This is a genomic window from Mesorhizobium sp. M0938 (genome assembly GCF_040319125.1).
In the GTDB taxonomy this organism is placed as follows: Bacteria; Pseudomonadota; Alphaproteobacteria; order Rhizobiales; family Rhizobiaceae; genus Mesorhizobium; species Mesorhizobium robiniae.
In genome coordinates this window covers 1-188,642 of sequence record NZ_JAMYNS010000013.1, presented here as the reverse complement: position 1 = coordinate 188,642, position 188,642 = coordinate 1, and the positions used below count along the sequence as shown (strand labels likewise).

The 188,642-nt window shown below is 61.3% G+C and carries 152 protein-coding genes and 2 pseudogenes; 64 read left to right on the top strand and 90 right to left on the bottom strand.

All coding sequences use genetic code 11. The annotated features are described in order from the left end of the window. Positions 1–160: 160 nt before the first annotated feature. The 8 genes from NKH73_RS22700 to NKH73_RS22665 form a co-directional block, all read right to left on the bottom strand. Positions 161–1,174 (bottom strand): sugar ABC transporter substrate-binding protein, encoded by a 1,014-nt coding sequence (locus NKH73_RS22700; protein WP_352936434.1) that lies wholly within the window; start codon positions 1,172–1,174, stop codon positions 161–163. Positions 1,175–1,315: 141 nt separating this feature from the next. Continuing rightward, the gene (locus tag NKH73_RS22695) at positions 1,316–1,975 is read right to left on the bottom strand and encodes an L-fuculose-phosphate aldolase (RefSeq protein WP_352936432.1); all 660 of its coding nucleotides are present in this window, start codon (positions 1,973–1,975) and stop codon (positions 1,316–1,318) included. Between the two features lie 23 nt (positions 1,976–1,998). Then, positions 1,999–2,775: an SDR family NAD(P)-dependent oxidoreductase gene (locus tag NKH73_RS22690; protein WP_352936430.1), complete on the bottom strand. Its 777-nt coding sequence runs from the start codon at positions 2,773–2,775 to the stop codon at positions 1,999–2,001. A 316-nt stretch (positions 2,776–3,091) separates the two neighbouring features. Further along, positions 3,092–3,922 (bottom strand): GntR family transcriptional regulator, encoded by an 831-nt coding sequence (locus tag NKH73_RS22685; RefSeq protein ID WP_352936428.1) that lies wholly within the window; start codon positions 3,920–3,922, stop codon positions 3,092–3,094. 125 nt (positions 3,923–4,047) lie between these two features. Then, on the bottom strand, positions 4,048–5,304 hold the full coding sequence (locus tag NKH73_RS22680) for an MFS transporter (RefSeq protein ID WP_352936426.1): 1,257 nt from the start codon (positions 5,302–5,304) through the stop codon (positions 4,048–4,050). Positions 5,305–5,312: 8 nt separating this feature from the next. Next, on the bottom strand, positions 5,313–6,215 hold the full coding sequence (locus NKH73_RS22675; protein WP_352936424.1) for an OB-fold domain-containing protein: 903 nt from the start codon (positions 6,213–6,215) through the stop codon (positions 5,313–5,315). Continuing rightward, on the bottom strand, positions 6,212–7,372 hold the full coding sequence (locus tag NKH73_RS22670; protein WP_352936422.1) for a thiolase family protein: 1,161 nt from the start codon (positions 7,370–7,372) through the stop codon (positions 6,212–6,214). Before NKH73_RS22670 ends, NKH73_RS22675 begins: the two co-directional genes overlap by 4 nt. Continuing rightward, the gene (locus tag NKH73_RS22665) at positions 7,369–9,321 is read right to left on the bottom strand and encodes an acetoacetate--CoA ligase (protein ID WP_352936420.1); all 1,953 of its coding nucleotides are present in this window, start codon (positions 9,319–9,321) and stop codon (positions 7,369–7,371) included. The genes NKH73_RS22670 and NKH73_RS22665 overlap by 4 nt, the downstream gene beginning before the upstream one ends. Positions 9,322–9,454: 133 nt before the next feature. Between NKH73_RS22665 and NKH73_RS22660 the strand changes: the two genes are divergently transcribed. From NKH73_RS22660 to NKH73_RS22615, 10 genes are all read left to right on the top strand, one after another. Further along, positions 9,455–10,636 (top strand): acetyl-CoA C-acetyltransferase, encoded by a 1,182-nt coding sequence (locus NKH73_RS22660; protein WP_352936418.1) that lies wholly within the window; start codon positions 9,455–9,457, stop codon positions 10,634–10,636. 193 nt (positions 10,637–10,829) lie between these two features. Then, positions 10,830–11,915: a LacI family DNA-binding transcriptional regulator gene (locus tag NKH73_RS22655; protein WP_352936416.1), complete on the top strand. Its 1,086-nt coding sequence runs from the start codon at positions 10,830–10,832 to the stop codon at positions 11,913–11,915. Positions 11,916–12,070: 155 nt separating this feature from the next. Next, the gene (locus NKH73_RS22650; RefSeq protein ID WP_352936414.1) at positions 12,071–13,417 is read left to right on the top strand and encodes an extracellular solute-binding protein; all 1,347 of its coding nucleotides are present in this window, start codon (positions 12,071–12,073) and stop codon (positions 13,415–13,417) included. 98 nt (positions 13,418–13,515) lie between these two features. Next, entirely contained in the window at positions 13,516–14,448 is a 933-nt protein-coding gene (locus NKH73_RS22645) for a carbohydrate ABC transporter permease (RefSeq protein ID WP_352936412.1), read from the top strand. Next, the gene (locus NKH73_RS22640) at positions 14,441–15,265 is read left to right on the top strand and encodes a carbohydrate ABC transporter permease (protein WP_352936410.1); all 825 of its coding nucleotides are present in this window, start codon (positions 14,441–14,443) and stop codon (positions 15,263–15,265) included. The genes NKH73_RS22645 and NKH73_RS22640 overlap by 8 nt, the downstream gene beginning before the upstream one ends. Before the next feature lie 36 nt (positions 15,266–15,301). Next, positions 15,302–16,066 carry an SDR family NAD(P)-dependent oxidoreductase gene (locus tag NKH73_RS22635; RefSeq protein ID WP_352936408.1) on the top strand — a complete coding sequence of 255 codons (765 nt, stop codon included), beginning with the start codon at positions 15,302–15,304 and terminating at the stop codon, positions 16,064–16,066. 45 nt (positions 16,067–16,111) lie between these two features. Further along, the gene (locus NKH73_RS22630) at positions 16,112–17,185 is read left to right on the top strand and encodes an ABC transporter ATP-binding protein (protein WP_352936406.1); all 1,074 of its coding nucleotides are present in this window, start codon (positions 16,112–16,114) and stop codon (positions 17,183–17,185) included. A gap of 45 nt (positions 17,186–17,230) precedes the next feature. After that, complete coding sequence (locus tag NKH73_RS22625; protein WP_352936404.1) at positions 17,231–18,001, top strand: SDR family NAD(P)-dependent oxidoreductase; 771 nt, start codon at positions 17,231–17,233, stop codon at positions 17,999–18,001. A gap of 57 nt (positions 18,002–18,058) precedes the next feature. Continuing rightward, on the top strand, positions 18,059–18,952 hold the full coding sequence (locus tag NKH73_RS22620) for a sugar phosphate isomerase/epimerase family protein (RefSeq protein WP_352936402.1): 894 nt from the start codon (positions 18,059–18,061) through the stop codon (positions 18,950–18,952). Beyond that, the gene (locus NKH73_RS22615; protein WP_352936400.1) at positions 18,949–19,602 is read left to right on the top strand and encodes a nucleoside/nucleotide kinase family protein; all 654 of its coding nucleotides are present in this window, start codon (positions 18,949–18,951) and stop codon (positions 19,600–19,602) included. The genes NKH73_RS22620 and NKH73_RS22615 overlap by 4 nt, the downstream gene beginning before the upstream one ends. A gap of 45 nt (positions 19,603–19,647) precedes the next feature. Here the strand turns inward: NKH73_RS22615 and NKH73_RS22610 are convergent, their stop codons facing one another. Genes NKH73_RS22610 through NKH73_RS22580 form a run of 7 tightly spaced genes read right to left on the bottom strand, consistent with a single transcriptional unit; the run spans position 19,648 to position 28,635 of the window. Further along, positions 19,648–20,526 (bottom strand): hydroxymethylglutaryl-CoA lyase, encoded by an 879-nt coding sequence (locus NKH73_RS22610; RefSeq protein ID WP_352936399.1) that lies wholly within the window; start codon positions 20,524–20,526, stop codon positions 19,648–19,650. Further along, positions 20,510–22,024, bottom strand: a complete 1,515-nt coding sequence (locus NKH73_RS22605; protein ID WP_352936397.1) for a sugar ABC transporter ATP-binding protein — start codon at positions 22,022–22,024, stop codon at positions 20,510–20,512. Before NKH73_RS22605 ends, NKH73_RS22610 begins: the two co-directional genes overlap by 17 nt. Continuing rightward, complete coding sequence (locus NKH73_RS22600) at positions 22,017–23,123, bottom strand: hypothetical protein (RefSeq protein WP_352936395.1); 1,107 nt, start codon at positions 23,121–23,123, stop codon at positions 22,017–22,019. Before NKH73_RS22600 ends, NKH73_RS22605 begins: the two co-directional genes overlap by 8 nt. Next, on the bottom strand, positions 23,123–25,237 hold the full coding sequence (locus NKH73_RS22595; protein ID WP_352936393.1) for an ABC transporter permease: 2,115 nt from the start codon (positions 25,235–25,237) through the stop codon (positions 23,123–23,125). The genes NKH73_RS22600 and NKH73_RS22595 overlap by 1 nt, the downstream gene beginning before the upstream one ends. Positions 25,238–25,251: 14 nt before the next feature. Beyond that, entirely contained in the window at positions 25,252–26,268 is a 1,017-nt protein-coding gene (locus NKH73_RS22590; protein ID WP_352936391.1) for a sugar ABC transporter substrate-binding protein, read from the bottom strand. A gap of 37 nt (positions 26,269–26,305) precedes the next feature. Further along, positions 26,306–27,313 carry an ABC transporter permease gene (locus NKH73_RS22585; protein WP_352936389.1) on the bottom strand — a complete coding sequence of 336 codons (1,008 nt, stop codon included), beginning with the start codon at positions 27,311–27,313 and terminating at the stop codon, positions 26,306–26,308. Continuing rightward, positions 27,310–28,635: a hydroxymethylglutaryl-CoA reductase, degradative gene (locus tag NKH73_RS22580; protein WP_352936457.1), complete on the bottom strand. Its 1,326-nt coding sequence runs from the start codon at positions 28,633–28,635 to the stop codon at positions 27,310–27,312. Before NKH73_RS22580 ends, NKH73_RS22585 begins: the two co-directional genes overlap by 4 nt. Positions 28,636–28,778: 143 nt before the next feature. On the opposite strand from NKH73_RS22580, the gene NKH73_RS22575 reads away from it, so the two are divergent. Next, the gene (locus tag NKH73_RS22575; protein WP_352936387.1) at positions 28,779–30,161 is read left to right on the top strand and encodes an aminotransferase-like domain-containing protein; all 1,383 of its coding nucleotides are present in this window, start codon (positions 28,779–28,781) and stop codon (positions 30,159–30,161) included. Positions 30,162–30,322: 161 nt separating this feature from the next. Here the strand turns inward: NKH73_RS22575 and NKH73_RS22570 are convergent, their stop codons facing one another. From NKH73_RS22570 to NKH73_RS22530, 9 genes are all read right to left on the bottom strand, one after another. Continuing rightward, positions 30,323–30,727 (bottom strand): VOC family protein, encoded by a 405-nt coding sequence (locus tag NKH73_RS22570; protein WP_352936385.1) that lies wholly within the window; start codon positions 30,725–30,727, stop codon positions 30,323–30,325. 75 nt (positions 30,728–30,802) lie between these two features. Next, positions 30,803–31,810 carry a glycoside hydrolase family 3 N-terminal domain-containing protein gene (locus NKH73_RS22565; RefSeq protein ID WP_352936384.1) on the bottom strand — a complete coding sequence of 336 codons (1,008 nt, stop codon included), beginning with the start codon at positions 31,808–31,810 and terminating at the stop codon, positions 30,803–30,805. A 490-nt stretch (positions 31,811–32,300) separates the two neighbouring features. Then, positions 32,301–33,008, bottom strand: coding sequence for a hypothetical protein (locus tag NKH73_RS22560; protein WP_352936383.1), 708 nt, complete (start codon positions 33,006–33,008; stop codon positions 32,301–32,303). Between the two features lie 102 nt (positions 33,009–33,110). Beyond that, on the bottom strand, positions 33,111–34,292 hold the full coding sequence (locus NKH73_RS22555) for an MFS transporter (RefSeq protein WP_352936381.1): 1,182 nt from the start codon (positions 34,290–34,292) through the stop codon (positions 33,111–33,113). A 123-nt stretch (positions 34,293–34,415) separates the two neighbouring features. Beyond that, complete coding sequence (locus tag NKH73_RS22550; RefSeq protein WP_352936379.1) at positions 34,416–35,468, bottom strand: Gfo/Idh/MocA family protein; 1,053 nt, start codon at positions 35,466–35,468, stop codon at positions 34,416–34,418. A gap of 46 nt (positions 35,469–35,514) precedes the next feature. Beyond that, entirely contained in the window at positions 35,515–36,681 is a 1,167-nt protein-coding gene (locus NKH73_RS22545) for a Gfo/Idh/MocA family protein (protein WP_352936377.1), read from the bottom strand. A 21-nt stretch (positions 36,682–36,702) separates the two neighbouring features. Continuing rightward, a complete protein-coding gene (locus tag NKH73_RS22540; RefSeq protein WP_352936375.1) occupies positions 36,703–38,226 on the bottom strand; it encodes a GMC oxidoreductase in 1,524 nt (507 codons plus the stop codon). Further along, on the bottom strand, positions 38,223–39,533 hold the full coding sequence (gene hisD / locus NKH73_RS22535) for a histidinol dehydrogenase (RefSeq protein WP_352936373.1): 1,311 nt from the start codon (positions 39,531–39,533) through the stop codon (positions 38,223–38,225). Before hisD ends, NKH73_RS22540 begins: the two co-directional genes overlap by 4 nt. A 91-nt stretch (positions 39,534–39,624) precedes the next feature. Further along, positions 39,625–41,427, bottom strand: a complete 1,803-nt coding sequence (locus NKH73_RS22530) for a thiamine pyrophosphate-binding protein (protein ID WP_352936371.1) — start codon at positions 41,425–41,427, stop codon at positions 39,625–39,627. A gap of 172 nt (positions 41,428–41,599) precedes the next feature. On the opposite strand from NKH73_RS22530, the gene NKH73_RS22525 reads away from it, so the two are divergent. The 9 genes and pseudogenes from NKH73_RS22525 to NKH73_RS22485 all read left to right on the top strand — a co-directional run bounded on the left by NKH73_RS22525 (position 41,600) and on the right by NKH73_RS22485 (position 51,459). Then, on the top strand, positions 41,600–42,424 hold the full coding sequence (locus NKH73_RS22525; RefSeq protein WP_352936369.1) for a helix-turn-helix domain-containing protein: 825 nt from the start codon (positions 41,600–41,602) through the stop codon (positions 42,422–42,424). 133 nt (positions 42,425–42,557) lie between these two features. Continuing rightward, the gene (locus tag NKH73_RS22520; RefSeq protein ID WP_352936367.1) at positions 42,558–43,421 is read left to right on the top strand and encodes a sugar phosphate isomerase/epimerase family protein; all 864 of its coding nucleotides are present in this window, start codon (positions 42,558–42,560) and stop codon (positions 43,419–43,421) included. 269 nt (positions 43,422–43,690) lie between these two features. Further along, positions 43,691–44,569: an ABC transporter permease gene (locus NKH73_RS22515; RefSeq protein WP_352936365.1), complete on the top strand. Its 879-nt coding sequence runs from the start codon at positions 43,691–43,693 to the stop codon at positions 44,567–44,569. 2 nt (positions 44,570–44,571) lie between these two features. Further along, positions 44,572–45,375 carry an ABC transporter permease gene (locus NKH73_RS22510; protein WP_352936363.1) on the top strand — a complete coding sequence of 268 codons (804 nt, stop codon included), beginning with the start codon at positions 44,572–44,574 and terminating at the stop codon, positions 45,373–45,375. Then, positions 45,372–46,454, top strand: a complete 1,083-nt coding sequence (locus tag NKH73_RS22505; RefSeq protein ID WP_352936361.1) for an ABC transporter ATP-binding protein — start codon at positions 45,372–45,374, stop codon at positions 46,452–46,454. Before NKH73_RS22510 ends, NKH73_RS22505 begins: the two co-directional genes overlap by 4 nt. A gap of 160 nt (positions 46,455–46,614) precedes the next feature. Next, positions 46,615–47,754: an ABC transporter substrate-binding protein gene (locus NKH73_RS22500; protein WP_352936359.1), complete on the top strand. Its 1,140-nt coding sequence runs from the start codon at positions 46,615–46,617 to the stop codon at positions 47,752–47,754. A gap of 322 nt (positions 47,755–48,076) precedes the next feature. Next, the gene (locus tag NKH73_RS22495; protein ID WP_352936357.1) at positions 48,077–49,672 is read left to right on the top strand and encodes a GMC family oxidoreductase; all 1,596 of its coding nucleotides are present in this window, start codon (positions 48,077–48,079) and stop codon (positions 49,670–49,672) included. Between the two features lie 31 nt (positions 49,673–49,703). Continuing rightward, positions 49,704–50,237: a VOC family protein gene (locus NKH73_RS22490; RefSeq protein WP_352936355.1), complete on the top strand. Its 534-nt coding sequence runs from the start codon at positions 49,704–49,706 to the stop codon at positions 50,235–50,237. Positions 50,238–50,443: 206 nt separating this feature from the next. Continuing rightward, positions 50,444–51,459, top strand: a pseudogene (locus NKH73_RS22485) (LLM class flavin-dependent oxidoreductase). 35 nt (positions 51,460–51,494) lie between these two features. Here NKH73_RS22485 and NKH73_RS22480 read toward each other — a convergent pair. From NKH73_RS22480 to NKH73_RS22405, 16 genes are all read right to left on the bottom strand, one after another. Beyond that, a complete protein-coding gene (locus NKH73_RS22480) occupies positions 51,495–52,013 on the bottom strand; it encodes an RES family NAD+ phosphorylase (protein WP_352936353.1) in 519 nt (172 codons plus the stop codon). Next, positions 52,010–52,399 carry an antitoxin Xre/MbcA/ParS toxin-binding domain-containing protein gene (locus NKH73_RS22475; RefSeq protein WP_352936351.1) on the bottom strand — a complete coding sequence of 130 codons (390 nt, stop codon included), beginning with the start codon at positions 52,397–52,399 and terminating at the stop codon, positions 52,010–52,012. Before NKH73_RS22475 ends, NKH73_RS22480 begins: the two co-directional genes overlap by 4 nt. Positions 52,400–52,629: 230 nt before the next feature. Next, positions 52,630–54,252: a GMC family oxidoreductase gene (locus NKH73_RS22470; protein WP_352936349.1), complete on the bottom strand. Its 1,623-nt coding sequence runs from the start codon at positions 54,250–54,252 to the stop codon at positions 52,630–52,632. After that, entirely contained in the window at positions 54,249–55,763 is a 1,515-nt protein-coding gene (locus NKH73_RS22465) for an FGGY-family carbohydrate kinase (protein ID WP_352936347.1), read from the bottom strand. The genes NKH73_RS22470 and NKH73_RS22465 overlap by 4 nt, the downstream gene beginning before the upstream one ends. A 26-nt stretch (positions 55,764–55,789) precedes the next feature. Next, positions 55,790–56,632 (bottom strand): class I fructose-bisphosphate aldolase, encoded by an 843-nt coding sequence (locus NKH73_RS22460; protein ID WP_352936345.1) that lies wholly within the window; start codon positions 56,630–56,632, stop codon positions 55,790–55,792. Further along, positions 56,605–58,341: a glycerol-3-phosphate dehydrogenase/oxidase gene (locus tag NKH73_RS22455; RefSeq protein WP_352936343.1), complete on the bottom strand. Its 1,737-nt coding sequence runs from the start codon at positions 58,339–58,341 to the stop codon at positions 56,605–56,607. Before NKH73_RS22455 ends, NKH73_RS22460 begins: the two co-directional genes overlap by 28 nt. 18 nt (positions 58,342–58,359) lie before the next feature. After that, complete coding sequence (locus NKH73_RS22450) at positions 58,360–59,355, bottom strand: aldo/keto reductase (RefSeq protein ID WP_292217678.1); 996 nt, start codon at positions 59,353–59,355, stop codon at positions 58,360–58,362. Next, positions 59,352–60,332 carry a sugar-binding transcriptional regulator gene (locus NKH73_RS22445; protein ID WP_352936340.1) on the bottom strand — a complete coding sequence of 327 codons (981 nt, stop codon included), beginning with the start codon at positions 60,330–60,332 and terminating at the stop codon, positions 59,352–59,354. Before NKH73_RS22445 ends, NKH73_RS22450 begins: the two co-directional genes overlap by 4 nt. A gap of 28 nt (positions 60,333–60,360) precedes the next feature. Further along, positions 60,361–61,350 carry an ABC transporter permease gene (locus NKH73_RS22440; RefSeq protein WP_352936338.1) on the bottom strand — a complete coding sequence of 330 codons (990 nt, stop codon included), beginning with the start codon at positions 61,348–61,350 and terminating at the stop codon, positions 60,361–60,363. 19 nt (positions 61,351–61,369) lie between these two features. After that, positions 61,370–62,911 carry a sugar ABC transporter ATP-binding protein gene (locus NKH73_RS22435; RefSeq protein ID WP_352936336.1) on the bottom strand — a complete coding sequence of 514 codons (1,542 nt, stop codon included), beginning with the start codon at positions 62,909–62,911 and terminating at the stop codon, positions 61,370–61,372. A gap of 92 nt (positions 62,912–63,003) precedes the next feature. Then, the gene (locus NKH73_RS22430) at positions 63,004–64,035 is read right to left on the bottom strand and encodes a substrate-binding domain-containing protein (RefSeq protein ID WP_352936334.1); all 1,032 of its coding nucleotides are present in this window, start codon (positions 64,033–64,035) and stop codon (positions 63,004–63,006) included. A gap of 223 nt (positions 64,036–64,258) precedes the next feature. Continuing rightward, positions 64,259–65,530, bottom strand: coding sequence for a glycosyltransferase (locus tag NKH73_RS22425; protein ID WP_352936332.1), 1,272 nt, complete (start codon positions 65,528–65,530; stop codon positions 64,259–64,261). A gap of 379 nt (positions 65,531–65,909) precedes the next feature. Continuing rightward, entirely contained in the window at positions 65,910–67,529 is a 1,620-nt protein-coding gene (locus NKH73_RS22420) for an ABC transporter ATP-binding protein (RefSeq protein ID WP_352936330.1), read from the bottom strand. 1 nt (position 67,530) lies between these two features. Continuing rightward, positions 67,531–68,652 (bottom strand): ABC transporter permease, encoded by a 1,122-nt coding sequence (locus NKH73_RS22415; RefSeq protein ID WP_352936328.1) that lies wholly within the window; start codon positions 68,650–68,652, stop codon positions 67,531–67,533. Continuing rightward, positions 68,645–69,568, bottom strand: coding sequence for an ABC transporter permease subunit (locus NKH73_RS22410; RefSeq protein ID WP_352936326.1), 924 nt, complete (start codon positions 69,566–69,568; stop codon positions 68,645–68,647). Before NKH73_RS22410 ends, NKH73_RS22415 begins: the two co-directional genes overlap by 8 nt. 166 nt (positions 69,569–69,734) lie before the next feature. Further along, a complete protein-coding gene (locus tag NKH73_RS22405; protein ID WP_352936324.1) occupies positions 69,735–71,327 on the bottom strand; it encodes a peptide ABC transporter substrate-binding protein in 1,593 nt (530 codons plus the stop codon). Positions 71,328–71,703: 376 nt separating this feature from the next. On the opposite strand from NKH73_RS22405, the gene NKH73_RS22400 reads away from it, so the two are divergent. Further along, on the top strand, positions 71,704–72,183 hold the full coding sequence (locus NKH73_RS22400; RefSeq protein ID WP_352936322.1) for a TadE/TadG family type IV pilus assembly protein: 480 nt from the start codon (positions 71,704–71,706) through the stop codon (positions 72,181–72,183). A 45-nt stretch (positions 72,184–72,228) separates the two neighbouring features. Beyond that, entirely contained in the window at positions 72,229–73,968 is a 1,740-nt protein-coding gene (locus tag NKH73_RS22395) for a pilus assembly protein TadG-related protein (protein ID WP_352936455.1), read from the top strand. Between the two features lie 16 nt (positions 73,969–73,984). On the opposite strand, the gene bglA is transcribed toward NKH73_RS22395, so the two are convergent. The 10 genes from bglA to NKH73_RS22345 all read right to left on the bottom strand — a co-directional run bounded on the left by bglA (position 73,985) and on the right by NKH73_RS22345 (position 90,154). Continuing rightward, positions 73,985–75,613, bottom strand: coding sequence for a beta-galactosidase BglA (gene bglA / locus NKH73_RS22390; protein ID WP_352936321.1), 1,629 nt, complete (start codon positions 75,611–75,613; stop codon positions 73,985–73,987). Beyond that, a complete protein-coding gene (glgX, locus tag NKH73_RS22385) occupies positions 75,606–77,615 on the bottom strand; it encodes a glycogen debranching protein GlgX (protein ID WP_352936319.1) in 2,010 nt (669 codons plus the stop codon). The genes bglA and glgX overlap by 8 nt, the downstream gene beginning before the upstream one ends. A 226-nt stretch (positions 77,616–77,841) precedes the next feature. After that, a complete protein-coding gene (locus NKH73_RS22380; RefSeq protein WP_352936317.1) occupies positions 77,842–79,470 on the bottom strand; it encodes an alpha-D-glucose phosphate-specific phosphoglucomutase in 1,629 nt (542 codons plus the stop codon). Between the two features lie 3 nt (positions 79,471–79,473). Further along, a complete protein-coding gene (gene glgA, locus NKH73_RS22375) occupies positions 79,474–80,919 on the bottom strand; it encodes a glycogen synthase GlgA (RefSeq protein ID WP_352936315.1) in 1,446 nt (481 codons plus the stop codon). A gap of 3 nt (positions 80,920–80,922) precedes the next feature. Then, positions 80,923–82,188, bottom strand: a complete 1,266-nt coding sequence (gene glgC / locus NKH73_RS22370) for a glucose-1-phosphate adenylyltransferase (protein ID WP_352936313.1) — start codon at positions 82,186–82,188, stop codon at positions 80,923–80,925. A 35-nt stretch (positions 82,189–82,223) separates the two neighbouring features. Continuing rightward, positions 82,224–84,437 carry a 1,4-alpha-glucan branching protein GlgB gene (gene glgB / locus NKH73_RS22365; RefSeq protein ID WP_352936311.1) on the bottom strand — a complete coding sequence of 738 codons (2,214 nt, stop codon included), beginning with the start codon at positions 84,435–84,437 and terminating at the stop codon, positions 82,224–82,226. 53 nt (positions 84,438–84,490) lie between these two features. Beyond that, complete coding sequence (locus NKH73_RS22360) at positions 84,491–86,953, bottom strand: glycogen/starch/alpha-glucan phosphorylase (protein WP_352936309.1); 2,463 nt, start codon at positions 86,951–86,953, stop codon at positions 84,491–84,493. 218 nt (positions 86,954–87,171) lie between these two features. Continuing rightward, positions 87,172–87,954, bottom strand: coding sequence for an ATP-binding cassette domain-containing protein (locus NKH73_RS22355; protein WP_352936307.1), 783 nt, complete (start codon positions 87,952–87,954; stop codon positions 87,172–87,174). A gap of 2 nt (positions 87,955–87,956) precedes the next feature. After that, positions 87,957–89,021 carry an ABC transporter permease gene (locus NKH73_RS22350; RefSeq protein WP_352936305.1) on the bottom strand — a complete coding sequence of 355 codons (1,065 nt, stop codon included), beginning with the start codon at positions 89,019–89,021 and terminating at the stop codon, positions 87,957–87,959. A 155-nt stretch (positions 89,022–89,176) separates the two neighbouring features. Continuing rightward, complete coding sequence (locus NKH73_RS22345; RefSeq protein WP_473634369.1) at positions 89,177–90,154, bottom strand: sugar ABC transporter substrate-binding protein; 978 nt, start codon at positions 90,152–90,154, stop codon at positions 89,177–89,179. A 272-nt stretch (positions 90,155–90,426) separates the two neighbouring features. Here NKH73_RS22345 and NKH73_RS22340 point away from each other — a divergent pair, with 272 nt between their 5' ends. The 4 genes from NKH73_RS22340 to NKH73_RS22325 all read left to right on the top strand — a co-directional run bounded on the left by NKH73_RS22340 (position 90,427) and on the right by NKH73_RS22325 (position 94,259). Continuing rightward, positions 90,427–91,653: an ROK family transcriptional regulator gene (locus NKH73_RS22340; RefSeq protein WP_352936303.1), complete on the top strand. Its 1,227-nt coding sequence runs from the start codon at positions 90,427–90,429 to the stop codon at positions 91,651–91,653. A 97-nt stretch (positions 91,654–91,750) separates the two neighbouring features. Beyond that, on the top strand, positions 91,751–91,951 hold the full coding sequence (locus tag NKH73_RS22335; RefSeq protein ID WP_502893964.1) for an RbsD/FucU family protein: 201 nt from the start codon (positions 91,751–91,753) through the stop codon (positions 91,949–91,951). After that, complete coding sequence (locus tag NKH73_RS22330) at positions 91,948–92,871, top strand: carbohydrate kinase family protein (protein ID WP_352936300.1); 924 nt, start codon at positions 91,948–91,950, stop codon at positions 92,869–92,871. The genes NKH73_RS22335 and NKH73_RS22330 overlap by 4 nt, the downstream gene beginning before the upstream one ends. A gap of 245 nt (positions 92,872–93,116) precedes the next feature. After that, entirely contained in the window at positions 93,117–94,259 is a 1,143-nt protein-coding gene (locus tag NKH73_RS22325; protein WP_352936298.1) for a DegT/DnrJ/EryC1/StrS family aminotransferase, read from the top strand. Positions 94,260–94,388: 129 nt separating this feature from the next. Here the strand turns inward: NKH73_RS22325 and NKH73_RS22320 are convergent, their stop codons facing one another. From NKH73_RS22320 to cysD, 5 genes are all read right to left on the bottom strand, one after another. Next, the gene (locus NKH73_RS22320; protein WP_352936296.1) at positions 94,389–94,817 is read right to left on the bottom strand and encodes a type II toxin-antitoxin system VapC family toxin; all 429 of its coding nucleotides are present in this window, start codon (positions 94,815–94,817) and stop codon (positions 94,389–94,391) included. Then, on the bottom strand, positions 94,817–95,056 hold the full coding sequence (locus tag NKH73_RS22315) for a type II toxin-antitoxin system VapB family antitoxin (RefSeq protein WP_352936294.1): 240 nt from the start codon (positions 95,054–95,056) through the stop codon (positions 94,817–94,819). Before NKH73_RS22315 ends, NKH73_RS22320 begins: the two co-directional genes overlap by 1 nt. Before the next feature lie 325 nt (positions 95,057–95,381). Continuing rightward, positions 95,382–96,170 carry a 3'(2'),5'-bisphosphate nucleotidase CysQ gene (gene cysQ, locus NKH73_RS22310; protein ID WP_352936451.1) on the bottom strand — a complete coding sequence of 263 codons (789 nt, stop codon included), beginning with the start codon at positions 96,168–96,170 and terminating at the stop codon, positions 95,382–95,384. Positions 96,171–96,180: 10 nt separating this feature from the next. Further along, on the bottom strand, positions 96,181–98,118 hold the full coding sequence (gene cysN, locus NKH73_RS22305; protein ID WP_352936292.1) for a sulfate adenylyltransferase subunit CysN: 1,938 nt from the start codon (positions 98,116–98,118) through the stop codon (positions 96,181–96,183). A gap of 2 nt (positions 98,119–98,120) precedes the next feature. Continuing rightward, entirely contained in the window at positions 98,121–99,026 is a 906-nt protein-coding gene (cysD, locus tag NKH73_RS22300; protein WP_352936290.1) for a sulfate adenylyltransferase subunit CysD, read from the bottom strand. Between the two features lie 503 nt (positions 99,027–99,529). Between cysD and NKH73_RS22295 the strand changes: the two genes are divergently transcribed. Beyond that, a complete protein-coding gene (locus NKH73_RS22295; protein WP_352936288.1) occupies positions 99,530–100,816 on the top strand; it encodes an O-antigen ligase family protein in 1,287 nt (428 codons plus the stop codon). A 17-nt stretch (positions 100,817–100,833) separates the two neighbouring features. After that, positions 100,834–101,784, top strand: coding sequence for an NAD-dependent epimerase/dehydratase family protein (locus NKH73_RS22290; RefSeq protein ID WP_352936449.1), 951 nt, complete (start codon positions 100,834–100,836; stop codon positions 101,782–101,784). Here NKH73_RS22290 and NKH73_RS22285 read toward each other — a convergent pair. From NKH73_RS22285 to NKH73_RS22275, 3 genes are all read right to left on the bottom strand, one after another. Further along, positions 101,772–102,311, bottom strand: coding sequence for a sugar transferase (locus NKH73_RS22285; RefSeq protein WP_352936447.1), 540 nt, complete (start codon positions 102,309–102,311; stop codon positions 101,772–101,774). The genes NKH73_RS22290 and NKH73_RS22285 overlap by 13 nt on opposite strands. Before the next feature lie 99 nt (positions 102,312–102,410). Further along, on the bottom strand, positions 102,411–103,403 hold the full coding sequence (locus NKH73_RS22280) for a glycosyltransferase family 2 protein (protein WP_352936286.1): 993 nt from the start codon (positions 103,401–103,403) through the stop codon (positions 102,411–102,413). A gap of 21 nt (positions 103,404–103,424) precedes the next feature. Then, positions 103,425–105,425 carry an SDR family NAD(P)-dependent oxidoreductase gene (locus NKH73_RS22275; protein WP_352936284.1) on the bottom strand — a complete coding sequence of 667 codons (2,001 nt, stop codon included), beginning with the start codon at positions 105,423–105,425 and terminating at the stop codon, positions 103,425–103,427. Between the two features lie 366 nt (positions 105,426–105,791). On the opposite strand from NKH73_RS22275, the gene NKH73_RS22270 reads away from it, so the two are divergent. From NKH73_RS22270 to NKH73_RS22255, 4 genes are all read left to right on the top strand, one after another. After that, positions 105,792–106,511 (top strand): ABC transporter permease, encoded by a 720-nt coding sequence (locus NKH73_RS22270; RefSeq protein WP_352936282.1) that lies wholly within the window; start codon positions 105,792–105,794, stop codon positions 106,509–106,511. Beyond that, on the top strand, positions 106,511–107,254 hold the full coding sequence (locus NKH73_RS22265; protein ID WP_352936280.1) for an ABC transporter ATP-binding protein: 744 nt from the start codon (positions 106,511–106,513) through the stop codon (positions 107,252–107,254). The genes NKH73_RS22270 and NKH73_RS22265 overlap by 1 nt, the downstream gene beginning before the upstream one ends. Before the next feature lie 92 nt (positions 107,255–107,346). Then, positions 107,347–107,910, top strand: a complete 564-nt coding sequence (locus NKH73_RS22260; RefSeq protein ID WP_352936278.1) for a hypothetical protein — start codon at positions 107,347–107,349, stop codon at positions 107,908–107,910. Between the two features lie 167 nt (positions 107,911–108,077). After that, on the top strand, positions 108,078–110,834 hold the full coding sequence (locus tag NKH73_RS22255) for a glycosyltransferase (RefSeq protein ID WP_352936276.1): 2,757 nt from the start codon (positions 108,078–108,080) through the stop codon (positions 110,832–110,834). A gap of 88 nt (positions 110,835–110,922) precedes the next feature. On the opposite strand, the gene NKH73_RS22250 is transcribed toward NKH73_RS22255, so the two are convergent. The 3 genes from NKH73_RS22250 to NKH73_RS22240 form a co-directional block, all read right to left on the bottom strand. Then, a complete protein-coding gene (locus tag NKH73_RS22250; RefSeq protein WP_352936274.1) occupies positions 110,923–113,454 on the bottom strand; it encodes a glycosyltransferase in 2,532 nt (843 codons plus the stop codon). Between the two features lie 104 nt (positions 113,455–113,558). Then, a complete protein-coding gene (locus NKH73_RS22245) occupies positions 113,559–114,668 on the bottom strand; it encodes a class I SAM-dependent methyltransferase (RefSeq protein ID WP_352936272.1) in 1,110 nt (369 codons plus the stop codon). Positions 114,669–114,868: 200 nt separating this feature from the next. Continuing rightward, entirely contained in the window at positions 114,869–115,066 is a 198-nt protein-coding gene (locus NKH73_RS22240) for a sugar nucleotide-binding protein (protein ID WP_352936270.1), read from the bottom strand. Positions 115,067–115,429: 363 nt separating this feature from the next. Between NKH73_RS22240 and NKH73_RS22235 the strand changes: the two genes are divergently transcribed. After that, complete coding sequence (locus NKH73_RS22235) at positions 115,430–115,894, top strand: cupin domain-containing protein (protein ID WP_352936268.1); 465 nt, start codon at positions 115,430–115,432, stop codon at positions 115,892–115,894. A 72-nt stretch (positions 115,895–115,966) separates the two neighbouring features. On the opposite strand, the gene NKH73_RS22230 is transcribed toward NKH73_RS22235, so the two are convergent. From NKH73_RS22230 to NKH73_RS22160, 15 genes are all read right to left on the bottom strand, one after another. Further along, a complete protein-coding gene (locus NKH73_RS22230; RefSeq protein WP_352936266.1) occupies positions 115,967–117,313 on the bottom strand; it encodes an NAD(P)/FAD-dependent oxidoreductase in 1,347 nt (448 codons plus the stop codon). Positions 117,314–117,422: 109 nt separating this feature from the next. Continuing rightward, positions 117,423–118,601: an amidohydrolase gene (locus NKH73_RS22225; RefSeq protein WP_352936264.1), complete on the bottom strand. Its 1,179-nt coding sequence runs from the start codon at positions 118,599–118,601 to the stop codon at positions 117,423–117,425. A 1-nt stretch (position 118,602) separates the two neighbouring features. Further along, the gene (ocd, locus tag NKH73_RS22220) at positions 118,603–119,661 is read right to left on the bottom strand and encodes an ornithine cyclodeaminase (RefSeq protein WP_502893961.1); all 1,059 of its coding nucleotides are present in this window, start codon (positions 119,659–119,661) and stop codon (positions 118,603–118,605) included. A gap of 69 nt (positions 119,662–119,730) precedes the next feature. Beyond that, positions 119,731–120,942 carry a CaiB/BaiF CoA transferase family protein gene (locus NKH73_RS22215; protein WP_352987302.1) on the bottom strand — a complete coding sequence of 404 codons (1,212 nt, stop codon included), beginning with the start codon at positions 120,940–120,942 and terminating at the stop codon, positions 119,731–119,733. A gap of 108 nt (positions 120,943–121,050) precedes the next feature. Then, positions 121,051–123,012 (bottom strand): 2Fe-2S iron-sulfur cluster-binding protein, encoded by a 1,962-nt coding sequence (locus tag NKH73_RS22210; protein ID WP_352936260.1) that lies wholly within the window; start codon positions 123,010–123,012, stop codon positions 121,051–121,053. 1 nt (position 123,013) lies between these two features. Continuing rightward, positions 123,014–124,174 carry an NAD(P)/FAD-dependent oxidoreductase gene (locus NKH73_RS22205; protein ID WP_352936258.1) on the bottom strand — a complete coding sequence of 387 codons (1,161 nt, stop codon included), beginning with the start codon at positions 124,172–124,174 and terminating at the stop codon, positions 123,014–123,016. After that, on the bottom strand, positions 124,171–125,790 hold the full coding sequence (locus tag NKH73_RS22200; protein WP_352936256.1) for an FAD/NAD(P)-dependent oxidoreductase: 1,620 nt from the start codon (positions 125,788–125,790) through the stop codon (positions 124,171–124,173). Before NKH73_RS22200 ends, NKH73_RS22205 begins: the two co-directional genes overlap by 4 nt. Positions 125,791–125,798: 8 nt before the next feature. After that, positions 125,799–126,335, bottom strand: coding sequence for a sarcosine oxidase subunit gamma (locus tag NKH73_RS22195; RefSeq protein WP_352936254.1), 537 nt, complete (start codon positions 126,333–126,335; stop codon positions 125,799–125,801). Further along, positions 126,328–129,288 carry a sarcosine oxidase subunit alpha family protein gene (locus NKH73_RS22190; RefSeq protein ID WP_352936252.1) on the bottom strand — a complete coding sequence of 987 codons (2,961 nt, stop codon included), beginning with the start codon at positions 129,286–129,288 and terminating at the stop codon, positions 126,328–126,330. The genes NKH73_RS22195 and NKH73_RS22190 overlap by 8 nt, the downstream gene beginning before the upstream one ends. Then, on the bottom strand, positions 129,285–129,557 hold the full coding sequence (locus NKH73_RS22185) for a sarcosine oxidase subunit delta (protein ID WP_352936250.1): 273 nt from the start codon (positions 129,555–129,557) through the stop codon (positions 129,285–129,287). The genes NKH73_RS22190 and NKH73_RS22185 overlap by 4 nt, the downstream gene beginning before the upstream one ends. Positions 129,558–129,565: 8 nt before the next feature. Then, positions 129,566–130,816, bottom strand: coding sequence for a sarcosine oxidase subunit beta family protein (locus NKH73_RS22180; protein WP_352936443.1), 1,251 nt, complete (start codon positions 130,814–130,816; stop codon positions 129,566–129,568). 147 nt (positions 130,817–130,963) lie between these two features. After that, complete coding sequence (locus NKH73_RS22175; RefSeq protein ID WP_352936248.1) at positions 130,964–132,814, bottom strand: ABC transporter ATP-binding protein; 1,851 nt, start codon at positions 132,812–132,814, stop codon at positions 130,964–130,966. Positions 132,815–133,010: 196 nt separating this feature from the next. Further along, a complete protein-coding gene (locus tag NKH73_RS22170; protein WP_352936246.1) occupies positions 133,011–134,639 on the bottom strand; it encodes a peptide ABC transporter substrate-binding protein in 1,629 nt (542 codons plus the stop codon). Positions 134,640–134,674: 35 nt separating this feature from the next. After that, positions 134,675–135,562: an ABC transporter permease gene (locus NKH73_RS22165; protein ID WP_352936245.1), complete on the bottom strand. Its 888-nt coding sequence runs from the start codon at positions 135,560–135,562 to the stop codon at positions 134,675–134,677. Between the two features lie 13 nt (positions 135,563–135,575). Next, positions 135,576–136,541 (bottom strand): ABC transporter permease, encoded by a 966-nt coding sequence (locus NKH73_RS22160; RefSeq protein WP_352936244.1) that lies wholly within the window; start codon positions 136,539–136,541, stop codon positions 135,576–135,578. Positions 136,542–136,998: 457 nt separating this feature from the next. Here NKH73_RS22160 and NKH73_RS22155 point away from each other — a divergent pair, with 457 nt between their 5' ends. Then, positions 136,999–137,790 (top strand): IclR family transcriptional regulator domain-containing protein, encoded by a 792-nt coding sequence (locus NKH73_RS22155; protein ID WP_352936242.1) that lies wholly within the window; start codon positions 136,999–137,001, stop codon positions 137,788–137,790. A 111-nt stretch (positions 137,791–137,901) separates the two neighbouring features. After that, positions 137,902–138,084 carry a hypothetical protein gene (locus NKH73_RS22150; protein ID WP_352936240.1) on the top strand — a complete coding sequence of 61 codons (183 nt, stop codon included), beginning with the start codon at positions 137,902–137,904 and terminating at the stop codon, positions 138,082–138,084. A gap of 156 nt (positions 138,085–138,240) precedes the next feature. On the opposite strand, the gene NKH73_RS22145 is transcribed toward NKH73_RS22150, so the two are convergent. After that, complete coding sequence (locus NKH73_RS22145) at positions 138,241–139,011, bottom strand: SDR family NAD(P)-dependent oxidoreductase (RefSeq protein WP_352936238.1); 771 nt, start codon at positions 139,009–139,011, stop codon at positions 138,241–138,243. A gap of 32 nt (positions 139,012–139,043) precedes the next feature. Beyond that, a complete protein-coding gene (locus tag NKH73_RS22140) occupies positions 139,044–140,570 on the bottom strand; it encodes an aldehyde dehydrogenase (protein ID WP_352936236.1) in 1,527 nt (508 codons plus the stop codon). A 272-nt stretch (positions 140,571–140,842) separates the two neighbouring features. Between NKH73_RS22140 and NKH73_RS22135 the strand changes: the two genes are divergently transcribed. Further along, entirely contained in the window at positions 140,843–141,619 is a 777-nt protein-coding gene (locus NKH73_RS22135) for an IclR family transcriptional regulator (protein WP_352936234.1), read from the top strand. A gap of 242 nt (positions 141,620–141,861) precedes the next feature. On the opposite strand, the gene NKH73_RS22130 is transcribed toward NKH73_RS22135, so the two are convergent. From NKH73_RS22130 to NKH73_RS22110, 5 genes are read right to left on the bottom strand one after another with little or no spacing between them, the layout of a single operon-like run. Continuing rightward, the gene (locus NKH73_RS22130) at positions 141,862–143,235 is read right to left on the bottom strand and encodes a M20/M25/M40 family metallo-hydrolase (RefSeq protein WP_352936232.1); all 1,374 of its coding nucleotides are present in this window, start codon (positions 143,233–143,235) and stop codon (positions 141,862–141,864) included. 48 nt (positions 143,236–143,283) lie between these two features. Further along, positions 143,284–144,060 carry an amino acid ABC transporter ATP-binding protein gene (locus tag NKH73_RS22125; RefSeq protein WP_352936230.1) on the bottom strand — a complete coding sequence of 259 codons (777 nt, stop codon included), beginning with the start codon at positions 144,058–144,060 and terminating at the stop codon, positions 143,284–143,286. Beyond that, positions 144,060–144,986, bottom strand: a complete 927-nt coding sequence (locus NKH73_RS22120) for an amino acid ABC transporter permease (protein ID WP_352936228.1) — start codon at positions 144,984–144,986, stop codon at positions 144,060–144,062. The genes NKH73_RS22125 and NKH73_RS22120 overlap by 1 nt, the downstream gene beginning before the upstream one ends. A gap of 1 nt (position 144,987) precedes the next feature. Then, positions 144,988–146,001 (bottom strand): ABC transporter substrate-binding protein, encoded by a 1,014-nt coding sequence (locus NKH73_RS22115; RefSeq protein ID WP_352936226.1) that lies wholly within the window; start codon positions 145,999–146,001, stop codon positions 144,988–144,990. A gap of 48 nt (positions 146,002–146,049) precedes the next feature. Further along, positions 146,050–147,252, bottom strand: coding sequence for a trans-sulfuration enzyme family protein (locus NKH73_RS22110; protein ID WP_352936224.1), 1,203 nt, complete (start codon positions 147,250–147,252; stop codon positions 146,050–146,052). A 114-nt stretch (positions 147,253–147,366) separates the two neighbouring features. Between NKH73_RS22110 and NKH73_RS22105 the strand changes: the two genes are divergently transcribed. Further along, on the top strand, positions 147,367–148,248 hold the full coding sequence (locus NKH73_RS22105) for a LysR substrate-binding domain-containing protein (RefSeq protein ID WP_352936222.1): 882 nt from the start codon (positions 147,367–147,369) through the stop codon (positions 148,246–148,248). Positions 148,249–148,381: 133 nt separating this feature from the next. Here the strand turns inward: NKH73_RS22105 and NKH73_RS22100 are convergent, their stop codons facing one another. Both NKH73_RS22100 and NKH73_RS22095 read right to left on the bottom strand, forming a co-directional pair. Beyond that, the gene (locus tag NKH73_RS22100; RefSeq protein WP_352936221.1) at positions 148,382–148,975 is read right to left on the bottom strand and encodes a DJ-1/PfpI family protein; all 594 of its coding nucleotides are present in this window, start codon (positions 148,973–148,975) and stop codon (positions 148,382–148,384) included. Between the two features lie 39 nt (positions 148,976–149,014). Next, on the bottom strand, positions 149,015–149,707 hold the full coding sequence (locus NKH73_RS22095) for a GntR family transcriptional regulator (protein ID WP_352936219.1): 693 nt from the start codon (positions 149,705–149,707) through the stop codon (positions 149,015–149,017). 154 nt (positions 149,708–149,861) lie between these two features. Here NKH73_RS22095 and NKH73_RS22090 point away from each other — a divergent pair, with 154 nt between their 5' ends. The 5 genes from NKH73_RS22090 to NKH73_RS22070 all read left to right on the top strand — a co-directional run bounded on the left by NKH73_RS22090 (position 149,862) and on the right by NKH73_RS22070 (position 154,318). Then, complete coding sequence (locus tag NKH73_RS22090; protein WP_352936217.1) at positions 149,862–151,088, top strand: iron-containing alcohol dehydrogenase; 1,227 nt, start codon at positions 149,862–149,864, stop codon at positions 151,086–151,088. A gap of 18 nt (positions 151,089–151,106) precedes the next feature. Beyond that, entirely contained in the window at positions 151,107–152,594 is a 1,488-nt protein-coding gene (locus tag NKH73_RS22085; protein WP_352936215.1) for an NAD-dependent succinate-semialdehyde dehydrogenase, read from the top strand. 11 nt (positions 152,595–152,605) lie between these two features. Further along, positions 152,606–153,430, top strand: coding sequence for an alpha/beta hydrolase (locus NKH73_RS22080; protein WP_352936213.1), 825 nt, complete (start codon positions 152,606–152,608; stop codon positions 153,428–153,430). Positions 153,431–153,650: 220 nt separating this feature from the next. Then, complete coding sequence (locus NKH73_RS22075) at positions 153,651–153,893, top strand: type II toxin-antitoxin system Phd/YefM family antitoxin (protein WP_352936211.1); 243 nt, start codon at positions 153,651–153,653, stop codon at positions 153,891–153,893. Further along, positions 153,893–154,318: a type II toxin-antitoxin system VapC family toxin gene (locus NKH73_RS22070; protein ID WP_352936209.1), complete on the top strand. Its 426-nt coding sequence runs from the start codon at positions 153,893–153,895 to the stop codon at positions 154,316–154,318. Before NKH73_RS22075 ends, NKH73_RS22070 begins: the two co-directional genes overlap by 1 nt. Before the next feature lie 220 nt (positions 154,319–154,538). Here the strand turns inward: NKH73_RS22070 and NKH73_RS22065 are convergent, their stop codons facing one another. Next, positions 154,539–155,435, bottom strand: coding sequence for a LysR family transcriptional regulator (locus tag NKH73_RS22065; RefSeq protein ID WP_352936207.1), 897 nt, complete (start codon positions 155,433–155,435; stop codon positions 154,539–154,541). Between the two features lie 258 nt (positions 155,436–155,693). Between NKH73_RS22065 and NKH73_RS22060 the strand changes: the two are divergent. The 5 genes and pseudogenes from NKH73_RS22060 to NKH73_RS22040 all read left to right on the top strand — a co-directional run bounded on the left by NKH73_RS22060 (position 155,694) and on the right by NKH73_RS22040 (position 161,305). After that, positions 155,694–156,429 (top strand): annotated as a pseudogene (locus tag NKH73_RS22060) (SDR family NAD(P)-dependent oxidoreductase). 204 nt (positions 156,430–156,633) lie between these two features. Beyond that, entirely contained in the window at positions 156,634–157,233 is a 600-nt protein-coding gene (locus NKH73_RS22055) for an NADPH-dependent F420 reductase (protein ID WP_352936205.1), read from the top strand. A gap of 472 nt (positions 157,234–157,705) precedes the next feature. Further along, complete coding sequence (locus NKH73_RS22050) at positions 157,706–158,920, top strand: glycosyltransferase family protein (protein ID WP_352936203.1); 1,215 nt, start codon at positions 157,706–157,708, stop codon at positions 158,918–158,920. Between the two features lies 1 nt (position 158,921). Beyond that, on the top strand, positions 158,922–160,166 hold the full coding sequence (locus NKH73_RS22045; protein WP_352936202.1) for a glycosyltransferase: 1,245 nt from the start codon (positions 158,922–158,924) through the stop codon (positions 160,164–160,166). Next, on the top strand, positions 160,163–161,305 hold the full coding sequence (locus NKH73_RS22040; RefSeq protein WP_352936200.1) for a glycosyltransferase family protein: 1,143 nt from the start codon (positions 160,163–160,165) through the stop codon (positions 161,303–161,305). Before NKH73_RS22045 ends, NKH73_RS22040 begins: the two co-directional genes overlap by 4 nt. Before the next feature lie 131 nt (positions 161,306–161,436). On the opposite strand, the gene NKH73_RS22035 is transcribed toward NKH73_RS22040, so the two are convergent. After that, positions 161,437–162,108, bottom strand: coding sequence for a class I SAM-dependent methyltransferase (locus NKH73_RS22035; RefSeq protein WP_352936198.1), 672 nt, complete (start codon positions 162,106–162,108; stop codon positions 161,437–161,439). 82 nt (positions 162,109–162,190) lie between these two features. Between NKH73_RS22035 and NKH73_RS22030 the strand changes: the two genes are divergently transcribed. The 4 genes from NKH73_RS22030 to NKH73_RS22015 all read left to right on the top strand — a co-directional run bounded on the left by NKH73_RS22030 (position 162,191) and on the right by NKH73_RS22015 (position 166,775). Then, a complete protein-coding gene (locus NKH73_RS22030; RefSeq protein ID WP_352936196.1) occupies positions 162,191–162,454 on the top strand; it encodes a hypothetical protein in 264 nt (87 codons plus the stop codon). Between the two features lie 17 nt (positions 162,455–162,471). Beyond that, positions 162,472–165,186, top strand: coding sequence for an ABC transporter transmembrane domain-containing protein (locus NKH73_RS22025; protein WP_352936194.1), 2,715 nt, complete (start codon positions 162,472–162,474; stop codon positions 165,184–165,186). Positions 165,187–165,254: 68 nt separating this feature from the next. Then, a complete protein-coding gene (locus NKH73_RS22020) occupies positions 165,255–165,704 on the top strand; it encodes a cyclic nucleotide-binding domain-containing protein (protein ID WP_352936192.1) in 450 nt (149 codons plus the stop codon). 216 nt (positions 165,705–165,920) lie between these two features. Next, positions 165,921–166,775: an MBL fold metallo-hydrolase gene (locus tag NKH73_RS22015; RefSeq protein ID WP_352936190.1), complete on the top strand. Its 855-nt coding sequence runs from the start codon at positions 165,921–165,923 to the stop codon at positions 166,773–166,775. A 1-nt stretch (position 166,776) separates the two neighbouring features. Here the strand turns inward: NKH73_RS22015 and NKH73_RS22010 are convergent, their stop codons facing one another. Together NKH73_RS22010 and NKH73_RS22005 are read right to left on the bottom strand one after the other, a co-directional pair. Continuing rightward, a complete protein-coding gene (locus NKH73_RS22010) occupies positions 166,777–167,532 on the bottom strand; it encodes a polysaccharide deacetylase family protein (RefSeq protein ID WP_352936188.1) in 756 nt (251 codons plus the stop codon). Beyond that, entirely contained in the window at positions 167,529–168,617 is a 1,089-nt protein-coding gene (locus tag NKH73_RS22005; protein WP_352936186.1) for a glycosyltransferase family 4 protein, read from the bottom strand. Before NKH73_RS22005 ends, NKH73_RS22010 begins: the two co-directional genes overlap by 4 nt. A gap of 92 nt (positions 168,618–168,709) precedes the next feature. Between NKH73_RS22005 and NKH73_RS22000 the strand changes: the two genes are divergently transcribed. The 8 genes from NKH73_RS22000 to NKH73_RS21965 all read left to right on the top strand — a co-directional run bounded on the left by NKH73_RS22000 (position 168,710) and on the right by NKH73_RS21965 (position 179,644). Continuing rightward, positions 168,710–169,870, top strand: a complete 1,161-nt coding sequence (locus NKH73_RS22000) for a DUF3095 domain-containing protein (protein ID WP_352936441.1) — start codon at positions 168,710–168,712, stop codon at positions 169,868–169,870. 114 nt (positions 169,871–169,984) lie between these two features. Continuing rightward, positions 169,985–171,328, top strand: a complete 1,344-nt coding sequence (locus NKH73_RS21995; RefSeq protein WP_352936184.1) for a nucleotide sugar dehydrogenase — start codon at positions 169,985–169,987, stop codon at positions 171,326–171,328. Between the two features lie 232 nt (positions 171,329–171,560). Then, positions 171,561–172,895: an adenylate/guanylate cyclase domain-containing protein gene (locus NKH73_RS21990; RefSeq protein WP_352936183.1), complete on the top strand. Its 1,335-nt coding sequence runs from the start codon at positions 171,561–171,563 to the stop codon at positions 172,893–172,895. Positions 172,896–173,047: 152 nt separating this feature from the next. Beyond that, positions 173,048–174,943, top strand: coding sequence for an ABC transporter ATP-binding protein (locus NKH73_RS21985; protein WP_352936181.1), 1,896 nt, complete (start codon positions 173,048–173,050; stop codon positions 174,941–174,943). After that, on the top strand, positions 174,940–176,838 hold the full coding sequence (locus NKH73_RS21980) for an ABC transporter substrate-binding protein (protein WP_352936179.1): 1,899 nt from the start codon (positions 174,940–174,942) through the stop codon (positions 176,836–176,838). Before NKH73_RS21985 ends, NKH73_RS21980 begins: the two co-directional genes overlap by 4 nt. Positions 176,839–176,840: 2 nt before the next feature. After that, positions 176,841–177,839 (top strand): ABC transporter permease, encoded by a 999-nt coding sequence (locus tag NKH73_RS21975; RefSeq protein WP_352936177.1) that lies wholly within the window; start codon positions 176,841–176,843, stop codon positions 177,837–177,839. Then, entirely contained in the window at positions 177,836–179,017 is a 1,182-nt protein-coding gene (locus tag NKH73_RS21970) for an ABC transporter permease (RefSeq protein WP_352936174.1), read from the top strand. The genes NKH73_RS21975 and NKH73_RS21970 overlap by 4 nt, the downstream gene beginning before the upstream one ends. Positions 179,018–179,164: 147 nt before the next feature. After that, complete coding sequence (locus tag NKH73_RS21965) at positions 179,165–179,644, top strand: class I SAM-dependent methyltransferase (RefSeq protein ID WP_352936440.1); 480 nt, start codon at positions 179,165–179,167, stop codon at positions 179,642–179,644. A gap of 53 nt (positions 179,645–179,697) precedes the next feature. Here NKH73_RS21965 and NKH73_RS21960 read toward each other — a convergent pair whose 3' ends face one another. Then, positions 179,698–181,113: an adenylate/guanylate cyclase domain-containing protein gene (locus NKH73_RS21960; protein ID WP_352936438.1), complete on the bottom strand. Its 1,416-nt coding sequence runs from the start codon at positions 181,111–181,113 to the stop codon at positions 179,698–179,700. Between the two features lie 206 nt (positions 181,114–181,319). Here NKH73_RS21960 and NKH73_RS21955 point away from each other — a divergent pair, with 206 nt between their 5' ends. The 5 genes from NKH73_RS21955 (at position 181,320) to NKH73_RS21935 (ending at position 188,506) form a co-directional block, all read left to right on the top strand. After that, positions 181,320–182,144 carry a hypothetical protein gene (locus NKH73_RS21955; RefSeq protein WP_352936173.1) on the top strand — a complete coding sequence of 275 codons (825 nt, stop codon included), beginning with the start codon at positions 181,320–181,322 and terminating at the stop codon, positions 182,142–182,144. Positions 182,145–182,217: 73 nt separating this feature from the next. Further along, positions 182,218–182,742 carry a GNAT family N-acetyltransferase gene (locus tag NKH73_RS21950; RefSeq protein ID WP_352936171.1) on the top strand — a complete coding sequence of 175 codons (525 nt, stop codon included), beginning with the start codon at positions 182,218–182,220 and terminating at the stop codon, positions 182,740–182,742. Positions 182,743–182,838: 96 nt separating this feature from the next. Then, a complete protein-coding gene (locus NKH73_RS21945; protein WP_352936169.1) occupies positions 182,839–184,218 on the top strand; it encodes a hypothetical protein in 1,380 nt (459 codons plus the stop codon). A 289-nt stretch (positions 184,219–184,507) separates the two neighbouring features. Continuing rightward, a complete protein-coding gene (locus tag NKH73_RS21940; RefSeq protein WP_352936168.1) occupies positions 184,508–187,807 on the top strand; it encodes an ATP-binding protein in 3,300 nt (1,099 codons plus the stop codon). Between the two features lie 18 nt (positions 187,808–187,825). Next, positions 187,826–188,506, top strand: a complete 681-nt coding sequence (locus tag NKH73_RS21935) for a redoxin domain-containing protein (RefSeq protein WP_352936436.1) — start codon at positions 187,826–187,828, stop codon at positions 188,504–188,506. The last annotated feature ends 136 nt before the right edge of the window (positions 188,507–188,642 follow it).

Sequence of the window (188,642 nt, the reverse complement as noted above, 5' to 3'; positions counted from 1 at the left end):
TTTTTTTTTTTTTTTTTTTTTTTTTTTTTTTTGTTTTTTTTTTTTTTTTTTTTTTTTTTTTTTTCTTTGCGTTGTGTGTTTTTTTTCTCCTGGGGTGGTTTTTTGTTCCCCCCGCCCCGCCAAAGCGGCGCGGCCCGAGCGGTATGAGGCTTGGGAGGCCTTATTTCACGCCGGCCTTCTCGGCCGCCTCGAGGAACGGCTTGCCGGTGACGGCGGCATTCTCCTTGTTGATCAGCACGGCAGGCACGAAGGTGAACGGCGGCACCTTCTGGCCGGCCAGGAACTTGGCGACGTTCTGCACCGAGGTCTTGCCGATCTCGTATGGCTGCTGGGCGGCGACGGCGGCGGCCGGCGACTTCTCGTCCATCACCATCTTGATGACTTCCGGGCTGCCGTCGATGCCGTAGGTCTTCAGCTCCGGCCGGCCGGCGGCTTCCGCCGCTTGGGTGGCGCCGATCTGCGGCACGTCCCAGCATGCCCAGACCGCGTTGAGCGAGCCCTTTTCCGGCGACTTGGTCAGCATGTCGGTGATGTTGGAATAGGCGGCCTGGACGGTGTTGGGGATGACGTCGCGCAGCTCCGGCTCAACGATCTTCACATCAGGGAACGAGGACAGCACATATTTCATCTGGTCGTAGCGGACCTTGCAGACCGGCACGCTGTAGAAGCCGTTGAAGACCAGCACGTTGCCCTTGCCGCCCATGTCGGCGACCATCTGCAGCGCGATCTCGGCGCCGATATTGTAGTTGTTCGAGGTGGTGTTGTTGATCGCATGGGGCGTTGCCGTATCGACGGTGAACAGCGGAATATCAGCTTGGCGGATCTTGGCCAGCCAGGGGTTCAGGACTTCGAGATTGCCAAGCACCTCGACGATGGCGTCGGGTTTCTGGGCAATCAGCGTCTGCAATTGCGCGATCTGCTGCTGGTCCTTGCGGCCAGCGTCGAGCGCGATCGCCTCGCCGCCAAGCGCCTTGATCTCGTCCTGGATGCCGCGAAAAGCCATCAGGTCCCAGTAGTGGTCGGTGCCGACGATGGAAACGCCAATGCGCTTGCCCTTGAGGGAAAGCTCTTCGGCTTGTGCAGCCGAGATGGCGAACTGGAAACTGCAGGCAGCCGTCAGCGCGATGGCCGCCGCCTTGAGAATGCTGCGTGATCTGCTCTGTTTTTTGGACATTGATTTCCTCCACTTTGCCTTCAATAACCCTCAGAATCCGCTCTGAAGGACCTCACCGGTTCGATCCGGCAATTCGTTCGATACGGCTTTGTTGACCATGATCTTTCCCGAAAACCGGTTTCCATTTTCGCGATCATGGCCTCATGCCGCGTCGACATCGTCGCGATGGCCATAGCTTGCCATCCTGCCGAGAACATTCTGGATTTCCACCTCCGACAGAAGCGGCGGCGTGCCAATCTGCAGGCAACCATGATATTGGCGGGCCAGCGTCTCGACCTCCACCGCCAGCCACATCGCCTTGTCGAGCGAGGTGCCAACCGCAATCATGCCGTGATGCGCGAGAAGGCAGGCCTTGCGGCCTTCCAGCGCCTTGACCGCGCAGGCCGACAGTTCCGCGGTGCCGAAGGTCGCATAGGGCGCGCAGCGGATGCTGCTGCCGCCGGCGACGGCGACCATGTAGTGGATCGGCGGAATGTCGCGGCCCATGATGGCGATCGTCGTGCAATACGGCGGGTGGGCATGGACGATCGCCTGCACTTCCGGCCGTGCCCGCAAGATGTCGAGATGGAAACGCCATTCGCTGGACGGCGTCAGCGCGCCATCGACCGAACCGTCGGCGCGCATGAACACTATGTCCTCAGGCCGCATCCGGTCATAGGCAACGCTTGTCGGCGTGATCAGCATGCCGTCGCCATGGCGCATGCTGATATTGCCCGACGTTCCCTGGTTGATGCCCATCGCGTTCATCCGGATGCAGGCATCGATGATGGATTGGCGCTTGGCGGTGTCTGTCATTGGCATGCTAATTCCTTGGTCCCTTGATCTCACCAGGCGGTGTAGCCGCCGTCGATCGACAGGATCGCGCCGGTGACGTAGCTCGAGGCGGGCGAAGCCAGGAACAGGATTGCCGAAGCGATCTCCTGCGGCTCGCCGCAGCGTGCCATCGGCGTCATGTCCATCCACACCTTGAAGAGTTCGGGGCGGTCACGCATTTTCAGCGTCATGTCGGTCGCGACATAGCCCGGCGCCAGCGCATTGACGCGCACGCCCATCGGCGCCCATTCGACGGCGAGCGCCTTGGTCAGCATATGGACCGCGCCCTTGCTGACCATGTAGGACGCAGCGCTTTGCGGACGGTTGACGATCAGGCCCGACATCGAGCCGAGATTGACGATGCTGCCCTTGCCCTTCGCCACCATGTGGCGACCGAAGGCGCGCGATGCCCAGTAGACGCCGTTGACGTTGACATCCATGACCAGCCGCCATTCCTCGTCCGGTGTGTCGAGCGCCGAGTTGAGGCGAGCGATGCCGGCGCTGTTGACGAGAATGTCGATCCTGCCGAGCGAGGCCGCCAGATCGGCGGCGGCGGCTTCCATGGCAGTCGGGTCGGTCACGTCGAGCTGCCTCGTCGAGACGCTGGTGATGCCGGCATCCGCGAGTGCGGCAACCGCAGCGTCGAGCCCGCTTTGGTCGAGGTCGATCAGCACGAGTTGTGCGCCGCAGGAACCAAGCGCCTTGGCCGCCTCGAAGCCGATGCCACGGGCGCCCCCGGTGACTACGGCGACTTCGCCATCGAGATCCAGTTGACGCCTGTAGTCCATGCACTTCCTCCACACTGGAACAAGGATCCGCTTGGCGCAAAGCAATAGCTTTCCGCTCGTCGCCAACCATCGTGGTGACGCCTCAGATCCGATATTCCGAAATCTCCTCCCGCCACCCTGGGGGATGGCGGTCTCCGTCACCCCTGGGGATGACGCGCTCCGTCAACCCTGGGATGACGAGTTCGTCACCCTGGGGATGGCGGCATGAGCAGAACCCTAAGGTCCTTCCCCGCTCGTGTCAATCTGGTTATTACCAGAAATAATTTTTCTGCCTAGATTCCCGGCCGGCAATATCTTGCCTTGCGCGCCGGATCCCTCACCCGTTGGTGCCGCTGCTCTGCTCGATCGACATGTGGATGCGCGCCACCGACGAATTGTAGAGCGCCTGGTAGTATTCGAGGGCAGCGCCATCGGCATCGTAGGCGATCGATTCGATCGAGATCAGCGGCGTGGTCGGTGCCACGCCCATGCGCTCCGCCTCCTCCAGGGTCGGCATTGCGGCGGTAAACCAGCGCTCCGCACGCAGCACGGTCAGGCCGTAGCGCTCCCTGATCGTCTGGAAGACCGACTGGTTCTCGATGTTGACGGTCTCCAGCCCCGGCACTTTGTGTCCCGGCAGGCTGATATGGGTCAGCGTGATCGGCGCACCATCGGTCATGTAGACGCGGCCGATGCGCACGACACTGCCGGTTTCCGGTATGCCGAAGACGCTGCTTTCCTTTTCGCTGGGCGGGCAGCGGTAGAATTCGAAAGTACGGGTCGAAACGACATGACCCTTGGCAGTCAAATCCCCGAACACGGAGAGGTTCGAAGTCATGAAGTCGACATGCTCGCGCGGTGCTGCGACGAACATGCCCTTGCGCGGCATCTTGATGACTCGCCCACCGTTGGAGAGCGAGCCGATCGCGGCCCTCACCACCGGACGGGACACACCGAAGAAGTCGCACAGCGCCTGTTCGGACGGAATGCGGGAGTTGGCGGCCAGCACGCCGGTATTGATCGCTTCCTCGATCTGGTTGCGTAGTTGCACCCAGAGCGGGGCAGCGTTGTCGCGATTCAGCTGGATCTTCTCGCCAATGCCGCGAAATGTTTCTGCGGCCTCGGCGTCTTCCTGGTCGTAGCGCGGTCTTCCCCGGGTCTTCAGCATTCACCCATCCTGAATTCTCGGCTCGGTTGTCAAACCGGGCACCAGCATGATCGCTGCGGTTGATACACTCCATCTTTGTGCGGGAAATCAAGTCCGGCCGTCATCCTATCCTTGGGGCCGTTGGTTTAGCGTCTGCCCCCGGCCATTTTTGCTGCGGCGGGCAGACGGCGTAAGGCGAGCATCGCCGTTGCACCGATGAAGGGTCCGGGCACCAGCAGCAGGAACGCCCAGCGCCAGCCGCCAAGCCAGGCTGCGACTTGCGGGACCAGCCAGATCACCAGCACGGTCAGCGCAAAGCCGAGGCCAAGCTGGACCGACAGCGCCGTGCCGACAAAGCGCCGATCGCCAAGTTCGGTCACCGCCGCAGAAAACTGTGCCGAATCGCCGATGATCGAAACGCCCCAGACAACAGCGACCAGAGCGAACAGCCAAAGCGGTCCGTCGAAGACGAAGCCGATGGCCAGCGCGCACGTCCCAGAGACGATCATCAGCCCGGCAGTGGTCAGGCTGCGGCCGAAGCGATCGGAAAGCACGCCGCCGATCAGGCAGCCGCCGACACCGGCGGCAATCGACAAGAAGGTCAGAAGCGATGCCAAAGCCGGCGAGGCGTGCTGCTGCACCTCAAGCGCGGCGCGCGAATAGGCGAGCAGCCATGCCCACATCGCATAGAGTTCCCACATGTGGCCGAGATAGCCGATGTTGACGAGGACCAGCGGCCTGTCGCGGAACACCGCACCGATCTGGCGCGGGTCGAAAACCGCCTTGCCAAACGGATACGGCCCTTCGCTGGCGAAGAACCAGAAGATCGCGGCGCCGACGAGAGTCGCGATGGTCGCGGCGACGACCACCAATTGCCAGTCGAGCGCGCCGCTCAGCGCCCTGAACAGATGCGGCAGCGACGAACCCAATGTCAGCGCGCCGATGACGGCGCCGAGCGCCAAGCCCCTGCCCCGCACGAACCATGTCGAGACAAGCTTCAGCGCCGGCGGATAGACGCCGGCCAGTGCCACCCCCGTCAGGATGCGCGCGGCGACGAGGCCGGCCGGTTCGGGCTGCGTCAGCAGGAAGGCATTGGCGGCAGCGGCAAGCAAAGCGGATACAGCCATCAGCCGGTTCAGCCTGACGATGTCGGGCAGATTGACAAGGCTGGAGGTGAGCGCACCGGCGACGAAGCCGATCTGCACGCCATTGGTCAGCCAAGCCTCGGTGGCGCCGGACAGCTGCCACGCCGCCTTCAGCTCGGGCGTGATCGCGGTCGCCGAAAACCAGGTCGTCAGCGACAGAACGACAGCGACGCAGAGCAGGGCAAGCACGCTCCAGCGGTGCGCGTCTTCGGCAGGGGCGCCCTGCGTCGCGTCCGAAGTGCCCCGCCAGAGCGTCATCTCGAAACTCAGGCCTTGGCCAGCGCAACGGTGAACACCGTCGCGGTGCCGGTCAGGCAGATGTCGCCAGCCTCGTTGCGCACCGAGGTCTCGATCTTGCAGATCGGCTTGTCGGGGCGCACCTCCTTGACCTCGACCCGGCCCGTGATCATCTCGTCGACGCCGACTGCCTTGACGAATTTCCAGGCGACTTCGAGGAACACCGTGCCCGGGCCGGGGAGATCCTCGGCCACCAGCGCATTGAGGATGCCTGACGTGACACCGCCCTGAACAATGAGCTTACCGAACACCGAGGCCTCGGCCAGCGCCTTGTCGTAATGCAGCGGGTTGCGATCGCCGGTCATTTCGGTGAAGGCCTCGATATCCTCCAGACGAGTGCGCCGCGAGCGCTCGGCGAACGCGCCCACCTGCGGCCGCCCGTTGATAACGCCAATCCAGCCGTCCTTCGTCTCTGCACTCATGAGCGTATCTCCAGTTTGGTTGGGTGAGCCGGCCATGGCCGACGGTTTGAAAGCGGGAAGCAGACGGCCGCCGATCCGCGTCGGCGCAAGCACAAGCGTCTGTCCGACGGCGCAGGCAGCTTCGCCTGCCACAATGAAGCTGAGCATCGTCGGGCCTTCGTCCAGTTCGACCAGGCCGACGACGTAAGGGGCAGCGGGCAGCCAGCCGGGATGGCCGGGCTTGTGGACCACCGAGAAGGATTTTAGACGGCCGCGGCCGGACGCCTCGCGCCAGGCGAGGCGGTTGCTCCAGCAGTGCGGGCAGATCGGCCTGACATAGAACACCGCCTTGCCGCATGCCTGGCAGGACTGGATCATCAGCCGACCTTCCGACGCTGCCTGCCAGAACGGCGCGGTCAGCGCGGTGATCGTCGGTCCGGGCGTCTTCAAGAGATCGAGGTCGACGCTCATTGGTCGGCTCCCAGCACGAGCGCGGTCGCTTCGCTCATCGTCGCGCCATTGCCGGTGACCAGCGCCAGCCTTGCGTTGCCGATCTGCCGCCCAGCGGCTTGCCCACGCAATTGCCGCACCGCCTCCACGACATGGGTCATGCCGCCGGCAAGGTCGGGCTGGCCGAAGCCGAGCTGGCCGCCATGCGTATTCAGCGGCGCATCGCCCGCAGGACCGAGATCGTGGTCGCGGACCCACTGGCCGAACTGCCCGGCAGCGCAGAGGCCGCCGTCCTCGATCGTCGTGGCCACCATGATCGTGTAGCAATCATAGAGCGACAGCAGGCTCATCTCGGCGGCGCTAGTACCGGACTGCGCGAAGGCGCGTGCCATTGCCGGCTTGAGCGGGCCGGAAGTCAGGCTTGGCGCCTGCGAGACGGCGCGGTGCGTCACCTTCTCGCCGGCGCCCAGAAGATGCACGGCGGGCTTGGCCAGTTGCCGCGCGCGTTTGGCCGAGACGACGACGACCGCCTCGCCGCCGGCAACCGGCATGACGATCTCAAGCAGATGCAGCGGCGAGGCGACCATCGGCGAGGCCAGCACGTCATCGATGCCGGCCGGCTTGCCGTGAAAGATCGCATCGGGGTTGAGCTGCGCATTGCTGCGCGCCCAGGCGGCGATCGCGGCGAAATCCTGCGGCGACGAGCCGTGTTCGGCCATATGCGCCTGCATCAGCAGCGCATAGGAAATGTTGGCGCCGGACGCGCCGAACGGCACGTCGAATTCGCGGATCGGATTGCGGTTGGGCGAGCGTGCCGGCACCTCCTCGCGGGTGTTGGCGAGCACACACAGCACCGTCTCGCACATGCCGGCTTCGATCGCCGCCGCGGCCCGCCAGACCATGCCGGCGCCGGAGGCGCCACCGAGATCGACGACATTAGCCATGTCGGGCTTGAGGCCGAGATATTCGGCAACCGTCGCCGGCACATGCTGCGGCGTCTCGCCAACCTGCGGTCCGACCAACAGCCCGTCGATGTGTCCAGGCTCCAGCCCTGCATCGAGGACTGCGAGCCTGGAAACCTCGGCGATCATCTCCAGCGTCGTGCGTCCTTCGGTGCGGCGCGTCGGCTTCAACTCGCCGATGCCGGCAATGGCGCCGCGTGAGCGGGCGAGGTTCATGCCGCCTGGCTCCGGACGAGATGCCGATATTCGTCAAGCACTTCAGGGTTGGCCAGCGACCCAAGGTTCTTCACCGCCTTGCCCTCTATGACAGTGCGGGCGGCGCCCTCCACCCGCTTACCGTTCAGCGTGTAGGGGATGGCTGACACGGCATGGATGCGATGTGGAACGTGACGCGGCGAGGCCTGCTCGCGGATATGCTTGCGGATGCGCCGCGCGAGCTCCGCCGTCAGTGTGTTGCCCTCCTTCAGCTTCAGGCAGAGCAGGATTTCCTCGTCGCCGCTGATCGGCGCGCCGAACACCAGGCAGTCCTCGATCTCCGGGAATTTCTCGCAGGCTGCATAGATCTCCGCGATGCCGATCCTGACGCCGCCAGGTTTGAGCGTTGTGTCGGAGCGGCCGTGCACGATGGCCGAGCCATGCACCGTCATCTCGGCGACGTCGCCATGGGTCCAGATTTCGCGGCGGGCGGCAAAATAGGTGGCGTGGTAGCGCTCGTCGCCGCCCTCGCCCCAGAAGGTCAGCGGCATCGACGGGAACGGCTCGGTGCAGACGAGGTCGCCCTGGGCGGCGATGACAGGCGCGTTGCGATCGTCCATCACCGCGACCGCCAGCCCAAGCCCCTTGACGGTCAGATGACCTCTGCGCACCGGATGCAGCGGCGATCCTAACAGGAAGCAGCCGATGATCTCGGTGCCGCCCGAAATCGAGGCAAAGACCATGTCGCGCTTGACGTTCTCGTAGACCCAGTCGAACTGGCCTGGCGAAACCGGCGCCCCGGCCGACAGCAGCGAGCGCAGCGCCGACAGTTCGTGCCTCTTGCCGGGCGCATAGTGTTCGTCAGCCAGCGTCGCCAGATATTTCGGGCTGGTGCCGAAATGGGTGACGCCGGCCCTTTCGGCGACGCGCCAGAGCGGGCTCGGGTCGAGACCTCCAGCCGTTTTCAGGATCGGCGCGCCGTCATAGAGCACGACTGCCGCGTTGCAGGCGAGACCCGAGATCAGCCAGTGATACATCATCCAGGCGGTGTTGGTGTACCAGCTCATGACGTCGCCCGGGCGGACATCGCCATGCAGCAGATGTTCCTTGAGGTGCTGGAGCAGGACCCCGCCGGTAGAATGCACGATGGCTTTCGGTGCGCCTGTCGTGCCGGATGTGTAGAGGATGTAAGCCGGGTGCGAGAACGGCACGCGCTCGAAAGCGAGATCTCCTTCCCTGCCGAAGGCCTCGAAGCCGATGCAGGAAATGCCAGGCGGGGATGATACCGCAGCCTGGTCGCCGCAGATCACGAGTGTCGTCAATCCGGGGATGCCGGCGACGATCTCTGCCAGCCTGCCCTCTATAGCATGATTCCTGCCGGCATACCAGTAGCGCGGTGTGGCGAACAGCACCTTCGGACCGATCTGGCCAAGCCGGTCGAGAATGGCCGCGACGCCGAAATCGGGTGAGCAGGATGACCACACCGCGCCGATGGAAAGCGTGGCGAGTAGCGCCGCCAGCGCCTCGATGCGGTTGGGCAGGACGCCGCCGACCCGGTCGCCGCGCCCAACGCCGGCTGCTGTCAGACCATGCGCCGTGCGGGCGACCATGGTTCGCAATTCGTCACGGCTGTAGTTGCGGACATGCCCGGTTTCATCGGCTTCGACGACTGCCAGCGCCGCATTGTCGCCACGCAACAGGTTCTCGGCAAGGTTGAGACTGGCCTCGGGAAAGAAAGCGCTGCCGGTCATCGGCGCCGATGGATCGGCCTTGAACGAGACCGCACCCGGCTCGCCGATGATGGCCGCAAAGTCCCAGACGGCGCGCCAGAAGGCGCCCTTTTCGCCAATCGACCAGCGATGCAGCGTCTCGTAGTCACGCGGATCGAAGCCATTTTCGGCGGCGAAACGCGCAAGACCGGAGTTCTTGAACGCGGCCGAAGCCGGCGTCCAGAGCACGCTGGATGTCATCAACTCCTCCCGGAAATTCGTTTGGCGTTTCGCTCTTGGCGTTGCGCCCGACACCAGCTAGAATATTGGTTATAACCAGAATGTCAAGAAGCCGAACGGACCACCTCCGTGTCGGCAAGGGAGCGAGAACCATATGCAGGACGTATTCATCGTGGCCGCCAGGCGCACGCCAATCGGCAAGCTCAACGGCGCCTTCGCCGGCATCCCTGCCGCTGACCTCGGCGCTGCCGTGATCGGCTCGCTGCTGGAAGAGACCGGGATCGAAGGCGACGCGGTTGGCGAAATCATCATGGGCCAGGTGCTGACCGGCGGCGCCGGCCAGAATCCCGCCCGGCAGGCGGCGCTGAAGGCCGGCATTCCGGTCGGCGTGCCGGCGATGACCGTCAACAAGGTCTGCGGCGCCGGCCAGAAGTCGATCCACCTCGCCGCCCAGGCGATACGCTGCGGCGACGCCGACATCGTTATCGCCGGTGGCCAGGACTCGATGACGGAGGCGCCGCATCTGATCTACGGGGCGCGCCGCGGCATCAGGATGGGCGATTCTGAGATCAAGGATTCGATGATCGTCGACGGCCTATGGGACGCACCCAACCAGGTACATATGGGAGTGACCGCGGAAGGCCTGGCGCGGCGCTACCAGATCACCCGCGACGAGCAGGATCGCTTCGCGCTGGCCTCACAGGAAAAGGCCGGCGCCGCGATCGCTGCCGGCCGGTTCGCCGGCGAGATCGTGCCGGTGACGGTCACGGTGAAGCGCGAGGAATTTGTCATCGCAACCGACGAGCATCCCAATCTCGGCTCGACGCTGGAAGGCCTGTGCCGCTTGCGACCGGTCTTCGCCCCGGAAGGCACCGTCACGGCGGGCAATTCATCCGGGCTGAACGATGGTGCGGCGGCTGTGATGGTGGTTTCGGAAAAGCGCATGATCGAACTCGGCCTGACGCCGCTGGCGCGCATCGCTTCCTACGCATCGGCCGGCGTCGAACCGATGGATATGGGCCTGGGGCCGGTGGCAGCGTCGCTCAAGGCGCTGGACAAGGCCGGCTGGACGGCGTCCGACCTCGACCTGATGGAGATTAACGAGGCCTTCGCCGCGCAGGCGATCGCGGTCAATCGCGAGATGGGCTGGGACAGCACTTTGATTAACGTCAATGGGGGCGCGATTGCGCTTGGGCATCCGCTGGCCGGCTCCGGCTGTCGCATCGTCGTCACGCTATTGCACGAAATGCGCAAGCGCAGCGTAAAGCGCGGCTTGGCGTCGCTGTGCATCGGTGGCGGACTTGGTGTCGCTATTTGCCTGGAGCGCTCATCGTAGGAACGCGTCCGTTCCGACAGGCGGTAGCCGGGCGCGCAAGAACATGCCTTTTGCCTGTTCGGCCGGAACCAGACTGCCGTTCGGGCAAGGCCGTCTTGTCGCCAGCTGAAGCGAAGCAAGCGAAAAAGCGCCTTGCGTCGATGTTCCGTTCGTGTAAAACGATTTTCGGAAATCGTTTTACGCGATTGTGCGAGTGGCGACCTGGAGGAGACAGGATAAGGTGACCGCTTCCATAAAGGATGTCGCGAAGCAGGCTGGTGTCTCCCCTGGAACCGTCTCGAACGTGTTCAGCGGCAATCGCGCTGTGCGTCCCGATCTTGTTGCTCGCGTACGGAAGGCGGCCGAGGATCTTGGCTATCAGCCCGACCGCGCTGCTTCGCAGCTGCGCGCCGGCAAGGCGCGTGTTGTCGCGGCACTCGTGCCGGACCTGAACAACCCATTCTTCACCGGATTGATCGCGTCCATCGAAGCGAGTCTTCGCGATGACGGGATGGATATCATCGTGGCCAGCTCGAACGGAGATCCGTTTGAGGAACAAGCGCGCCTGTCGGCGCTGCTGGCGTGGCGTCCGGCCGGCCTGGTCGCGGTGCCTTGCACCGACGATTTTGCCTGCCGGGATCTTATCGCCCGAGCCAGCGTGCCGTGTGTCGTCGCAGATCGCGTGCCCAATCTATTCGACGGCGACGCCGTGACCGTCGATAACATCGATGCCGGGCGAAAGGCTGCCGAACATTTGGTGGGACTTGGCCATCGCGATATCGTCGTCGCCGCTTCTACGCTGAAGTTAAAGAACATCCGCGAACGGTGCGAAGGCATCGAGCAGGTATACGCGTCGCGCGGCCTGGCGAAGCCGACATTGATCGAGGTCGGCCTCGATTTCGAAACGGCGTCCGATCGGCTGGCCGGGTTCATGGAGGGCGATCAGCAGCCCACTGCCTTTCTCGCCTTGACCAATTTCGGCACGCTGGGGGTTCTTGCCTCGCTCCAGAAATGGGGGCTGAGCGTTCCTCGCGACATATCTGTGCTGGGGTTCGACGATTACTCCTGGATGCGTGCGGTCGTTCCCCCGCTGACGGCGATTCGACAGCCGGTCGAGGAAATGGGCCGCGAAATCTGGAGCCGGTTGAGGGCCCGGATCGGCGGCTCCACGGAGCCGGGCTTCCGTTTGAAATTGAGCTGCGAACTTGTGGTACGCGCGTCAACCGCGCAACTGGCCGCGCGCGCACCGCGAGCTGCGCGCGGAGATCCGTCTGGGAGGAGACTGCCGGCGCAAGACTGAGAACGCACTCGCCGGGCCTGTGCTCGGGCGAGCTACCTCTGAACACATCAGCAATTCCGGACGCGGGGGAGATTCCCGTGAAGGGCTGAGCTTTGCCGACGCCGAGGCGCCGTCGCGAAGCTTGAATCGCAAAGCGCCAGCAATTGGAGGATGACATGAAGAAGGCGACACTGTTCGGCTCGATTTCCGGGGCGGCGCTGCTAGCAGCGTCGACGGTAACGGGACAGGCACAGGGCATCGACTGGAAAAGCCAACTCGGCGACCACAACGGAAAGACCGTGCGAGTGATGACGATCACGGATCCGTTCATCGACTCCATGAAAAAGACGACCGACGGCTTCACCAAGCTCACCGGCGCAAAAGTGGAGATCGATGGCTATGGCTACGACGCGCTGCACGAGAAGGAGTTGATCGTCTGCTCGCAGAACGACAGCAGCTACGATGTGCTGCTGATCGACGGCATCTGGATCGGTGAATTCGTCGAGGCCGGCTGCATCGACAGCGCCGAAGAGCAGATTTCTGGCGGCGACCCCAAAGTGTTTGCCTGGGACGACTTCACACCTTCGGCAGCGGGCCAGGCGAGCTGGGATGGGCAGCGGATGTGCGTCCCCGTCGGCATCTACTACGAGCTCATGTATTATCGGACCGATCTCTTCGAGCAGGCTGGGATCGAGGTGCCCAAGACCTTCGAAGACCTGAAGAAGGCGGCACAAACCTTCACGAACAACCCGAAGTTTCCTGGCGTCTATGGCTACGCGATGAACAACAAGCGCGGCGCCGCTGCCGGACAGCAGTGGTTCGAATGGATTTATAGCGCGGGCGGCAAGCCCTGGGCCTCCAACGACATCGGCTCCGCAGAACCCTATGCGGACCAGACCCCCCTCTTCAATTCCAAGGAATCGGTCGACCTCGTCCAGTTCTTCAAGGACATGGTCGCCTACGGGCCGCCGGGCGTCGAATCCTTCGCGTGGGATGAACGTGCCAACGCGTTCGCGGCTGGCAAGCTGGCCATGATCAATGACTGGTCCGTGCGCGCCCAGATCGCGAACGATCCCAGTCAGAGCCAGATAGCTGGCAAGTTCAAGGCTGCCCTGATGCCACACAAGGACGGCGGCAAGACAGTCTCGCCCGTCGGCGGCTGGATCGCCTGCGTCAATGCCCACGGCGCACAGAAAGACGCCGCGTGGGACTACCTCAAATGGTTCGGCAGCCCGGAGGTGCACAAGGATTTCGTGCTGGCGGGCGGACCCCCGAGCCGCCTCTCGGCAATGGCCGACAAGGATGTCCAAGCGAAGTATCCGTGGACTGAAGTTCTGCTCGAGGCGCAGAAGGATTCCTGGGTCGAGGTGCGTCCGCGTCACCCGCTGGCGTTCCAACTGATCGATACGGTCGGAGCAGATGTCAACAAGGCGATCATCGGCGAGGTTACCCCACAGGCGGCGATGGACAACGCCAACAGCCAGGTCACCAATCTGCTGAAGCAGAACGGTTTGCTGAAATAGCCTGCTGCTACTGCGGCAGGGTCTCCCGCCTGACCGCAGAGCGGGCGGCCGGACCTTTCAAGGTCCGGTCGCCATCTTCCACATGAGGATCATCGACCATGACCCTGGCGCCATCGAACGTGAAAATCTCAAGCCATGCGAGCCGTCGCGCCTTCTGCCTGGGCGATCGCTTTCAAATGGCTGCGTTCATCGGGCCGACCTGTGTGTTCCTCGCGCTTCTGACCGTCTGGCCGTTTCTCTATTCCGTATATCTCAGCCTGCATTCTGTGAAGCTGACCGCCCTCAAGCGTGCCGTCTTCGTCGGTCTCGACAACTATGTGAACCTGTTCGCGGACGGACTTTTTCTGCGGGCGATGTGGAACACAGCGCTGCTGGCGGTCGTCTCGATCATCTTTGAAATCCTGATCGGCTTCGTGGTCGCGAAGGCGTTTGTAAGCCTGGCCCACCTGAAATGGGCGAACGGCCTGCGTTCGCTTTTTCTTATGCCGATGATGGTCACGCCGCTGATCGTCGGCATGATCTTCTCCTATATCTTCAACCCTGTTCTAGGCATAGCAAACTACATCCTGGGCGGCGTCGGCATCGCCCCCGTATCCTGGTTCGGCGCCTCGACGACGGCGATGTTCTCCATCCTCCTGATCAATGTCTGGCAGTGGACACCGTTCATGATGCTGCTGATCATGGCCGGACTGTTCTCGATCCGCTCCGATCTCTATGAAGCCGCCCGCGTCGACGGTGCAAAATGGCACCATGTGCTGCGGTTTCTGGAGATCCCGTCCATTCGCGGCATCGTGCTGCTCGGCATCATTCTTCGCGTAATCGATACGCTGCGCTTCTTCGACATAATCTACGTCACCACCAGAGGGGGACCGGGCGATTCCACGATGGTGCTGACGCTGTATGCCTATCAGCAGAACTTCCAGTATTTCCAGGCAGGGGTCGGATCGGCTGCGGCTGTGATCATTCTCGCTATCTCCATCGTCATCACAACATTCGCAGTTCGGCTGCTACGGAGGATCGAAGATGAATAGTCCCCTTCGCCGTCGCGACTTGGCACCGCTGGCTCTGGTTCTCCTCTTCGTATTCATCTCGATCGCACCACTGCTGTGGATGGCGCTTGGCGCTTTCAAGCCGACCGCGCAGATCATCGCGATTCCGCCGGTGTGGATTCCCGATTTCACCTACCTGCAGAATTTTCGCGATGTCCTCACCCAATTCTCGCCCTTCATTCTGAATTCACTGATCGCGACGGTCGGCGCCACCGCGCTCGCACTGGTGCTGGCGGTTCCGACTGCTTTCGGTCTGGTTACGTTCAGGTTTGCAGGCAGGGACGCGATCGCCGACTGGATCTTGTCGACACGCATGATGCCACCCATCGCCGCAGCCGTTCCGCTATTTGTCATCTTCCGTGGCGCAGGCCTCCTCGACACCTTGCCTGCGCTGATCATCGCTTACGCCGGTTTCAATCTTCCATTCGCCGTGTGGATGTCGATGTCATTCGTGCGGCGAGTCCCGAAGGAACTCATCGAGGCTGCCCGCCTCGAAGGGTGCTCCTGGTGGCGTGTGTTGTGGGAGGTTGTGCTGCCGCTGAGCCGCAGCGGCCTCGCAGCGGTGGCAACCTTCGTTTTCATCTTCGCCTGGAACGAATTCATGCTCGCATTGTTCCTGACCACCCGAGAGGCCAAGACCTTCCCGGTCGTCATCTCGTCATTCATCGGAACCGGCCGCGTCTACTGGGAGTACATCACGGCCGCGTCCGTCATCCAGTGTCTGCCGCCCGTCCTGTTTTCCTTCTTCATGCAAAAACACATCGTGTCCGGCATCACCATGGGCGCGGTGAAGGACTGAGCCATCCAAGCAAGCGACGCAACGGAAAGACATGCCATGATCCCAATTCGCGGAAAGAACAAATCGGCGCTTGTCACAGGCGCCTCGCGCGGCATCGGCCGTGCCATTGCAGAACGATTGGCTGCCGAGGGGTACCGCGTTTTCGCCAACGACCTGCGGGCACGCAGCGCGGAACTCGACGACTTGGTCAAGACGGTCGGCTCCAGCGGCGGTCTATGCGAACCGGTTTTTTGCGACGTCAGCGATCCGGCTTCCGTCAGCGCGATGGCAGACGACTGCCTGTCCAAGGCTGGCAATTTGGATGTCCTGGTCAACAATGCCGGCGTGCTGTCGGTCCATCCCGTGGACGAAATCGAGCCCGAGGAATGGGACCGGATGTTTGACGTCAATGTCAAGGGCACGTTCCTCGTCACCAAGGCGCTGCTCGCGCATTTCCGCGCGAAAGGCGCCGGCCGCATCGTCAATATTGCGTCCATCGGAGGAAAGCGCGGCGGGCCCGGCCAGTCGCATTACTGCGCATCGAAGGCGGCCGTCATCAACTTCACCCATGTTCTGGCGATGGAGGTTGCGAGGGACGGAATTACGGTGAATGCGGTCTGCCCCGGCATCATCGACACGGATATGGGGCGCAACAATTACCGGGACGCCGAATCTTTGCGAAGGGTCGAGGAGAAGACGGCGATGGGCCGCCTGGGATACCCGGCCGACGTGGTGGGCGCGGTGGCGTTCTTCCTCTCCGACGACGCTGCTTTCATCACCGGCCAATCGCTCAACGTGGATGGCGGGATCATTTTCCACTGACCGACGGCTTCGTCGAGTCGGCCGGCAGCATAAGGGAGACCAGGAATGGGCGAGATCACACTGGACGGCGTAGTCAAGCGCTTCGGAGCGCAAGAGGTCATCCGGGACGTGAGCCTGACGGTGAAGGATGGCGAGTTCGTCGTGTTCGTAGGACCCTCCGGCTGCGGCAAGTCCTCGCTGCTTCGCTTGATCACGGGCTTGGAGGAGCTTTCCGCCGGCCGCATCCTGATAGACGGGGTCGATGTTTCGGGCAGGCCGCCTTCCGAACGGCACCTCGCGATGGTTTTCCAGTCCTACGCGCTTTTTCCGCACATGACCGTTGCGCAGAATATCGGCTTCGGTCTTCGCGTCGCTGGAACCCCGAAGAAGGAGCTCCAAAGCAAGGTCCGCGCGGCCGCGCAGACGCTCGCCCTGGAGCCCTATCTGGAACGCTATCCGCGTCAATTGTCCGGCGGCCAACGTCAGCGCGTCGCCATCGGCCGCGCGATCGTCAGGGAGCCGGAGGCTTTCCTGTTCGACGAGCCGCTCTCCAACCTCGACGCGGCGCTACGGGTGCAGATGCGCCTCGAGCTCATTCGTCTCCATGATGATCTCAAGACCACCATGGTCTACGTCACTCATGACCAGGTCGAGGCGATGACGATGGCGGATCGGATCGTCGTGCTGAACGGCGGCCGCGTCGAGCAGTTCGACACGCCGATCGCACTTTACGACACACCGGCAAACAGCTTCGTGGCCGGATTTATCGGCTCACCGAAGATGAACTTCATCCCGGCCCGCGCCGCTGGCCAGAGGACGGTGGAATTTGCGCGCGGCACGGTCGACATACCGCGCCTCAAATCGCCGCTCCCTGCGGGCGAGGTCTCCTTCGGCGTGCGGCCGGAGCACCTGCGCTACAGCAATACGTCCGGCCTTTGGCGCGGCCGAATCCTGATCGAGGAACAGCTTGGCAGCGATGCCTTCTTCACTGTGGAGGTCGACGGACTCGGCCCGTTGACCGTCAGAGCCGTTGGCGAGCGCGGTTACCGGCGAGGTGACATGATATTCCTAACCCCGGACGCTGCACGCAGTCATGTCTTCGATGAGGCTGGTGCAACCCTGTCGCATTGCGAAGCCTAACATCGCGGCTGTTTCATTCATTCCACCACAGAAGAGGTCCTAGACATGTACATGGAGAAGCTTCGGCTAGATCAACGATTGGCCGTCGTGACCGGCGGCGCTCGCGGGATCGGGCTGGCGATCGCGCACGCCCTGTCAGAGGCAGGCGCTCGCCTTGTTCTCCTGGACCGCGACCCCGACGTGCTCGCCGGCGGTCGTGCCGAATTGGCCGGACATGGTTTCGAAACAGAAGCCCATCTCGTCGACGTCACCGATTCAGAAGCGGTGCGCCAGGTCGCGGATCGAATTGCCGAGAAACATGGTGTGATCGATGTCCTCGTCGCCAACGCCGGGATCGGTCGTCCGCCCGCTGCGGCCGAAGATGTCTCGGACGAAGACTGGCTGGCCGTCAACGACGTGAACCTCAATGGCGTGTTTTGGTGCAATCGCGCTTTCGGCCATCATATGCTCGCGCGCCAAAGGGGTGCGATCGTCAATATCGGTTCCATGTCCGGATCGATCGTGAACCGTCCGCAAGGGCAATCCCATTACAACGCGTCGAAGGCAGCCGTTCACCACCTGACCAAGTCGTTGGCGGCCGAATGGGCAGAGCGTGGTGTCCGCGTCAATGCGGTAGCTCCGACCTACATCGAGACGCCCCTGATAGCGCATGCCGAGGCGAGCGGCCTGGCTGATATATGGCGTCGGGACACACCGATGCACCGCTTCGGGCAGGCCCACGAGGTTGCAAGCGTCGTGCATTTTCTCGCGTCCGATGCCGCCAGTCTCGTCACTGGCGCGATCGTGCCGGTGGATGGCGGCTTCACCTGCTGGTGAGCCAGTGTCGCAGCAGTAAACAGCACCTGATTTCAAGGAACATCGAAAGGAATGACAATGAATAAGCTGGGGGTTCATGCGCTGGTCTGGGAGGCAGGCTGGAGCCATGACGAGTGCGCGCGTGCCATTGCAAAAACTGCTGAGGTGGGGTTCGACTACATAGAGGCCCCGGCGCTCGATCCGGACTCCATCGACGTCGATTTCACGCGTCGCCAGTTGGAGAAGAACGGCATCGGCATCAATCTTTCGTTGGGCCTGGACGCCGACACCGACATATCGAGCGGCGACAAAGCAAAGGCGGCCCGCGGCAAGGCGAAGTTGGAACAGGCGCTAAGCGTCGCACGCGATGTCGGCGCGACGCATGTCTGCGGTATTCTCCACTCGGCCTTTCAAAAGAACGCAGGTCCGACCACCGCCGATGGTGTCGCGATGTCAGCCGACATACTCCGGCAAGTCGCTGAAACGGCCGCCAAGAGCAGCATCACACTCGGTCTCGAGGTGGTCAATCGCTACGAATCCAATGTGCTCAACACAGCTTCCCAGGGTGTCGAGCTGTGCAAGCGTATCGGCGCGCCCAACGTCAAGGTGCACCTTGACGTGTACCATATGAATATCGAGGAATCTGATATTCCCTCGGCGATCAAGGAGACTGGTGACTATCTCGGCTACTTCCATACCGGCGATTCGCATCGCGGTTACATGGGGTCCGGGAGCATCAACCTCGCCGAAGTGTTCCGAGCCATAGTGGCTTCCGGTTATGACGGTCCGATCGCATTCGAGAGTTTCTCCTCACGCGTCGTCGGTCAGCCGCTCGAAGGTATTCTGGGCATCTGGCGCAACCTTTGGGAAGACGGGCACGACTTGGCGTCGCACGCACTGATGTACACGCGCGCGCAGCTGAAATCCGCACAGGAGAGTCTGAGGCAGGCGGAACGCAGTCGTCTGCCATGAACAGTGCGCCGTTCCGGTCAGTGGACATCGATCTCCCATCGTTCTCCAGCTACCTGCGCGAAAGCCAGGGGCCTGCACGGCGTCTGGTGGCCATTGCCGGAGCACCTGGGTCGGGCAAGAGCGCGTTCGCGAACCGGCTGCGCGCGGAACTCAACACTGCTTGGCGCGGGATCAGCCAAATCGTGCCGATGGACGGCTTCCATTTCGATGATCGGGTCTTGGAGGAGAGAGGGGACCGTGCACGCAAGGGTGCTCCGCATACGTTCGATGTAAATGGTCTCCTTGCCATGCTCGATCGGCTGCGCGCCGATGATGGCACCGACGTCGCTATTCCCGTGTTCGATCGCGCACTCGAGATTTCGCGTGCGGGTGCGGAGATTGTGTCGCCCTCAATGCGGATCATCCTGGTCGAAGGCAACTATCTGCTGCTCGACGATCCGAAATGGGCGGCATTGATGTCGCGGTTCGACGTTGCGATATCGCTTAGCGTTCCGCGGTCAATACTCGCCGAACGACTGACGGCACGATGGCAGAGCCTTGGGCTTTGTCCCGAAGAAGTCTTAGCCAAAGTGGAGGCCAACGATCTGCGCAATGCAGATCTCGTGATAGCCAGGAGCAGGCCAGCGAATTTCGTGGTGCGGAATTTTTGACGGGCCTTCGGGATGCGGCCGCGCTCGCAGAAGACTTCAAGGCGGTCAAATACCTCGTCCTGCAAGCATGTTTTCGATATCGGCCAGCAACTCTCGGTTAATTCCGGTTGCGATGCGCCTCGAAGCGAAGTGCTCCACCAGCGCGCCGCTTCGAAGATTGCCGGCGGCACCGGGAGCATAGGGGCAGCCACCCAGGCCGCCGGCAGAGGAATCGAAGACCCTGAGCCCGAGGTCCCAGGCGGCATCGACATTGGCGAGCGCCAGGCCGCTGGTATCGTGGAAATGGCCGGCAAGCCGTGCAGCCTCTGCTTCCTCGAGGGCCGCCAGAACCATGGCATGCACCCGCTCCGGCGTCGCCCTGCCGATCGTGTCGGCGACGGCGATTTCGGCGCAGCCGAGATCGCGCAGCCGGGCAACGATTTTCGCAGTCGCGCCGGGTTCGATCGGGCCTTCATAGGGACAGTCGACGGCGCAGGAAACATAACCCCTCACCGGCAAGGCATGCTCAGCGGCCAGCGCCATCACCGGCACGAAACGGGCGAGCCCCTCTTCGATGGTGCAGTTGGTGTTTCGCTTCGAAAACGTCTCCGAAGCGCTGGTGAACACCGCAAGCTCCTGTGCGCCGGCCGCGATCGCGGCGTGGGCACCGTGCTCGTTAGGCACCAGTGCGGACAGCGCAAGCCCCGGACGCCGCGCGGCACCGCGCATGACTGCGTCGTGGTCGGCCATCTGCGGCACCCATCTCGGCGAGACGAACGCTGTTGCCTCGATACGGGCAAACCCGCAATCGGCCAGCATGGCGATCAGGCGCAGCTTCTTAGCCGTCGAGAACAGCCGCTTTTCGTTCTGCAGCCCATCGCGCGGGCCGACCTCGACGATGGTGACCTGCCGGTCGCTGCCGGGCGGTTCAATGGACGGCGGCATACATGATCTTTTCTTCGGAAGCCTCGTCGATGGTCATCTCTTCGACGATGCGGCCCTGGCGCGCCACCAGGATGCGGTCCGACAGGTTGAGGATTTCAGGCAGATAGGACGAGATGACGACGACGGCCGCGCCCGCATCGGCAAGCCGCTCGATGATCTGGTGGATCTCGGCGATGGCGCCGACATCGACCCCGCGCGTCGGCTCGTCGAAGATGATCAGCGACGGCGCCTGGATCAGTGATTTGGCGATCACCACTTTCTGCTGGTTGCCGCCGGAAAGTTCGACCACGCGCGCATTGGCGCCGATCGAGCGGACCTTCATCGTCTCGATCCATTCGGCCGATTGCCGGCGCGCCTCATTGAGGCCGATCACCGAGACCGGATTGGAGCCCTTGGCCAGTTTGCCAAGGAACACGTTCTGGGCGATGCCCATCGTGTCGAACAGGCCGTCGAGTTTGCGATCCTCGGTGATGTAGGCGACGCCGCGCCGCACGGCCTGCCGCGGAACGCGGAAGCGCACCGCCTCGCCACGCAGCATGATGCGGCCACCATGGAAGAAATCGCGCTTTAAAACGCCCGCAGCGATCTTCATCATCTCGGTGCGGCCGGCGCCGACCAGGCCGAACAGCCCGGTCACCTGGCCGGCAAACACCGACAGCGTGGCGCTGCGCACCGCCTTACCCATCGAGACGTTTTCGAGCGCGAGCACTTTTTCGCCTGGCCGGCGTGCGACGCGTTTGGCTGCGGCGTCGCCATAGAGCGCATCGGTCAGTTGCCGGCCGACCATCGCCTGGACGATTTTCTCGCGGGTGAAATTGCGGGCGGCGTCGGTCACGATCAGCGCGCCGTCACGCAGGACGCTGATGCGGTCGGCGATCGACAGCGCCTCCTCCAGCGCATGCGAAATGAAGATGATGGAGGCGCCCTCGCCTTTCAGCCGTTCGACCAGGGTGAAGAAGTGCTGCTTTTCCTCCGGCGTCAGCGTCGCCGTCGGCTCGTCGAAGATGAAGATGCGGGCTTTGTGGTGGACGGCGCGGGCGATCTCGACCATCTGCTTCTTGGCCGCGCCGAGCGTCGACACCAGCGCGGTCGGCTCGACATGGAAATTCAGCCGCTGCAGATGCTGCTGCGCCTTGATGTTGATGCCGCGCAGCCGGTTGAAGAAGCCTTCCTCGCCAAGGAAGATGTTCTGGGCGACGTTCATCGACGGGATGAGATTGGTTTCCTGGAACACCATGGCGATGCCGTGTTTCATGGCATCGGCCGGCGACGAAAAGCTGACCGGCCTGCCGTCGATCAGCATCTCGCCGGACGTCAGCGGATAGAGGCCGGCCAGCACCTTGGTCAGCGTCGATTTGCCGGCGCCGTTCTCGCCGAGCAGCGCATGAACTTCGCCATGCTGCAGCGTGAAATCGACGTCGCGCACGGCCGCGTTGCCGGCGAACGCCTTGGTAGCTTTGCGGAACTGGACGACGTCGGTCGCGCAAGGGTCAGTCATGTGCAACCCCGCCAGATGTCGCGCCGGCCAGGCGCAGCAGCGTGCCGGAGCCGCGCGAGGCGGCGTAGACGCTGCCGTCGTGTTCACAGATGGAAGTGACGCCGTGCATGCTGCCGTCGGCGCGACTGTGCCAACTTTCCCTGGGCTGGCCGCTGTCGTCGCAGCGCGCGATGAGGCCATAAGAGCGTGACGGCGCCCAGGGCTTCAGCACGCCCATCTGCCGGACGGAGCCCTGGCTTAATGGCTGGTCCGGCCGCGCCGACCCGGCGAGCTCCGGTCCGATCCACTCGCCGGGATCTATCGTCGCCATCATCTCGCGGCGATAGTCGTCCTCGCGCAGCACCAGTTCGAAAAGCTGGCGGCGCGGCGCAAACAGCGCCATCCAGAAACCGCCCTGGGAGGCGGGCGACAGGCGTGACGGATAGGCCGGCAGGTCCTCCAGGATTGCCACCGGACGCGGGGATTTCGGATCGATGGCAACGATGCGGTGGCGCCAGCTTTCACTGACCGCCAGACGGCCATTTCCGAGCATGACCGCGCCGTTTGGAAATGCCAGTCCGGCTGCAAGCTCACGATGGGAACCCTCGGCCGGATCGATGGCGAGGACCATGCCGCTCCTGCCGCCTTCCATCAGGTCGCGCTTCCAGTCACGCGCCGGGTGCTTGCGTGAACCGACGCAACCGAAGAGCGTGCCGTCCACTGCAAAGACGCCAGCGGTAAGGCAGGACGCCATATCACCCGGCAGGTGGATATGCTTCCAGGCGCCTGGCTGCCCGATCCGCAGGCCCTCCCCCTCGATGCCCACGGCAAGACGACCATCGGGCGCCGATGCGACAAAGCTGATCGGCGCCGCGAATTCCGCTATCGCGACAGGCGAAGCACTCGCTTCGTCAAGGTCGACCCGGAAAAGCGTGCTGCCGCTGCTGCACAGCAGCCCACCCGGCGACGAGACGAGATTGTCGATCGCAGAGAGCGACACGAGCCGCTCCGCCTCTTCCAGCCGATTGTCCGGCTTGAAGACGCCGTCCATGGCCGGCACGCTGATGCCGGCATCATCAGCCGCAAACAGCCGGCGGACGAATGTGCTGAAGCCGGCCATCAGCGCTTCCCCCAATAGTCGTCATGCGCCGTCCATTGGGGATCGGCGCCGGCGATGCGGACGCGGCCGATGCGGTTGTTGGAGACGCCACCCAGATAGAGCCAGCCCTTGTGCTCGCAGGTCGACGTGATCGAGGGATGGTTTTCGCCGGTCTCGTCCCAGAGCGCATCGATGATCTCGCCTGTTTCCGACACCCGCAGCACGCAGCCGCGATTGATGTTGGGGAACAGCCATTCATCAGCGGCGATGCGCTTGGCCATGCGACGGCGAAAACCCGGTTTGCGCATGGCCAGATCGAAGGTCCTGGTGCGCATGCCGAGCAGCGCGATCCAGTAGGTGCCATCGGAGCCGCGGTTGAGATTGTCCGGATAGCCCGGCAGGTTGTCGAGGAAGATTTCACGCTTGCCCTTGTTTGGTCCATCGAACCAGTAGCGACTGATGCGGCACGCCCATGTCTCGGCAAAGAGCAGTGAATGGCCGTCGCGGCAAATGGTGACGCCGTTGGGGAAGATCAGGCCGCGCAGCACGGTGCGGGTAGAGCCGGTCCTGGGATCGTGGCAGATCAGCCGCCCATTGCCCCTGCCCTCCAGCGCATCGACTGCCCATTCCGACATCTCGTAGCGGATCGTCGCTTCGCTGAAGAAGATCCGCCCATCCGGTGCGATGTCGAGATCGTCGGGAAGCCGTAGGCGCGAATCGTCGATCACCGACAGCAGGCTGCGATTGGTTTCGTCGGTGACCTTCGCCACCTTTCCGTCCGGCGAGACACGGTAGACGCCCATGCCGCCGACGCAGGTGAGAAGATCGCCATTCGGCGCGAAGGCGAGACCCAGCGGATGACCGCCAATGCGGGCGAAGACTTCGTTCCGTGTATAGTCGGGCGCAAGAAAACGGACGACCGTACCGTGGCGTGTGCCGGTATAGAGATTGTCGTCGCGGTCGAGCAAGACGTCTTCGGGACCCTCAACTACGCCGAGTCCGATGAGCTCTGCCGCACCAAGCCTGTCGTTGACGGCAAGCACGTCGGTTCCGGTCTGCGGCGTCAAATTCGGCAACTTCAGATAGGTCGGCGAGACATAGACCTTGCTCAGCAGCTTGCCGCGGTTCTTCACCCATTTCGCATCGAACAGCACCGCTGCGATCAGCACCAGGCCGAGGATCAGCTGGTTGACCGAGCCCGGCATAGACAGGCGGATGAGGCCACTGGTCAGGATCAGCACCAGGATTGAGCCGATCACCGCATTGCCGACCGAACCGCGGCCGCCACCCAGCGAAACGCCGCCGAGCACCACGGCGGTCAGCACGGAAATCTCCAGCCCGATGCCGGTGTCGGCGCCGGTGCTGCCGAGCCGGGCGGAAAAGAGAAAGGCAGCGATCGCGGTCAGCAGGCCCGATGCGACATAGGCAAGGCAGACGGTCAGCTTGACGTTGACACCGGCATTGTAGGCGGAGCGGCGCGCACCACCGACGGCCCGCAAACGCCATCCCGGCCTCAGCCGCGACAGGACGATATGCACGCCGATGGCAATGACGGCGAAAATGGCGAAGGAAACGGGCATGCCGTAGAAGGTGCCGAAGCCGATCAGGTCCCATGTCGGGGAGACCGGCATCGAACCGACGATCGCGCTGGCAAGCCGGGGAAAGATGATGTCGTAGAGCGCCCTGTAGATGACCAGCGTCACCAGCGTGGTGATGAAGGCGCGCAGCCTGAGATAGCCGATCAGGACCCCGTTGAGCAGCCCACAGACGAGGCCGGTGGCGAGCGTCGCAACCAGCGCGACACCGACCGGCAGGCCGAGCACATTCATCGACACCAGGGCGGCCAGCACGCACAGAGCGAACACCGAGCCAACCGAGAGATCGATGCCGCCCGACAGGATGACGATCGTGAGCGCCAATGCGATGAGGCCGAATTCCGATACCTGGCGGGCGAGATCGGTAAGATTCCCGACTGAGAGATAGCCGGGGATGATCCAAATCATGACGAGAATCGTGACCACCAGCGCCAAAGCCGGAATGACGTTGTCGATCCAGCTCTTGGTCAGCAACTCGCCGAACAGGCGGTCGGGCAAAAGCCGGTACCGCAGCCGTGAAAGCGCATCGCTGGTGGCCATCAGTCAGGAATTCCCTACTTCAGGTCGTCCAGCGTCCAGCAATTGCGCTGGTTGACGTTGGCCTTGGTGATCTGGGTCAGCGGATTGAAGTAGAGCGTCTTGGTCTCGCCCGCGGCGCTGTCGGAAAGCAGCAGCCGTGCGATCTCGGCATTCAGGATCTCGCCCTGTTGTGGCACATTGTAGCTGATGTAGAGATTGAACAGGCCCTTCTCGACATTCTCGCAGCCGACCTTGTTGCCGCCGCCGCTGGTGACGAGGAAGACCTGGGCGCCCTTGCCGGCCTGCTGGATGGCCGACGCCGTGCCGGTATCCTGATTGTCCCAGATGCCGATGGCGCCGCACAGATCCGGATGCTGCTGCAGCACCGTGTCCATGATCGAGCGCGCCTTTTCCGGATTGTATTCGGTGGCCTGCTGCGAAACCACCTGGATGTCGGGATGCTGGTTCAGCACGCGATAGATGCCGTCGAGCTGGAACACGTCGGACGCCGCCGTCGGCACCCCGGTGTCGATCGCGACCTTGGTCGAAGCGCCCTTGCCGGGGCTGCATTTGTCGACCACGGCCTGCGCCGCCTGCTCGCCGATCTCGGTCCAGTCGGCGCCGACATAGGAATCGGTCTGGGTGTTCGATTCCAGATTGATCTGCACCACCTTGATGCCGGCGGCCTGCGCCTGCGCGAGCAGGCGGGCATAGGACTGGATGTCGGGATTATGCGCGACGATCAGGTCCGGTTTCTCGCTGATCAGCGATTGCAGCGCGCGGGTTCCCGCATCGGTGCTCCAGGCTGGGTCGCGGATTTCGAAACTGTATTTCAGGCGTTTGGCCTGCTGTCGCATCACCGCGGCCCAGCCTTCGGTCAGATCGAAGCCCATCGACAGCGGCAGGAAGACGACCTTCTTGCCTTCCAGCGTCTTGCGGAACGTCGTAGAGCGCGGATTTTCCAGGCCTTTGTCCTGGGCGCTGGCAGCGGCGATACCTGCAAGCGCGATACAGGCCGCGGCGAGCCATTTTGTCGTTTTCAGAAGTCGCATGGTTTCCTCCCATTGCATTTTGGCGTTGAAATTGCTGTCAGAGATCCCCTTGTTGGGATGTCTGCTCGTCGCGCGGATTGACGAGCGAATCGATGACGATGGCCAGGAGCAGGACCACGCCCTTGACGAGGTTCTGGATCGTGTAGGCGATGTTCATGATCGTCATGCCGTTGAGCAGGATGCCGACGAAGATCGTACCCAGAATGACGTTGCGGACCTTGCCATGGCCGCCATTCAGGCCGATCCCGCCCAAAACGACGACCAAAAGGATGTCGTAGATCATCGTCGAATTGAAAAGCCGGGCATTGATCGCCGACGCCGACGAGGCGAGCACCAGTCCGGCGCCGTAGGCGATCAGCGCGCTGATCGCGTATTGCGCAACGATTATCGGCCGGGTGGAGATGCCGGTGATCCTGGCCGCGCCCGGATTGTTGCCAATGGCATAGGTCTGCCAGCCGAACCGCGTGCGGCTGAGCACAAGGTGCAGCGCCAGGCAAAGCATGGCGAAGATCACCACCGTCACCGGAACGCCGAGGATGCGGCCTTGGCCGATCAGCGAAAACCATGCGGCACCCGGCGGTACGTTCTGCATCTCCAGCGTGAAGAAAAAGGTCCTGCCGAGGCCGTAGATGACGGAGCCGGCAGCAAGTGTCGCGAAAATGGGGGCGACTTCGCCGAAGGCGATCAACGTCCCGATCAGCACTCCGGCACCGACCGCAAACAGGGCGCCGATCAGTAATGCGAACTCCAGCGAATATCCCGAGCGTGCGATCACAAACGCCCAAGACACCGACACGACCATCGTCGCGATCATCGAGACGTCGATGCCTCTCGCAACAACGACCAGCGCCATACCTAGCGCCAAGATTCCGAGGATAGAGACGCTCCTGACCAGAGTGAGAATGTTGCCGGCGCTGAAAAAGGACGGCAGCAGGAGCGAGAACAGCACGAAAGCCAGGACGGCCAGCAGAAGGACGATGCCTTCCTGGCTTTTCAGCAGGTTTTTTAGCCCTGCAGGACCATGGTTTGCGGTTGCTTCGCTCACCGCTCAGCCTTCCCTTTGCCAAGTCGCAGGAGAATTTCCTTCGCGCGATCGACACGGACGTCATGGTTGGCAGCAAGTTCCTTCGCAACCGTATCGATGTCCGCGCCGGTTGCGCCGGCCACGATCGCGATATTGCGGGCATGCAGCGCCATGTGCCCGCGCTGGATGCCTTCGGTTGCCAGCGCCCTGAGCGCTGCCATGTTCTGCGCAAGGCCAACGGCGACCGTAACCTCGGCAAGCTCTTGCGCTGTCTTCACGCCGAGCAATTTCAGTGCGGCGCGCGCGGCCGGATGCGTCTTGGTGGCACCGCCGACCAGGCCTAGCGCCATGGGCATCTCCAGCGTGCCGACCAATGCGCCGGAGGCGTCGATTTCCCAGCGGCTCAACGATGTGTATCGCCCGCTACGCGCAGCCCAGGCATGCGCGCCAGCTTCGATCGCGCGCCAATCGTTGCCAGTCGCGACCACGACGGGGTCGATGCCGTTCATGATGCCCTTGTTGTGCGTGGCCGCCCTGTACGGATCGGCGATTGCGAGCGCGCAGGCCTCGACAATGCCGGCGGCCATCCGCTCGCCGGTGAACTCCTTCGTCGCCAGCGCATCCTGCGTCAGGCGCACCCGCGCTCGCGCCAGTCGCAGATCGGCCAAATTGGAAAGTATGCGCAGCCGCACGACACCGCCGGATATCCTCTCGATCATCGGCGCAACGGCTTCGGCCATGGTGTTGACTGTGTTGGCGCCCATTGCATCGCGTACGTCGACGAGAAGATGCAGCACCACCATCGGCCCGACGGTTGTGTCTTCAAACACCTGCACTTCGATGTCACGGCAACCACCACCGAGCCTGATCAAGACCAGGTCGTTTTCGTTGGCCGCAGCTACGATCTCGTCGCGGCCCGACAAAAGCCGGGCACGTGCTCCATGAGGATCGGACAGCCCAAGTATCTGTATTTGCGCTCGCATGATCGGCGCGGTGCTGGACGTCTCGAAACCGCCACAGCCGCGGGCGATGCGCGCCATGAACGATGCAGCGGCGACCACGGAGGGCTCTTCCACTGCCATCGGGACGAGACAATCGCGTCCATTGATGGTGAAGTTGGTGGCGACGCCGAGCGGAATCTCAAACGTGCCGATCACATTCTCGATCATGCCGTCGGCAATGTTAAGCGGCAGCGCGCCTCCCCCACGCAAGGCATCGCGCTCCATCTGAGAGAGCCCGGCAAGGTCGCCGACCGTCCCCAGGCGATCGGCCGGCGACAGATCACGGAACTTTTCGATGCGGGAATTCAGCCGCGGCTCAACGCCTTCCTGGACAGTCCCCATCACCAACGCCTCCCTAGGAATGCTATTTTCTTGTTGAGCCAGCTATCGTCCAACTGATACCATCAGGCAAGGTACAGTTTTAAGAAACAGTCGCGCACTGTACCAGTGCATTTTCGGGCACACTGTCAAAAAAGGGATCGAAGATGACGCGCGCCGAAGCCGTAGCCAACGAGATCAGAAGGCGCATTGAGACGGGTTCTCTCACCACCGGCGCCAAACTTCCATCGATACGCAAGGCGGCCGAGCAGTTCGACGTTTCGAAAAACACGATTGTCGACGCTTACGACCGCCTGGTATTCGCTGGAATCGCGTTGTCTCGGCCAGGCGCAGGCTTCACGGTAGTGGAACGCGGCCGGCAGAAGCCGGGCGAGCGTCCACGCCATGTTGCAGAGGCAGTAGACATCGCTTCGCTGCTCAACGCACAATTGGAGGAGAGCTTTTCCATTCGCGTTGGCGACGGGCGCCCCCCGGCGTCGTGGATGGAGGAATCGGAGGTGCGGCGTCATCTCGGGCTGCTGGGCAGAAATCATCGGTCCAGCAGCGACGGATATGGTTCGGCGATGGGGCTGCCGGCGTTGCGCGAGCGGCTAGCCTTCGACCTCATTGAACGCGAGGTACAGGCGACGCCTGAGCAGATCTTGCTGACGTTCGGCGCCAACCATGCCTTGGATCTGATCATCCGCCGCTTCCTGGTTGCCGGCGATACGGTGCTGGTCGACGATCCCGGCTATTATCCGCTGTTCGCCAAACTGAAGCTGGCGCAGGTCGGCATGGTGGGCGTGGCGAGAACCCCGACCGGTCCAGACCCCGAGGATCTCGCCGGCAAGGCCGAGCGTGAGCGCCCGAAGATTTTTTTTACGCAATCGCTTGCGCATAATCCAACCGGCAGTTCGACCAACCTTCCGACGGCCCATTCGATCCTGACCATCGCTTCGCGATACGACATGCTGGTGGTCGAGGATGACCCGTTCATCGATCTTCCAACGGTGCGGGGCGTCGGCCTAGCACCGCTCGATCAGTTGCAGAACGTCATCTGCGTGCGCACCTTCGCCAAGACGCTCTCTGCCAGCCTGCGCTGTGGCTATATCGCGGCGCGTCCCGACATTATTGCTTCACTGGCCGAGTTGAAGATGCTGACGACCGTCAACAGCTCAGGACACGTCGAGCGGCTAATCCATGAGCTGATCAACGAGGGCCATTATCGCAGACACCTGAAGCGCCTTGGACAGCGGGTGCGCCAGGCAACCGAGATGGTCGTGCCTCGTCTCCAGAAGACAGGCCTGAAGCTCTTTGCCGAGCCGACCGGCGGATATTACGTTTACCTGGAACTGCCGGATCAAATCAGCGACATCGCACTTGCTCGGGAAGGAGCTCGCGAGGGGATTTTCATCGCGCCGGGCACGGTGTTTTCACCGGAACGTCAACCGGCCAAGGCAGGTATCCGCGTCAACGTCGCTTGGGCCTCAGATCCTCAGTTTTTTGATTTTTTGCTTCGAGCAACAACCGCGGGTTCAATCCAGCCGTGACGATACAGCGCCCGTAAAAAACAGGCCTTCTCCAATTGTCGCTTTGGGCCCCCGTTCGCGGTATGCACATGAATAGGATCCCGCGGGCTCTTCACGCGCGACAGCGACGTAACTGCTGGCACCATGTTCGCTGCCCGCGATTTGTACACGGTTCCCAGCCGTCAGGATGTGATCTCCACCAGCGAGCCATCAGGTGTTCGCGTCACCGCTTCATAGTAACCATCTCCGGTCATGCGCGGCTGCGAGACCAATAAACCGTCTTCGTCAAATCGCCTGGCAAGGGTGTCCACGGCTTCACGTGAGCCGACGGAAACCGCGACATGCGCCCAGCCTGGGATTTCTGGGGCGCCCCGCCCGACGTCGTCGGGAACCCACGGGCCGGTCATCAATTCGATGGATGGTCCTGCGTTCAATTCCACGAACCGAGATGCAAAGCCTCGGCGTCGCCGACTTTCATAGCGCTCGCCGATCCTGGCGTTGAAATATTTTGACCAGAAAGCTGCGGATGTTTCCAGGTCAGCTGTCCAAAGTGCCACATGCGTTACCTTCATTGGATTGACAGCCATGCCGACGATCCGGACCGGAACGCCTCAAACGCATTTGAAACGTCACGTCCGTTCACCACCACGGTCGAACGCGGTCTATTGAGCGACGAGGGCATCGGCGTTGATCTCCACATTGCGTATTGCGTCTGCCAACCGGTGGTCAGGCAAATCGCCCGACCGGACTGCCTCAACGATGTGCTTGGCGACGTCGTCTATCCTGCTTGCCGGAAGCAGGATGAGATCGGCCCCCGCTTTCACCGCGGCGACCGCGGTTTCGCCATCAGAGAGGCCTCGCAGCATTGCAACAGCATCTATATCGTCGCTGACGATGATGCCGGTAAAGCCAAAATCGTGGCGCAGCATGTCGATGGTTTTCTTCGAGCGAGAGGATGGAAATTCCGAATCAATGGCGGGTACCAGCGCCGGGCCGGTCATGATCGCGCGGACGCCTGCTTGGATCGCCGAGCGGAAAACCTCAAATCCGGGGAGGAGGTCTTGCGCCGTCCCTCGAACGTCCGCGAGTTCGATTGCCGGGTCGCCCGTAATATCATGGTGGCCGGGAAAGTGTTTGGCCACCGCCACGACGCCAGCACTCTGGACACCGCTGATGATCGCCCTCGTGAGGCGAGCGACCTGAACCGCATCCGCATGAAGGGTGCGTCCGCGCAGCCAAGGATTGTGACCCGTGAGGACATCGACCACCGGACCGAGGAACATTCCGACCCCGAACTCCCTCGCCTTCCGACCAATGTCGTGCGCTCGTTGGCGAATTGTCTCATCCGGCATCGAGAGCAGTTCCGCCCGATCGCCAAAGCTCGGCGCCAGACCATGGAGACGTTCGATCCCGGCCGGCTCCTGATCGAGCGCGATCATCACCCCGTCGGCGCGGCTGGCCACGTCGCCAGCAAGACGCTGGAAGTCCTCCGCTCTTTCACAGGCACGTCTGGCATCGCTCATTCGGCGCGAAACATATTCGGCCCGCGTCTCGCCGAGCAGCAGAGATCGACCACCTTCGTCGAAATAGCGCTTCAAATCATCGGTCAATTCCAGGCCGTCGATAGCGGGAAGGAGAACCGCGCGGGCGTTGCGTTCGATAATGTCCACGTCTTTTCCCTTGCAAATGTGTTCGAACCAGAAAATTTGCCGCGGCCGATGCACAGAAGAATGCTTCGGCCTGAAGCTTGGATACAGTCACGGGTTTTCTGACGTTCCGCCCGGCGTTGTGGCAGCCGCAGGTCTGAGCGATATCAACCCATCCCGACCCGAGTCGCTGGCCTTGCGTCGACCGCAGACTTCTTCTCGCGCTTATTCTGCGTCGTCGGCCGCTTCGCAAAGTTGCGCGCTATACGCATGGGATACTTCGGAATACGCCAAGCACTTAATTCTGGATAACTCGACGTTCTCCTGATTTGTGCGGTTTATGAAAGCCACGATTTTTCCTCCGAAAAAATAGTACCCCACCAACGAAAATAGCATCAGGCTCGCCAGAGCTGCGATTGGAATTGAACGCTTTTTTCGGGCTCGATTCACCATTGGCTTTTCCATGCGAAGGCAAACACGGACCCATCACGCCTTTCGGCGCCGCGGCGGCCGTCTAGGAAATCGGGTGCAGTTCGATAGCCAACCAGATCGAGTCCGTGTCCGCATAATAGCGATGCCACGGATACTCCCACCGGTTCTTGCCGGCGACGCGGCAGAACGGGTCATGCGTATAGCCGACCGGCATCATGACATCCTCGTAGAGCGTGGACTGTTCCCGCTCATGGAATTTCTGCATGCGTCCGAGGCCGTGGATCTGGGTGTGCACTTCGAGGAAGGGGTGCTCGTTGTGGATGAAGCAGTCAGTTTGTCCCGGCGACCACCAGAGGTTCAGCTTCAGCGTGAATTCCTGATTTGCCGCGACGGCCGGGTTTTCGTTGGTGAAGGCGAGAGGGTCGGTCATCACTGTGCCGACCGTGTCCTGTGCCGAAATGTAGAGGGGGGTGTCGCGCGGAAAACTCTTGATCCGGTTGCCGAGCCAGTCCCAGCCACGCAGGCCAACGCCGCCGAGGTTGGTGATCTTGTTCATCTTCAGCACCGCCACGCGCTCTGCGCTGACGATCTTCGCACCTTTCAGCGTGGTCGACTTCCAGGCTGGCACGATGCCAGGCACGGCCGAGCCCAACGTCACCATCGGCTCCGGCGAAAGGTTGACGACGACGCCATCCTCCACGGCGAAGTTGCGCACGTTGTCGATCAGTGTCGCAGAGATGAAATCGTCGGCAAAAGCCAGATTGCGACGTGCGTTCTCTTGATCAGCCATTGGTATCCTAATTTCACAAATTCAATGCTGGTGAATAGAACCACGCTCCACATCGCCGTTCAATTTCGCGGCGAACGCATTCCTGGCGTGGAAGTAAGCGCATCATGCGTCAGTTTGCGTCCGGCGGGGTTGTTGCGGGCGGGTTGCGTGGGCGCCGAGCGCGACAACAAGAAGGGCAATGAACACGACCCACAGACTGGCGCTCAACGAGGTGGCCTGGGCCAGCATGCCGATGAAAGCGGGGCCTACGAGCAGGCCGGCATAGCCGAGCGTGGCGACGAGCGACATCGCCGAACCCGCCGAATGGCCGCCGATCCGGCCGGCTGCGGCAAACAGCGCAGGCACAACATTGGCGATGCCGAAGCCGCACAAGATGAGCGCCAGGAAGATAATCGGCACCGTCGGGATGCCAAGAATCGCGGCCAGCGCGACAGCGCTTGCTGCACTGCCGAGCCGCAACAGCCGTACCGGCCCGAACGCATTGGCCATGGCATCGCCGACCATGCGACCGATCGCCATCATACCGGCGAAGACCGCAAAACCAAAAGCGCCGATGCTCTCCGATGCACCAGCATTGCCAACCAGATAGACGGCTGTCCAGTCCATCAGCGCCCCTTCCGCGAACAGCGCAAGGAACGCGATCGCGCCGACGAGCAACAGCCGTCTCCGCTGGGTCGGGTCAAGCCGCGCGGAGCCTTGGTTCGCATTTTTGTGAGCTGACATGTGCGGTTCGCTCAGCCAACAACCGGCCGCACCGAACAGGATCACGCTCATTCCCGTGACGCCGAGACACGCCTGCACATTGCCGCCAGAATGTAGGATCAGCCCACAGACGCCGGCGCCCGCCAGGTTGCCGACACTGAACGATGCGTGGAAGGACGACATGATATGGCGCCCGACACGTCGCTCCAAAAAGGCCGCTTCGGTGTTCATCGCCACATCTAGCGTTCCGAACGAGGCGCCCGCGAAGACGATGACGAGAGCCATCGACATCACGCTCGGCGCATGCGGTGCGACGATCAACGCCAGCCCGAAGCCGGTACAGGCTACCGAGCATAGGGTGCGCGTGCCGAACCGCGGCACCAGCCGGCCGACATTGGTCATGGTCAGGATGGCGCCTGCTGCGAAGCAGAGCAGCACGAGGCCGAGTGTCCCCGTGTCGATCTGAAGTCCCGCACTGATCGACGGCAGGCTGGCAGCCCACGCACCGATGCCAACGCCGCCGGCAAGAAAGATCAAGAAGGATGCCGTGCGGGACGGTGCTCGGATTTCGGCGAAGGTCATCTAAATCCCTTTAGCTGCGCCGCGTCTGGAAGACGGCATGGCTGATCGCGCCGTGGCCGCTATTCATGGCCGGGACGCGAAGACCGAGGTGTCTCAAGCCGGGCCCGTCTAACCGCAGCTCCTCTATTCGTAATGCCGGACCGCCACTGCCTTGCCGGTCGTGGCGGCCTTTGCCACTGCTTCGGCGCCGGCGAGCGCCGCTAGCCCGTCGCGTCCCGTGGCGCGGGGGCTGCCGGTTCCGGCGATGGCGCCCAGGAATTGATTGATCGTATCCGCATAGAGATCGTTGGCGCGCAGCGGAATCGACTCGTTGTGCCCATTCACGCGCCGCGTCAGCGTTCCCGTGGAACGCTGCGCCAGCGTGCCGGCGGCGATCAGCGCTCCTTCCGAGCCGAGCGCTACGACCTGGCTTTCCACGTCGGGCGTGACGAAGCTCTCGTGCACCTGAACGAAAGCCCCGCCACTCATCTTCAGCGCATACATCGCATGATCGTGGACGGTGTTGGAGCCAAGCGCCACGCCCGCGCCCAACGCGACCGCCGTCACCGGTGTCTGCTCCAGCAGGAACGAGGCCAGGTCTACGTCGTGGACGCTGAGATCGAGATAGATGCCGCCCTCGGCCGCGTCCTTGATGCGCCAAGATTGCAGAACGGGCCGGAGATAACCGGCATGGACGATCATCAGTGAGCGGACGACGCCTATCTCCCCGGCCGCGATCATCCGCTGCATCGTCTGGTGCACCGGTGACGACCGCAGATGGTGATTCACGGCAAGCACCACGCCGGCCTTGTCGCAGGCACGCACCATCCTCAGCGCGTCTGCGAACCGGGTGGCCAGCGGTTTGTCGCACAGCACGTGTTTGCCGGCCGCCGCTGCGGCCAGCACCTGATGCCGGTGCTGGGTGTTGGTTGAGCTGACATAGACCGCAGCGATCTGCGGGTCGGTGAGCAGCACGTCAAGATCGGAGCAGGAGCCCGGAATGTCGAGGTCCCGCGCGAAGGTGGCGGCCCGGGCGCCGTCGTGACTCATCACGCTCAGCAGCCGGCCGCCGGTGCGGCGGATCGCGTCGGCCATGTATTCGCGCGCGATGGTGCTGGCACCGATAAGGCCCCAGCCAAAGCCGTCGAGGGCCTCAACCGTCGAAGGGCGCGGCCCAGCCGCGGCCAAACCCGACACTATGGTATTTTTCGCTTTTCGCAGGGCCATCGGAACACGCTTCCAGTCAGGTGATCGAGACCCATTGGCGACGCCGCGAGGAATCGAGGCAGGCGTCGACGATCTGGGTGATATGATGGCCGCTCTCGAAGGTCGGCCACATTTGCTCGCCGGTGACGACGGAGCGCACCACCTCGGCGATCTCGATCTGCTTGGATTCATTGTAGCCGAGCGCGAAGTTCGCGATGGGGAGGAACGCGGCATAGGTGGCGTTCTCCGGTCCGACGTCGATCTCGCGAAAACCCCGGCGGCCGACGCGATCTTCGTTGGTGTAGAAGCGCAGGCGGTTTACCTCATCATAGTCGTAGGCGATGCTGCCCTTCGTGCCGTAGATCTCATAGGTCTGCATGAATTTGCGGCCGGTCGCGACACGGCTAAAATCGACGATGCCCATCGCACCGTTCTCAAAGCGGCAGAGCAGGTTCGTGGCATCGGTGTTGGTCACTTCGGCCATGTCCTCGGTACCGGAAAGCGCGGCAGCGCTGCCGTAGTTGAACCCGGCGACGACGGGACGCTTGTGCGTGACGATCGCGCAGTCGGCGATCAGTTCGGACACGCGCCCGACCAGCCGCTCCATGAACGAAAAGACGTGACTGCCGGTATCGCCGACGATGCCCGTCGGCGCGAGCTTGCCGTCCGCGCGCCACATGAAGGGTGCGTTCGGATCGCCCAGCACATCGACATGCTGGCACGCCTTGAACAGCTTAATGTCACCGATCTCGCCGGAATCGATGATGTCCTTGGCAACGTCATGGATCGGATTGCGCGGAAACGCGTGACCGACGCGTGTGATGACGCCCTTCTCGGCCGCGATGTCGGCCAGTTCGCGCGCTTGGGTCGCCGTGTTGGCAAGCGGCTTTTCGCAATAGACATGCTTTCCCTGGAGAAGCGCTGCTTTGGCGACCTGGTGATGCAGGCTATCGGGAAGGCAGATATCGATCAGCTCGACGGACGGGTCGGCCACGGCAGCGCGCCAGTCGGTCGACGTTTGCGCGTTCGGGACCAGCCTGCCGGCCTTTTCCAGTGCCGGTGCACTTCCATCGACGAGCCAGGCGATTTCTGCCGTGCCTTTGTCCGAGCCAAAGATGAACGGGATGTTCTGGTAGGACATAGTGTGGACCTTGCCCATCCAGCCGCAGGCGCCCAGAACGGCTACTTTCACGGATCTACTCATTGGTCCTCCTGTCCACTCGAATTAACGGACCAGTTCGGCACGCAGCTTTGATGCAGCGCGCAGTGTTACCGCGGCGATGGTCAGTGCCGGATTCACAGCAGCCGACGTTGGCAGCACGCTCGCGTCCATGATGTAAAGGTTTTCGACGTCGTGCGATCGGCAATGGGTATTGACGACCGAGGTCGCCCCATCGGTACCCATCTTGGCCGTGCCGCATTGATGCGACGGCGTACGACGATCGAAAGCGCGCGAAAGCACGACCGGAAAGCCGGCCGCCTTGAACACGCTACGCACCCGCTCCACCAGCGTCCTGTGGCCGAGCATGTTGGAGCGCTGCCAGTCGAGCACGATCGCCGACCCGTCAACCATGACCCGGCTTGCCGGATTGGGCAGGTCCTCGCTCATGACGTACCAGTCGAAGGAATAGCGGGCGATCAGCCCCGTTACGAACTCCGGCACGCTGGGCATGTTGGCCTTGAAGATCGGTCCCGATATCTTGCCGAGCAGTTGCACGTTGCCGAGCGGAAAGCCGGTCTTGAAATCGTGCAGATAGAAGTCGTTGAAGCCGAAGGTTTTGGAATGGACCGCTGTGTTGCGCAGGCGGGGATCGAGCGTGATCATCGCGGTGCAGTTGTGGTTCATAAAGTTGCGGCCGACTTGGTCGGAGCCGTTGGCGAGACCGTTCGGATGCTGCCCGTTGGCCGAGCGCAGCAGGAGCGCCGCGGAATTGACCGCGCCTGCCGCCAGGATGAAGCGTTTCGCGCGCACCGGCACGTCCTGCCCCTTGTGACGGATCGTTGCTTGCGTGATCGTCTTGCCCGAGGCGTCCGTATCGAGGCGCAGCACCTCCGCGCCGGTCAAGAGCTCGACATTGTCGTGCGCGAGTGCTGCCGCGAGTGGGCCAGTCTCCGCGTCGATCTTCCCGGTAAAAGTGTCGGGAAAGGCATCCCATGGAGTCGGTGCGCGCTTCAGCCACGCGACATGATCGATTGCCACCGGCAGTGAACTTGTGTGGATGCCGACCTTCTTCAGCCGCTGCCGGGCCCTGCCGATCGAGGGCTCGTCCGGTATGGCGGGAAAATCGTAGGCCGTTGAATGCGGCGGCTCCGTCGGGTCCTCGCCGATTTGACCACGCACGCGGAACAGGCGCTCTGCCTTGCCGTACCACGGTTCGATCTCGTCGTAATCAAAAGGCCAACTGGGCGTGCTGCCTTCCATGTGCCGCTGCGGGGCGAAATCCTCCGCGCGGTAGCGGTACATGATCGCGCCGTAGAATTTCGAGTTGCCGCCGACATTGTAGAAATTGCCGGGGCTGAAGGGCGCTCCCGTGCCGTCGAGCCAGACTTCTTTCGTGCGGAAATGTCCGCGCTGAAAGATAGCGCGCTCGTCGCGCGTCTCCGGCGTGTCTCGAAGCTGCTCGCCGCGTTCGAGGATGAGGATCTTGGCGCCCGTATCGGCAAGCACCGAAGCCGCCGTTGCGCCGCCGATGCCCGATCCAATAATGACGATGTCGGCGGAAAGCTCTGCTGGCCGGATGTTGGTCATGCCGCCTCGACCGCTTGCCCATAGCCGACGTTCTTGCGCGCGAAGCGGCGTACCCGGACATTGGCCTGCTCGGCATGGCCGGCGAAACCTTCCATGATGCAAAGCCTGGAGCAGCGCTCGCCAATCATCGCCGAAGCCTCGTCAGTCGTGATCCTCTGATAGGTACAGGTCTTCAGAAACTTGCCGACCCAAAGGCCGCCGGTATAGCGCGCGGCCGTCTTGGTCGGCAGCGTGTGATTGGTACCGATCACCTTGTCGCCATAGGCAACGGTCGTGCGATGGCCAAGGAACAGCGCGCCGTAGTTGGTCATGTTGTCGAGGAAGTAGTCAGGATCGGCGGTCATCACCTGGACATGCTCGGAAGCGATGCGGTCGGCTTCCGCGACCATCTCGTCCAGTGTGTCGCAGACGATCACCTCGCCACAGTCTTGCCAAGCCTGGCCGGCAATGGCCGCGGTCGGCAGGATCGTCAGCAGCCGCTCAATCTCGCGCATCGTGTCACGAGCCAGTTTTTCGGAATTGGTCAGAAGCACCGCCGGCGAATTCACGCCATGCTCGGCCTGGCCGAGCAGATCGGTAGCACACAGCTCGCCGTCGGCCGTATCGTCGGCGATCACCAGCGTCTCCGTCGGTCCGGCGAAGAGATCGATCCCGACCTGGCCGAACATCAATCGCTTGGCCTCCGCGACATAAGCGTTGCCCGGGCCGGCCAGCATATCGACGGATTTTATCGTCTCTGTGCCATAAGCCATCGCCGCGATCGCCTGGACCCCGCCCATGCAGTAGATCTCATCGGCGCCGGCAAGATGCTGGGCGGCGACGATCATCGGCGCCGGTCGGCCCTTGAACGGCGGCGCGCAGGTGATGACGCGGTCGCAACCGGCGACCTTTGCCGTCAAAACCGACATATGTGCGGAGGCCAGTAGCGGGTATTGCCCACCAGGCACGTAACAGCCGACATTTTCGATCGGGATATGTCGATGGCCGAGGATCACGCCGGGCAGCGTCTCGACCTCGATGTCGAGCAGGGAATCGCGTTGCGCTTGTGCGAAGTTGCGCACCTGGTCCTGCGCGAAGCCGATGTCATCACGCTCGCGAGTCGTAAGGCTGTCGACACAGGCTCGGATTTCGGCATCGCTCAGCTGGTAGGAGGGCCGGTCAAGTCCGTCGAATTTCATCGACAGTTCCCGAACCGCCGCATCGCCGCGAACCGCGACATCCGCCAGCAGCGCTTCCACGGTCGCGGTCAGCTTCGCGTCCTGCGCAAACCCGGTAGCAGCCTTGGACGATTTCAGCCGTCTGATCATGTCTGGACCTTTTGGCGAGGCGTTTCATCGCCCCTCATTCGAGAGTGAGGCCGGAGCGGCGCGTTTTCGGAAGACAACCGCTTTTGCGAAATCACATATGCTGTTCGAGTTCGCGGCCGGCGGCGTATTCCGCCTGCTCCTTCTCGTAGTAGGCGGGCGACGGGAAATCCCACCAGCCAGTGACGAACGGCCCGGCCGCATCGCGTGAGGTGGTCACCTCGACCAGCGCCGGCGCGTTGGAATCGAGCGCAGCCTTCAGCGTCTTTTCCAGGTCGGCCGAGTCCTCGACCTTCCAGGCTTCCACGCCGAAGTTCTTGGCCACTTCGGCAATGTTGGCGGTGTATGGCTCGCCGTTGCCCTTGTGGTGGTTGAACTCGCTGCCGACGTGACGGCCCATGAATTTGCGCTGGCCGCCGCGGATCGACATGTAGCCGCGGTTGTTCTGGACCAGGAACACCGCAGGGATGTCGTTCATGACAGCCGTGCCCATTTCCGGTAGCGACATCATGAAATCGCCGTCGCCAACCACTGCAACGACCTGGCGGTCGGGCTGGGCCAGTTTTGCACCAAGGGCCGCTGGGACCGCCCATCCCATCGGGGAGAACGAGCCCGAGGTGAGATGCGTTCGCGGCTCATAAACCGGGAAGGTCTGCTTGACTGCGCCCTGCGTGTTGCCCGACCCGGCAAGGATGATGCCCGAGCGGTCCATCACCTTGCGCAGTGCGCCCAGCGGTCGCTGCGATGTGAAGGGGCTTTCGTTCGAGTCGCGGCGCGGCGCCAGCATCTCTTCCCATTCCGCCTTGGCCTTGCGGACATCGGCATGGAAGCGGTCGCGCCGGGCGAGCGCGCGGCTAGCCTGCTGGTCCGAGATCAGCGCCAGCATCGCCTCGAGCGTGGCGCGGGCGTCGGCGACGATGCCGACTTCGGTCGGATAATTCTTCCCGATCTCATGATGGTCGAGATCGATATGGATGAGCTTGCCGGGCGGGATGGAGAAGGACGCGCCCTTGCGATAGCTGGACGCCGACCAGTCGGTGAAGCGGCAGCCGACCGACATGACGACGTCGGCGCTGGCCGTGATCTGATTGCCGCAAGCCGTGCCGGTCTGGCCGACAGCGCCGATCGACAGCGGATGATCCTCGGGGAAGGCACCCTTGCCGTTCCAGGTCGAGGAGACGGCGGCTCCAACCTTCTCGGCCAGCGCAAGCAATGCCTCCGAGGCGTTGGCGCTGATTGCGCCACCGCCCGCGATGATGACCGGCCGCTCGGCCGACAGCAGCAACGCCGCCGCTCTTTCGACTGCGACGGGATCGGGATAGGCAACGCCAATCGCCATGCGCGAAGCGAGCGGATGGATAGTGACGTCGGCCGCTTCGGTCTGGAGGTCCATCGGCACTTCCACATGCACCGGCCCGGGCCGGCCCGAAAGCATGGTGTTGAAGGCGCGGTGCATGATGAACGGCAGTTCGTCGACGCGGCCCACCTTGTACACGCGCTTCGTCACCTGCTCGGTGATGCGCGGGAACGCATTCTCCTGCTGGCGCTCTAGCTCCTGCATGACGCCGTGGCCCTTCATGTGGGTCGCCGGACCGCCCGAAACATAGAAGGCCGGAATGGAGTCCGTGTAGCAGGTCGCCAGACCGATGATGGTGTTGGTCGCGCCCGGGCCGATCGAGGTCGAGCACGCCATCGGCTTGCCCGATGCCCGGAAATAGCCATCAGCCATGTGCACCGCGCTCTGCTCGTGCATGACCTGGATAAACGGGATCTGCGAGCCGGACTCGAGGAATGCGTCGAATAACGACCAGATGCCGTGACCGGGAACGCCGGCGACATATTCGACGCCGTATTCCTTCAAAGCTCGTGCTACGATCTGTCCGCCCGTCAACTTCATGGATTCCACCTCGTTTTTCGTGTGGCCGGCAACCGCTCGATCTCGGTGCCCGGCAGCAGGATTGAGGCAGAGTTTCAGGGAATTGTCCTTGACGCACAATTTCGCAGACACTTGAATATTGACGCGACGTGACGCAACATATGCGGCATGTGACTTAAAGTGGGCGGGATTGATGGAACACGATGGAAACCAGGTAGCTCACTTTTCGGCCAACCTGCGCCTGCTCTGCGAGCGCCACGGCTCGATCTCGGCGGTCTGCCGCAAGATCAATCTTAACCGTCAGCAATTCAACAAATATCTTTCCGGGCTGCACATGCCCTCGCCGCAGAACCTGCGGCTAATCGCCAATTACTTCGGCCTCAGCGTGCCGATTCTGTTCTCGCAGCCGGATGAGTTCCGCACCCTCGTGGAGGGCAATTTTTTCCACGCCATGGAAAATGTACGCCGTTCGCCCGAGCTCAACAAGTTCGTCGAAGCGATGATCGTCGAATCGAGCGGTGACCAGAAAGAGGTACTCGGCGTCTGGGACCGTTACCAGTACTCGTCGATCTACAAGGGGTTCGTCCTGCGCTCGGCGTTCTGCATCTACAAGAACAACCAGTTCCTGCAGCACTATTACATCGAGCGGTTTCCGAGCTACGACGATCCAACGAAGACGGAGTACGTTTTTAAATATTACGGCTTCGTTTTTCCGGTCGCGGGCCGACTTTTCACCGCCGACTTCGAAGGCATCCAACGTAACGAGTTGACCTTCGGCGTCTATGCGCCGGTCAAGCGCAGCTCATCGAAATTCATGTTCGGCATCGCCACAGGCATCGCCGCCACCATGTTCCGCCAGCCCTATTCGACCAAGGTGGCACTGCACTACCGGGGGCCCGGGCTGCTCAAACGCGAGCACCTCGACGCACTGACCGTGCTCGATCGCGGCGACCCTTCAATCCCACGCGAGGCCTTGCAATTCCTCGGCGATGGCTCCGAAATGATCCAGCTCGGCTGACGCAATCCGACGCGGCCAAAGCGTCAAACACGCTCGCCAATGTGTTCGCCACGAAATTGCGGGAACGTGCGCAGCCGTGTCAATTGGCGCCGTCCGGCAGAGCGCCGAACGTCTGGTCAGAAGGAGCGCGATTTTGGCAGGCCCCGTCAATTCGACCATGATGCCGTTTTCCAACGTGGCGCACCTGCCATTCCAGGAAAAGCTTCGCGCTACGCGCTTGGCCGGATTCGGCGAACTCTCGCTAATGCCGCTGGAGGTCGAGCGGCTGTTGGAAGACGGCATGAGCTTTGCCGAGATGAAGTCACGAGCAGCCGACGACGGCATCTCGATCACCCGGCTCGATCCGCTCAATACCTGGCCGCGCATCTGGCGTCCCGACAACATGGACGAAGCCTATATCCGCACTGTCGACACGACGCCGGATGCCTTTTTCCGGCTGATCGATGGACTGGGTTGCAGGCATATGAGCCTGAATGCCACGTTCCCGTTGAATGCGATGTCGATCGACGAGATCACCCAGCAATACGCCGCCATCTGCCGTCGCGCCGCGACCTACGGGGTAATTTGCGATCTCGAATTCATACCATTGTGGGGCGTGCCGACGCTGGAGATGGCCTGGCAAATCGTCAGTGCAGCGGACCAGCCGAATTCCGGTCTGGTCTTCGATGTCTGGCATTTCGTCCGCAGCCGCTCGAAGCTCGACACGCTTCGCCAGATTCCCAGCGGCATGATCCACTGCCTGCAACTGAACGACGGGCCGCTCGATCTTCCGGCCGGTATCTCGATCAAGGATGATTGTTACAACAGGTTCTTTCCGGGTGACGGCGACTTTCCCAATGTGGAGATCATCCGGATCCTGGCCGAGGGCGGCGGCCTCAACCAGGTCGGACCGGAGGTCTTTTCCCCGATGCTGGCAGCCATGTCGGCCGAAGAGATCGCAACGAAATCCGCGGCCTCGATCTCTGCAGTTCTCGATGCGGCCGACGTAAGGGCCTGATGGTCTAATTTATCCCGGTGGCAGATACCTCGGTTTGGAAGCAATACTTCGCGCAGTGTGCGCAAGATCGCTTCAGGAAACCCTGTCGTGCGAAATTGTTAACTGGCGCGAAACTGCGGACTATCACCTGGCAAGAGCAGGCGACGGATCGGTCGATCTGACGACCTGCCGACGGGAACCATGAATGCGCCGTTGATCGGCGCCGACGGCCTCGGACGGAGCCGGCTCGGATGGGCGGCGATGGACGAAGCCCTGCGGGAGTGCTGCAAATGAGTCTTACACGCACGAGAACGGGGACATTGCTGGCCACGCCGGCGATACTCTACATGCTCGTGTTCTTCATCGTACCGAGCCTGATCCTATTCGCCTACAGCTTCTGGTCGTCCGCATCCTACCGCATCGTGCCGGACTTCCAGTTCAACAACTATCTCGGCTCGCTAGCCTCGCCCGTCTTCTGGAAGGTTACCTTCAACGCCATCCGCATCGGCCTGTTCACCGCCACGGTCACGCTAATCCTGTCGATTCCGGTCGGCTACTATCTTGTCTATGTCAGCCGTTCGCAGACCATCCTCTATCTCATCCTTATCACGTGGTTCTCGAGCTATCTGGTACGCATCTACGCTTGGCGCACGCTGCTCGGCACCAATGGCGTGCTCAACACTGTGCTCCTGCAGCTCGGCGTCATCGATCACCCTGTCTCGGCTTTCCTGTTCAGCCCGTTCGCGGTGACGATCACGTTGGTCCATATCTACCTGCCGTTCTGCATCCTGCTCGTCGTGTCCTCATTGAGCGAGATCAAGCGCGACCTGATCGATGCGGCGCGCGACCTAGGCACGTCATCGATAGGCGCGTTCTTCAAGGTCATCGCCCCCAACGCTGCCAACGGGCTGATCGGCGCCTTCATGCTGACTTTCATTCTTGTCGCGGGCGACTACGTGACGCCGCAGATGCTGGGCGGTTCATCTGGACAGACCACGGGCCTCCTGATCGCTGACCAGTTCCGCAAGACCGGCAACTGGCCGCTCGGTGCGGCGCAGGCCTTCCTGATGTTCGGTATCTCGATCGTCCTTTACGCGTTTATCACGGCGCTTGGCCGCGCCACCGGCCTGATCGTCAAGCGGCGGGCGAAAACCGAGCGGGAGATCTGACTGTGCTGTTGCGGATCATCGTCTGGGCCATCCTGGCCTTCCTGCTCGCGCCGCTCTTGATTATCGTACTGTTCTCATTCCATGCGTCGCCGTCGCTGTCCTTCCCCTTCGCAGGACTTTCGCTGCGTTGGTACGAGGAGTTGCTCGGCAATGCGCAACTGGCTTCCGCGGTGATCAAGAGCCTAACGGTTGCTCTGCTCACAGCACTGGTGACCCTGCTGCTCGGCGCCACGGCGTCGCTGGCCTGGCTGCGCTTTGGCCGCGCCGGCCGCGGCATGATCGAAGCGTTGACCGTGACGCCTATCGCGTTGCCGGGCCTGTTCGTCGGCGTGTCGCTGCTCGTCCTCTTCGCCCAGTCAGGCACTCAGCTCTCGACCGTCACGATCGTGATCGCCCATGTCGTCATCGCCATCCCGATCCTGATCGTCGCCATGAAGGCGCGTCTTGCCCTGTTCGATCCTTCGCTGGAGGAGGCTTCGCGCGATCTGGGCGCTTCGCAGATACAGACCTTTGCCCGCGTTACGCTGCCGCTGATCGCACCGACATTGATTGCGTCCTCGATACTCGCCTTCGCGGTTTCCTTCGACGAATTCGTGGTGACGTCCTTCGTCGCCGGCACAGAGACCACGCTGCCGATGTACATCTGGTCGATGATGCGCCGCACGGTGACGCCACTCGTCAACGCCATCTCGACGCTCGCCCTCTTTTTCTCGATCGCAATCCTGGTTGCGTCCTGGCTGATTGGTCAGGCGCGCCGCCGCTCCGCGATCGCCGGCCGCGTGGAACAGTTGGAGCCTTTGCCATGACCAATCCCAAGACGATCATCGATATCCGCGATGGCAAGAAAGTCTTCGGTAGTTTTACCGCGCTGACCGACATCAATCTGTCGATCCGCCAAGGCGAGATCCTGACGCTGCTCGGACCATCCGGGTGCGGCAAGACTACGCTCATGCGCCTCATCGCCGGGTTCGAGACGCTGACTGCGGGGACGATCAGCATCGACGGCAACGACTGCGCCGGCACGCCGCCCGAACGCCGGCCTGTCAACATGGTGTTCCAGCGCTACGCACTCTTTCCGCATCTCGACGTGTTCGAGAACGTCGCATTCGGCCTGAAGGTCAAGGGTTTGCCGAAGTCCGAAGTCAAGGAGCGGGTCAATCGCATGCTGAACATCGTGCAGTTGGACAACTTCGCCAACCGTTACATCGACGAGATTAGCGGCGGCCAGAGCCAGCGCGTGGCGCTGGCCCGCGCGCTGGTAAACGGCCCCAAGGTACTGCTTCTCGACGAGCCGCTCGCCGCGCTCGACTTGAAAATCCGCCAGCACATGCTGGCCGAGATGAAGCGCATCCATGCCGAGACGGGAGCCACCTTCGTCTACGTCACCCATGACCAGGACGAGGCGATGATCCTGTCGGATCGCGTCGTGCTGATGGAAAAGGGCCGCATCGTGCAGATCGACCGGCCCGAGGACATGTACGCCAGGCCGAAATCGTTGTTCGCCGCGAAATTCCTCGGGGAAACCAATCTGTTCGATGCGACCGTCAGCGCGGTCAATGGCATCGGCACCACTGCGGTCACGACGGCCGGCATTCCTTTCCTCGGCGCCAAGACCGAGGATCGCCAGGTCTCAGAGCGCATCATCGTCTCCATCCGTCCGGAGTCCTTGAGTTTCCAGGGCGGTGAGGCGGCGCAGTCGGCCGAGGGTACAGTCGAGGATGTCGTCTTCATCGGCAGCCGCTCGTTCTACACCGTGCGCCTGGACGACCAGTCGCCGGTCCGCATCCAGGTGCAGCGCAACGGCCATCTCGCCTTGCCGTCAGTTGGCGACCGAACCCGCATCTATTGGGATTCGGCCAATGTCATCATGCTGCCGCACGCCTGACGCGGCGCCGAAATTGTGCACCTTCCGACGAGGGCATTCGCACATTGACGCACGCAACGCGCCATGAAGCGCCGGCATTCGATACCATGCGAAATTGTTTGGCGGCGCGGATGCCAACACAATCAAATTCTTAACGGATCTCAAAAAGGGGAATTCGACAATGAGAAAAATCTGGTCCACCGACGAAGTCATGCAATTCGCAACGAGCCGCCGATCATTTCTTGGCGGCGCAACAGCCCTTGCCGGCGGCGCGATGCTCGCGCCTTTCATCCCCAACCTGGCACACGCCGCCTCTGGCGACCTGCAGATCATGGCTTGGGAAGGCTGGGAGCTGACCGACGAGCTTGCCGACTGGATTTCGAAAAATAGCCTCAACGTCGAAGTCTCGGCGATGGGCAACCAGGATGACGTCACCACGAAGTTCAGCGTGCCCAACCCGCCGCCTTTCGACGCCGCCGAATACAACCAGGGCTACGCGGACCTATATCTCGACGTTTTGAAGATTGCCAAGCCGCTCGACAGGTCCAAGCTGCCGAACTACAGCGCCGACAACCTCTTCGACGTCTTCTACGACAAGCCGACCTGGTTCCGGAACGGCGAACTCCATGGTGTGCCCTATGCCTGGGGCCTCAACACCATCGTGTATAATCCCAAGCTGATGGACAAGCCGACCAGCTACAAGGACCTGCTCAAGCCTGAGCTGAAAGGCAAGATCGTTCTGGTTGACGACACGCTTGTCACGTGGCCGGTCGCCGCCGTGCTGGCCGGCTTCACAAGTTTCCCGAACTTGACCAAGGACGAGATGGCCAAGACGTTCGAGCACCTGAAGCTCTACCGCGATCAGGCCCGCACCATCAGCCTGACGTACGGCGACGTGGTGTCGCTCATGGTTTCGGGCGAAGTCGCCGCCTGTTTCGCGGGTTGGACCGGCATCCCAACGGAGACGGCCAAGCAAGGGGTCGAGACGATCTACACGATTCCTAAGGAAGGCGCCGCAACCTGGTGCGACGCCTGGTTCATGCCGCCTGGCGCAGACAATGAGGAAGCCGCCTACGAATTCTTCAACCAGGCGATCTCGCCGGAAGTGCAGGCCAAGGTCGTCACCCGCAATGCAGCCGGTGTCGTCTCGTCGAAGGCGGTCGATCTGCTGCCGCCCGAGACCAAGGCGTTGTTCGACTATTCCGATGTCGAAGGGATCTTCAAAGCTGCTCCGCTCCTCGGCATTCCGCCGCTCGAGTCGGAGCAGTATGCGACCTATGCCGATTGGGTCGCCGCCTGGAACGAATTCAAGGCGGGCTGAGGCTTCCGTCACATCCAGCCAGAAGGCGCATCCTCCCCGGCGCTCTCTACGGACGGGGGGCGGCACCCCCCCGGGGCGGGGCGGCCCGCCGAGCGGACGCGCGGTTGAATAAAAAAACCCGCCCCCCCACCCCCCCCCCCGCCCCCCTCCCCTTCGTTGGGTGGTTTTCTTTTTTGTGCTTTGGCGTGCGGGCCTTCGCGCTGCCCCCCATCCACACCCCCCCCCCCCCGCCCCCCCCCCCCGGGCCCTCACTCCGCCCCCCCCCGCCCCCCGGGGGGGCCCCGTCCGCCCATCGTACCTCTTGTGCAACAGAGACAGCGTCATGCCAGACTATGTCGTCATCGGTGGCGGCTCCGCCGGCTGCGTAGCCGCGTCGCGGCTCTCTGAGGATGCCGGCAGTTCCGTGCTTCTCCTGGAGGAAGGGCCGGAGGACCGCGCCATCGAAATCCATCTTCCGGTGATGGTCTACAAGACCGCGACCGGCAGTCTGCTGCAGCGTTTCGAACAGGAGCCGACCGCCGAGAACCCAAAGGCCACACCGCCGACCATGGTGCAAGCGCGCGTGCTGGGCGGCGGCAGTTCCGTCAATGCGATGCTCTATATCCGCGGCATTCCATCAGACTATGACGGCTGGGCCGAGCAAGGTGCGGAGGGTTGGGCCTACAAGGACGTTCTGCCCTTTTTTCTGCGCGCCGAGGACAACAACACGCTAGCCGGCGAGGCGCATGCATCCGGCGGGCCGCTGAAAGTATCTTCCCCGCAATATGTCAGTCCGCTGACCAGGACCTGGCTCAAGGCCTGCCAGCAGGCGGGGATCCCCTATGTCGCCGATTTCAACGGCGGCGTGCAGGCCGGCGCGGGCCTTTACCAGATCACGGCGCGCAACGGCCGCCGCGCCAGCGCCTCTGTCTGCTATTTGAAGCCAGCGCGCAGGCGGCCAAACCTCAAGGTGCAGACTGGCGCCCGAGCTATGCGCATCCTGGTCGCGAACAATCGCGCCGTCGGGGTCGAATACATCCAAGGTGGGCGCACGCTCGTCGCACGCGCCGAGCGCGAGGTCATATTGTCGGCCGGTGCAATCAACTCGCCCCGCCTGCTGCTGCTTTCCGGCATCGGTCCGGCCGAGCATCTGCGGCAGGTCGGCGTGCCCGTCGTGCATGACCTACCGGGCGTCGGCCGCAACCTGAAGGACCACATGGACTGCTACCTGATTTATGAACTCAACGGACCAGACGGCTACGACAAATACAAGAAATTGCATTGGAAGCTTTGGGCCGGCCTTCAATACGCACTGTTCCGACAAGGACCAGTCTGCTCAAACATCATCGAGGGCGGTGCGTTCTGGTGGGGCAACGCCGACGACCCGCACCCCGACCTGCAATATGCTTTCCTTGCCGGCTCCGGCATCGAGGAAGGCGTTGCACGGATTGAAAGTGGAAACGGCTGCACGTTGAACGTCTGCCAAACCCGGCCACGGTCGCGGGGCTTCATCGAATTGCGTTCGCCTGATCCGTTCGCACCGCCACGCATCGTGCCGAACTATCTTTCCGATCCCTATGACCTCGACACGATGGCTGAGGGCGTTCGGCTAGGACAGCGGATCATGGCGCAGGCGGCGCTTGCTCCCGTGATCAAGCGCGAGCAGTACCCAGGCCGGCCGATGCAGACGAAAGAGAACTATCGCGATTACGTCAAGCAGATGGCGCAAGGCGCTCTGCATCCGACCGGCACCTGCCGGATCGGCAACGACCGGATGGCAGTGGTCGACAGCGAGTTGCGGTTGCACCGCCTCGGCGGCCTGCGCGTCGCCGACGCCTCGGTCATGCCGAGTGTGCCCTCAGGCAACACCAACGCGCCATCGATCATGGTCGGAGAACGTGTCGCCGACTTCATTCGCCGCGGCCGCAACGCGCGTTAAACCGAAGCGATTTCTTATGCAGGAGGTATAGATGAACGACAGAAAAGGAATGCCGGGATTGGCCGCCATGGACCATATCGGTCTCGTGGTGCCCGACATGAAGGAGGCGATTGCTTTCTTCGGAGATGTGATCGGCTGCGACTTCATCTATTCCGGCGGCTCGATGAAGGACGACAATGGCACCTTCATGCAGGCCAAGATGAACATCCATCCGCGCGCCAACATGAAGGAAGTCGTCTTCATGCGCTGCGGGAACGGCAGCAACATCGAACTGTTCGATTTCGAGGCGCCCGACCAGAAGCGAATCTATCCGAGAAACAGCGACATCGGCGGCTACCACCTTTGCTTCTATGTCGAGGATATCGAGGCGGCCGCCGACTATCTGACAGCTAAGGGCGTCAAGGTCTTCGACCGGCCCGAACTCGAAAAGCAAGGACCGGGAGCCGGCGAATCCTGGGTTTATTTCGAGGCACCGTGGGGATTGCAGATGGAGCTGATCAGCTACCCCGACGGCAAGGCATACGAGACGGATGCGCCAAAGCTGCTCTGGAAGCCGGCTCGGTAGCGGACGCTCGCAGCATTTGGGTGCACGCGCCGTTCGGAGCCGCAGAGGTCTCGGAGTATTTTGCAGCCTGACCAATGCTTCCAGGTTCCAGAGGGCAAAAACCCCTCCCTGTCCTTCTTCCCTTCTGCCGGTCCGAATTGGCGTGGCAAGCGAGCGGTTCAATAACTAGATAACGAGGACGCCTTTCACTCTGACGTGGCATTCTCATGAAAAAAATCGGATTTCTGTCGTTCGGACACTGGGCGCCCTCACCGCAGTCGCAGACGCGATCAGCCTCCGACGCTCTGCTGCAGTCCATCGAGCTTGCCGTTGCTGCCGAGGAGCTGGGCGCCGACGGGGCCTATTTCCGTGTGCATCACTTCGCACGGCAACTTGGCTCGCCATTCCCGCTGTTGGCGGCAGTCGGCGCTAGGACCAGCCGCATCGAGATCGGCACAGCGGTGATCGACATGCGCTACGAGAACCCGCTCTATATGGCCGAGGACGCCGGTGCTGCCGACCTGATCGCCGGCGGACGTTTGCAGCTGGGCATCAGCCGCGGCTCGCCCGAGCAGGTGATCGACGGCGCTACTTCGGCTACGCCCCGCAGGAGGGTGAGAGCGACGCCGATATGGCCCGGCGGCACACGGGAGTGCTGCTCGAAATCTTGCGCGGCAAAGGCTTTGCCCAGCCGAACCCGCGGCCGATGTTTCCAAACCCGCCCGGCCTGCTTCGCGTTGAGCCCCACTCGGAAGGTCTACGCGACAGGATCTGGTGGGGCGCCGCCACCAATGCCACCGCGGAGTGGGCGGCGAAACTGGGAATGAACCTGCAGAGCTCCACACTCAAATTCGACGAAGGCGGAAAGCCTTTTCACATTCAGCAGGCCGAACAGATCCGGGCCTTTCGTGCGGCCTGGAAAGCGGCCGGTCACGAGCGCGAGCCGCGGGTGTCGGTGAGCCGTAGCATCTTCGCGCTGGTCGACGATCGCGACCGCGCCTATTTCGGCAGCAATGAAAGCGAGGATCATTTCGGCTACATCGAAGCGGACAGGCGCGCCGTGTTCGGCCGCACCTATGCCGCCGAACCGGACGTCCTCATCGAGGAACTGAAGAAGGACGAGGCCATCACGGAGGCCGACACGCTGCTGCTCACCGTTCCCAACCAGCTTGGCGTCGATTACAACGCGCATGTCATCGAGGCGATCCTGACCCATATCGCCCCGGCCTTGGGTTGGCGCTGACGCCTGCTGCCGAAACCCTGCCTTTGGCGAGCGCTTCATCGCCAGGACAGCTGGTCCTTCGGCAGCCGGCCGCTCGGATCGAACACATTCACCTTGTGCGGAAGATCCGGACCCCAGTCCCACAGCACCAAGTTGCGGTCCTCCGTCTCGGCGCCCGGAGCAAAACTCGGAACCAGAATACCGGCAATGCCTTGAGGCCTCAGTCGGTCATAGATGAACCAGGATCCAGGACGTTCTCCCCCGCTGAGAGCCGTCGCCCAGGCGCAGGCCATATCCTCGAACGTGACAGAAGTTTCTCCCCTCCCCTGCTCCGTCGTCAGATCAGTGATGTCCCTGCAGTCCACCTCATAAGAGCACAGCACGCAGGGGTCGATCCGATGCGCGAAACCCTGGTTGGCTTCCTTGACCGCTGTCATTACGGTCAGCGCCAGATAAAGCGCCGGCACACCTTTTGGATTGAATCGGGCACCCCTGATCGCCGCTCCATCACCGGAAGTCGGTTTGAATGCCCAGCGTGGATCATGCGCCCTGTAGCAGGTTCCGACAAACCTCAAGCAAAGCCACCCAAAGCCATATGATCGAGATAGTCGCGAACGGCGGCGGCTTTGCCTTCCTTCACGAGGGCTTCGGCGGTGCGTCCGCCGAACGCCGGCAGCGGCTGGGCTCGGTACCAGGCCATGGCCTGTTCCTTGCCGCCCGCCCAATCGGCCACGCGGCTGATGATCTCGAGCATTTCCCGTAGACGCCCCTGTGTCTTGGCCGTGCGGCTCCGCTCTAGCCGATAGAGGGTTTCGCGGGCAAGACCGGCGGTCTCCGCTAGTTGGCTCTTGGACATTCCAAAACCGCCCGCGACCTGGTCAATGGCAATTTTCCCGGCCCGGTCCATATATGACAAAACCAGAGATTCATTCTGCACCGGTCTCTTAAGGGCCTGACCCATAGATCTCTCTCTTGTCATATCCATAGTCGCATTCAATGTGCAAAACATATGACAATTATCGACCGTCTTCAAGTCCCGGAAGCCGCCACGGGCCGCCCGACGTGTCCACGTGACGTGCTGCGCTTCGAAGCACTTGTCGTACGTCTGCCGAACAAATCGATTCGGCGGGACGCTGAGAATCGCATGCACTGCTCATTCGTTTCAGTTTAGCTCAGATGCGCCACCGACAATCATTTCTCATGGTTGACGTCCTGCAAGATCATTTCCGATGCCTTCTCGGCGATCATCACCACTGGAGAGTTAGTGTTGCCGGAAACGATCGTCGGCATAATCGAAGCGTCGACGACGCGCAGGCGGGAAATGCCGTGCACCCGCAGCCGGCCGTCGACCACCGCCATCGAGCCTGTGCCCATCTTGCAGGTGCCAACCGGATGGAAAATCGTAGTACCGATATCGCCGGCCTTGCGGACGAGATCTTCGTCGCTTTCATATTGCGTACCAGGCAGCATTTCCTCAGGCGCGAAACGGGCGACGGCGCGCGCCTTCATCAAGCGACGGACATGGCGAAGCGAGGCTACAGCCACGGTCCTGTCTCCCTCGGTAGACAAATAGTTCGGCCGGATTTTTGGGGCAGTCTGCGGGTCGGGCGCCTCTATGTGAACGGTGCCGCGGGCTTCCGGTCTGAGATTGCAGACCGAAACCGTGACTGCGGGGAAGCGATGCAGCGGTTCGCCCAGCCGGTCAGTGCTCAACGGCTGGACGTGATATTCGAGATCGGGCGTCTCCAGGCGTGGGTCGCTTCTGGCGAAGATGCCAAGCTGGCTCGGCGCCATCGACAGCGGTCCGGTGCGACGGATGGCGTATTCGACACCCATGGCCGCGCGGCTGAACAGATTGTGGTAGCGCTGGTTTAGCGTCGAGGCATTGGCGACCTTGAAGACTGTGCGGATTTGCAGATGGTCCTGCAGGTTCTCGCCGACGCCTTCCAGCGCGTGGCGAACCGGGATGCCTGCGGCGCCAAGCACGTCAGGCCGGCCAACGCCGGAAAGCTCGAGCAGCTTCGGCGAATTGATTGCGCCAGCGGCAAGTATCGTCTCGCCTGCCCGCGCACGATGCAACCGACCGCCCATGCAGAAGACAACGCCAGTGACGCAAGCTCCGTCGAAATCCAGGGTCTCGGTCTCGGCGCCGGTCACGACGCGCAAATTCGGCCGCCGCAGCACGCCCCGCAGGAACGCTTTCGAGGTATTCCAGCGCACGCCCTTCCTCTGGTTGACCTCGAAATAGCCCGACCCCTCGTTGGTCCCGCCGTTGAAATCCTCGGTCCGGGGGATGCCAAGTTCCTCGGCAGCATCGCGGAAGGCATCCAGGATCGGCCAGGACAGGCGCTGGCGCTCGACGCGCCATTCGCCACCGGCGCCATGAAGGTCGTTGGCACCGCCAAAATGGTCCTCGGACTTGCGGAAATATGGAAGCACGTCATCCCAGCCCCAACCAAGATTCCCGGCTTGCCGCCAGCCATCATAGTCGGCCGCCTGGCCGCGCATGTAGATCATGCCGTTGATCGACGAGCAGCCGCCCAGAAGCTTGCCGCGCGGATAGTTGAGCGCACGACCGTTCAGCCCGGCCTCAGGCTCGGTTTTCATCAGCCAATCGGTACGCGGGTTGCCCATGCAATAGAGATAGCCGATAGGAATGTTGACCCAGTGGTAGCGGTCACTGCCGCCGGCCTCCAGAAGCAGCACGCGCATGCCTGGATTGGCCGACAGTCTGTTGGCCAGCACGCAGCCGGCCGAACCCGCGCCAACGATGATGAAGTCGTATTGTCCAAAATCGGCAGCGGTCTGTGTCAATTAGAGGTCCGTTCGCTTGCCATCCTGTCCCATAGCGGACCCATGGCCTGGTTGATCTCACCATACAGACGATAGCGCTGCTCATAAGCCGCTGCGATCTCGCCATTGGGCTGGTAGCAGCGGTCGGGCGCGGTCATCGCGGCCGCGCCCGCAGAGAAGTCGGCAAACAGGCCGATGCCTGTTCCTGCTGCAATCGCAGCTCCCAGTGCACCAGTCTCGTGGCTCCGCGCCACGGTCACCGGCACGTCCAGCACATCGGCGAATATCTGCGGCCAGATGGCGCTGCGCGAGCCCCCGCCCGAAAGCACCGCCTGGCTGACAGTCGCTCCCGCTCGACGCAGCGTCTCGACATGGCGCCGATGTTCGAAGACGACGCCCTCGAACAGCGCGCGCAGCATATGCGCCCGCGTGTGCCAGCCGGCGATGCCGTAGAAACCTGCACGCGCCTTGCCGTTCTGCTGCGAGCCGTAAAGGAATGGATGGTAGATTGGCATGTCTCCCGCGGGATCGACGGAGGCAACAAGCTCGCTGCAGACCTCGAATGGCGAGGCGCCTGCCGGCGGCGCATGCTCGAAGAACTCACGCACGATCCACTCGAGATTTGCGGCCGAAGTGGCACTCGATTCGATAGCGAGGTAGCGTACCGGATCGAACGTCGACAGCATGAAGATCGACGGATCGCGGATCGGCTCTTCGGTGATGACCTGATTGATGCTCCAGGTGCCGGCAATGATGGAGGCGGCGCCGGTGCTGGTGACGCCCGAACCGATGGCGCTGGCGACGACGTCGAACAGGCCCGCGACCACAGGCGTTCCCGCCCGAAGGCCGGTGGCGGCGGCGACATCGCGCGTGATATGGCCGGCGATGTCGGAGGCCTCCAGCACGTTCGGCAGCAGTTCCATGCAATCGTCGAGACCGTAGGCGGCCAGCAGCTCGTGCTCATAGCGTCGGCCGGGCATGTGCAAAAGCCCGCAGCCCGACATGTCCGAGGTGTCGGTCGAGCGTGCGCCGGTGAGGCGGTTGACGATAAAATCCTTGCACAGGAAGACGGTGCCTATTCGGGCAAAAAGCGCCGGGTCATGGCGCTTGAGCCACGCCAGCAGCGTCGGCGTCTGCGCCGCCCAGGGCCGTTGCAGGCAGTGGAGATAGGTCTGGTCGCCAACGCCCGCGGCCGCCCATTCGCTCACAATGCCGACGCCGCGTGTGTCGAGCGACTGGATGCCGAGCAGCGGGTCGCCGCCGCGGTCCAGCGCATAGAGCCCGTTGCCGTGGCCGGCGCAGCCGATTACCGCGATGTCGCTGGGGTCGATGCCCGACTGGTCGAGGCACTGGCGGATGACCTCGACGGCGTTGCGCCACAATTCGCCGAGGTCCCGCTCGACATGACCGGGCTTTGGCATGCAGGAGCGGCCGTCCCGAGCGGCAAGCGCGAGTTCGCGACCGGTGGTGTCGAAGATGATGGCCTTGATGACAGTGTTGCCCGCATCAAGACCCAGAATGTATTGCTGCATTGAAGCTCCTCCCAAGCCGCCAAAAATTATTCTTGTTGGTAGAGCTCCCAAGCCGCCGCGCCGTTCGCATTCTCATGGATGATCGCCATCAATCCTCTCACGACGGCACGAGGGTTGGAATGCTGGTATATGTTGCGGCCATAGACCATGCCCGCCGCGCCTTGTGCCATCAGCGCCGCCGACTTATCGAAGACGGCACGCAAATCCTCCCTGCCCCCACCGCGCACCAGGACAGGACAGCGCGCCGCCGCCACGACCCGGTGGAAGTCGTTCGGGTCTGTGGTCGGGTCCGCCTTGATGATGTCGGCGCCCATCTCGCTGGCGAGCCGGGTCAAGGTGACGATCTTTTCGGGGTCGCCGTCGACCAGGTAGCCTCCGCGCTCCGAGTTGGGCAGCATTGCCAGCGGCTCGATCATCAGCGGCAGGCCGTATCTTTCGCAGTCGGCGCGAACGCGGGCAATGTTGTGGACGCATTGCCTGAATAGGTCCGGCTCATCGGGCAGCATGAATAGATTGACGACCACGCAGGCCGCGTCCATTTCGAGCGCGCCGATCAGTGGCTCGGCTTCGTTCTGCAGGATGGCCCACATCGAACGATGGCGGGTTTTGTTATATGGATTGCCCACGTCTATGCGCATGACCAATGCCGGCTTGTCCTTGCCGGGCAAGGACTGCAGCAGATCGGCCTGGCCATAATTCATCTGAATGGCGTCCGGTCCCGCGGCGACCAGCTGGGCGACGACGCCGGCCATATCCTCGAGCCCTTCCAGGAACGACGGCTCGTTGCAAACGCCATGGTCGATCGCGACGTCGAGACAGCGCGCTCCGCCGAACAAACGGTTCATGCGGACTTTCTTGTTGATGCGCATTCGGCGCTCCTTCTTTGGTCTTTTTTGGATAGCTGATCGACATCGACGCCGTGCCGACTTTGCAACAAGGCGAGGAAATCGGTGCGCTCGAATGCCTTGCGCGCGGCGTCCCAGTTCTTTTCGACAGCGAGAACATCGAGAGCCGCATCGAGAAGGTCGGCCGAGAGCCCACCGGTGATGGCGATTGTCGTGCGGCGGAGCAGCAGGTCCCCCAGCTGTTCGACATATTCATTGGCGATGAGATATTGAATCTCGCGGGCCGAGTAGTCGCTGCCGGGCAAGAGTTCGTCATGTCCCGCTGCCATATGGGCGGCGACGGCATCCGCCGCGGTACCGTAGCGCTCGAAAAGGCTGCGCATGCGGTCAAGCGACAGGCCGTGCGACGCCGCGCGTTCTGCGCACCATTTTTCGGGAGCAGTGGGAAAATCCCGGCCGCCGCCGATCGGCATGTTTTCGGTGCCGACGATGCGCTGTCGGCACAATCGCTCGAGCACGATATCGGCTGCCAGTTCGCCGAACGATCGGAAGGTTGTCCATTTCCCGCCGATCATGCAGAGCGTCGGCGGCAGTATACCGGCACCCTCGATGAGTTCGCAGAAATGATCGCGGGGAATGCGCCCGGTAAAACTGTCTTGGCTTATCGGTAGCGGCCTCACCCCGGTGAACTGAAAGACGATGTCGGTGTCGGCGATCTCGATCCCAGGAAACACGAAGGACAGGGACTGCAGAATGTATTGCCGCTCGTCATCCGCACAGCGCGTCTGGTCGGGATCGTCGACACGGATATCCGTCGAGCCGACCAGCACGTTGCCGAGATAGGGGAACAGGATGCAGATCCGGCCGTCCTCATTCTCGTAGTAGATCATGTGCCCGTCGAGCGCGTCATGAAGCTCGCGATTGTCGACGATCAGATGCGAACCTTTGGTGCCGCCCATAAGCTTCGGCGCAACGGCTCCGATCGCTGAATTGGTCAGGTCGATCCAGCCGCCTGTTGCGTTGACGACGAGCCGCGGCTTCACGGCTACCGTTTCGCCGGATAGTCCGTCGTTAAGCACCAGGCTCGCGTCACCGAGCGATACGCGTGCATGGTTGAGCGCCCGAGCGGACGGCTTTTCCTTCATGGTATCGCACAGCATCTCGGTACCCAGCCGCTCGGGGTGGCTGACCCAGGCATCATAGTATGTCGCAGAATTTCGAATAGCAGGATTGATTGCAGGCCAGATCTTGAGTGTCTCAGCGCGGCTCCTGAATTTGTGCGTAGGGACGACACGCCGTGCGGCGGTGAAGAAGTCATACATCGCCAAGCCGGTCTTGATGACCAATGCGCCGCGCCGGCCCGGACGACGGCTTAGCCCAAGGAAGCGGACTGCGCCATTTGCTATACCTGAGAACAGGTCGAAGATAGGCACTGTGGTTGGCAGTGGCGCGACATAGTGCGGCGCGTTCTTCAACAGCCGATCGCGTTCGAGCAGAGATTCGCGGACCAGCTTGAACTCACCGTTTTCGAGATAGCGCAAGCCGCCATGGACCATGCGCGAGAGGGCCGCGCTGGCGCCGGAACAATAATCGCCCTTTTCCGCGAGCAGCACATCGACGCCCTGCAAGGCAAGTTCGCGAAACACGCTGATGCCGTTAATGCCGCCGCCTATGACAAGCACGTCAACATTGGGGTTCTCGCGCAAGCCGGCGATCGTCTGGATGCGATTCATCTCGAGATGCGCTTTCGATCACGCATCAATCGCCACGAGATGCCCGGCCACCGCCGCATCGACGGCCGTCAGTTCCGCAACGCTCAGCGAAATCTCCCCTGCCCTGGCGTTGTCGAGCGCCTGCCTGGCGTTTCGCGCTCCACACAACGCGAAGGTGATGCCGGGCTGCGCCAGCGTCCAGGCGATGACGATCTGCGCCATGGTCGCCTGGTGGACCTCCGCGACCGGTGTCAGGGCGTGTTTCAAAGCCGCTACCTTACGCCGGTTGGCCTGAGAGAAGCGCGGATTGTCTTTGCGCTGATCGTCGCCGCTGAACTCACGCGCCGGATCGATCGCGCCGGAAAGCAGGCCGAGCGCAAGCGACGAGTAACTGAGTGCAGCCACTTGATGCTGGCGCGCGATCGGCAGCAATGTCTGCTCAATCTCGCGATCCAGCATCGAATATCTTTCCTGGATCGCGTCGAGCTGGCCAGCTCCTACATACCGCTGCAGCTCGGCGGCGTTGAGATTGCTTGCGCCGATGGCGCGGATCTTGCCAGCTGATTTGAGGCGTTCGAGCGCTTCCATCGTTTCGGCAATGGGGGTCGTCGGATCCTGCCAGTGGGTGATGTAGAGATCGATATAGTCGGTGCCGAGCCGCCTCAGACTCTGCTCCACTTCATAAGCGATGCCGTCGGCGCCCAAATATCGGTTCACCGGCTTTCCGTCCTGATCGAAGAAGTGGTTGCCCTTTTTCGAATGCCAGTTCAGGCCACATTTGGTGGCGATGACCGCGCTGTCGCGCCGGCCCTTGATGGCCTTGCCGACGATCTCCTCGCTGCGGCCGAGACCGTAAGCCGGCGCGGTGTCGATCAGCGAGGCGCCGGCATCGATGGACGCCTGGATCGCAGCGATCGATTCTGCTTCATCGGTGCCACCCCACATCCAGCCGCCGATGGCCCAGGTGCCGAGCCCGACTGCCGACGTGACAACGCCGGACTTGCCGATCGAGCGGGTGATTTGTCGAGAATTCATGCTGCGTTTCCTTCGGCGAGCTCGAGGATTTTCAAGCCGGTGGCTTCGTCGGTGACGAGGGTATCGAGGTGAGAACCGCGCATGGCACTGAGGATCGGAACCACCTTGCTTGCGCCGCTTGCAACCCCGATCGACTGGGGAATGGTCGCGAATTCCTCGAGCGTCAGCGAAACGAGTGAGTGGTTGAGGCGGTAATCGGCGAGCTTGCCGCTGCCGTCTATGAGGTGGGCAAGCAACTCGCCCGCCGCGCCCGAGCGCTCGATGGCCAGCCGGTCGGCGCTCGAGGACGGGTGCAGATCGTAGTAGCTCGAATCATCGGTCAGGATGGAACCGATGCCGACGACCGCAAGCGTTGCCTCCCGCGCCTTGCTGAAGACGTCCGAAACGGCCCGGACGCCCATCAACATGTCGCGTTGGGCCGGGCTGTCGGCAAACAGCGGCGCGTGAATCTGAAAGGCGCGCCCGCCGAGCTTGTCGGCCATCAGCGAAGCGACATGATTGACGTCGGTGTAATGCTTGCCCTGGACCAGGCCGGTCGCGGGAATAACCTCGACGTCGTAGCTGCGGTTCGGCTTGAGACCGGCGACCACGGCACTCACCCCCTTGCCTCCCGTTATGGAAATCGTATCGCCGTCCTTGATCGTCTCGAGCACCAGCCTGGCCGCAGCCTCGCCGACGCGCTGGAGCGCGGTCTGCGGATTGTCCGAGACGGAAGGGACGACGACGGCCCTTTGGATGCCGCCTATCGCGACAAGTCGCGCCTCGATGTCGACCAGTTGCTCGACCGGCGACTTGATCTTGATCTCGACCAGCCCGAGTTGATGACCGCGTTTGATCAGCCGGTTGACGGTCGCATGCGAGATGCCGAGCTCCTTGGCGATTTCAGCCTGCGTCTTGGCTTCCATGTAGTGAAGCACAAGCGCCTGATACATCTGGCGGACGATCGTGATGTCGTCCCGCGAATTGGTTGGTGACATGATGGATGCTCAACTCTTGCGCTGCGGCTCACGATTTCCTGCTGTGCAGGAAATGATCGATCGATACCGCCGCAAGCAGGATGCATCCCTTGATCATGTCCTGCCAATAGACGGAAACGTCGAGCAGGATCAGCGAACTTGTGACGACGGAGAGCAGCGCCATGCCCAGTATGGCGCCGAAGATGGTGCCCGAACCGCCATTGAGCGATGCCCCGCCGATCACGGCCGCTGCGATGATGTTAAGCTCCATGCCAGCGCCGAAGGTCGGAGTCGCAGCGCCAAAGCGCGACATGTAGATGACGCCGGCAAAGCCCGCGAGGGTGGAGCAGAGGACCGTGACCCAGAATTTGACCTGCTTGGTCTTGATGCCCGAAAATTGGGCCGCCTTCTCGTTGCTGCCGGTATAGAAGACCTTGCGGAACGCGGCAGCGCGCCGAAGCAGGAAATCGAAGATCGCCACGACCACGACAAAGATGACGATGACATAAGGCAAATTGCCGAAGCTGCCCTGGCCGATCGCCTTGAACCCGGGCGGCAGGGTGAACAGCGACAGCGGGGTTCCTTTGGTGATGACAAGGCAAAGGCCGCGCACGATCACCATCGCCGCCAGCGAGGTGATGAAGTGATTGAGCCCGATGACGGTCACAAAGAATCCCATCACCGCGCCGATCAGCGCGCTGGCGGCTATGCCGATAAGGCTCGTGGTCCACGGGTCCAGTCCCATCAGGAAGAGAGCGCCCGAGACAACCATGGAGAAGCAGACCACCGACCCGACGGAAAGGTCGATGCCGCCGACTATGAGGAGTATCGTCATGCCGACCACGACGATGCCTTCAATGGAAAAGCTCATCAGCATCGCCCGGAAATTTCCCCAGGTCAGGAAGTGCGGCGAGGCAAATGTCATGGCGATGCAGAGCGCCAGCATGATTGCGATCAGCCCGGCCTCGCGCATCGACCCCAGACGCAGCCAGTTGCGCCCGCCAAGCCTCGGGGCGCTCGCCTTGATTTCAGCGTCCATGAGGGTTCCTCCGGTCTGTCTAAGCGACATTCTGAGCCTGCCTTGCGTTTGATCGTTGCCGCGGGACACCCGAAGCCAGCAGCATGATTGCCTCTTCGGTCAATTCGTCCGCCCCTAATTCGCCGGCGATGGTCCCTTCGTGCACGACAAGCACCCGGTCGCTGAGCCCGATCAATTCCGGAAGCTCGGATGAAATCACGATGACGCCGACGCCCCGCTCGGCAAGATCGCGAAGCAGGCGATGAATTTCCACTTTGGCGCCGACATCGACCCCGCGTGTCGGCTCGTCCAGGATGACCACCTTGGGGCTAACCGAAAGAAGCCTGGCAATGGCCACTTTCTGCTGATTGCCACCACTAAGCGTCGACACCTGTGTCTCGATGCCGCCCATGCGCACACCGTGGCGCTCCACCAGGTCAGTGGCTTGCTTTGCCTCGGCGCGGCGATCGAGCAGCCCAAGGGGTGTGGTCAACTTTCTAAGGTCCAGCGCGGAGATATTCGACGCAATCGACAGGTCCAGGAACAGGCCCGACGCCTTGCGGTCCTCGGAGAGATAGACCAGGCCCGCGCGCACCGCATCGCTGTAGGTGCTGATGCTGACCGGCTCGCCATTGAGTTCGATCGATCCCGACACTTTCGGGCGCAAGCCGCAAACGGTCTGAACCATCTCGCTGCGGCCGGCGCCAATCAACCCGCCAATGCCAAGAATTTCGCCGGCCCGGAGCGCCAAGCTGACGCCATCCGAACCCTCTCGATAGGAGAGATTTCGGACCGACAGCACAGGACGATCGGTGCGCCGTTCAGGCGAGAGCTTCTGAGGATAGAGCTGCGTGATTTCGCGCCCGACCATCTTGCGAACGACATCATTGGGGGTGACGGAAGCGATCAAATCAGTCGCCACATATTTGCCGTCACGAAAGACTGTGACGCGGTCGCACAGGCTGAAGATCTCGGCCATACGGTGGCTGATGTAGATGATTGAAATTCCGCGCGCCTTGAGATCGCGGATGATTGCGAAAAGGCGCCGCGCCTCGGTCTCGGTCAGGGCGGCTGTCGGCTCGTCGAGCATCAGCACCCGGCATTCGAGTGTCAACGCCTTGGCGATTTCCACAAGTTGCTGGTTGGAAATCGAAAGCTCGGCGACCGGCGTCTCGACCGGGATCGGCGCCAGCAGGTCCATTATCTTCTGAGCATCGGCGTAGAGTTGTCGAAAATTCATCAGCGGCGCGCGCCGGTTGTTGATGGCCGCCATGAGAATATTCTCGGCGACCGTGGCATCCTGGCACAGCGCGATTTCCTGATGGACGAGACCTATACCAAGCCGCTGCGCGGCCGATGGCGATGCGATGGTGACGTCCTTGCCGTCGAGCCGAATGGTGCCTTCGTCGGGTTGCACAATGCCGGCAATGATATTCATCAGCGTGGACTTGCCCGCGCCATTCTCGCCGCACAGCGCGTGAATTTCGCCCCGCTGCAGCGTGAAATCGACCCCGGTCAGCGCTTTGATGGCGCCAAAGGATTTCGAGATGTCGCGGATTTCAAGAATGGCGGCGGCAGTCACTCCGTCCCCCTGCAGCGTTGATATTGACGATAATGGCCCGGTCGACGGGACGCCGGCGCGCCCCGTCCCGTTCGAGCATTTCCGAAGAGCTTTTATTCTTCGATGCCCTTGGTGCCGCGGCGCTTGAGGTAGGCATCCCAATAGAAATCATCGGCATTTTCCGCGGTGACGATGGAAAAGCCGTTGTCGACGAAAGGCACGCCCATGCCATTGAATCCGGACCGCCGGGCGTCGTTCATCGGATCGATCAGCTCAGGATGCTTGGCCAGCCATAGCAGCATGAATCCCATGTAGCCCTGCATGCCCTGGTTCGGGTTGACCGAGCCAAAGATTTCGCCCGCCTTGATCATATCGAGGATCTTGGCGTTGACGTCGGCCAGCATAACTCGGATCTTGCCGCCGCCCTCCTTCGCGGCCTGCGCCGCACCGATTGCCGAGTTGGCTTCCGGCATGAACACTGCGCCCAGTTCGGGATGCGCCTGGGCGAGGCTGAGTACGGCTTGATAGGCTTTCGTCGCATCCTGGTTCGACGCCGCGCGGCCGACGAGCTTCATCTCAGGCCATTTGGCTTCCATGCGGGCAATGAAAGCGGCGATGCGCTTGTCGTGATTATCCTGTCCGGGGTTTTCGAGGACCGCATATTCGCCCTTGCCGTCCATCGCCTTGGCAACTGCATCAGCAGCATAGGTACCTTCGGCGACATTGTCGGAGGTGATATAGGACACTCGTTTGGAGTTGGGCGAATCTGCGGCGAAGGTGACTACCGCCGTTCCCTGGTCGATAGCCCGATTGATTGGCTCGATGAATGGGTCGGAGTTCATCGGATGCACCAGGATGCCAGCCGGCTTCTGAGCCAGCGCCTGGTCGAATGTCGCTATCTGCTTGTTCACGTCGTACTCGGGCGTTCCGGTGTACTCGGTCTCGCAACCGAACTGCTGTCCGGCCTGCTTGAACATCTCGTAGACCGGGAACCAATATTCGACGCCGGACACCATGACGTTCATGACGTATTTTTCACCCGGCTCGCATTTGAACGGGTTAGCGGCCTGGGCCGCGGCGTGGCTTGCCCCCAACACAGTGGTGGCTGCTGCCGAAATGGCGAGCATGCTCAAAAATTTGCGCAAGAATCCTCCCTCGGCCGAAGCCTGGTCAATGGGCAGTCGACACTTCCATGCCGCCGCTTGTGGTTGCTGACACCGAACCTCCTCCCGAGGCCCAACGGTTGATCATTCGCAGGAGTTCGCTCAACTGTCAATAAAATTCATAATCTGAAATATATTTCACGCCGCTTGGTGCACCCGGCGAACCGAGACAACCACGGTTTGCCAACGCGGCGTTCCACAGCCGTCACTTTGCGGAATCACTGCGCGTCGCCACCGCGTCCTTGACGGCATTCGCAAGGTTGGCGAGGATTCTCCATTCCTGCTTGAGACCTTCGAGCGTCGCCTCAAACGAACGAGTGCGGGTAGCTCGAGCACCAGCATGGCTCGCGACAGCGTGCGAATAGAGATCGACGGTCTGCTGCGCGGTCGAAGATCGTGAATAGGAGGCCGCAGTCAGTCTGGCTTCTTCCTGCAATGCTGCCCGGCCCGGCGGAGTGAGCGCGCGGACTCTGGCGAGAGTTTCGGAGAATTGGCCAGGGGATGCATCGGCTGACAGGAGATAGCCGTTCTTTCCGTTGCGTACCACTTCACGAGCCCCAGGTTCATCGAGCCCGACTACGGGAACGCCGGTCGCCATCGCCTCGACGAGCACAAGACCCTGAGTTTCGGAACGCGACGAGAAGGCGAAGACGTCCATCGCGGCATAGACGTCGGCCAGATCGGCGCCTTCGACCACGCCTAGCAGATGACATCTGTCCCGAAGGCCCGCCTCTTCCAGCATTCGGCGCATTTCGGACGCCGATGCACCGTCGCCGGCGACGACAAAATGCGCGCGCTCATGTTGCGAAAGAAACAGGCAGACTGCTTCAGTGAGGTAAGTCAGGTTCTTCTCCGGGGCCAGCCGGCCCACATGCCCGACGATGAAATCGGTTTCCACTATTCCCAGCCGGCTCCGCAATCTCAGTCGATCTCCATCGGCAAACCTGGCTAGGTCAATCCCGGTCGGGATTGTGCTGATCGGTTTGGTGACGTCGTGATGGCGCAAGAGGTCGGCAATGCTTTGAGTTGGAGCGATGATATGATCGCATAGATCACAGTAGCCGGCCGCCAAGCTGAGCACGAGCCGTTGGAGGACCGGCGCATCTTGCGCAACGTAGTGGCCGTAGAGTTCGTAGCGGGTGTGATAGGTAAATATCGTCGGCAATGCTCGCGACGCCGCGATGCGAAGCGCGGTGTCGCCGAGAAGAAACGGGTGATGCGAATGGACGATATCCGGTTCGAAGCCGTTCAATGTCTTTTCGAGCGAGCGGGCGAACGGGATCGGCACTGAAAAATCGCTCCCGTTAAAATTCTGGATCGCAGGGACGCGAAGGATGTTGCTTTCTGATCGAGCTGCTCCCGCATAGTCCGGCGCGACTATCAGGACTCCATGCCCCAACTCACGCAGCATTTCCGACAACGATGCAACGCTGTGTGCAACGCCGCCGACATGGGGGATGAATGTGTTGGTAAACATCACAATGTTCATGCAGGGCCTGTCGAGTACCGCGCCTATCGATCGAAGGGGCAGCCTTCAAGCAATCGCCGCATCCAGCTTGTCGAGTCGGCGACGACCAGGCGGCACGCTCGGTAGCTGGCGCTCGGGCCAAGCCTTGACCTCACCCTCAAGGATTACCCTACCATCCTGAACGTTAACGCGGATAGTCTGAGCTTCCGTTTCTGCCTCGCGCTTCAGCACTGCCGCGCGTCTCTTGATATCGGAAACTGAGGGACGTGCCTTTCGATCGGAGAGCATATCCAGGCTTCCGACGCGACTTGGCTCAACCGACAGCTCGTCGCGCGCGAGCTCTTTTGCTTCCGAAACACCTTATCCGCTGCAGCCCCGATCGGTGGCGCTAGGCGCTCAAGCGAAACCGTGTGACGTCGATCGCCGCGGCCATCAGCGTTTGCGTGTAGGCAGCCTGAGGATTGCTGAAGATGGCCTCCGTCGGCCCTTCCTCGACGATCTTGCCCTGCTTCATGACAATGATGTAGTCGGCCATGGCACGCACGACAGCGAGATCGTGGCTGATGAACAGGTAGGACAGTTCATGGTCGGCCTGCAGCTTGCGCAACAATTCGACGATCTGCTTCTGGACGGAGCGGTCGAGCGCCGACGTCGGCTCGTCGAGGACGACCACCTTGGGCTTGAGGATCATCGCGCGCGCGATGGCAATGCGCTGGCGCTGACCGCCGGAGAATTCGTGCGGGTAGCGATTGCGCGCATTCGGATCGAGCCCGACTTCGCGCAATGCTTCGACCGCGCGCAGATCGCGTTGCTTGCCAGACAGGGTCGGCTCATGCACCAGAAGCCCTTCGGTGATGACCTGGCCAACGGTCATGCGCGGCGACAGCGAACCGAACGGGTCCTGGAAGACGAGCTGCAATTCACGACGCAGCGGCCGCATGGCCTGACGGTCGGCGTTGGAAATATCGCGATCGCCGAAGCGAATGAGGCCGTCGCTTGGCAGGAGCCGCAGCAAGGCCCGGCCGAGCGTCGATTTTCCCGAACCGGATTCGCCGACGATGCCGATGGTCTGGTTTCGTTTCAGCCGGATCGAAATGTGATCGACCGCGCGCAGGATCAGCGACTCTCCGGCAAGAAACCCGCCGCCGATCCTGAATGTCACCTCGACATTCCTGCCTTCGAGCAGGACGGGCGCATTTGGCGGTGGTGGCGCCTTGGTTCCGGCCGGCTCGGCAGCCAACAGCATCTTGGTATAGGCATGCTGCGGGTTGACGAAGATCGCTTCGGCCTTGCCCTCCTCGACGACTTCGCCGTAGCGCATGACATAGACGCGGTCGGCAAAGCGCCGGACAATGCCGAGATCATGGGTGATGAAGACGATCGCCATGCCGAGCTTGCGCTGCAGTTCGGCGAGCAGCACGAGGATCTGCGCCTGGATGGTCACGTCGAGCGCCGTCGTCGGTTCGTCGGCGATCAGGATATCGGGATCGTTGGCCAGCGCCATGGCGATCATGACCCGCTGGCGCTGGCCGCCCGACATTTCATGCGGATAGGATTTCATCCGCCGTTCGGGATCGGGGATATGGACCAGCCGCAAGAGCTTGAGCGCCTCTTCGCGTGCTTGCGCCGCGCCAAGTCCGCGATGCCGGCGGATCGGTTCGATCAGCTGGTTGCCGATCGAATAGAGCGGATCGAGCGAGGTCATCGGCTCCTGGAAGATCATGCTGATCTTGCGGCCGCGGACCTCGTTCAACTCGGACTTGTTCAGTGTCAGAAGGTTGCGGCCGCGATAGTCGACGACGCCTGTCGCCTCGCCGTTCGAGGCCAGCAGGCTCATCGCCGCCATCATCGTCTGGCTCTTGCCGGAGCCGGATTCTCCCACCACGGCAACGGTTTCGCCTGCATTGACGTGGATGTTGATGCCCTTGACCGCCTCGACCACGCCGTCGAGCGTGCGGAAGCGGACGCGAAGGTCCTTGACGCTGAGGATCGTTTCGGGAGCGGCCATCTCAACGATCCCTGGGGTCGAGCGCGTCGCGCAGACCGTCGCCGACGAAGTTCAACGCGAACAGCGTCGAGACGAGGAAGAAGGCCGGGAACAGAAGCAACCAGTTCGCCGAGCCGATGTTCTGGGCGCCGACCGAGATCAGCACGCCCCAACTGGTCATCGGCTCCTGAACGCCGAGGCCGAGGAACGACAGGAAGCTTTCCAGGATGATGACCTGCGGCACGAGCAGCGTCATGTAGATCACCACCGGTCCGAGCAGGTTGGGTATGACGTGGCGAATCAGGATGCCGCGCTGGCCGATGCCCATCGCCTCCGCCGCCTGGACATATTCCTGCCGCCGGATCGACAGCGCCTGACCGCGCACGATGCGCGCCATGTCAAGCCACAGCACGGCGCCGACCGCCAGGAACATCAGCACGAAGTTCCGGCCGAAGAACACCACCAGCATGATGACGAAGAAGATGAACGGCAGCGAATAAAGCACATCGACGATGCGCATCATCACCTCGTCGACCCTGCCGCCGGCAAGGCCGGCCGTAGCGCCGTAGAGCACGCCGATGACGCCGGCGACAACCCCGGCGAGCAGGCCAATGGCCAGCGAGATGCGCCCGGCCATTAGCGTTCGCGACAGGAGATCACGGCCCGTATTGTCGGTGCCGAACAGGAAATACTGCTGCCTGATCGAAGCGCTCATCACCGCTTCGTGGGCGTCAGGCGATTTACTCTCGATCTGCGTGTTGTCGAAGGCATCGGAACGGTCGAGGTAGCGGACATTGCGGTCGTCGATCGGCTTGGACGATGTGACGGTGACGAAGATGCGATTGTCTTCCTGCCGCCACTCTTTGATGTCGACACGCATACGCTTGATAGCCTCATTGAGCGCGGTTTCGATCTTGTCGGCCTTCGGATAGGCTGAGAAGCTCGGCGGCGTGCGCACATAATCGGCGTAGATGGTGGTGTATCGATGCGGCACCAAAGAGGGTCCGAACACGCTGAGGAGCGCGATGAAGACAAGATAATACAGGCTGAACATGGCGGCGCGGTTGGCCTTGAGGCGCGCCCAGGCGTCGCCCCACAGGGAGCGGCCGACGACGGCCGGAGCGATGGCTGCGATGTCAGTCATAGCGCACCCTCGGATCGACGAAGGCGTACATGACGTCGACGATCAGGTTGAAGACGATGGTGAACAGCGCGATCACCACCACGGTGCCCATGACCAGCGTGTAATCACGGTTGAGCGCGGCATCGACGAAATAGCGACCAACGCCGGGAACAGCGAAGATCGTCTCGACGATGATCGAGCCGGTGAGCAGCGCCGCCGCGGCCGGGCCGGTGAAGGAGACGATCGGCAGGATGGCGCCGCGTAACGCATGCTTGACGACCACCGACCAGTCCGACAGGCCGAGTGCGCGGGCGGTGCGAATATGGTGCGAGCGCAACGATTCGATCATCGAGCCGCGCATCAGGCGGGCGACGACGGCGATCTGTGGCAAGGCGAGCGTCAGCACAGGCCCGACCTTGTTGAGGAGGGCGCCATCACCCCAGCCGCCGATCGGTAACAGCTTCCAGGTCAGACCGAACAAAAGCTGGATCACCGGCGCGATAACGAAGGTCGGGATGGTGCTGCCGGCGGCGGCCAGCGCAATCACCGAATAGTCGGCAAGCTTGTTCTGATTGAGCGCGGCAATGGTGCCGAGGAGACCGCCGAGCAGTAGCGCCAGGACCAGCGCCGAGGCGCCGATCTGGATCGAAACGGGCAGGCCCTTGGCAAACAATTCGGTGACGGTGAAATCAGGCAGGTTGTAGCTCGGACCGAAATTGCCGCGCAGCAGATTGCCGAGATAGTGGGCATATTGCAGCCAGAGCGGGTCGTTAAGGCCGAACTGCGCTTCAAGATTGGCCTTGATCTCGGGGCTCAGGCCCCGCTCCTGATTGAACGGGCCGCCCGGCGCGACGCGTATCAGGAAGAACGCCATGGTCACGATGACGAACAGCGTCGGAATGGCGGTCAAGAGCCGCCGGAATACGTAACGCAGCATCGGTTCCCCGCTTGATCCAGAGCAGCGCGCGTCCAGCTGGACGATTGCGCTCTAGCCTTCAAATCTTCGCACCGACATTGTCGAAAATCGAATCCGGTTCTCGGGCCGATGCGATGGCAAACCAGCGCCGCCGCGCATTGAGTTGCGCGGCGGCCTAGCTAAGGGATCAGTCCTTGCTGATGAAGCGGGACGGATGAATGTCCATCACATTGTCGTCGAAGCCATGCAGCTTCGAGGAGACGATGTCGTGAAAGCTGTAGTAGAGGAGCGGTATGTTTCCGACGTCATCGACGAGGATGCGCTCGGCCTTGGCGAGTTCCTTCATGCGCTCTTCGGGCTTGCCGCCGGCGGCCGCCGCCTTGTCCATGGCCTCCTCGTATTTCGGGCTGTTGTAGATCGAATAGTTGTTGCCGCTGGCCTTGCGGGTGATGCCGAGGAAGGTTTCAGGATCCTTGTAGTCTGCAATCCAGGCGGCACGCGCCACGTCATAGTCGCCCTTCTGCTCCAGGAAGGAGTAGTGGGTCTTGGTGTCGGTGTTGAGCAGCGTGATTTCGACGCCGAGCGGCTTCAACTGTTCCTGAATGGCCACCGCGGTGTTCTTGTGGTTTTCCGAGGTGTTGTAGCGGATCTCCATCTTCAGCGGCTTCTCGGGCGTATAGCCGAGCTTCTCCAGCACCTTCTTGGCTTCGTCCTCCCGGTCGATTTGCGACATGTCGGCGTATTTGGCCAGTGCCGGCGTGTAGCCCTCGATGCCCGGAGGCACCATCGAATAGCCTGGGAGCATCGAATTCTGCCAGACTTTTTCGGCCAGGAAGTCGCGATCGATCGCCATGGAGATGGCGTTGCGCAGCTCGACATTGTCCCACGGCGCCTTGTCCGTCTTGATCGCATAATAGTAGGTGCCGAGATATGGCCCGACACGGATCTGGTCGCCGAATTTGGTCTTGAGATCAGCGAGCTGTTCGGTCGGCAGGTCACCGTAACTGTCGAGTTCGCCGGCCTCAAAGCGCTTCATCGCCGACGAGCGGTCCTCGGTCGGGATGTAATTGACGGTGTCTATCTTCACCGTCGCGGCGTCCCAGAATTTCGGATTCTTGACCATTTTAAGGTGGTCGTTGGGAACCCATTCGGCAAGCGTGTAGGCGCCGTTGGACACCAGGTTACCCGGCTTGATCCAATCGGCGCCAAGCTTTTCGATAGACGCCTTGTTAACCGGATAGGTCGCCTGATGGGTCAGCATCTCCAGGAAGTAAGGCGTTGGTGCCTTGAGCGTGACTTCGAGGGTATTTGCGTCGATCGCCTTGACGCCCATATCCTCCGGCTTGCCCTTCTTGGTGTTGACTTCCTCGGCGTTCTTCACGGGATAGAGCATGGAAGCGTATTCGGCAGCGGTGGCCGGATCTTCCAGCCGACGGAACGAATAGACGAAGTCGTCTGCCGTCACCGGGCTGCCATCTGACCAGAGGCCGTCCTTGCGCAGCTTGAAGGTGTAGACAGTGCCGTCGTCGGATACTGTCCAGCTTTCGGCGGCGCCCGGAATGAGGTTCGTCTTCTGGTCATGCATGACGAGGCCCTGGAACAGGTCGCGTATGATATCGGCTTCGTAGACCGTCGAGGTCTTGTGCGGATCGAGTGTCTCCGCTTCGGCGGCGGATCCGCGGTTATAGACAATCTCGGCGAAAGCCGGCGTGTAGAACGTGCCGGCGGCCAAGGCCATGGTTGTGGCGAATACCGTCGCCTTCAGCATATTTTTCAGCATGAAGTTCTCCCTGTCGAGACGGCCCTACAGCTACGCCTCTTGAGTGTTGACGCCCCGAAACCGATCAGATGGCCCCTTTGAGCGCGCCGCCGGTTCCCTTTCCGGCGACTGGTGGGCAAACAGTAACGTGGAGATTTTTTATTTCAACAGACTCTAGGGGTCACCCAAAGTAAGGCGCAGCGACAGCCGCTTTGCGGGCGGCAGAACAGCAATTGAAACTACGGGCTTGGTTTGCCTTTTCTCAGTTCGGGATCTTCGTTTCCGGGCGAAGAAACCTGGCGTCGATTCCACTTTGCCGAAATGTCTTAAGCCGCCTTTAAGCAACCACGGGTTATATTCCTCGATGGGCTCCGGTATGTCTCGACGGATGAAGGACATGGACAGTACAAGAAATAAGAAAACTTCTATAAAGTGGCGTAAAAGACACCAGTTAACACTCAAACCACGCCAATTTAGAGACCAATCAGGAACTTCCGCGATCGAATTTGCGTTGCTTTCGCCTATTTTTATCTTGCTATTACTCGGTATGGTTGCATATGGTATTTATTTTGGTGCGAGCAATTCAGTGCAGCAGATCGCCGCGGACGCCGCTCGCACGGCAATTGCCGGCCTGAACGAAACCGAGCGCCAGGCGCTGGTGACGAGTTTCGTCAACAACAATGCCGGTGGATATCCTTTCGTCGATTCCGGCAAGCTGACCTATCAGGCAAAGGACAGCACGGCCGACGGTAATCAGTTCGTGGTGTCGGTCCAATACGATGCCCGCAACCTGCCGATCTGGAACCTATTCCCGGCGCTGCCCATGCCTGGAACCACAATCTCGCGCAACTCGACCATACGGGTCGGAGGCATCTGAATGTCGGACACTTTGCTGTGGAGGATCGGCCGGAGCGCCCGCTCAATGCTCGGCGACCTGAAGGCGAACTTCACCGTCATGACGGCGCTGTGCGCACCGTTCGGGCTGGCGCTGGCTGCGTTCGCCATCGATGAAGGTTCCATCTATGTGGAGCGCCGGGAGGCGCAGGCAATGACCGATCTGGCGGCAATCACAGCCGCCTCCAACATCAACAACATAGAGGCAGCGGTGGTGGCTGCACTCGGTGACAACGGGATGCCGGGTATCGTCGTCCAGAAGGCAGGACAGACGATCGCTCCTGCCCTCGGAAAAACCGTCGTGTCGGTCACCGCCGGCCGATATTCACCAGCGTCGTCGCTCGGCGTCGACAAGCGCTTCGAAGCCGGCAAGACGCCCTACAATGCGGCCCGTGTCACGCTGAAAAAGATTCCTGCCCGCTATTTCGCAAGTTCGCTTATCGCGACTCCGATCATCGGCACCCAGGCCATTGCCAGCGTGGCGCCCCAGGCAATGTTCTCGATCGGATCCAGGCTTCTCAGCGTCAATGGCGGCATCCTCAACGCTCTTCTCAGCAAGTTCCTGGGCGGCAACATCGCGCTCAGCGTTATGGACTACAACGCTCTGATCGCTGCCGACGTCAACCTGCTTTCGTTCTTCGATGCCCTTGCCGTTGAGATGCAGCTGACAGGTGTCAGCTATTCGGAGGTGCTGGCTTCGAAAGCGACGGTGGGCCAGATAGCGACCGCCATGGCTAATGTTTCACCCGTTGGCAGCACCAGCAAGCTTGCTTTGCAGACAATCGCGTCAAGGACCACCAGCACGGTCAAAATACCGCTCAATCACCTTGTCGACCTTGGATCAATGGGCCAATTGGGGCTCGGGCAAAAGTCGGCTGGTTTCTCGGTCGACGCTAGCGCCATGGGCATTTTGACCACCGCCGCTGCACTGGCCAACGGCTCGAAGCAGGTCGAGCTCAATCTCGGAGCCACCATTCCGGGGCTTCTCTCCACCACGCTTGCCATTGCCATCGGCGAACCTGCGCAATTCTCGCCGTGGCTGACAATCGGCGAGAAGGGCGCCGTGGTGCGTACGGCGCAGACGCGGGTCAAGCTGGTGGCGTCCGTCGGCGGCGCCAACGCGAACCTCGGTGGCGGCATCAGCCTCCTATCCGTCAAACTGCCGCTGCATGTCGAGGTGGCGTCTGCCGAAGCCAAGCTGACCGACATCAGTTGCCCAACGGGGCGCCCCGACAGTTTGAAGGTTACTATAGCCGCGCGGCCGGGCCTAGCATCGCTGCACCTTGGCGCCAGCGATGCCGACAACAGTCCCTCCGCCTTCGCCGATTTCAGCAACCCACAGTCGTTTCAAAATGCCGAAATCGCGCAGGTCAGCGTGAAGCTTCTGTTTCTCACCCTGAGTCTGCTCGGCGTGAATGGCTCTGCGGCCTTTGAGATCGCCAACACCGAGCCGACGATACTGACCTTCAACAGCACCGAAATCGCAAACAAGACGATAAAGACAGCTTCCACGAAAAACCTGACGCAATCCCTCACTACATCGCTGGTCAACAATTTGTCGCTTTCGGTCAGTGCGCTGGGCCTCGGGCTAGATGTAACCGCCCTGCTTGGAACGGTGAAGCCGGCGGTTGTGGCGCTGCTGAACGGTGTGACTGCGCCTGTCGACGAGTTGGTTTATAACGTGCTCGCGGCACTGGGCGTGCGAGTCGGTGAGGCCGATGTCCGGGTCTTGGGCGCGACTTGCGGGCGCTCCGTGCTCGTTCAATGACGGCCAAGTAAAGAGATCAGCCGGCTCGTCCCAGGAAGCAGCCCAAGGGCGGCAGCGACAGAATCTTATCCTGCAAGACGGCACCAATGCCGCCATGATCGACTGTCTCTGCAACATCTACATTCGGCGGCAACGGCCAGTTGGCCGGCTCGACGGCGAAATTGAAGACGCAGAGCAGCTTCTCGCCGCCGCCTTCGCGAATGAAGGCAAGCACATCACCCTCTGCATCGAGAAACCGGATTGAGCCCTGCACCAAGGCCACATGCTGCCTGCGCAAGGCGAGCATCGCCCGGTAGCTGGCTAGAACCGACTTCTCGTCGCCGTTCTGGACGTCAACCGCACGGGCGCGATGGCTATCCGGCACCGGAAGCCACGGCCTGCCGGTGGAAAAACCGGCATTGTCGGCACCTTTCTCCCAGACCATCGGCGTGCGGCATCCATCCCTGCCCTTGACGCCCGGCCAAAAGCGGATGCCCACAGGATCGCGCAGATCCGCAAACGCCAGTTCGGCCTCCTCCAGTCCAAGCTCTTCGCCCTGATACAGGCAGATCGATCCGCGCAAGCAGGACAGCAGCGCGATCGAGAATTTCGCCACCGCCTCCGGGTCACCGCCAAGCCTCGTCCAGCGTGTCACGTGGCGAACGACGTCATGGTTGGAGAACGCCCAGCAGACCCAGCCGTCGGAAACCGCGTTCTCGAAGGCCTCAACACATCCACGCACATGCGCCGCCGAGAATTGCGGACCGAGCAGGTCGAATGTGTAGCACATGTCGAGCTTGTCGCCGCCGGCGGTGTAGGCGGCGAGCGTCTGCAACGAACGGGTCTCGTCGCCGACTTCGCCGACGGCGGCGCGGCCCCTATATTCGTCGAGCAGCGCCCGAAAACGCTTGAGGAAAGCGAGGTTTTCGGGCTGCGTCTTGTCGAACAGATGCTCCTGATAAAGATAGGGATTGGTTTCGGCGTTGGTGCCGGCAACGCTCGACGCCAGGGGCGGATTGCTGCGCAGCCAGCGGTCATGGACATAGTAGTTGACCGTATCCAGCCGAAACCCGTCGACGCCGCGTTCCAGCCAGAACCGCACAGTGTCCAGAAGCGCATCCTGCACCTCGAGATTGTGGAAATTCAGGTCCGGCTGCGAGGCGAGGAAATTGTGCATGTAATATTGCCTGCGGGTCGTGTCCCACTCCCAGGCAGGTCCGCCGAAGACCGACAGCCAATTGTTGGGCGCGGTGCCGTCGGGCCTCGGATCGGCCCAGACGTACCAATCCGCCCGCGGGTTGTCGCGGCTCGCGCGGCTTTCGACGAACCATTCGTGCCGGTCGGACGAGTGCGACAGGACCTGATCGATGATGATTTTCAGGCCGAGACGGTGCGCCTCGGCGACCACCGCGTCAAAATCCTCCAATGTGCCGAACATCGGATCGACGGCTGTATAGTCGGACACGTCGTAGCCCATATCGGCCATCGGCGACTTGAAAAAGGGCGATAGCCAGACGGCGTCGACGCCAAGCGATGCGACATGAGCCAGCCTTGAGGCAATGCCACTGAGATCGCCACCGCCGTCTCCCGTCGTGTCCTGGAAGGAGCGCGGATAGATCTGGTAGATGACGCAGCCGCGCCACCACTCGGCATTGCCGTCAGCCATCATGGTCCTCCTCAGCGTTAGCCGGCCCGGCCTTGCGCTCGATCATGAAAATGACCGTTCGCCCCGGCACCGGTCGTGAGATGTCCGGCGCATCGGCGGCGACCGGGCTCCAGAAAAAGCCCTGGCGCCGTGGCAGCGTGTACATGCATTTGCGCCGATCGCCATTGATAACGACGGCGAGACGGCGGTCTTCGTCGCCAATGCCGCCGAGCACCATGACAAGGCGGTGCCGCTCCTGATCGTGCCAGTCCGTCTCGTCGAGCGGCGCGCCCGTTTCGGTCAGCCAGACAACGTCTGATATTTCCGACCCGGCAGGCGGTTGTCCCGTCAGGAAAAGCGTGTCGGAAAGTGCCGGCACGGAACGACGAATCGCTGCGAACAGAACGGTGCATTGTTCCAGCGCCTGATCGCGCCCGGCCCAGTCGAGCCAGGTGATCTCGTTGTCCTGCGCATAGGCGTTGTTGTTGCCCTTCTGGGTGCGGCCGAATTCGTCGCCGGCGGTCAGCATGATCGTGCCGCGCGAGGCAAACAGCGTGGCCAGCAGCGCACACTGGTCATCGAAACGGGCCGTAACGATCCCCTGGTCGCGAGTCTCACCCTCGACGCCATTGTTCCAGGACAGGTTGTCGTCGTGGCCATCGCGGTTCTGCTCGCCATTGGCCTCATTGTGCTTGTGCTCGTAGGAAACGATGTCGGCCAGCGCCATGCCGTCATGCGCGGCAATGAAGTTGACGCTGCGGCTCGTCTGCTGGCCTGCCTTGGCAAAAATGTCGGACGAGCCGGCAAGCCGGGTCGCCAGTGCGCCGACCATGCCGCGATCGCCGCGCCAGAACCGGCGGATGTCGTCGCGATATCTGTCGTTCCATTCGAGGAAGGGCGTCGGGAAATTGCCCAGCTGATAACCGTCCGGCCCGATATCCCAGGGCTCTGCGATCAGCACCCGGTCGCCAAGAACCGGGTCGTCCCGGACAGTTCTAAGCAACGGCGCTGCGGCGTCGAACGACCCGCCGACCCGGCCCAGAATGGGCGCCAGATCGAAGCGGAAACCATCGACACCGGCATGGCGGACAAAATGACGAAGCGTGTCGAGAACCATTTCCTGGACGACTGGGTGATCGCAAGCGACCGTATTGCCGGTGCCAGTGTCGTTGACCAAGCTGCCGTCCGGCCAATGCCGGTAGTAGATGGGGCTGTCGAGTCCGCGCAGCGACAGCGTCGGCCCAAACCTGTCGCTTTCGCCGGTGTGGTTGAAAACGAGGTCGAGGATGACACCGATGCCGGCGTCGCGCAGCGTGGCAACCGTCTGCCGCAATTCCGCCAGACCGCCGGGCGCGAGGCGCGGGTCGAGCGCCATGAAGGTCACGGGGTTATAACCCCAGGCGTTGCGCAGCCCGAGCGGCGGCAAATGCCGCTCGTCGATCGATGCCGTCACCGGCATCAGCTCGACGGCGCCCACACCGAGTCTTTTCAGGTGCTCGATGATGGCCGGATGGGCGAGGGCTGCAATCGTCCCGCGCTGGTGCTTGGGGATGTCCGGATGCAGCATGGTGAAGGCGCGCACAGGCACTTCGTAGACCAATCCACCGGACCGGAACAATGGCGGCAAAGCAGCCAGCGGCTCTGGCAAGAAGCCGGCAATCGCCTTCGGCAGCAGCGGAGCGGTGTCGGCCCCCTCGCCCCGTCGGGCGGCGAGCCGATCGTCATAGACATAAGGCCTGTCGATCTCGACGGCATAGGGGTCGACCAGCAGTTTGTCGGGATCGAACCAGAGCCCTTGCTCGGGGGCATAGTCGCCATCGGCGCGAAATCCGTATCGGGTCCCGGCGGCAAGGCCGGCGACGAAAAGCGCATGGACGCCCTCGCCTTCCGGCTGGAGTTCAAGCCGGTCGATTTCGCGGTTTCCTTCATTGTCGAAGATCGAGACCCAGAGCTTGATGGCCGATGACGACCACGCGGCGAAGCGGATACCTTCGTGGGTAACGGTGGCGCCGAGCTGGCTCATGCGGCGACCCCTTCTCCCCTTGTGGGAGAAGGTGGATCGGCGCGCAGCGCCGAGACGGATGAGGGGTGCTGGAAGAAACAAGGCGTGGGCGGTTTGAGCAAAGGTGTGCGCCAAGCTGGAACACCCCTCATCCGACCGAGCGTCGCTCGGCCACCTTCTCCCACAAGGGGAGAAGGGGGAGCCTCGCGACGCAGGCCGAACTCAGACGGCCGGCTGTGAACGGAACTCAAGTAATCACGCTCGGCTTGGCGCGGCCGGTATGGCTCTTGATCCCGGCGATATCATCGGCCGCCGCAATCAGATCGGCAAGCGCCTCCTGCGTGTCGAGATCATGCCTAGAGTTGTCCGGCTCATAGCGCTCGATATAGACGCGCAGCGTCGCCCCCGAGGTGCCGGTGCCGGATAGCCGGAAGACGACGCGCGATCCGCCTTCGAATAGCACCCTGATCCCCTGGTTCTCGGATATCGAACCGTCGACCGGATCGTGGTAGGCGAAATCGTCGGCGCTGGCGATCTTCATGCCGCGCACGCTGGTGCCGGGCAGCGAGCCAAGCTTGGCGCGCAATTCGTCAATCAGCGCGTTGGCGCGGTCGGTCTCGACCTCCTCATAGTCATGGCGCGAATAGTAATTGCGGCCATAGGCTGCCCAGTGCTCGGTGACGATCTGCTTGGCGCTTTCGCCGCGGGCAGCAAGGACATTGAGCCATAAAAGCACGGCCCACAGCCCGTCCTTTTCGCGGACATGGTTGGAGCCGGTTCCCGCACTCTCCTCGCCGCAGATCGTCGCCATGCCGGCGTCGAGCAGATTGCCGAAGAATTTCCAGCCGGTCGGCGTTTCATAGATGCCGATGCCGAGCTTTTCGGCGACGCGGTCGGCCGCACCGCTGGTCGGCATCGAGCGGGCGATGCCTTTCAGGCCGGCCCTATAGCCCGGCGCCAGATGGGCGTTGGCGGCGAGCATGGCCACCGAATCCGACGGAGTGACGAAAATGCCCTTGCCGATGATCAGGTTGCGGTCGCCGTCCCCGTCGGAGGCGGCGCCGAAATCCGGCGCATCCGGCCCCATCATCTCGTCATAGAGATGTTTGGCGTGGACCAGATTGGGGTCGGGATGATGACCGCCGAAATCCGGCAGGGGAATGAAGTTGCGGGCGGTGCCCTTCGGCGCGCCGAGACGGTTTTCCAGGATCTCCTTGGCATAGGGACCGGTCACGGCATGCATGGCATCGAAACGCATGCGGAAACCCGATTTGAACAACGCGCGCAAGGCATCGAAATCGAACAGGCTTTCCATCAACTCGGCATAATCGGCGACCGGGTCGATCACCTCGACCGTCATGCCGCCCGCCTCGACCGTGCCGATCGTGTCGATGTCGACGGTTTCTATATCCGCGATCTTGAAGCTGGAGATCGCCTTGGTCTTGGCGAAGATCGCGTCGGTCAGCTTTTCCGGGGCCGGGCCGCCATTGCCTGCATTGTATTTGATACCGAAATCCTCGTGCGGGCCGCCCGGATTGTGGCTGGCCGACAGAATGATGCCGCCGAAGGTCTTATATTTGCGGATGACATTGGAAGCTGCCGGGGTCGACAGAATGCCACCCTGCCCGACCATCACCTTGCCGAAGCCGTTTGCCGCCGCCATGGCGATGGCCTTCTGGATGACCTCGCGGTTATAGAAGCGGCCGTCGCCGCCGATCACCACGGTCTTGCCCTTGAATCCATCAAGAGCATCGAAGATCGACTGGATGAAGTTCTCGGCATAGTGCTCCTGCTGGAATACCGGCACTTTCTTACGCAGCCCGGAGGTGCCGGGCTTCTGGTCGAGATAGGGTTTGGTGGCGATGGTTTGTATCATGCGTCAGACAGCCCTTTTCGAAAGCAGCAAGCGATAGAGTTCAACATATTTTTCCGCGCTTTTGTCCCACGACACATCGGCCTTCATGCCTTGCCGCTGCATCGACGTCCAGACGGTGGGGTTGGCGTGTGCCTCGACCAGCCGGCGGATGGCGTGCAGCAAGGCACCGGCATCGGCGGGTGCGAACTGGAAGCCGGTCGCCACACCGGCCGAGACGGCCGCTTCATTGGCGTCGATGACCGTGTCGGCGAGGCCGCCGGTGCGGGCGACGACCGGCACGCAGCCATAGCGCAGGCCATAAAGCTGCGTCAGTCCGCAAGGCTCGAAGCGCGACGGGATGATTATGGCATCACAGCCGCCCTGCATGGTGTGGGAAAGACCCTCGTCGTAACCGATGACGACGCCGATGCGGCCGCGGTGGCGGGCCGCGGCAGCCAGCAGCGCACCTTCGAGGCCGGCGTCGCCGGACCCCAGGACCGCCAGGCGCGCACCCCTGGCAACGATCCCGTCAACGACCGCCGCCAGTATGTCCATGCCCTTCTGCCAGGTGAGCCGGCTGATGATGCAGACGATCGGACTGTCGTCGCGATCGAGGTCGAAACGATCCTCGACGGCGGTCCGGTTGGGGTGCCGTGCCTTCAAAGTCTTGGCCGTAAAATTGGAGACCAGATGCTTGTCGGTGGCCGGGTCCCATATCTCGGTATCGATGCCGTTGACGATGCCATAGAGATCGACAGACCGCATGTTGACGAGGCCGTCGAGGCCCATGCCGAATTCCGGCGAGCGGATCTCCTGCGCATAGGTCGGGCTGACGGTGGTGATGGCCCAAGCCGCTTGCAGACCGGCCTTCAGGAAACCGACGCCGCCATAGTATTCGACGCCGTCGAGTGCCATGGCCGACGCCGGCAAGCCAAGCTCGCCAAAGATACCGGCGCCGAAACGGCCCTGGAACGCGAGGTTGTGGACGGTGACCATCGACGGTGTGCCGACCGCCTTGCCGTAGCGCATATAGGCCAGCGTCATGGCCGACTGCCAGTCATGGGCGTGGACAATGTCGGGCTGGTAGCCCGAGATGGCGCCGCCGGCGATGTCGCCGCCAACCTGGCTCAATGCCGCGAAACGCCGCCAATTGTCCGGCCAGTCGGCACCGTTGGCGTTGCCATAAGGGCCGCCGGGACGATCGAACAGATGCGGCGCGTCGAGCACGAACAGGTCAAGCCCGTCGATATGGGCGGCATGGACCGAAGCCTTGCCGCCCTGCACCAGCGGATAGTGGTGAACAGCCTTCTTTTTCTTGAAGGCGTCCATCACCTGGGGATAGCCGGGAATAAGCGTGCGCATCGCCACACCCTTGCCGGCGAGCGCCCCGGGCAACGCGCCGGTGACGTCGGCAAGCCCGCCAGTCTTGATCAGAGGGAATATTTCGGGCGTGACCGACAGAACCTGCATCCACTACAATCCCAGTTTGTCGATCATGACCTGCGTGACGAGGCAGATGCCCTTTTCCGACACGCGGAAGCGCTTGGCGTCGAGAACGGGATCTTCGCCGACCACGAGCCCCTCCGGTATCCTTACGCCATGATCGATGACCACGCGCTTCAATCTTGCGTTGCGGCCGACATGGCAGTCGGGCAGCATGACGACTTCCTCGAGCGTCGAATAGGAATTGATGCGCGCGCCCGTGAAGATCAGGCTTCGCTTCAGCGAAGCGCCTGAGACGATGCAATCGCCCGAGACGAGCGACGACACGGCCGAGCCGCGGCGGCCATCCTCGTCATGTACGAACTTTGCCGGCGGCTTCAGCTCGGCATAGGTCCAGATCGGCCAGTCGCGGTCGTAGAGGTCGAGCTCCGGCGTGATGTCGGTGAGGTCGATATTGGCTTCCCAATAGGCGTCGACCGTTCCGACGTCGCGCCAGTAGGCCTCGTTCTCTGCGGTCGAGCGCACGCAGGATTTGGCGAAGCGATGGGCGATCGCCTTCCCGTGCTCGACGACATACGGGATGATATCCTTGCCGAAGTCGCGGCTTGAGCCCGGTTCGGCCGCGTCGCGGCGCAATTGCTCCATCAGGAACTTGGTCTTGAACACGTAGATGCCCATCGAGGCCAGGGCGAAGTCCGGTTTGTCGGGAATGCCGGGCGGGTCGGCGGGTTTCTCGATGAAGGAGATGATTGTGTCCTTGGCATCGACATGCATGACGCCGAAGCCGGTCGCCTCCATGCGCGGCACTTCGAGGCAGCCGACGGTGACATCGGCACCTGCGTCGACATGCTGGCGGAGCATCAGCTCATAGTCCATCTTGTAGACGTGGTCGCCGGCCAGGATGACCATATATTCGGGCCCGTAGGCCTCGATGATGTCGATGTTCTGGTAGACGGCGTCGGCCGTGCCTTCATACCACTGTGTTTCCGATACGCGCTGGCTGGCCGGCAGGATATCGAAGCTCTCGTTGCGCTCGGGCCGCAGGAAGTTCCAGCCGCGCTGCAGGTGGCGGATCAGCGAATGCGCCTTGTACTGGGTGGCTACGCCGAGGCGGCGGATGCCGGAATTGAGCGCGTTGGAGAGCGCGAAATCGATGATGCGCGTCTTGCCGCCAAAATAGACCGCCGGCTTGGCTCGCCGATCGGTCAACTCCCTGAGCCGGCTGCCACGGCCGCCGGCCAGCACATAGGCCATTGCATCGCGCGCCAGCGGCTGGGTTCGTTTTATCTCTGCCATTTTATCCTCCCAAGTTACGCGCTGCGAGACATCGCTCATTCCGGAGCAAATTCGAGCATGACCGTCGACAATGGCGGTAAAAGCATCGTCGCCGAAATGCTTCCTCCTTCCGCCCGAGCCTCGACAGCGCCGCCATTGCCCTTGCCGGAACCGCCATAATCCGAGGCGTCCGTGTTGATGATCTCGCGCCATGTTCCGGCAATCGGCAACGGCACGCGGTAATTGTCGCGCGGCACCGGCGTGAAATTGGAGATAACGGCGACCGGATTTCCGCCCGGCGCACTTCGCAGCCAGGCAAAGACCGAGTTCGCGCTGTCGTCGACGATCAGCCAGGAAAAGCCCTCGGGCTCGCAGTCGCGCCCATGCAGGGCCGGGCGCGAGCGGTAGAGGTAGTTGAGATCGCGCACCGTTTGCCAGACGCCGCGGTGGGGCCGGAAATCGAGCAGGTTCCAGTCGAGCGCGCGCGCCTCGCTCCACTCGCGGCGCTGGGCGAATTCCTGCCCCATGAACAACAGTTTCTTGCCGGGGTAGCCCCACATGAAGGCGTAATAGGCCCGCAGCGTCGCGAATTTCTGCCAGTCGTCGCCGGCCATTTTGCCGAGCAGCGTCCCCTTGCCGTGCACGACCTCGTCATGGGAGAGCGGCAGCACGAAATTCTCCGAAAAGGCGTAGACCAGGCCAAAGGTGATGTCGCCGTGGTGATGCTTGCGAAAAATCGGCTCCTTGGAGAAATACTCCAGCGTGTCGTGCATGAAGCCCATGTTCCACTTGAAGCCGAAACCCAATCCGCCCTCATGCACAGGTTGCGAGACCTTCGGCCATGAGGTCGATTCCTCGGCAATCGTCATTACGCCCGGATGATGGCCATAGACCTCCTTGTTCATCCGCTGGAGGAAGCTGACCGCCTCGAGGTTCTCGCGCCCGCCCTTTTCGTTAGGGATCCATTCGCCGGCCTTGCGCGAATAATCGAGATAGAGCATCGAGGCGACGGCATCGACGCGCAAACCATCGACATGGTATTTCTCGGCCCAGAACAGTGCGTTGTTGACTAGGAACGAGACCACCTCGCGCCGGCCGAAATTGTAGATCGCGGTGTTCCAGTCGGGATGGAAGCCCTTGCGCGGATCGGCATGTTCATAGAGCGCCGTGCCGTCGAAATTGGCCAGGCCATGGGCGTCCACCGGGAAATGCGCCGGCACCCAGTCGAGGATGACGCCGATGCCGGCGCGGTGGGCGCCGTCGACGAATCGGGCAAAACCGTCCGGATCGCCGAAGCGGGCCGACGGCGCGTAGAGGCCCGTCGTCTGATAGCCCCAGGACGGGTCATAGGGATGTTCGGAGATCGGCATGAATTCGATATGGGTAAAGCCCGTATCGACGACGTAGGGGATCAGCCGGCCGGCGAGCTCGTCCCATGACAGGAAGCTGCCGTCGTCGTGAAGCTGCCAGGAGCCGGCATGGACCTCATAGATCGACACCGCCTCGCGTCTTGGGTCGGCGTTGCGCCAGAAATTGCGGTGCGCCTCGTCACCCCATTCATGCGCCGGCGGACGCGCCGTCACCGAAGCGGTAGCCGGGCGCAGTTCGGACTTGGAGGCGAACGGATCGGCCTTCAGCGGGAGTCTCACGCCATCGGGCCCAATGATCTCGTATTTGTAGGGCCGGCCAGCGCCGATGTCGGGAATGAACAACTCCCAGATGCCGGTGTCGCGGCGGACGCGCATCGTATGCTTGCGGCCATCCCATTCGTTGAAGTCGCCGACCACCGAAACGCGCTTTGCATTGGGCGCCCAGACGGCGAAATGCACGCCGGACGCACCCTCGTGGTCGATGAGGTGCGCACCGAGCTTGTCGAACAGCCTGAGATGCGACCCCTCGGCAATGTAGTAGTCATCCAGCGGACCGAGCACCGGACCGAACGAATAGGGATCGGTCAGCCACCAGTCGCCGCCGGCATTGCGCGCATGATAGCGCAGGGGCTGGCGCTTTTTGAGCGACAGCCTGCCCTCGAAGAAGCCGCCTTCATCGCGCCGGGAGAGTTCGCCCGCTTTCTTGCCGGTCAGCGTATAGGCAGTGACGAACTCGGCATGAGGGACAAAGCAACGGGCGACAAAGCCCTTGTCGGCCTCGTGCACACCCAGGACAGCGAAAGGGTCACCATGCGTGCCGGCGACAATCGCCGCGACATCACCGGCTGACGCCAGTCCATCCGGCCCGCTTGTCGCAGCGGTCGCGCGCGGCTTCCTCATCAGGCAGTGCCCCTCCCCGGGGACCACGTTGTTCGTGGCCTCATGCAATCACATCAGACGGGCACGTTCCAGATTTCTTTCGCATATTGGCGGATCGTGCGGTCGGACGAGAACCAGCCGACGCGGGCGACATTGCGGATTGCCTTGGCGTACCAATCGGGGCTGTTGCGCCAGACGGCGTCGACGTCGCGCTGGGCGGCGGTGTAGGCATCGAAATCCGCGGCGACCATGAACCAGTCGCTCTGGTAGAGACCGTTCATCAGGTCGCGATAGCGGTCCGGATCGTCAGGCGAAAAGACGCCCGACGAAACGGCAGCCACGGCCTGCGCCAGTTCGGGAGAGGCTTCGATCACGGATCGCGGATGATAGCCGTTGCTGCGCCGCTCGGCGACCTCAGCGGTAGTCAGGCCGAAGATGAAGATGTTATCGTCGCCGACGCACTCCTTGATCTCGACATTGGCGCCGTCAAGCGTGCCGATGGTCAGCGCGCCGTTCAGCGCAAATTTCATGTTGCCGGTGCCGGAGGCTTCCATCCCGGCGGTCGATATCTGCTCCGAAAGGTCGGCGGCGGGCATCATGATCTCGGCCAGGCTGACATTGTAGTTCGGCACGAACACCACTTTCAGCAAGCCGCGAACGGCCGGATCGCGGTTGATGACCTTTGCGACATCGTTGGCGAGTTTGATGATCAGTTTGGCGTTATGATAGCTGGGCGCCGCCTTGCCGCCGAAGAACTTGACGCGGGGCATCCAGTCGCGTTCCGGATGGGAGCGGATCTGGTCGTAAACCGCCACCGCTTCGAGGATGTTCAGGAGCTGGCGCTTGTATTCGTGGATGCGCTTGATCTGAATGTCGAACAGCGCCGAGGGATCGACCTTGATGCCGAGGCGGTCGGCGACGAGATTGGCAAGCCTGACCTTGTTCGCCCGTTTGACGGCCGCGAATTTGTCGCGGAAAGCGGCGTCGTCGGCAAAGGCGTCGAGACCCTTGATGGCGTCGATGTCGTCCATGAAGCGGTCGCCGATCGCCTCGCGGGTAAGCGCGGTAAGACCGGGATTGCACTGGATCAGCCAGCGCCGCGGCGTGATGCCGTTGGTCTTGTTGTTGATGCGGTCGGGATAGAGCCTGTGGAGGTCGGCAAACACCGTCTGCTTCATCAATTCGGTATGCAGCGCCGAGACGCCGTTGATCGAGTGCGAGCCGACAAAGGCGAGATTGCCCATGCGCACCCGGCGGTCGCCGTTTTCCTGGATCAGAGAGATGCGGCTGATCTGTTCATCCGAAAACTGGCCGGAGGCGCGCGCCTCCAGCAGCACTTGCGCGTTGATGGCGTAGACGATCTGCATATGGCGCGGCAACAGCCGCTCGAACAGCGGCACCGGCCAGCTTTCGAGGGCTTCGGGAAGCAGTGTGTGGTTGGTGTAGCCGAAGGTGCGCTTGGTGATGCTCCAGGCCTGATCGAAATCCATGCCGTGGACATCCATCAAAAGGCGCAACAGCTCGGCCACCGCGATGGCCGGATGGGTGTCGTTCAGATGGATCGCCGCCTTGTCGGGCAGCGATTCCAGGTCGCCATATTGGCTGAGATGGCGCTGGACGATGTCCTGCAGGGACGCGGTGGAGAAGAAATATTCCTGCCTGAGCCGCAATTCCTGCCCGGCCATGTGGGAATCGGCGGGGTAAAGGACGCGCGACAAGGCATCGGCCTTGTTGCTTTCCGCGAGCGCACCGATGTGGTCGCCGGCGTTGAACTTGTCGAGCAGGATCGGATCGATCGGCATGCCGGACCAGAGGCGCAGCGTGTTGACGCGCTTGGCACGCCAGCCGGCTACCGGCGTATCATAGGCGACGGCCAGAATGTGTTCGGTCGGCTTCCAGACATGGCGCTCGAGCCGGCCGTCCTTCGAGGTGATCGATTCCACAGCGCCACCGAAGCCGACCTCGAAGGAGCGTTCGCGCCGCTCGAACTCCCAGGGATTGCCGTGATCGAGCCAGGTTTCGGGCAATTCCACCTGCCAGCCGTCATGGATCTCCTGCCGGAACATGCCGTTGGCGTAGCGGATGCCGTAGCCGTGCGCCGGGATATCGACCGTCGCCATGCTTTCCATGAAGCAGGCGGCGAGCCGGCCGAGACCGCCATTGCCAAGGGCCGCATCCGGTTCGAGCGCGGCGATGAGGTCAAGGTCGACGCCAAGCGACGAAAGCGCTTCGCGCATGGTGTCCATCAGGCCCAGATTGGAAATGGCGTCGCGCATCAGACGGCCGATGAGGAATTCGAGCGACAGATAGTAGACGCGCTTTTCCTGCTGGGCGTAGGCCTCTTGCGTCGCCTGCATCCAGTGATCGACGACGCGGTCACGCACCACCTTGATTGAGGCGGTTAGCCAATCGTACTGCGTGGCAACGGCGGTTCCCTTGCCGACCCTGTATTTGAGAGCCTTGAGGATTTCGTCAGCGAGCGTCTTGGGATCTGGGAGTTCGAGAATGGGAGCTTCGGATGTCATCGAGCGCGTCATGCTGCCTCTCGTGCGGTTGCCATGGTCATACCGGCTTTCACCATTCCTCCCAGTCCATGCTAACGCATATTTTGTTATACGTTCAATCGAGTTAGATTGCCGCGGGGCAGCTTACCCTGCGGCAGTTTAGCAACTTGGAGCGCGTCCCGTTTGGGCGGCTTCCGCGACGCGTGCATGTCGTTATCCCAAAACCGCTGAGCACTTTGGGGCGACATGCATCAGGCTGCCAGCGCCGCCTCCGGCGGGAGCTTCGCTCCGGTCATGAAGGCGACGGCGTCGGACATTGTATATTGCTTGGGATCGATGACGCAGAGACGACGGCCCAGCCGATGTATGTGGATGCGGTCGGCCACCTCGAAGACATGCGGCATGTTGTGCGAAATCAGAACGATCGGCAGGCCGCGCTTCTTCACGTCGAGGATCAGTTCGAGCACGCGGCGGCTCTCCTTGACGCCCAACGCCGCCGTTGGCTCATCCATGATGACCATCTTCGAGCCGAAGGCGGCGGCGCGTGCCACCGCCACGCCCTGGCGTTGGCCGCCCGAGAGCGTTTCGACGGCCTGGCTGATGTTCTGGATGGTCATCAAGCCAAGTTCGGTGAGCTTGTCGCGGGCGCGCTTTTCCATTGCCGGCCGGTCGAGCATGCGCAGCCAATCGCCCAAGAAACCCGGTTTGCGGATCTCGCGACCGAGGAACATATTGTCGGCGATCGATAGCGCCGGCGACAGCGCCAGGTTCTGGTAGACGGTTTCGATGCCGGCCTCGCGGGCCTCGATGGGCGACTTGAAGAGCACCGGCTTGCCGTCCAGTTCGATGGTCCCCTCGTCCGGGATCACGGCGCCCGAGATCGCCTTGATAAGCGTCGACTTGCCTGCGCCGTTGTCGCCGATCACGGCCAGGATTTCTCCCGGATAGAGATCGAAGTCGCAATTGTTCAGCGCGGTGACGCGGCCGTAGCGCTTGACGAGGCCACGCGCGGTGAGGATGGGCTCCTGGGTCATCGCTACACCGAAACCTTTCTGATCCACTGGTCAATCGCCACGGCGCCGATGATCAGCACGCCGGTAAGCAGCACTTTCCATTGCGGATCGGCGCCCAGCATGTTGAGGCCCATCGAAACGACGCCGACGATCATCGCGCCGAACAGCGTGCCCAAAATCGAGCCGCGTCCGCCGAAGAGGGAAATGCCGCCGATCACCGTCGCGGTGATCGCCTGCAAATTGTAGTCGGTGACGGCTGCCGACGGCGAGATCGAGCCGTTGCGGCCGATGGAGACCCAGGCAGCGAAAGCGGCGATCAGGCCGGCGAGGGTGTAGACCGAGATCAGCACCTTCTTGGTCTGGATGCCAGACAGTTTGGCAGCCTCCGGATCGTCGCCGACGGCGTAGACATGGCGGCCCCATGCCGTGTGATTGAGCACGTACCACAGGATCAGCACCAGCACGACCATGGCAATGACGCCGAACGTCAACACCGCCGTGCCGACCTTGAAGTTCAGGCCAAACAGATGCAGCAGCGGCGCCTGGGCGTCGACGTCGGCGTCGCGGATTGTCTCATTGGCCGAATAGATGAAGTTGGTGGCCATGACGATGTTCCAGGTGCCGAGCGTCACGATAAAGGGCGGCAGCTTCATATAGGCGACCAGCAGCCCATTGAGCAGCCCGCAGGCCCCACCGGCGGCAAGCCCGATCACCACCGCAAGCAGGGTCGGCAGACCATAGGTGATCGCGCAATTGCCCATGAACACGGCCGAAATCACCATGATCACGCCGATCGACAGGTCGATGCCGGCTGTAAGGATAACCAGCGTCTGCGCGGCGCCGAGAATACCGACGATGGCGATCTGCTGCAGGATCAGCGTCAGCGTGTAGGACGAAAAGAACCGTCCCCCGATGGTGACGCCGAAGACAGCGATCGACAGAACCAGCACGATCAGCGGCACCGCAGCCGGAGTGGAATGCAAAAAATGCTGGATGCGCTTGACGATCGACGTGCCGTGCTCGTCAAAAGCAGCAACGCTTGTCTCGCTGTTCGAGAGAGCCTTTTCGAATTCCTGAACCTGAGCCATGTTACCTCCCATGGGGCCTCAGCCACGCCGACGCCCGTCCAATCATTCCCGATCTGCCGCCGGAATTGCTCGCGCTTGCGATAGCGCATCGTCCGCCCGAAACGACCGGGGATCAAGCCCCCGGCCGATCGGTTCTGTTGCCTGTCAGACCGGCATCAGCCCCAGCACTTGGCGAGGCCTTCCTTGGTGTCGATGGACTTCACGCCTTCCGCCGGCTTGTCGGTCACGAGGTTGACGCCCGTGTCGAAGAAATCCTTGCCTTCGGTCGGCTTGGGCTTCGTCCCATCCTTGGCGAAAGCGGCGATCGCTTCGATGCCGAGTGCCGCCATCTGGAGCGGATATTGCTGCGAGGTCGCGCCGATCACGCCCTCGGCGACCGACTTCACGCCGGGACAGCCGCCGTCAACCGAGACGATCAGCACGTTGCCTTCGAGGCCAACGGCCTTGAGCGCCTGGTAGGCGCCGACGGCTGCCGGCTCATTGATGGTATGGATGACATTGATGCCGGGATCCTTCTGGAGAAGGTTCTCCATCGCCTTGCGGCCGCCTTCCTCGTTGCCGTTCGTGACATCGTGGCCGACGATGCGTGCATCGTCCTCGTCGCCGATCTTGTTGGGGTCCTTCACGTCGATGCCGTAGCCCATCATGAAGCCCTGGTCGCGCAAGACGTCGACCGTCGGTTGCGAGGGGGTCAGGTCGAGGAAGCCGATCTTGGCGTCCTTCGCCTTGTCGCCGAGCGTCGCGGCGGCCCACGCGCCGATCAGCTTGCCGGCCTCCAGATTGTCGGTCGCGAAGGTCGCGTCGGCGGCGTCGAGCGGATCAAGCGGCGTGTCCAGCGCGATCACCAGCAGACCGGCGTCACGTGCCTTCTTCACCGCCGGGACGATACCTTTGGTGTCGGATGCGGTGATCAGGATGCCCTTGGCGCCGTCGGCGATGCAGCTTTCGATCGCCGCCACCTGGCTCTCGCTGTCGCCGTCGATTTTGCCGGCGTAGGCTTTGAGGTCGACGCCGAGTTCTTTCGCCTTGGCGGCCGCGCCTTCCTTCATCTTGACGAAGAACGGGTTGGTGTCGGTCTTGGTGATCAGGCAGGCGCCGACATCGGCGGCGGATGCAGCCGAGGTGAACGCCATCAGTCCCAGTCCGGCCGCGGCAAAAACGGTGGACTTCAATAGTGCTGTCTTGGTCACGATTTTCCTCCCAGTGGAACCATTTCGGATGCCGGCCAACCGGCATCTGCACAAGCATCCAGCGACTTCTCCCGGCGTGGACGCCTGCCCCCAACAGAATACCAGACCGAGGTTTGTGTCAATAATTAAATCACTCTTATTTATTATTGACAGCGTTGCATCGTTCACTCATTCTGGCCCAAAAGCATCGAGGGGAAACGACGGGAGGAACCGGGGTGGAGACCGGCATTACAAGGCACGGTTCGCCCGAAGCAACCGAGAGCCGCATTCATCGCGGCACCAACCAGAGCGGCATGCGGGACCACAATGAGCGGCTGGTGCTGTCGCTGGTGCGTCAGCACGGCAGCCTGGCCAAGTCCGACATCGCGCGCATGACCGGGCTTTCCGCCCAAACGGTTTCCGTCATTATGCGCGAGCTCGAGGAGGACAATCTCCTTGTCCGCCAGGCGCCGTTGCGCGGCAAGATCGGCCAACCCTCCATTCCCATGGCGCTCAATCCCGATGGCGCCTATTTCATCGGTCTGAAGATCGGTCGTCGCAGCGCCGAACTCGTGCTGATCGATTTTCTCGGCAATGTGCGCTCGATGCTGCAGCATTCCTACCGCTACCCGGCACCGCGCGAGACGGTTGAATTCGTCACCTCCGGCATGAAGACGATGCGCGGCGAACTTACCCCGGCACAGGACAAGCGCATTGCCGGACTTGGCATCGCCATGCCGTTCGAATTGTGGAACTGGGCCGATACGGCAGGTGCGCCGCGCGACGTCATGGACGAATGGCGCCACCGCGACATCCGCGCCGACATCCAGGCGCAATGCGAATTCCCGGTCTATCTGCAGAATGATGCCACCTCGGCTTGCGGCGCCGAGCTGGTGTTCGGCAAGGCGGGTGCGGCGCGCGACTTCGTCTATTTCTATATCGGAGCGTTCGCCGGCGGCGGCATCGTGCTCAACGGTCACCTTTTTGGCGGGCCGACCGGCAATGCCGGCGCGCTGGGTTCGATGCCGGTGCCCGGACCGGACGGCAAGCCGGCCCAATTGATCGACGTGGCGTCGATCGCGATGCTGGAAAAGGCGCTCAACGCGCGCGGCGTCGAGGCCTCGCATCTATGGACGTCACCGGAGGACTGGGGCGAGATCGGCGTCGAGCTCGACCACTGGATAGCCAGCGCCTCGCAAGCGCTCGCCTATGCCATCGTGGCAGCATCCTCGGTCATCGATTTCGAGGCCGCAGTGATCGAAGGATGGATGCCGAAGGCCGTGCGGCGCCGGCTCGTCGATGCCGTTGTCGAAGCCATCAGCAAGATCGACGGCGAAGGCCTGAAGCTCCCAGCCGTTCGCGAGGGAACCGTCGGCATCCATGCACGTGCCCTGGGCGGCGCCAGCCTGCCGCTTTCCGAGCGCTTCCTCATCGGTTCGACCATGATTTCCAGGAGTGCCTGAGCATGCTGATCGGATCCCGACCTGCTCGGTCCGGAGCGGCTGGCGACGCTGACACGGCCGTAGCAATGAGATCGCGCTTCCAGTCGCTGGTGATCGCTTGCTTGCCAATCCCGTTCATGGCGAGGTGGAGGCGATCTGCGTTAAGCCCGCGTCGGACCGCAAGGTGGTTGCGCTCGCCGGCGGCGACTTCTATCTACGGTCCGCGCACGCGATCGTTGCGACAAGCGAGTTGCGGCTCTACGCCAACATCACCACCCGCAAGGTGGTGATCTATCCGCCGGAGAACAGCAAATCATGATCCTCTGTTGCGGCGAAGCCTTGATCGACATGCTGCCGCGCACCACGACGGAGGGCGAGCCGGCCTTTGCCCCCTATGTCGGTGGTGCGGTGTTCAACACCGCTATTGCGCTCGGCCGGCTGGGAGCACCCGCCGGTTTCTTTTCCGGCCTGTCGTCGGATCTGTTCGGTGGCCAGTTCAGGGACGCGCTGGGGGCAAGCAAGGTCAGTTCCACCTATGCGCACACATCTCCCCGGCCGACCACGCTCGCCTTCGTGCGGCTCGACAACGGCCAGGCGACCTACACGTTCTACGATGAAAACACAGCCGGACGCATGCTGACCGTCGACGATCTGCCGAAACTCGGCAGCGAGATCGAAGCCATGCTGTTTGGCGCCATCAGCCTGATCTCGGAACCGGCCGGAGCGGCTTATGAGGAATTTATGCGGCGCGAGCACAGCCGCCGCGTCATGATGCTGGATCCCAACATTCGGCCCAATTTTATCCCTGATAAGGCCAAGCATCTCCGGCGCATCCGCTCGATGATGGCGATGGCCGACATCGTGAAGCTGTCGGACGAGGACCTCAACTGGTTCGGCGAAGCCGGCTCGCACGAGGATGTCGTCCACAATTGGCTGGATCGCGGCCCGACGCTGATAGTCGTCACCCATGGCAGCGAAGGCGCTGTCGGCTACACCAGGGATCACAAGGTCACGATCGTGCCGGACAAGGTCGAAGTTGTCGATACGGTCGGTGCCGGCGATACTTTCAACGCCGGCATCCTGGCCTCGCTGCACGAGCAGGGCCTGCTGTCGAAAGAGGCGATCGCCAAGCTGCCGGAAGACGCCATCCACAAGGCGCTGACGCTCGGTGCTAGGGCTGCGGCGGTGACGGTGTCGCGGGCCGGCGCCAATCCGCCCTGGCGGCATGAAATCGCCTGATTGCACAGCTTTGCACCCAGCTTGCCGATCACTTTATGTTTCGCCGGTTCGGTTGCGACGCGATGTGAAGACCAAATGACATCCGACGAAGCCCGGATTTCCGGCATCTTCAAGGGCACCTTGGAAATCAGAGGTAACAGACTGCGACACTTGAGCAATTCGCGGTTTGGCTCGTGCGGGTTTCTCGGTCGGGCCAAGTCTGCTACCAGCGGCCGATTACCTGGCTAATACCGTTTGAGGCCGACATGCAGTTCATTGATCTTGGCGCGCAGCGCGAGCGCATCCGCGACAGGCTGAAAGCGGCCATCGACCGCGTTGTCGACGAGGGGCGCTATATCCTGGGACCTGAGGTTACCGAATTCGAAAACAAGCTCGCCGCCTATATCGGGACCAAGCATGTCGTCGCCTGCGCCAACGGCACCGACGCGCTGCTGCTGCCGCTGTTTGCGGCCGGAATTGGCCCAGGTGACGCGGTGTTCGTGCCGAGCTTCACCTTTGCCGCCACGGCGGAAGTGGTGGCGTTGGCCAAGGCAGAGCCGGTTTTCGTCGATGTCGATCCCCAGACCTACAATATCGACATCGCCAGCCTCGAGGCGGCCATCGCCATGATCAAGGCGGAAGGCCGGCTGAAGCCAAGGGCGATCATACCGGTCGACCTGTTCGGCCTCGCCGCTGACTACGAGGCGATTATGACGATCGCCAACCGCGAAGGGCTGATGGTGATCGAGGACGCCGCCCAGTCGATGGGCGGCTCGGCCGACGGCAAGATGTGCGGCTCGTTCGGCGCGGTTGGCTCGACCAGCTTCTACCCGGCAAAGCCGCTCGGCTGCTATGGCGACGGCGGCGCGATGTTCACCAATGACGATGCGCTGGCCGAACAGCTTCGCTCGTTCGCCTTCCACGGCAAGGGCGAAACCCAATATGACAATATCCGCGTCGGCATCAATTCGCGGCTCGACACGCTGCAGGCGGCGATCCTGATCGAGAAGCTGGCCATTCTCGAAGACGAGATGGTTGCCCGGCAAGCGGTTGCAAATCGTTATGCCGAAGGGCTCGGCGATATCGTCAAGGCAGCGCGCAACCTGGGCGGCAGCCGTTCAGCCTGGGCGCAATACGCCATCGAGACGCCGAAGCGCGATGGGCTGAAGGCACATCTCGGCGAAAAAGGCATCCCGTCGGTGATCTATTACGTAAAGCCGTTGCACAGTCAGATCGCCTATCGCGACTATCCGCGCACGCCGACCGGTCTTGCCGTTTCGGAGGAGCTGCCGAAGCGCATCCTGTGCCTGCCCATGCACCCGTATCTGAGCGAGGCGGACCAGGATCGGATCATCGAAACGATCCGTAACTATATCGGCTCGAATTCGGCGCACACCGCGGCCGCGTAGAGCCTCACGGGCGATCACTGTCTAGCCGGTATCCCTCCAGCAGTACGCCGATCGCGCATCAACAACGAGCGTCAGTTGCGACGACGCGCTTCCCGCGGGGCCAGCGCATGACGGAGACCGCCCGAGATCTCAGGCCTTGGCACCCACTGTCGCGACATCGGTAAGTGCAAATCCCGCATCTATGGTCAGGATCGGCGCCCGGTAGGATTTCGCGGTGGCATAATGGAAGCAGTCGGCAAGATTGAGCGCGCTATTCCGTTCAGCGTCCGGATAGCGATGCCGTCCATAGCGATCGAAGGCTTGCAGCGCGGCGGGCAACTCACGGCTCGAAATCACCAGAACCTCGATCCCGGCCGCTTCAAGGAACTCCTGTATTCGCGCTTCAGCTTCTGCCATGGGAATGCGTTTTTTGCGAAACAGCCCAACAGTCGCTTCCCATGCAGCCACGACCGATGTGATCGGCCGCGGCGAGCGCGCAGCATCAAGCGCCGCCGCAAGTTCCTCGGCCTCAGGCTCCTCCGTCATAATTGCGATGATTGCCGACGCATCGACGAACATCAGTAGTCACCGCTGAGGTCATCAAAAAAAGCCCTGTCCGCCGCAAGGCCAGAGTCTGGATAGGCCGCGATCTTCGCGCGCAAAGGCTTCAGCCGCTCCCACAGAGGGATCGCCTCCTCCGCACGACGCAATTCGTTCTCCAAGGCCAGTTTCACGGCAGCGGTCTTGTTCAAGCGCGTGCGCGCCGCCAGCTTTTCGGCAAGCGCGTTTACCTCTTCACTTCGAATGTTGAGCGGCATAGCGAACTCCCCTTTGTGTAGACGTAAATATAACAATGCCAACACGCGATGGCAACCGCCCTCAGGACACACACCTCCCATCAGGAGAGCATGCTGCCAAGGAAGAAGTCGTTCTTTGGATCACGGCCTGATTGCCCCACAAAACCATATACTCTCATGGGCGCATTCGGATGAGCCGCGGCAAGTTCGTGTATTTTGACACGAATGGCGACGCATAGGCGAAACCGTTTCGTCGGAGTCTACACTGCGCGCAGATGCCCACAACCGAGGCGGGATTTATGTTTTCGCTCGGCGATTCCCTCCAGGGCCAACGATGCTATGATCGTCAGATTGGTCCGGCTACCTTGCCGCTGGCGATGAAATGCGGATTGGCGAAATCTTCGTCATCGCTCTGCATGCGCTTGCCATAGGTGAGCGGCTGGCCGTCGAGTGTGCGCGTCATGCCGCCGGCGGCACGCAGAACAGCATCGCCGGCCGCGGTGTCCCATTCCATGGTGCGGCCGAAGCGCGGATAGACGTCGGCCTCGGCGCCAGCGACAAGGCAGAATTTCAGCGACGAGCCGACCGAGACAATTTCGGCCGCGCCCACCGTGCGGATATAGGCTTCGGTCTCGGGCGTATTGTGGGACCGGCTGGCGACGATAGTCAGCGGCGCCAGGCCCGCCCTCGCCGAGATCGGCCGACGCCCGATGATTTGGTAATCGCCATTGACTTTGATTGCTTCCGCCCTGCCCGGCCGGCCGGAAAAGAAGCGTCCGGTGCATGGCGCAAAGACCACGCCGACCTCCGGCACGCCGTGGCGAACGAGTGCGATATTGACGGTGAAGTCGGTCCTGCGGTTGACGAATTCCTTGGTGCCGTCGAGCGGATCCACCAGGAAGAAGGCATCGTCGAGGTCGGGCGGCACGATGCCGCTCGACGCCTCTTCCTCAGCCACGCAAGGGATGTCGGGGAACGCGGCGCGCAGCCCAGCGAGAATGATCTTTTCGCTCTCGCGATCGGCCTCGGTCACCGGCGAACTGTCTGATTTCCGGTCGACCGCGCAGCCGGTATCGAAAACCCGCATCACCTCTCGCCCCGCCGCCAAGGCAAGGCGCTCGAACACGCCGAGCATCGCTTCGTCGTCAGATACCGCCGCCGCTATCGTATTGGTTTTCGGCAATGTCGCGCTCGTTCAGCCAGAGTTCCAGGGCCTCTACCATCTCCTCGGCGGACTTGCCGAGTGTCTTGAGATGGATTTCGGGGTTTTCCGGGGCTTCATACGGTGAATCGACACCGGTGAAATTCTTGATTTCGCCATTCAGCGCCCGCGCATAGAGGCCCTTCGGATCGCGTCTGGCGCACTCCTCAAAGGGTGTGTCGACAAACACCTCGACGAATTCGCCGTTGGCCATCAATTCCCTGGCCATGCGCCGTTCGGCGCTGAACGGCGAAATGAAGGAGACGATGACGATCAGCCCGGCATCGGCCATCAGGCGCGCCACTTCGGCAACACGGCGAATGTTCTCGACCCGATCGGCGTCGGTGAAGCCAAGATCGCGATTGAGGCCGTGGCGGACATTGTCGCCATCCAGGATGTAGGTATGGCGGCCGGTGGCGAACAGCTTCTTCTCGAAGAGGTTGGCGATGGTCGACTTGCCCGAGCCCGAGAGCCCGGTGAACCAGAACACGGCAGGCCGCTGGTTCTTCAGATCGGCACGACCGTGCTTGCCGACATCGAGCGATTGCCAGTGGATGTTTTCGGCGCGGCGCAGCGAATGCAGGATCATGCCGGCGCCGACCGTGGCGTTGGTGATGCGGTCGATCAGAATGAAGGCACCGGTCGTGCGGTTCTCGGCGAAAGTATCGAAGGCGATCGGCGCCCGCGTCGAGATGTTGCAAATGCCGACCTCGTTCATTTCGAGCGACTTGGCCGCCTCATGGGCAAAGTCGTTGACGTTGACGCGGTATTTCAGGTCGGTGACGGTGGCGCTGGTCTGATCGGTCTCGGTCCGCAGGATATAGGAGCGGCCCGGCAACAGTGCGTGCTCGTCGAACCAGACGATGTTGGCGGCGAACTGGTCGGCGACCTGAGGCCGCGCCGCCGGTGATACCAGCATATTGCCGCGCGAGACCTCGACCTCGTCGTCGAGAACAAGGGTGATGGCCTGGCCGGCGACCGCCTGGCTCAGATCGCCGCCATGCGAGACGATGCGCCTGACATGAGCGGACTTGCCGGATTTAGCGACAACAATCTCGTCGCCTGTTGAAACCGAGCCGGACGCGATCGTGCCGGCAAAACCGCGAAAGTCGAGATTGGGGCGATTCACATACTGCACCGGAAAACGGAACGGCAGTTCGACAACGGCTTCATCGACCGACACGGTTTCAAGATGTTCGATCAGCGTCGGTCCGGAATACCACTTCATCTTGTCCGAGCGGCTGGTGACGTTATCGCCGTAACGGGCAGACATCGGGATTGGCATGATCGTCTGGAAGCCGAGCTTGTGCGAAAAATGCCTGAAATCCTCGATAATTCGTTCGAAGACGGCCTTGTCGAACCCGACGAGATCGATCTTGTTGACCGCGAGCACGATGTGCCGGATGCCCAGCAGCGAGGCGATGATCGAGTGGCGCCTTGTCTGGCGCAGCACCCCTTGACGGGCGTCGATCAACACAATGGCCAGATCGGCGGTCGATGCGCCCGTCGCCATGTTGCGCGTGTATTGCTCGTGGCCAGGCGTGTCGGCAACGATGAATTTGCGTTTCGGCGTGGCGAAAAAGCGATAGGCGACATCGATGGTGATGCCCTGCTCGCGCTCGGCCTCGAGCCCATCGACCAAAAGCGCGAAATCGACGTCGTCGCCCGTCGTCCCGTGCTTGCGCGAATCACGCTCCAGTGCGGCAAGCTGGTCCTCGAAAATCTGCTTGGTGTCCGAAAGCAGGCGGCCGATCAGCGTCGACTTGCCGTCGTCGACGGAGCCGCAGGTGAGGAAGCGCAGCAGCGACTTTTTCTCCTGCGCAGCCATGTAAACGCGTATGCCGGCGGTTGGGGCGAGGCTTTTGGCCAAGATGTGGCGCATGCTCAGAAATACCCCTCGCGCTTCTTCTTTTCCATCGAGCCGGCTTCGTCGCGGTCAATGAGACGGCCCTGGCGCTCCGATGTGCGCGCGGTGAGCATTTCGCCTACGATGGCTTCCAGCGTGTCGGCGTCCGATTCGATGGCGCCAGTCAGCGGATAGCAGCCGAGCGTGCGAAACCGCACCAACCGGTTCTCCACGGTCTCACCCGGGCGCAGTTCCATGCGATCGTCATCCCTCAGAATGAGCATGCCGTCACGTTCCACAACTGGCCGCTCCTTGGCGAAATAGAGCGGCACGATCGGGATGTCTTCCTGGAGAATGTACTGCCAGATGTCGAGTTCGGTCCAGTTCGACAACGGAAAGACGCGGATCGATTCACCTGATGCGATGCGGGTGTTGAATATCTTCCACATCTCCGGTCGTTGGTTCTTCGGATCCCAGACGTGCTGCGCGTTGCGGAACGAGAAAATTCGCTCCTTGGCGCGCGACTTCTCCTCGTCGCGACGAGCACCGCCAAAGGCTGCATCGAAGCCGTATTTGTCGAGCGCCTGCCGCAGCGCCACGGTCTTCATCACATGCGTATGGGTGTTTGAGCCATGGTCGAAGGGATTGATGTTGTCGCGCACCCCGTCTTCGTTGACGTGGACCAGCAGATCGAAACCGAGCTTCTGCGCCATCTGATCGCGAAAGGCGATCATTTCGCGGAATTTCCAGGTCGTGTCGACGTGAAGAAAGGGAAAGGGCGGCTTGGCGGGATAGAACGCCTTCATCGCAAGGTGCATCAGCACGGAGGAATCCTTGCCGACCGAGTAGAGCATGACCGGCTTGGCGAAGGCCGCTGCAACCTCGCGAAAGATATGGATGGACTCGGCCTCAAGCCGCTGAAGGTGCGTAAGCGCGATGTTCATGGACTGTGAGCGTTCTCTCGTGCCATCCAGATCTTGCATCGTGCATCAGGCGCAATTTTCAGCTGCCCGGTTCAAGCTTCACTCTGGACAATCTCATTTTCGTGCAGGCGTTCTAGCAGATCGCCATTGTTTATAACAATGCAAGACAAGCCTGCCCTAGAGTGGTTCGGGAATGAATCTTCCACGCGGGCCCCAGAATCCGGAAATTCCTGCTCAATAGGCTGATGGCCTAGGTGGCCCAAGAAAAATATGTCCCGGAGGCCGAGATCGGCGTCGAAGCGGCTATACTTCACTGCGGCAGCGGGCCTTGGTTTGCAACACCGTCGATTTTGATGGCAGCCCGACCATGCCGCACTATCGAAAACCGTGATCAGCCGCTATACCGGCTCCTGAATGAGCCACCGCTCGTAGCCCTATGGCATTAGAACCTGGAAGATCATCGCACCAGCGACGGTCACGTTAAATCCTCATATCAAAGACCACCAAGAATGCGAACTATACCTTTGGACAGGCTTTCATCGATAAACCAACAATTCGCACCTTCGCGTGTCAATATCTATTTCTCCATTCTTTGCTTCTTTTTCCCACCGGTCCTGGGGTCTGTCGTCAGCTTTGTATTCAATGGTGGCGGTCTCTGGTCCGTCCTTCTGATTGCCCTGAAGAGACGGCGCTTCAACATTGATAAACCCATGATCGCACTCATGATCGCGATCTATGCCTATTGCGGGGTCGTTATCCTTGCTTCCCTCGTCAACAACTCGGTTGCCAGGGATGCGTCGCATCTTGTGCCGCTGATCACCTTCTTGTTTTTCCCCTTCTCATACTCGATCTGGAGCATTTCCCAGAAAACCACTCTTGCCCGCGTCATCATACTAAGCAGCATGGCCGCTTGTTTCGGCGCGTTGCTGTTGACGGCTATTCAGTACTGGTGGCTCGGCATGCCGAGGGTTGAAGGCGGTGCTGGAAATGCGATCGTGTTCGCGACGGTCACCTGCCTCAGTGTTCTGGTATGCATGGCTGGTGCTTTATCGGGCATCGAAAGGGCCAGGAGCCTTCTCGCCTGCGCCGCGTTGGCTGGGACAGTCGCCATTCTCTTCTCCGGTTCGCGTATCATCTGGATGGCGATGCTGATTGCAGGCATAGCCGTTCTGCTGATCAATCGACAGAAGCTCAGGGGCAGGAACGCCCTTCGCCTGTTGTTGATACTGGGCGTGGCCGGCCTCGCGATCGCTGCTTTTGGATTCCAGACAATATTGGAGCGGGCCGAGTTCCTCCGTTCCGACTGGGAGGCGCTCAAGGCGCATGGCAACTACAGCACCGCCTTGGGATTTCGCGTTGCCATGTGGCAAATTGGCCTCGACGCATTTCGCGAAATGCCGCTTTTCGGACATGGGGTGGGCGCGACGCGGCTGCTGATGAAACAGGGGTTCCAAGAGCAGTTCGGCATGGTCCACGGCTTCAGCCACTTCCATAACGGCTTTCTGACCGCACTGGTGGAAGCCGGAATCCTGGGAGCAGTTACGTTGGCGGCTATCTTCGTCGTTGCCACCAGAAACGCAGCCAAAGTGCTGCGCACCAGCACCGATCCTGTCGAACGGTTCGGCGCGACGATGATCATCATCGTCGTCATCACCTATCTCACCGGCGGAATGGTAGGCATCCTGGTCGGCCATGACATTATGGATTCGGTGCTGATGGTATTCCTGGTGTCGGGGACATATCTTGCATCGGGGCGCCATATGTCGCTGGCGGACGAACAGGCGCTTCCCGCGACATCGGCTGCCGGGTAGCAGCTTCGGGCATGGCAATGAAAGTGTTGGTGACAGGCGCGACAGGGTTCCTCGGGCGCCTCGTTGTGCAACACCTCCGAGACGCCGCGTTCGACGTGCGGATCGCCTCCCGGCACCCGGAAAAGCTCGGTTCGCAAAATGACATCTTCATGCTGCCGAATTTCGACGCGCCTGACGGGGCCTTTGCGACGATCATGCAAGACGTCAAGCATGTCGTCCACTGCGCCGGCTTGAACAACGATCAAGGCAACGCAACCGAAGCCGATTACATGAAAGCCAATGCCGAATTGACCGAGCGGCTCGCGCGCGCCGCTGCCGCACAGGCGAGCGGACGTTTCGTTTACCTGTCTTCGATCCGGGCTGTGGTCGACGCCGGCTTCAGCGGCACGATCGACGAAGGGACGACCCCTGCCCCGCAATGTGCCTATGGACGTTCGAAGCGCGAAGGCGAGATCAGGGTCCTGGATGCTTTTGCATCGTCCGGCCGCTCGGATGCCGCCACAGTGCTGCGCCTGCCACCCGTCTACGGACCCGGCATGAGGGGAAATCTGGCAACACTGATGCGCCTGGCCGACACCGCCTTGCCCCTGCCCACAGCCGCCCTGGCGGGCGTCCGTTCGCTGATATCGTGCGAGGCCGCAGTGAGGGCGGTTTCGCACCTGCTGACCCATTCAGGCCCGCTTCGCCCCGTCTATGTCGCCAGCGACGGGCGGCCGGTCCAGGTTGCGTCGATCATCGAAGCCTTTCGACAAGGCTTTGGGCGGCCGAAACGCCTGGTTGCGGTACCTGCCGGCCTGATACGGCCGGTCGCGTCGTTGCTGGGCAAACGCAAATTCTGGGACAGCTTGACCGCAACGCAAAGATGCGACCCGTCCCTGCTTGTTTCGGAGGGCTGGTTGCCGGAAACCGACACGATCGGGCAACTTCGCGAAAGGGCGCAGCTCAGCAAACTTGCTCAGGCCCGATAGATCGTTCCAAGCAGAATCCTGACATCAAGACCGAACGACGCCGCCTTGAGATAGGCTGCATCGGTTTCGGCACAAAGCAACGGGGCCGACATGTCGATGCCTCGGATCTGAGCCAGGCCGGTTATGCCCGGAAGCATTGACGACACGCCCAACTGCTTGCGGTATTCGATCAGCTCCGTTTGCGTGGGCAAGCATGGGCGCGGCCCGACCAGGCTCATCTCTCCCTTCAGCACATTCCAGAGCTGCGGCAGTTCATCAAGCTTGAACCGGCGCAAGACTTTTCCAACCGCAGTAACGGAATTTGCCGGCGCCTCATGCGAGGGCAATGACGGCGTTCCCAGAACCATCGTTCTGAGCTTGTGGCAGCGAAAAAGCCTGCCATCGCGGCCGACCCGCGTTTGAGAAAAGAGCGCCGGCCCGGGCGACGACAGTCGGATTGCCAGGCCGGCGATCAACAGAAACGGTGATGTGATCAGCAACAACGGCGCCGCCACCGCGAGGTCGAAGATCCGCTTCGCCGCCTTCATGAATGCCCGACAACGCTCCCTGTTCACAAATAAATTCTTCATTCCCGAAACGCCGCGGCCCCGGGCCAAACCAGGGGGAAGGCTTTTGGGTGAGACATATCAAATCCGGCCCGCGACGAGCGAGAGATATAGTCCGAATGTTCCAAAAGGGGTCTGCCGATAGACGCCACTCCTGCGCAAGAGGCTCAAACGGCTCAAAATATTGCCTTTTCGTGACCGTGCGAGCAGGCTGAGGCATGCGGCCGCGTCCTTCGTGAGAAGATCCCGATTGGCGGCCAAGCCATTGAGATTTTCATCTGTCCAACGGGCAAACCCGCCGTTCAACAGGTGTTCGAGCCGGGAAAATCGTGCCCGCCATGAAACATTAGCTCCCACCAGATTCGCCTCATGCTGGCGATAGCGCACCAGAGGGCGCGGCTCATAACGAACAACGCCTCCGGCGGCTGTCACGATGAGATAGGCCCACCAATCGTGACTGACAAAATGTGTTCTTGACGACGCCTTTGCCAGCAGGTCGCGCGCCGCCCGATTAAGCAGAATCGTGTTGCCGCCGGCTATGCTTTGCACGAGAGCGTTGCGGAAGGATGGCGGCCGTTGGAACAGCGGCGAATAGCCGACTATGCTTCCGGTTTCGGACATGGTCGCGGTTCTGGAACAAAACATGGCTGGTATTTTTGCGTCGGCTGTCCGCATCCAGCGGACGGCGCTTTCCAGCCTGTCGGCCTCCCAGATGTCGTCCTGATCGCAAAAGGCATAGTAATCCGCCTCGATCCGCGGATCGATGATCATCGATCGGAAATTGGCAGCGAAACCCTGGCGGGGGCCGTCCACCAAGGTCAGTAGACCCTTATGCCAGCGGGACTTCCAGGTGCCGATGATGGCGGGCGTGCCGTCGGTCGAACCATCGTCGGAAATCCACAGATCGACCGGGGAATGCGACTGCGCGAGGAGAGAACCGAGCTGTTCTTCGAGGAAAGCCGCGCCGTCCTTCGTGCCCATCAATATGGCCACGCGCTGATCTTGTTTGCTCACGATTTTGGTGTCATCTGCAAATGCCTGGAGAACGGCCCTGGGATTGTTCGCTTCATCCAATCACAATCGTCCAGAAATAGGCTAACTTAATTGTCCAACTGATTTCGGACTTGTCTCCCAATGTGCGTCGCCGGGGAATTTCTCTGCTTGATGAAGGCCGGCCAGCACGGCAAGGGCTGAGGTTTTGTCCTGGATCTTCATTGCTGTTTCCAGCGCCGTTAGCGCGGTCCGGACCACCGGCCAGTCGATGATGTCCGTTCTGAGGCCAAAAACCTTGGAGATGCTAAGCTCGACGATCTCCTCATTTTCGCCGTAGAGCGTTTCATGAAGTTTCTCGCCCGGCCTTATTCCGGTGAATCGGATCGGGATATCCGCATAGGGGCTTTTTCCAGCCATGCGGATCATCGTCTCGGCGACTTCAAGTATGGCCACTGGTTTGCCCATGTCGAGCATGTAGACGGCGTAATCCTCTCCGCCCTGCCGCAACGCCGCATCGGCCGCCGACATGATGACGAGGTCAACGGCTTCCGCCACCGTCATGAAATAGCGCGTCATGCGGCGGTCCGTAATCGTGACGGGTCCCCCGGCCTCGATCTGTGCCTGGAATATGGTCGCCGCTGACCCGCTGCTGCCAAAAACGTTCCCGAATCGGACGGCAATGAACTTGGTGCCGGAGCGATGCCCGGAGTGGTGCCCGTTTGGCTCGATCGCATGCGTTTCATGCAAGGCGCTCACGATCTGCTCGGCGGCTCGTTTTGTCATGCCAAGCACGGATGTCGGGTCAACCGCCTTGTCACTCGAGATAAGCACGAATTGCGGAACCTTGCATTTGGCGGCCACCTCTGCACAGACAAGCGTTCCGAAAATGTTTGTCTGAATCGCCGCATCCCAGTTTTCCTCGAGCAAGGGGACGTGTTTAAGCGCGGCAGCATGAAAGATGATACTGGGTTTGAATTCGCTGACGACACGCGTCATTTGCCGCCGGTCAGCCACGTCGACTATGCGGGCCTTCAGACGATCGTGATCCTTCTCGTCGATATATTGGCTCAACTGGAAAATGCCGAATTCGGACAAATCGACGACCAGAACCGCTTCGGCGCCCAGTTCCAGCGACCGCCGAACCAGCGTTCGCCCGATGGAGCCGGCTCCGCCCGTCACCAGGACGCGCTTGCCACTGACAAAAGTGCCGATACGCTCGATGTCGGAAGGCACCGCTGGACGGCGCAGGATCGTTTCCATCTCGACCGCGTCGAGAACCAGCTTTCCGCCCTGCCCCAGTTCGGAAAACCCTGAGAATTGCACCACGGCTATGCCACTGTGCCGGGCGACGCGAACCAGCTCTGAATACTCCTCGATCTCGTGCTCGGCCCCGTTGCCGAAAATCAGCAGGTCGAGATGTTCCGTGCCGTTTGTATATTCTTCCAAGACCTCAACCAAATGGGGCCGGACGGCCACCACAGGCACTCCTTGGATCTGCGTGCCCGATCGCGCCGCATCCTCCATCGCCATGATCCCGGCGATGGAGTATTCGGCGGGCTCCGCCGTACGCATGAAACGGATGATCACATCGGCTTCGCTCAGCCTGCCAACGAACAGCGCCTGCTTGGTCAGCGCCCTGTCGCTCCTGCGGTTCAGGATTCGCCAGCTCGCTCCGTCACGAAGAAACCGGTAGAAGAGCCGAGGGGCCGATATGATCGTGAAGGACACGAGGAAGAAGACGATGAACTGGCGCTCGTTCAGGCCGGTCGTCGGCTGAAAAGAGCGAACCAGGAGCGAGGCGCCATAAAGCGTGACAGTCAAAATCGCGCAGCTCTTCAGGATGTTGAAAAAGTCCGGCGTCGACGCGAAGCGCCAGACCGTATTGTAGAGGCCACACCATCTGAACAACACATGGCTAAGAACGACGACGCTCGCCCAGAACGTCAGCCCAGTAGTGGAGAACGCCTCGAACGAAAGTTTCGACTCCGATAGCAACAGGCTGAGTGCCACCGCGACCAGGACCATGACGACGTCCTGAACCATGATAAAGACGCGCCGCATGTCCGGGCGAAGTCCGAATAAGGCTTCAAAGTATGAATTCATCGAGTAGTACTGTACTCCAAACGCAAGGGCACGGCACTAAAATGACGCCAGATTTGGCTGTCATTCGTCATCAGCTGTATATTACAGTGCCAACCTCACCCCTCCGCCTCGTATCGCATAGCGCGGAGTGGGGAGCATCGCCAGACATTTTTTGAGGCCTGTCGGCTGACTACCTATTGATTCCAAAATCCCGGTCCTGTGCCACCGATCGGCTTTGAACATGTGCTAATGCCGCGGGCGCACCCCGCTTTGCATCACGCCGGGCCTGTGATACGAGCGCAAGCTTTTACAGGGACGATGATATTGAAGGTTGTACGAAGCGCGCTTGCCGATTTCGATCGCGGCCTCAGAATGCGCAATGTGTGGATGGCGCTGGCCCATGAGGATATCGGCGACCAGCACAAGCGCACGACGCTCGGCCCTGTCTGGCTGTTGATCAACTACCTGGCCTTTGCCGGCACTTTCGTCGTCATGTTCGGCAACAATCAGTCAATACCGCATTTTGCTGTTTACGTATTGCTCGGGCTATTTGTCTGGCTCTATCTCACGGAAGTTGTCACCCAAAGCGTTACGCTCTTTACCCGCGAGGAAAGCTTCATCAAGGGCACAACACTGCCGCTCACCGTTTATGCCCTGCGCATGACCATGCAATCGGTGATCCGTGCCGGCTATGCGCTGGCCGGCTGCATCGCCATGCTGCTGTTCTTGGGTACGCCATTCACCGTTGAGTGGCTCTGGTCGGGGCTGGCCCTCATCCTGATCGTGATTGCAACGCCGGCGGCGATCCTGGTCCTTGCCGTGGCCGGTGCCTTCTTCCCCGACTTGAACTTCATCGTGCAGAATGTCATGCGCATCGGCATGTTCGTCACGCCGATATTCTGGCTAAAACCAGCCGGGGGCATCCAAGCCGAAATCTATCGCTGGAATCCCTTTACCTACTTCCTAGAGATCGTACGCCTGCCGGTGCTCGATGCCAAATTCCCCATCGCCGCTTTCGGCATTTGCGCTATAGTTACAGTTTTCCTCTGGGTGATGGCCGCGCTGCTTCTGGGTGAGTATCGCAAGAAGATTGTATTCGTGCTCTAATGGTCTCGATCCGCGCCGATAATGTCGGGCTGACCTACACGGTTCGCCAAAAGCTGACACTGGCCTCGCGTGACAGGCGCATGCCGACCGGTGGGCAGATAGAGGGCGAGGGCCGCGACCGTCATGTAAGGGCGCTTGACGGCGTAAGCTTTTCGCTCCAGGCGGGCGACCGGCTTGGCCTTGTTGGCGTCAATGGTGCTGGCAAAACGACGCTTCTCAAGGTGCTCTACGGCATTTACGAACCAACGAGGGGGCGGACCGCCATCGAAGGCCGTGTGGACGCCTTGTTCAACATTAATCTCGGCTTCCGGAGCGAGGCCACTGGCCGGCGCAATATCGTCCTGCGCGGGCTAATCAATGGCTGGACTAATGCTGATATCGAGAAGCGAATGGATGAGATCATCGAGTTTAGCGAACTTGGTGATTTCATCGATGTTCCTTTCAAGGCCTATAGCCAGGGAATGGCTGCCCGTCTCGCCTTTTCCGTCGCAACCAGCCTTGAGCCCGAGATACTCCTCATGGATGAATGGATTGGCGCTGGGGATCCCAGTTTCCAGGACAAAGCGAAAAAGCGGATGGATGAACTTGCTGAAAAGGCAGGCATCATCGTCCTAGCGAGCCATAATCATGGTCTTTTGAAACGCACCTGCAATAAAATTCTCGAACTCGATAAAGGCCGGGTGAAGGCATTCCAGCCGGCTGAACAGTGGTTCAGCAAAGAGGTCGAGAACGCAGTCACATGAGGCGCTAGCTATGCAGCTGAACAGCTCGACGATAGTCGGACCTTTTACTCAATGTCGGATTGCAACCCCCTGCATGGGGTAGGATTTCTAGTATGCAAATCATAATGACTCCAAAAGAAGTCGATCTTCTGTCATCGTTTCTTTCAAAAACAAAGCACTACTTTGAGTTTGGTATGGGTGGAACCACTCTACTCGCGAGCAGTCTGGTGGCTCAAAGCGTAACTTCTATAGAAAGCGATAAGGAATGGGTCGAAAAAGTTCGATCCGAGATCGGCGATCCAAAAATTAAGATCACCTTGCGTCATATTTATGTCGGACCCACCGGGGGGTGGGGAACGCCCGTAGATAGAAGCCATGAGCATTTATTCCCAACCTACTCAAATGCTATAGTTGAAGCCGATACTGAAAAAATTGATTTTTGTTTAGTGGACGGCCGTTTTAGAGTCGCTTGCTTTATGACGGCGCTCCTTTGGTTAAGGCAGGATGCCATAATAGCAATTCACGATTATACAGTTCGCCCCCATTACCATCTGGTAGAAGAATTTGCCAGGAACGTCGCGACCTGTAACACCTTAGCACTTTTCGTTCGGCGTAGCGATGCCGATACAGAACGCATGCAAGCTGTCATAGAAAACTACGTTAGAAACCATGAGTGACAATTTATAGCATGGGCTATGTCGAAATTCTTCTCTTTATATGCTTCATGCCTAATATTATTCCGAGCAAGCCGATATTGCTTTCGCCGCTACATCTCGCTAGCGCACACGCTTCAAATTTGCCGATTTGAAGTTTTCGTATCGTGGCCAAATCGGGGGAATTGGGAATGAAGACGATTAGGAAAATTGGCCCACATTTGTTCGATCTCAAAAGTGCGGGCATCTTTTACAAAGACCAGCGCAATGCCTTGCTCATTAGAAAGAGCCATCTGTTCGATGCCCCTTGGTACCTTTCCCAGAACACAGACGTGGCTATGGCAGGCATCGATCCCGCTCTGCATTACGCACGGCATGGAGCCTACGAAGGTCGCAACCCCAGTCCATTTTTCGACAGTCTTGGGTACATCGCTGCAAACCCCGACGTCGGCGCCGCCCACCTAAATCCCCTTGTTCACTACATCAAATGGGGTCGAAAAGAGCGACGACCCACGGGCTCTCCTCCAGTTACTCAGTTTGGTACCCCGATTACTCCCACTATCGCGCTTGATCGCACGCCGGATTTCCGCCCGGACAACGAATTAGTTGGTTCTTTTGAGCAATTCACATCTTCCTATCCGTCGCCGCGAAACAAAACGGGGCGCATCGTGGTCTTCGCATCGTACAGTGCAGACTCGGCCATACACCCGTATGTAGTGTACTATCTGCAATCTCTAAGGAAAATTAGCGACACAATAATTTTCGTTGCAGACAATAAATTTCCCGATGACGAATTGGCGAAGCTAACCGGCATAGTCGATGCCCACATATGTGAGCGGCACGAGGAATATGATTTTGGTTCATATAAACGTGGGATAGTTTATGCAAACGAACGCGGCATTCTTTCCGATGCGGATGAATTACTTCTTTGCAATGACAGCTGCTATGGGCCCGTATACGACTTCGATAAGCTCTTTGAGGAAATGTCAACGCGAAAATGTGACTTTTGGGGACTGACGGATAATTCCCAGTTTTCTTACCATCTTCAGAGCTATTTCGTTGTTTTCAAGAAAAATGTCTTTTCATCTCAAGCTTTCATCAAATTTTTCTCCGCAATCAAGAAGGAAAAATCTGTTTCTGATGTTATACTGAACTATGAAGTTGTCATGACATCCTATTTCCGGGATCTAGGATTGACGTCCAGCTGCTACACTGACGATGGCGGCGATGTCATTGACGAAGCAAGGCGCTTGAACCCCAATTTGACTGTCTTTCCCAACTTACTTCTGGAAGTTGGCTGCCCGTTGTTAAAGGTGAAGGCATTTAAAAAAACCGCCGCCAACTATGATGGCATCGGTGCCTTTCTGCGCAAAATACATTCTGTTAATCCCGAGCTCTATACATACATAATTGAGCACTCCCACCCATCGAGATTTTTCGAAGCGGATGGAGTCCGGTTTTCCATCATCACGCCCTTCTACAACAGGAAGAGTTCAATTTTTCGCTCCATAGACTCGGTTCTCGGTCAAAGGCATGCGATTTATGAACTGATCCTGGTTGACGACGGATCGACAGATGGCGCGTACGACGCCATCATAGAGCGGTATTCAGACGAAATGAGCGGCGGCAAAATCAAGCTCATTCGCAGCAACGAGCGAACCGGCGTTTCGGCGGCTCGAAATGCCGGATTGGCTAAGGCATCTGGTCCATGGATCGCCTACCTGGATTCCGACAATTGCCTTAAGCCGAATTTTCTTTCGACGTTTGCAAGCAGCATCATCGAGCATCCAAATCACCGTCTTTTCTACTCCTGCTTTGAAAACCAATCCGATGGGGTGGTACGTGGAAGGCGGCCGTTCAATCGCCCGGCCCTGTTGAAAGCAAACTACATAGATTTAGGCGCGTTCGTGCATTCAAGAGACATGTTTCGCAATCTCGGTGGCTTCGACACCACCATGAGGCGTTTGGTCGATTGGGATCTGATTATCCGCTACACGGAAAAGGCGCCTGCGGTGTTCATACCGCACCCCTTGATGATCTATAACGATGCTGCGACTGATAAATCTCGCATTAGTGTGAGCGAGTCATTAGATGACGCGCGCGTTTACTTGCGCGGAAAACATGGTATGCCAATTACTATCACAACCATTGTTCCCGCTTATAATCATGAAAGTTACATTTCGCAGGCGTTGGACAGCGCTATTAAGCAGGCGGGTGATTTTATCCACGAAATCATTGTTTGTGACGATGGTTCCAGCGATAGGACACGCGATATCGTCAAGGGCTATGTTCAGAAACATCGGCATCTTGTTCGTGACGTTAGCAACGATGAGAACCTGGGAATATCCAGTACATTTCGAAAGTGTATCGACAATGCGGCCGGTGATTTCATTGCGATTCTTGAAGGTGACGATTACTGGTCGTCGCCCGATAAACTTCAGAAACAGCTGAAATTTCTCATGGACAATCCGGATTGCTCGATGGTGTTCTCAATGATCGATGTTGTTAACACCCAAAACGGCACAAAACGATTGCTGAATCGGCAGAAGGTATTGACACGCTCAAAGCTCACGGGAAGCGACTTTCTGAATGACCCATCGATGAATCTTATAGCCAACTTTTCAAGTTGCCTTTTCAAGTCGGGGCTCATGAAGTCTCTGCCTGATAGGCTGTTTGAGGGGCGGTTCAATGAAATTGCGTTGGCATTTCAACTGGAGAAGTCCGGAGCGATCGGATTTATACAAGAAGTTCTAAGCGTCTATCGTCAACACCCACAAGGCGTTTGGACAGGAAGCGACAAACGCAGACAACTCGAAAGCGCGATTCAGGCCCGGCATATGGTCAAAGACGTCGCGGCGCCAGCCTATCACGACCGTATTCAGAGCGTGATCGATCAAAAGTCTTCGGAATTGACTGAACTGGATATCAGAGACCCGTTGGGATCGTAGTGTGCAGTCCGCTCCCTTTTTCACGGTCAGTGAGACTGCGACCCGTCAAGCGTCTATTGTCGAGCGGGTGTCACTGCCGATAACAGCGTCATGCAGCTGATTTCGACGTCTGGCGCATAACCGCGAGGATCTCATCCAAGATTTCGCCTGGCTTGTCCGGAGTAGCCCTCATGACATAGCCATTCTCCGATTTGGCGACCGCTTCGGCTTGTGCGCCGAGCGAGAAGCAGAAAACCGGAAGGCCGGTCGCCAGCATTTCGTGAATGGAGTAGGAGAAGGTTTCCGGCCAGATAGAAGGCATCAGCCAGCATCCGATCTGCTGCTGCGTAGCAATCCTGGATAAATCCTCGATCTGATACTGGCCGTAGACAGCAATAGCCGAACGATGGAAGCGATAATCGAAGTTTCCGATGATGGAGATGCGGACGCGCCGATCGTTCGGCAGGACCGCCGCTAAATCCTTTACCGCACGCGCGCCCTTTTGATAGCCAATATTGCCCAAAACTCCAATTGTCAGGACACGGGTAATCGGCGCGTTCACTGGCGAAGGCTGATATCGAAGGGCATGCGGCTTGACCACTATCTTGGGCGCAACTGTCGGATAGGCCTTGGAAACGATCTGGCGACTGCTATCGGAAAAGACCTCAATCTGCTCGGCGACGGCCATGACGCACCCCCATACCTCGCGCCACTCACGGATATCGGGATTTGCTGCGGCGCTGTTGGGATTGCCGGCTCCGAGACAGGCTGTGCAAACGTCCGTTGTCGGGATGCCGCAATATTTTCCGTTATTGTTGAGTAGCGTATAAGAAGGACAAACCGGAAAATAATCGTGGACGAGAACCGAAAGACGATCGTTTGGCCGGCGAAGCTCTACCATAAGAGCTGCAATTTTAAGTGGTTCGCGTGATCCAACAATGCATGAATAGACCAGGTTCAGGTGATCGACAGTATGAAGAAGATCGCGCAGATGGCCAAGATCATCAATGTGGACCTTGGTTCTGCCGGCGGCCGAATGGACCTCCAGCTCAAATAGGCCAGTGTCTGTGCGCTCGCGAACGGTGACGGCGCCCTGATCCATCGTCTCGATTTCCGATTTGATGCGGCTTTGCAAATAGGATTCGGCGCCGCCTCCCAGATCGTGAGCGAAGTATACCGGCAAGGGCCGATCTGGTCTCTTGACTGCTGCGACGGCGAGCAGAATGCGAGCCGACAAAAGTGGATCCGTCGCGATAAAGTCCTGTACATTTGCATCATAATCCGGATATCGCTTGGAAATGATCGCGCCGTTCGAACGCATCAAACGTGCCTTTGCCTCCAATCCGAATGAATTGCCTCCGGAGTGTTCAACGAATAAATTGGGCACCGCGACGTGACGTCCGCCGAGTGCATGCGTCTTCTGGCACCAATCTACTTCTTCGCCATAACCCTTACCGAATGCCGGGTCGAATTTTGAGACCTGGCCGAGGAATTTCTTATTCATTGCCATGCAAAAGCCGACGCCTGTCGGTACATCAACCGACAAAACCGCTGGATTGATTTTTCGGGCTATAGAGTCAATGGCGTCGACCTGTCCGGGTCGTAGATCGGTTTTCCGACAGATCATCGGAACAGAGAAAATCTCGGCATCATTTGACATCGGAGTGGCGGAAGCCACCATCTCATCGGCAATGATCGGAGCCATGAGCCGGGACAGCCACCTCTCGGGCACGAAGGCATCGGAATTCAGTAGAACGACATGGTGTCCGGCAGCAGCTTCCAGCCCCCTGTTAACTGCCTGGACAAAGCCGAGATTGTGCTCGTTCTCGATCAAAACAGCTTTAGACCGGCGGCTGGCAACCCAATCCCGCACCCAGGGCCTCACGCGATTGTCCGTCGAGCAGTCTTCAACGATGACGAGAGAGAAAGGCCCGTCGGTGAAACGCTCGACGCGGTCCAAGACCTGAGGCAAGATTTCCAACCCGTTGTAAACCGGAAGAACAATGAAGATCTTTTCGTCAAGCACCGGCAACGCCGAGTTTTTGGTTAAGATAGCTGCCGTCCAATCAACCTCGGGTTTCCGATCAAAAGTGAGGTAAAGATCTTTCAAGTCGCTTGAGGCAAGGGGATCGCGCAGGACGAAATGCCGGAACACGAGAGGAATGTTTTTGATGCCCAGCCATATCAGATGAAAGAAGATCGATCCGTTGGCGTACGCACGCTCCATCCGTGACATAGCAGTGAACTTATATTCCCTCGGGCCGTCTATTCCGTCGAATTCAATGCGCAGGTCGTCATCGCGAAAATGGATATTGAAATTGAAGCCCGTGGGGGTGTCGAGACGCAGGCCTCTTTTATCATTGATATCTTGACGGGCGTGGTCTGGCGTGATCGAGCGACGGACCGGCCCGGCTGCTAGCCGGAGGACTGGTCTTGTCGTCCATCCCCGCAGGTGAATCATGCCGCGCTCGACCTTAATCTCCTCGATATGGCCGACAGTTTCGCCGTTGTCGTCACTGAGACTGAACCCAGGCCGTGAATTGCAGCGGGTCTCGACAAGAATACGGCGATATACAAGCTTCAATTTCCGCATTTCTGCAGCGAATTGACGCCAAAGCTCGATCAGATTACTGTTTTGCATAGTTTTCTATATCTGCCGATCAAGCGACGGGTAGGCTGTCTCGGTCAGGCGTAGACAATCAGGGAGGTCAATCGCCGGAACAGCGCCCACTGTTTGGCATGCCCCTATTTTCCAAAGGTAGTCAAAAGCCGCTTTGCCGCTCTCAGTGGCACGGTGACGCGCCATGAGGTACTGGAATAAACAGCGCTGAGAACATTATGCAGTCTTTTCTCCTCAGAGCGAGCATTCTCGCGATCGGTAAGTGCCACCGAGAGTCTTTCTTTTAAGACCTGTATCTCTTCGGCCTTCTCAATGACCTGCGCATTCGTCCGCAAAATCTTGGCGTCACGTCCTTCGATCTGACGTTGCCACTCTTGTCGATCCACTGCAAACTGCACCTCGCGCTCGCCCACCTGTATTGCCCTCTGCTCGCACTCGGCCCTTAAGGTGGCAATCTCGCCATCGCGCGCTTCGACCTGTCGCTGCCACTCTTCGCGGCTCAGCGCAAACTGCGCCTCCGCGTGCCTTACCGCGCGGGCCGTATTCTCGCGGTCGGCGACTTGGCCGAGATGGGCGAAGGCGGTTCGTACAGCCCCCCGATCATAGTCCTGTTCGCCCGCAGCGAAAAGCGCCTCGACTGCCTTTGGGTAGCTGTCGCCAATTCCTAGAACACCTAGGCCGTGCCCGTGTAGGAACTCGAAATGTGGCCGGCCCGCCGAGATTTCGTCCCAAAGACGAAAGACGGCGAAATCGCGCTCACGTACATTCGTGTCGTGAAAGAGCACAATGGCGTTTTGCGTCAGCTTCGGCCGCCAAGTCTCGAAGTCATGACGAACAGCGTCATAGGTGTGCAGACCATCGATGTGCAACAGGTCGATGCTGGCGTCCTCGAAATGGTCTACAGCCGCATCGAAGGTCGACCGTACAAGACGCGAAAAGGCCGCATACTTTGGGGCATGGTAGGCAGCGAGATCGCGATAGACCTTTTCGTCGTAGTGGCCCGCATGCTCATCGCCCTTCCATGTGTCGATTGCATAGCAGCTGCAGTGGAGACCCAGCAACTCGATGGCTTGGCAAGCCGCACAGTAAGAGACCCCGGCGTGCGTACCAAGCTCAACAAACCGGCGCGGCCGCAGCGCATCGATCAGCCAGAACATGAATGGCACGTGCTCGACCCAAGCGGACGGAGCGACAAGATCGGGGAAGCGGAATGTCGTCGAATTGAAAGGAATCATCGCTGCCCCTCAGTTCCGGTCAAGCGCATTGTCTCCGCAAGCGCAAGAGCACAGTCAGGCCGAAGAAGCTGTCGTACCATCTCTTGCGTCGACATCCGCCAGTATGGCGCATTCCGCCCGAATGCGGCTCCGGATTTACCGTCGACAGGCGCGAATTTCGGCAACGTTGCGTTTTTGTGAGACAGTCCATTATCTCGATATCACGTACCCACGCGCCAGGCCCGCCCTGCATGGCACTTGTGTCGAGAATATGACAGGGGAGTCCACTCGCCGGCTCCTGCTAAATGATAGACGCCGAAGGCGCCAAAGTTCTCGTTGCCACGCATTGTCGCCGCGACTTGCAGGATTGCGTCGGCAATATCAAGGCCAGAAGTGGGATTTCTCCACTGGTCAGCCACCGCCGCGATCTGTCGCGCTTCACTGCCATCCTCAGTATCGTCTTGACCAAATTCTTACCAAACGGCTGTGCGATGCGCAGGATGAGGTGGCGCAGATTGGCCATCGCGGCCGCCCGCTCGCCGGCGGAGAGGTTGTGGAGCGTCACCAGTAGATCGGCGATGAGTTTGAAGCTTTGTGCCTGTTCGAACGTCCAACAGCACAGGTCCCGCGCGATCCTGGCGAGCATCGGCCCCCCACGGCGCAACAGGCCGTCGGCGGATGGCACGATGAGCTCGTCAACGAAACGCCAATAATCACCTGCACGCGATCTCGAAAACTCGCTGAATGGAGGTCCGCCACCCGATTTGTGGGAAGGAAACGCAATGAGTGACATCGACAGCAAAGAGTTCGTTCTTGCAGGCGTCGTCATGAAATGTCTGCTGTCCGGAGAACACACTGCAGGGCAGTTCTGCCTCTTCGAAAACAAAAGCGACGGAAGCACGAGGACGCCGATCCATGTCCACGCCAAGGACGACGAGACGGTTTACATCATCGAAGGCGAGTTGACCGCGGTGATCGACGGCCGGCCTCAACGCCTGACTGCAGGGGAGAGCGTCTTCCTGCCGCGCCGCATTCCGCACCAGCTTATGAACATGAGCGGCAACCCTGTCAGATACATACTGATCGGGACCCCCTCTCTATTCGACCGGTTTCTCGTGGAAGCCGGCCACGAACTTCAACCGGACGAAGTCGTGGCTCCCCCGACGCCTGAGGAGATCGAGCGTCTGCGCGAAGCTTCGCCGAGATTCGGAATAACTTTGCTCTCGGATTGGCCGCCGCCCAGGTGACGCGGTCGTCCTGGGCATCAAGAATTCCACTGATGCAAAGCAAGACATCCGCCCGGCGTCGATCGAGCCGGACTACAAAGCGGGGCCTAGTCGGATCGGGCTGCCGTCGCTGAACCGCGACAGGCGAAACCTGTTGAGATCGTGTCCGATCTTGTTTCCCTGGATAAGGTCCGACACGACACGGCCCATGCCCGGTCCGATGCCAAAGCCGTGGCCGCTCATCCCGGCCGCAACGACGAGGCCTGGAATCTCGGCGACGCGATCGACGATAGGCACCACATCCGGCATCGCATCGATCATGCCCGCCCAGCTCGCCTTCAGCCGCACTTCCTTGAACTGAGGGAAAAGCTCCCTGAACCCGCGCTCGATCGAGCGGAGCCTGGAGGGCTCGGGTGCGGGATTCAGGATGCGCATCCGCTCGAACGGGCTTTCCTGGGTTGCGTCCCACTTGCGCGGCGTCGACCAGCCGTCCGGATATCCCTTAGGCGCCGCCGGGAGGTATCGCGTGCCCAAGGGATTTGCCCTCAAGGCGGGAAAGTATTTGACCGCGTGCCGGAATGCGTCCGGGCCGATATAGAGCTGGCTGGCGCCGCCCGACGCGAGCGTATAGCCGCCATCCTGCCGCCGCCGGAAGGCGATGTGTTCGTCGGCGGCGGCCCCAGCATGGATCTCGGGCATCGGCTCGGTCGCGGCGACGGTCGACCTGACACTGAGTTGCGGGATCGAGATGCCATGCGCGCGCAGGAAGAGCGATGTCCACGCGCCGCTGGCGACCAGAACGTTAGAGGTGGCAACGCGGCCCCTCTCGGTCCAGACGCCGCTGATCCGACCGCCGGCGCAGTCAAGCATGCGCGCCGCGCAATTCTCGATGATAGTGACACCTTCCCTGCCGGCGAGGCGAGCGATCGCCGGCACGGCAACCCAAGGCTCGGCCCGCATGTCCGACGGGGTCGTCATCGCGCCCTTGTAGCGCTGCGACATGGCGGGGATCAGGTCCGCGAGTTCCTTCGGTTCGAGGAGGCGTGTGTCGACATTATGTGCGCCGGCGATCTGCACGAACTCGGCAAAAGCGGCCATCTCCGTGTCGGTGCGCGCAAGGTATGTGATACCGGTCTGCCTCAAGCCGATATCCTCGCCACACTCTTCGGCAAGCTGCCGCCAAAGGCGGCGCGCTTCGATCATGATCGGCAGTTCGTCAGCGTCGCGGCCCTGCTGCCGGATCCAACCCCAGTTGCGCGATGACTGCTCGGCCGCGATGCGGCCCTTCTCGACAAGCGTAACCGAGATGTTCCGTCGCGCCAGAAACAGTGCCGTCATCACGCCGATGATGCCTCCGCCGACGATCACGACGTCGGATGTCTTCGGCAGCACCGCCTGAAACTGCACCGGGGTGGCTTCGCTGAACGGGAAGGTTGTCAATGGCAGCCTGTCTTTCTCTTGGTCACACCGACACCTTGGTCACATCGACACCTTATCCGCACACTTCTGCCGGCGGCATCGGTCGGCAGGACATCGCAGATGACCGCATTCAGCTGTTATCCAGACAGGCCGCCAGCGTCTCCGAGAAGATGCGGATACCCACCGGAATCAGTTCATCGCGAAAGTCATATTCGGGAGTATGTACCCGTGGCCAGTCGGGGCCGGACCCGAGAAAGAGCATCGCGGCCTTTGCGCCGCTCAGCCCGAACTGCCCGAAATCCTCCGAACCGACCGACGGTAACTTCTGGTCGTGCCGTCCAATACCTGCTCGCTCCAATCCGTTGGCGAGGATAGCCGTCGCCTCGGGCTCGTTGATGGAAGCGGCGAAGACGTCGTCGTATTCGTACGCGCAGAGGAGTCCGTGACGCTCCGCAGCAGTGCGGATCAGCCCCTCGACCCGCGCGACGAGGTTTTCCATGTCGTCGTCGTACACGGTCCGGAGCGTCGCCATGATCTTCGCTTCGCCCGGAGCAACGCCGAAGGATTCCGCGCCCATCGAAGCATGCGTAACGGTGACCATCGAGAATCCCGGACCTAGAGGCTTGCCGCTGCCGCAGGCCTGTAGCGCCGGCATCAGTTCCGAGATAGCCATCATCGGCGAGCGGCCATCGGCTGGGCGCGAGGCATGCGCAGTGCTGCCGGTCAGCCGGATGCGGATGCCCCGCGAAGCACAGTTCGCAGGCCCGGCGCCGAGCTGCGCGAAGCCGAATTCCACCTCCGGTGCGTTGTGCAGCGAGAATGCCCAGTCCGGCTTGATCTCGGCATAGCGCGGATCGGCGACCACGGCGACCGCACCCGCGCCGTTCTCCTCGGCGGGCTGGAACATCAGGATCACCCGCCCGCTGGTCGGGCGTGCCCGCGACAGGATGCGGCCGAGACCCAGCAGGATGGTGGAGTGACCGTCATGTCCGCACAGATGTGCCTTTCCCGGCACGGTCGACCGGTGTTCGATCTTGCCAAGCTCCTGAATGGGCAGGGCGTCCAGCTCGGAGCGGAAGAGGATCGTCGGCCCCGGCGCGCCGCTGTCGTAAATCGCTGCGACGCCCTGGCCGCCCAGTTCGGTCAAGACCTTATCGGGGTTTGTCGGCGCCAGCATCTCGCAGACGCGACGCGCAGTCTCCCGCTCTTCACCCGAGAGCTCGGGAGTGCGGTGAAGTTCGTGGCGAAAGGCCGTTAGCTCGCGAAGGTCGTCTTCGGTCGGGAGGGGGAAGAACAGTCGGTTGGTCATGTCAGGCAGCCGCTCGCAAAAGCATTCCATAGAGATCACGAGGTTCGTCTGGATCTGCGACCAGATCCAGGGAGGTGTAAAGCGCAGTCCCCTTGACCCTGTCGTGGACGTAGCGCAGGGCCGAGAAATCCTCAATCGCGAAACCCACGCTGTCAAACAGCGTCAACTGGCGTTCGTCCGTTCGGCCGATAGCGGTACCCGCGATGACCTGCCAAAGCTCGGTCACCGGGTGGTCGGCAGCGAGCTGCTGAATCTCGCCTTCGATACGAGTCTGGGCAGGATATTCGACGAAGATATCGGATCGTAGCAAAATGTCGCAATGCAGCTCCGTCTTGCCGGGGCAATCGCCGCCGATGGCGTTCAGGTGAACGCCGGTGCCGACCATGTTGTCCGACAGGATCGTCGCATACTGCTTGTCGGCGGTGCAGGTGGTGATGATCTGCGCGCCTTCGACGGCCTGTTCGGCGCTCGCGCAGCTCACGACCATCAGCCCGCTGCCCTGAAGGTTTTGAACCGCCTTGGAGGTTGCCGCGCGGTCGATGTCGTAGAGCCGCACGGTGTCGATGCCGCAGATCGCCTTGAAGGCCAGCGCCTGGAACTCGCACTGCGCGCCGTTGCCGATGATCGCCATGTTGCGGCTATTCGCCGGCGCCAGGTACTTCGCCGCCACGGCCGAGGTCGCAGCCGTTCGCAGCGCGGTCAACAGCGTCATTTCTGTCAGAAGCAACGGATAGCCGGTTTCAACATCGGCCAACACACCGAAGGCAGTGACGGTCTGCCGTCCGCTGCGCATGTTCTTTGGGTGACCATTGACGTATTTGAAACCGTAGGTCACTCCGTCGCTCGTCGGCATCAACTCGATGACGCCCGCAGTGGAATGCGAGGCGATGCGCGGCGTCTTGTCGAACTGCTCCCAGCGACGGAAGTCTTCTTCGATATAGGCTGCGAGATCGGACAGCATCCGCTCCACGCCCGTATCAACCACCAGCTGCATCATGTGCTGGACGCTCACGAACGGAACGAGGCTGAGGGGGCCTGGCGGACTGAGAGGCATCTTCATTCTCCTGTTTCAGGTCGGGACAGGCCCGAGCACTTGGTTATGGTGGTCGGCGTCGCCGCATCCACTTCCTCAATCGAGCGTCGCGGTGGCCGCGGCGACAACGCCGCGATCGAGGAGGCTCGAAATCCGATCGGGCGGCACACCGAGTTCCCGCAACACTTCGACCGTATGCTCGCCCAGCATCGGCGCGAAACGGGTGATCTCGACCGGAGTTGCCGACATTTGCACCGGGTTGGCCATGGTGATGGTCCTGCCTTCGGTCGGATGGTCTATCGTGTTGAAGAAGCCCACATCAGCCAGATGCGGATCGCGCAAGACAGTCTCAAACGTATGCATCTCCATGACCGGCACGTCGGCCTCGTCCAGCAGGTCGATCCATTCCCCGGAGGTGCGGGTCTTGAAGATGTCGGCAAGCCAGCCGTAAACGAATGAAACGTTCCTGATCCGAGCGTCGAAGCTGGCGAAGCGGCTGTCGGTGTCCATCAGGTCATCATGGCCAACGGCCTTGAGGAAGCGCCGCCAGTGATCGTCGGTGTAGACCAGCGCGCAGACATGGCCGTCGGCAGTGGGCAGAGGCCGGCGGTCGCGGGCGAGCTGGCGGGCATAACCACCATGGTCGAGTGGCGGATCGAAGGTCAGCCCGCCAAGATGGTCGCTGAGAATGAAGCTGACCATCGTTTCGAACATCGGCACGTCGACCCGCTGGCCGACGCCGGAGCGATTGCGCTCGATGATGGCGGCGAGGATCCCGCTCAACGCCGCCAGCCCGACGACGCGATCGGCAATCGCCGTCGGGACGTAGCGCGGCTCCCCCGATCCTGAGAGCACGAACAGGTGCGAAAGCGTTGCGCCACCCTGGATCAGATCGTCATAGGCGGGACGCGCCGCATAGCGGCCCTGCTGCCCGTAACCGTAGAGCCCGGCATAGATCAGGCGCGGATTGACGGCTCGAACCTCTTCCCATGACAGGCCGAGGCGCTTCATCGCGGCAGGACGAACATTGTAGACCATGACGTCCGCGCCGCGGCACAGCTCCAGCAGCAGTTCCCGCCCTTCGGCGGCCTTCAGGTTCAGGACAACCGATCGTTTCGACCGGTTCGCATTGAGGAACAGCGGCCCCATCGTCGGCGAACGCGACGGCCCGACATTGCGCATCAGATCGCCGGCGGGAGGCTCGATCTTGATGACGTCGGCGCCGAAATCGCCCATGTACTGGGTCGCGTACGGCCCCATCAGCACCGACGTCAGGTCGATGACCTTTATGCCTGCAAGCGGTCCTATCGCGACCTCCTATGTGTCATTCTCGATCTCATGCTGCCGGCCTGCGGCTGCCGCCACGTCCCGACGGGTTTCCGGCGCAACACCAAGCCGCTCTTTGCGTCGCCATGATCAGCATTCGAGCACCACATCTCCGCGTGGAACGGCCTGACACAGCAGGACCTGGTCATACGCCAGCAGCGGCACTTCGCCGGCTGGATAATCGGCTATCCCGCTGACGATGCGCTGGACACAGGATTGGCAGTCGCCCACCCGGCACGAATATGGAACATCGACGCAGTTTTGGAGGGCGAGGTCGAGCAATGAGCCCTCGCGCGGCGTCCAGATTGCGGTCTTGCCCGATTTCGCGAATGTGACCTTGCTGTCGCTGAGGGTCTGCGTGCCGGACAGATCGAGCAGGCCGCCTTCCGCCGCGGCAAAGGCCTCGAACCGGATGCTGTCGGGTGCTGCGCCAAGTGCGACAAGCCCGTCGCTCAGCGATGTCATGAAGGCTTCGGGACCGCAGATGTAGAAATCCACGTCCCGGACCGGCACGAGGCCGACGAGCGCCGCAGCATCGATGCGGCCGACGAGATCGCATTCGTCTCCATGCCGCGGGCGGGAGTAGCACGAGACCAGATGGATCCGGTCATTGTTCGTCCTCCTTACGATGCTTTGCGCCTCCTCCGCGAACAGGTGATGGGCGCCGTCGCGGGCGGCATGGATGAACCACACCTCACGGCCATCATCCTCTCGCGCCAGATGGTCCAGCATGGGGAGAAGAGGCGTGATGCCCACGCCCGCGCTGACAAGGACGATCGGACGGCCCGGAGGGCTCGACAGAACGAACCTGCCGGCGGGAACGCCGACCAGCAACTCAGTCCCCGGCTCGACCTTCTCATGCAGCAGGTCCGAAATGCCTCCGGCACCGATGCGTCGCACCGTGATGCGCAGGCTTTGCCCGTCCGGCCGGCGGGAAACGGAATAGGATCTTTGCCTCATGGCACCCGTGCCGTCTGTCAACGACACAGTGACATACTGCCCAGGCTCGACAGGGCCGATCGGCGCATTGTCTCGCGGCCTCAGGACGAAGGATGCGACGTCGGGGCTTTCGCGACGCCGTTCCACGCAGATGAAGCGACGCTTCCCCGACCAGTAGCTCCGCCGGTCCCGCTGCCAGACCCGGGAGCGCGAAAATGCAGAGGAGCAGTGAAAGAAGACCTCGCGCGGTACGATCTTCACCGCGCGCGTCTCCTCTTCGAACCGCCCGTTGATGCGAAGCAGCTCGTTCCGCCCCGGCGTCACGGTCAGGAGCGCGCACTCGCCCCCCTCGCCGGTCGTGACTTCGGGCGGCAGCCGCAGGCGGTAGGCGTGACGGTTGTCGAAGGGGATGACCGACAGCGGCGCTTCCGCCGTCAGGTCGATGGCGATTTCGCCATTCTCACCCTCATGCGCCACGACGATGAAGGTCGCCTCGTCAATGAAATCCAGCCCGCCGGGGCCGGTAATGTCACATACCTTCTTCTGCACGCCCTCGCTGGGTGTGCCATAGACGTTGCGCACGCCTGCATTTGCCAGCAGGCGTTCCTCTTCCGCGTCCTTCAAAACCGGCCCGAAGCCGGCCGCAGCCTGGACTTGCTTGTCCCGCCCCACCACTGCGCCGAGGTCCAGCGGGGGCTTGCGGCGATCCGGGTCCAGCCAGAAGTCCGCGCGGGCGAATGCGGCGGTGTCGACGAACTCGACCGTTTCAGGAGTCAGGATCAACACGCTGATCGGCGGATTCTCGTCGGCGGGAAAGCACGCCAGATCCTCCGCCAGGAACGACACTTCGACGGAGGCCGTGACGCGCAGATACCGGTTGCTGCCGCGGTTGAGCACGATCAGCGCGACACTCGGATTGCTCAGCAGATTGCCGATCGTATCGAGCCTGCGGTTGCCGCTGTAGTCGGGCAGCAGCAGTGTGCCCTGTTCGGTCACCCGCAGGACGCATGGCTGCCCGCCCCGTGGTGAGACATCCATTGCTCCCTCCCGATTGCGGGAGGCGATGAACAGAAGCGTTGCGTTCTCGATGAACAGTCGCTTCTCTATGTTCATGTCAGGATGTTCCATGCCATCCCTGCAACTCTCGCCAGTTCGGCTCCAGCTCGGCGAAGCGCGCCAACCTGAACGACGAGATATCCGTGAAACTGCAGGCCCCGTCGACGACCAGGTCGCGGATCGCCCGGCCGCTCGCCGGCGACAGGCCGAAGCCGACGCTCGACATCGTGGCGATCACGACATTTTCCTGCGAGGAGAGCCTATCGATCACGGGCCGCCCATCCGGCGTGTTCTCGATCACCCCCGCCCAGGACCGGATGATGCGGGCGTGGGCCGCCTTAGGCAGCATTTCGAGGAGACGGCGGCCGATATGCCCCATCAGCGGGGTCGACGGCTTGTCCGGCGCGCCTTCCCAGGGGATCTCCAGCCATTCATGCGGCCCGCCGCCATAGGCAAGATTGCCGCGCAATGTCTGGCGGCCGTAGAGACCGTTTCCGTCAACGCCGCCATAGGCCATCAAGGGGAGCGGCTCGGTGACGATCATCTCGGCCCGCGCGCTCGCCATCGGCACCTCCTGGCCGAGCATGGCCGAAAAACGTCCGGTATGCGGTCCGGCCGCGATCACGAGTTGGTCGCAGCCGATCAGGCCGCGCTCGGTCTCGACGCCGGCCACCCGGCCGCCCTCGGTGTGGAACCCGGTCACGGCGCATTGCTGCATCAGCCGGCCGCCATGATCCTGCATCGCCCAGGCGTAGGCCTGGACCGTACGGTGCGGGTTGGCATGCCCGCCGAAGTGATAGAAGTAGCCGCCGGCCATGTTGTCGCCGGCAAGCGGAACGATCTCGCGGAGCTGTTTCAGATCGAGAAGCTCGCATCTGAATCCCTGCCTTTCCGAGGTGGCGATGCCGCGGCCGTAAAGCGTCAGCTGCTCTTCGCTCGAGGCGATCCGGATGCGGTTCGGTGCGAATTCCGTCGGGTAGCCGAGAAGTTCGTCCATGATCGGCCAAAGACGCTGTTCTTCGAGAAACAACGGCGATTGGCTATGCGTGCAGCCGCCCCCGTTTCGGCCGGACGCCTCCCAGCCGATAATGCCCTTCTCGATGACGAGCACGTCGACGCCGCTCTGCGCCAGCCACCAGCCTGTGCTCAGTCCCGTTACGCCGCCGCCGACGATTACGACCGAAGCTCCCTTGATATCGCTCATTGCCGCGTCGTTCATTCGCTCGCCGCCGTGCCGGTCGCGTCGTTGGTCGCGACCGTATAGAGCGCAGGAATGTCCCAGAAAGGTCGCCACTGGGCGTGAATGCCGAACCAGACGTCCCAGTGCTCGGCTTGATCCTCCGGAATCTGGCTGGCGATCGCCAGTGGCAGCGGGCGAACCAGCGCGCGATATCCGGCAAGCGGGATCGTCGACAGCGGCATCGCGGCCTTAAGCGCCAGCAGTGCGGCGACCTGCTCGCGGCAGCGCCGCCCTTGGCATGGGCCCATGCCGGCACGGGTCAGCCGCTTGACCTGGTCAGGATTGGGAGGCCCTTCGCCAAGCAGCGCCGAGAGCGAGCGGTCGTTGCGCCGCTCGGCCTGCCAGTCGAGATAGCGCGGCGGGCGGACTTCGAGGAGTTCGCGGGCGGTGACCTCCTCGCATTGGCAGACGTGGAACTCGGCGCGCGCCTCGATGACGCTGGCGTGCACCCAGGCCAGCCGATAGGCCGAGAGATCATAGGTCGGGCGATCCGGCAGCACGTTCTCGGGTGCAGCGCTGCCATCGCCGAGGCCGAGTTCGGACACGATCGCAGCGACGGCGCGCCTGCCTTCGATCTCGGCGATGCCCCTGTCGCGCGACTTGGTCGGCCAGATCCCGGCACAATCGCCAACGGCGAAAACGTTGCGCACGCTGGTGCGCTGGTCGGCATCGACGACCGGCGCATAGCCGCCGCGTTCCGGCTGGAAGGCGATCCGGCATCCGAGCGCGTCGAGCAGATCGATCACAGGCGTGACGCCGACCGCGAGCACGATCCCGTCGCAGGCAAGGCGGCGCTCCTCGCCGACGGAACGGCCTGCGGCATCGACGGCAGAAACCAGCACGGCCTCGACCGTATCGCGACCCAGCGCCTCGCGCACGACGTGGCCGGTCAGGAACGTGCAGCCGTCGGCGCGCAGCGCCGATACCATATCCGAGGGGCCAAGCGGCTCGGCCGCCTGCTCGACCACGGCGACGACCTCGATGCCGGCGCTTCGCAACGCCAAAGCGGCGGTCAGGGCTTCCGCCGAGGTTCCAAGTATCACGACGCTGCGGGGCGCCAATGCGCCGTGCTTCGCAAGCGCGACCGCTGCGGTCGCGCCCATCACGCCCGGCTTTTCCCAGCCCGGGAAGCCAAGCCCCATGTCGCGCCGCCCGGCGGCGACGATCACTTGCTCGGCGCCGATCATCCAGCCGCGGTCATCATCAGTCAGGCCAGCGACGGTGCCCGGCAGCCAATGCACGGCCGATCCGTTTCCATAGAGACCCCAGCAGGCGGTGCCGAGCCGCACATCGACGCCCGCCTCGAAGGCGGTCTCGATCAGCGGCTCGGAGGCGACGAGCGCCTCCATCATCGCATTGCGGTTGCGAGCGGCGCCGGACATGCCCTGCCCGTAATGCAGCGGCACCTCGTCGCCCATCGTCTTGAAAGAGACCGGGTTTTCGTCGACCAGAACGACGGAGAGGCCGCGCCGGGCGGCTTCGATGGCGGCTGCAAGGCCGGCAGGTCCCGCGCCGATGACAAGAAGCTGGGTATGCTCCTCGACATGCAGTTGCTTGCCGGCAACGGACTTCCTGTCGATCTTTGGCTGAACCATTGCGCGCCTCATGGTCTGCTTGGAACTACGACGTATTCCGCCGCCATCTTTTCGAGGTCGTGCCACAGGCTCTCGGCGAAACTGCGCAGCGGCATGAGCTCGAAGCGGTCGGCGGACGTACGGCTGACATGGGCCGAGATGTGGCCGATCAGCGTGGTCGTCGCGTGACCGATCTCGAACCGGGAGAGGTCGACGCCCGTCCCCTTGGCGAGGACCGCCTCCACGGCGTCACCCTCGACAGCGATACGGACGCGACCGTGGTTCTGCTCGACGACAGTGAAGCCATCGGGGAGGCCCGAGGTCAGTTCGGTAGGCACGTCGCGTGTCGTCGTTTCGTCGCCGACGAGGTACCATTGGCCGGGGCCATTGGCGCGCAGGGAAAGCCCGGCGCGCGCAGCAGCATCCGCGAGAGACCCGGCATGCGCGGCAGGGCCAAAGACCTGCAGGACCGTGCCTTCCGGCAGGGGCGTAAGTTGTACGCGTTCCGACCGAAGTGGCGTCGCAGAGCTCAGAACGGCGCGGTGGATCAGTTCGAAATCAGACATGCAGCTGCTCGTTCTCAGGGTCTAAGAAGACGGGATCGCAGAGCCTCCCGCGTGTCGTCTCGTTGCGCAGCCCGTTCCAGACAATGACTTCCTCGCCGTGCCGCTCGGGTCCGCGGACCACCAGGGCGAGACCGATCGTCGACTTGAGGTGCGGCGAGTAGGCGACCGAGGTGACGTAGCCCTGGTCGTTCTCCAGCGTCGCGGCCGCCTCCTTCGACAGTACGTGCGATCCGGCCATGAAGGATGCCGACGGATCGATCGGCATGACGCCGGTCAAGCGCGGACGGTCCGGATCGGACAGGCCCTCGCGCGCCAGCATCGCCTTGCCGATGAAGTCGGCCTTGGTCGCGGACACCATCTTGCCGAGGCCGAGGTCGGCCGGCACGACGGTGCCGTTGATCTCGGCATGCGTGACGAAACCCTTTTCAAGGCGCAGCACGCCCAGCGCCTCGACGCCGTAGGCGCAGATGCCGTGGCTCTCGCCGGCCTTCATCAATGCGTCCGCGACGCTTTCGCCATAGCCGGCCGGCACGGCCAGTTCATAAGCGCGTTCGCCGGAAAACGAGATGCGGAACAGCATACCCTTTAGCCGGCTGTTGAACAGCGACACTTCACGTGCCGCCAGCAATCCCATGGCGTGGTCCGAGATATCGTCGTCGACGATCTCCTGCAGGATTGCGCGCGATTTCGGTCCGGCGAGCGACATCTGCGCCCATTGGTCCGTGACCGAGGCAAGCTTCACGTCGAGCTCAGGCCAGTGCGCCTGGGCGCAGAATTCCAGGTGGTCCATGACGCCGGCCGCGTAGGCCGTGGTCGTCGTCAGGAAATAGCGGTTCTCTGACAGGCGGCTGGTCGTGCCGTCGTCGTAGATCATGCCGTCTTCGCGCAGCATCAGGCCGTAGCGCGCCTTGCCGACCGGCAGTTTGGCGAAGCCGTTGGAATAGACGCGGTCGATGAAGGTTGTCGCGTCCTTGCCGGTGATTTCGATCTTGCCGAGCATCGAGACGTCGCAGAGGCCGGCATTGGCGCGGACATTCAGCACTTCGCGATCAACGCTCTGGCGCCAGGTGGTCTCGCCTTGGCGCGGAAACCACGAGGAACGATACCACAGGCCGGTCTCGATGAAGACCGCGCCGTTCCTCTGCGCCCAGCCATGCAGGGGCGACTTGCGCACGGGCTGAAAGCGTTTGCCTGTCGAGGCACCGGTCAAGGCGCCGAAGGAGACGGGCGTGTAGAATGGCCGGAACGTCGTCGTGCCAACCTCGGCCGGCGAGACGCCGCGCGCCTCGGCAAGCAGCCCGATCGCGTTGACGTTGGAGAGTTTTCCCTGATCCGTTGCCATGCCGGTCGTGGTGTAGCGCTTGGCGAGTTCCACTTCGCCAAAACCTTCCCGTGCGGCGAGCTTCAGGTCGGCGCTGTGAACGTCGTTCTGGTAGTCGACGAACGCCTTGCCTTTCACGCCGGGGATCGACCAGACCGACCGTTCCGGACGCGCCGCGATGTCGCCCGAAACGGACGTTGGCGACGCTACGGCTTTCACGCCCAGTTCCCCCGCCAGCGCAACCGCTTGGGCCGAGCCTTGCGACAGGCAGTCCGCAATGCCGGTTGCATCCGTCACCGAGCCGGCCAACGCGATACCCTTCAGATCCTGCGGGGCAAGGAAGCTGAAATGTTCGTCGGACCAGACGGGCCGCCCGCCGCGGTGGCAGGCAAGGTGGACGATCGGGCTGAAGCCGCCGGCCATGGCCAGCGCGTCGATGCCGATCGTCTCGACGCCGCCGGGTCCTGTGACCGTGATGGAGGAGAGCGACTTGCCTCCCGTCGCGTCAGTCACATGGGCGCCGCGGATGATCCGCGCCGGGCCTTCATAGGGGACGTCCGAACGCAACCGGCTGTCAATGATCGCGGCAAGCCCCACACCGGCGCGATCGAGATCGCGGGCCAGCGCGTAGCCGCTGTCGTTGGTCGTGAAGATCGCCACGCGGCGGCCCGGCGCAACACCGAAGCGATTGAGGTAGGTCCGCATGGCGCCGGCCAGCATCACGCCTGGAATATCGTTGCCTCCGAACAACAGCGGCCGCTCCTCGGCGCCCGTCGCGAGGATCGCGTGCCTGGCGGCGATGCGCCAGAAACGCTCGACCGGACGGTTGGCGACCGGAGCCGCGACATGTTTCTGGACGCGCTCCACAGCGCCGAAGACATTGCTGTCGTACCAGCCGATGACGGTCGTGCGTGGAAGAAGCGTGACGTTCGGCAGGCTGCGCAATTCCTCGACGCAGCGCGCCGCGAATTCGGGCGCAGTCACGCCATCGACGGTCGCGGTTTCGGAGAGGAGCGCGCCACCGAACCTCGGGTGTTCCTCGGCGAGGATGACCCGTAGCCCGGCACGTCCCGCGGTCAACGCGGCGGCAAGTCCCGCGGGCCCCGATCCGATGACGAGCAGGTCGCAATGCGCCCATGATTTCTCGTAGGTATCCGGGTCTGACTCGTAGGTTGCGCGGCCGAGGCCGGCCGCCCGGCGGATCAGCGGCTCGTAGAGCTTCTCCCAGAAGGCCGCCGGCCACATGAACGTCTTGTAGTAGAAACCGGCGCCGAGGAATGGCGAGAACAATCCGTTCAGCGAGCCAAGGTCGAAGTCGAGCGACGGCCAACGGTTCTGGCTGCGCGCTTTCAGGCCGGCATAGAGCTCCTGCATCGTGGCGCGGGTGTTGGGGTCCGTGCGGCCGGCGCTGCCGATCGTCATCAGTGCGTTCGGCTCCGCCGCGCCCGCCGTCAGGATCCCGCGCGGCCGGTGATACTTGAAGCTGCGTCCCACGAGACGCCGGCCGTTCGCCAGGAGCGCCGAGGCGAGCGTATCGCCTGCATGCCCGGAATAGCTTCGGCCGTCGAAGGTGAAGGGCAGAGAGACCGAGCGATCGATGAGACCGCCTTTCGGCAGGCGATAGGAGGTCATGCAAGCACCGCCGGCTTTTCGGCCACATCCCGGCAGGCTGCGATCTCATGGCTCGCGGTGTCGCGCGTCACCACCAGCCAGCGTCGGCAGCCTGAGCTGTGATGCCAGTATTCGTCGTAACGGCCGCGCGGATTGTCGCGCAGGAACACATAGTCGAACCACGTCGCATACGGCGCATCGGCAGCTGGGCGCGAAAGCGCGGCGCCCTTGATCGTGAATTCTTCTTTCGGACGCACGCCGCAATGGGGGCAGGAGACTAGACTTGCCATTGAAAACTCTAATGCAGGTTGGGCTGGGCGCCTAAGCCCCGTTCGTCGATCGCGTATCCGCGTTCGAACCGGTCGAGGCGCATCTGCGCGGCGGTCGCGTGGGGCTCGCCCCGTGCCAGGAGATGCGCGAAGCAATAGCCGGCGGCAGGCGTCGCCTTGAAGCCGCCGTAGCACCAGCCGGCGTTGAGGTAGAGATTGTCGATGTGCGTGCGATCGATGATCGGCGACCCATCCATCGACATGTCCATGATGCCGCCCCAGCTGCGCAGCACCCGGACCCGCGACAACGCAGGTATGAGCGCGACGCCCGCCTCGGCGACATGCTCGACGGTCGCCAGATTGCCGCGCTGCGCATAGGAGTTGTAGCCGTCGATGTCGCCGCCGAAGACGAGTCCACCCTTGTCCGATTGCGACACATAGAAATGACCCGCGCCGAAGATCACCACGCAGTCGATGAAGGGCTTCAGGCCCTCCGACACGAAGGCCTGCAGGACATGGCTCTCGATCGGCAGTCTCAGGTCGGCCATTGCGGCCACGTGCGAAGAATTGCCGGCCGCTGCCAGCGCCAGCTTGTTGCAGCCGATGAAGCCCCTGGTGGTCTCGACGCCGACGACGCGGCCGTTCTCGCGGCGGATGCCGGTCACCTCGCATTGCTGGATGATGTCGACGCCGCGCGCATCGGCGGCCCGCGCATATCCCCAGGCGACCGCGTCGTGGCGCACGGTGCCGCCGCGCCGCTGCAGCAGTCCGCCCTGGATCGGAAAGCGGGCATTGTCGAAGTCGAGGAACGGCAGCATCGACTTGACCTGGTTGCGGTCGAGCAGCTCGGCGTCGACGCCGTGCAGCCGCATCGCGTTGCCGCGGCGCATATAGGCCGCGAACTGGCTGTCGTTGTGGCAGAGATTGATGACACCACGCTGCGACACCATCGCATTGTAGTTGAGGTCCCGCTCCAGCCCTTCCCAGAGCTTCAGGGACAATTCGTAGAACGGATTGTTGCCGGGCAGCAGGTAGTTCGAGCGGATGATGGTCGTGTTGCGGCCGACATTGCCGGAACCGATATATCCCTTCTCCAGCACAGCGACGTTGGTGATGCCGTGCTCCTTGGCAAGGTAGTGCGCGGTAGCGAGGCCATGTCCGCCGCCGCCGACGATGATGATGTCGTAATGCGGCTTGGGCTCCGGAAAACGCCAGGCGGAGGTCCAGCCCGTGTTCTTGCGCAGGCCGTTCAGGAAAATCGAGAAGGCGGAATAACGCATCACACTCATTTCGTATTCGTGTCGTGCCGGTCGGAGAGCATGTGTCGTGCCATTCGCCCCAACCCGCCGGGATGCAATCGGCGGCCTGCCCGCGAGGTGTCGGCACGTGCATTTGAGGTCATGGCTGGACGTCCTTCTCCACGATCATCAAACATTATCGTCCGGGCGGGTTTGAGCACGGTCCGGCCATGCCTCGATCATCACCAAGTGATCCGGTGACACCTGGCGATAGCTGCGCACGGGAGGCACGTAGTCGGCCGCACGGATCGGGCTGCGAATCTCGTCATTGGCGACGATGCGTTTGATCAGGCGGCGAGCCGGATCCGGCACGGGAACGGCTTCAAGCAGCCGCCTGGTGTAGGGATGTTGCGGGTTGCCGAAGATCGCGGCGCGCGGGCCGATTTCCACGATCTCGCCCAGATACATCACCGCCACTCGATGGCTGACGCGTTCGACCACGGCCATGTCATGGGAAATGAACAGATAGGCGAGACCCATCTGTGCCTGGAGTTCCAGCATCAGGTTGATCACTTGCGCCTTGACGGAGACATCGAGCGCCGAAACCGCCTCGTCGGCGACAATGAGACTGGGCGCGACCGCCAGTGCGCGCGCGATGCAGACCCGTTGCCGCTGGCCACCGGAGAATTCGTGCGGGAAGCGTCCCGCCATTTCCGGTTCGAGGCCAACCTGCTTCAACAGGTGCCGGACCCGCTCTCCTGCCTCCGAGCGACTGGCCAGGCCATTGATGGCCAAGGGCTGTGCGATCGACGCCCCCACCGTCATGCGCGGGTTGAGGCTGGCGAACGGGTCCTGGAAGACCATCTGCATGTGCCGGCGCTGTTCGCGCAACTCCGACGGCCGAAGCTCCAATATCTCCTTCCCTTGCAACCTGATCGATCCGGACAGCGGCTGCGTGAGACGAAGGACGGAGCGACCGGTCGTCGACTTGCCGCAACCGGATTCTCCGACCAGCGCCAGGGTCTCCCCGGTCTGGAGGTGGAACGAGACGTTCTCGACGGCATGCACCCGCGCGCGGACCTTGCCGAGGACGCCCGAGCGAATCTCAAACCGGGTGGTGAGGCCGGATACTTCCAAAAGAGGCCGTTCATTTCGGCGGACGGTGTCGGGCGTCTCGGAAGGCTCGTCCGAGAGACCGGTCGCGCGGTCGACAACGGGAAAACGCAGCGGTCTTGAGAATGCGGTCATCGATCCTAGTCTGGGGACCGCGGCAAGGAGCGAGCGCGTATAGGGATGATCCGCGTTCCGGAAGATCGCCTCCGTGGTGCCCTTCTCGACCACCTGACCGTCATACATGACGACTGTGCGGTCCGCGATTTCCGCGACCACGCCCATGTCATGGGTGATGAACAGGACGGACATGCCCTCCTCATCCTGGAGCTCCTTTATGAGTTCCAGGATCTGGGCCTGGATCGTGACGTCGAGCGCCGTGGTCGGCTCATCCGCGATGAGCAGCTTCGGCCGACATGCGAGCGCCATGGCGATCATGACGCGTTGACGCATGCCGCCCGAGAACTGATGCGGATATTCGTGAAACCGCGATCGGGCGGCGGGAATGCGCACTCTTTCCAGAAGCCGCAGCGCTTCGGCATGCGCCTCGCTTCCCGAGAGCTTACGATGGGATGTCAGAGCCTCCGACACCTGGGCGCCGATGGTGTGCACCGGGTTCAGGCTGGTCATCGGCTCCTGGAAGATCATGGCGACTTCATTGCCACGGATCCCGCGCAAAGCCCGCTCCGGCAGCGTCAGCAGTTCGGTGCCATTGAGCTTGACACTGCCTTCGACGCGGCTCGATCCCACCGGCGTCAGCCCCATCACCGAAAGCGCGGTGACGCTCTTGCCCGATCCCGACTCCCCGACCAGCGCGACCGTGTCTCTTGCGGCCACGTCGAACGAAACGTCTCGCACGACAGTCCGCCATCCGGCATCGGTGCGAAAGGAAACGGAGAGCTTCTCGACGGAGAGGATCGGTTGACCCATGACTTTCCTTTTTTCCGCGAGAGCGGATCCTTGAGCGACTGTCGGGCCCAAGATCATGGCTGTCCCAGCATCCATCGACAGCACCTCTCACGATCTCGAAACATATGTAGCCCGGCGTAGTGACGTCGAAGGACCGACCCTTGAGCGAATGAGGCTGCCGGCGCCGTTGCAGGCGCGCCGGCAGCCTCACGGCCGATCAGGCCCAGGACCATTCGTGAACGTTCCAGGCGGCATCGGTGACGTATTGATTGACCTTGACGCCCTGCAGCGCCTTCACGGTCATGTTGCCCTGGACCACCCCGAACTGCGGCGCGAAGGGCACTTCCTCGAGCAGGATCTCCTGGATCTTGCCGTACGTCGCCTTCCGCTCCTCGACGTTTTCCTGCTCGGCGCCGAGGTCGAGGAGCTCGTCGACCTTCGGATTCTTGTAGAGTGTGTAGTTGGCGCCGTTGCCGATCGCCTTGGAGTGGCAGCGGGCGGAGTAGTCCGGATCCATGCCGACCGTCGGCTCCCATGCCACTAGCAGCGTGTCGTACTGCGACTTCGTCGTGTAGTCGCCCCAGACCACCGAGCCCGGCATGTTCTTGATCTCCATGTCGACGCCGATCTGCTTCCAGTTCTGCTGGAACAGCTGCTGGCTCGCCTGGCGCGAGGGGACACCGGCCGTCGTGGAACAGGTGAACTTCATCTTCACACCGTCCTTCTCGCGGATGCCGTCGTTGCCGACCCGCCAGCCGGCCTCGTCCAGCATCTTGGCCGCGAGTTCCGGGTTCGCCGTCTCTTCCTTCAGGGCGCTGTTATAGGCCCAGTGCGATGGATGCAGGTAGGACAGCGTACGGGGCGTGCTGCCGAAGTTGATGTCGTCGATCGACTTCTGCATTTCGAGTGCGATGTAGAGCGCCTTGCGGACTTTTGGATCGGTGAACTGCGGCTTCTCGGTGTTGAAGTAGATGAACTGCACATAGGGCTGCGGGTTGAGCAGGAAGGTGCGATCCTGCAGCGCCTTGGCCTCTTCCCATCGGTCGTAGGGAATTCCCATCAGCCCGAAATAGTCGATCTCGCCGGTCTTCATCTGCCCGTACGCGACCAACTGATCGGGGACGAATTTGTGGATGAACTGCTTAATCTTCGGCGCACCGCGGTGGTAGTTCGGGTTGGCCTCGTAGACCATGTGGCTGCCGGCCGTGCGGGACTTGAGAATGTAGGCGCCGGTGCCGATTGGCTGCGAGTTGAAGCCCGAGGTGTTGATGTCGGCTTCGCCGGACAGGAGATGATGCGGCACGATGTGCATCGCCTGCCACGCCCAATAGAATGGGACGTAGGCCTTCTTGAGCACGATCTCGACCGTGTGGTCGTCGATCACCTTCAGTGAGTCGATCAGGTCGAAACCGCTGCGCATGCGCGCCGCGACCTTCGGATTGACGATTGTCTGAAAGGTGAACTCGACGTCCTTCGCCGTAAAGGGCTGGCCATCGCTCCAGGCGACGCCCTGCTTCAGGCTGATCTTCCAGGTCTTGCCGTCGGCCGAGATGTCGCCGTTCTCGCGCGTCGGCAGCCGGGCGGCGAGGTTGGGGATGAACGCGCCCTTGTCGTCGACGTCCCACAGCGCGTCGAATACCAGCGCTTCGGGAATAGTATCCGTGCCGCCATTGGCGTAGAGCAGCGGATTGAACTGCACCGGCTCCTGCGTCGTGGCGAAGATGATTCGGTCGGGATTGGACTGTGCGATTGCGGGCCGATAGAGCCCGCTGACCGGCAGGATGAGGCTGGAGGCGGCGGCTCCCTTGATCAGCGTGCGGCGATTCAAAGTAAGTTTAGTCGACATTTCTTGTTCTCCCTCTTTTGTAAACGATGGTGGATTTACGCGTCTAACTTCAACCTGGCATCGAATGCGTCTCGTAGGCCGTCACCGAGAAAATTGAAGCCCATCACGGTGAGTGTGATCAGGATGCCAGGCAGAATTGCCAAGAACGGAACGGTGTCGAAGTAACCCTGGGCGTTGGTCAGCATGTTCCCCCAGCTCGCCATGGGCGGCTGCACGCCATAGCCAAGAAAGCTGATGTAGGATTCCATCAGCACCGCCGTCGCGACCTTGAGGGTGGCAGCAACCAGGACCGGCGCCAGGATGTTCGGCAGAAGCTCGACGACCATGATGCGCCAATTCGAGGCGCCAAATCCGCGTGACGCCTGGACGAAGTCCATCTCCTTGATCGACGAGACCTGCGCCCGAACAATCCGTGACACCTCCATCCATGAGGTCAGCCCGATGATCAGCGAGATCGACAGGATGGTGGGGGGCACGAAAGCAGCGATGACCAGAAGCAGAAAAACCTGCGGAAAGCATAAGAGCGTGTCGACGAACCGCATCAGCAGATTGTCAACGACGCCGCCGTAGAAGCCGGCCGCCAGACCGACGAGAGTGCCGGTGATCATCGTCGTCAGCATCGCTACGATGCCGACGATAAGCGACACCTGCCCGCCATAGAGAAGCCGGCTCAGCGTGTCCCGGCCAAGATCGTCCGTCCCCAGCGGGTATTCCCATGAAGCCAGGGGAGGAAGGAAACGTCGCGAGGTCTCGATTTCCAGAGGATCGTGAGGGGCGAGGAACTGCGCGAAGATCGCCGACAGACAAAGCAGGAAAACCACGACCGCGCCGAAAACGGCCATACGGTGGCTCAGGAACCGTTGCAAGATCATCCGCCGGTAAGAGCGGCTGATCTGGGGCGAGGCAATCGTCACGTCCGTCATCCTACCCTCCCCGTCACGACAGTTTCACGCGGGGGTCGATAAGGGCGATGGCGATGTCCGCGAGCAGGTTCGCCGCAATGACAAGCAAGGCCGTGAACATGACCATGCCCATCAGGATCGAGTGCTCTTTCATGTTGAGCGCATCGACAAAGAGCCGCCCCATTCCCGGCCAGCCGAAGATGGTCTCCGCAACGAGCGCGCCCGAGAACAGGGTCGGCAGCTGGACGCCGAGAAGAGCCACCAGTGGAATGACGGCGTTGGGGAAGGCATGCCGCGCGAGCACACGGCCAGAGCTGAGCCCTTTTGATCTCGCCGTGCGGATATAGTCCTGCTGGATAACGTCAAGAAAGCTCGATCGCGCGTAGCGGCTCCAGGTCGCGACCAGCACGAGAGTGAGCACCATCAGCGGCAGGATGAGGTGGCGAAGAAGGTCCAGCACATTGCCTTCCTCGCCCAGTGAATACATGCCCCCAGACGGTAGCCAACGCAGTTCGATGGCGAAGATGTAGATCGCCATCAGCCCGAACCAGAATGTCGGGAAGGACAGCGCCAGCATCGCCCCGGTCGTTGCCAGATAGTCGAAGAAGGAATGGCGCCGGACCGCGCCAAGCACGCCGAGAAGCGTGCCGATGATCATGGCCAGCGCCAGAGAGGTGCCCATGAGCAGAAACGTCGCTGGGAGACGTTCCAGAATGACGTCGAGCACCGGGCGACCGCCAAACAGGGTGTAGCCCCAGGATCCGGTCAGCATGGATTTCGCCCAGCCGAGATACTGAACGTAGAGGGGTTGATCGAGGCCGAGCGCCACGCGAAGGCGCTCGATGTCCGCTGCCGTGATCGAGGGGTTCAGCGTATAGACCGCCAGCGGCCCGCCCGGCGCCATATGCATGATGCCGAAGCCGATGATCGAAACCCCGATGACCAAGGGGATCGAATGCAGGATTCGCCGCGCGACATAGCCGAGTAGATCTCCACGCATTGTCATGCTCCTTCAACTGGCTGGCATGCCGCTTCCGCTCTGGAGTCGCCGAATGCCGCCAGCAGCGGCTGATTTCGGAGGGTCGCGCACCGAGTCGGGAAGTCCAGTTGGTAAACCAATTCGATTATCCGGCGTAGCGAATGCATGGCTTCCTGCGGTACAGGTTCATCTGGTGAACCTCTTGCGTGTCTGTGGCATAATATCGGTGTCTGCGCGATATCAGGTCAGTCTTCCACTGGTTTGGTGCCCTGTCCATCTAGAATCTGTTGCAATAGGTGCGATTCAGTGCGAAAAAAGAACGTAGGTTCATCTAGTGAACCACAGGGGCCAATGCCTTCTGGGTTGCGGTCCAACTGCATATCGCCTGTCGCCCGCACCGAAGCGGACGGCATTGTCGGCGAGTCGTCGGGAAAACCGGCAGCCCGGTGGTATTTGAAGCAACAACAATGGAGGCGAGATGTCGGCGGACAGGAATCCACGCAAGCCGGTGTACAAGGTGGTATCCGCCTCGCTGAAGGTCTTGCAGGTGCTCGAGGCGCTGAACGACATCGGGCCGGCCGGCCTGACCGTCATTCACAAGCGTGCGAAGCTGCCGAAGGCGACGACGCTGCGGATGCTCGAGACGCTGTGCTCTGCGGGATTTGCCACATACGACCCGGCGGAGAAGGTCTTCGCGGTCGGCTTGCACGCATTGGCACTCAGTCAAGGTTACAACGCGCTCGACGAAATCGTCTCCATTGCCCGTCCAGTGATCGCAGATCTGCGGCTCGATCTGGGCTGGCCGTCGGACATCGTCGTCTGCGACAATGACCGTCTGGTCATCGCCGATACCAACACCCGGCAGGCGCAGTTTTCCGTCGTCCGGGCCGGGGGCGCGGGCTCGCAGCTTCCCTTCAGCATCTCGGCAACCGGACGCGCCTGGCTCGCCTTTTGCGCCGACGACATGCGCGAGCGGATCCTGCGTTTCGACAATCCGCATCCACAGGAATCGCGCGACCTGCTCGCACACCCCGATCGGCTGGCGGCGATCATCTCCGAGACCCGGCGCCGTGGCTATGGATTGCAGTCCGGCGAGTTTTTCGACAGCGAAGCCGGCGCGGGGGTACCGGTTCTTGTGGATGGCAATCTTCGATGCTGCATCAACATCGTCACCGCACGTAACGCGGTCTCCCTCGAACAGATCGAACGCCAATACGTGCCGAAGCTGCAAAGGGCAGCCGAGACGATCGCCGCTCGCGTTCACCGCTGACCTCGCCGCCGGCGGGGCGAGGCACGCCCATCCGTCTCCATGGTTGCTACGGAGCACGGCTCACCACGATAGCCGCACGGCAGCGCGCTTAGGCGCCGGAAAGGTCTCGGCTTGCGCGAGGAAGAGCTGTCGTCGATTGGCGGTATGAGGGTGAGAGACGTTGCCGGTGCGCAGGTCCTCGGCAGCGCTCTCGACGATCTCGCCATGACGACGATGCTGCTCGGCGTTGCCGCGCTCGTCATCTTCGCGAAGGAGGGTACGGCGGCCATCGCGGCAGCACTCGTAAGCAAGTAGCGGCGGGTAATCATGTCATTCCCCTTTGTGTTTGTGCATAAAGGCAATGGAAAGCCCTGCTGTTCTTGCGACAGCTTGTTGTCTGCGTGTCTCGTGCCCGCCTTCTCCCGAGGAACGAACGAGCATTCGCCGTCTTACGACGGCCGCCAGCCGGGCTCACCGGCAGGTGAAGCCTCCGTCGATCGGCAGTTCGATACCGGTCACAAAACTGGAATCGTCCGAGGCGAGCCAGAGCACTGCCTGGGCGACCTCGTGGGCGCGCACCAGTCGTCCGAGCGGCACTGCGGAAATATACTTCTCTTCCGCGGCCTTTGCCGCTTCGGCGGAAACACCGCGACCGGTGAAGCAGATCTTCATGGGCGTTTCGGCCAAGCCCGGACAGACGACGTTGACCCGAACGTTGTCAGGCGCGAAGGTCTGCGCCAGCGATTTGGCGAGGCCGACCACCGCGAATTTGCAGCTCGAATACACCGGCGACCACATTGAACCGACCATGCCGGAAACCGACGCAGTAAATATGATCGAGCCCGCGCCCCGCTTGCGCATATGAGCAATCACCTCGCCCGCACCGAGCGCAGCCGACTGCACGTTGAGCGCGAACGCCTGCTGATACTCTCCAACGTCGAGCCTCTCTATCCCACCGGGTCCGGGAATGCCGGCATGCGCCCAGAGAAAGTCGACGCCGCCGAGCTTGGCTGCCGCTTCGTTGATACTCTCACGTGCGCCCTCGGGCTGCGCGAGGTCCGCCTGTACGGCGTGGATGCGCCCGCCGGACGGATCAAGCTCCGCCTTCAGCGCGCAAAGAGCATCCTGATTGATGTCGACCGCGCAGACCGTGGCGCCTTCACGCAGGAAGAGCTCGACGCCTGCCCGGCCCATGCCCGACGCCGCGGCGGTGATGATTGCGAGCTTGTTGGCGAGACGCATGGTTCCTGTTCTCCTCCTGCAGTCTTTTGGCGTCACTGTGCGTAGGCATCGGGGAACTGGCCCGTCGTGCTGATGACGGTCGCCCGCGTGTCCAGGTAAGGGTCGAGCGCCTCGATGCCGTTCTCGCGTCCCCATCCGCTCGCCTTGAACCCGCCATAGGGAATGCTCCAGCGCAGGTAGCGGTACGTGTTCACCCAGACGACACCGGCGCGGATGCGCGCGGCCGTGCGATGCGCGCGGCCGATATCGCGGGTCCACAGGCCGGCGGTCAGCCCGTAGCTTGTGTCGTTGGCGAGAGCGACCGCCTCGTCCTCGCCGTCGAAGGGAATGAGCGCCGCGACTGGCCCGAAGATCTCCTCGCGGGCGATCCGCATGTCGTTGGCGACATCGGCGAACACCGTCGGCTCGACGAAATAACCGCCTTTCAGCCCATCGCGATCGATGCGGCTGCCGCCGGCGATCAGCCTGGCGCCTTCGTCGCGGCCGAGACCGATGTAAGAGAGCGTCTTGTCGAGCTGCTGCTGGCTCGCTTGAGGGCCCATATGCGTCGCCTCGTCGAGGGGCCTGCCGACGCGCACCTTTGCGGCCCGGCGGGCGAACTCCTCGGCCACTTTGGCGTAGACGGAACGCTCGACCAGCACCCGCGAACCCAGCGCACAGCTCTGCCCGCACAGCGCCCAGGCCGAGCCCGTGGCGGCATTGAGCGCCTGATCGAGGTCGGCGTCGGCGAACAGGATATGCGGCGCCTTGCCGCCGAGCTCGAAGGAAAAGCGCTTGAGCGTGTCCGATCCGCGCTTGAGTATCTCGCGCGCAGTGGCGCCCTCGCCGGTGAAGGTGATCTTGTCGACACCGGGATGCGTGACCAGGTGGTCGCCCGCACCGTCGCGGCCGTAACCCGGCACGACATTGACGACGCCCGCCGGGAAGCCGGCTTCCTCGAACAGACGCGCCAGCTCAAGCAAACTGACCGGGGTCAGCTCGGCCGGCTTGAGCACGACCGTGCAACCGGCGGCGAGCGCCGGCCCCAGCTTCCAGCACGCCGCCATCAATGGGACGTTCCAGGGCGTGATCGCCCCGACGACCCCTAGCGGCACACGCGAAGTAAATGCGTGGACGCTGTCGTCCAGCGGGATGGTGCGACCGCCCTGCTTGTCGCACAGCGACGCGAACCAGTGATAGGAATTGTGGTGGCCGCCGACGTCCACGCGCGACTCACGCAGGGCGCGGCCGTTGTCGCGGGACTCGACGATAGCAAGCTCGGCTGAATGCTTCTGGTATAGATCGGCGAAGCGCCGCATCAGCGCGGCGCGCTCATGGCCGGGCATCCGGCCCCACGGTCCCTCAAAGGCTGCGCGGGCCGCCGCCACCGCGCGATCGATGTCCTTTTTTCCGCCATAGGCCACGACCGCCCACGGGCGGCCGGTGGACGGGTCGATGCTTTCCAGCAGCCCTCCGTCCTCAGGGACAACCCATTCACCGCCGATGAACAGCTTCTCGTAACGCATGAGCCTGTCGACCGGCTCGGCGCTTTGGCGAACGAAGGAACCATTTGCAGTCACGTGTCCCACCTACAAGAATGCTTGATTGTGAATTCGTAGATCACTATTAGGAATAGTGTCAACAAATGCGTGCGGGATTTCTTCCCGTCTGAATCAGGCCGGATTAAAACTTCTAACATTAACAGTCGGTTATTCCATCTAGATCGAAACGGACGAGAACCTCGGGTGGGCAAAAGTAGGTTGCTGTATTCACAATGGTGAATTATAGCCATTCCTGAGAAATGAAACGTGCCATGACCGAGAATCGGCTCTGGCGAAGGAAACGGTGCTCCATGCAAGTCAGACAGGCCGCCAATGTGGTTGAGCTTTTAGAGTTTTTCGCCAGGCGCGGAGAGCCCGCTACGCTTGCGGAGATCGCCGACGAGTTGAACTGGCCACGTTCCAGCACGTTCAACATCGTCGGGACACTGGTGGAAAAGGGCTATTTCTACGAGCCCCGGCTGCGCGGCGGCTACTTTCCGAGCCCGCGCTGGCAGTCGGTCGTGCAGGTCATTGGCGAAAAGGATCCGCTGCCGAGCGGACTGCTGGATCTGGTGGACAAGATTTCCGCGCGCACCGGAGAGACGACCGCGATTGGATGCGCATCGGGCCTTTCGGTGGTCTTCCTCTATGTGCGGGAATCGCGCCAGCCGATCCGCTATTTCGCGGAAGTGGGAACGCGGGTTCCGATCCACGCCAGCTCGGCCGGAAGGGCGATCCTGTCGCAGATGACGCCGAAGGAGCGGGAACAACTCTACCGCAAGCTCGTGTTCGAGAAATATTCTGACACCACGCCGATGGGCATCGAGCAGATCGAGGACGAATTGCGCGCGGTTTCCGAACGCGGCTACCACCAGAGCAATTCCGAATATATTCCGGACCTTGCAGGTGTTTCCTTTCCGATCGCCCTCGCCTCGAAACGCCTTTCCATCGTGGCGGCCGGACCGGTTTCGCGCTGCCTCGAACGCAGGCCCGAAACCGCCCGGATCATGGCAGCAGCGATACGCGAATCCGGCTTTGCCGCACCCGGCACGCTCGCCGACAGGCTGGATGCGCAGAACGTCGAATGATCCAGCCAGGGTGCTGCCAGCGCAATCCAGGAACGGTTCATCGGCACGCCCTACAGCCTGACGAGCTACAATGACGGCGCCGACCTCGTCGCTGGCGCGAATGTCCAGCTTGATGTCGTCCGCGAAGTCTCCGCCGGCCGAGTAGACGAGGAGCTACCAACAGCAGACATGGAGGTGTTCCGCGCGTTGGGCTATCGGCCGATGCAGGGACTCTGTACGGGCCTGCACCGAAACCAGGCGTCTCACCGCAGTTCCGACAAGATGCGCACCCAACTGCGTATTCCTTTGCGAAGCCGTTCGACATCGTACCGCTCGTTGGGGGCATGAATGGCATCGTCGGCGAGGATGAAGCCGGTGACGATGCAATCGACGCCTAGGCGGTCTGTAAGGAGTCCGACCAATGGAACCGTGCCGCCCGTTCCTTTGATCAGCGTCGGCTCTGGCCATTCTGCGTCAAGCGCCCGAGCCGTGGCTGCCATGTAGGGGCTGGCTTCGTTCACCGACACCGCCGAGTTCCCGCCACTCCCCTCGAACTCAACCCGGCAACCGGCAGGAAGGCGAGCCTCGACGAACGTTCGAAATAGCGCACGGATATGTTCCGGTCGCTGCCCACCGACCAGGCGAAACGACAGTCGAGCCGATGCCGATGAGGGTAGAACCGATCGTTCGCCAGGGCCGGTATTGCCACCCACGATGCCGTTGAAGTCGATGCCGGGACGGCCCCACATCAACTCGACCGTACCGTGTCCGCCTTCATCAGGTCCTCCCGTCACCGACACGCCGGCCAGAGCTTCGGAGAGATCCAGGGCTTCCCACTGTTTGCGCAAGGCGAGCGGCAGCGGCCCGACATCATCGTAGAAACCCTCGATCGTCACCTTTCCTTGATCGTCGTGAATAGCGGCGAGGATATTTGTGAGAACACGAAGGGGATTGACGGCGACATTGCCGAAGTGACCCGAATGCAGGTCACTGTTTGGAGCTAGAATGGTGATTTTCTCGTGCAGTAGCCCCTTGAGGCGCGTCGTGATGGCGGGCCTGGTCGGAGACCACATATCGCTGTCGCAGATGAAAGCGACATTGCAGGCAAGTTCGTTGCGATTTGCCTCGACGAAGGCGGCAAGGCTCGGCGACCCCGTCTCTTCCTCGCCCTCAAGCAGAATGGTGACATCGACCGGCATGCCGCCCTGGACCTGCCTCCATGCACGAAAAGCCTGGAGGACAGACCACACCTGGCCTTTGCTGTCCGATGCACCGCGGGCATATATCCGCGTCAGGCCGTCCTCACGCCTTATGTCCGGCCGAAAGGGTGGCGTCGACCAGGCATTGAGCGGCTCTGCCGGCTGTACGTCGTAGTGACCGTAGAACAAGACCTTGGGGCCGCCATTCCCAGTTCGTGACGTGCCAAGGACCAAAGGATGGCCATCGGTCGTCATGATCCGGGCGTCAAAGCCCAGATCATCCAACTCGGACCTGAGCCAGTCGGCGCAGGCAACAATTCCCTTCTTCCCGTCCGGCTGGCTGGAAACAGACGGGAACGCCAGGAATTGCACAAACTTCTCGACCGAGATCGGCATGTTGGCATCCACCCGGTCCAGGATGGCTTCGGTATCGTTCATGGCGTCTCCGACGGGGTGGCTGGGGCAGGCGAGAACGCGCAGATGCCGCTAAAGGACCTTGGAGAGGAACGCCTTGGTGCGGAGCTCCTTGGCGTTGGTAAGAACGTCCTGTGGCTTGCCACGCTCAACCACCACGCCATTGTCCATGAAGATGAGGTGATCGGCGACTTCGCGAGCGAAACCGATCTCATGCGTCACCAGCATCATCGTCATGCCGGTGCGCGCGAGGTCCTTGATGACGTCGAGCACCTCGCCGACCAGTTCGGGGTCAAGCGCGGAGGTGGGTTCGTCGAACAGCATGACCTCTGGGTCCATGGCCAATGCCCGGGCAATGGCGACGCGCTGCTGCTGTCCACCGGAAAGCTGGTTTGGATAACGATCTCCCAAGCGATCCAGACCCACACGATCCAGCAACGCCAATCCTCGCTCTCTCGCCTGTTTTTTGGATTGGCGTTTCACATGCACCGGGCCTTCGATCACGTTCTGAAGCGCTGTCATATGCGGAAACAGATTGAAGCGCTGGAACACCATGCCGGTTCGCCGACGCTGCTCGGAAATCTCGCGCTGTGAGAGTTCGTGCAGTTTGCCGTCGATTTCTCGATATCCTTGGAGGACGCCGCTTAAGCGGACCCGGCCGGCCGAGATCACCTCTAGCTGGTTGATACAGCGTAACAGGGTAGATTTTCCAGATCCGGACGGGCCGATAGCAACACAGACCTCACCCCTGGCAATGCTGAGGTCCACGCCACACAACGCGTGGACGCCTCCATAGAATTTGTGAATGCCCAAGAGTTCGACGGCGGGCGTAACTGGCATGCCATGCATCAGTTCGGCCCTCCTTTGACGATGATCATGTCATGGCCGCGCCCGAAATAACGTTCGAGGTAGTGCTGCCCGACCATCAGCACCGAGGTGATGACCAGATACCAAGAGGCGGCAACCAGGAGCAGCGGAACCGGCAGATAGGTGCGATTGGCGATCGCATTGGTCGCGAACATCAGGTCGAGAGTGAACGGAACGGCCAACACCAGCGACGTCATCTTCAACATGCCGATCGTTTCGTTGCCGGTTGGAGGAATGATGGTCCGCATAGCCTGCGGAATGAGGATGCGGGTCCAGATCTTGGCCTGCGACATGCCGAGCGCTTGGGCTGCCTCGGTTTGCCCACGATCAATGGCGCGAAAGCCAGCCCTGAAAATCTCGGCGAGATAAGCGCTCTCATTGAAACCAAGTCCAATAATGGCGGCGACTGCCGGGGTGACGATCCAGCGGCTGTCGATGCTGACCAGCTCAGGGCCGAAGGGGACCGAGAGCGATATGCGCGGGAACAGCACCGCAAACAGGCCCCAAAACGCCAGCTGCGTGTACACGGGCGTTCCTCGGAAGAACCAAACCCAGAACCAGGCGGCGTTCGTGAGAATTGGATTTCCGCTCTCGCGCATCACGACGAGGGCCAGGGCCAGCGGTATCGCGACCGCCATGGCAACAATCGTAAGCAGCAACGTCCAGCCGACGCCGCGGATCACAAAGGGGGAGAAGAGATACTCGTAATAGGTGCCCCAGTGAAAATTGGGATTCGTTGCCACGCCGTGCGCGGCTTGCACCATAATGATCAGAATGAGGATGACGGACACCCAGCGTCCCAAGTGGCGCCTCGGCACCACCTGGTTCCGAACGACATCCTTCTTCGGGCCACCGACCGGGCCCGCCTGACGGCTGTCCGCCGCCAGCGTGACGTCGTTGTCGCTCACATCAATGCTCCGAAGCCGGATTTATCTTGGCCTCCGGAACCCCAACCGCACCCATGCCCCACGAATCCAGGATGGCCTTGTAGGTGCCGTCCTTGATCAAGTTCGTCAACGTGTCGGCGATGAGTTCGGTCAATTCGGTGTCCGACTTGGTAATGGCAATACCGTTGAGGCCCCGCACGTCGAGGGCTTCGCCGACCGGCCGGACAGTTTCCAGCGCTTTGTTGGACTTGAATGCCGCATAAAGCGCCGTGGCACTGCCTGTAACAGTCGCGTCAGCGCCGCCGACGGCCACACGAGTGACGGCCTCGGTCTGCGTCTTGAAAGGCAGGACGATCATTTCCTTGTGGCCGCCGTCGACGCATGCCTTGTTCACGATCATCAGCCTCTCCTCGTGGCGGCTGCCGCTTTGTACCGCGATCTGGCGACCGCAGATATCCGTCGGATCGAAGCCAGTCGGGTTACCCGCCTTGATCAACCACTCATTGCCGGTTTCGGCATAGGATACGAAGTTGACGACCTTCTTACGCTCCTCGGTGATCGAAAACGCAGACATGCCGATGTCGTAGTTCGTACCCAGCGCCGGCAGGATAGTCGTGAACTGCGCCGTCCGGGATTCGTACTTCACGCCGAGCTTGGCGGCGATGGCATTGCCGATGTCGATGTCAATGCCTTCAGGGGTCTGGCCGTCCGCACCTGCGAGGTACTCCCACGGAGCATAGTCATTGTCCGATCCACCGACGAGAACGCCGGCCTGACGAATCTTCTCGGGCAACCGCGCAGCAAGTTCCTTGTTCACCTCGATGCGCGATACGTCGAAGGTCTGCGCTGATGCGATCCCTCCCAGCCCCAGCAGCCCTAGCAACGCTGCGCGTGCTATCGCTATGGTCCGCGAATTCTTTCCAAACATGTGTAGTCTCCCATTGTTCAACGTTGGTCGTCTTTTGTGACCTGCATGTTCCCCGAGGATCGGCCCACTCTCCGATCCGCGGTATCGATTTAAGAGTGCATTCTCCATTCCGTCCAATATTGCCTTCGATCCGTTCTATTCGTGAAAGTTATGGGGTTAGAGATAGCCGGCAGCCGTGCGCGGGGTGGTTTTGGAATTTTCGGTCATCGCCATGAAGAACCGTTCCAGATCATTCTGAAGATCGTCTGGGTGTTCGAGCCCGACATTCAAGCGAAAAAGGTAGTCGGGACCAGCCCAGGGGCGCACGGTTCGCAGCGCCTTCACTGAGGTCGGAGCGATCAGGCTCTTTGTTCCGCCCCACGAAGCACCGATCGAGATCAACTGCAGAACATCGAGCGCAGCAAACGACTGGTCGACGTACTGCTCCCTCAGCGTGAACGTGAAGACACCGCAGGCACCGCTGAAATCACGTTTCCAGATCTCATGGCCGGGATTTTCGGGTAGCGCTGGGTGGATGACCGTCTCTATGCACGGATGCTCCGCGAGCCATGCCGCAATCTGAAGACCGGACGCGCTGGATCGTTCCAGACGAACCGCCAGCGTCTCGATGCCGCGTGCTGCGAGTGCACAATCGTCGGGTGACGTGCCAATGCCCAGTCTTCCCAGTGAAGCCTTGAGCCTCAGACCTTGGGCATCGTCCCTAGTGGTAACCGAACCCAGGATAAGGTCGGAGTGGCCGGCAAGGTGTTTGCTCAAGGCCTCCACGACGAAATCCGCGCCATGGCGCAGCGGCTTGAAGTTGAGCGGCGAGGCCCATGTGTTGTCGCAGCCGACCAAGGCGCCCTTGGCGTGCGCCATCCGAACGATCGCCTGGATGTCCTGCATCTCCAGGGTGACCGAACCGGGAGACTCCGTCCAGACAAGGCGCGTCCGATCATCGATGAGCGCATCGAGTGCTTCCAAGTCAACCGGGTCATAAAAAACCGGCTCTATCCCAAGCGCTACAAGCTCATGCATGGCGAAGTCGCGTACGGGACCATATACTGTGTCAGGTATCAGGATCCTCTCGCCCGCTGCCACAAATGCCAGCATGGCACAGGTGATCGCGGCTTGGCCGGAGGGCGCCAGCACGGTGCGGGCGCCCTCTTCGAGTTCCGTGATCTTTTTCTCCAGGTATCGGTGTGTGGGCGTGCCATAAAGCCCATAAACATAGCCGTCCGCATCTCGCTCGAACCGGGCGGCAAAGGAAGCGGCATCCGGGTATCGGATAGTCGATGCACGGTGTATCGGCACGGTCAAGCTGTCGTAGCCGCTTAGGCTGACCGAGACTCTCGACACCGACCTTGTCTCATCACGCATCCCGACCTGTCTCCTCTGTGCCGCCATTGTTGACATGCGTTCGTGTATTCAGTCCAATATCAATCAGTCGAAATTCCATTCCTTCAGGTTATAGAGTTCGCCATGGATGTCAGATTGATCGAGACCTACCAGGCAGTCATGACCTACGGCACCGCCTCGCGGGCCGCGGAAATACTCGGGATGTCCCAACCTGCGGTCAGCAAGGCGATCATGACTTTGGAGCGCTCGATCGGGTTCAGGCTGTTCGACAGAGAGAAAGGACGGATGATTCCGTCCGCCGAGGGACAGCTTTTCTTCCGCGAGGTTCAGATATCGCTCGCGGGTTTGGCGAAGCTTCGAAGCGCCGCCGCCCGCATCCGGGACTATGGCTCGGGCGACATCCGCGTGGCCTGCCTCTCAGCCTTCAGCACCAATCTGCTGCCAAGCGCCATCGCCAGGTTTCGTCGGAGGAACCCAAAAGTCGCCGTCTCTCTCTATGTAAGCGGTTCATCAGCGATCCGCGATATGATTGCCGCCAACCAGCTCGACATCGCGATCACCGCAGACGAGATCGACACCAATGGCGTTGAGGCAACGCCATTCGCTGAAATTCCCGCGACCTTGGCGATACCTCCCGGACATCCGCTAGCAAAGAAGGATGTGGTGCACCCCGCCGATCTCGATCGCCTCCCCTTTGTCGCCCTAGCGCCGGAAGACACAACTCGACACGAGGCAGAGGCCATATTCGCAAAGTATGGGGTGGCGCCGCAGGTTGTGGTGGAGACCGCCTATTCCTCTACCGTCTGCGCGTTGGTTTTGGCGGGCGTAGGCTGTGGGATCGTTGATCCGGTGACCGCCACTGGATACATCGAACGGGGCGTCACGTTACGCCCGCTGGTGCCATCCGTCAGCTTTCGAACGCTGATGCTCTTCCCAAACCAGAAGAGGTCGAGAATCGTCACCGAGATGGCTGACGCATTGACGAAGGAAAGGTCAAAACTGGCTGAGGCGCGCTGACACCCGCCCAGTGCCATCGGGACCTGCCGCGACCTGATCCCGAGCATTTGTCACTGGTCGAAGCGCTCAGGCCGGAGACATCCAGTTCAAGTCACCGACGCATTCCGTCCGGAATGCGTCGGAACATCGCTCCCTACGCGTGACGGATTTCCGTTCCCAGCACCTTCAGGCATTCGCGGATGAACGCCGCAAGCGCCGTCCAGCCTTTTGCCGAAACCATCGTCCCGTCCACATAGGCGTCGGTGGGAGACAGATCGATGTAAGTGCCGCCAGCCAGCGTGACCTCTGGTTCGCAAGCCGCGAGCGCTGCCACCTTCTTGCCACGGACGACGCCGTCGACCGCTATCAGAATCTGGACGCCATGGCAGATCGTGAAGATCGGTTTTTTGGTCTCGTGAAAATGACGCACGATCGCCTGCACGCGCTTGTCGGTGCGAATGTATTCCGGGCCACGACCGCCAGCGCAGTAAACGGCATGATACTGGTCGAGCTGTTTCTCAGCGTCGGAGAACGTCTTGTTGATCAGCGCATAGTGGCCGAGCTTTTCGGTGTAGGTCTGGTCGCCTTCAAAATCGTGCAGCGACGTCTTGATCAGGTCTCCAGCGTTCTTGTCAGGACAGACAACGTGGACGATATGGCCGACGGCCTCCATCGCCTGCTGATAGACGAAGATCTCGTATTCCTCGGTGAACTCACCGGTCAACATCAGGATTTTCTTGCCTGGCATAGTCGTTCCTTTTCATCTGGCAATGGAGCGGGGGCAGTCTCAGTCGAACGCCAGCAACAAACGGTCGCGGGAATGCTCGATATGGCGGCGCATCGCCTGTTCGGCGGCAACAGGATCGGAGGCAGCGAAGGCGGCCAGAATGGCCTCATGCTCATCAAGCGCTTCCTCGGTGACGCGCGAATGGAACATCAGGCGGAAGATGTGGAAGTGCGTATGCTGGAACGCGAGAGTCTGGCGCACGAGATCATTGTTTGCAAATTCCATGATCCTGTCGTGGAAAATGGCGTCCTGCCGCGCAAAGTTGGAGTAACGCAGGCGTTCATCCTTGCCTTCGCGGCGCGCCATCCCGCCTGCGGACTCCTTAAGTACCGCAAGTTTCGTCTCATCCATCAATGCTGCTGCCTTGGCCGCCCCATGCGGCTCGAGCAGCAGGCGAAGCTCATAGAGTTCGTCAAACCGGCGCTTGGTTATCTGCGGCGCGGCGCGGTAGCCGATCAAATGTGTCTTCAACACAAGGCCTTCGCCTTCGAGCCGCCCAAGCGCTTCACGGATTGGCGTGTGGGATACATCGAGCTCCTTGACCAGACTGTCGACGGTGATCCGTGAGCCAGGCGCGATCTTCAGCGACATGAGTTGCGCGAAGATCGCTTCGTACACGTCCTCCACCAGGCTGTTGGATCGCTGGATGCGTCCGCTGGCGGGTTCGGCTTCTCGGGCATTGCTTAAGTTCATGACCTGCGTCTTTGCCTCTTGACAGGATCACTGGCTAACACGATGCTCCGCCCAATACAATCCTATATCCTATACGATTTAATAGAGGATATCTCTTGGCCGAGCTCAACGAGCTTTCCCCTTCCACTGCCGACATCATTGAGGAACGCAGAACATGAGCCTTTTCGCCGCCATAAGGCTGCCGCGTGAAATCCTCTTCGGGAAGGGACAGCGCCACGTCATTGCGACCGTCGCGGCCAGGCTCGGGCGTCGTGCGCTCGTCTGTACCGACGAACGTTTTGCCGCAACCCGTCCTTTCGCGGAGATCGTCGCGGCGCTGCGAGCCGCTTCGGTCGATGTGTTTGTCCATGACCGCGTGCTGCCCGACGTTCCCCGAGACACAGTTGCCGTTTGCGTCGAGGAGGCGCGGGATTTTGCGCCCGACATGGTGATCGGCATCGGAGGCGGCAGTTGTCTCGACATGGCCAAATGCGCCGCGTTGCTCTTCAGTCACGGCGGCCTGCTCCAGGACTACTACGGCGAGTTCAAGGTGCCCGGTCCGACGCTGCCGCTGATCGCGGTGCCGACAACAGCCGGCACCGGCTCGGAAGTGACCCCAGTTGCAGTGATCTCCGATCCGGATCGCACCTTGAAGGTCGGCATCTCCAGCCCGTATCTGATCGCGGCCGCGGCCATCTGCGATCCCGAACTGACGATGACATGCCCACCGGGATTGACGGCGATCGCAGGCGCAGACGCGTTGACCCATGCGATCGAGGCTTTCACCGCCGTCAGGCGTGGCACCGACCCCTCCCTTCCGCAGAGCCACGTCTTTATCGGCAAAACCGCTTTGACCGATCATTTCGCGCTGCTGGCAATCAAGCTGCTTGGTCGAAGCCTTGAAAAGGCATACCGCCAGCCCTCTGACGAGGACGCCCGGGCCGATGTGATGATGGGCGCGCTTGCAGCTGGCTGTGCGTTCGGGACGGCCGGCACAGCGGCGGCGCACGCCGTACAATATCCGGTTGGCGCGATAACCCACACCGCCCACGGATTGGGTGTCGCCACCATGTTGCCGTACGTCATGAAGTACAACCGGGCCGCCGCGGCCGCCGAGATGACCGAGATCGGTCTTGCCCTTGGCCTCGACGGGAGGGACCGGAGTGCCGATGAAATGGCCGACGCGACGATCGACGAGATCGGCCGACTGTTTGGAGCGATCGGCATCACGCCTTCGCTGGCCAAGCTCGGGCTTCCCGCCGACAAGCTCGATTGGACGGCCGAACAGGCGCTCGGCATTGACCGTCTCATCAAGAACAATCCGCGTCCATTCGATCTGGCAGCCATGCGGGGCCTGATCCAGGCTGCCTATGATGGCAACCTCGCCACCTACGTCATGTGAGCAATCGAGGAGCAGGCCATGAACATATCTCATCCGGTGCTGGAGGACGGTCAGGACACTGACGACTTCCATAGGTTCTCCCACGGCTTGTATATCGGCGGCCAGTGGAGGCAATCCGCGGACGGCCGGGAAATCCAGGTCCTGGACCCTTCCACGGAAGCCGTGATCGCCGCCGTTCCCGACGCGACGATCGAAGATGCCGCGGCCGCCGTGGAGGCTGCGGCCAAGGCCGCCGATGGCTGGCGCACAACGGCACCCCGCAAGCGTTCCGAAATCCTCAGACGTTGCTTCGAGTTGATGACGCAGCGTTCCGAGACGCTGGCAACCCTGATTTCGCTGGAAAACGGCAAGGCACTCCGGGACGCGCGTGGCGAGATCGCCTATGCCGCGGAATTCTTCCGCTGGAATGCCGAAGAAGCCGTTCGCATCACCGGTGAATTCGGGATTGCGCCTTCCGGCACGAACCGGATCGTGGTCGACTACGAGCCCATCGGCATATGCGTACTTGTCACCCCCTGGAACTTCCCTGCCGCCATGGCGACGCGCAAGATCGCGCCCGCCTTGGCTGCCGGGTGCACGGTAATTTTGAAACCAGCCAGTGAGACCCCGCTCACGGCCTATGCGCTTGCCGCGCTCTATCAGGAAGCCGGCGTTCCGCCTGGTGTGGTGAACGTTCTGACAACCTCCAATCCCGGCCCTGTGACAGCCGCCATGCTGGCGGATCCGCGGGTGCGGAAACTCTCCTTTACCGGCTCGACGGGTGTCGGGCGCGTTCTGCTGGCCGAGGCGGCAAAGCACGTGATTTCGTGTTCGATGGAGCTCGGCGGCAATGCGCCATTCCTTGTGTTCGATGACGCGGACCTCGACGCGGCGGTCGATGGGGCGATGGTGGCGAAGATGCGCAACGCCGGCGAGGCCTGCACGGCTGCAAACCGAATCTATGTCCAGTCCGGCGTTTACGATGCTTTTAGCGAAAGCCTCGCCAGGCGGATGTCGTCACTCAAGGTCGGCGCTGGTACGGACGCGGCCACGGAGTGCGGGCCGATGATCACCAAGAAGGCCGTCGACAAGATCGACCGTCTGGTCAACGATGCTGTCGCCCGTGGCGCGAGGGTGCTGTGCGGAGGCAAGGCAGGCTCGGGAACGGGATATTACTATCCACCGACCGTGCTCTGCGACGTCCCGGCCGAGGCCGAGATGGCGCACGAGGAAATTTTTGGGCCGGTAGCGCCGATCTCGATATTCGAAACGGAAGCCGACGCCATCGCGCGCGCCAACGACACCGAATATGGTCTTGCCGCCTACATCTACACGCGCGATCTTGCACGTGGAATGCAGGTGGCGTCGAAGATCGAAGCCGGGATGATCGGGCTCAATCGGGGTCTAATGTCCGATCCCGCAGCGCCCTTCGGCGGGGTAAAGCAGAGCGGCCTCGGGCGCGAGGGCGGACAGCATCACGGCATCGCGGAGTTCATGGAAGCGAAATATATCGCCGTAAGCATTTGAGCGGAGGAAGAGTGCAAAGCGATCCGTTCCGCATCCGCGACCATGTCGCCGATTTCGATCAAATCGTCCAGGACATCGTTCGCCGCAGCGAGGCCGTCCGCGCAACCATTCCAATGGCTGCGGACGTGGCCTATGGACCGGATCAGGCCGAAACCGTGGACCTGTTCTTTCCCTCGGGGAAAAGAAGCGGCCTGCCGGTGCATATGTTCATCCATGGCGGCTATTGGAGAATGTTCTCCAAGCGCGACTATTCAAACGTCGCGACGACGATTACCCAGGCCGGTGCCATTGCCGTCATCGTCGATTATGCGCTGATGCCCAAGGTCAGGATGGCTACGATCGTCGAGCAGGTGCGCCGCGCCAAGCAGTGGGTTCTGGACAATATCCATGACTTGGGCGGAGATCCCGCAAACCTGACTGTTAGTGGTCATTCGGCCGGAGCACATCTTTCAACGTTTCTGTTCAACGGCGAGCATACCCGCTCGAATGTACGGGCAGCTCTTCTGCTCGGCGGGCTCTACGATCTGAAACCGCTCCAGACCTCCTTTCTCGCCAACGAGATTGGAATCACCGATGAGGAAGTCGCCCTGTTTACACCGCTTGCGCATCGGCATGATCCTCAAACCAAGGCGACGGTTCTGGTTGGGGCCAATGAGACGCCGCCTTTCCATCAGCAAGCAGATAGATTCAAAGAGAACCTGCTGCAGCAGGGTTCGCCGGTAACGTGGCTTGTTCTCACGAACCGCAACCACATGGACAGTGTCAGAGATCTCGGCGTGCCCGACAGCCAGACGGGTGATTGCCTGACGAAACTGATTGCAAACGACCGCCGCTAACCGTCCCGACGTCGGATATGAGAGCGTCTCGGGTTCAAGACGATGCAACGGCGTTGCTCGCCCAGGCCGTCAGCGATTCCACCCCATATATGGCGTTGTCGTGATAGCGCTGGATAGCCGTCACCCGCGAGGCCTTGGCGGTCGCGGCGCCATCTCTCCTCGCGCTGGAATTCCTAAGCTGAACAGGGTATATGACCATCTACATGGTCAGGAGAATGGTATGGATGTAATCAGTCTGGCAGATGCCAAGGCCCATCTGAGCGAGTTGGTCGACCGGGTCGAGGCAGGCGATTCAATCGACATCACTCGGCGCGGCAAGCCGGTTGCACGGCTCACCGCCGTGGCCAAGCCTCGCAAACAAATCGATGCTGCCCTGCTCCGGTCTCTGACGGCGATTATGCCGCCGCAGACTGAAAGCGCTGCTGATCTGGTGCGAGCGATGCGGGACGGCGACCGCTACTGATGCTTTATCTCGACACGTCGCTGATCGTCGCGGCACTCTCCAATGAGGCGATGACGCCGCGGGTTCAGGCCTGGCTGGCGGAGCAGGACGCGGCGCAGCTTCTGATCAGCGACTGGACCATCACGGAGATGTCTTCTGCCATGGCGATCAGGCTGCGGACCAGCCAGATCAGTCTGGAGCAGCGCGCTGGGGCGCTCGCCATGTTCAATAGGCTGGTCGCCGAGAGCTTCACCGTGCTCGCCGTGACCGGTGGGCAATTCCGGACTGCGGCGAAGTTTGCCGATCAGCATATGCTTGGGCTTCGGGCCGGCGATGCGCTGCATCTCGCCATTGCATCGGAGCATGGCGCCACGGTGCACACGCTCGACCAGCGGCTCGGCGAGGCCGGTCCAGCGCTCGGCGTGCCGACGCAGTTGCTGACGTGAAGCGGCCCTCTCCCACTCTGCCCTTGTCCGAGGCATCCATGTCCGGCGACTGGACCGATGAAGCAGAATGACGCGATCGCTGACCGAGCCGTACTGGCAGTTCCCCAAAAAGACCGTCACGAGCCTGTCTACGACCAGAGCCCGTCGCGAGATTTAGATCGGGCTGCGTAGTTGATGCAGCGGTACGCTCGAGACAGCGCCGCCGGCGACCTGCTGCGCATCAATCGCGCGCTACAGACAGCCCCGCGAGAAGCGGAGCGTGCGCGGTGAGCCTGCGCGATACGAACTCCGCGAACAGCCGCACGCGCTTCGTCTTGCGTGTCTCCCCCTGCGTGAGAAGCCAGAGCGTTCCGTACATGTGCAGGTCGGTGCCTGGCACCCTCACCAACAGGGGGTCGGCATCTCCGACGAAGCACGGCAGCGTCGTGATCCCAAGCCCTTGCCGTACAGCAACGATCTCCGCTGCGGCGTCCGTGGTCCTGAACGGAACCCCCGTGGTGCGAACCTCACCCTCGCTGGCCCACTCCGGAATGCCATGCATGCCTATGACGATCCACCGGATGGGATCAGGCGCGCCCGCACGCCATGCGGCTAGTCGATCGCGGGATATATAGACGGCGCCGAACAGCTCCGGTCCCTTCAGGCCGTGAAGATTGAGCGGCAGGGTTTTGCGGTCGTAGACCACGCGGATCGCGACGTCGGCCTCGCGCTTGGTCAGATTTGCCAGCTCGCCGGACGACAAGATTTCCATCTCAATGTCCGGATGCAGACGCGCGAAATCGACGAAGTCCGGGATGAGCAGGTGTGTCGCGAGGATTGGTGTCAACGTCACCCGCAGAAGCCCGCGCACGCTCTGGTCGCGACCGAAAACGCGCGTCTCCAGCTGGTGCGACGACGCTTCCATCTGGTTCGCGAGCTCGAGGACCTCCTCGCCCGCAGCGGTCAGGCGGTAGCCCGAAGGCAGCTTTTCAAACATCTGCGCCCCGAGGCGTTCCTCGAGCTGAGCGATGCGTCGCAGCACGGTCGAGTGATACACCCCGAGGCCCTCGGCGGCGGCCCGCACTGAGCCTCCGCGCGCGACGGCAAGAAAGTAGCGAACGTCGTCCCAGTCGATCATGGTGCAATCCCGCACCGCGTGGCGCGCCTTCCAAACCCCCGTATCTAACACATTGAACAGCAATACGGGCGGCCATCATAGCTTATGCCGACGAGCGTGGCCCAATTTCGAACGGCGGACACCGATCGTCGCGTCGTCAAGCCGGATCGATTTTGCACCGCCGATGTGCGCGCTTCCGCACTCAACAACTGACGCCGGCGGGCCCATTTCGAGGTTCTCGGAGGCAGGTGCTGTCCGGACACCACGAAAGGAGAAGTCATGGGAAAGCTCGAAGGTAAGGTTGCAGTCATCACGGGTGGATCGAGCGGCATGGCCCTGGCGAGCGCCAAGCGGTTCGTTGAAGAAGGCGCCTATGTTTTCATCACCGGCCGGAGACAGGAGGCGCTGGACGAGGCCCTCAAGCTGATCGGCCGGAACGCGACCGGCGTGCGCGGCGACGCGTCCAATCTCGACGACCTCGACCGCCTGTTCGATACGGTCAAGCAGGAAAAGGGCGAGATCGACATCCTGTACGCGAGCGCCGGCACGGGCGAAGCCGTTCCGCTTGGCGAGATTACCGAGCAGCATTTCGATGCGACCTTCGGCCTGAATACGCGTGGCACGCTGTTTACGGTTCAGAAGGCGTTGCCGCTGTTCAACGACGGCGGATCGATCTTCATGACCGGGTCAGTTGCTTCGATCAAAGGTTTTCCTGGTTACAGCGTGTATGCGGCGAGCAAGGCGGCGCTGCACGCATTCGCACGCGGGTGGCTCAACGAACTCAAGGGCAGGAATATCCGGGTGAACGTGCTGCACCCAGGGCCGATCGCCACACCGATGCAGGACCAAGTTCTCACCGAGGAAGCGAAGCAAATGTTCGAATCCCTGATTCCGCGGGGAAAAGATGGGGCGTCCTGAGGAAATTGCGGCGGCCGCGCTGTTTCTTGCTTCAGACGATTCGAGCTTCGTGAATGGGCTGGAGTTGTCTGTCGACGGCGGCTTCTCGGCCATCTGAAATCGCGCCGGATCGCGGGAAGTGGCTGATCGGCGGGAACTAGCGTGTTCATGGTGGAACGACTTCCGCACTGAACGGTCAGTCCGGCCGCGCGGAAGTCGTTCACGGCGAGACGTCTACGCAAAGGTCGCCACACAGCAGAACGGATAACCCAGCGCCGTTGAAGGCCGGGGAATCAGTACCAACACGGATCGGAGAAGTATTATGAGCTATGCGATTGTAGGATTCGGTAAGATAGGCCAGGCTCTCACCCACGCCTTCGCCCGTAAAAACATCGACGTGAGCGTCGCGAGCCGCCGTCCGCCCGAGGCGTTGGCGCCGCAGGCTCGGATGATTGGACCCACGGTCGTCGCCAAGTCGCTGCGGGATGCACTCGAGGCCGACACAATCATCTTGGCGGTCCCGTTCGGGGAGCACCGCGAGGTTGCGAAGGCCCTGCCGAGCTGGGAAGGCAAGACAGTCATCGACGCGACGAACATGTTTCCAGGCGCTGAAGAGCTGGACGGCCTTCCGTCCTCCGCCGTCATCGCGAAGGCGTTCACCGGCGCCAGGCTCGTGAAAGGTTTCAATCACCTGATTGCCGCCACCCTGGCTACCGATCCGATCGTCGAGGGCGGCCACCGGGTCGTCTTTCTGTCGAGCGACGACGAGGACGCGATCGCTCCCGTGGCGGCCTTGGCCAAACAACTCGGGTTCGCACCCGTCAAGCTTGGAAAGCTCAACGAGGGTGGCGCGCTGGTGCACGCACGCGGCCGCACTTGGGGCCAGCTCATCTTCCAGGATTTGTTCAAGAAGGAGCAGTAATCGATCTACGACCGTATGATCGACGCCGAGAATTGGTCGCGCGCTAACTTCTTCGAGCAGCGCGCGACTGAACATTCGAAGACCACAAGTCGCGAAGGTTGGGGTGGCCTGACGGCGTCTGGACGCCGTTCGAAGAGCGGGAAGACGCGCGACAGAGCGGCAGATCTGCGGGTCGCCTAGAATCTTTCGACTGCTATCATAACCGACCGCCCGTCAAAAGATTGATGGACAGTACGAGTAGCCTTGCCCTTTGAAGTGATTAATGAGCTTTTGGACGACATTGTCGAACGTCGTGTAGCGGACGATCAGCTTGACTGCACTATCAAGAAGAGCGTCATCCTTAGACCCTCGTGGTAATACAGATTGAAAATTGCGCCCTCATGTTTCAAAACAGGTCGGCAAACCCACGAGGGTGGTTTTGTGCGGGGTCACCCACGGGCCTCAAGGCGAGAATTCTAAAAGACGTTCAACAATGACCCAGCACGTACAAAACGCTCGAATTCTCATGTACAGCCACGACACGTTCGGGCTCGGCCACTTGCAGCGTTGCCGGACGATCGCGCATTCGCTAGTCGAGGATTTCCGCGGACTTCAGGTGCTTATCATTTCGGGTGCGACTATCGCTGGCGCCTTCGATTACCGCGCCCGTGTCGACTTCGTGAAGATCCCCAGCGTCATCAAATTGCGCAACGGCGAATACACCTCGCTGGAAAAGGATATCGATCTGCATGAGACGCTAAGGATGCGTCAGTCGATCATCCGCCACACAGCCGAGACCTTCCGGCCGGATATCTTCATCGTCGACAAGGAACCGCTCGGCCTGCGCGGTGAGATCGAGGACACGCTGTCCTACCTCAAGACGCGGGGCACCACGCTCGTGCTTGGCCTGCGCGAGGTGATGGACGCGCCGCATCTGCTCGAAGCGGAGTGGGCACGCAAAGATGTGATTCGCAAGATAGGCCTGTTCTACGACAAGGTCTGGGCCTATGGTCCGCCGGATTTCTACGACCCGTTGACTGGCTTGGATGTGCCGCCGGCTATCAGGGCAAAGATGAGGTTCGTCGGTTTCCTGCAACGGAGCCTGCAGCGGAACGAGTTGCCCGGCCACCGGCCCGAGGGCGACTATATCCTCGTTACCACCGGTGGCGGCGGTGACGGCGCCGATCTGATCCACGACGTTATCGATGCCTATCAGCAGGATCCGCAATTGCAGCATAGGGCGCTGGTCGTGCTTGGGCCTTACATGCCGGCGCGCAAACGGAACAAGCTGCTCAAGAAGGGGTCCAAGATCCCCTACATCAAGATGATCGAGTTCGACAACCGCATGGAAGAGCTGATTGCCGGCGCCATGGCGGTAGTGGCGATGGGCGGTTACAACACCTATTGCGAGATACTATCTTTCGACAAGCCGGCGCTGATCGTGCCGCGCGTCGAGCCCCGCGAGGAACAACTGATCCGCGCACGGCGCGCAGCCGAACTCGGCCTCATCGAGATGCTTTTGCCGGAAGAAGCCGAGGATTCTCAGCGGTTTGCCGATGCACTGAAGGTGCTTCCGGACCGGCCCCGCCCATCGCAGAGCAATCCGCATCTGACGCTGGAAGGGCTGCCTCATATTTCCGAAATCGTCGCGGAACTGCTCGACCGGCGGGCCGGCCATCACCTTTCGGTCATTGAAGGCATGAACTGAGTTGCAACATCGCAAGATCGTCGTGGTTCTGAAGGGCTATCCGCGGCTGTCTGAAACCTTCATCGCGCAGGAACTGCTCGGTCTGGAGCGTGCGGGGTTCGAGCTGATACTCGTCGCGCTCAGGCGGCCGACCGACGCAAAACGCCACCCTGTCCATGACGAGATCAAAGCGCCCGTCCATTATCTGCCGGAATATCTGCATGAAGAGCCGCTGCGCGTGGTTCGCTCGCTGTTTGCCCATCTGCTGCGGCCGGGCTTCTGGCGCGCGCTCGGAACGCTGGCTACCGATATCCCCCGCGACTTTACGCGCAATCGCGTGCGCCGGTTCGGGCAAGCGCTCGTGCTGGCGGCCGAATGGCCGGAAGACGCGGGCTGGCTGCATGCACATTTCGCGCACACGCCGGCTTCGGTGACGCGCTATGCCAGCCAGCTTCGTGGGCTGCCCTGGAGCTGCTCTGCCCATGCCAAGGACATCTGGACTTCGGCGGACTGGGATCTGGCTGGCAAGCTTTCCTCGGCGCGCTGGACGGTCACTTGCACGAAAACCGGCTTCGACCGTCTGAAAAAACTCGCTAACGGCAACTCGTCCGTGCATCTGAGCTATCATGGGCTCGACCTTGATCGCTTCGGCAGTTTCGGCGAGGCGCGAAAACACCATGACGGCTCGGCGCCGGACGAACCGATTATCGTTCTGAGTGTCGGGCGCGCCGTTGAAAAGAAAGGTTACGATACCTTGCTGGAGGCTCTTGCCCTCTTGCCCAGTGATTTGGCATGGCGTTTCGAGCATATCGGCGGCGGCGAGGAACTGGAACGGTTCAAGGCGCTGGCGCAAAAGCTCGGACTGGATGGTCGCGTCTCTTGGAAAGGCGCGCTTGCGCAGGAGGAGGTGCTTGAGCACTACCGCCGCGCCGACATCTTCGCCCTGGCCTGCAGGATTACCGCAAATGGCGACCGGGACGGTCTGCCGAATGTTCTGGTGGAGGCGGCTAGCCAGCGGCTTGCCTGCGTGTCGACCGATATTTCCGGCGTGCCGGAGCTTTTATCGCCGGATGAAACCGGGCTGCTGGTTCCGACGGAAAACCCAATTGCCCTGGCACAGGCGCTGGAGCGCCTGATCCGTGATCCCGTACTGCGCGCCCGCCTCGGCGACGCCGCAGAGCGGCGCGTGCGCGGCAATTTCGATCATATGGCAAGCATTGGACAGCTCAAGGAACTGTTCGAGCGGGAGTGGCGGGCCGCCGAATGAAGCGGCTGCGCGTTTTCTTCTATGTCCAGCACCTGCTCGGCATCGGCCATCTCGCGCGCGCCAGCCGCATTGCGGCGGCTCTGGTCGATGACGGGTTTGACGTAACCATCGTAACCGGCGGAGCGCCCATCGCGGGGTTTCCGGGACGGGGTGTAAAGTCTGTAACCCTGCCACCTGTCACCTCCGGTGATGAAGGATTTTCCGGACTTGTCGACCTGCAGGGCAACCCGATCGACGATGATTTCAAGAAATTGCGTTCAGAGATGCTGCTGCAGGCATTCCGGGATTGCAGGCCTGATATCGTCATTGTCGAGGCGTTTCCATTTGGACGCCGGCAGATGCGTTTCGAACTCTTGCCGCTGATCGAGGCCATCGACGCGACGTCGCCCCGACCGCTGCTGGCGACGTCCGTCCGTGATATCCTTCAGGAACGCGTCAAGCCGGGCCGAAACGAGGAAACAGTCGATCTCATCAACAGGCATTTCGACCTTGTAATGGTCCACGGCGATCCGGCTTTCGCCACCATCGACAAGACATTTCCACTGGCTGGGGCGATCAGGGCCGACGTCACCTACACAGGGCTCGTTGCCGCGCCGCCATCGCCCGCGACCTCCGAGCGCTTCGACGTTCTGGTGTCGGTTGGCGGCGGGGCTGCCGGAAAGAGCCTTGTCAGATCCGCCGTCGCAGCGGCGCGGAATGCCAACAACGCGTGGAAATGGTGTTTGATCACTGGCCCAAACCTGCCGAAAGACGAGTTTGACGCGATCGCACGCGATGCCACGCCGGGCGTGTCCATCTTCCGGTTCCGCCAGGATTTCGCCAGCCTGCTGACCGGCGCCCGCCTGTCAGTCTCGCAAGCGGGTTACAACACGGTCTGCGATGTCCTGCGCGCGGGTTGTCCCTCGCTGCTCGTCCCATTTGCAGCCGGCGGGGAAACCGAACAGACGGTTCGCGCCCTGATGCTCGAAGAACTCGGTCTTGCAACGGTGCTGATGGAAAATGACCTGACGCCTGAAGGTTTGGCGCAAGCGATCGAACAGGCGCTAGTGGGACCGACGCCCTCCGCGCATCGTCTCGATCTGGAAGGCGCGCGTCACTCGGCGCAAATCCTGCGCGAGCGGTATCGAACAGGTCCCTAAAAGCGGGGCGCGGTTTCGGAAAAGTTCATGATAGATCCTACGCGCGTGGCGTCTTTCTGAGATTGGCGCGACGCGTTTCAAATCCTTGTTCTAATTGCCCAAAAGCCGGTACGCCCTTTTGGCGAAATGCCTTAGACAGTTCCAATCAGCATGAAGCGCGTATAATTTTTTGTCGGCAGTTCGCCTGAGAAACGCACCTCCCGTAGCGCCGCCATTGCTTCGAAGGCTGCAAGTGAAGCCACGCAGTTGATGTGCGTTGGCTCGCTGAAATAATCGTTCGATTGCAGCAGTACATTCATGCCTCGCGGAAGCAGAGCAAGCCAGGCGCGCAGATCGGCTATGTGTTCGCAGCTCGTATTGACCGTCAGGTCGGGCCGTCCGGCCGCATAGTCGAGTGCGTACATATCTGCCGTCATCGCCCGGAACCGGTCGCCTGCTTCCCGGTTGAGGGTCCGGGCGACCGGCGCGACTTCGGGATCGATGTCGATGCTATCGACCGCCGCGATGTCGAAGCGGGCGTCGTTGAAAAGCATTGCCGGCAATATGCCGTACCATCCACCCAGAACCCATATGCGCTCGAACCGGCCGCCGCAGCTTTCGAACAGCCTATCGAGCGCCCACATCTTGCAGGCGACCTGCTTATGGTTGAAGGCGTTGGCGATATCGGCCTTCGGATGCTTGGTGACGACGCGCGCCAGCCCTGCCACGAGAGGGCAGTTGACATAGGCAGCAATTCCCCGCGTGAGGTCTAAGGCTTGCTCGTGCCAATCCAAGCCGGCATTGCGTGGTTGCGTGACATCCATCATATTCACCTTGTATGTTGGGATTTCGGGCGACACAACGCAATCTTGCCTCGCGCAAGGCTGTCTATTCGCGGACATGATTATGCTGCAAGCTGCTTCGCCATTGCCCGGTGCCGGAGAGAGCCTGCTGCATCTGTGCGGACCATCGGCGTGCATCCGCGGGCACCAGCTGCGCAGCTGCGGCCTCGTGCTCGGTCATTCGCCAAAGCCCTGCGGGAGCCGCGAACTGTTTGAGCGCAGGACATTTTCCCTGCACTGCAGCGTCGAGTTGGTCATCGGCGACGAAGAAATTGCTGATACGGCACTCGCCAGCAGGTGCTTTTACGTCCCGCATCTTTCCAACTGAAGGGTCCACAGCCGCATATGGAACCCAGCCTAGCCCGCTATATCTGGACGCACACCAAGAAGCAGCAACTCTGGATATTGATGATCGTCGTGCTTTCGATGATCCCGTATTTCATGTCCTTCGACCTGCCGAAGCTGATCGTCAACGGCCCGATCCAAGGTGGCGGCTTCGAGCAACCGGGCGCGACCCAGCCATTCATGAGGCTATACTATAACCTGCCGTTCATTGGAGAGGTCCAGTTCTTCTCCGGTTTCCAGCTCGACCGCAAGGAGACGCTGTTCGCCCTGAGCGTCGTGTTTCTCTTGCTAGTCATCATCAACGGCCTGTTCAAACTCTACATCAACACCTACAAGGGACGCCTCGGCGAACGCATGCTGCGGCGTATCCGTTTCGATCTGGTCGATCGTGTGCTGCGGTTTCCGCCGGTTTACTTCAAGCGGGTGAAATCCGCCGAAGTGGCGACCATGGTGAAGGACGAGGTCGAGCCGCTGGGTGGCTTCATCGGCGATGCCTTCGTGCAGCCGGTGCTGCTCGGCGGCCAGGCACTGACGGCCATGCTGTTCATCATGGTCCAGAACGTCTGGCTGGGAATGATAGCGGCCGTGATCGTGGGGATCCAGATCGTGCTCATCCCTCGAATGCGGCGGCGGCTGATCGTGCTCGGGCGCGAGCGGCAGTTGACGGCGCGCGCGCTTTCGGGCCGGGTTGGCGAAATCGTCGACGGCATCGGCGCGGTTCACATCCACGACACATCAAACTACGAGCGGGCCGACATAGCTGCCCGGCTCGGGCTTATCTTTAAAATCCGCTTTGATCTTTACCAATGGAAATTCATGGTGAAGTTTCTCAACAATTTTCTCGCGCAGGTCACGCCCTTTTTGTTCTACATGATCGGTGGGTATCTGGTCATCCAGGGCCGGTTGGACGTCGGCCAGCTCGTGGCCGTGATCGGCGCCTACAAGGACCTGCCCGGACCGATGAAGGAACTGATCGATTGGGATCAGGCGCGGCAGGATGTCCAGGTCAAATATCAGCAGGTCGTTGAACAGTTTACCGTCGAGGGTCTCATCGCGCCGAGAATCGGGGCATTGACGATCGACGATCCCGCTCCAATGACCAACCCCCTGTCGGCCATCAATCTGTCCATGGCAGACGATGGCGGTGCAATGCTCCTCGATCGTGTCTCCCTCCAGGTCAAGCCGGGTGAGACGGTGGCGCTGGTCAGCACCACAACAGGTGGAGCGGAGGCGCTTGCAGAAGCCTTCGCGCGGCTGAATCGGCCGGACAGCGGAAGGGTCGCTTCGGGCGCCGACGACCTGCTTGAACTCCCCGAAGCAGTGACCGGCCGGCGCATGTCCTATGCCTCGTCGGATGTGTTCCTGTTCCAGGCAAGCCTCCGCGATAACCTGCTCTACGGGTTGAAGCATGCGCCGCTGACATCGATGACTTATGAGGGTGCTGCGGCAGACCAGCGACGCTGGAACATCGACGAGGCGCGTCGGTCGGGCAATCCGGAGCTTGATATCCACAGCGACTGGATCAACTATGCTTCCGCCGGCGCTACCGGTCCGCACGACCTCTTTGAAGCCGTGCGCCGGGTGCTCGACGCGGTTGTTCTGTCGCGCGACATTCTGGATCTTGGCTTGCGTTCTTCGGCCGACCTCACGCGTCACACGGAGCTTGCCAGGCGGATCGTCGAACTGCGTGCGGCGCTGCGAACCCGGCTGGAACACGAAGGGCTGAGCGGACTGGTGGCTCCTTTCGAACCGGGCGCGTACAACAAGGAAGCAACGATCGGCCAAAACCTGCTCTTCGGCGCTGCCGCCGGCCCCGAACTGGCCGACAGGGCTCTGGCGGCCAATCCCTATTTTGCTTCTGTGCTGAAGCAAGCCGGCCTCGACCGCACGTTCTACGAAATGGGCATGGAGATCGCCGAACAGTCGATCGAGCTGTTCGCCGACCTGCCGCCCGATCACCAGTTCTTCCAGCAGCTCGCCTTCATGAGCGCCGAGGAGATACCCGCCTACGAAAGCTTGCTGCAACGGCTCAAGAACCGTCCCTACGAGGCGGTTTCGGAGAACGACCGCGTCATGATCATCACCTTGAGCTTTACCTATATCGAGCCCCGGCACCGCTTCGGCCTGCTGAGCGACGAGCTCATGAGCAAGATCGTCGCTGCACGCAACCGGTTCTATGAAAACCTGCCGCCCGAGCTGCAAAATGCCGTCGAACGGTATGATCCTGCCAAATACATTGCCGCGGCCACCGTCATGGATAATGTCCTGTTCGGGCGTGTGGGCACCAGCCATCCCGACGCGCCGGATCGCATACGCTCCATCCTCTATGACATTCTTGACGAACTGGGGCTCTACGGCGAACTTCTGGATGTCGGCCTGGACTTCAACGTCGGCTCCGGCGGCAGGCGGCTGACCGGTGGACAGCGTCAGAAGCTCGATGTTGCCCGGGCCCTGCTCAAGCGTCCCGATTTTCTCATTCTCAACCGGCCGCTGTCGGCGCTCGACCAGCGCATGCAGACTAAGGTGCTGCGAAACGTGCTCGAGGAAGCCAGACGCGACGGCCATTCACCGGCAATTATATGGGTCGTGACGAATCCGGCTATGGCGGCGATGTTCGATCGCGTTATCGTTTTCGACTCGGGTCAATTGGTGGAAGACGGAACACACGAGTCACTTTTGGCGGGGAACGGTATCTTCAAGGAACTGTTGTCGTAGAGTAAGGGACATTCCATCTGAGCGTCCGTTGCTCTAGTCTGGCAACGCGAATTTCGAGGTTTGCGACAATGCTGCTCAAGGATGAAGTTGGAATGCTGCAACGCGTTCCCTTGTTCTCCGCCATCGAGCCAACGAAGCTCAAGCTGCTTGCGTTCACATCCGATCGTGTGAGCTACAGCGCCGGCCAGATCCTTTTCCGGCAGGGCGACGAGGGAGACGCCGCCTATGTCATCCTTTCAGGCAGGGCGGATATTCTGGTCGATTCCGACAGTGGACCGATAAAAGTTGCCGAACTGGAGTCAAATTCGATTGTTGGCGAGATCGCCATATTGTGCAACAGCTCCCGCACTGCCACCGTCAGGGCGGCAAGTCCGCTGGAAGTCTTGAGAATCCGCAAGGATCATTTCCTGAGGCTTATGAGGGAGTTCCCGGAAATGACCATTGAGATATTGCGTGTTCTTGCCGATCGCCTAAGCCATACGACCGCGGATCTGATCGACGCACGAAGCGCCAAATAACGAAGACGTGCGTTCGATCCTCGCCGTCGTGATGGCACTGTCCTCTTGCTGAGAAGGTCACCCGGAGAAAACCTGTCTCGCCTCTTTGTTTTGACGCAATTCCCAAGGGAAAGCGCTACGCGCTTTTCCCGGAAAAACCGTTTCACACTTTTCCGGGAATTGCTCTAGCACCAGTTGTTTGGCTACGATGGGTGACGGGGACTGCGAAGGGCTACCATGGACGACGATGTTTTCCTGGTCAGGTTTTGGGGCGTGCGCGGCAGCATTTCGGTATCGGGGCCAGAATTCGCTCGCTATGGCGGCAACACAATCTGCGTTGAGATGCGATGCGGTAAGCATACGCTTCTGTTCGACGCGGGCTCTGGCCTACGGCCTGCCGGCGGGGCGCTTCGGGCGTCGGGCGTGACCGATTTCGACCTGCTTTTCACCCATTGCCATTACGATCACATCATCGGGCTGCCGTTTTTTGCGCCGATCTATGACCGGAGCGTCAAGCTTACGCTTTGGTCCGGGCATCTTGCAGGACGCATGACGACCCGGCAGATGCTCGACGAGTTCATGCGGCCGCCGTGGTTTCCGGTAAACCTGGATATCTGCAAGGCAGGGCTCGACTGCCGCGATTTCGTATCCGGAGACGTGCTTCGGCCGCGCGAAGGGGTGGTGGTCCGAACCGGCAGTCTTATCCATCCGGGCGGCTGCATAGGCTATCGGGTCGAATGGGGCGGCCGCGTCGTGGCGGTGATCACAGACACTGAGCACGAACCGGACAAACTCGATCAGGCGGTGCTCGGCCTGATCGACGATGCCGACCTCGTCATTTATGATTGTGCCTACACTGAGGAGGAAATGGAACGCCGCCGTGGTAACGGGCACTCGACATGGCAACAGGGCGTCAAGCTCTGCGAGGCGGCCGGTGCGCGGGGGCTTGCGCTGTTTCACCACGATCCGACACGCACCGACGATGAACTCGACCAGATCGAGAAACTGGCCAAAGACAGGTTTGCCGGCGCTTTTGCCGCGCGGGATGGCCAGACGCTCAAATTTCCAAGGTCATTGCACAAAAAGCGCTGAGCTATTTTCCTCTACCAGCGATCAATGTCCTGATCGGAACCCATGCGCAGGCCTCAGTCTGTGCGGTGACTGTGAACAGCCGCTCGAGGAAAAGCCAGGCCGATTCATCATGTACGAGATGGTGGGTGAGCAGGCCGACCGGTTCGCCGCCATCGAATGCATGCCGCAATTGCGCGATGATAGCCTGGATCAATAGGCGATGATCGCGGCAGCCCCGCGTGCCATGCCAATCCATAATGTCGACATTGCTGTTGATGACCGCCAGTGAAGCCGGCTTCGGCGGCCCATAGACCGACAATGCCGCAAATCCTATCGATCCAAGGTCGGATACCAAGCCGGCGTCGATCCTGTTCCAGGGTGGGACCAGCATCGGAACGGCACGTGCGCCGTGCAGGCAGGTTACGTGCGACAATCCGCGAGCCAGATCATCGAGCACCACCTCGCGTGGCCGATGCGCGCCGAGCTCCTGCTTTTTCTGGTCCTCGGGCGCATGATTTCGGTGCGCCCAGCCATGGATGGCGACCGTGGCATGCGGCGCCTCGTCGAGCCGGACGACAAGCTTCTCATCAGTCATAGCAGGAATGACGGCCAGAGTGACCGGAACCGCGAATTCACCGGTGAGGTCGAGCAGCCGATCAAGCGCAGACGTCGGATCCACGGCGTCATCGTCGCGCAGCCAGAACTCTGCCTTGCGGTTCGCCCGTTGCCAGCACGCCAGCTCTTCCACCAAAGGCTGCCAAATCTGATCGGATGTCATGAAACCGGGATCTTCGCAACAAGTTTGGCCAGACGCGCCGCTGCAGCATCGAGGGAACGTTCTTCGAGGATGAAACGCCTGGCTTCCGCGGCCATGATGGTTCTTTCGTCGTTGCTGGCCAGAAGCCTTTCAATGGCAGAAGCGAACGCCGCCACATCGCCCGGCGGGGTGAGAAACCCGGTTTGACCATCCCGCACGACTTCCGGCACGCCGGCGATGTCCTGGGCCACCACCGGAAGGCCGGCGGCCTGTGCTTCAAGATAGGCAATGCCATAGGCCTCGCCGTAACCCGGCCAGACATAGATTCCCCCACTGTAGAGGACATCCGGCACGGCGGCTGGCTCGATCGCGCCAAGCCATTCGATACGGTCGGCGGGCAAGCCGGCGAATTGCGCTTTGACCTCGTCACGAGCAGGCCCGTCCCCGACGACCGACATGGTCCAGCGCAGGTGGCCGATCGAACCGAGTGCTTGCGCCAGCATCCGATAGCTTTCGACTTTGTCGCCCGGGCGCATCATGGCGACGGTAACGAGGCGCGTTGGACAATCCCGTGCCGGCAGTTCCCGGAATACCGATGTGTCGATGAAGGGCGAAAGCATACCGAGAGCGGCGTCGGGAATCGCATCTGTCAGTCCCTGGCGATCCCTTTGCGTGAAGCAGATGTTTAGCGCTGCCTGTTCGACGGCTCGCGCCACCAATGCTTGCGTATCGGCCCATAAGCCGGCGTTGCGCCGCCTCGAATAGGAAGCTTCCGCTGTCACATAGGGGATAGCAAAGGCCGACGCCAGCACGGGCCCGATCAGGTCGGGCGCCTTGTAATAGAGATGATAGGAGAACCAGAGATCGGGCTTGCCCTCACGATCCCAAAGCTTGGTCAGCCGCGCGGCCTCCTCTTGGGCATCGATCTTGAGCGCATCGAAACTCTTCGACTCCGGTTCGCGTAGATACAAGCGCAATTCGGATGCCAGTTCGACGCTATGCCCACCATGCTCCAGCGCCTTGACCAGCATCCGTGCCATCTGGCGGTCGCCGGAGGCAACGGGATGATTGGGTGACTTCAGCGGCGCGTAGAAAGCAATTCGCATCGTCGGACCCTATCATCGGAAAGCCTGCGCAAGTCAATTTCGATGCATGATCGACTTCACCTTCAAGCACTGGAATGTGCTATCTGATGCTCATGGAAACAGCTGCCGCGTCCGACCCGTTTGTCGCTTCTTTGCCGGTCTTCGCAAGGTTCGAAAGCGTTGCCGATATCGATAACTATCGGCCTCTCCCCGATGGCTGGGCGCTGGCCACCGCAGACATCGTCGGCTCGACCAAGGCGATCGAGGCGGGGCGCTATAAAACCGTCAATATGGCCGGCGCCAGCGTCATTTCGGCGCTGCTCAATGCGCTGGGTAGGCAAGATCTTCCCTTTGTCTTCGGCGGCGACGGCGCGCTCGTGGCATTTCCTGGCTCCGCGCTGGAGATCACCCGCAACGCGCTGGCGGCTGTCCAGAGATGGGTGGCGGACGAACTGGATCTGACCTTGCGTGCCGCAATCGTGCCGATAAAGGATATAAGAGCGCAAGGCCTCGACGTTCGCGTGGCGAGGTTTCAGGCCTCCGAGGCGGTCTTCTATGCCATGTTCGCCGGAGGTGGCGGCAGTTGGGCGGAAGCCGAGATGAAAGCGGGGCGCTACCGCATCGATCCTGCGCCGGCCGGCACGCGGCCGGATCTGACCGGCCTCTCCTGCCGCTGGAACCCGATCGAAGCCCGGCATGGCGAAATCGTCTCGATCATAGCCGTACCGGGGGCGTTGCGCGACCTGCGCGGTTTTCAGTTTCTGGCTTCCGACATCATCGCCCTTGCCGGCAGGCAGGAACGCGATGGCCACCCGGTGCCGGTGGACGGGCCGGGCTACAGTTTTCTGCCCGCCGGCCTCGATATCGAGGCGCGGGCCATGGCACCGGCAGGATGGCGGTGGCTGTCGAAGCTATGGATAGTGTTCCTGATGACGCTTACGGCTGTTACGGATAGATATGGCTGGACGATCGGCAATTTCGATCCGAAGATCTACAAACGCGACGTGGCCAGCAATTCGGATTTCCGGAAGTTCGACGACGGCTTGAAGATGACCATCGACGTTGACGCGGATATGTTGCAACGGATCGAGAACCGGCTGAAACAGGCGGAAGCGGCGAGCATCTGCAACTATGGCCTGCACCGCCAGAAATCGGCCCTGATGACATGCCTCGTGGCCTCGCCGCTGCAGCGCGATCACGTTCATTTCATCGATGGCGCCGCCGGCGGCTATGCGATGGCTGCCGCAAGCCTGAAGGCGAAGGTGCCGGTCTGATGACGGCTTGCGGAAACCGATTTTCCGCAATATGCCTCGGCCATGTTCTCGGGATCATGGTGAACCTCGCCACGGGAGCGGATAGTCTGTCCGAATTGACGGGAAAGCAGATTTTTGGACACCTCACGATCGACATATGACCGTCTTCTGAACCGGATTTCGACGCGGGCCGCGCAAGTCGGCGTGATCGGACTGGGTTATGTCGGGTTGCCGCTGGCGGTTGCCATCGCACGCGCCGGCTTCCCAGTTTCCGGCTTCGACGTCGAAGCCCAGAAGGTCGAGAGCCTGAACAACGGCCAATCCTATATTGAGGCGGTGACGTCGACAGCCCTTGCCAGCGAGATGGCGAGCGGACGGTTCCGCGCCACTGCGGATTTTGCCGAACTGGCCGTCTGCGATGTCATCATCATCTGCGTTCCGACACCGCTGACGAAACACCGAGAGCCGGACCTCTCCTTTGTCAGGAACACGGCAGGCACCATCGCGAAGCGTTTACGTCTCGGCCAGCTGATCGTGCTGGAATCGACCACCTATCCTGGCACCACCGACGACGTGATCAAGCCCATACTGGAAAAAACCGGCTTGCAGTCGAAGATAGACTTCTTCCTCGGCTTCTCGCCCGAACGCGAGGATCCCGGCAACCGCAGCTTTGAAGTCGCGACGATCCCCAAGGTCGTGGCAGGTGACGGCATTGAAGCGGCGACGCTCGTTCAGGCTTTCTACCAGGGTGTGGTCAAGACCGTCGTTCCGGTTTCCACAACGGCGACCGCCGAGGCGGTCAAGCTGACGGAGAACATCTTCCGCTCGGTCAACATAGCCCTCGTCAACGAGTTGAAGGTCGTGCTCGGTGCGATGGGCATCGACATCTGGGAGGTGATCGAGGCAGCAAAGACCAAGCCCTTCGGCTACATGCCTTTCTATCCTGGCCCTGGACTTGGCGGGCACTGCGTTCCGATCGATCCCTTCTACCTGACGTGGAAGGCACGCGAATACGAACTGCCGACCCGCTTCATCGAGCTGGCGGCAGAGATAAACACGGCCATGCCGCGTCATGTGGTCGATGAACTGGCGAAGGCGCTGGACCGACGCTGCGGCAAGGCGCTCAGCCGCTCGCGCATTCTCATCATCGGGCTCGCCTATAAGAAGAATGTCCCCGACATCCGCGAAAGCCCCTCATTGCGGCTCATTGAACTCATCGAGGAATGGGGCGGCAACGCAGAATTCCACGATCCCCATGTTACCGAAATCCCGACCACACGGGAGCATATGGCGGTCAAGGGGCGTCGCTCGGTCGAATTGACCGAGGCGGCCCTGAAGGATTTCGATGCTGTCGTCGTTGCAACCGACCACGACGCGATCGACTATCAGTCGATCGCTGATCACGCTCTTCTGATCGTCGACACACGCAATGTTTTTGGCCGCCTCGGGCTAGCCCGAGAGACGGTGGTGAAGGCCTAACGGTGGCCGAGCCGGCGAATTTTTTGCCCGATGTCAGGATCGGGATTGCACTCCGCCGGCAGTCTCGCCACATAATGTTCCGGGAGATAGATGCGATTTCCGCCAGCTTCCCTCCTGCAAGGACCATCCGGGAAATTCTTCGCCGGCTTTTGTCGGCGAAGCCGGCTTTGTTGACTTCGATTGAATGGCGGATCAAAGGAGATGGCTCGTCTTCGACGGGTTTCGAGAGAGCATGAGCACAGCGCAAGCAGAAATTTCCACCATTCTCATGGATAAGGTTGCCGATTGGCTGACCCAATCGGCGCTGGCGGGCAACGACCTGGAAACATTGGTTAAGGGCTTTTGTGAACGGCTGGCTGCTGCCGGCCTGCCGCTGAAGCGGGTGCATTTGAGCTTTTCGATGCTTCATCCGCTTTATGACGCGCTTGGCTTCACCTGGCTTCGCGGCCAGGGCCTGGAAGTGGAAGGCTTCCGCAGTGAGAACGGCGTTCATTCTGACAGATTCCTGACCAGCCCATACTACCATCTGCTCAGCAACAAGCTCGACCATCTGCGGCGCCGGCTCGACCCGTCGGTGCGGTCAGAGTTTCCTGTTTTCGATGACCTCAGACGTATGGGCGTCACCGATTACATGGCTTTCGTCCATCCCTTTGGCGGCAACACCAGTCAGGGCATGCTGGGGTCTTGGTCCACCGACAGTGCTGCAGGCTTCAGCGACAGCATGATTTCGGCGCTGCTGCGCATCCAGAACCATCTCGCTATTGCAACCAAAATGGCGGTGCTCACCAAGCTCGCCGACAACATGATGACCACTTATCTCGGCGGCGACGCCGGCAGGCGCGTGCTGGACGGCCAGATCAAGCGCGGCGAAGGCGACACCATCCGGGCCGCACTGGTCATGGCCGATATGCGCGGGTCGACAAGGCTTGCCGAAACCTCCGGCCGCGAAATCTATATCGATACGCTGAACCAGTTTTTCGATGCCATTGCTGCACCTTTCAATCGCAAAGGCGGGCAGATCATGAGTTTCCTGGGGGATGGCTTCATTGCCGTCTACCCTTGCGAAAGGCACCGCTCGCAGTCCGAGATCGCCTGCCAGGCTGCTCTTGCGGCAGCGCACAAGGCCAGCGCTCGCATGATGGAGCTCAACCTGCGCAGAAAGCAGCAGGGGTTGAGCGACATAAATTTTGGTATCGGCCTGCATGTCGGCAACGTGATGTTCGGCAACGTCGGACTTACAGACCGGCTCACATTCTCTGTCTTCGGCTCGGCTGTAAACGAGGTCCAGCGCCTCCAGACCCTGACCAAGAAATATCCGCACAGCGTTCTCGCCAGCAAAGACTTTGCCGGCTATTGCGGCGCCAACAGCTGGCTGACGCTCGGCAAGGAGGAACTGGCTGGTATCAAGCAGAAGCTGACGGTGCTTTCGCCCGATCTGTCGGGTGCTCTCGCACTCGATGAAGACGCTGCGCCGATTCACGACCGGATATCGGACGCCGAGCAGGTCATGCTGCTTCATCGCGATGCCGCGCGGCTGTCGGCGGGCGACCCGAGGAAGCTCCAGTAACCGCCACCACGATCTGATCCGAACACCTTTGGTATGCAGTCCGGCCGCCGGGTCCGCCAGGGAACCGGCGACTGTTCCGAATCCAAGTTGCTCTAGGCGCGCAATACGCTAGTCTCGCCTTCTGGACCTGCCAGAGTGGGGCTGGGGTGCGAATGAATTCGGGCGTTGATCTGCTGCGGATAGAGGATGTTGGCATCTCTTTTGCCATTGTCGGGGGACCATTGCATGCCGTCAGGCGTGCAAATCTTCGCGTCCTGCCCGGCAAGGTTACCGCGCTTGTGGGCGAGTCCGGTTCCGGAAAATCGGTTCTTAGCCAGGCAGTGATGGGCATTTTGCCGAACACAGCCCATGTTCGCGGCCGCATCCTGTTTTCCGATCCTGAAAAGCCTGGCACGACGCAGGACATCCTGCAGATGCCGCGTGACGGACCCGAAATCCGGGCGTTGAGAGGCCGCCGCATCGGCAAGATCTTTCAGGAGCCGATGACATCACTGTCGCCGCTGCACACGATCGGCAATCAGGTCAGCGAATCCCTGCAGATTCATACGCCCATGGCTCGGGTGGAGCGCAAGGCGCGGACCGAGGAAATGCTCGGCCTTGTCGGCTTTCCCAACCCCAAGCGCGCCTATGACATGTATCCCTTTGAACTTTCGGGAGGATTGCGTCAACGCGCCATGATCGCCATGGCGCTTATCTGCCGGCCCGCCCTGTTGATCGCCGACGAGCCGACGACGGCATTGGACGTCACCATCCAGGCGCAAATCCTGCAATTGCTGCGCGAGCTTCAGACGAAGCTGAACATGGCGATGCTGCTGATCACGCACGACCTTGGCGTGGTCGCCAATGTCGCCGACGAGGTGGTGGTCATGTACCATGGCGAGATCATGGAAGCGGGGCCTGTGGAGGCGATATTCCGCCGGCCAGGCCACCCTTACCTGAAGGGCCTGATGGCAGCCGTTCCGCATTTCGACCTGAAGCCTGGCGAAAGGCTGAAGGCGCTCCGCGAGGTGCCGGTGAATGTCGGGAACCTGCTCGGCAAGCAGACGGCGCCGGTATCGACGGGGCCGGACGACATCCTGCTGTCGGTCAGGGATCTGGCAAAGACCTTCACCATCCGCAAGTCGGGATGGTTCGGCGGAGATCATCAAACCTCTGTTCGCGCCGTGGACGGCGTGAGCTTCGATATCAGGCGGGGTGAGTGCCTGGGTCTTGTCGGCGAAAGCGGCTGCGGCAAAACCACCGTCAGCAAGATCCTCATGCGGGCTGTCACCCCTAGCGGCGGCTCTGTGATCTTCAACGGCCGCGATGGTCCGATCGACGTCTTGGAAGCCGAGGGAGACGCCCTGCGCATGCTGCGCGCGAAAATCCAGATGGTCTTCCAGGATCCGGTTTCGTCGCTTTCACCTCGCATGACGGTGGAGAACATCTTGAGCGAGCCGCTGGAAATCCATCAACGTGGCAATACCGCGTCCCGACTTGCCACGGTCAAGAGCCTGATGCAGGCAATCGGGCTCGATCCGCGCTTCATCAAACGTTATCCGCACAGTTTCTCCGGCGGGCAGCGTCAGCGTATCGGCATCGCGCGCGCGTTGGCGCTGGGGCCTGAACTCCTGATCTGCGACGAGCCGGTTTCGGCACTCGATGTCTCTGTCCAGGCGCAGATCCTGAACCTTCTGAAGGACCTGCAGAAGGAACTGGGTCTGACCTACCTGTTCATATCCCACAACCTGGCGGTGGTGGACTACATGGCAGACCGCATCGCGGTGATGTGCGGCGGGCGTATCGTCGAGCTCGCGCCGCGCGAAATTCTGCTTAGGAAACCGGTCCACCCTTACACTCGCTCACTGGTCGCCGCAGTACCTTTCCCCGATCTCGACAGGCCGATGGATTTCAAGGCGCTGAAGCTCGGCGGCGCTTCCGACACCAGCGCATGGGGACCGCAATTCCGCGAGGAAGGCGACGAGGATATGCTGTCGTCGCTCGACCTTGGCGGCGGCCACCTCGTGCTGGCCCGGCGTACGGCCGATGTCGGCGAGTTACGCCATTGATCAGCCGGCGCACCGTCCTTGGACTCATGGCTTCGGCATTTCTGCCGGGCACGTCGCGTGCCGGCGACCTGGAGCCGGAATTTCTTCAGCCGCAGCTGAAGGCCAAGGCGTTGCCAGCGCTCGCCGAACGCCTGCCCAAGAGCCCGCGCGCGTTGAACCTCGCCGCGATGGACCGGCAGCCCGGCCAGTATGGCGGCACGCTGCGCACGATCATCGGCAGCCAGAAAGATATCCGGATGATGACCATCTACGGGTATGCTCGCCTGGTCGGCTATGACGAAAAGCTTAACTTGCAAGCCGACATTCTCGAAAGTTTCGACGTAGCAGATGATCGCGTCTTCACTTTCAAGATTCGGGAAGGGCATAAATGGTCTGACGGTAGCCTGCTGACGCCGGAGGATTTTCGCTATTGCTGGGAAGATGTCTGGCTGAACGATGAGCTTTCGCAAGGCGGGCTTGCCCCGACCCTATTGGCGGACGGCAGGCCGCCACGCTTCGAGATCGTCGATCCGTTGACGGTCCGCTATAGTTGGGATGCGCCCAATCCCGACTTCCTGCCCAAGCTCGCTGCTGCTTCGCCGCTATCGCTTGTTCTGCCGGCCGCCTATCTCAAGCAGTTCCACAAGAAATACCAGGATCCATTCCGGCTCGCCGGCCTAATGAAGGAGAACCGGGCCAAGAAATGGACGCTCCTGCATATCCGCATGTCGCGGCAGTATCGCCCGGAGAATCCGGAACTGCCGACGCTCGATCCCTGGCAGAACCGGACCAAACCGCCGGCCGAGCAATTCGTCTTCGAGCGCAACCCGTTCTTTCATCGAATAGACGAGAATGGCCGGCAACTGCCCTATGTCGACCGGATCGTCATGAATGTCAGCTCGTCGGCAATCATCTCCGCCAAGACCGGTGCGGGCGAGAGTGACCTGCAATGCATGGGGATCGACTTCAGCGATTACTCCTTCCTTAAGGACGCGGAGAAGCGCTACCCGGTGAAGATGCATCTGTGGAAACGCACACAGGGTTCGCGGCTGGCGCTGCTGCCCAATCTGAATTGTTCCGACCAAGTGTGGCGTGGCCTTCTTCGTGACGTGCGCGTGCGCCGCGCCCTTTCGCTCGCCGTAGACAGGCGCGAGATCAATATGGCTGTGTTCTACGGATTGGCGCAGGAAAGTGCCGATACGGTCCTGCCGGAGAGCCCGCTCTATCGGCCGGAATTCGCGAAAGCCTGGGTTGCCCATGATCCCGACCAGGCCAATGCCCTGCTCGATGAGGTCGGGCTACAGACGCGTGACGATGACGGCCTGCGGATACTTCCCGATGGACGCCCTGCGCAGGTCATCGTGGAAACGGCCGGCGAAAGCACGCTGGAAACCGACGCGCTCGAACTCATCACCGATCACTGGCGCAAGATCGGCATCGCCCTGTTCATCCGGACTTCGCAGCGCGATATCTTCCGCAGCCGCGCGCTTGGCGGCCAGGTCATGATGTCGATGTGGTCGGGCATCGACAATGGCGTGCCGACCGCCGACATGAACCCGTACCAGCTGGCCCCCACCATCGACGACCAGCTGCAATGGCCGCTCTGGGGTGCTTACTACTTATCTCACGGCAAGATGGGTGAGGCGCCCGATCTTCCTGAAGTGGTCGAGTTGATGGGTTTACTCAAGCGCTGGAACGCATCGACCGAAACCACGGAGCGCGCCGAAATCTGGAATTCAATGCTGTCGATCTACACCGATCAGGTGTTTTCGATCGGCACCGTGAACGGAACGCATCAGCCGGTTCTGGTGTCCTCGCGGCTGCGCAATCTGCCTGACAAGGCGCTCTACGGCTACGACCCGACCGCCTATTTCGGTGTCTACATGCCGGATACATTCTGGCTTGGAGACACCTGAGCGTGCTTCGATATTTTGTCTGGCGCATCGCCGTGATGGTTCCAACACTGCTGGTCATATCGGCACTGGTGTTCACCATCATCGAACTTCCACCAGGCGATTATTTCGACAGTTATGTTGCCGAGCTTCGGGCTCAGGGCGAAGCGGTGGATTCCGATCGCATCGAGATGATGCGCGAGGAATATGGTTTCGACCAGCCACCGGTCATTCGCTACTTCTACTGGGTCGGCGGGATGCTGCACGGCGATTTCGGCTATTCCTTCGAATATGAGCTGCCGGTTCGCGACGTCGTCGGGGACCGAATGTGGCTGACGGTGCTGGTTTCCTTCGTCACGATCATCTTCACCTGGCTCATCGCCTTTCCGATCGGCATGTACTCCGCCACGCATCAATACAGCTGGGGCGACTACGGCCTGACTTTCTTCGGCCTTCTCGGCCTTGCCATTCCGAACTTCATGCTGGCGCTGATCCTGATGTATTTCGCCAACATCTGGTTCGGCACATCCATCGGCCATCTCATGGACCAGCAATATCTCGGCGAGCCGATGAGCTGGGCCAAGGCGAAGTCGATCCTCGCCCATCTCTGGATTCCGGTCTTGATCATCGGCACCGGAGGCACGGCAAGCATGATCCGGCGGCTGCGCGCCAATCTTCTCGACGAACTACACAAGCAATATGTCGTGACGGCGCGCGCCAAAGGACTTCATCCGTTCAAGGCGCTGGTCAAATATCCGCTGCGCATGGCGCTCAATTTCTTCATTTCCGACATCGGCTCTATCCTGCCGGCCATCATCTCCGGCGCCGAAATCACGGCGATCGTACTGTCTTTGGAAACGACCGGGCCGATGCTGATCAAGGCGCTGCAAAGCCAGGACATGTATCTGGCAGGGTCGTTCCTCATGTTCCTCGCCTTCCTGACGGTCATCGGTGTCCTGATTTCCGACCTGGCGCTGGCGCTGCTTGATCCACGAATTCGTTTGCAGGGCGGCAGCACCAAATGAACACGCATTCACCCCTGCCCGCTCCGGGTGCTCCACTGCAGCACTACGTTTCCACCGCGCCCTTTGACCTGCAGTCGGTCGAGGCGATGACGCCGGAGCAGTCGAAGGTCTTTCAGGCGTCGCAGTTGCGGCTGATGTGGTGGAAATTCCGGAAGCACCGGGTTGCCGTTATATCAGGCATATTCCTGGCAGCGCTTTATTTCGGGATACTGATCTGCGAGTTCCTGGCGCCCTACAATCTGCACACGCGCAACATGGACTACATCTATTCGCCGCCGCAGCGGGTGCACCTGTTCCACGACGGCCAATTCGTCGGTCCGTTCGTCTATGGCCGCCAGATGACGCTGGATATGGACACGCTCAAGCGGAACTACATCGAGAAAAAGGATGATGTTCAGCGGATCCGTTTCTTCTGCAAGGGCGACAGTTATCAGTTCTGGGGCTTGATCGAAGGTGACAGGCATTTTGTCTGCCCTGCCGAAAACGGCCAGCTCTTTCTAGCCGGCACTGACAGGCTGGGGCGCGATGTGCTCTCGCGCATCATCTATGGCGCACGCATTTCACTGACAATCGGCCTCGTCGGCATCAGTTTCAGCTTCCTGCTCGGCATTGTCATCGGCGGACTGGCCGGCTATCACGGCGGTATCTTCGACCTGATCGTTCAACGGATAATCGAAGTTCTGCAATCGATCCCCAGTATTCCGCTATGGCTGGCCCTGGCGGCGATCATGCCGATAACCTGGAGTCCGATCCTGATCTATTTCGGCATCACCGTGATCCTCGGGCTGCTCGACTGGACCGGACTGGCGCGGGCCGTGCGTTCAAAGCTTTTAGCCTTGCGCGAGGAGGATTACGTTCTGGCCGCGCAATTGATGGGCGCCAGGAGCAGCCGCATCATCGGGCGGCATCTCATTCCCGGCTTCATGTCGCATCTGATCGCGACGGCGACGATCTCCATCCCCGGCATGATCCTGGGCGAGACGGCGCTGAGTTTCCTCGGGCTCGGCCTGAGGGCGCCGATAACCAGCTGGGGCATCCTGCTCACCGAGGCGCGCAGTGTCAGCGTCATCGCGTTCTATCCATGGCTGCTTTTGCCGATGCTCCCCGTCATTCTCGTCATCATGGCGTTCAACTTCCTCGGCGACGGCTTACGGGACGCCGCGGACCCCTACAAGTGAGATCGCTGTTCCGCCGCGCGGCCCTGCCGACGACTGCGCCCGGTATGACGCTTGTCGGCGGCCGGTTGGGTTATTGCAGGGTTTGTCGTTCGCCTCTATATGCGGCAAGCCTCGATCGGGGCTGCTGGTTCAGGACATAAATCGCATATGAGTCGCCTTGATAACTTCATCAGCAGGATGACCGCACAGCGCGACATTCTCAATCAAATCTGCCCCGAGGTGGCGAAGATGGAGGGGCTTGTGCTCGAGCTCGGCCTCGGCAATGGCCGGACGTTCCACCATCTGCGCGAGCGCCTGCCCGGGCGCCGGATCGTGGTGTTCGACCGCGAAGTTGGCGCACACGCCAGCTCAATTCCCGAAGCTGAAAACCTCGTGCTCGGCGAAATACGCGAGACGGCCCGCAAGTTCATTGGCATCGACGCCGCTCTTGTTCATGCCGACATCGGCACCGGCTATGACGATCGCGATGCAGTGACCGCTACCTGGCTTCCCGATCTGATTGCGCGCATGCTTCGCGTCGGCGGCTTCGCGGTCAGTGGCACGCCGCTCGATCATCCCCTGCTGCAACGCCTCCCGCCGCCGACTTCGGAGCCCGCCGATCGTTATTTCCTCTGCAGGCGCGTCTGAGGGGCCGAGACGACCCAAATCTTCAGGGGCCAAATCTTCAGGGGCCAAGTTTTTCAGGGAATCGTATAGACTGCTATCTCCCGCTCAATGCCGCGCAGCGATACCTCGTGGGGCACGGGCGTCAGTGCGTTCCTGTGCAGCAGATCGGCGGTGAGATTGTCGTCAACCACCGCACGAGTGGCGAAGATCGCCTGTGCGTTGGCAAGGTTCTGGACCCGCGAAGCAATGTTGACCGTCTGGCCGAAATAGTCCTGCCGCTCGTTCATGGACACGGCGATGCAGGGGCCGGCATGGACTCCGATCTTGAGCAGCAGATCCTCACGCCCGCTCTTGTCGTTGAGCTCACGCATGGCATCGCGCATTCTGAGGGCCGCAGCAATCGCACGATCAGGCGTCGCGAAGGTCGCCATCACCGCATCACCGATCGTTTTCACCACCGCGCCAGCCTCCGCCGCGACGATCTCGTGCAGAACCTGGAAATGCTCGCGCACGAGATCGAAGGCTGAAAGATCGCCCACCCGCTCGTAAAGCTCGGTCGATCCGCGCAGGTCAGTGAACAGGAAGGTCAGGCTGGTGATCTTCAGGCGCTGGTTGATGTCGAGTGTATCCGTGCGATAGAGATCGCGAAAAGTCTGGTTGGTGAGCAGGCGCTTGGCGGTCAGGAAGGGCCGGCGTTTGCCCAGGAAATCATGCAATTCCTGGCCGGCGATGAAGACCGTCGGCAGCACGCGGGCATCGGTCCTGTTCTCCAGCGAAATGCGCAACGGGCCGGGTTGCATCTCCAGCGTCTGGTTCTGGACATGGTCGCGGTCGAACACCAAAGAGAGGCTTCGGCGCTCTTTTGTTGGTTCGCCCTTCCCGTCGATGAACTGCACTGAATGGGTGACCGGCTCGAAGACGATGACGAATTCAGACGGAAGCTGTATGGGCAGAACCGCCTTTTCACCGGGGGCAAGCTCGATATCCTCCAGCGAGAACGCTTCCATCTTTTTCGCGAAATCCTCTTCCGGCAGATCGACGCCGGACCCCCAGTAGATCTGGCGGAAATATTCCATCAACGGCAATTCGTGTGGATTGTGGGCGGCAATCCTACGCACGCGGGGGCTGACGGTGAATGTCACCTCGACCATCTCGTCGAGGGTCGCAGAATAGCCCTCGGAGCACAGTGCGCAGGTGTATTCGTCCTTCTGCAAGGTTTTCAGCGTGGCGTTGGTGTCAAGCACGCCGCCACAGCCGGGGCATAGAACATTCCAGGAAATGTCGAAGATGCCCACCCGTGCCGCATGGAGAAAGGCGCTTATGGCGCGCTCCTCGTCGAGGCCATGCTTGCTGGCGAAGGCGGGCGCATTGATGCGACAAAGCTCGCGGTCGTTGCCCTCCTCGATGGTTCGTTTGATCGCGTCGATTGCCAGTGGATCGACATCGGTCGATTGGCGCAGAAGCGAGAATAGATCCTGAGCTTCGTTCATCATGCAGGCTCCGGGAAATGCACCCTAGAGGCGTGTTGGCCGGACCGGTTTTCGGTCCGAGCGCTCCATCTTACTTCGAAACGGACCGTACGGCCATTCGAATGGATAAGCCGGTGACAGTTCAATTTCCATTCGGGCGGATTTTCACCGGCCGCAAGCGGCATTATGATAAGTCCATGGGGAATTCATCTCTGGGACTTTCCCCCATGCCGACATCCGACAATCCGCCATTTCCCGCGGCCCTGCGCCTTTTTTCAGTGGGGGTCATCATCGTCCTCATCGTAGGCGCCGGCCTGTTTTTCGCGCCGGTGCTGGTCAAGCCGCGCTGGCCTTGGGCCGTCACGCCGTTCAATGCCCGCTTCCTCGGCGGCTTCTACACCGCCGAAATGGTCGTGATGGCGGCGCTGCTGGTGTGGAACCGCTGGTCGCCCGGCAGGCTCGTGCTCGTCATGGCCTTCATCTTCACCGTCATCGTCTCGGTGGCTTCGTTCATCAATCTCGGCTATTTCAACTTCGAGCGCAAAGCGCCCTGGCTCTGGTTTTTGGTCTATCTTGCTTCGGTCGCGGTATCTGGGCTGTTTCTGTGGCGGACCAGGGGGCGCCCTTATGCAAAAGGCGTGACCTTAAACCCCGCATGGCGCGGCTACATGCCGGTAGAATCGGCGATCCTCGGGCTTTATGGCGTCGGCCTATTGCTGTTCCCCCTGACATTCAGCAGCATCTGGCCATGGCCGGTCGATGCCTTTCACGCTCAGGTCTATAGCGCTATCTTCCTCGCCGGTGCGGGCGGTGTGTATCTCGTCTGGAGAAGCACGCCGCGCGAGGAACTGCTGGTGCTCGGCCTAGCGCAGTTTCTGGTTGGCCTGCTTGCCATCCTTGGCGTCGTCATCACCGACGCTGCGGTGCACCGGATCGACTGGACGGCGACCGGGACATTGTGCTGGCTCGCCCTTTTCGGCTGGATCGGCATCAGCGGCGTCTTCAAACTCTACGCCGCCTCCCGGTATTTTAGCTCGCAATCGGAATCATAGGTTGCAGAGACGCTGGATTTTTAGGTGACGTCCGGTGCATCGTGCCGGGCCGATTGCCTTCGCCAGGAGCGCCATGACCAGCACGACCTCGCCATCCCAAGGGAAAATCCAGCCGCAGCTCCGGGCCGTCCGGCCAAGCGATGCGGAGGCGCTCTGCGCTATCTTCAACATGCCGGGCTTCCGCTGGGGCACGCTCAGAATGCCCTTCGAGATGGTGGAGCAGGTGGAGCGGCGCATCGCTAAGTCCGGACAGGAAACCACCTGGATCGTTGCAGAGCTGGACGGCAAGGTCGTCGGCCATGGCAGCCTGGTCGTGCAGGGTTCGCCGCGCCGTTCGCATATCGGCGAGATCAATATCGGCCTTGACGATGCCTTTGTCGGCAAGGGCATCGGCTCTGCCATACTTGGCGCGCTGCTTGACGTGGCCGACAACTGGCGCGCTCTGAAGCGGGTCGAATTGACCGTCTATGCCGACAACGAACCGGCCGTCCGTCTCTACACAAGCCACGGCTTCGAGGTCGAAGGCCGGCATGTGAAGGCCGGTTTTACCGACGGGCAGTACCACGATCTTCTGAGCATGGCACGGCTGCGGTTCTGAGATCCGCTGTTTAGTTGATGATCTATGTGTGGGCGGCCGCATCCGGCAAGTCTGGTCTCACTTGGCGTTTGCACCGCAAGCGGCTAGACGGGACCAATGACCGCCGACCCAACCCCTGCGCCTCCGGTGGAAATTTTGGCTGTGCTGTCGCTGCTCTGCCCGGAAGTCGTACGTGACATCGAGCAGAACTGGAATGCACCGGTTTCCGATTATGCTCGTCATCTGTGGCGGCCGGTGGCAAGGCCTGCATCGGGCCCGGCGATCGCTGCCCGCTCGATCCTGCGCGAAGTCCTGCATCAGCGCCTTGCGGTGATCATGCAGCCTGAAGAGATCGGCAGGGCCCTCGAAGAATTCGAGCACAGACCGGTGATTCAGTCCGGCCTGCACTGCCTGCTTCTGATGGACCGGATCACCTTCGATGCCCTCCTGCTTGCCTGGCTCGGAGCGGTCGAAAACGGGCTGTCGGCCTTCTTCGGCTTCATGGGAACGACGATGACCATGGAGACAATTGGCCGGGAGGGGCCGGGATGGCTCGACGTCGGCGACGACAAGGTCAACCTGTTTGGCATCGGGCGCCACAAACTGTGCCGCAAAAGCGCCTGCGCGGCCGGTCCCGTCTCCCTCAACAAGCGCGCGCTCGAAGCGGTGGGCGATGAAACCGATGCCAGCCGCTGGCTGGGCACACTGCTTGCCAGTCAGGACAAGGTGTTTGGAACCGCCGCCGATGCCCTTACAGCCCTTAACGAGGATTTGGTCGCCGATTGGGATCGTTCCGGCATGGCCCTGCCGGTTTTCATCGATGATCGGCTCGCTGCGGCTGTCGTGGCGCGGCATCTAGAACATGATGGCAGCCTTCTTTCCAGGCTGCTCACCGAGCCCGCAAGGCGCCAGCGTCTTGAATGTGCCTTGCAAGCGGTCGCATCGAGCCCATTTGGCAGATTCCTGCCCAATGCCACGGCCTATTTCTGGGGCGTCCGCGAGGAGCGCGTGCGCAAGCTTGTCCTCGAGAACGGGCACCTGATCGAGCCTGACAGGCCGCATGGTCTTTCCATCCCGTTCGAGCGGCCGCATCTCAGGCAGGCGCTGCTGGACGGCGTGCTGCTGCCGAACTTGTTCCTGATGTTCCTCGTCCTTGCCATATTGCCGCGCGTGCGGGTTGTGGGCGGCCTGAGACAGATTGGTTATGTAGCGCTTTTCCACTCTATCCTGCTGGCTGCGCTAGATGAAAACTCGCCGGAAGAGCGCGATCTGGCTGCGGAGCTGCAGGTTCGGGAGAATGCCTGGGGCATGCGGGTCATCGATGAAAAGATCTCGGTCCGCGAGCAGCTTGCCGGCCTGCCGGAAGGGGCGCTCTTCCCGGACCTGCTCCGGCAATACCGTTCGCGGACATTTGCCGAGACGACCGACGACCTGAAACTGGTTCGCGAAAACGCCCGATGGCGCAAGATCGGCCAGGCAAAGATCAAGGCGAGCTGAGCCTTACTTCAGGTTGATTTTCTGTACGCAACCGCAAGCGACGGCGATCTATGGGTGAGCCTCTGGCGTCTGATCCGGCCGCTTCCTTGGCGCTGATGCCTTTCGGGATTTCGACGACGGCTTCCGCCTGATCGGCAACACTCTGCCACGCCACCCATACTGATCGCTTGATGCCCATTTGTGCTGCCGCTTGCTGGTCGACGGTTATCGGTTCATCCTTGTGAAATACCCTGGTCGTGAAGTGCGTAGCGAGATCACGCCGTCACGGCCCCTTGTGAGGTCATGTCCTATGGACTGCTCGGGCTGCGGTTTCGAGGTTGAGGGCGGTTACGCTTTCTGTCCGAGGTGTGGCAGGCGCCAGCCCGTGCCATGCGCTAGTTGCGGCTACCCCTGCGCACCTGATTTCGAGTTCTGTCCGAAATGCGGGGCAAGCGTCGGTGCGCCCGCAAAAACCGTCGAAAGGCCTGCTCCCACACCAAGCCGGACCGTTGTGCCGCCTTCTCGAACTCCGTCGCTGCGCCCGAACATCGAAAGCGAAGATGGCCTGCATCCCGTCTCTGACGCCGATCGTCGGACCGTAACAGTTCTGTTCGCTGACCTTTGTGGCTTCACGACACTCAGCGAGCAGCTCGACCCCGAGGTCACGCAAGCGCTGCAGAATGAACTGTTCAAGGAATTGACTGCGGCCGTGCGAAACTTCGGTGGTTTCGTCGACAAATTCATCGGCGATGCACTGCTCGCCTTGTTCGGTGCGCCGGTTGCGCATGAGGACGATCCGGAACGTGCGCTTCGCGCCGCTCTCGACATGATCGCCCGGACGGCGCGGCTCGGCGAAAGCACCTTCCACTCCGGCTCGCCTCTGTTACTCCACATCGGCATAAACACTGGTCCCGTCGTTACTGGTGGATTGGGCATCGGCACCGCCAAATCCTATTCGGTGACCGGCGACACAGTGAATACGGCGCAACGCCTGCAATCACTGGCCGCACCGGGTGAGGTGCTGGTAGGCGAGCTCACTCACAGGCTGACCCGGCATGCCTTCTCTTACGAGTCGCTGGGTGATGTCGTGTTTCGCGGCAAGGCTGGCAGTGTGCTCGTCCATCGACTGGATGCACCGCTTGCGGCGCCGCGTGCCGCGCGTGGGCTCGAGGCGATCGGCCTCAGTGCGCCGATAATAGGTCGTGGTGCGGAGCTCAATAGAATGATGGCAAGCCTTGACCAGGCGTGCAGCGGTTCGGCCCAACTTGTCCGCCTCGTCGGAGAAGCCGGTATCGGCAAATCGCGGCTGGTGAAGGAGTTCGTCGCCCGCGTCGGCGACGAGGATCGTTTTCGCAACGTCGCCGTGCGGCTAGCCACCTGCTCACCACTGGGCGAACAATCATTTGGCGCCTTGGGCGCAGTGGTGCGCAGCGCTGCCGGGATGATGCAGAACGACAATGGAGACGAAATGCGGGGGAAGCTCGCAGGCTTGCTTACCGATCTCGGCCTGCAGGGCGAGGAGGCGACGCGACTGATGCCTTTGCTCTACCATGTGCTTGGCCTTGGCGACCCCGATGCCACCTTGCAGCATGTCGAGCCCGAGCAGCTGCGGCGGCAAATTCTCTACGCAGTCCGCACAATCATCGAACGGCGGCTTGCGTTGTCGCCGCTGTTGATAGTCGTCGAAGACCTGCACTGGGCCGACGCCGTGTCGCTCGAGGCACTGCGTTTCGTGATGGACAGGTTGGAACGCACGCGGTTGATGGTGCTGGCCACGCATCGTCCGGCGCCGGACGACGCCCAACTCGACTCAAGTCGGGTCAGTCACACAGCGCTCAGGCTTTCGCCGCTCAACAAAGAAGACGGACGCAGCCTGCTGGCGGCGCTTTTTGGCGAGAGCTGGGTAAACTCCGCGGGAGGGCTTCTCGACCAGATCCTCGAGCGCGCGGGCGGCAACCCGCTTTTTGTCGAGGAGATCGTTCGCGGCCTTGTCGATCGCGGTGTACTGATGCGCGAGGGCCAGCGATGGCGGACTGTGTCGGGCGATGTCGCAACCGGCATTCCCGCCACTATCCAGGCAATGTTGCTTGCTCGCGTCGACCGGCTGCCCCCAGAGGTGCGCCGGTTGGCCCAGGAAGCCGCGGTAATCGGCCCACGCTTCGATGCCACACTTCTGAAAGCCGTGACAGCCGATCCGGGCCGGCTGGAAGCCGGCTGTGAACTGCTTTGCGATGCGGAAATCATCGAGGAAGTTGCCGGATCAGGCTCGGTCTCGTCGCAAAGCTACCGCTTTACGCAAACATTGCTGCAGGACGTGATCTACCAGAATCTGCTCCTGCAACGCCGGACGGACATCCACGGGCGGGTCGGTGCTGCCATGGAGCAACTGTGCGGCGACAAGCCGGAACGGCTCGAGGATTTGGCTGTGCTCGGTCATCATTTCGCACAGAGCGCCGAGCGGGAGAGAGGCGCGCATTACCTGCAGGCAGCGGGCGATCGCGCTCGCATGATATACGCCAACGACGACGCCCTTCGTTTCTACGAGCGAGCACTGACTGCGTTGAGCGCGATCGGGCAAACACCGCTCAAACTGGCAATTGCAGAGCGCATTGCCGATTTGAGCGGCCCGGCAGGCCGCCGCGAGATCGCGCACCACCACTACGAGACGGTGTTGCAGGCATACCGCGAGTCAGCCAATCGTGTCGCGTCGGCGCGCGTTTTGCGTAAGATCGGTCGGCTGCTCTGGGACGTCGGCAAGCGGGACAACGCAGAATCCCGCTATGCTGAAGCGGCAGCGCTCCTCGATGGAGCGGATGCCCCGATCGAGCAGGCGCATCTCTGGCAAGAACGTGGCCGACAGGCGTTCCGTAGCGGAGATCACGCGCTCGCGGCAAAATGGGCAGACGCGGCGCTGGATTGCGTACGCTCTCTGACAACGGAGCATGTCTCCGAGGTAGGGCGCGATGCCACTCTCGTGACCGCCGAGGCGCTTAATACCAAGGCTGTTGCGCTGGCTCGTCTCGGGCAAAACCGTGAAGCCGTACGTCAGGTTGAACGTAGCATCGAATTGGCCGAAGCCGCCGGTCTACTGGGCGCGGCCTGCCGCGGCTACACCAATCTCGGCGTGCTTTACACGACCATCGATCCGGCACAGGCGATGGAGGTCTGTCGGCGCGGTCTTGAAGTGGCCCGCCATATTGGTGATTTGGGTTTCCAGGCGCGCCTCCTCGCCAATCTGGCGGTCGCTTGTTGTACTTTCACGGATCGCTGTCCAACGGAGGGCGTGCCTGCTGCCGAGAAGGCGATCGAGATCGACCGGGCGCTCGACCAGCGCGAGCATCTGCCGGTGCCGTTGATCGTGCTTGGGCAGATCCACCAGTGCAACGGCCGTCCGGAACTGGCGGTTGGCTTGTTCCACGAAGCACTCGACGTAGCCCGCGAAACGGGCGAGCCCCAACTGCTGTTTCCGTGCTATGATGGTCTCGCAACGCTTAATCTCGACCTCGACAATCTGGCCGAGGCCGAACGCTACTTTTCCCTGGCGCAGGGAATATGCGCCCAGCACGGGCTCGACCCGGAAGCGCTTGTGGTGCTGCCTTTTCTCGACTAGCCGGGTTGGAGGTTGGAAATGTCCGCGCGTGGTGACTTGGTACCGCTTCAGCCGGGCGACCGTGCGCCGAACTTGGTTCTCGACGCCATTACCCAGGAAGGCAAGATTGCGCTTGACGACTTTCGTGGACAAAAACCGGTGCTGGTCGGCCTGTTTCGAGGTCTGCATTGTGCGTTTTGCCGGCGCCATATCGCCGCCCAGGCGCGGTTTGATCCGGAACTGCGCGAAAAGGGCGTGGAGAGCCTGACGGTGGTCAACACGCCGATCGAACGGGCGCGTCTCTATTTCCGCTACCACCCGATACCGAATCTGCTCGCGGCCTCCGACCCTGAACGCGCTTCACATCGTGCTTTCGGACTTCCCAATCTCGAATTCACTCAAAACGAGACGAACTGGCCGTACAAGGTTTCGATGGCAGCGGTAAAGGATATGCGGGTCGACATACCGAGCGAGTTGCCCGGTCCTATGGATCCTCTGGCGGCCGGCGAAATCCTCGGCAAGAAGGACCCTTACGAACTGACCGAAGCCGACGAGCAGATGATGGCAACGGGACACGGACAACTGGTCGGTCAGTTCCTACTGGACCGGCAGGGGATCGTCCGCTGGAGCTTCACGGAGGTTCCAGAGGGTGGGCGATACATGTTTGCGGCGCCAAGCCCGCAGGAGCTGATGTCAGCCGTGTCCCAAGTCGCCCAATAGACAAGTCGCCCAATAGACTTGCGAACGAGGTAAACTGGCGGGACACTGAAGTGACACTGACAAGTTCACCGTTCATTCGAGAACAGCCTCGACAGTGGCGACAAAGTCATCGAGCGAGCGGTCCCCGCGAATCTCG

Excerpts from the sequence above, each read along its gene's own strand:
- NKH73_RS22700 (WP_352936434.1), bottom strand. The coding sequence starts at position 1,174 with ATGTCCAAAAAACAGAGCAGATCACGCAGCATTCTCAAGGCGGCGGCC.
- NKH73_RS22695 (WP_352936432.1), bottom strand. The coding sequence starts at position 1,975 with ATGCCAATGACAGACACCGCCAAGCGCCAATCCATCATCGATGCCTGC.
- NKH73_RS22690 (WP_352936430.1), bottom strand. The coding sequence starts at position 2,775 with ATGGACTACAGGCGTCAACTGGATCTCGATGGCGAAGTCGCCGTAGTC.
- NKH73_RS22685 (WP_352936428.1), bottom strand. The coding sequence starts at position 3,922 with ATGCTGAAGACCCGGGGAAGACCGCGCTACGACCAGGAAGACGCCGAG.
- NKH73_RS22680 (WP_352936426.1), bottom strand. The coding sequence starts at position 5,304 with ATGACGCTCTGGCGGGGCACTTCGGACGCGACGCAGGGCGCCCCTGCC.
- NKH73_RS22675 (WP_352936424.1), bottom strand. The coding sequence starts at position 6,215 with ATGAGCGTCGACCTCGATCTCTTGAAGACGCCCGGACCGACGATCACC.
- NKH73_RS22670 (WP_352936422.1), bottom strand. The coding sequence starts at position 7,372 with ATGAACCTCGCCCGCTCACGCGGCGCCATTGCCGGCATCGGCGAGTTG.
- NKH73_RS22665 (WP_352936420.1), bottom strand. The coding sequence starts at position 9,321 with ATGACATCCAGCGTGCTCTGGACGCCGGCTTCGGCCGCGTTCAAGAAC.
- NKH73_RS22660 (WP_352936418.1), top strand. The coding sequence starts at position 9,455 with ATGCAGGACGTATTCATCGTGGCCGCCAGGCGCACGCCAATCGGCAAG.
- NKH73_RS22650 (WP_352936414.1), top strand. The coding sequence starts at position 12,071 with ATGAAGAAGGCGACACTGTTCGGCTCGATTTCCGGGGCGGCGCTGCTA.
- NKH73_RS22645 (WP_352936412.1), top strand. The coding sequence starts at position 13,516 with ATGACCCTGGCGCCATCGAACGTGAAAATCTCAAGCCATGCGAGCCGT.
- NKH73_RS22640 (WP_352936410.1), top strand. The coding sequence starts at position 14,441 with ATGAATAGTCCCCTTCGCCGTCGCGACTTGGCACCGCTGGCTCTGGTT.
- NKH73_RS22635 (WP_352936408.1), top strand. The coding sequence starts at position 15,302 with ATGATCCCAATTCGCGGAAAGAACAAATCGGCGCTTGTCACAGGCGCC.
- NKH73_RS22630 (WP_352936406.1), top strand. The coding sequence starts at position 16,112 with ATGGGCGAGATCACACTGGACGGCGTAGTCAAGCGCTTCGGAGCGCAA.
- NKH73_RS22625 (WP_352936404.1), top strand. The coding sequence starts at position 17,231 with ATGTACATGGAGAAGCTTCGGCTAGATCAACGATTGGCCGTCGTGACC.
- NKH73_RS22620 (WP_352936402.1), top strand. The coding sequence starts at position 18,059 with ATGAATAAGCTGGGGGTTCATGCGCTGGTCTGGGAGGCAGGCTGGAGC.
- NKH73_RS22615 (WP_352936400.1), top strand. The coding sequence starts at position 18,949 with ATGAACAGTGCGCCGTTCCGGTCAGTGGACATCGATCTCCCATCGTTC.
- NKH73_RS22610 (WP_352936399.1), bottom strand. The coding sequence starts at position 20,526 with ATGCCGCCGTCCATTGAACCGCCCGGCAGCGACCGGCAGGTCACCATC.
- NKH73_RS22605 (WP_352936397.1), bottom strand. The coding sequence starts at position 22,024 with ATGACTGACCCTTGCGCGACCGACGTCGTCCAGTTCCGCAAAGCTACC.
- NKH73_RS22600 (WP_352936395.1), bottom strand. The coding sequence starts at position 23,123 with ATGGCCGGCTTCAGCACATTCGTCCGCCGGCTGTTTGCGGCTGATGAT.
- NKH73_RS22595 (WP_352936393.1), bottom strand. The coding sequence starts at position 25,237 with ATGGCCACCAGCGATGCGCTTTCACGGCTGCGGTACCGGCTTTTGCCC.
- NKH73_RS22590 (WP_352936391.1), bottom strand. The coding sequence starts at position 26,268 with ATGCGACTTCTGAAAACGACAAAATGGCTCGCCGCGGCCTGTATCGCG.
- NKH73_RS22580 (WP_352936457.1), bottom strand. The coding sequence starts at position 28,635 with ATGGGGACTGTCCAGGAAGGCGTTGAGCCGCGGCTGAATTCCCGCATC.
- NKH73_RS22575 (WP_352936387.1), top strand. The coding sequence starts at position 28,779 with ATGACGCGCGCCGAAGCCGTAGCCAACGAGATCAGAAGGCGCATTGAG.
- NKH73_RS22570 (WP_352936385.1), bottom strand. The coding sequence starts at position 30,727 with ATGGCTGTCAATCCAATGAAGGTAACGCATGTGGCACTTTGGACAGCT.
- NKH73_RS22560 (WP_352936383.1), bottom strand. The coding sequence starts at position 33,008 with ATGGCTGATCAAGAGAACGCACGTCGCAATCTGGCTTTTGCCGACGAT.
- NKH73_RS22555 (WP_352936381.1), bottom strand. The coding sequence starts at position 34,292 with ATGACCTTCGCCGAAATCCGAGCACCGTCCCGCACGGCATCCTTCTTG.
- NKH73_RS22545 (WP_352936377.1), bottom strand. The coding sequence starts at position 36,681 with ATGAGTAGATCCGTGAAAGTAGCCGTTCTGGGCGCCTGCGGCTGGATG.
- NKH73_RS22540 (WP_352936375.1), bottom strand. The coding sequence starts at position 38,226 with ATGACCAACATCCGGCCAGCAGAGCTTTCCGCCGACATCGTCATTATT.
- hisD (WP_352936373.1), bottom strand. The coding sequence starts at position 39,533 with ATGATCAGACGGCTGAAATCGTCCAAGGCTGCTACCGGGTTTGCGCAG.
- NKH73_RS22530 (WP_352936371.1), bottom strand. The coding sequence starts at position 41,427 with ATGAAGTTGACGGGCGGACAGATCGTAGCACGAGCTTTGAAGGAATAC.
- NKH73_RS22525 (WP_352936369.1), top strand. The coding sequence starts at position 41,600 with ATGGAACACGATGGAAACCAGGTAGCTCACTTTTCGGCCAACCTGCGC.
- NKH73_RS22515 (WP_352936365.1), top strand. The coding sequence starts at position 43,691 with ATGAGTCTTACACGCACGAGAACGGGGACATTGCTGGCCACGCCGGCG.
- NKH73_RS22505 (WP_352936361.1), top strand. The coding sequence starts at position 45,372 with ATGACCAATCCCAAGACGATCATCGATATCCGCGATGGCAAGAAAGTC.
- NKH73_RS22500 (WP_352936359.1), top strand. The coding sequence starts at position 46,615 with ATGAGAAAAATCTGGTCCACCGACGAAGTCATGCAATTCGCAACGAGC.
- NKH73_RS22495 (WP_352936357.1), top strand. The coding sequence starts at position 48,077 with ATGCCAGACTATGTCGTCATCGGTGGCGGCTCCGCCGGCTGCGTAGCC.
- NKH73_RS22490 (WP_352936355.1), top strand. The coding sequence starts at position 49,704 with ATGAACGACAGAAAAGGAATGCCGGGATTGGCCGCCATGGACCATATC.
- NKH73_RS22475 (WP_352936351.1), bottom strand. The coding sequence starts at position 52,399 with ATGGGTCAGGCCCTTAAGAGACCGGTGCAGAATGAATCTCTGGTTTTG.
- NKH73_RS22465 (WP_352936347.1), bottom strand. The coding sequence starts at position 55,763 with ATGCAGCAATACATTCTGGGTCTTGATGCGGGCAACACTGTCATCAAG.
- NKH73_RS22460 (WP_352936345.1), bottom strand. The coding sequence starts at position 56,632 with ATGCGCATCAACAAGAAAGTCCGCATGAACCGTTTGTTCGGCGGAGCG.
- NKH73_RS22455 (WP_352936343.1), bottom strand. The coding sequence starts at position 58,341 with ATGAATCGCATCCAGACGATCGCCGGCTTGCGCGAGAACCCCAATGTT.
- NKH73_RS22450 (WP_292217678.1), bottom strand. The coding sequence starts at position 59,355 with ATGAATTCTCGACAAATCACCCGCTCGATCGGCAAGTCCGGCGTTGTC.
- NKH73_RS22445 (WP_352936340.1), bottom strand. The coding sequence starts at position 60,332 with ATGTCACCAACCAATTCGCGGGACGACATCACGATCGTCCGCCAGATG.
- NKH73_RS22440 (WP_352936338.1), bottom strand. The coding sequence starts at position 61,350 with ATGGACGCTGAAATCAAGGCGAGCGCCCCGAGGCTTGGCGGGCGCAAC.
- NKH73_RS22425 (WP_352936332.1), bottom strand. The coding sequence starts at position 65,530 with ATGTTTACCAACACATTCATCCCCCATGTCGGCGGCGTTGCACACAGC.
- NKH73_RS22420 (WP_352936330.1), bottom strand. The coding sequence starts at position 67,529 with ATGGCCGCTCCCGAAACGATCCTCAGCGTCAAGGACCTTCGCGTCCGC.
- NKH73_RS22415 (WP_352936328.1), bottom strand. The coding sequence starts at position 68,652 with ATGACTGACATCGCAGCCATCGCTCCGGCCGTCGTCGGCCGCTCCCTG.
- NKH73_RS22410 (WP_352936326.1), bottom strand. The coding sequence starts at position 69,568 with ATGCTGCGTTACGTATTCCGGCGGCTCTTGACCGCCATTCCGACGCTG.
- NKH73_RS22405 (WP_352936324.1), bottom strand. The coding sequence starts at position 71,327 with ATGCTGAAAAATATGCTGAAGGCGACGGTATTCGCCACAACCATGGCC.
- NKH73_RS22400 (WP_352936322.1), top strand. The coding sequence starts at position 71,704 with ATGGACAGTACAAGAAATAAGAAAACTTCTATAAAGTGGCGTAAAAGA.
- NKH73_RS22395 (WP_352936455.1), top strand. The coding sequence starts at position 72,229 with ATGCTCGGCGACCTGAAGGCGAACTTCACCGTCATGACGGCGCTGTGC.
- bglA (WP_352936321.1), bottom strand. The coding sequence starts at position 75,613 with ATGGCTGACGGCAATGCCGAGTGGTGGCGCGGCTGCGTCATCTACCAG.
- glgX (WP_352936319.1), bottom strand. The coding sequence starts at position 77,615 with ATGAGCCAGCTCGGCGCCACCGTTACCCACGAAGGTATCCGCTTCGCC.
- NKH73_RS22380 (WP_352936317.1), bottom strand. The coding sequence starts at position 79,470 with ATGATACAAACCATCGCCACCAAACCCTATCTCGACCAGAAGCCCGGC.
- glgA (WP_352936315.1), bottom strand. The coding sequence starts at position 80,919 with ATGCAGGTTCTGTCGGTCACGCCCGAAATATTCCCTCTGATCAAGACT.
- glgC (WP_352936313.1), bottom strand. The coding sequence starts at position 82,188 with ATGGCAGAGATAAAACGAACCCAGCCGCTGGCGCGCGATGCAATGGCC.
- glgB (WP_352936311.1), bottom strand. The coding sequence starts at position 84,437 with ATGAGGAAGCCGCGCGCGACCGCTGCGACAAGCGGGCCGGATGGACTG.
- NKH73_RS22360 (WP_352936309.1), bottom strand. The coding sequence starts at position 86,953 with ATGACGCGCTCGATGACATCCGAAGCTCCCATTCTCGAACTCCCAGAT.
- NKH73_RS22355 (WP_352936307.1), bottom strand. The coding sequence starts at position 87,954 with ATGACCCAGGAGCCCATCCTCACCGCGCGTGGCCTCGTCAAGCGCTAC.
- NKH73_RS22350 (WP_352936305.1), bottom strand. The coding sequence starts at position 89,021 with ATGGCTCAGGTTCAGGAATTCGAAAAGGCTCTCTCGAACAGCGAGACA.
- NKH73_RS22345 (WP_473634369.1), bottom strand. The coding sequence starts at position 90,154 with ATGGCGTTCACCTCGGCTGCATCCGCCGCCGATGTCGGCGCCTGCCTG.
- NKH73_RS22330 (WP_352936300.1), top strand. The coding sequence starts at position 91,948 with ATGATCCTCTGTTGCGGCGAAGCCTTGATCGACATGCTGCCGCGCACC.
- NKH73_RS22325 (WP_352936298.1), top strand. The coding sequence starts at position 93,117 with ATGCAGTTCATTGATCTTGGCGCGCAGCGCGAGCGCATCCGCGACAGG.
- NKH73_RS22320 (WP_352936296.1), bottom strand. The coding sequence starts at position 94,817 with ATGTTCGTCGATGCGTCGGCAATCATCGCAATTATGACGGAGGAGCCT.
- NKH73_RS22315 (WP_352936294.1), bottom strand. The coding sequence starts at position 95,056 with ATGCCGCTCAACATTCGAAGTGAAGAGGTAAACGCGCTTGCCGAAAAG.
- cysQ (WP_352936451.1), bottom strand. The coding sequence starts at position 96,170 with ATGCTCGGCGTGTTCGAGCGCCTTGCCTTGGCGGCGGGGCGAGAGGTG.
- cysN (WP_352936292.1), bottom strand. The coding sequence starts at position 98,118 with ATGCGCCACATCTTGGCCAAAAGCCTCGCCCCAACCGCCGGCATACGC.
- cysD (WP_352936290.1), bottom strand. The coding sequence starts at position 99,026 with ATGAACATCGCGCTTACGCACCTTCAGCGGCTTGAGGCCGAGTCCATC.
- NKH73_RS22290 (WP_352936449.1), top strand. The coding sequence starts at position 100,834 with ATGAAAGTGTTGGTGACAGGCGCGACAGGGTTCCTCGGGCGCCTCGTT.
- NKH73_RS22285 (WP_352936447.1), bottom strand. The coding sequence starts at position 102,311 with ATGAAGGCGGCGAAGCGGATCTTCGACCTCGCGGTGGCGGCGCCGTTG.
- NKH73_RS22275 (WP_352936284.1), bottom strand. The coding sequence starts at position 105,425 with ATGAATTCATACTTTGAAGCCTTATTCGGACTTCGCCCGGACATGCGG.
- NKH73_RS22270 (WP_352936282.1), top strand. The coding sequence starts at position 105,792 with ATGGCGCTGGCCCATGAGGATATCGGCGACCAGCACAAGCGCACGACG.
- NKH73_RS22265 (WP_352936280.1), top strand. The coding sequence starts at position 106,511 with ATGGTCTCGATCCGCGCCGATAATGTCGGGCTGACCTACACGGTTCGC.
- NKH73_RS22260 (WP_352936278.1), top strand. The coding sequence starts at position 107,347 with ATGCAAATCATAATGACTCCAAAAGAAGTCGATCTTCTGTCATCGTTT.
- NKH73_RS22255 (WP_352936276.1), top strand. The coding sequence starts at position 108,078 with ATGAAGACGATTAGGAAAATTGGCCCACATTTGTTCGATCTCAAAAGT.
- NKH73_RS22250 (WP_352936274.1), bottom strand. The coding sequence starts at position 113,454 with ATGCAAAACAGTAATCTGATCGAGCTTTGGCGTCAATTCGCTGCAGAA.
- NKH73_RS22245 (WP_352936272.1), bottom strand. The coding sequence starts at position 114,668 with ATGATTCCTTTCAATTCGACGACATTCCGCTTCCCCGATCTTGTCGCT.
- NKH73_RS22235 (WP_352936268.1), top strand. The coding sequence starts at position 115,430 with ATGAGTGACATCGACAGCAAAGAGTTCGTTCTTGCAGGCGTCGTCATG.
- NKH73_RS22225 (WP_352936264.1), bottom strand. The coding sequence starts at position 118,601 with ATGACCAACCGACTGTTCTTCCCCCTCCCGACCGAAGACGACCTTCGC.
- ocd (WP_502893961.1), bottom strand. The coding sequence starts at position 119,661 with ATGAAGATGCCTCTCAGTCCGCCAGGCCCCCTCAGCCTCGTTCCGTTC.
- NKH73_RS22210 (WP_352936260.1), bottom strand. The coding sequence starts at position 123,012 with ATGAACATAGAGAAGCGACTGTTCATCGAGAACGCAACGCTTCTGTTC.
- NKH73_RS22205 (WP_352936258.1), bottom strand. The coding sequence starts at position 124,174 with ATGAACGACGCGGCAATGAGCGATATCAAGGGAGCTTCGGTCGTAATC.
- NKH73_RS22200 (WP_352936256.1), bottom strand. The coding sequence starts at position 125,790 with ATGGTTCAGCCAAAGATCGACAGGAAGTCCGTTGCCGGCAAGCAACTG.
- NKH73_RS22195 (WP_352936254.1), bottom strand. The coding sequence starts at position 126,335 with ATGTCTGATTTCGAACTGATCCACCGCGCCGTTCTGAGCTCTGCGACG.
- NKH73_RS22190 (WP_352936252.1), bottom strand. The coding sequence starts at position 129,288 with ATGACCTCCTATCGCCTGCCGAAAGGCGGTCTCATCGATCGCTCGGTC.
- NKH73_RS22185 (WP_352936250.1), bottom strand. The coding sequence starts at position 129,557 with ATGGCAAGTCTAGTCTCCTGCCCCCATTGCGGCGTGCGTCCGAAAGAA.
- NKH73_RS22180 (WP_352936443.1), bottom strand. The coding sequence starts at position 130,816 with ATGCGTTATTCCGCCTTCTCGATTTTCCTGAACGGCCTGCGCAAGAAC.
- NKH73_RS22175 (WP_352936248.1), bottom strand. The coding sequence starts at position 132,814 with ATGGGTCAACCGATCCTCTCCGTCGAGAAGCTCTCCGTTTCCTTTCGC.
- NKH73_RS22170 (WP_352936246.1), bottom strand. The coding sequence starts at position 134,639 with ATGTCGACTAAACTTACTTTGAATCGCCGCACGCTGATCAAGGGAGCC.
- NKH73_RS22165 (WP_352936245.1), bottom strand. The coding sequence starts at position 135,562 with ATGACGGACGTGACGATTGCCTCGCCCCAGATCAGCCGCTCTTACCGG.
- NKH73_RS22160 (WP_352936244.1), bottom strand. The coding sequence starts at position 136,541 with ATGCGTGGAGATCTACTCGGCTATGTCGCGCGGCGAATCCTGCATTCG.
- NKH73_RS22155 (WP_352936242.1), top strand. The coding sequence starts at position 136,999 with ATGTCGGCGGACAGGAATCCACGCAAGCCGGTGTACAAGGTGGTATCC.
- NKH73_RS22145 (WP_352936238.1), bottom strand. The coding sequence starts at position 139,011 with ATGCGTCTCGCCAACAAGCTCGCAATCATCACCGCCGCGGCGTCGGGC.
- NKH73_RS22135 (WP_352936234.1), top strand. The coding sequence starts at position 140,843 with ATGCAAGTCAGACAGGCCGCCAATGTGGTTGAGCTTTTAGAGTTTTTC.
- NKH73_RS22130 (WP_352936232.1), bottom strand. The coding sequence starts at position 143,235 with ATGAACGATACCGAAGCCATCCTGGACCGGGTGGATGCCAACATGCCG.
- NKH73_RS22125 (WP_352936230.1), bottom strand. The coding sequence starts at position 144,060 with ATGCATGGCATGCCAGTTACGCCCGCCGTCGAACTCTTGGGCATTCAC.
- NKH73_RS22115 (WP_352936226.1), bottom strand. The coding sequence starts at position 146,001 with ATGGAGAATGCACTCTTAAATCGATACCGCGGATCGGAGAGTGGGCCG.
- NKH73_RS22110 (WP_352936224.1), bottom strand. The coding sequence starts at position 147,252 with ATGCGTGATGAGACAAGGTCGGTGTCGAGAGTCTCGGTCAGCCTAAGC.
- NKH73_RS22100 (WP_352936221.1), bottom strand. The coding sequence starts at position 148,975 with ATGCCAGGCAAGAAAATCCTGATGTTGACCGGTGAGTTCACCGAGGAA.
- NKH73_RS22095 (WP_352936219.1), bottom strand. The coding sequence starts at position 149,707 with ATGAACTTAAGCAATGCCCGAGAAGCCGAACCCGCCAGCGGACGCATC.
- NKH73_RS22090 (WP_352936217.1), top strand. The coding sequence starts at position 149,862 with ATGAGCCTTTTCGCCGCCATAAGGCTGCCGCGTGAAATCCTCTTCGGG.
- NKH73_RS22085 (WP_352936215.1), top strand. The coding sequence starts at position 151,107 with ATGAACATATCTCATCCGGTGCTGGAGGACGGTCAGGACACTGACGAC.
- NKH73_RS22075 (WP_352936211.1), top strand. The coding sequence starts at position 153,651 with ATGGATGTAATCAGTCTGGCAGATGCCAAGGCCCATCTGAGCGAGTTG.
- NKH73_RS22070 (WP_352936209.1), top strand. The coding sequence starts at position 153,893 with ATGCTTTATCTCGACACGTCGCTGATCGTCGCGGCACTCTCCAATGAG.
- NKH73_RS22065 (WP_352936207.1), bottom strand. The coding sequence starts at position 155,435 with ATGATCGACTGGGACGACGTTCGCTACTTTCTTGCCGTCGCGCGCGGA.
- NKH73_RS22055 (WP_352936205.1), top strand. The coding sequence starts at position 156,634 with ATGAGCTATGCGATTGTAGGATTCGGTAAGATAGGCCAGGCTCTCACC.
- NKH73_RS22050 (WP_352936203.1), top strand. The coding sequence starts at position 157,706 with ATGACCCAGCACGTACAAAACGCTCGAATTCTCATGTACAGCCACGAC.
- NKH73_RS22040 (WP_352936200.1), top strand. The coding sequence starts at position 160,163 with ATGAAGCGGCTGCGCGTTTTCTTCTATGTCCAGCACCTGCTCGGCATC.
- NKH73_RS22035 (WP_352936198.1), bottom strand. The coding sequence starts at position 162,108 with ATGGATGTCACGCAACCACGCAATGCCGGCTTGGATTGGCACGAGCAA.
- NKH73_RS22030 (WP_352936196.1), top strand. The coding sequence starts at position 162,191 with ATGCTGCAAGCTGCTTCGCCATTGCCCGGTGCCGGAGAGAGCCTGCTG.
- NKH73_RS22025 (WP_352936194.1), top strand. The coding sequence starts at position 162,472 with ATGGAACCCAGCCTAGCCCGCTATATCTGGACGCACACCAAGAAGCAG.
- NKH73_RS22020 (WP_352936192.1), top strand. The coding sequence starts at position 165,255 with ATGCTGCTCAAGGATGAAGTTGGAATGCTGCAACGCGTTCCCTTGTTC.
- NKH73_RS22015 (WP_352936190.1), top strand. The coding sequence starts at position 165,921 with ATGGACGACGATGTTTTCCTGGTCAGGTTTTGGGGCGTGCGCGGCAGC.
- NKH73_RS22010 (WP_352936188.1), bottom strand. The coding sequence starts at position 167,532 with ATGACATCCGATCAGATTTGGCAGCCTTTGGTGGAAGAGCTGGCGTGC.
- NKH73_RS22005 (WP_352936186.1), bottom strand. The coding sequence starts at position 168,617 with ATGCGAATTGCTTTCTACGCGCCGCTGAAGTCACCCAATCATCCCGTT.
- NKH73_RS22000 (WP_352936441.1), top strand. The coding sequence starts at position 168,710 with ATGGAAACAGCTGCCGCGTCCGACCCGTTTGTCGCTTCTTTGCCGGTC.
- NKH73_RS21990 (WP_352936183.1), top strand. The coding sequence starts at position 171,561 with ATGAGCACAGCGCAAGCAGAAATTTCCACCATTCTCATGGATAAGGTT.
- NKH73_RS21985 (WP_352936181.1), top strand. The coding sequence starts at position 173,048 with ATGAATTCGGGCGTTGATCTGCTGCGGATAGAGGATGTTGGCATCTCT.
- NKH73_RS21970 (WP_352936174.1), top strand. The coding sequence starts at position 177,836 with ATGAACACGCATTCACCCCTGCCCGCTCCGGGTGCTCCACTGCAGCAC.
- NKH73_RS21965 (WP_352936440.1), top strand. The coding sequence starts at position 179,165 with ATGAGTCGCCTTGATAACTTCATCAGCAGGATGACCGCACAGCGCGAC.
- NKH73_RS21960 (WP_352936438.1), bottom strand. The coding sequence starts at position 181,113 with ATGAACGAAGCTCAGGATCTATTCTCGCTTCTGCGCCAATCGACCGAT.
- NKH73_RS21955 (WP_352936173.1), top strand. The coding sequence starts at position 181,320 with ATGCCGACATCCGACAATCCGCCATTTCCCGCGGCCCTGCGCCTTTTT.
- NKH73_RS21950 (WP_352936171.1), top strand. The coding sequence starts at position 182,218 with ATGACCAGCACGACCTCGCCATCCCAAGGGAAAATCCAGCCGCAGCTC.
- NKH73_RS21945 (WP_352936169.1), top strand. The coding sequence starts at position 182,839 with ATGACCGCCGACCCAACCCCTGCGCCTCCGGTGGAAATTTTGGCTGTG.
- NKH73_RS21940 (WP_352936168.1), top strand. The coding sequence starts at position 184,508 with ATGGACTGCTCGGGCTGCGGTTTCGAGGTTGAGGGCGGTTACGCTTTC.
- NKH73_RS21935 (WP_352936436.1), top strand. The coding sequence starts at position 187,826 with ATGTCCGCGCGTGGTGACTTGGTACCGCTTCAGCCGGGCGACCGTGCG.